Annotated in this window: 209 protein-coding genes, 1 tRNA gene, 1 other RNA gene and 3 pseudogenes (1 of these 214 cut by a window edge); 90 read left to right on the top strand and 124 right to left on the bottom strand. The window is 40.1% G+C overall.

Annotated features, from left to right (window positions below; genetic code table 11):
- The 3 genes and pseudogenes from LA313_RS16455 to LA313_RS10930 form a co-directional block, all read right to left on the bottom strand.
- A pseudogene (locus LA313_RS16455) lies at window positions 1-1,267 on the bottom strand (FUSC family membrane protein) (its annotated part extends 638 nt beyond the left edge of the window); the annotation flags it as partial.
- An 871-nt stretch (window positions 1,268-2,138) separates the two neighbouring features.
- Window positions 2,139-3,053: pseudogene (gene moaCB, locus LA313_RS10935) on the bottom strand (bifunctional molybdenum cofactor biosynthesis protein MoaC/MoaB).
- The gene (locus LA313_RS10930) at window positions 3,047-3,232 is read right to left on the bottom strand and encodes a hypothetical protein (RefSeq protein WP_228914844.1); all 186 of its coding nucleotides are present in this window, start codon (window positions 3,230-3,232) and stop codon (window positions 3,047-3,049) included. The pseudogene moaCB and the gene LA313_RS10930 overlap by 7 nt, the downstream one beginning before the upstream one ends.
- Before the next feature lie 193 nt (window positions 3,233-3,425).
- Here LA313_RS10930 and LA313_RS10925 point away from each other — a divergent pair, with 193 nt between their 5' ends.
- Complete coding sequence (locus LA313_RS10925) at window positions 3,426-4,700, top strand: chloride channel protein (protein WP_228914842.1); 1,275 nt, start codon at window positions 3,426-3,428, stop codon at window positions 4,698-4,700.
- 22 nt (window positions 4,701-4,722) lie between these two features.
- Here the strand turns inward: LA313_RS10925 and LA313_RS16425 are convergent, their stop codons facing one another.
- The 3 genes from LA313_RS16425 to LA313_RS10915 form a co-directional block, all read right to left on the bottom strand.
- Complete coding sequence (locus tag LA313_RS16425) at window positions 4,723-4,977, bottom strand: DUF488 family protein (protein ID WP_333473555.1); 255 nt, start codon at window positions 4,975-4,977, stop codon at window positions 4,723-4,725.
- 16 nt (window positions 4,978-4,993) lie between these two features.
- Complete coding sequence (locus tag LA313_RS16420; RefSeq protein ID WP_333473554.1) at window positions 4,994-5,260, bottom strand: DUF488 domain-containing protein; 267 nt, start codon at window positions 5,258-5,260, stop codon at window positions 4,994-4,996.
- Window positions 5,261-5,666: 406 nt separating this feature from the next.
- Complete coding sequence (locus LA313_RS10915) at window positions 5,667-6,098, bottom strand: PepSY-like domain-containing protein (protein ID WP_228914840.1); 432 nt, start codon at window positions 6,096-6,098, stop codon at window positions 5,667-5,669.
- Between the two features lie 111 nt (window positions 6,099-6,209).
- Between LA313_RS10915 and LA313_RS10910 the strand changes: the two are divergent.
- The 3 genes and pseudogenes from LA313_RS10910 to LA313_RS16450 all read left to right on the top strand — a co-directional run bounded on the left by LA313_RS10910 (window position 6,210) and on the right by LA313_RS16450 (window position 8,142).
- A pseudogene (locus LA313_RS10910) lies at window positions 6,210-6,887 on the top strand (response regulator transcription factor).
- Window positions 6,884-7,738: a sensor histidine kinase gene (locus LA313_RS10905; RefSeq protein WP_228914837.1), complete on the top strand. Its 855-nt coding sequence runs from the start codon at window positions 6,884-6,886 to the stop codon at window positions 7,736-7,738. Before LA313_RS10910 ends, LA313_RS10905 begins: the two are co-directional and overlap by 4 nt.
- Complete coding sequence (locus LA313_RS16450; protein WP_408641372.1) at window positions 7,687-8,142, top strand: sensor histidine kinase; 456 nt, start codon at window positions 7,687-7,689, stop codon at window positions 8,140-8,142. The genes LA313_RS10905 and LA313_RS16450 overlap by 52 nt, the downstream gene beginning before the upstream one ends.
- Window positions 8,143-8,149: 7 nt before the next feature.
- Here LA313_RS16450 and LA313_RS10900 read toward each other — a convergent pair whose 3' ends face one another.
- Complete coding sequence (locus tag LA313_RS10900; RefSeq protein WP_228914830.1) at window positions 8,150-8,803, bottom strand: phosphatase PAP2 family protein; 654 nt, start codon at window positions 8,801-8,803, stop codon at window positions 8,150-8,152.
- A gap of 311 nt (window positions 8,804-9,114) precedes the next feature.
- Between LA313_RS10900 and LA313_RS10895 the strand changes: the two genes are divergently transcribed.
- From LA313_RS10895 to LA313_RS16415, 6 genes are read left to right on the top strand one after another with little or no spacing between them, the layout of a single operon-like run.
- Window positions 9,115-9,561: a hypothetical protein gene (locus LA313_RS10895; RefSeq protein ID WP_228914828.1), complete on the top strand. Its 447-nt coding sequence runs from the start codon at window positions 9,115-9,117 to the stop codon at window positions 9,559-9,561.
- A gap of 6 nt (window positions 9,562-9,567) precedes the next feature.
- Window positions 9,568-10,419, top strand: coding sequence for an SdiA-regulated domain-containing protein (locus tag LA313_RS10890; RefSeq protein ID WP_228914827.1), 852 nt, complete (start codon window positions 9,568-9,570; stop codon window positions 10,417-10,419).
- A gap of 36 nt (window positions 10,420-10,455) precedes the next feature.
- On the top strand, window positions 10,456-11,169 hold the full coding sequence (locus LA313_RS10885) for a TVP38/TMEM64 family protein (protein WP_228914825.1): 714 nt from the start codon (window positions 10,456-10,458) through the stop codon (window positions 11,167-11,169).
- Between the two features lie 18 nt (window positions 11,170-11,187).
- Complete coding sequence (locus LA313_RS10880; protein WP_228914823.1) at window positions 11,188-11,874, top strand: DUF2490 domain-containing protein; 687 nt, start codon at window positions 11,188-11,190, stop codon at window positions 11,872-11,874.
- A gap of 17 nt (window positions 11,875-11,891) precedes the next feature.
- Complete coding sequence (locus tag LA313_RS10875; protein WP_228914818.1) at window positions 11,892-12,107, top strand: hypothetical protein; 216 nt, start codon at window positions 11,892-11,894, stop codon at window positions 12,105-12,107.
- Window positions 12,073-12,171, top strand: coding sequence for a hypothetical protein (locus LA313_RS16415; RefSeq protein WP_333473553.1), 99 nt, complete (start codon window positions 12,073-12,075; stop codon window positions 12,169-12,171). Before LA313_RS10875 ends, LA313_RS16415 begins: the two co-directional genes overlap by 35 nt.
- A 482-nt stretch (window positions 12,172-12,653) precedes the next feature.
- On the opposite strand, the gene LA313_RS10870 is transcribed toward LA313_RS16415, so the two are convergent.
- A tRNA-Arg gene (locus LA313_RS10870) sits at window positions 12,654-12,727 on the bottom strand.
- Between the two features lie 348 nt (window positions 12,728-13,075).
- Between LA313_RS10870 and LA313_RS10865 the strand changes: the two genes are divergently transcribed.
- Genes LA313_RS10865 through LA313_RS10850 form a run of 4 tightly spaced genes read left to right on the top strand, consistent with a single transcriptional unit; the run spans window position 13,076 to window position 18,027 of the window.
- The gene (locus LA313_RS10865; protein ID WP_228914817.1) at window positions 13,076-14,962 is read left to right on the top strand and encodes a flavohemoglobin expression-modulating QEGLA motif protein; all 1,887 of its coding nucleotides are present in this window, start codon (window positions 13,076-13,078) and stop codon (window positions 14,960-14,962) included.
- Window positions 14,959-16,008 (top strand): glutathione synthetase, encoded by a 1,050-nt coding sequence (locus LA313_RS10860; protein WP_228914812.1) that lies wholly within the window; start codon window positions 14,959-14,961, stop codon window positions 16,006-16,008. The genes LA313_RS10865 and LA313_RS10860 overlap by 4 nt, the downstream gene beginning before the upstream one ends.
- A 54-nt stretch (window positions 16,009-16,062) precedes the next feature.
- A complete protein-coding gene (locus LA313_RS10855; protein WP_228914810.1) occupies window positions 16,063-17,112 on the top strand; it encodes a glutathione synthetase in 1,050 nt (349 codons plus the stop codon).
- Window positions 17,113-17,130: 18 nt separating this feature from the next.
- Complete coding sequence (locus tag LA313_RS10850) at window positions 17,131-18,027, top strand: M14 family metallopeptidase (RefSeq protein ID WP_228914809.1); 897 nt, start codon at window positions 17,131-17,133, stop codon at window positions 18,025-18,027.
- 25 nt (window positions 18,028-18,052) lie between these two features.
- Here the strand turns inward: LA313_RS10850 and LA313_RS10845 are convergent, their stop codons facing one another.
- The 5 genes from LA313_RS10845 to LA313_RS10825 form a co-directional block, all read right to left on the bottom strand.
- Window positions 18,053-18,391, bottom strand: coding sequence for a hypothetical protein (locus LA313_RS10845; RefSeq protein ID WP_228914808.1), 339 nt, complete (start codon window positions 18,389-18,391; stop codon window positions 18,053-18,055).
- 137 nt (window positions 18,392-18,528) lie between these two features.
- Window positions 18,529-18,900, bottom strand: a complete 372-nt coding sequence (locus tag LA313_RS10840) for a sensory rhodopsin transducer (RefSeq protein WP_228914807.1) — start codon at window positions 18,898-18,900, stop codon at window positions 18,529-18,531.
- A gap of 3 nt (window positions 18,901-18,903) precedes the next feature.
- Window positions 18,904-20,499: an alpha-amylase family glycosyl hydrolase gene (locus tag LA313_RS10835; protein WP_228914806.1), complete on the bottom strand. Its 1,596-nt coding sequence runs from the start codon at window positions 20,497-20,499 to the stop codon at window positions 18,904-18,906.
- Window positions 20,496-22,136, bottom strand: a complete 1,641-nt coding sequence (locus LA313_RS10830; RefSeq protein WP_228914805.1) for an alpha-amylase family protein — start codon at window positions 22,134-22,136, stop codon at window positions 20,496-20,498. Before LA313_RS10830 ends, LA313_RS10835 begins: the two co-directional genes overlap by 4 nt.
- Before the next feature lie 9 nt (window positions 22,137-22,145).
- Window positions 22,146-23,111: a TIGR03885 family FMN-dependent LLM class oxidoreductase gene (locus LA313_RS10825; protein WP_228914804.1), complete on the bottom strand. Its 966-nt coding sequence runs from the start codon at window positions 23,109-23,111 to the stop codon at window positions 22,146-22,148.
- Between the two features lie 190 nt (window positions 23,112-23,301).
- Here LA313_RS10825 and LA313_RS10820 point away from each other — a divergent pair, with 190 nt between their 5' ends.
- Entirely contained in the window at window positions 23,302-23,769 is a 468-nt protein-coding gene (locus LA313_RS10820) for a hemerythrin domain-containing protein (protein ID WP_228914803.1), read from the top strand.
- A 9-nt stretch (window positions 23,770-23,778) separates the two neighbouring features.
- Here LA313_RS10820 and corA read toward each other — a convergent pair whose 3' ends face one another.
- The gene (gene corA / locus LA313_RS10815) at window positions 23,779-24,861 is read right to left on the bottom strand and encodes a magnesium/cobalt transporter CorA (RefSeq protein ID WP_228914802.1); all 1,083 of its coding nucleotides are present in this window, start codon (window positions 24,859-24,861) and stop codon (window positions 23,779-23,781) included.
- Between the two features lie 116 nt (window positions 24,862-24,977).
- Between corA and recQ the strand changes: the two genes are divergently transcribed.
- Window positions 24,978-27,080 (top strand): DNA helicase RecQ, encoded by a 2,103-nt coding sequence (gene recQ / locus LA313_RS10810; protein WP_228914801.1) that lies wholly within the window; start codon window positions 24,978-24,980, stop codon window positions 27,078-27,080.
- A gap of 72 nt (window positions 27,081-27,152) precedes the next feature.
- On the opposite strand, the gene LA313_RS10805 is transcribed toward recQ, so the two are convergent.
- Window positions 27,153-27,941 carry a tRNA pseudouridine synthase A gene (locus tag LA313_RS10805; RefSeq protein ID WP_228914800.1) on the bottom strand — a complete coding sequence of 263 codons (789 nt, stop codon included), beginning with the start codon at window positions 27,939-27,941 and terminating at the stop codon, window positions 27,153-27,155.
- Window positions 27,942-28,066: 125 nt separating this feature from the next.
- Here LA313_RS10805 and LA313_RS10800 point away from each other — a divergent pair, with 125 nt between their 5' ends.
- From LA313_RS10800 to LA313_RS10790, 3 genes are all read left to right on the top strand, one after another.
- Entirely contained in the window at window positions 28,067-29,143 is a 1,077-nt protein-coding gene (locus LA313_RS10800; protein ID WP_228914799.1) for an AI-2E family transporter, read from the top strand.
- Window positions 29,144-29,968 carry a DUF1853 family protein gene (locus LA313_RS10795; protein WP_228914798.1) on the top strand — a complete coding sequence of 275 codons (825 nt, stop codon included), beginning with the start codon at window positions 29,144-29,146 and terminating at the stop codon, window positions 29,966-29,968.
- A gap of 103 nt (window positions 29,969-30,071) precedes the next feature.
- Window positions 30,072-31,304, top strand: a complete 1,233-nt coding sequence (locus LA313_RS10790) for a baeRF3 domain-containing protein (protein ID WP_228914797.1) — start codon at window positions 30,072-30,074, stop codon at window positions 31,302-31,304.
- A gap of 47 nt (window positions 31,305-31,351) precedes the next feature.
- Here LA313_RS10790 and LA313_RS10785 read toward each other — a convergent pair whose 3' ends face one another.
- Window positions 31,352-31,855 carry a 1-acyl-sn-glycerol-3-phosphate acyltransferase gene (locus tag LA313_RS10785; RefSeq protein ID WP_228914796.1) on the bottom strand — a complete coding sequence of 168 codons (504 nt, stop codon included), beginning with the start codon at window positions 31,853-31,855 and terminating at the stop codon, window positions 31,352-31,354.
- Between the two features lie 19 nt (window positions 31,856-31,874).
- Window positions 31,875-33,086, bottom strand: coding sequence for a proline dehydrogenase family protein (locus LA313_RS10780; RefSeq protein ID WP_228914795.1), 1,212 nt, complete (start codon window positions 33,084-33,086; stop codon window positions 31,875-31,877).
- Between the two features lie 100 nt (window positions 33,087-33,186).
- Between LA313_RS10780 and aroB the strand changes: the two genes are divergently transcribed.
- Window positions 33,187-34,266: a 3-dehydroquinate synthase gene (gene aroB / locus LA313_RS10775; protein ID WP_228914793.1), complete on the top strand. Its 1,080-nt coding sequence runs from the start codon at window positions 33,187-33,189 to the stop codon at window positions 34,264-34,266.
- 96 nt (window positions 34,267-34,362) lie between these two features.
- The gene (locus LA313_RS10770; protein WP_228914791.1) at window positions 34,363-34,689 is read left to right on the top strand and encodes a hypothetical protein; all 327 of its coding nucleotides are present in this window, start codon (window positions 34,363-34,365) and stop codon (window positions 34,687-34,689) included.
- Between the two features lie 82 nt (window positions 34,690-34,771).
- Here LA313_RS10770 and LA313_RS10765 read toward each other — a convergent pair whose 3' ends face one another.
- The 4 genes from LA313_RS10765 to LA313_RS10750 all read right to left on the bottom strand — a co-directional run bounded on the left by LA313_RS10765 (window position 34,772) and on the right by LA313_RS10750 (window position 38,263).
- Window positions 34,772-35,320, bottom strand: coding sequence for a type 1 glutamine amidotransferase domain-containing protein (locus LA313_RS10765; RefSeq protein ID WP_228914789.1), 549 nt, complete (start codon window positions 35,318-35,320; stop codon window positions 34,772-34,774).
- 105 nt (window positions 35,321-35,425) lie between these two features.
- Window positions 35,426-36,460, bottom strand: coding sequence for a YihY/virulence factor BrkB family protein (locus tag LA313_RS10760; RefSeq protein ID WP_228914787.1), 1,035 nt, complete (start codon window positions 36,458-36,460; stop codon window positions 35,426-35,428).
- Window positions 36,461-36,541: 81 nt separating this feature from the next.
- Window positions 36,542-37,021, bottom strand: coding sequence for an Lrp/AsnC family transcriptional regulator (locus tag LA313_RS10755; RefSeq protein ID WP_228914785.1), 480 nt, complete (start codon window positions 37,019-37,021; stop codon window positions 36,542-36,544).
- Between the two features lie 78 nt (window positions 37,022-37,099).
- The gene (locus LA313_RS10750) at window positions 37,100-38,263 is read right to left on the bottom strand and encodes a M14 family zinc carboxypeptidase (protein ID WP_228914783.1); all 1,164 of its coding nucleotides are present in this window, start codon (window positions 38,261-38,263) and stop codon (window positions 37,100-37,102) included.
- 278 nt (window positions 38,264-38,541) lie between these two features.
- Here LA313_RS10750 and LA313_RS10745 point away from each other — a divergent pair, with 278 nt between their 5' ends.
- Both LA313_RS10745 and LA313_RS10740 read left to right on the top strand, forming a co-directional pair.
- Window positions 38,542-38,952 carry a helix-turn-helix transcriptional regulator gene (locus LA313_RS10745; protein WP_228914781.1) on the top strand — a complete coding sequence of 137 codons (411 nt, stop codon included), beginning with the start codon at window positions 38,542-38,544 and terminating at the stop codon, window positions 38,950-38,952.
- Window positions 38,953-38,982: 30 nt separating this feature from the next.
- The gene (locus LA313_RS10740) at window positions 38,983-39,357 is read left to right on the top strand and encodes a DNA topoisomerase IV (protein ID WP_228914774.1); all 375 of its coding nucleotides are present in this window, start codon (window positions 38,983-38,985) and stop codon (window positions 39,355-39,357) included.
- A gap of 84 nt (window positions 39,358-39,441) precedes the next feature.
- Here the strand turns inward: LA313_RS10740 and mscL are convergent, their stop codons facing one another.
- The 6 genes from mscL to LA313_RS10710 form a co-directional block, all read right to left on the bottom strand.
- On the bottom strand, window positions 39,442-39,894 hold the full coding sequence (gene mscL, locus LA313_RS10735; protein ID WP_228914772.1) for a large conductance mechanosensitive channel protein MscL: 453 nt from the start codon (window positions 39,892-39,894) through the stop codon (window positions 39,442-39,444).
- Window positions 39,894-42,581 (bottom strand): DNA gyrase/topoisomerase IV subunit A, encoded by a 2,688-nt coding sequence (locus LA313_RS10730; RefSeq protein WP_228914766.1) that lies wholly within the window; start codon window positions 42,579-42,581, stop codon window positions 39,894-39,896. The genes mscL and LA313_RS10730 overlap by 1 nt, the downstream gene beginning before the upstream one ends.
- Window positions 42,582-43,064, bottom strand: a complete 483-nt coding sequence (locus tag LA313_RS10725; RefSeq protein WP_228914765.1) for a hypothetical protein — start codon at window positions 43,062-43,064, stop codon at window positions 42,582-42,584.
- A 1-nt stretch (window position 43,065) separates the two neighbouring features.
- Window positions 43,066-44,919, bottom strand: coding sequence for a DNA topoisomerase IV subunit B (locus tag LA313_RS10720; protein ID WP_228914763.1), 1,854 nt, complete (start codon window positions 44,917-44,919; stop codon window positions 43,066-43,068).
- 315 nt (window positions 44,920-45,234) lie between these two features.
- Window positions 45,235-46,329 (bottom strand): redox-regulated ATPase YchF, encoded by a 1,095-nt coding sequence (gene ychF / locus LA313_RS10715; RefSeq protein ID WP_228914758.1) that lies wholly within the window; start codon window positions 46,327-46,329, stop codon window positions 45,235-45,237.
- Window positions 46,330-46,504: 175 nt separating this feature from the next.
- A complete protein-coding gene (locus LA313_RS10710) occupies window positions 46,505-47,239 on the bottom strand; it encodes a class I SAM-dependent methyltransferase (protein WP_228914757.1) in 735 nt (244 codons plus the stop codon).
- A gap of 123 nt (window positions 47,240-47,362) precedes the next feature.
- Between LA313_RS10710 and nhaA the strand changes: the two genes are divergently transcribed.
- The 3 genes from nhaA to LA313_RS10695 all read left to right on the top strand — a co-directional run bounded on the left by nhaA (window position 47,363) and on the right by LA313_RS10695 (window position 52,334).
- Window positions 47,363-48,757 (top strand): Na+/H+ antiporter NhaA, encoded by a 1,395-nt coding sequence (gene nhaA / locus LA313_RS10705; protein ID WP_228914756.1) that lies wholly within the window; start codon window positions 47,363-47,365, stop codon window positions 48,755-48,757.
- Between the two features lie 188 nt (window positions 48,758-48,945).
- Window positions 48,946-51,039 (top strand): phosphate acetyltransferase, encoded by a 2,094-nt coding sequence (gene pta / locus LA313_RS10700; protein WP_228914754.1) that lies wholly within the window; start codon window positions 48,946-48,948, stop codon window positions 51,037-51,039.
- A gap of 107 nt (window positions 51,040-51,146) precedes the next feature.
- Complete coding sequence (locus tag LA313_RS10695; protein WP_228914748.1) at window positions 51,147-52,334, top strand: acetate/propionate family kinase; 1,188 nt, start codon at window positions 51,147-51,149, stop codon at window positions 52,332-52,334.
- 38 nt (window positions 52,335-52,372) lie between these two features.
- Here the strand turns inward: LA313_RS10695 and LA313_RS10690 are convergent, their stop codons facing one another.
- Window positions 52,373-52,801, bottom strand: a complete 429-nt coding sequence (locus LA313_RS10690; RefSeq protein WP_228914746.1) for an RrF2 family transcriptional regulator — start codon at window positions 52,799-52,801, stop codon at window positions 52,373-52,375.
- A 240-nt stretch (window positions 52,802-53,041) separates the two neighbouring features.
- Between LA313_RS10690 and LA313_RS10685 the strand changes: the two genes are divergently transcribed.
- From LA313_RS10685 to LA313_RS10645, 9 genes are all read left to right on the top strand, one after another.
- Window positions 53,042-53,548, top strand: coding sequence for a c-type cytochrome (locus LA313_RS10685; RefSeq protein WP_228914744.1), 507 nt, complete (start codon window positions 53,042-53,044; stop codon window positions 53,546-53,548).
- Window positions 53,549-53,608: 60 nt separating this feature from the next.
- Window positions 53,609-54,202, top strand: coding sequence for a fasciclin domain-containing protein (locus LA313_RS10680; protein ID WP_228914742.1), 594 nt, complete (start codon window positions 53,609-53,611; stop codon window positions 54,200-54,202).
- 10 nt (window positions 54,203-54,212) lie between these two features.
- Window positions 54,213-56,180, top strand: a complete 1,968-nt coding sequence (gene nosZ / locus LA313_RS10675) for a Sec-dependent nitrous-oxide reductase (protein WP_228914740.1) — start codon at window positions 54,213-54,215, stop codon at window positions 56,178-56,180.
- A gap of 90 nt (window positions 56,181-56,270) precedes the next feature.
- On the top strand, window positions 56,271-56,879 hold the full coding sequence (locus LA313_RS10670) for a hypothetical protein (protein ID WP_228914739.1): 609 nt from the start codon (window positions 56,271-56,273) through the stop codon (window positions 56,877-56,879).
- Window positions 56,880-56,889: 10 nt separating this feature from the next.
- Entirely contained in the window at window positions 56,890-57,330 is a 441-nt protein-coding gene (locus LA313_RS10665; protein ID WP_228914738.1) for a nitrous oxide reductase accessory protein NosL, read from the top strand.
- Window positions 57,330-58,568, top strand: a complete 1,239-nt coding sequence (locus LA313_RS10660; protein WP_228914737.1) for a nitrous oxide reductase family maturation protein NosD — start codon at window positions 57,330-57,332, stop codon at window positions 58,566-58,568. Before LA313_RS10665 ends, LA313_RS10660 begins: the two co-directional genes overlap by 1 nt.
- Window positions 58,562-59,269 carry an ABC transporter ATP-binding protein gene (locus LA313_RS10655; protein ID WP_228914736.1) on the top strand — a complete coding sequence of 236 codons (708 nt, stop codon included), beginning with the start codon at window positions 58,562-58,564 and terminating at the stop codon, window positions 59,267-59,269. Before LA313_RS10660 ends, LA313_RS10655 begins: the two co-directional genes overlap by 7 nt.
- Window positions 59,262-60,044 (top strand): ABC transporter permease, encoded by a 783-nt coding sequence (locus LA313_RS10650; RefSeq protein ID WP_228914735.1) that lies wholly within the window; start codon window positions 59,262-59,264, stop codon window positions 60,042-60,044. The genes LA313_RS10655 and LA313_RS10650 overlap by 8 nt, the downstream gene beginning before the upstream one ends.
- 99 nt (window positions 60,045-60,143) lie before the next feature.
- On the top strand, window positions 60,144-60,464 hold the full coding sequence (locus tag LA313_RS10645) for a four-helix bundle copper-binding protein (RefSeq protein ID WP_228914734.1): 321 nt from the start codon (window positions 60,144-60,146) through the stop codon (window positions 60,462-60,464).
- Between the two features lie 69 nt (window positions 60,465-60,533).
- On the opposite strand, the gene malQ is transcribed toward LA313_RS10645, so the two are convergent.
- The 4 genes from malQ to treZ all read right to left on the bottom strand — a co-directional run bounded on the left by malQ (window position 60,534) and on the right by treZ (window position 69,002).
- A complete protein-coding gene (gene malQ / locus LA313_RS10640) occupies window positions 60,534-62,039 on the bottom strand; it encodes a 4-alpha-glucanotransferase (protein WP_228914732.1) in 1,506 nt (501 codons plus the stop codon).
- Window position 62,040: 1 nt separating this feature from the next.
- Window positions 62,041-64,680: a malto-oligosyltrehalose synthase gene (gene treY, locus LA313_RS10635; protein WP_228914731.1), complete on the bottom strand. Its 2,640-nt coding sequence runs from the start codon at window positions 64,678-64,680 to the stop codon at window positions 62,041-62,043.
- The gene (locus LA313_RS10630; protein ID WP_228914730.1) at window positions 64,680-67,106 is read right to left on the bottom strand and encodes a DUF3536 domain-containing protein; all 2,427 of its coding nucleotides are present in this window, start codon (window positions 67,104-67,106) and stop codon (window positions 64,680-64,682) included. The genes treY and LA313_RS10630 overlap by 1 nt, the downstream gene beginning before the upstream one ends.
- Before the next feature lie 75 nt (window positions 67,107-67,181).
- Entirely contained in the window at window positions 67,182-69,002 is a 1,821-nt protein-coding gene (gene treZ, locus LA313_RS10625; RefSeq protein ID WP_228914729.1) for a malto-oligosyltrehalose trehalohydrolase, read from the bottom strand.
- Between the two features lie 194 nt (window positions 69,003-69,196).
- Between treZ and LA313_RS10620 the strand changes: the two genes are divergently transcribed.
- From LA313_RS10620 to glgB, 3 genes are all read left to right on the top strand, one after another.
- Window positions 69,197-71,176 carry an alpha-1,4-glucan--maltose-1-phosphate maltosyltransferase gene (locus LA313_RS10620; protein ID WP_228914728.1) on the top strand — a complete coding sequence of 660 codons (1,980 nt, stop codon included), beginning with the start codon at window positions 69,197-69,199 and terminating at the stop codon, window positions 71,174-71,176.
- Between the two features lie 10 nt (window positions 71,177-71,186).
- Window positions 71,187-74,486 (top strand): maltose alpha-D-glucosyltransferase, encoded by a 3,300-nt coding sequence (gene treS / locus LA313_RS10615; protein ID WP_228914726.1) that lies wholly within the window; start codon window positions 71,187-71,189, stop codon window positions 74,484-74,486.
- Between the two features lie 876 nt (window positions 74,487-75,362).
- On the top strand, window positions 75,363-77,369 hold the full coding sequence (gene glgB, locus LA313_RS10610; protein WP_228914933.1) for a 1,4-alpha-glucan branching protein GlgB: 2,007 nt from the start codon (window positions 75,363-75,365) through the stop codon (window positions 77,367-77,369).
- An 84-nt stretch (window positions 77,370-77,453) separates the two neighbouring features.
- Here the strand turns inward: glgB and LA313_RS10605 are convergent, their stop codons facing one another.
- Window positions 77,454-78,041 (bottom strand): T9SS type A sorting domain-containing protein, encoded by a 588-nt coding sequence (locus LA313_RS10605; protein WP_228914724.1) that lies wholly within the window; start codon window positions 78,039-78,041, stop codon window positions 77,454-77,456.
- Window positions 78,042-78,260: 219 nt separating this feature from the next.
- Between LA313_RS10605 and LA313_RS10600 the strand changes: the two genes are divergently transcribed.
- The 3 genes from LA313_RS10600 to LA313_RS10590 are packed head-to-tail and all read left to right on the top strand — an operon-like array spanning window position 78,261 to window position 80,676.
- A complete protein-coding gene (locus LA313_RS10600; protein WP_228914722.1) occupies window positions 78,261-79,139 on the top strand; it encodes an AraC family transcriptional regulator in 879 nt (292 codons plus the stop codon).
- 56 nt (window positions 79,140-79,195) lie between these two features.
- Window positions 79,196-80,254: an NAD(P)-dependent alcohol dehydrogenase gene (locus LA313_RS10595; RefSeq protein WP_228914719.1), complete on the top strand. Its 1,059-nt coding sequence runs from the start codon at window positions 79,196-79,198 to the stop codon at window positions 80,252-80,254.
- An 8-nt stretch (window positions 80,255-80,262) separates the two neighbouring features.
- Window positions 80,263-80,676, top strand: a complete 414-nt coding sequence (locus tag LA313_RS10590) for an OsmC family protein (protein WP_228914717.1) — start codon at window positions 80,263-80,265, stop codon at window positions 80,674-80,676.
- Here LA313_RS10590 and LA313_RS10585 read toward each other — a convergent pair.
- The 5 genes from LA313_RS10585 to LA313_RS10565 all read right to left on the bottom strand — a co-directional run bounded on the left by LA313_RS10585 (window position 80,673) and on the right by LA313_RS10565 (window position 88,311).
- Window positions 80,673-81,368: an N-formylglutamate amidohydrolase gene (locus LA313_RS10585; protein ID WP_228914715.1), complete on the bottom strand. Its 696-nt coding sequence runs from the start codon at window positions 81,366-81,368 to the stop codon at window positions 80,673-80,675. The two genes, LA313_RS10590 and LA313_RS10585, sit on opposite strands and share 4 nt — an antisense overlap.
- Window positions 81,369-81,400: 32 nt before the next feature.
- Window positions 81,401-82,630, bottom strand: coding sequence for a glutamate-cysteine ligase family protein (locus LA313_RS10580; protein ID WP_228914713.1), 1,230 nt, complete (start codon window positions 82,628-82,630; stop codon window positions 81,401-81,403).
- Window positions 82,627-84,084 (bottom strand): RimK family protein, encoded by a 1,458-nt coding sequence (locus LA313_RS10575; RefSeq protein ID WP_228914711.1) that lies wholly within the window; start codon window positions 84,082-84,084, stop codon window positions 82,627-82,629. Before LA313_RS10575 ends, LA313_RS10580 begins: the two co-directional genes overlap by 4 nt.
- Before the next feature lie 460 nt (window positions 84,085-84,544).
- On the bottom strand, window positions 84,545-86,230 hold the full coding sequence (locus tag LA313_RS10570; protein WP_228914710.1) for a formate--tetrahydrofolate ligase: 1,686 nt from the start codon (window positions 86,228-86,230) through the stop codon (window positions 84,545-84,547).
- Window positions 86,231-86,343: 113 nt separating this feature from the next.
- Window positions 86,344-88,311, bottom strand: coding sequence for a monovalent cation:proton antiporter-2 (CPA2) family protein (locus LA313_RS10565; RefSeq protein WP_228914708.1), 1,968 nt, complete (start codon window positions 88,309-88,311; stop codon window positions 86,344-86,346).
- Window positions 88,312-88,549: 238 nt separating this feature from the next.
- On the opposite strand from LA313_RS10565, the gene LA313_RS10560 reads away from it, so the two are divergent.
- Window positions 88,550-89,233 (top strand): site-2 protease family protein, encoded by a 684-nt coding sequence (locus LA313_RS10560; protein WP_228914706.1) that lies wholly within the window; start codon window positions 88,550-88,552, stop codon window positions 89,231-89,233.
- On the opposite strand, the gene LA313_RS10555 is transcribed toward LA313_RS10560, so the two are convergent.
- The 12 genes from LA313_RS10555 to LA313_RS10500 form a co-directional block, all read right to left on the bottom strand.
- Window positions 89,234-90,091 (bottom strand): universal stress protein, encoded by an 858-nt coding sequence (locus tag LA313_RS10555; RefSeq protein ID WP_228914704.1) that lies wholly within the window; start codon window positions 90,089-90,091, stop codon window positions 89,234-89,236.
- The gene (locus tag LA313_RS10550) at window positions 90,088-91,713 is read right to left on the bottom strand and encodes a BCCT family transporter (RefSeq protein ID WP_228914697.1); all 1,626 of its coding nucleotides are present in this window, start codon (window positions 91,711-91,713) and stop codon (window positions 90,088-90,090) included. The genes LA313_RS10555 and LA313_RS10550 overlap by 4 nt, the downstream gene beginning before the upstream one ends.
- 29 nt (window positions 91,714-91,742) lie before the next feature.
- Complete coding sequence (locus LA313_RS10545) at window positions 91,743-92,882, bottom strand: hypothetical protein (RefSeq protein ID WP_228914694.1); 1,140 nt, start codon at window positions 92,880-92,882, stop codon at window positions 91,743-91,745.
- Between the two features lie 115 nt (window positions 92,883-92,997).
- Window positions 92,998-93,537, bottom strand: a complete 540-nt coding sequence (locus LA313_RS10540) for a 2'-5' RNA ligase family protein (protein ID WP_228914692.1) — start codon at window positions 93,535-93,537, stop codon at window positions 92,998-93,000.
- 10 nt (window positions 93,538-93,547) lie between these two features.
- On the bottom strand, window positions 93,548-94,018 hold the full coding sequence (locus LA313_RS10535; protein ID WP_228914691.1) for a hypothetical protein: 471 nt from the start codon (window positions 94,016-94,018) through the stop codon (window positions 93,548-93,550).
- Between the two features lie 152 nt (window positions 94,019-94,170).
- Window positions 94,171-96,000: an ABC transporter ATP-binding protein gene (locus LA313_RS10530; protein ID WP_228914690.1), complete on the bottom strand. Its 1,830-nt coding sequence runs from the start codon at window positions 95,998-96,000 to the stop codon at window positions 94,171-94,173.
- A 63-nt stretch (window positions 96,001-96,063) separates the two neighbouring features.
- Entirely contained in the window at window positions 96,064-96,885 is an 822-nt protein-coding gene (locus LA313_RS10525) for an alpha/beta hydrolase (protein ID WP_228914688.1), read from the bottom strand.
- A gap of 13 nt (window positions 96,886-96,898) precedes the next feature.
- Window positions 96,899-97,381: a hypothetical protein gene (locus LA313_RS10520; RefSeq protein WP_228914686.1), complete on the bottom strand. Its 483-nt coding sequence runs from the start codon at window positions 97,379-97,381 to the stop codon at window positions 96,899-96,901.
- A gap of 70 nt (window positions 97,382-97,451) precedes the next feature.
- Complete coding sequence (locus LA313_RS10515) at window positions 97,452-97,787, bottom strand: hypothetical protein (protein WP_228914684.1); 336 nt, start codon at window positions 97,785-97,787, stop codon at window positions 97,452-97,454.
- A gap of 124 nt (window positions 97,788-97,911) precedes the next feature.
- Window positions 97,912-99,798 (bottom strand): S9 family peptidase, encoded by a 1,887-nt coding sequence (locus LA313_RS10510; protein WP_228914681.1) that lies wholly within the window; start codon window positions 99,796-99,798, stop codon window positions 97,912-97,914.
- 105 nt (window positions 99,799-99,903) lie between these two features.
- Complete coding sequence (locus tag LA313_RS10505) at window positions 99,904-100,434, bottom strand: GNAT family N-acetyltransferase (protein ID WP_228914680.1); 531 nt, start codon at window positions 100,432-100,434, stop codon at window positions 99,904-99,906.
- Window positions 100,435-100,603: 169 nt separating this feature from the next.
- Window positions 100,604-101,002 (bottom strand): hypothetical protein, encoded by a 399-nt coding sequence (locus LA313_RS10500; protein ID WP_228914678.1) that lies wholly within the window; start codon window positions 101,000-101,002, stop codon window positions 100,604-100,606.
- 241 nt (window positions 101,003-101,243) lie between these two features.
- Between LA313_RS10500 and LA313_RS10495 the strand changes: the two genes are divergently transcribed.
- Window positions 101,244-102,518 (top strand): dipeptidase, encoded by a 1,275-nt coding sequence (locus LA313_RS10495; RefSeq protein ID WP_228914676.1) that lies wholly within the window; start codon window positions 101,244-101,246, stop codon window positions 102,516-102,518.
- A gap of 94 nt (window positions 102,519-102,612) precedes the next feature.
- Here LA313_RS10495 and LA313_RS10490 read toward each other — a convergent pair whose 3' ends face one another.
- From LA313_RS10490 to LA313_RS10480, 3 genes are all read right to left on the bottom strand, one after another.
- Window positions 102,613-103,035 carry a hypothetical protein gene (locus LA313_RS10490; RefSeq protein ID WP_228914674.1) on the bottom strand — a complete coding sequence of 141 codons (423 nt, stop codon included), beginning with the start codon at window positions 103,033-103,035 and terminating at the stop codon, window positions 102,613-102,615.
- A 290-nt stretch (window positions 103,036-103,325) separates the two neighbouring features.
- Complete coding sequence (locus LA313_RS10485) at window positions 103,326-104,036, bottom strand: TVP38/TMEM64 family protein (protein ID WP_228914672.1); 711 nt, start codon at window positions 104,034-104,036, stop codon at window positions 103,326-103,328.
- A gap of 4 nt (window positions 104,037-104,040) precedes the next feature.
- Window positions 104,041-104,907 carry an SdiA-regulated domain-containing protein gene (locus tag LA313_RS10480; RefSeq protein WP_228914670.1) on the bottom strand — a complete coding sequence of 289 codons (867 nt, stop codon included), beginning with the start codon at window positions 104,905-104,907 and terminating at the stop codon, window positions 104,041-104,043.
- Between the two features lie 155 nt (window positions 104,908-105,062).
- Between LA313_RS10480 and LA313_RS10475 the strand changes: the two genes are divergently transcribed.
- Window positions 105,063-107,354 (top strand): transglycosylase domain-containing protein, encoded by a 2,292-nt coding sequence (locus LA313_RS10475; RefSeq protein WP_228914668.1) that lies wholly within the window; start codon window positions 105,063-105,065, stop codon window positions 107,352-107,354.
- A 266-nt stretch (window positions 107,355-107,620) separates the two neighbouring features.
- On the opposite strand, the gene LA313_RS10470 is transcribed toward LA313_RS10475, so the two are convergent.
- Window positions 107,621-109,138, bottom strand: a complete 1,518-nt coding sequence (locus LA313_RS10470) for a DEAD/DEAH box helicase (RefSeq protein WP_228914665.1) — start codon at window positions 109,136-109,138, stop codon at window positions 107,621-107,623.
- 162 nt (window positions 109,139-109,300) lie between these two features.
- Between LA313_RS10470 and LA313_RS10465 the strand changes: the two genes are divergently transcribed.
- A complete protein-coding gene (locus tag LA313_RS10465; protein ID WP_228914664.1) occupies window positions 109,301-110,026 on the top strand; it encodes a Crp/Fnr family transcriptional regulator in 726 nt (241 codons plus the stop codon).
- Window positions 110,027-110,113: 87 nt separating this feature from the next.
- A complete protein-coding gene (locus LA313_RS10460) occupies window positions 110,114-110,662 on the top strand; it encodes a hypothetical protein (protein WP_228914663.1) in 549 nt (182 codons plus the stop codon).
- 114 nt (window positions 110,663-110,776) lie between these two features.
- On the opposite strand, the gene cysM is transcribed toward LA313_RS10460, so the two are convergent.
- The 3 genes from cysM to LA313_RS10445 form a co-directional block, all read right to left on the bottom strand.
- Window positions 110,777-111,667 carry a cysteine synthase CysM gene (gene cysM / locus LA313_RS10455; RefSeq protein WP_228914659.1) on the bottom strand — a complete coding sequence of 297 codons (891 nt, stop codon included), beginning with the start codon at window positions 111,665-111,667 and terminating at the stop codon, window positions 110,777-110,779.
- Entirely contained in the window at window positions 111,664-112,452 is a 789-nt protein-coding gene (epsC, locus tag LA313_RS10450) for a serine O-acetyltransferase EpsC (protein WP_228914658.1), read from the bottom strand. Before epsC ends, cysM begins: the two co-directional genes overlap by 4 nt.
- Window positions 112,453-112,788: 336 nt before the next feature.
- The gene (locus LA313_RS10445) at window positions 112,789-115,005 is read right to left on the bottom strand and encodes an FUSC family protein (protein ID WP_228914656.1); all 2,217 of its coding nucleotides are present in this window, start codon (window positions 115,003-115,005) and stop codon (window positions 112,789-112,791) included.
- Between the two features lie 207 nt (window positions 115,006-115,212).
- Here LA313_RS10445 and LA313_RS10440 point away from each other — a divergent pair, with 207 nt between their 5' ends.
- Both LA313_RS10440 and LA313_RS10435 read left to right on the top strand, forming a co-directional pair.
- Window positions 115,213-115,890, top strand: coding sequence for a type 1 glutamine amidotransferase domain-containing protein (locus tag LA313_RS10440; protein ID WP_228914654.1), 678 nt, complete (start codon window positions 115,213-115,215; stop codon window positions 115,888-115,890).
- 10 nt (window positions 115,891-115,900) lie between these two features.
- The gene (locus LA313_RS10435) at window positions 115,901-116,809 is read left to right on the top strand and encodes an alpha/beta fold hydrolase (protein ID WP_228914652.1); all 909 of its coding nucleotides are present in this window, start codon (window positions 115,901-115,903) and stop codon (window positions 116,807-116,809) included.
- Window positions 116,810-116,840: 31 nt separating this feature from the next.
- Here LA313_RS10435 and LA313_RS10430 read toward each other — a convergent pair whose 3' ends face one another.
- A complete protein-coding gene (locus tag LA313_RS10430; RefSeq protein ID WP_228914649.1) occupies window positions 116,841-117,560 on the bottom strand; it encodes an SDR family oxidoreductase in 720 nt (239 codons plus the stop codon).
- Window positions 117,561-117,809: 249 nt separating this feature from the next.
- Here LA313_RS10430 and LA313_RS10425 point away from each other — a divergent pair, with 249 nt between their 5' ends.
- Both LA313_RS10425 and LA313_RS10420 read left to right on the top strand, forming a co-directional pair.
- Window positions 117,810-118,187, top strand: a complete 378-nt coding sequence (locus LA313_RS10425) for a hypothetical protein (protein ID WP_228914647.1) — start codon at window positions 117,810-117,812, stop codon at window positions 118,185-118,187.
- Window positions 118,188-118,258: 71 nt separating this feature from the next.
- Window positions 118,259-118,885, top strand: coding sequence for a YqaA family protein (locus tag LA313_RS10420; RefSeq protein ID WP_228914645.1), 627 nt, complete (start codon window positions 118,259-118,261; stop codon window positions 118,883-118,885).
- A 205-nt stretch (window positions 118,886-119,090) separates the two neighbouring features.
- On the opposite strand, the gene LA313_RS10415 is transcribed toward LA313_RS10420, so the two are convergent.
- Window positions 119,091-120,203: a DEAD/DEAH box helicase gene (locus LA313_RS10415; protein ID WP_228914643.1), complete on the bottom strand. Its 1,113-nt coding sequence runs from the start codon at window positions 120,201-120,203 to the stop codon at window positions 119,091-119,093.
- 210 nt (window positions 120,204-120,413) lie between these two features.
- Here LA313_RS10415 and LA313_RS10410 point away from each other — a divergent pair, with 210 nt between their 5' ends.
- Window positions 120,414-120,557 (top strand): YqaE/Pmp3 family membrane protein, encoded by a 144-nt coding sequence (locus LA313_RS10410; protein ID WP_084625583.1) that lies wholly within the window; start codon window positions 120,414-120,416, stop codon window positions 120,555-120,557.
- A 141-nt stretch (window positions 120,558-120,698) separates the two neighbouring features.
- Here the strand turns inward: LA313_RS10410 and galE are convergent, their stop codons facing one another.
- Window positions 120,699-121,739, bottom strand: coding sequence for a UDP-glucose 4-epimerase GalE (galE, locus tag LA313_RS10405; protein ID WP_228914641.1), 1,041 nt, complete (start codon window positions 121,737-121,739; stop codon window positions 120,699-120,701).
- A 217-nt stretch (window positions 121,740-121,956) separates the two neighbouring features.
- Between galE and LA313_RS10400 the strand changes: the two genes are divergently transcribed.
- Together LA313_RS10400 and LA313_RS10395 are read left to right on the top strand one after the other, a co-directional pair.
- Window positions 121,957-122,241, top strand: a complete 285-nt coding sequence (locus LA313_RS10400; RefSeq protein ID WP_228914639.1) for a DUF3817 domain-containing protein — start codon at window positions 121,957-121,959, stop codon at window positions 122,239-122,241.
- 3 nt (window positions 122,242-122,244) lie between these two features.
- A complete protein-coding gene (locus LA313_RS10395; RefSeq protein WP_228914638.1) occupies window positions 122,245-123,525 on the top strand; it encodes a mechanosensitive ion channel family protein in 1,281 nt (426 codons plus the stop codon).
- Between the two features lie 108 nt (window positions 123,526-123,633).
- Here the strand turns inward: LA313_RS10395 and LA313_RS10390 are convergent, their stop codons facing one another.
- On the bottom strand, window positions 123,634-124,674 hold the full coding sequence (locus LA313_RS10390; protein WP_228914637.1) for a hypothetical protein: 1,041 nt from the start codon (window positions 124,672-124,674) through the stop codon (window positions 123,634-123,636).
- Between the two features lie 189 nt (window positions 124,675-124,863).
- Here LA313_RS10390 and LA313_RS10385 point away from each other — a divergent pair, with 189 nt between their 5' ends.
- Window positions 124,864-125,961, top strand: a complete 1,098-nt coding sequence (locus tag LA313_RS10385) for an endonuclease/exonuclease/phosphatase family protein (RefSeq protein ID WP_228914636.1) — start codon at window positions 124,864-124,866, stop codon at window positions 125,959-125,961.
- On the opposite strand, the gene LA313_RS10380 is transcribed toward LA313_RS10385, so the two are convergent.
- The 3 genes from LA313_RS10380 to LA313_RS10370 are packed head-to-tail and all read right to left on the bottom strand — an operon-like array spanning window position 125,962 to window position 128,161.
- Complete coding sequence (locus tag LA313_RS10380) at window positions 125,962-126,351, bottom strand: acyl-CoA thioesterase (protein WP_228914632.1); 390 nt, start codon at window positions 126,349-126,351, stop codon at window positions 125,962-125,964.
- 23 nt (window positions 126,352-126,374) lie between these two features.
- The gene (locus tag LA313_RS10375; RefSeq protein ID WP_228914631.1) at window positions 126,375-126,803 is read right to left on the bottom strand and encodes an NUDIX domain-containing protein; all 429 of its coding nucleotides are present in this window, start codon (window positions 126,801-126,803) and stop codon (window positions 126,375-126,377) included.
- 5 nt (window positions 126,804-126,808) lie between these two features.
- Entirely contained in the window at window positions 126,809-128,161 is a 1,353-nt protein-coding gene (locus LA313_RS10370; RefSeq protein WP_228914630.1) for an NAD-dependent succinate-semialdehyde dehydrogenase, read from the bottom strand.
- A 160-nt stretch (window positions 128,162-128,321) separates the two neighbouring features.
- Between LA313_RS10370 and LA313_RS10365 the strand changes: the two genes are divergently transcribed.
- Window positions 128,322-128,729, top strand: a complete 408-nt coding sequence (locus tag LA313_RS10365) for a glyoxalase (RefSeq protein WP_228914629.1) — start codon at window positions 128,322-128,324, stop codon at window positions 128,727-128,729.
- A 93-nt stretch (window positions 128,730-128,822) separates the two neighbouring features.
- Window positions 128,823-129,275 (top strand): GreA/GreB family elongation factor, encoded by a 453-nt coding sequence (locus LA313_RS10360; RefSeq protein WP_228914628.1) that lies wholly within the window; start codon window positions 128,823-128,825, stop codon window positions 129,273-129,275.
- Window positions 129,276-129,278: 3 nt separating this feature from the next.
- On the opposite strand, the gene LA313_RS10355 is transcribed toward LA313_RS10360, so the two are convergent.
- Window positions 129,279-131,324 (bottom strand): HD family phosphohydrolase, encoded by a 2,046-nt coding sequence (locus LA313_RS10355; protein ID WP_228914627.1) that lies wholly within the window; start codon window positions 131,322-131,324, stop codon window positions 129,279-129,281.
- A 114-nt stretch (window positions 131,325-131,438) separates the two neighbouring features.
- Between LA313_RS10355 and LA313_RS10350 the strand changes: the two genes are divergently transcribed.
- Both LA313_RS10350 and LA313_RS10345 read left to right on the top strand, forming a co-directional pair.
- Window positions 131,439-132,617 (top strand): acetyl-CoA C-acyltransferase, encoded by a 1,179-nt coding sequence (locus LA313_RS10350; protein WP_228914626.1) that lies wholly within the window; start codon window positions 131,439-131,441, stop codon window positions 132,615-132,617.
- A 25-nt stretch (window positions 132,618-132,642) separates the two neighbouring features.
- Window positions 132,643-133,389, top strand: coding sequence for a C40 family peptidase (locus LA313_RS10345; protein ID WP_228914625.1), 747 nt, complete (start codon window positions 132,643-132,645; stop codon window positions 133,387-133,389).
- Between the two features lie 52 nt (window positions 133,390-133,441).
- Here the strand turns inward: LA313_RS10345 and LA313_RS10340 are convergent, their stop codons facing one another.
- Complete coding sequence (locus LA313_RS10340; protein ID WP_228914624.1) at window positions 133,442-134,719, bottom strand: tetratricopeptide repeat protein; 1,278 nt, start codon at window positions 134,717-134,719, stop codon at window positions 133,442-133,444.
- Between the two features lie 22 nt (window positions 134,720-134,741).
- The gene (gyrA, locus tag LA313_RS10335) at window positions 134,742-137,297 is read right to left on the bottom strand and encodes a DNA gyrase subunit A (RefSeq protein ID WP_228914623.1); all 2,556 of its coding nucleotides are present in this window, start codon (window positions 137,295-137,297) and stop codon (window positions 134,742-134,744) included.
- A gap of 259 nt (window positions 137,298-137,556) precedes the next feature.
- Between gyrA and LA313_RS10330 the strand changes: the two genes are divergently transcribed.
- A complete protein-coding gene (locus LA313_RS10330; RefSeq protein ID WP_228914622.1) occupies window positions 137,557-140,118 on the top strand; it encodes an ATP-dependent Clp protease ATP-binding subunit in 2,562 nt (853 codons plus the stop codon).
- A gap of 52 nt (window positions 140,119-140,170) precedes the next feature.
- On the opposite strand, the gene hisIE is transcribed toward LA313_RS10330, so the two are convergent.
- From hisIE to sucD, 12 genes are all read right to left on the bottom strand, one after another.
- The gene (gene hisIE, locus LA313_RS10325) at window positions 140,171-140,776 is read right to left on the bottom strand and encodes a bifunctional phosphoribosyl-AMP cyclohydrolase/phosphoribosyl-ATP diphosphatase HisIE (RefSeq protein WP_228914621.1); all 606 of its coding nucleotides are present in this window, start codon (window positions 140,774-140,776) and stop codon (window positions 140,171-140,173) included.
- Window positions 140,777-141,053: 277 nt separating this feature from the next.
- Window positions 141,054-141,809 (bottom strand): imidazole glycerol phosphate synthase subunit HisF, encoded by a 756-nt coding sequence (gene hisF, locus LA313_RS10320; RefSeq protein ID WP_228914620.1) that lies wholly within the window; start codon window positions 141,807-141,809, stop codon window positions 141,054-141,056.
- A 141-nt stretch (window positions 141,810-141,950) separates the two neighbouring features.
- Window positions 141,951-142,670 carry a 1-(5-phosphoribosyl)-5-[(5-phosphoribosylamino)methylideneamino]imidazole-4-carboxamide isomerase gene (hisA, locus tag LA313_RS10315; protein WP_228914619.1) on the bottom strand — a complete coding sequence of 240 codons (720 nt, stop codon included), beginning with the start codon at window positions 142,668-142,670 and terminating at the stop codon, window positions 141,951-141,953.
- 99 nt (window positions 142,671-142,769) lie between these two features.
- Window positions 142,770-143,378 carry an imidazole glycerol phosphate synthase subunit HisH gene (gene hisH, locus LA313_RS10310; protein WP_228914618.1) on the bottom strand — a complete coding sequence of 203 codons (609 nt, stop codon included), beginning with the start codon at window positions 143,376-143,378 and terminating at the stop codon, window positions 142,770-142,772.
- Between the two features lie 40 nt (window positions 143,379-143,418).
- Window positions 143,419-144,555 carry a bifunctional histidinol-phosphatase/imidazoleglycerol-phosphate dehydratase HisB gene (hisB, locus tag LA313_RS10305; RefSeq protein WP_228914617.1) on the bottom strand — a complete coding sequence of 379 codons (1,137 nt, stop codon included), beginning with the start codon at window positions 144,553-144,555 and terminating at the stop codon, window positions 143,419-143,421.
- A 2-nt stretch (window positions 144,556-144,557) separates the two neighbouring features.
- A complete protein-coding gene (gene hisC, locus LA313_RS10300; protein WP_228914616.1) occupies window positions 144,558-145,604 on the bottom strand; it encodes a histidinol-phosphate transaminase in 1,047 nt (348 codons plus the stop codon).
- The gene (gene hisD, locus LA313_RS10295) at window positions 145,597-146,895 is read right to left on the bottom strand and encodes a histidinol dehydrogenase (protein WP_228914615.1); all 1,299 of its coding nucleotides are present in this window, start codon (window positions 146,893-146,895) and stop codon (window positions 145,597-145,599) included. Before hisD ends, hisC begins: the two co-directional genes overlap by 8 nt.
- Before the next feature lie 11 nt (window positions 146,896-146,906).
- Window positions 146,907-147,764, bottom strand: a complete 858-nt coding sequence (gene hisG / locus LA313_RS10290; RefSeq protein ID WP_228914614.1) for an ATP phosphoribosyltransferase — start codon at window positions 147,762-147,764, stop codon at window positions 146,907-146,909.
- 209 nt (window positions 147,765-147,973) lie between these two features.
- A complete protein-coding gene (locus tag LA313_RS10285) occupies window positions 147,974-148,789 on the bottom strand; it encodes a prohibitin family protein (protein WP_228914613.1) in 816 nt (271 codons plus the stop codon).
- A 21-nt stretch (window positions 148,790-148,810) separates the two neighbouring features.
- Window positions 148,811-150,841, bottom strand: a complete 2,031-nt coding sequence (locus LA313_RS10280) for a VWA domain-containing protein (protein ID WP_228914612.1) — start codon at window positions 150,839-150,841, stop codon at window positions 148,811-148,813.
- A 168-nt stretch (window positions 150,842-151,009) separates the two neighbouring features.
- Window positions 151,010-151,756, bottom strand: coding sequence for a 3-oxoacyl-[acyl-carrier-protein] reductase (gene fabG / locus LA313_RS10275; protein ID WP_228914611.1), 747 nt, complete (start codon window positions 151,754-151,756; stop codon window positions 151,010-151,012).
- A 137-nt stretch (window positions 151,757-151,893) separates the two neighbouring features.
- Window positions 151,894-152,766: a succinate--CoA ligase subunit alpha gene (sucD, locus tag LA313_RS10270; protein ID WP_228914610.1), complete on the bottom strand. Its 873-nt coding sequence runs from the start codon at window positions 152,764-152,766 to the stop codon at window positions 151,894-151,896.
- Window positions 152,767-152,914: 148 nt separating this feature from the next.
- Here sucD and LA313_RS10265 point away from each other — a divergent pair, with 148 nt between their 5' ends.
- Entirely contained in the window at window positions 152,915-154,405 is a 1,491-nt protein-coding gene (locus LA313_RS10265) for a tyrosine-type recombinase/integrase (protein ID WP_228914609.1), read from the top strand.
- A gap of 320 nt (window positions 154,406-154,725) precedes the next feature.
- On the opposite strand, the gene LA313_RS10260 is transcribed toward LA313_RS10265, so the two are convergent.
- The 5 genes from LA313_RS10260 to LA313_RS10240 form a co-directional block, all read right to left on the bottom strand.
- Window positions 154,726-155,028, bottom strand: a complete 303-nt coding sequence (locus LA313_RS10260; protein ID WP_228914608.1) for a hypothetical protein — start codon at window positions 155,026-155,028, stop codon at window positions 154,726-154,728.
- Window positions 155,029-155,121: 93 nt separating this feature from the next.
- The gene (locus tag LA313_RS10255; RefSeq protein ID WP_228914607.1) at window positions 155,122-155,826 is read right to left on the bottom strand and encodes a hypothetical protein; all 705 of its coding nucleotides are present in this window, start codon (window positions 155,824-155,826) and stop codon (window positions 155,122-155,124) included.
- Between the two features lie 42 nt (window positions 155,827-155,868).
- A complete protein-coding gene (locus tag LA313_RS10250; protein WP_228914606.1) occupies window positions 155,869-156,198 on the bottom strand; it encodes a YegP family protein in 330 nt (109 codons plus the stop codon).
- A gap of 122 nt (window positions 156,199-156,320) precedes the next feature.
- Window positions 156,321-156,545: a hypothetical protein gene (locus tag LA313_RS10245; protein WP_228914605.1), complete on the bottom strand. Its 225-nt coding sequence runs from the start codon at window positions 156,543-156,545 to the stop codon at window positions 156,321-156,323.
- Window positions 156,546-156,649: 104 nt separating this feature from the next.
- A complete protein-coding gene (locus tag LA313_RS10240; protein ID WP_228914604.1) occupies window positions 156,650-157,129 on the bottom strand; it encodes a hypothetical protein in 480 nt (159 codons plus the stop codon).
- 892 nt (window positions 157,130-158,021) lie between these two features.
- Here LA313_RS10240 and LA313_RS10235 point away from each other — a divergent pair.
- Window positions 158,022-158,366: a DUF6150 family protein gene (locus tag LA313_RS10235; RefSeq protein WP_228914603.1), complete on the top strand. Its 345-nt coding sequence runs from the start codon at window positions 158,022-158,024 to the stop codon at window positions 158,364-158,366.
- A gap of 106 nt (window positions 158,367-158,472) precedes the next feature.
- Complete coding sequence (locus LA313_RS10230) at window positions 158,473-159,987, top strand: SH3 domain-containing protein (RefSeq protein WP_228914602.1); 1,515 nt, start codon at window positions 158,473-158,475, stop codon at window positions 159,985-159,987.
- A 47-nt stretch (window positions 159,988-160,034) separates the two neighbouring features.
- Here LA313_RS10230 and LA313_RS10225 read toward each other — a convergent pair whose 3' ends face one another.
- Together LA313_RS10225 and LA313_RS10220 are read right to left on the bottom strand one after the other, a co-directional pair.
- Window positions 160,035-160,697, bottom strand: coding sequence for a recombinase family protein (locus LA313_RS10225; RefSeq protein WP_228914601.1), 663 nt, complete (start codon window positions 160,695-160,697; stop codon window positions 160,035-160,037).
- A 325-nt stretch (window positions 160,698-161,022) separates the two neighbouring features.
- The gene (locus LA313_RS10220; RefSeq protein WP_228914600.1) at window positions 161,023-162,015 is read right to left on the bottom strand and encodes a thrombospondin type 3 repeat-containing protein; all 993 of its coding nucleotides are present in this window, start codon (window positions 162,013-162,015) and stop codon (window positions 161,023-161,025) included.
- 405 nt (window positions 162,016-162,420) lie between these two features.
- On the opposite strand from LA313_RS10220, the gene LA313_RS10215 reads away from it, so the two are divergent.
- Both LA313_RS10215 and LA313_RS10210 read left to right on the top strand, forming a co-directional pair.
- A complete protein-coding gene (locus tag LA313_RS10215) occupies window positions 162,421-163,089 on the top strand; it encodes a hypothetical protein (protein ID WP_228914599.1) in 669 nt (222 codons plus the stop codon).
- Between the two features lie 62 nt (window positions 163,090-163,151).
- The gene (locus LA313_RS10210; protein ID WP_228914598.1) at window positions 163,152-164,207 is read left to right on the top strand and encodes a hypothetical protein; all 1,056 of its coding nucleotides are present in this window, start codon (window positions 163,152-163,154) and stop codon (window positions 164,205-164,207) included.
- Between the two features lie 110 nt (window positions 164,208-164,317).
- Here LA313_RS10210 and LA313_RS10205 read toward each other — a convergent pair whose 3' ends face one another.
- The 12 genes from LA313_RS10205 to LA313_RS10150 all read right to left on the bottom strand — a co-directional run bounded on the left by LA313_RS10205 (window position 164,318) and on the right by LA313_RS10150 (window position 175,356).
- Complete coding sequence (locus LA313_RS10205; protein WP_228914597.1) at window positions 164,318-165,079, bottom strand: endonuclease/exonuclease/phosphatase family protein; 762 nt, start codon at window positions 165,077-165,079, stop codon at window positions 164,318-164,320.
- Entirely contained in the window at window positions 165,072-165,332 is a 261-nt protein-coding gene (locus tag LA313_RS10200) for a hypothetical protein (RefSeq protein WP_228914596.1), read from the bottom strand. Before LA313_RS10200 ends, LA313_RS10205 begins: the two co-directional genes overlap by 8 nt.
- Window positions 165,301-165,867 carry a PD-(D/E)XK nuclease family protein gene (locus LA313_RS10195; RefSeq protein ID WP_228914595.1) on the bottom strand — a complete coding sequence of 189 codons (567 nt, stop codon included), beginning with the start codon at window positions 165,865-165,867 and terminating at the stop codon, window positions 165,301-165,303. The genes LA313_RS10200 and LA313_RS10195 overlap by 32 nt, the downstream gene beginning before the upstream one ends.
- A 221-nt stretch (window positions 165,868-166,088) precedes the next feature.
- On the bottom strand, window positions 166,089-166,610 hold the full coding sequence (locus tag LA313_RS10190; protein ID WP_228914594.1) for a hypothetical protein: 522 nt from the start codon (window positions 166,608-166,610) through the stop codon (window positions 166,089-166,091).
- A 22-nt stretch (window positions 166,611-166,632) separates the two neighbouring features.
- Window positions 166,633-167,340, bottom strand: coding sequence for a M48 family metallopeptidase (locus LA313_RS10185; protein ID WP_228914593.1), 708 nt, complete (start codon window positions 167,338-167,340; stop codon window positions 166,633-166,635).
- Window positions 167,340-170,621: a type I restriction endonuclease subunit R gene (locus LA313_RS10180; protein ID WP_228914592.1), complete on the bottom strand. Its 3,282-nt coding sequence runs from the start codon at window positions 170,619-170,621 to the stop codon at window positions 167,340-167,342. The genes LA313_RS10185 and LA313_RS10180 overlap by 1 nt, the downstream gene beginning before the upstream one ends.
- Complete coding sequence (locus tag LA313_RS10175; protein WP_228914591.1) at window positions 170,618-171,274, bottom strand: hypothetical protein; 657 nt, start codon at window positions 171,272-171,274, stop codon at window positions 170,618-170,620. Before LA313_RS10175 ends, LA313_RS10180 begins: the two co-directional genes overlap by 4 nt.
- Window positions 171,275-171,278: 4 nt before the next feature.
- Window positions 171,279-171,557 carry a hypothetical protein gene (locus tag LA313_RS10170; protein WP_228914590.1) on the bottom strand — a complete coding sequence of 93 codons (279 nt, stop codon included), beginning with the start codon at window positions 171,555-171,557 and terminating at the stop codon, window positions 171,279-171,281.
- A gap of 3 nt (window positions 171,558-171,560) precedes the next feature.
- Entirely contained in the window at window positions 171,561-172,802 is a 1,242-nt protein-coding gene (locus tag LA313_RS10165; protein ID WP_228914589.1) for a restriction endonuclease subunit S, read from the bottom strand.
- A gap of 1 nt (window position 172,803) precedes the next feature.
- On the bottom strand, window positions 172,804-174,291 hold the full coding sequence (locus LA313_RS10160) for a type I restriction-modification system subunit M (RefSeq protein WP_228914588.1): 1,488 nt from the start codon (window positions 174,289-174,291) through the stop codon (window positions 172,804-172,806).
- 60 nt (window positions 174,292-174,351) lie between these two features.
- Window positions 174,352-174,603 carry a DUF2188 domain-containing protein gene (locus LA313_RS10155; protein WP_228914587.1) on the bottom strand — a complete coding sequence of 84 codons (252 nt, stop codon included), beginning with the start codon at window positions 174,601-174,603 and terminating at the stop codon, window positions 174,352-174,354.
- A 177-nt stretch (window positions 174,604-174,780) separates the two neighbouring features.
- Window positions 174,781-175,356, bottom strand: a complete 576-nt coding sequence (locus tag LA313_RS10150; protein ID WP_228914586.1) for a restriction endonuclease subunit S — start codon at window positions 175,354-175,356, stop codon at window positions 174,781-174,783.
- Window positions 175,357-175,631: 275 nt separating this feature from the next.
- Here LA313_RS10150 and LA313_RS10145 point away from each other — a divergent pair, with 275 nt between their 5' ends.
- Window positions 175,632-178,352, top strand: a complete 2,721-nt coding sequence (locus tag LA313_RS10145; RefSeq protein WP_228914585.1) for a DEAD/DEAH box helicase family protein — start codon at window positions 175,632-175,634, stop codon at window positions 178,350-178,352.
- A gap of 181 nt (window positions 178,353-178,533) precedes the next feature.
- Window positions 178,534-179,118: a hypothetical protein gene (locus tag LA313_RS10140; RefSeq protein WP_228914584.1), complete on the top strand. Its 585-nt coding sequence runs from the start codon at window positions 178,534-178,536 to the stop codon at window positions 179,116-179,118.
- A gap of 94 nt (window positions 179,119-179,212) precedes the next feature.
- On the opposite strand, the gene LA313_RS10135 is transcribed toward LA313_RS10140, so the two are convergent.
- From LA313_RS10135 to LA313_RS10100, 8 genes are all read right to left on the bottom strand, one after another.
- A complete protein-coding gene (locus tag LA313_RS10135; protein ID WP_228914583.1) occupies window positions 179,213-179,422 on the bottom strand; it encodes a hypothetical protein in 210 nt (69 codons plus the stop codon).
- Window positions 179,423-180,521: 1,099 nt separating this feature from the next.
- Window positions 180,522-180,926: a nuclear transport factor 2 family protein gene (locus LA313_RS10130; protein WP_228914582.1), complete on the bottom strand. Its 405-nt coding sequence runs from the start codon at window positions 180,924-180,926 to the stop codon at window positions 180,522-180,524.
- A gap of 1 nt (window position 180,927) precedes the next feature.
- Window positions 180,928-181,860 carry a UDP-3-O-(3-hydroxymyristoyl)glucosamine N-acyltransferase gene (locus LA313_RS10125; protein ID WP_228914581.1) on the bottom strand — a complete coding sequence of 311 codons (933 nt, stop codon included), beginning with the start codon at window positions 181,858-181,860 and terminating at the stop codon, window positions 180,928-180,930.
- A 77-nt stretch (window positions 181,861-181,937) separates the two neighbouring features.
- Window positions 181,938-182,504, bottom strand: a complete 567-nt coding sequence (efp, locus tag LA313_RS10120; RefSeq protein ID WP_228914580.1) for an elongation factor P — start codon at window positions 182,502-182,504, stop codon at window positions 181,938-181,940.
- Window positions 182,505-182,516: 12 nt separating this feature from the next.
- Window positions 182,517-183,302: an acyl-ACP--UDP-N-acetylglucosamine O-acyltransferase gene (gene lpxA / locus LA313_RS10115; protein ID WP_228914579.1), complete on the bottom strand. Its 786-nt coding sequence runs from the start codon at window positions 183,300-183,302 to the stop codon at window positions 182,517-182,519.
- Window positions 183,303-183,307: 5 nt separating this feature from the next.
- Window positions 183,308-184,696: a bifunctional UDP-3-O-[3-hydroxymyristoyl] N-acetylglucosamine deacetylase/3-hydroxyacyl-ACP dehydratase gene (locus LA313_RS10110; RefSeq protein ID WP_228914578.1), complete on the bottom strand. Its 1,389-nt coding sequence runs from the start codon at window positions 184,694-184,696 to the stop codon at window positions 183,308-183,310.
- Window positions 184,689-185,717 (bottom strand): UDP-3-O-(3-hydroxymyristoyl)glucosamine N-acyltransferase, encoded by a 1,029-nt coding sequence (lpxD, locus tag LA313_RS10105; RefSeq protein ID WP_228914577.1) that lies wholly within the window; start codon window positions 185,715-185,717, stop codon window positions 184,689-184,691. The genes LA313_RS10110 and lpxD overlap by 8 nt, the downstream gene beginning before the upstream one ends.
- A 24-nt stretch (window positions 185,718-185,741) precedes the next feature.
- Window positions 185,742-186,971 (bottom strand): HD domain-containing protein, encoded by a 1,230-nt coding sequence (locus LA313_RS10100; RefSeq protein WP_228914576.1) that lies wholly within the window; start codon window positions 186,969-186,971, stop codon window positions 185,742-185,744.
- A gap of 40 nt (window positions 186,972-187,011) precedes the next feature.
- Here LA313_RS10100 and porX point away from each other — a divergent pair, with 40 nt between their 5' ends.
- The 5 genes from porX (at window position 187,012) to LA313_RS10075 (ending at window position 191,594) form a co-directional block, all read left to right on the top strand.
- Window positions 187,012-188,562, top strand: a complete 1,551-nt coding sequence (porX, locus tag LA313_RS10095) for a T9SS response regulator signal transducer PorX (RefSeq protein WP_228914575.1) — start codon at window positions 187,012-187,014, stop codon at window positions 188,560-188,562.
- Window positions 188,563-188,607: 45 nt separating this feature from the next.
- Entirely contained in the window at window positions 188,608-189,012 is a 405-nt protein-coding gene (gene tsaE, locus LA313_RS10090; RefSeq protein WP_228914574.1) for a tRNA (adenosine(37)-N6)-threonylcarbamoyltransferase complex ATPase subunit type 1 TsaE, read from the top strand.
- 363 nt (window positions 189,013-189,375) lie between these two features.
- Window positions 189,376-189,963 (top strand): hypothetical protein, encoded by a 588-nt coding sequence (locus tag LA313_RS10085; protein WP_228914573.1) that lies wholly within the window; start codon window positions 189,376-189,378, stop codon window positions 189,961-189,963.
- A 53-nt stretch (window positions 189,964-190,016) separates the two neighbouring features.
- Window positions 190,017-191,216 carry an alanine dehydrogenase gene (locus LA313_RS10080; RefSeq protein WP_228914572.1) on the top strand — a complete coding sequence of 400 codons (1,200 nt, stop codon included), beginning with the start codon at window positions 190,017-190,019 and terminating at the stop codon, window positions 191,214-191,216.
- A gap of 6 nt (window positions 191,217-191,222) precedes the next feature.
- On the top strand, window positions 191,223-191,594 hold the full coding sequence (locus tag LA313_RS10075; protein ID WP_228914571.1) for a DUF4258 domain-containing protein: 372 nt from the start codon (window positions 191,223-191,225) through the stop codon (window positions 191,592-191,594).
- 160 nt (window positions 191,595-191,754) lie between these two features.
- On the opposite strand, the gene bcp is transcribed toward LA313_RS10075, so the two are convergent.
- Complete coding sequence (gene bcp / locus LA313_RS10070; protein ID WP_228914570.1) at window positions 191,755-192,204, bottom strand: thioredoxin-dependent thiol peroxidase; 450 nt, start codon at window positions 192,202-192,204, stop codon at window positions 191,755-191,757.
- A gap of 32 nt (window positions 192,205-192,236) precedes the next feature.
- Here bcp and nth point away from each other — a divergent pair, with 32 nt between their 5' ends.
- Entirely contained in the window at window positions 192,237-192,899 is a 663-nt protein-coding gene (gene nth, locus LA313_RS10065) for an endonuclease III (RefSeq protein ID WP_228914569.1), read from the top strand.
- Between the two features lie 208 nt (window positions 192,900-193,107).
- Here the strand turns inward: nth and LA313_RS10060 are convergent, their stop codons facing one another.
- Entirely contained in the window at window positions 193,108-193,692 is a 585-nt protein-coding gene (locus LA313_RS10060; RefSeq protein WP_228914568.1) for an RNA polymerase sigma factor, read from the bottom strand.
- Window positions 193,693-193,939: 247 nt separating this feature from the next.
- Between LA313_RS10060 and uvrA the strand changes: the two genes are divergently transcribed.
- On the top strand, window positions 193,940-196,726 hold the full coding sequence (gene uvrA / locus LA313_RS10055; RefSeq protein WP_228914567.1) for an excinuclease ABC subunit UvrA: 2,787 nt from the start codon (window positions 193,940-193,942) through the stop codon (window positions 196,724-196,726).
- 259 nt (window positions 196,727-196,985) lie between these two features.
- On the top strand, window positions 196,986-198,038 hold the full coding sequence (locus tag LA313_RS10050; RefSeq protein WP_228914566.1) for a hypothetical protein: 1,053 nt from the start codon (window positions 196,986-196,988) through the stop codon (window positions 198,036-198,038).
- Between the two features lie 86 nt (window positions 198,039-198,124).
- Here the strand turns inward: LA313_RS10050 and LA313_RS10045 are convergent, their stop codons facing one another.
- The 4 genes from LA313_RS10045 to LA313_RS10030 are packed head-to-tail and all read right to left on the bottom strand — an operon-like array spanning window position 198,125 to window position 203,610.
- Window positions 198,125-199,588, bottom strand: coding sequence for a lipopolysaccharide biosynthesis protein (locus LA313_RS10045; RefSeq protein WP_228914565.1), 1,464 nt, complete (start codon window positions 199,586-199,588; stop codon window positions 198,125-198,127).
- On the bottom strand, window positions 199,588-200,871 hold the full coding sequence (locus LA313_RS10040; protein WP_228914564.1) for a glycosyltransferase family 4 protein: 1,284 nt from the start codon (window positions 200,869-200,871) through the stop codon (window positions 199,588-199,590). The genes LA313_RS10045 and LA313_RS10040 overlap by 1 nt, the downstream gene beginning before the upstream one ends.
- Before the next feature lie 21 nt (window positions 200,872-200,892).
- Complete coding sequence (locus LA313_RS10035; RefSeq protein WP_228914563.1) at window positions 200,893-203,310, bottom strand: YfhO family protein; 2,418 nt, start codon at window positions 203,308-203,310, stop codon at window positions 200,893-200,895.
- A gap of 24 nt (window positions 203,311-203,334) precedes the next feature.
- A complete protein-coding gene (locus LA313_RS10030) occupies window positions 203,335-203,610 on the bottom strand; it encodes a DUF4834 family protein (RefSeq protein ID WP_228914562.1) in 276 nt (91 codons plus the stop codon).
- Window positions 203,611-203,715: 105 nt separating this feature from the next.
- Here LA313_RS10030 and LA313_RS10025 point away from each other — a divergent pair, with 105 nt between their 5' ends.
- From LA313_RS10025 to pncA, 3 genes are read left to right on the top strand one after another with little or no spacing between them, the layout of a single operon-like run.
- The gene (locus LA313_RS10025) at window positions 203,716-204,612 is read left to right on the top strand and encodes a transporter (RefSeq protein ID WP_228914561.1); all 897 of its coding nucleotides are present in this window, start codon (window positions 203,716-203,718) and stop codon (window positions 204,610-204,612) included.
- 32 nt (window positions 204,613-204,644) lie between these two features.
- Window positions 204,645-206,057: a nicotinate phosphoribosyltransferase gene (locus LA313_RS10020; RefSeq protein ID WP_228914560.1), complete on the top strand. Its 1,413-nt coding sequence runs from the start codon at window positions 204,645-204,647 to the stop codon at window positions 206,055-206,057.
- Complete coding sequence (gene pncA, locus LA313_RS10015; protein ID WP_228914559.1) at window positions 206,054-206,659, top strand: bifunctional nicotinamidase/pyrazinamidase; 606 nt, start codon at window positions 206,054-206,056, stop codon at window positions 206,657-206,659. The genes LA313_RS10020 and pncA overlap by 4 nt, the downstream gene beginning before the upstream one ends.
- Window positions 206,660-206,764: 105 nt before the next feature.
- On the opposite strand, the gene LA313_RS10010 is transcribed toward pncA, so the two are convergent.
- From LA313_RS10010 to LA313_RS09990, 5 genes are all read right to left on the bottom strand, one after another.
- Window positions 206,765-207,193 carry a hypothetical protein gene (locus LA313_RS10010; protein ID WP_228914558.1) on the bottom strand — a complete coding sequence of 143 codons (429 nt, stop codon included), beginning with the start codon at window positions 207,191-207,193 and terminating at the stop codon, window positions 206,765-206,767.
- Window positions 207,194-207,293: 100 nt separating this feature from the next.
- On the bottom strand, window positions 207,294-208,865 hold the full coding sequence (gene rny, locus LA313_RS10005) for a ribonuclease Y (RefSeq protein ID WP_228914557.1): 1,572 nt from the start codon (window positions 208,863-208,865) through the stop codon (window positions 207,294-207,296).
- Window positions 208,866-208,915: 50 nt separating this feature from the next.
- Window positions 208,916-209,022: non-coding RNA, 6S RNA (ssrS, locus tag LA313_RS10000), on the bottom strand.
- A gap of 59 nt (window positions 209,023-209,081) precedes the next feature.
- Window positions 209,082-209,372, bottom strand: a complete 291-nt coding sequence (locus tag LA313_RS09995; RefSeq protein ID WP_228914556.1) for a cell division protein ZapA — start codon at window positions 209,370-209,372, stop codon at window positions 209,082-209,084.
- 13 nt (window positions 209,373-209,385) lie between these two features.
- Window positions 209,386-209,676: a hypothetical protein gene (locus tag LA313_RS09990; RefSeq protein ID WP_228914555.1), complete on the bottom strand. Its 291-nt coding sequence runs from the start codon at window positions 209,674-209,676 to the stop codon at window positions 209,386-209,388.
- 184 nt (window positions 209,677-209,860) lie between these two features.
- Here LA313_RS09990 and LA313_RS09985 point away from each other — a divergent pair, with 184 nt between their 5' ends.
- On the top strand, window positions 209,861-211,552 hold the full coding sequence (locus LA313_RS09985) for a M23 family metallopeptidase (protein ID WP_228914554.1): 1,692 nt from the start codon (window positions 209,861-209,863) through the stop codon (window positions 211,550-211,552).
- 8 nt (window positions 211,553-211,560) lie between these two features.
- Complete coding sequence (locus LA313_RS09980; RefSeq protein WP_228914553.1) at window positions 211,561-214,011, top strand: TonB-dependent receptor; 2,451 nt, start codon at window positions 211,561-211,563, stop codon at window positions 214,009-214,011.
- 143 nt (window positions 214,012-214,154) lie between these two features.
- On the opposite strand, the gene LA313_RS09975 is transcribed toward LA313_RS09980, so the two are convergent.
- Window positions 214,155-215,303, bottom strand: coding sequence for a cysteine desulfurase family protein (locus tag LA313_RS09975; protein ID WP_228914552.1), 1,149 nt, complete (start codon window positions 215,301-215,303; stop codon window positions 214,155-214,157).
- An 87-nt stretch (window positions 215,304-215,390) separates the two neighbouring features.
- Here LA313_RS09975 and LA313_RS09970 point away from each other — a divergent pair, with 87 nt between their 5' ends.
- Window positions 215,391-216,335, top strand: coding sequence for a hypothetical protein (locus tag LA313_RS09970; protein ID WP_228914551.1), 945 nt, complete (start codon window positions 215,391-215,393; stop codon window positions 216,333-216,335).
- Here LA313_RS09970 and LA313_RS09965 read toward each other — a convergent pair.
- The gene (locus LA313_RS09965) at window positions 216,329-216,877 is read right to left on the bottom strand and encodes a Smr/MutS family protein (protein ID WP_228914550.1); all 549 of its coding nucleotides are present in this window, start codon (window positions 216,875-216,877) and stop codon (window positions 216,329-216,331) included. The genes LA313_RS09970 and LA313_RS09965 overlap by 7 nt on opposite strands.
- Window positions 216,878-216,879: 2 nt before the next feature.
- Window positions 216,880-217,101: a hypothetical protein gene (locus LA313_RS09960; RefSeq protein WP_228914549.1), complete on the bottom strand. Its 222-nt coding sequence runs from the start codon at window positions 217,099-217,101 to the stop codon at window positions 216,880-216,882.
- 76 nt (window positions 217,102-217,177) lie between these two features.
- On the opposite strand from LA313_RS09960, the gene LA313_RS09955 reads away from it, so the two are divergent.
- Genes LA313_RS09955 through LA313_RS09945 form a run of 3 tightly spaced genes read left to right on the top strand, consistent with a single transcriptional unit; the run spans window position 217,178 to window position 219,648 of the window.
- The gene (locus tag LA313_RS09955) at window positions 217,178-219,019 is read left to right on the top strand and encodes a T9SS type A sorting domain-containing protein (protein ID WP_228914548.1); all 1,842 of its coding nucleotides are present in this window, start codon (window positions 217,178-217,180) and stop codon (window positions 219,017-219,019) included.
- Between the two features lie 5 nt (window positions 219,020-219,024).
- The gene (locus tag LA313_RS09950; RefSeq protein WP_228914547.1) at window positions 219,025-219,309 is read left to right on the top strand and encodes a DUF2752 domain-containing protein; all 285 of its coding nucleotides are present in this window, start codon (window positions 219,025-219,027) and stop codon (window positions 219,307-219,309) included.
- A 12-nt stretch (window positions 219,310-219,321) separates the two neighbouring features.
- On the top strand, window positions 219,322-219,648 hold the full coding sequence (locus LA313_RS09945; protein ID WP_228914546.1) for a CCC motif membrane protein: 327 nt from the start codon (window positions 219,322-219,324) through the stop codon (window positions 219,646-219,648).
- A 114-nt stretch (window positions 219,649-219,762) separates the two neighbouring features.
- Here the strand turns inward: LA313_RS09945 and rocD are convergent, their stop codons facing one another.
- Complete coding sequence (rocD, locus tag LA313_RS09940) at window positions 219,763-221,007, bottom strand: ornithine--oxo-acid transaminase (RefSeq protein WP_228914545.1); 1,245 nt, start codon at window positions 221,005-221,007, stop codon at window positions 219,763-219,765.
- Between the two features lie 177 nt (window positions 221,008-221,184).
- Between rocD and rlmD the strand changes: the two genes are divergently transcribed.
- Genes rlmD through LA313_RS09925 form a run of 3 tightly spaced genes read left to right on the top strand, consistent with a single transcriptional unit; the run spans window position 221,185 to window position 223,746 of the window.
- The gene (gene rlmD, locus LA313_RS09935; RefSeq protein WP_228914544.1) at window positions 221,185-222,597 is read left to right on the top strand and encodes a 23S rRNA (uracil(1939)-C(5))-methyltransferase RlmD; all 1,413 of its coding nucleotides are present in this window, start codon (window positions 221,185-221,187) and stop codon (window positions 222,595-222,597) included.
- Window positions 222,594-223,082: a DUF6452 family protein gene (locus LA313_RS09930; RefSeq protein ID WP_228914543.1), complete on the top strand. Its 489-nt coding sequence runs from the start codon at window positions 222,594-222,596 to the stop codon at window positions 223,080-223,082. Before rlmD ends, LA313_RS09930 begins: the two co-directional genes overlap by 4 nt.
- Window positions 223,048-223,746, top strand: coding sequence for a DUF6048 family protein (locus LA313_RS09925; RefSeq protein WP_228914542.1), 699 nt, complete (start codon window positions 223,048-223,050; stop codon window positions 223,744-223,746). The genes LA313_RS09930 and LA313_RS09925 overlap by 35 nt, the downstream gene beginning before the upstream one ends.
- 1 nt (window position 223,747) lies before the next feature.
- On the opposite strand, the gene LA313_RS09920 is transcribed toward LA313_RS09925, so the two are convergent.
- On the bottom strand, window positions 223,748-224,908 hold the full coding sequence (locus tag LA313_RS09920; RefSeq protein WP_228914541.1) for a THUMP domain-containing class I SAM-dependent RNA methyltransferase: 1,161 nt from the start codon (window positions 224,906-224,908) through the stop codon (window positions 223,748-223,750).
- A gap of 45 nt (window positions 224,909-224,953) precedes the next feature.
- Between LA313_RS09920 and LA313_RS09915 the strand changes: the two genes are divergently transcribed.
- From LA313_RS09915 to LA313_RS09905, 3 genes are read left to right on the top strand one after another with little or no spacing between them, the layout of a single operon-like run.
- Window positions 224,954-225,685 (top strand): class I SAM-dependent methyltransferase, encoded by a 732-nt coding sequence (locus LA313_RS09915; protein ID WP_228914540.1) that lies wholly within the window; start codon window positions 224,954-224,956, stop codon window positions 225,683-225,685.
- A complete protein-coding gene (locus tag LA313_RS09910) occupies window positions 225,685-226,353 on the top strand; it encodes a ZIP family metal transporter (RefSeq protein WP_228914539.1) in 669 nt (222 codons plus the stop codon). Before LA313_RS09915 ends, LA313_RS09910 begins: the two co-directional genes overlap by 1 nt.
- A gap of 2 nt (window positions 226,354-226,355) precedes the next feature.
- The gene (locus LA313_RS09905) at window positions 226,356-226,784 is read left to right on the top strand and encodes a DUF4268 domain-containing protein (protein ID WP_228914538.1); all 429 of its coding nucleotides are present in this window, start codon (window positions 226,356-226,358) and stop codon (window positions 226,782-226,784) included.
- Window positions 226,785-226,798: 14 nt separating this feature from the next.
- Here the strand turns inward: LA313_RS09905 and LA313_RS09900 are convergent, their stop codons facing one another.
- A complete protein-coding gene (locus LA313_RS09900; protein WP_228914537.1) occupies window positions 226,799-228,274 on the bottom strand; it encodes a sensor histidine kinase in 1,476 nt (491 codons plus the stop codon).
- 4 nt (window positions 228,275-228,278) lie between these two features.
- On the bottom strand, window positions 228,279-229,022 hold the full coding sequence (locus LA313_RS09895; RefSeq protein ID WP_228914536.1) for a LytR/AlgR family response regulator transcription factor: 744 nt from the start codon (window positions 229,020-229,022) through the stop codon (window positions 228,279-228,281).
- A gap of 213 nt (window positions 229,023-229,235) precedes the next feature.
- Here LA313_RS09895 and LA313_RS09890 point away from each other — a divergent pair, with 213 nt between their 5' ends.
- Window positions 229,236-230,243, top strand: coding sequence for a hypothetical protein (locus tag LA313_RS09890; RefSeq protein WP_228914535.1), 1,008 nt, complete (start codon window positions 229,236-229,238; stop codon window positions 230,241-230,243).
- Window positions 230,244-230,686 lie beyond the last annotated feature (443 nt).

The following is a 230,686-nucleotide window of genomic DNA, read 5'->3' as shown; positions in this document are numbered from 1 at the left end:
TTCGAAATGTTATCACGGAGAGGACATCTGTTTGTAAAATGGCATACATAAAAATTACACCCAAAGTAATAAAAGTCGCTGAAGCTTTATAGTTTTTTTGTACCATGGAAAGCGAAATGACGAGAGAGGCCACGCCCAGGATACCATACACAATTGGGTTTTGTATTAAGAAAACCATAGCAGTGGCGATAGCTCCGCCTATAAATGTGCCTATTATTCGGTCTTTTGCGCGACTTTTTGTGAGTCCGTAGCTGGGTCGCATAATGACGATAATAGTCAACAAAATCCAGTAAGGGTTCTGAAAAGGCAGAAGCGCACCTATTGTATAACCAATCATAATGGTAACCGCCAGGCGAAACGAATGTCTAAAAATACCAGACTTAAAATTAAAATTCCTTTTCAATAGTTCCAGGTCATATTTTTGTAGTACAATAAAACCTTTGGTAGTTTTTCTATCAATAGTTTCGACTGCCGTAGGATTATTATCCCCCAACAACCATTTTATTCTTTTAAGCTTTTTGAATTGTTTTATTTGATATTCGAGCAAATTTTGGAGCATGAGATATTCCTCATATTTCCCGGATTCACGAAGTTGGTTAATTTGGAGTCTTGCATCTTCAAGGCTCTTACTTATAATTTCGTTTTTAGCCAGACTAATTTTACTGTTTCCCGCTTCTGAAATTATCTGCAGTTGGTCCGACATTCTGAATATAATGTTCTGAAAAATTTTAATGAACTGGGGATGATCTTTAAAGAGAGCTTCCATTCGGTCATAATTTACTGGATTAGCGGTTGGTGTTTCCAACATTTCCACTAATTGCACGAATATTAACAAGCGTTTATCCTGATAATTCGACCACCCGGAATTTTTTCTGGAAAGGATTAAAATTTCTCTCAGGACCTCATGATTATCGGTAAGCTCATCTTGTAATTTTATTAATTTAGAGTACAGTTTTTCAGAATCTTTATGTGTATCGAGCAATTCTCCACGTGTTGCTATAAATTTTGCGGTTAGTTCGTAAGTTTCAGACATTAGCTCCTCTGTCTCTGCCTTTGGATTTAAGCGATATAAAATTTTGACCAGGAACAAATACCAAAGCCCTCCCACACCTATTAACAGAGCAAATTGATAAATCTCCAGCTTCTCTGAATCGTGTGCGAGGCTAAGCACCAGGGCCAAAAGTCCCGAAAAACTGATTAGTGAAGCACGAAATCCATAGATTGAAATCAAGGCAATACTAAAACTTAAAATCCCTAAAACAGGAAGAGAAAGCCACGTTTCGTAATGAAGATGCCCTCAAATAAAACTTACAACCATTGCCAATCCAGCAGAGATAAGAATACCTGTTTTTTTATGTCGAAAATTACCGCTAATATCACTCGGCGAACTCCAAAAGGCTCCAAAACTAAGTGCTAATCCAATTTCAAAATATCCCAGTTGAGTCCCTATAATTATGGGTAGACTTACCGCTATACCCACGAGAACCGCCCTCGAAAAAACCATGCTTTTCAGGAAAATTTGAAATTTTTTAAGTTTTTCGGAAGTGAAAAGGGAAACAGTACCCAAAATAAAAATGTTTTTATACTAATATAAGCCTTATATCTCACAGATTCCATTATAAAATAAATCACAAAGCACATTATATTAAGCTTCTACATTTTGCAAACTACTTATAGGAATACAAAATCTAAAAAATCAAAATTTACAGCTTTAGCCTAAAATACTGGATAAACTAAAGAGGGTGGAATTCTTATAATTTTTTACTGCAAAAACGAATAAGTACTAGTGATAAAACTTAGCTTCATATATTAGTTGTCACCCACAGGACTAGCAGCACCTATACCCAAAAGAGAATCTACAATAGCTGTGAAGAACAATAGAGAAAAGGCATTAGGCTACATTTTAATAGCACCTAAAGCACCTCAATACTAATGCTGGCAGAATAGAAAATACAATGCGATATTTAGAAGTTTACGAGGAATATAACTAGAGCTGGGAGAAGTATTATCCCTCTATAACTTTTTATGAGAGAGTCTATAGTTCGACAGAAAGTTTTCGAATACCCTTCATATTTATACCAGAATCCGGACTGAATTCTTCTCAAAAATTTATCACTTCACTATCATTTCAAAATGACTCAGTCATGATTAAAAGCAGCCAACACTCTAAAAATATGCATCACCGCCGGGAAAACTGCATCCATAGATTCTTCTGCGCCTTTTGTGGAACCGGGAAGAGCAAGTATCAGGGTATTTCCAATTAAACCTGATACCGAACGCGACAGCATAGAATAGAGCGTCCTTTCCTGTCCGTAATTCCTAATTGCCTCCTCTATACCGGGAACAGGCCTTTCCAGAAGGGGCCTAATCGCTTCGGGAGTGATGTCTCTGGGAGAAACCCCTGTGCCACCTGTAAGAATGACCATATTAACCCCTGCCGCACATTTTTGCTTTATGAGTTCCTGGATCCGGTCCTTCTCATCTGGAATGATCAGATAATCTTCCACGGCTACTTCATAGGCTTTTAGCTTACCAATTATAGCCTTCCCTGCCCGATCCTCTTAATCTCCTGCAGAAATGGAGTCAGAGCAAACAATAACTGTAGCTTTAAGATCATTTTCTTCCACTACTTTTCTGTAATCGGTTTTTCCGCCCTTTTTTTCGAGCAGCTTGATGTTTTCTATAGTTATTCCCTTGTCAATGGGTTTAAGCATATCGTACATGGTCAAAGCCACAACCGAAGCGGCGTGCATAGCTTCCAATTCCACACCGGTTTTATAAATGGTGTGCACTTCGACTTCAACAAAAACTGCAAGGTCTTCAATGCGATATCTAATGTTCGTGTATTCCACAGGTAACGGGTGGCAATCGGGGATCATATCGCTCGTGCGTTTCGCCGCGAAAAGTCCGGCGGTTTTTGCCATTTCAAACACATCTCCTTTTGGAACCTTTTTTTGCTCGATTGCATGAATGGTTTCAGAAGAACTTGCCCGGACAACCGCATGGGCAATAGCTTTTCTAAGGGTATTGGATTTATGGGTAATATTTACCATTTCAAATGCTTATCAGGTGTTTTCTTTCCAGCTGGCTTTGTCGCTTTCCAGCAATTCTTTCCCCCAAACCAAATATTCAACAAAGTAAAAGTCACCTGTTCATTCTGCAACAAATCCATTGCATAATGGGTTGCATTAATTGCAACTGGTGAAAAATCTGACAGGATTAGAATTTTCATAAAACCTTAAATTTAGGACACACTTATCCCTGTTCTTTCCTAAAAAAAATGAGCAAGATCAGTTAATGTTATATTATTTGGCTGTTATTCAGGTAATAGAGCAAATGCTGCAACCACTAGTATTCGTTAGATATTTTTATAAATTGCCGTCATTAGAGAATATTTAAACTTTTATCCTTCACTTAAAACTGAAATGAAGATTAAAGACAAGAGAAGATTAATAACATATCTTAATCTTCTGGACGAACCAATTAAATTTAATCCTTTCGTATTTAGCCGGCACTTTTTCCTCTGGGCAATTCTTGGGATCATTGGTGGCCTTATAGCCGGCGTTTACTGGATCATTCTGGAATTTATGATGCACGGATTAGCCATCTTTGAAGGCTGGCAGGTAATTCCAACAATGGCTATCTCCGGATTGCTGGCAGGACTCATTATTCATTTTATTGGTGATCCTGGCGAGATCGATCTTATAGTAAACAATATCCGATTTAATAAGGGTAAATTGGATTCCAGGAATAATCCTTCTATGGTACTGTCCTCATTGCTTTGCGTTGCCTCGGGAGGCAGCCTTGGACCTGAAGCACCACTGGTGCAGGTTACAGGTTCCACCGGATCCTGGTTTGGAAAAGTGCTGCGGTTAAAAGGGGAAGATCTAAGATCGATGAGCATTGCAGGTATGGCATCGGGATTTACAGCTCTCTTCGGTGCACCTTTGGGAGGTAGCCTATTCTCTCTTGAAATTCTTCATCACAAACACGCCGCCGAATATTATAAAGCGATAATCCCGGCATTTGTAGCTAGTTGCTTTAGTTACGTAATTTTTGCACTGATCATCCACCTGGGGCTGGGGCCTATATGGGACCTGCCCACTTATGAAGTTCAGGGGAAATTTGATTTTGCATACGCCGTCCTATTTGGCGTTGCAGCTACCCTTTTAGGCTGGGTGTTTATTTTTTGCACCAAATTTTTTAAGGCCGGCTTTGGTAAGTTGCTGCTACCGGTTTATGTGAAAACCTTCATTGGAGGAATTGCTTTGGGAACCATTGCATATTACTTTCCTCTCACCCGCTATTTTGGACATCATCAGCTCAACAACCTTCTTCTTGCAGACCTAAATCTGGATTTCCTGGTCTTGATCCTGATCTTTAAGATCTTCGCTATTGCCATTACAGTGACTTCAGGTTGGAGAGGTGGTTTTATAATTCCGCTTTTCTTTGTAGGTACTACCCTGGGGCTTATAATCCATAATTTATTTCCTTCTGTAGATCCGGCCCTTGCTATTATCAGCTGTATGGCAGCTATTAATGCCTGCGTTACCAGAACTCCCATGAGTACAACAATTCTGCTGGCAACGCTCACAGGATTTGCTTATTTCATTCCTATTCTTTTCGCAAGTCTTACAGGATATTTTCTTGCTCCCAGAGTTCCTTTCATTTCCTCTCAGATGGATCCAAAAAAAGATTAATTAAGAAATAATCTACCTAAAATCAGCTTTCAGAGATATTTTTTGAATATTTTAATTTGCCATTAATAATTTCTGCAGGCTTGGTGTAAGGGTGTTCCATGGTTTTATTAGTGGCCATAAGATGCGTCACTTTCCAGCCTCTTAACTTCATTAAATCAGAAATTAATGCCCTGTGGCAGCTCCACCATACAGTTTCTGAGCACATATATGCCACTCTAGATTCACAGGCTAACTCCTCAAGCTTTTCTACGGCATTCCGGAAAATATCAGTTTCCATAAAATCTGCGTAACGTCTAAAGGATAGCAGTCTCCATCCTGTTTGTAGAATTTTTGCTGGTTTTTCTCCTTCCACCTAGATCTTCAAAATGATGATAAAAAATGTCATTTTCGGGTATAGAGTTTTTTAGATTTTCCTTATTAAAATGAGGAGACCTCCTGGAACCGGGATATCGTCTCACATCCACAAGTACTTCTATTCCAAAGTTATTGAGGATGTTCAGAAATTCCTCCAGAGAACGAGTGGAGTGACCTACAGTAAAAATTTCTGAATTATTTGTCATTGGTTGTGGATTGTTTTTCTAAAGAAGTTAAGGCAATTTCCACAGAATTTCAAAATAACTCTAATCTACGACGATTAAGTCTTGGAATTACTTCCAAAATTCTTCACTGGTATTTTCCTGAAATTTCTTATCACTATGATTTTCTTTAATGAGTGTCAGTTCTTCCTCGACTTTCAGGCTCAAGACTTTAATAATGGGATATTAATTAATAAGAAAATGATAAAAAATGTATTTATACATTCGCAATTTCCCGGCCCAAAAAGGTAGGAATAAAGTCAAGTTATCTAACATTCAAAATTTGTATAATCAGCTTTTAATTACCAGCGGTACTAAATAAAATTTTCTTTAAAATAAATATAGGTTGCCACCTGGCAACCTATATTTACTGCATTTTCTAAATTAGGATTTAGTCTAACTTTCTAAAGTTCCCCTCAGCATCAAATTCTAACTCTATACCATCGGCTAACTCAACCTCCTGTTCATTGTCCTGTTTTTCCCATCCAATTACCTGCGCATTGGCATAATTGGCCTGTAGATAAGAACTTATTTTTGAGGGTAATGTCGCCACTGGAATAGCTTCATTGTTTTTACTGTCGATCTCAATGATATTACCGTTCTCATCAAAATCCAGCTCAATACCATTAGACAGTTTTACTTCGTATTTTTCATCTTCCCAAATTTGCCAGTTGCTGTTTTCATCCACATCTACCACCGAAACTGAGGAAAAATGCTTGTTGATGAAATCTTGTGCAGTAGACGGTAAATTATTGGTGTTTACCTGTGCAAACATTCCAACTGAGAAGAAGGCGCAAAACGCCGATACAATTACTTTTTTCATAACTTGTTTTTTTAATTTGAGGCGAAGTAAGTTCTTAAATCTGGAAAAAGTTAGGAATCAGCTTTTGACGAAACCTAAATCTTTCCCAAATTCACTCTTACTTTTGGAACTATGAAGATCCTGATCATTGAAGACGAGAAAGACATGAGGCAGAATATGCAGGCCACCCTGGAAAAGGAAAATTTCCTGGTGGAGCCTGTCGCAACTTATGAAGAAGCCATGTCAAAGATAGGAGTTTACGATTACGATTGCATTCTCCTGGATATCGGTCTGCCCGACGGAAATGGCCTCGAGATCCTGAGAATATTAAAAGATAAAGGATTTTCAGATTCTGTGATCATAGTTTCTGCTAAGGATTCTCTTGACGATAAAGTTTAAGGCTTGGAATTAGGTGCCGATGATTATCTCCCAAAACCTTTCCATATGGCCGAACTCAACGCAAGGGTCAAAGCTGTACTCCGTCGTCGGAAATTGGACGGCAGCAATTTGCTTAAAATTGCGAATGTTAGCATAAATATCGACAGCCACCTGGTCGCAGTGGACGGAGAAGAACTCGAACTTAACCGAAAGGAATTTGCTGTACTGTTCTACCTTGGCACCAACCAGGACCGGCTGGTAAGCAAATCCGCGCTTGCTGAACATGTTTGGGGCGACTATATTGACCAGACAGATAACTTTGATTTTATTTATTCGCAGATAAAAAATTTGAGAAAGAAACTATCCGATAAGAATGCGGGACTGGAGATCAAAGCAGTCTATGGAATTGGTTATAAGCTCCTGATTCCATGAAATTACTCAATTACACTACTACTTACTTCGCAGTAATCCTTGTCTTTTTACTCGGTTTGTGGGCCCTTATCTTTTATTTCGAAATATTAGATGAGATCTATGACAGAATGGATGACGGGCTGGACAATCAAAAAACGCTGGTAATAAGGAAAGCAAAACAAGATTCTTCAGTTCTGAAAAAAAATGCATTCAAAGACGGCAATTATATTATTACTCCAACAACACCCGAATTTAGTAAGGGGGTTACTGATGCTTACCGGGACACCTTAATGTTTATGGAAAATGAGGAAGAATATGAACCGGTACGCCTTTTAGAAAGCGTTTTTCAACAGGATGGTTCGTTTTACAAGATAAAGGTAGTGACTTCAATGGTCGAGGAAGATGATCTAAGGAAGGAACTTTTCTTTTCGCTCCTGTGGCTTTATCTGGGCCTGATCCTAACCATAGTGTTGCTGAACAGCTTTTTTCAGCAAAAGGCATGGAAGCCATTTTACAAGCTCCTCCGTAGGTTGGAGGAATTCAGCATAGAAAGAAATAACAGAATCGAATTTGAATATACTAAAATTGAGGAATTTCAATTGCTCAATGAACGAATCGACCGGCTGCTGAAGAAATCTGTGGAAAGTTACAAGAGTCAAAAAGAATTTATTGAAAATGCCTCGCATGAGCTACAAACTCCTCTCGCAATAAGCATCAATAAACTGGAATTAATGGCCGAAAATACTGATCTCCCGCCCCAACAAATGGAAGAGCTTGGTGCAGTTCTTCAAAGTCTGGAAAGACTTACTCGTCTCAACAGATCACTGATATTGCTTTCCCGTATCGAAAACAGGCAGTTTGCAGAAAAATAAAAGATCAACTGGAATGCCCTTGTAAAACAGATCATGGCCGATTTCGGAGATTTTGCCGCACACCGGGAGGTAAAAGTAATTTATCTGAAGAAGACAATATCGCTGGTTTAGGAAATAAAGACCTGGCTAGGATACTGATCTCCAACCTGCTCAAAAATGCCATTTTCCACAGCGCTTCAGACACCGAGGTTGAGATCGAGATTTCCTCTAAAAGGATAGAATTTAAGAATCCGGGAATAAGAGCTCTCGAAAAAAGCAAGATCTTCAGCAGATTTAAAGGCGCCGAAAAAGTAGATTCTACCAGCCTTGGTCTGGCTATTTCAAAGGCTATAGTTGACAAAATGGACCTGGAACTAACCTACTATTATTCGAATCAAAAGCATCATTTCAGTGTGAATTTTTAAATCTGAATTACTTTTTGATCTTTGAAGATTTGGTTGAAAGATAAGTCTGGATAATTATTATGAGCATTATCAGTCCCAATACAAATCCTCCTATAACATCTGTTACCCAGTGGACCCCCAAATAGATTCGCGAAAATGGAATCGTAGCAATAAGAAAGGCACAAATGAAAATACCCAATGATCTCAGTCTCTTTTTCGGTATTTTTAAATAGATCATCAAGAAAATCAGGAAGCCAAAATATACTACATAAAAAGAGGTATGTCCGCTTGGAAAACTATGATGTTCTGCATCCTGAAGAATGTTTACCAGACTGCTGTCAGGACGCGGACGGTCGATTAGGAGCTTAAAGCCGTAATTGACTACTGAAACGAGCATTGTTGATGCTATGAAAAGCGCTTCTTTTACATATTTCATGAAATAGAATACACAAGCTGCACCAAGACTTAGACTTAGAACTTTAATTGTACCTCCAAACCAACTTATGAATATCATTAGATTCTCAATGGCACCATGTTCATCTTGAATTTCCTTAGAAATTTTAATATCAATAAAAGTCGGTGGAAAGAAGTAGACTAATGCGCTTAGGGAGATGAACAGCAGTATTAAAACTACTAAAAATTGATTGGTGATATTTTTGTTTCCGATAAATCTTGTTTGCATAGAATAGCCAATTAGATTGAATTTTTTAATAGTTCATAAATCTTCAAAATTGAATTTTTGATAAAAATCCTTGAAGGTATAATGGAGCTAAAGGAAAGAGGTGAATCTGGAAAGAAACAGGAATATGCCCCTATCCCTTCTATATTCTTTTTAGAAAGCGTTTGTTGATGACCTTAGTTAAATATGATCGGGAAAGAAAATGAAGCACAGGAAGGCTTTGGTATGTAAGATCCTGCTCCAGTACTTTCTGAAATTAGGATCAAATTCCCAATTCCTTCCAGTTTTCTTCCGCAAATTCGTAGAAACAAAAAATGAATTATAGAATTCTCTTCCTGGTGTTGATGAGTTTCGTGTTGCTTTCCTGCGACGACGATGATTATCCTTATGCGGAAGTGCCTTCTGTTGTGCTGAATGAATTCTGGACTCAATATCCTGACGGCACAGATCCTGAATTTAATTCGATTGGTGAGGATTATGAGGTGGATTTTGAAATAAATGGAAATGACTATTCAGCCCTATTTAGCACCTCCGGAAATATTCTGAAGGAAAAGAAAGAGATCACCTGGAATAAACTCCCCATTGAAGTTCAGGAAGCTCTTCAAAAAAATTACGGACAAAAGAAAATAGAAGATCCCGAGTGGGTGAGACAGGGAGAGGATATTTATTATCAGGCCGAAGTGAAACGGTTTTTTCTTGATGAGGACATCGTGCTTGATGCCGCAGGAAGATTAGATAGTGAAAGGAAATTCTGGAAATAAAGAACTATGAAAAAGGTCATTTTTGGAATACTGATTTTGATTGGCGGAGTACTGACAATTAGTGCATGCAAGGGAAAAGCTTCGGAACTGCAGCATGAGACTTTTCGGTACGAGATTCTTGAAAAATGGGAGCTACCCAAAGCTTTAAATGAAGTATCAGGGATTGCATGGATTGGAGACAATCGTATTGCCTGTGTGCAGGATGAAGATGGCATAATTTTCCTTTACAACCTAAAAGATTCTAAGATTGAAGAAGAAATTGAATTTGGAAACGGCGGAGATTATGAAGGCATAGCGGTAGTTGAAAAAGATGCTTATGTGTTGCGCAGTGACGGAATCATATTGGAAGTTTCAGATTATTTGGGAAAAGATCCTCAGGTACAGAGACATGTTACCAATATTAGTCAGCTTCCTGGGATCAATATTGAAGGGCTGTGTGCCGATCCTGCAAACGACCGCCTCCTGCTGGCAGTGAAGGAGAGAAAGAATTGTGATGAATATAAAGAAGTCTTCGCTTTTAACCTTAACAAGAAAGCTTCAGACGAAAATGCATTTTTCAGCATCGATCTTTCAGATCCTATTTTTAAAAATGTAGATGAAAAGTTTTCAGAAAAATTTACTCCGGGAGAAATGAACATCCACCCTATTACCGGAGAATTTTTCATCCTTGACGGCACCCGTCCAAAGCTCTTGATAACCGAAAATGACGGCAGGCCCAAAGAACTTTTCATGTTAAAGCTTAAAGATTTTGGTAACCCTGAAGGCCTCACATTTAATCCTGAGGGAGAACTCTACATTTCAAATGAAGCCGAGGATGGACCCGCCAGTATTCTAAAAGTGTCCCTCAACCGGAATTGAAAAATATTTCAAAAAAAAATTAATAATTAACCCCCTATGGAAAAACAGTCAATTGAAACAGCGTCTGTAAAGCAGAGTAAGCTTCCGCTTTATATTTCGGCTGTTATAGTTATATCTCTTGTTCTTGCATATTTCGTTATTCCCGGGGTGCAGGCCTGGCTTTCTGAAGCCTGGAATGTGCTCACGAGTGATGATGAAGCCAGAATCCAGGCCTGGGTTGCAGATTTTGGTTGGTTTGGTCCTGTAGTACTAATTCTAGCCATGATCGCACAAATGTTTCTGCTGGTGATCCCTACAATTCTTTTGATGGTCGTTTCTGTGCTCGCTTATGGGCCGGTTTGGGGCAGCTTTATCATCCTTGCAGCAGTATTTTCAGCCTCTTCGGTTGGATATTTTATTGGAAGATATTTTGGTCCCGTCATTGTGGAAAAACTCATTGGCCATAAGAATGAAAAAAAGATCAGTTATTTTATTGACGATTACGGTTTTTGGGCGGTTATCGTAACCCGACTCAATCCCTTTCTTTCCAATGACGCAATTAGTTTTGTGGCCGGGATCCTCAAGATGGGCTACTGGAAATTTATAGGAGCCACCCTGGTGGGTATAGCGCCATTAACTCTATTTATTGCTATTATTGGGAAAAGCACAGATGCTTTAAAAAGTGGATTGCTGTGGGGCTCCTTGGTGAGTTTGGTCCTGTTCGGACTTTATGTGTACTGGGACAAGAAGAAGAGAAAAAACAAAAAGTGAAATATCTGAATAGATTTAATGACAAAATTTAAACTTCTTATCCTCCTACTCTTTTCCACTTTAGGAAGCAATCTTGTCTATTCTCAAAATCCAAAGTCTTACTTTCTTGAGAATGAGGTTGGGCTTTCAATTCCTGCAGAAGGGAAATCGTCATTAGATGTAGGCGTTGGTAGCCGCGGAATGCTTCAGGAAACATTTGACGGCGAAAAAATTTTCGGTTATCAACATGAACACCTTGAACTGAATCTTTTTACAAATTACGCAACCAGCAAATCTACGATTTTTAGCCTGGGACTCAGATATCGTTTTACAGATATTTTTGATTCTTCTGAAACAGATGAGTTCAGGATTATTGAACAGCTGGAACTGGAACCTGTCAATCTTTCTTTCTCGCATAGATTTAGGCTCGAACAGCGGTTCAGGGAAAATATTATACATCGAATCAGGTATGAATTAGCATATTCAGCACCCATTAATCAATATCTATCCTTTGGAATTGAAACTGAAGCCCTGTATGCCATTTCAAGCCAGTTAAAACCTGAAGCAGAACAAAGGTTTTCAATTGGTTTGGAAAATTCCTCTCTTAAAAATATTGAACTGGAGCTTGGTTTTGAATACAGAATGGAGGATTATGCGGGCGACTTGGCTCATGAATTTTTCATTGTCACCGGAATAAATTATGCTTTACAATCTAAACAATTTTAAAAATAGATTTTCCGCGGTTGCCTTATCCGGCAGATCAGGAGAAATTCTGGCAGCTGGTGAAGCTGGTTGGTGAATTGCGAGAAATTCATTTGCTGAAAAGTCCGGTCTTTGAAGATTCTATTACAACTTATCCTGAGGGCGGGGACAACAAGATCACGAGGAAGATCACCAAAACCAGTCCGGGTTTCGAACTCACCAGTGAGGAAGAAAAAATTCGGAAAAGTTTGGATTAACGATGTGCAGTATTTTGACAATGTTCCAGAAGTAGCCTGGGAATTCTACATTGTCGGCTATTAACCTGCTCAAAAATGACTAAAAGACAGGAAGGACAGGACGTTAAGTTTTGAAGACATTCTTCATTATCAGAAGATTATTGTGGATCAATTATTTGTAACTGAAGGTAAAAGAAGACAAAGTATTTTTTGACCTTCTGATTTTTGCCGCAAGGTCGGCAATATGTAATTTACCTGTAGGTCTCCTTCCCTTCCATATTTCTAAATGAGATTGGTAACATTCGCGGGTAATTGAACTCAAAAAATATAAATGAAAGTTAAAAAAAGAAAAGTGTGCGTAAAGTGTGCGTAATCCTAAAAAAACATGACTCCGAATACAATTTTTTTTATCCAGGTCAGCGGTTTTTACGGTTACAACTACGGAAAAACATTTATATTTATTTTATACCTTTCTAAAGATATCCCAATAAATTCAAGGGATAAGGATAAATGTGTAGATGGTATTTTAAGACAACAAAAAACCCCTCTGGAAAAGAGGGGTTTCTGTGATCGCGAGAGGATTCGAACCTCTGACCGTCTGCTTAGAAGGCAGATGCTCTATCCAACTGAGCTACGCGACCATTAAAGCGGTGCAAATATAATGAGGTTTTTAAAAAAGACAAGCAAAAAAAATATTTAATTCTCTCATTTTTTATAAGTAGAAAGACTTCAGTAATTTATTAAATTTTATTTTTTGTCTACCTCGTTAATTCAAGGTTTTTCTATTCGGTTTTCTGGTCTTCTTCACGAAGAAGCATCCCCTGTGGTTTTCCAAAAGTACTATTAAATCTTTCCTAAACTTCAGCTAATTGGATAAGCATAATTATACCAGAACTTCTGAATATTTTAAATTTACTAATGAGCATTTTTAAAGGAAGTACAGGTCAATTTACAGGCTTTCACATTCCTCAAAAAAAGCAAAAAATTTTATGGCAGTAAGTACATCTAATGAACCACAGGCTTTTAGTGAAATTTCTATTGAAAAAATAGTAGAAGAACTCCAGGAGAAATGCGAGATTGAAAAGCATTTACCGGGGGGTGGTTTCCTTCATATGAGTGATGAACTCCCCTACCTTGTTATTTACAGAAACGAAGATGAGGATATAGAAAAGGGAAAAGACCGCGCTACCGTGCGTCTTATTTTGAGTGAAGCTTCCTTTCTAATTATAGGAAACAAGGATTTTGAAGGATACCAACGGCTCATGTTTTGCCTTAGTGAAGCCATGTCCTCAAAATTTAAATCCTTTTTGATCATTGAGGTTTTTGCAGGAGCCCCGGAGAGTCGAAAATTTAAAATTAAGGGTCCTGCAGAAAAACTTTCCACCACAATTAAAGTTTTACAGGAAGAACTGGATGACGTTGATTCAGGATACAGGGCTTTGCAACTTGGATCTTCCGAAGTGCAGGATACTCTGGAAAGACAACCAGAAGGGAAGAAACCTCTTTTAAACCTGGAACAGTTAAAAGCTTCCGGATGTTTACTGCTGGGAATTGAGGTGCCGCCCGTCTACCGCAGCAAGGAAGGAGAAGACTACCCGGTTTTCTTTAGAAGCTTTAAAGATGATTTTGTAGTTGCCCTTCACAAAACAATATTTCAGTTCATTAGAATCCAAACCTCCAGCGGAGTCAAGAGCTACAGAGCTCTGGGGCAAAAAAACCTTCAAAATAAAGTTAGGGAAATTGACCGGCAGCTGGCCGAAATAGAAACTTCTTACCAGTTCCTGTGGTTGGTTTCCCCTGCCAACATACGGCAGATCAAAGACACATTTTTCGAAAGTAATTATGAAAAGGTACTCAACTATCATTACCGGCTTATACCATTTGATCCAGATGTTCTAAAACGAAGACTTTATAATCTCAAACTGGAGGAAATTGATGATCCCGCCCTCTCCTATATCTTCAGGGAAAAACGTGAAGAGCTAGATCTACAGATAAGTATGCTTAGCGACAGAGGCTCAGATAATTTTTTCTACAACAGTATGATGCTGTTTGGAAAAATTAGCAATGATCTGCAACATGAAGCTGAAACTATCTTAAAAGAAGTTCCTGAGAAGGAAGATCATGCTTTTGAAAGCATTATGAAAGCAGAAGATTTTAGGGTACTGGCAAATAAGGAGTTTGATTACTTCAGGGAACAGGACGAAAATTTTTCCAGTAAGGTCCACATTCGTGATGATGTGAATATCCTTATGGTTTCCAGGGGAGAACTTTATTTGCCAAGTGATTACAAACTCAATGCAAATGAAACTAAAGCATTGATCCAGCACGAAATAGGAACCCATGTCCTCACTTATTATAATGGGAATCAACAGCCTTTAAAATTATTATCCATAGGCCTTACAGATTATGATACCCTGCAGGAAGGGCTTGCTGTTCTATCGGAATACCTCGTTGGCGGGCTTACCGGCAACAGGATGCGAACCCTGGCCGGCCGGGTAGTCGCAGCTTCGGCCCGCATGCACGGGGCAGATTTCAAGGAGATCTTCCGGCTGCTCAATAAAGATTATAATTTTAAACCACAGCGTGCTTTTAATATTACCTCCAGAATAATGCAGGGAGGTGGTTTTACAAAAGATATTTCATATTTAAAAGGACTGGTGCAACTCAAAAAACACCTGGAAGAAGGTGGAGAATTAGCTCCCCTGCTCACAGGGAAATTTGCCCTTGAGCACATGCCAATTATCAGTGAATTGAATGAAAGGCGAGTACTTTCCCCCGTGAAACTTACCCCAAGATATCTTCATACCGAAGAAACCCGAAAAAAACTAAGTCAAATCAGGGAGGGAATCCCCCTTTCCAAATTAATTAATGCATGAAGATATGTTTTGTAGTTAACAGTGTGGAGACCGAAGGTGCAGGAACCACGGTCTATATAATGCATGAAGCCTGGAAAAGAAACCATGAAGTGTATCTTATGGGGGTCGGTGATTTCAGTTTCACTCAAAATGAAGCACTTACAATTATTAGTACTTCCCTGCCTAAAAGCCTGAAGCTTCGGAATCCTGAAGAACATCTTGAAATGCTACAGGGGGAAAAAGCTAAAATGAAAAAAATTAAAGCAAAAGAGTTAGACGTACTCTTCATTCGTAACAATCCTACCGAAGAAGATTCTGGGCGTCATTGGGCGGAGCAATCTGGTGTGGCGTTTGGCCGCATGGTTCAACAGGAGGGAGTTTTAGTTATTAATGATGCTTTTGCCCTTTCCAATGCTTTTATAGATAAGCTTTATTTTGAGGAGTTACCTGCCCATGTAAAACCGGCATCTCTTATTACTCGTGATAAACAGGAAATCCTGGAGTTTTTTGAGAACCATAAGAAGAAAATGATCCTTAAACCTCTGGAAGGATCTGGAGGACGCGGTGTTTACCTGATCGACAAGAATGAGAAAAATCTCAACCAGATCATTGAAAACCTTAGTGCACAGGGTTACATAATTGCCCAGCAGTATTTACCTGCCGCCAAGGAAGGAGATGTACGGGTTCTTCTTCTGAACGGAAAGATCCTTCAAAAGAACGGAAAGTTCGGGATCATTAAAAGAGTTAGTGGTGATGGGGAATTCCGCAGTAATATTTCACAGGGCGCTACCCCTGAAGCCAGCGAACACACAGAGGAAATTCAGAAAATAGTGGATATCATCGGACCTAAATTAAAAAGGGACGGACACTTTTTTGTAGGCCTGGACGTGGTAAAGGATAAGCTTATAGAGATCAATGTACTGAGTCCCGGTGGGATCGACGGACTTCACAAAATTGGTATAGAAAATTTCTCAGATGTTATCATTGAAGCCATAGAGAAAAAAGTAGAATATAAGAAGCTCTACGGTTCGGGAATATCGAACAGAGAGCTGGCCACAATGGAGTAAGATAAAATTCAGAAAAATAATAAACCGGGAGAAATCCCTTAAATCAAAGAATTAATGAAAATATGTTTTGTTGTAAATAATGTTGAAACTGAAACCTGTGGGACCACCGTGTTCCTTATGCAGGAGGCCCGTAAACGTAAGCATGAGGTTTATGCAATGGGAGTAGGAGACTTCTTTTTTAAGCAGGGCGAAGAGCTCTCTATTGATTCTACCTACGTTCCTAAAAAAATGGAAGCCAAGACGCCCGAAGAATACCTTAAACTCCTCCAGGGAGATAAAGCTAAAAAAGAAAGAATAACAGCTACAGATCTTGATGTGCTGTTCATAAGGAATAATCCAACCGAGGAAGGGTCTTCCCGCCAATGGGCTGAACAATCTGGTATTGCTTTTGGGCGTATGATGCAACAGGAAGGAGTGCTGGTTTTGAATGATGCCTACGCCCTATCCAATGCTTTTATCGACAAACTATACTTTGAAGAACTTCCTGCCAGTATAAAACCAAATTCCATAATTACCCGTAAGAAAGAGGACGTTATGGAATTCTTCGAAAAACATAAGAAGAAAATGGTTCTTAAACCTCTTGAAGGTTCTGGTGGTAGAGATGTATACCTTATCGATAAAAACGAAAAGAACCTTAACCAGATCATAGAGAACCTTTCTGGACAGGGATACATTATAGCCCAGGAATATTTACCTGCAGCCAAAGATGGAGATGTAAGAGTATTACTTCTCAATGGCCGTGTAATGGAAAAAGACGGTAATTACGGGATCATCAAGAGATTGACCGGTGAGGGAGAATTCCGAAGTAATTTTAATCAGGGAGGTACAGGCGATAAAAGTCCGCTTACAGAAGAGATGAAAAAGATCATTGAAATAACCGCTCCAAAATTAATAAGGGACGGCTTATTCTTCGTAGGACTTGATATTGTCAAAGACAAGCTCATTGAAATCAATGTTCTGAGTCCAGGCGGGATGGATCACTTCGGAGAAATAGGACTCCCCGATTTTTCGGATGTAGTGATAGACGCTATTGAAAAGAAAGTTGAATACAAGAAGTTGTACAAGGGCCAGATATCCAATCAGGTGTTGGCTACTATGGCATAACTTCAGAAAAAATATACAATGAAAGATAACACCCGAATTATAGGAGAATACTCCACCAATAAAAAAGGACCATTATTATTTGTCACTGCCGGGGTTCATGGAAATGAACCCAGCGGGGTACAAGCCTTGAAAAAGGTCTTTGCCGAACTTGAAAAAACCAAACCCGAGATCAACGGCCGAATTGTAGGTGTAATGGGTAATAAAGCTGCCCTGGAAAAGGAACAGCGGTATATTGATGAAGACCTGAACCGCACCTGGACCGAAGATAATGTCAGGAACAACGATCCTGAAACCCAGGAACAAAGGGAAATGCATGAAATAATTGAAGTCCTTGAAAAGTATCCCGAAAAGGATTATTCAAAACGTTATTTTCTGGACTGCCACACAACCTCTTCAGATAGTTTGCCTTACATATCTGTGCAGGATGTGAATGACAATGATAGCTGGGCCCACAAATTCCCTACCTACATTGTGAGAGGATTTAGTGATATTATCTACGGTGCCATAGATCACTATATGAGCCGAACCGGTCTTACAGGTTTTGTCTTTGAAGCAGGCCAACACACCAGCAAGGCTTCTGTTGAAAACCATGAAGGAATGATATGGCTGGCTTTAAAGGAAGCAAACGGTCTTGAAGTGACGAATGTTTCCTGCTATCCCGAATGTGTGGAACGTTTTACCGAGAAAAATGCTCCTTCTCAAAAGACTTTTGAGATCAAATACCGGCACGAAATCAAAAAAGGAGATAGCTTTAAAATGGAGCCGGGCTTTAAGAACTTTCAGAAAATTAAAAAAGGCCAGTTACTTGCAACAAGTAATGGCCAGGAGATAAAAAGTGAATGGGATGCGTACATTTTTATGCCCCTTTACCAGTCTCAGGGCAATGATGGCTTTTTTGTCATTGAAGAACAATAAACTTTCTCTGCTACAGAGGTGGTAGTTATCGTCTCACGATACCTACCACTTCTCCTGTAACACATTTTATTCTTAAGAATTCCCCTTTTTGAACCCCATACTTACCGTCGGGTACCTCATAATCCCCAACTCCTCCAGAAAAAGCAGACTGCATAATAATCTTTGTGCCATCCCGGGGATCGGTTAATGGATTGTTACAGGAATCATTTCCTGTAGTAGCACCTTCCGGTGCTATAAAATTTTCAGGTGCATCTGTAGCGGCTCTAAGCACCGGTTTCATTGTCCTGGTTTCCATAGTACTGCCACAACCAAAGAGAATGATCGTAGAAAACACCAGGAGCGCATTTTGCAACTTGTTTTTCATAACGGTTTAAATTGGTACAGTAAAAATTAGAAAATTTTTTAATTCCCTTCTAAAAATTTCCTCTGAAAAAGAGCACCAAAAAACACCTTTTTTGAAAGGATATATTTATTGCACTAATCTTAAAACAAAAGTCCTACTTATTCCGAATATGCTATGGTGGTCAAAAGGGCATTTTCTGCCTGTCTTGAATCCAGGCGGGTATGCTGTACTACTACCGGCACAGAAGACTCGATCACGCAGGCATAATCTGTACCTAAAGGAACAGGCTCCGGGTCTTTCAAGTCGTTGAACCTTAAATGTTTGGTGCGCTGAGCCTCTACAGTCACTTTATAGGGTCCCACCGGATCTTTATCTGAGAAAAAGATGGTCAATTCCACCTTGGCATCTTGATTCGAGGTGTTGAGAATACAAGCCGTTTCATGACTTGTGAATTCAGGTTCCTTACCCGTTCCATATTCGGGGATATAGCCTTCAGCTATTACCCAGGTCTTTTTTCCTAATGCTTTCATTGTTTATTTCAGTTTTATAAGCAGTCCCAGATTGGCCGGAAGGTTAATTTTATCACTCATTTCTTTTCCTTCAAATTCTTCGTGGGATGAAACTTCCACAGTTCCTTTCCATTCAAAATCGGGAGCAAAATTCACTTCTGAATCTGTGAGATTTAAAACAATAAGGAACTGCTGTTTTTCGTATTTTCTGATGTAAGAAAGAATTTCCTCTTCAGAAAGTACAGGCACATAACTACCAACTTGCAGGGCCGGCTCCTGCGCCCGAATCTTTAGAAGTTTCCTGTGCAGCTGAAGCATGGAACCAGGCTGGTCCCACTCCTTCTTTACATTAATTTCTTTGTAATTACCCATAAGCGGAAGCCAGGGTTCTCCTTTAGTAAATCCTGCATGTTTTGTGGCATCCCACTGCATCGGGGTGCGTTCGGGATCCCGACTGCGCCCAACCCCCGGTTCGTTCAAAGCCTGTGGATCCTGGATCTTCTCCTTTGGAATATCAACATCCTGCATCCCCAGTTCATCCCCGTAATAAATGGTAGGCGTTCCTCTAAGTGTTAGCAACAATATTGCGGCATTTTTGGCCTGCTCCTTCCCCACCCGGCTTGCAATTCGGGAATTGTCATGGTTACCCAACACCCAATTGGGCCAGCCATTTTCAGGAAGCGCCCCTTCATATTCATCTATTGTAGCTTTGATCCTGGCAGCATTCCACGGAAGCTGCAGCAGTTGAAAATTGAAAGGTAAATGAGCACCTTGATTGTCTTCTCCGTAATAACTTACAAGCTTGCTTATTGGCAGGTAAATTTCTCCAATGAGTAATCTCTCATCATATTCATCGATTACCTTCCGCATTTTATGCACTATGTCATGAACTTCATCCTGATCTGTTGAATAGGCCGGTAGTAATTTGCTGTATGAATTCATTCCTTCCTTATAATCAGGATTTGGTGGATCATCCCTCAATTGTTCGTCCTTGATCATATGCCACATCACATCTACCCTAAAACCGTCTACTCCCTTCTTGAGCCAGTACCTCATTATGGCCAGCATTGCCTGTTGCAAATCGGGGTTTCTCCAATTGAGATCGGGTTGTTCTTTTAGGAAAGCATGGTAATAGTACTGTTCGGTTTCCTCATCATATTCCCAGCCGCTACCTCCAAATACACTTAACCAGTTATTAGGTGGACCTCCATCCTTACCGGGATCTTTCCAAATATACCAGTCCCGTTTATGATTGTTTTTTGAACTTTTAGATTCAAGGAACCATGGATGTTTATTTGAAGAATGATTAGGTACTAAGTCAAGGATAAGCTTCATTTCTCTTTGATGTACTTCCCTGAGCAATTCATCAAAATCCTTCATTTCTCCAAATAGTGGATGAATACCGGTATAATCACTCACATCATAGCCAAAATCGGCCATGGGAGAAGGATAAATGGGCGATATCCAGACAGCATCGATACCCAGATCTTTCAGGTAATCGAGTTTTTCAATTATTCCACGTAGGTCTCCTACACCATCACCATCACTGTCTTTATATGATCTGGGGTAAATTTGATACACTGTTCCCTTGTGCCACCATAAGTATTCTTTGTAATTCATAAGAAGTTATGTTTTTTATGCATCCACCTGTAACCATAAGGGGTTAACTTTACTTCAGCTTTTTCGGGGTCGAAATTTTCGTATCTTATATTTCCGAAGACATCTACAACATCCTTAAATAATTCTTTATCCACTTCGAGCTTTATGGTAATTTCTTTCCCCGAGAAATTATGAAATGCTACTCCCATTCCTTTTTCAGATTTTGTATAGTGCCCTAAAACATGAGGATTACCGGTGTCAATGACGTGATTACGGCCCCATCCAAATTCCGCAAATTCCTTTCGGTAATCTATGGCTTTGGAGATCCAGGTAAGAAAAGAATCGGGATCTCTCAATTGATCATTTACATTAACTTTCTCGTAGCCAAAATCTCCTCCGGAAATGACATTTCTAATAAGATTTTCTGTGGGTGCAGTAGAAAATCCGCCGTTCCTGTCATTAGCCCACTGCATAACTGTGCGAACACTGGAACGACCTTCCATTGAAAGATCTTCCCCCATTCCTATTTCTTCACCGTACCGCAATACCGGTGTGCCGGGAATCGTAAAAAGAAGGCTATGGGCCAGCTCCATTTTTTTTCGGTCATTTCCGAGCATTGAAGCCAATCTTCTTCTTATTCCCCTACCAAAAATGCGCATGTTTTCTTTGGGGGCAAAAGCTTTAAAGACCTCGTCTCTTTCGGTTCTGCTCAATTTGTCGAGGTTTAATTCGTCATGATTCCGAAGAAATGTTGCGAGCTGTTCTTTTCTGGTAATTTCTTCAGGCATTCTTTGCAGGGCCCGGGCTACAGGAATAGCCTCTTCCCTGGCAAATGACAGAAACATGAAGTTATTCACGTAAAAATTAAACAGCATATGCATCTGGTCCTCGTTCCCCAGATACTTATTGTATTGGTTTGGATCAAGATCAACTTCGGCCAGCAAAATAGCATCGGGTTTTTGAGTTTCAACAAATTCCCGGAAATTCCTGAAGATCTTATGTGGATCTCCTTCAAAGTCCATTCTGCCTTTTTCCTTGAACATATGAGGCGCAGCGTCTATCCTGAAGCCCGAAACCCCAATCTTCAACCAGAATTGCATAATCCTGAATATTTCTTCCTGAACTTGCGGATTGGCTATGTTTAGATCGGGTTGATGCGGATAAAAAGAATGGAAATAATATGCTTTAGCAGTACGGTCATATTTCCAGCTGATGCTTTCTTCACCTTCGGCTGCCATCATATTTTTCTCCGGGTCCTCAGGCTTTTCATCTACCCAGATGTAGTAGTCTCTGTATTCTGAATTTTTGTCCTTCCGGGATTCCTGAAACCAGAAATGTTCAGTCGAAGTGTGATTAACTGCAAGGTCAATCAACACTCTTATTCCAACTTCTTCCGCAGCATCAATGAGCTGAGTGAAATGACCTAAGTCGCCGAGACGGGGATCAATTTTATAATAATCTTTTACGTCATAGCCATTGTCCCGGTTGGGCGTATCAAAGATTGGCAGGAGCCAGAGACAGGTGATCCCAAGGCTTGAAAGGTATGGAAGGGCATTTTTAAGTCCTTTGAAATCTCCGGTGCCGTCACCCGTTGCATCCTTAAAAGTTTCTACATCCAGCGAATAGATCACCGCATTTTTGTACCAGTACTTATTCATCTTAGTGAGTTATTGCTGTTGAAGATTTGGAAGTACTTCTTTCTCAAAGAAATTTATATAATCTTCCTGTTGCTCATTTACATTATGGATGATTATTTTTTCAAATCCCATTTCATTGAATTTTTTGATCTTTTCAATAAAGACATCTGCATCACTTCCAATGATCACGTGCTTTTCCATGTCTTCTTTTCTGGTGTTTTGGCCCATGGCATCAAACTTTTCGGGACTGTCAATATCTGCAATTAGCTTGCTAGGATAAATATTATTTCTCCATTGTTCCCATGCACCATCCAAAGCTTTTTCACGGGTACTCGCATAGGATACCTGTACTTTCAAAGCCAATGATTTTTCACTTCCATCTGCTCCCCTAAAGGCTTTTACCATTTTTTCAAGTTCCTCAACGGGTTTGGAGATCGTGATCATCCCATCTGCCCACGAAGAGAGCCAGGCTGCTGTTTTTTCTGTAATAGCTGCTCCATATACTGTGGGAATTTGAGTGGGTTTGGTAAAAAGTTTAGCCCTCTCGACGGTGAACATTCCCTTATGGTTGAGATATCCGTCTTCCTGCCAAAGGCGTCGCATTACTTCGACCGATTCCTGTAAACGTTTATTTCTGTCCCTCTTTGGCGGCCATTTTTCCCCTGTGATATTTTCATTAAGAAGTTGACCACTGCCAGAACAGAGAAAGAATCTTCCCGGAAACATTTGATCTAGTGTCGCCACAGCCTGTGCAATTATTGCAGGATGATATCTTTGGCCTGGAGCATTCACTATCCCGTATTCCAAGTTTGTAGCCTGCATTGCCGCACCCAGCCAGCTCCATGCGAATCCACTCTGTCCCTGCTTGTCACTCCAGGGATGGAAATGGTCTGACGACAAGACCGCTTTAAAACCTGCATCTTCAGCCTGCTGAACAAGTTTGAGAAGATGGCCGGGGGTAAATTGTTCGTGGGAAGCGTGGAAACCAATTTTCATAAATAGCAGCTTTAATTAGAATGTTTCAATGATTCCTCCTAAATTATAAAGCTTTACACGATAAACCGGATTTCTGTTATTAAAAAAATGATAAATTGTTGATTCTCCTAAACATTGATCGTACATACATGACCTCAGTCATGCCTTGCCAGGATATATAAAATTACCTTTGTGAAGCAATAAAGAAATTATGACAAAGCCTACACCCCTTAAACGACACCATGCCCTGAAACCTTTGAGCAGGGATCATCACCACGGGCTGCTTTTATGCTGGAAAATAAGAGAAGGATTAAAAAAGAACGTCCCACTCGACCGAATTAAAAAATATACCGATTTCTTCTTCACTTCTCAATTAAGACCGCATTTTAAGTTTGAGGAGGAGGAGATTTTTCCATTATTGGGAGATTCTCATCCCATGAGGGTTAGAGCCATAAAAGAACATTCCCTACTGCAGGATCTATTTAAAGCTGAAGCGGTTAAAGAAACCTTCACCTCAATAGAAAAGGAATTGAATGATCATATAAGGTTTGAGGAACGGGAATTATTCCGGGAACTGCAGGAGACAGTGCCCGAGGAAAAACTTAATATCATAAACAATAAGGAAGAGGAGATTATTACTCCCGATCCCGATGATTGGGAAGATAAATTCTGGCAATAAATCTTAAACCTAAAGCCATCGTTTGCGTCTGAAATAGAACAGCATCCCCACAATTAATAGAAACATTGCTATTAATAAAATGGGATAACTGTACTTATACTCCAACTCGGGCATAAATTCAAAATTCATCCCATAGATACCGGCCAGGAATGTGAGGGGAATAAAAATTGAAGCCATTATGGTAAGCACTTTCATCACCTCGTTCATCTTGTTACTAATCGTGGTCATATACATATCCATTAGGCCCCAGGTCATTTCCCTGTAGATCTCAATATTTTCTGAAACCTGTAGCATATGGTCATAAAGGTCTCTTATATAGTTTATGGTTTGCTCCTGTACCAGGTTGTGATTCATTTTTTCCAGGCGACTTACTACTTCCCTTAGCGGGTTCACAGCACGTCTTATTCTAAGCATGGTACGCTTTAACTCCTGGATTTCAAGAATGGTATCATCCTTTGGTTGGGCATCAAAAAGTCGCTCTTCCATTGCCTCTATTTTATCACTCATATCATCTATGACGAGAAAATAATGATCCACTATGGCATCTAAGAGAGCAAAAACAAGATAATCTGCCCCACGGCTCCTTATTCTGCCTTTTTCTGTAGAAAGTCTTTCTCTTACTCCGTCAAAAACATCTCCCCCGGCCTCCTGGAATGTGAGCACATAATTCTTTCCCAAAACTATGCTTATATGTTCATTTTCAAGCCTACCATCTTCTTTGTAGTAAAGCATTTTTGCAACAATGAAAAAATAATCTTTATACTCATCAATTTTAGGACGCTGGTTGGTGTTTACTATATCTTCAATAATCAATGGATGAAGCTCGTAATACTTTCCAATCTTTTCAATTTCACTGGTGTTACTAAGGCCGTCAATATTGATCCAGGTGGTGCGGTCCTCTTCTTCAAACTGAAATGCATCTTCTGGCCGTTTTGAAGTAAACCTCTCATACTTTTCGGCATTATAATCAATTACCTCCAGTTTAGTTTCTACCTGTTCCTTTCTACCAACATAAGTCACAGTTCCCGGCGCCTGGTGAAGAGCTTTATTAGATTTTGGCCTTTTGGAGAGGTAGCGCGTTCTTTTAACCATACAAGAATAATTTCTTTAAAAGTAAGAATTTCCTCTTACCTAAAGTTCACTATAAAAAGTTGTATTTAACAATCCTCTGCCATTGAGCATTGGTAGGGTTTCATTTTCTTTGTAACATGGTAGAGGAGGCAAAGTTAATAGATACATTAAAGGAATATTTCGGTTATGACAGTTTCAGGCCGTTGCAACGGGAAATTATAGATTCGGTTTTTGAGGGTAATGATAACCTGGTGATCATGCCCACAGGTGGCGGAAAATCTATTTGTTTCCAACTTCCTGCCCTTTTGCTTCCGGGGATCACCATTGTGATCTCTCCCCTTATTGCCCTTATGAAAGACCAGGTCGATGGGTTAACCGCTAACGGTATTCCCGCTGCCTTTCTCAACAGCAGTCAGCAGGAAAAAGAGCAACAGGAGATCTTCAGCAAGATCGAAAGAAAAGAGATCAAACTACTTTATGTAGCTCCCGAAAGTCTTCAGTATATCGACACTGTTTTTTCCGCAGGAAATATCAGCTTAATAGCTATTGATGAAGCACATTGTATTTCCAGCTGGGGTCATGATTTTAGACCCGCTTATACACAGTTGGGATATCTTAAGAACCGTCATCCCGAAACTCCTGTAATTGCTCTTACCGCCACGGCCGATAAAGCTACACGCCAGGATATTTGTGAGCAACTCAATATTCCTCACGCCAGGAAACATATTTCTTCTTTCGACCGAAAAAACCTGAGCCTGGAAGTTCGCCCCGGAATTAAAAAATTTGAACAGATTTCGGCATTTTTGAAAGGTAGAAAGTCTGAAAGTGGTATCATTTACTGCCTTAGCCGAAAGAATACAGAAGAACTTGCGGCCAAATTACAAGCTAAAGGCCATAAAGCTGAAGCTTATCATGCCGGACTTTCTCATAATGACCGCATTTCAATTCAGGAGGATTTCATCAATGACCGCACAGATATTATTTGTGCCACTATTGCCTTTGGAATGGGAATCGATAAATCTAATGTTCGATGGGTGATTCACTATAACATGCCGAAAAACCTGGAAGGTTATTACCAGGAAATCGGGCGGGCCGGTCGTGACGGATTGCCATCATCTACCCTGCTGTTCCACAGCTATGCCGATGTGGTGCAGTTACAAAAGTTTGCTGAAGGTTCTGGGAATTCTGAAGTTCAGCTGGCAAAACTTGAGCGCATGAAGCAATATTCTGAAGCTCTAAGTTGCCGCCGAAGGATCCTGCTAAGCTACTTTGGTGAAGTAATTTCCAAAGATTGCGGTAATTGTGATGTCTGTAAAAATCCGCCTGAATTCTTCGATGGAACTTTATTGGCTCAAAAGGCACTTTCTACCATTTTCAGGCTTCGGGAACAGGAACCTGTTTCAATGGTTATCGATGTTTTAAGGGGGGCTCAAAATGCACAGGTGCTCGAAAAAGGATATCAGCAGTTAACTACTTATGGCATTGCACAGGATGTTTCCTGGAGGGACTGGCAGCAATACATGATCCAATTAATCAATATGGGCTATGTTGAAATTGCTTTTCATGATCAAAACAAACTTCGACTTACCAGTCTTGCCAAAAATGTGCTTTTTGAAGGAGAAAAAGTCTTGCTCGCAGAGGTGATCCAGGCCGAACTTCGAAAAGAACAGACTGTAGAAGAAAAAACTTCAGAAAACACTCTTTTTGAGAGGTTAAGAAAACTGCGGCTTGAACTTTCAAAAGATGAAGGAATTCCTGCTTATCTCATTTTTAATGATGCCACTTTAAAAGAAATGGAAAAGGAAAGACCCATGACCGATGAAGATTTCATGCAGATTAGTGGTGTGGGGAGACAAAAAATGCAAAATTACGGTTACAGGTTTATAAAAGAGATCATCGCGTACGGCAAAGAAAAGAGGGAGAAGAAAGCCCGCAAAAAGGGAAATACATATAAGGAAACCTTCAAACTTTATAAGGAAGGCATGACCATTGAAGAAATGGCTCAAACCAGGAATCTTGCTCCTACTACAATTTTTTCACATCTCTCCAAATTGTATGATTCAGGTGAAGGTGTTGATCTAAAGAAATTCATTTCAGAAGGTGATCTTGAGGCAGTTAAAAAGGCCAAATCCAAACTAGATAATCCCGATGCCTTAAAGCCGTATTTTGAACACTTTCAGGAGGAAATGGATTACGGAACTATAAGAATGGCATTGACGATCCTGAGCAAAGAGGAATAAATGCTGTTCAGGATTCATTTATAGTGTTGTATTTGAACTACCTAATTAGTCTCGGCTCATCCCAAACAGACATTAAATCTTGAAATCCACCTTGTTCAGAATCAAACCGCTTCCGGGAGCAATGTAGGTCATGGGCAATTTTACTTTGGGATCAAGGGCTTCTTCTATGTCTTTAAGTGAGAACTCTCCTCTGCCCAACTGCACAAGGCATCCCATGATCAACCGGATCTGATTTCGCAGAAATCCCGTTCCCGTGACTCTTAGAAGGAAAGATCTTTCGGGGAAAAAACTTGCCGTAATTTCCGTGTTTGGTTGGATCTCACAAATTTCAATTTCCCGTTCCACTATGGTATGTGGGGTAGGTTTTGTGCAAAAGTTATGGAAGGAATGGTTTCCTTCAAAAAGTTTTGCTCCTTCCATCATAAGGTCAATGTCCAGGTTTTCAAGGAAAGTAGCCATTAGAGGTGCTGCAAAAGGATGGCTTTTTCTTCCGAAGGAAAACAGGTACAAATATTCCTTTTTCTTTGGATGCTGGATGATATTGAAGCCTGCGTCCACTTCTTTTATGCTTAGAACCCTAATATCTGGCGGTAAATTCTTGTTGAACAACACCATGAAATCTGCAATATTTTCCAGAGGCTCATGGTCTGTAAATAATTCAAAAGCAGATTCATGCGCTGAAACCATTGCATCTGTACGGCTGGAGCCAAGGATCTTGAATTTTTTATCGCCCAGAACGAATTTCAGGGTTTTCTTGACAAGACCTTCGACAGTTTTTAAGCCCGGCTGCCTTTGCCAGCCATGCAGCCTGTATCCAAGGTATTGTACCTTAATGAGGTAATAAAATCGCTGTTGCTTCACAAAATTTAATTTTCACGAAATTAATGGAAAATCTTCGGCTAATATTGATCGAATCCGGCTTTGTGCGAATTGTCTTTAACTTTTAGTTAAAATATAATGGCTGCTACTTTTGTATCTTCACTTTTATGGAAAAGACATTGAGTTCAAAGGGGAAGCAAATTTTATTTTTTGGCACCTTAAGTATTCTGGTAATTTACTTTTTATTTCAGGGTCTGTTTCACGCTAAAGGATTCCTTATTCCCCTTACCACCGCATTAATTTTTGCTTTATTGATGATGCCGCTGGCACGTAAGATGGAAAAATCTTTTATTAATCGTACGGCGTCTTCCCTACTCAATACTTTTATAATTTTACTAGTCTCTGTTGGATTCATGGCGCTGGTTTCTATGCAAGTAAAAACTGTAGTGGATGACTGGTCTCAAATAAAAGAAACCATGCAGCCTAAAATAGAAAATTTAAAGGGTTTTCTTCTTGAACATACTCCTCTCAACCAGGAAGATTTAAAACAGTCTGGTGAAGGTTCTTCAGTTCCATTTATGGGTGAAAATTCCAATCCGGGGCAAAAAGCAGCTTCTTTTCTAAATCAGGCAGTTAGTTTCTTTGGAGATTACCTGCTCACTTTCATTTACATCTTTTTCATACTTAACTACCGGCACAGGTTCAAGGATTTTCTACTCTTGTTGTTCCCCGATTCCAAAAGGAAAGAAGTGAAGAAAGTGATAGAGGATTCAGCTAAAGTGACTCAAAAATACCTCGTGGGAAAGCTCATTTTGATAGGTTTACTGGCTGTTTTATACTCCATAGGACTGGGGATATCCGGGGTGAATAATTTCATTCTGGTTAGTCTTATTTCGGCCATTTTAAGTATTATACCTTACATAGGTAACATAATTGGGATGGGATTAGCCATAGTTTTTGGCTACCTTACCTCGGGGGATTCAACGGTGCTTATTGGGATAATCATCACCTTTACCATTGCGCAATTTGTGGAGAGTTACATTCTACAACCCTATGTAGTGGGAGACCAGGTTGATCTTCACCCGCTTTTTGTTATCCTGGCAGTGATCATTGGCGGGATGATTTGGGGCATAATGGGAATGATCCTGGCTATACCAATTTTAGCCATTTTCAATGTTGTTTTTTCTCATATTCCTCCACTAAAACCTTTTGCTTTTCTCTTTAGTAAAGAGGACGACGACTAAATGAAATTTTCTCTTGAAGAACAGTTTGAAGGATTTATTCGCACTCCGCAAATATTTGCTGAAAATGCCTTTTTTGAGTACCCGCTTTACCAGACAAGTAAAGTAACACCACAAATAAATCCCGCGAAAATATCGGCACCCAAACAAAGTGTCCTGGGGAAGCGGATGGAACATTTTTTTGCTTTTTATGTCTCTCATTTTACTTCGGAAGAAATTTTAGTTCAAAACCGGCAGATCATTGAAGATAAAACAACCCGGGGCGAGCTGGATTTTCTGCTGAAGGATCCTGCCTCAGGAATTATTTCCCATATAGAATTGATCTACAAATTCTACCTTTTTGATCCCGATTCGGGTGCTTCAGAACTTGATCATTTAATTGGACCAAATAAGAGGGACAGTTTGAACAAAAAATTGGAAAGACTTCAAAAAAAGCAATTCCCCCTACTCTTTAAGGAGGCAACTCAACATTTTTTATCCTCTTTAGATATTAGTACTGAACATGTAGTCCAAAAAATGTGTTTTAAAGCATCTGTTTTTCTTCCGAAGCAAATGAAGAGGATATCTTTCGATCACATAAATCCTGAAACGATTGCTGGTTACTGGATAAAGGCTTCAGAATTTACTTTTGAAACCTATGGAAAAAATGTATTTTTCACCCCCACCAAGAAATACTGGCCGGTATCTCCACAACCAAATGAGAAGTGGTTTTCCTATGATGAAATTGAGGAACAAATTCACACATTACTGGAAAGAAAATTTTCTCCCCTACTATGGATGAAAACATCCAGGGGAGAGCTTGAACGTTTTTTCATAGTGTGGTGGTAGCTATTTGGAATATATTAACGGCAAAATACGATCTCCTTAAGGAAAAATTATGAACGCCCGTCCTATGCCTTATTTCACATATTAGTATATTAACTTGGCATTTATGAATCAGGAAGAAGCCTCTCAATTTCGAGGGAAAATCTTCTCTAAAACACAACAGATCATGCCAATTTTGACGAAAGAACAATTTGAGGAATTAGCAAAATTTGACAGCAACCCCTGCATCTCTATTTTTATTCCCACTGTAAGAGCGGGAAAAGACGTCCTTGAAGAAAAAGATAAGATCAATTTAAAAAGCCAGTGGAAGAAAGCCGTTGAGGAACTAAAGAATATGGGATATCCGCAGGATAAAATTGACAAGATGGGAAAACCTGTTTTTGACCTGATGGATGACCGGGATTTCTGGAGACATCAGAGCGACGGGCTTGCACTCTTTCTTGCAGATGGTTTTTCGAGGCAGTATACCCTGCCAATATACTTTGAAGCCTATACCTATGTAGCCGATCATTTTTACCTCAAGCCTCTTGTACCTATGTTCAACGGAGATGGAAGATTTTTTCTACTCCATTTACAATTGGACAAGGTGAAACTCTATGAGGCCACCCAATATTCTATTGGTGAAGTAGAAATTGGTGATCTCACTCCAGATCAACTGGAAGACAGAGTGGGATACGATTATGAAGAAAAGAACAGTAAGCACAAAACCCAGCGCAGTAGCGGAGGAGCCGGTGCAGAAGGCAGCTCGACGCAACATGGATATGAAGCAGCTAATCGTGACAGGAAAAATGAGATCCTGAGGTTTTTTAGAGCTGTGGATAAAGGAATCTATGAGGTTCTTAATAATGAATCTGTTCCACTCATTGTCGCCTGCCAGGATTCCTTCTTCCCGATTTACAAGGAAACCAGCCGTTATAAAAATTTATATCCTAAACCGGTGCCGGGTAATCCCGAAGCAGACCATGAGAGTATTTTTAGTCTTCATGCAGCCGCATTGGACACTCTTGAACCACATTTTAGAAAAGAAAGAGAGGAGAAAATGGCCCAGTTCAACGACCTTAATCCTTCCCGAACTTCTACAAGCGTGTCAGACATTATTCCTGCTATTTACGAAGGGAAAGTGGACACTTTATTTCTTCAGAACCGGGAAGACATCTGGGGGAATTATAATGAAAATATGGCTTCTGTTGATGTGCATGAAGAAAAAAGAAATGGCAGTCTTTCCCTAATGAACCTGGCCGCCGTTAAAGTAGTTGAGCAAAATGGAACGGTATATCTCATTGAAGAAGAGTTCATGCCAAATAAAAAATCAAAAATGAATGCCGTTTACAGGTATTAATTTAGATTATTAGAAAATGAAAAAGCTGCCTTAAGGGGCAGCTTTTTTTATGAGTATTGGGCTATTTTACCCGTGACGTCTTCATAGAATTTTTTGATCTTTATGAAATCAAGATTTTTATCGGCCGTGGCATAAAGAGGCTTTGATACTTTCACCTTTTTATTTCCAAAGTCGAAGGCAATCATAACGATTGGAACATTTGCGGCTTTTGCAATGTAATAGAACCCAGTCTTCCATTCTGCAACCTTTTTCCGGGTGCCTTCGGGAGACATAGCTATACGCAAAACTTCCTTTTGATCGAACAAAGCTGCAATAGCCTCTACTTTCTTCTGCCCCGGAGTGCGGTCTAAAGGAGTACCACCCATCCATTTAAAATACCATCCAAAAGGAGGTTTAAACAATTCCTTTTTAGCTAAAAATTTAATATCCACCCCAAGTATCCTTCTCACCAGGAGCCCAAGGTAGAAATCGTGCCAGCTGGTATGTGGAACCACAATGACTATAGCCTTCTTTAAATTATCGGGCCAGCTTCCGTAGAATTTCCAGCCCATAATTCTAAAGTAAATAAATCTAGCCAGCCAGTTCACTCTCTCTGTTACTCTTTGTAATCTCCCCTCCTCTTCTCTTTCTTTCTTCGTATAGGAGACCTAACTCTCTTCCGGTTTGGCCTTTTACAGAAGTATTTTCTTCGGCTCTTCTAATAAGATATGGTACAACCTCTCTCACAGGACCAAAAGGTACAAGTTTGGCGACGTTGTAACCGGCCTCGGCCAGGTTATAGCTAATATGTTCACTCATTCCGAATAACTGGGAGAACCAAACCCTGTCATTATCTTTCTCAATGCCTTTATCTTCCATTACCTGTAGTGCCAGATAATTGCTCACTTCATTATGGGTTCCAATAAAAACAGAGATGTCATCGATATGGGCAAGGCAATAAGTTAGTACCCCATTAAAATTCACATCTGTAGCTTCTTTATTTTCGCAAATAGGGGAAGTATATCCCATTTTTGCAGCTCTCTGATTTTCCTTTTCAAGGTAAGCACCACGTACAATTTTGGCTCCCACTACGAATCCCTGGTCTTTGGCCCTGCTATGCAGATCTTTTAAATATTGCATCCTGTCCCAACGATAACATTGAAGGGTATTGAAAATAACTGCCCTCTCCCTGTTATACTTGAACATCATTTCTTCCATAAGAACATCGGCGGCATCCTGCATCCAGCTCTCTTCGGCATCAGCCAGGAGACTAACACCGAGTTTATAAGCTTCCTCGCAGATTCTATTCACACGATTTTTCACTCTTTGCCACTCTTCTTCCTCTTCAAGAGAAAGACTGGCATTTGCAGATACCTTTTGCCAAAGTTCAAAGCGACCAATACCGGTAGGTTTGAAAACTGCAAACGGCAACTCCTTACGTTTAGAAATAAATTTAACAATATTGGTCTTCCGCTCGATGGCCTTTTCAAATTCGCTTTCCTTCTCCTTCCCTTCTACTGAATAATCAAGAATACTGTGAAGATTTTTACTGTGCATTTTTTCTATAGTAGGAAGGCAATCCTTCTCGGTCACTCCACCACAGAATTGATTAAAAATTGTTTTTTTAATAAGGCCCTCTACAGGCAGATGTGCCTTGAGAGCAAGATTGGTCATCGCAGTTCCTGTTTTGACCAAAAATGGCCGGTCTATCATTTCAAAAAGAAAGATTGCCCGGTTCAATTCTGAATCAGATTTTAGTCTAAAAGCTGTTTCAGTATCATTAAATATTTTCTTAGTGATCATTTATCCAAATTAGGGTATACAAAGATAATTATTGAGTGGAGAATGTTAGGATTTTTCTCCTTATTTTCGGCCATTTAACGAGTATTTATAATTTGGATCCATGACTAAAGCATCTGCCGAATCTTCGGTTTTTTTTAATGAAAAAGGTTACGAAAAATTCAACCATTTTATAGAGCAGGAAAGCTTCACGAAAATTTTTGTGTTAGTAGACACTAATACTCATGTTCACTGCCTTGCTCCCTTTCTTCAGCAACTGGAAACTAATATTCCTTTAGAAATTCTGGAAATTGACGCCGGGGAGGAAAATAAGACCCTGGATACCTGTAGTTCCTTGTGGGACACATTATCCCATTTGGGAGGAGACCGTAAAAGTCTGCTGGTAAATCTTGGCGGAGGTGTGGTGACCGATTTAGGGGGGTTTGTAGCGGCTGCCTTTAAACGGGGAATCGCTTGCGTACATTTCCCCACTACCTTGCTTGCTATGGTCGACGCTGCCCTGGGAGGAAAAAACGGGGTCAATCTAGGAGCTTTAAAGAACCAGGTAGGGGTCATTAAAAAACCTGAAATGGTTATAGCCGATACTTCATTTTTAGGAACTTTACCCGCAGCCGAAATGCGCAGCGGCCTTGCCGAAATGCTTAAACATGGGTTAATTGCAGATGAGGACTACTGGAACCGTCTTAATTCGCTTAAAGAACTGGGCATAACAGACCTGGAAGATCTAATAAAGGAATCGGTAGTCATAAAGGAAAAGATTGTAAAGGAGGATCCTTTGGAAAAAGGTTTACGTAAGAGTCTCAATTTTGGCCATACCCTGGGACATGCAATTGAGTCTTTTTTTCTTGTAGATCCCGAAAAACAAAAATTACTTCATGGGGAGGCCGTTGCCGCAGGAATGGTATTAGCTGCATTTCTTTCCTCAAAACTTGAAGGATTTCCTATCCACAAAAGAGATGAAATAAGAAATTCTATTCATTCAATGTACGGCAGGATCACCATTTCCATTGAAGATCAGGAAAAGATCATAGACTTACTTAAATATGATAAAAAAAATGAGGGAGGAAAAATAAATTTTGTTCTTTTGCGGAAAATTGGCGAACCGGTTATTGATCGGGAGGTACCAAATTCTCTCATTCTGGAAGCATTTAGGTTTTACCTTGCACTTCCAGAGAATGAATAGTTTAATTAAGATTGACTTTAAATTTTTTACTTATTTTAACGGCGGCGGAAATATGAATTGCTATTTTCGCCTAGAAGGAGGACTTAAAAATTACTTATGAAAAGAATCATTGTTGATTACAAAAAGCTTACTCCCGAAATTTTGGGGCTACTCGTTGACAAATATCCTGATGGGTATGACGATGATCAAATCATCTCATTTAAAAATGCAAAAAATGAGACGGTTGAGGCGGTTGAGGTAAGGACCGAAGACAGTATTTACCTGGTGAAGGTAAGTACCCGCCTTGAGAACACAATGGCAAATTATGATGAAGAAGACTACGATGATTCAGATTTTAATGAACCCATTGTGGATCTTCCGGAAAAGAATGAAGATGTCGAGGATGAGGTAGAAGAGCCTGAAGACGAGGATCAGGATTTATAAAAAAACCATAAAAAAAGCCGCTCAAAAATGTCATTTTTAGAGCGGCTTCTTTTTTCTTTAAGACTTGAAAAGAGTTAAAGGGTTAAGCATGTTGGTCCTCATGTTTTCCTTCTTTGATTTCCTCTATCAGCTTAGCATTAAATGCAGGGAGATCGTCCGGATTTCTGCTTGTAACGAATCCTTCATCTACAACTACTTCTTCGTCAACCCAGTTTGCTCCTGCATTTTTTACATCATCTTTCATGGAATTATAAGAGGTCATAGTCCTTCCTTTGACCACTCCCGCACTTATGAGGGTCCATGGCGCATGACAAATGGCTGCTACAGGTTTCTTTTGTTCAAAAAAATCACGTACAAATTTTAGAGCCTTCTCGTTCGTTCTTAGATTATCTGGATTCATAACTCCCCCAGGAAGCATAAGCGCGTTATAGTCACTTGCATTCACTTCTCCTACTACTTTATCTACATTGTACTCTTTTGACCAGTCGGTCTTATCCCAGGCTTTAATCTTACCTTTTTCAAGGCTTACAATATGCACTTCAAATCCTTCATCTTCCATTGCTTCTTTTGGAGAGGTCAATTCTACTTCTTCAAATCCATGTGTTGCCAAAATGGCTACCTTCTTATTCATATCTTTTCCTTTTTTGGTTTAACAATAAGAGATAAGATAGTTAATGCAAAAGGTATTTTGTACTAAAAAGCCTTTAAAATCGAACAAGGGAAGGTTAAACTTTGATTAAGATTTAGTTTTCTTTTTTTCTTCCTGCTCTTCTTGTAGGTTTTCTTCCTTTGCCTTATCTGAATGTGATTGAAGCGTATCCAGGATCCTCTTTTCATCAATCAATTGACCCCGCTTCTGCTCAAGCCTTTCAAGCTCCTGGTAGATCGCAGGTTCGGCATATTCATTTGGCTCCACCCTCTCCTTTTTGTGAAGGGCATATTGCACTGTAAATTCGGCTCCAAAGAATACAATAAGACAGGTATAATAAACCCATAGCAGAATCAGGACCACAGAGGAAGCCCCACCGTATATAGAACCGGGATTACTCTGGCCAAAATAAAAACCAATTAAATATTCGGCTATCAGGAATAAAAAGGTGGTGAGCATGGCTCCTAAATAAGTTGTTTTCCACCTCAATTTTACATCAGGTAACCATTTAAAAATGGCCGCAAAGAGGGACATAATAATGGCAAAAGAAAGTGAGAAATTCAATATTTTAAGCAGGAATGTAGTAATAACGGGAGCAATTGATGCTACATAATCATTTATAGCTTTTAAAATTGCCGATATGACGAGCGAAATAAGGAGCAATAAACCAAGAACGAAAACCATTCCGAGGGAAATGACCCTGTTTATAACAATCCTTTTAACCGTATATTTTTTTACAGCAATATTCCAAATGTTGTTCATTGCTGCCTTTAACTGAAAGAATACTCCCGTAGCACCAAAAATAAGAAAGGCAAAACCGAAGATCACGGCCCAGGTCGAGGTTTGATCGAGTGCTGCGTTGGCTACCATTCCTTCAATGGCTTTTGCTGCATCTACACCAATGAATTCCCCTATTTCCTGGGTGATCCTCCCCTGTACAGCTTCCTTTCCCCAAAAATAACCTGCAACTGTTACTACAATAATAAGTAAAGAGGGTAACGAGAATAATGCGTAATAAGCAATTGTAGCACTTCGGGCCCATGAATCATTCCTGTTCCAGCTTACGTAAGAATGCCTTAATAGTGCCCAGAATGTGAGTAATTTTCGCTTAATTAAGCTCATAGAAATCATATAAGAATTTAAATTAATAAAAAAAGCCCTCCAAACTATAGCTTGAAGGGCTTTTAATAAGAATTTAGTAAACTAAAGATTCTCAAAAATTGAATGCATAAGTCTTTTCTTATCATTAATGCTTTCCTCAAGAGAAATCATTGTTTCTGTACGATACACTCCTTCTATGTCATCCAGTTTGAAAATAATCTCTTTGGCATGCTGAGTATCTCTTGCTCTAATCTTACAGAATACATTGAATTTTCCTGTGGTAACGTGTGCTACCGTAACGTATGGAATTTCATTGATACGCTCCAGAACAAATTTTGTTTGAGAAGTATTTTGAAGAAAAATTCCCACATACGCTATAAAAGCATAACCTAATTTCTCATAATTAAGAGTAAGGGATGATCCAAGGATAATTCCTGCCTCTTCCATTTTCTTAACTCTAACATGCACCGTCCCTGCAGATATGTTCAATTTCTTGGCTATATCGGTAAAAGGGGTCCGGGTGTTGTCGATCAACATATTGAGGATCTGGTGATCTGTTTCATCTAATCTAAACTTTGCCATATCTAATCTTTTGTAGATTCTCCTTATTTTTAAACGAAGTACAAAATTAATACAAAATAATTAGATTATAAATAATATTCACGGAATTTGAGGGGATTTTATTGATAACTTCTCTTTATTTAACAAAATAACCTCTACTATATCGTTTTCGATAAGAGGGGATCCATCCGTTTTTTCTAATTCCTTACCCTCGCAATCTATTTCCCTGTGACCAAAAAAATGGAGATGCTCATTTATATTCTGAATTTGGGGCTCAAAATGAACTCCTCCTCCTTTTATTTTCTCTGAGAACTGGATCCCTACATCTACTGTTTTTCCTTTTATTATTGCATTACGTAAAATAATATCCAGAAAACTCTTTTGGTTTTCAGGGATACCGAAATAGTCTTCTTCTCTTTGCTGAACAAAATCTCCTGTAGCAATAGCCTTTATTCCTATTAATATGGAATAGGAGAAGATCCTGCGGGTTTTCTCTCTTAAATAATCCTGCGGAAAGTGGCCGCATTCAAAAAGTATTGTAGGTACGTCCTGTGCCGTAAAATAATCACCCGTACAATTAATATTAAAACCATCATCAAACCTCCCTACCTGCCCCGGGATCACCTTTTGCAGTTCAGCATTCATCGCCGCTATTACTTTCATAGCCTTTATCCTTACAGGTGTCACTGTCCTGGCAACATCCATGGAAGGCGCTAAAAAGGAGAGCGTAGCAGGCAAATTTTTAACTCCTGCTCCAAAGATCGTACGTTGATCATGCAGGTTAAAGCAAAAATCTGGTTTGAAATCCAGAAAGCAATTGCGAAGAACTCTGCTTTCCGGCTCGTGTAGATCACTTGCGTCCCTGTTAAGGTCTACCTTATTGACATTTTCTCTCGTATACCTCGCAGCCCCGTCCGGGTTGACCATAGGAAGAATAAGTAAAGTACATTGCTCCAGGATTTTCTTAACCTCGCTATGATCTTTATAAATTTTGAAAAAAAGCAGAAGATCAAGTACTCCTTTTGTAGTAGTGGTTTCGTTCCCGTGCATTTGAGACCAGGCAAAGATTTTTTTAGATCCTGTACCTATTGTAATACTTAAAATGGGAATATTAAGAAATGATCTTCCTACTTCCTTTATTTCATACTCTTCCTCGAACTCCTTCAAAGCTTTCTCCAGATTAGAAAAATCAAGAAATCGTCCATGTATTCCAGGGACAGTGAATTGCTCGTACTGCTCTAAAAAATCTGTAGTTATATCCATGTTTACAAAAGTAAATATTCCATAATTTACAATCGTAAACAGGTAAAATCTTTTCTGTTGTCTACTTATGTAAACAACATGTTAATCCTGTAAATATGCTAGCTTGGAAATATTCCCTGCCTCAATTTATCACGACTTAATTAATTGTATTTTAGTTTATTAGGTCCGACTATATAATGTTTAAGTTTATGTAAAAATACTTCTTTTAAACAAGAATTGGCGGATTAAAATTAATGTGTTACTTTTGTAAACATAACAATTTTACATTTGTGTTTACAATGGTAAACGTTGAAGAATTTACAAATAGACTCAATGAGATCATGGAATATCATGACCTCTCGGCTGCTTCTTTTGCGGATAAAATTGAAGTAGGCCGCTCCTCTATTTCCCATCTTCTTTCGGGTAGAAACAAGCCCAGTTTAGATTTTGTCATGAAGATCGTCACGGCTTTTCCCGATGTAGAACTTTACTGGCTACTAAACGGAAAGGGAAGTTTTCCGAAGAAAAGTGAGAAAGCACAAATAGAAGAATCCACGAAAATTCCTCCTCCCAAAAACGGGGTGCAGGATCTCTTTTCTTCTTCCTCCCCACTTCCTTCAAATGATCATGCTGCACCCTCCTCTTCAAAAAAGATAAAAAAGGTCATAATTCTTTATACCGACGGTTCTTTTGATGCTTACGAAAATTGAGAACCATTGAAAAAGTTTTAAATTTGCCACATGAAAAAACTGTTTTTAGGAATGACGGCCCTTTGCTGTCTCACCTCCTGTTATGAGGCAGAACGTAACTGTGAGGATTTTAGGACCGGCACTTTTGAGTTTGAATCCTATCTTGAAGGAGAACTGGTGAAAACACAGTTTGTACGAAATGACAGTATAGAGATCGATTATTTTCGAGGAAAGGCAGATACCTCTTCTATTCGATGGATAAATGACTGTGAATATCTCCTTTCGAACCTAAACCCAAAGAACCGTGCCGAAGAAAAACCGATTCATATGAAGATCCTTACTACTAAGGACAATACTTATACCTTTGAATATGGTTTGGTGGGGGAAAATAAGAAACAGAGAGGAACGGTAGTAAAAACAGAATAACTAATACCTGAACGATTTAAGGCTGTTCTATAAAAAAAGTGGCTTTTCTGCCACTTTTCAAATTTTCTCTTTTATTAAGTAAGATTAACTGTTATTCTTCTTAAGCAACTCATTCTGTTCCTGCATAAGTTCCTTAAGGTTTGTGAGCAGCTCAATATCTTTTGGAGTAGCGACGGTCTTGTCTTTTGTATCTTCGGCCTTCCTTCTAAACCTGTTCATGAATTTCACTACCAGGAATACAGTCAACCCAATTACCAGGAAATCAATAAAAACTTCAATAAGAAGGCCATAACCCACGGCTATTTCTTCAACAGCTTCCGCACCATCTGTGGCTGGTACTGCTTCTTTTAAAACATATTTTCTATCACCATAGTCTATCTTTCCGGTCAACATCGACAAAGGAGGCATTACCACCTGCTTTACGAGTACATCTACAACGCGGTTAAAAGCAGTACCAATGATGATACCCACCGCCATATCGATCATGTTACCCTTGACCGCAAACTCTTTAAATTCCTGAAAAAATCCTTTAGCCATTACTCATCAAAAAGTTTTATCTGGCTCTCATCATTTTTCGCACCTTTTTTCTGAAGTTTTCCTTCCGAGAAGTCTGGAGATTCGGAAGAAGAACCTGTCCCTTCAACATTCTCTTCCCCTACTACTTCCATGTCCTCAGGAGCAGTTTCTTCGGGCTCCACAAAAGGCTTGGGATCCATAAGGTTTATTTGTTTAACCTTTTCTGAAGTAAGTTGGTTCCCGAGAGCTTTGATACCTTTTACCGAGATGAAATCTTCAAGTTCGACAAGATCATTCGGTTTTTGATCTTTACCTCTAATCTTCCCATAGACCACTTCCACAACCGGTAGATAATCTGTAGAGACAATTTCAAGATATGATTTTGGATGATCTCCTATAAAATTCTCTTCCCTTTCCTCATTTTCAACCAGGAAGCGTTTTACATAAAATTTTTCTTTTTCCCCTTCCCAATAGATAGCCGAAAGTGGCTTCTTTGGAGACCATTTTTCCAGAACTATAATATCCTGGTCAAATCTCGTAGTGAGTTCAGGTTTAATTGTCTTGGCAATTCCATTTTGGGTAATGATCAACAGCCTGTCTTCTCCTTTGAACTCTCCAAGTAACTCTCCCCTTTCATCAACATTCAGTCTTCGTACTGTATCATCAAACCAGATCCTTCGGGGTTTCAAGGTAGAAACTCCTTCTTCTTTCAGGTCAATCTTTTTAACCGGATACTTGGTCACAATATTACCTTTTACAGCTCTGCCTTTTATGGCCATATCTGCAAAATCCACTTCAAATTTCAGTTTTTTAATACTGCCTACCTGGCGCAGGTAAACCATCACTACTTCGGCCTCTCCGTTTGGATTGGCAGAGAAGTAAAGTACTTCAGAAGCTTTTTTGCCCTGGGTAAGATTATATTCCCTGTCCCTGGTGACCGAGGTTACGGCAAATCTCTTAATATATGCAGCACCGCCTTTCCCGTCTTTATAGATCATGTTATAGATGGTCCTGCGATCCTTCTTCTTGAAAATGGCAACGTGGATAATATCTTTTCCTATAAAGGTCTTGGCATCTACTTTTGTTACGATCATTTTCCCTTCGGCCGTAAAGCAGATCACATCATCGATATCTGAACAATCGGTAACATACTCATCCTTTTTAAGGGCTGTACCCACAAAACCTTCTTTCCGGTTAACGAAGAGCTTGGTATTCCTTATTACAACTTTTGTAGCCTCAATGTCATCAAACAGTCGCAGTTCGGTCTTTCTCTCTTTTCCGGCTCCGTAATCTTTTTTCAGGCGGTTAAAGTATGCAATGGCATAATCCACGAGATGATCCAGGTGATGTTTTATCTGGGCAATCTCGCCTTCCAGTGCCTCAATTTTCTGCTCGGCCTTTTCAAGGTCAAACTTGGAAATTCTCTTGATCCTTATCTCTGTAAGCCGCACAATGTCTTCCTCGGTCACTGCACGTTTTAAGTGGGTAGTGTGTGGCTTTAGCCCTTCATCTATGGCTTTTATTACTCCTTCCCAGGTCTCCTCCTCTTCAATATCACGGTAGATACGTTTTTCAATGAAGATCCTTTCAAGGGACGCAAAATGCCATTGCTCCTGGAATTCGTCGAGTTTTACCTCAAGGTCACTCTTTAGCAGACTCAGAGTATGGTCTGTAGACCTTCTTAAGATTTCAGAAACTCCAAGAAATGCCGGTTTATTATCAATAATAATACAGCTTAAAGGGGAAATAGATACTTCGCAGTTTGTAAAAGCGTATAATGCATCTATGGTTTTATCGGGTGACATACCCGACGGTAAATGGATAAGGATCTCAACTTCACTCGAGGTATTATCCTCTATTTTCTTGACCTTTATCTTCCCTTTGTCGTTTGCCTTGAGGATAGAATCAATTAAAGTAGAAGTATTGGTACTAAAAGGTATTTCTTTTATAACCAGGGTATTTTTGTCAAGTTGAGAAATATTGGCGCGTACCCGTACACGACCGCCTCTCATCCCGTCGTTATAGTTTGTAATATCAGCAATTCCACCGGTAGCGAAATCGGGATACAGTTTAAATTTCTTCCCCTGCAAGTGCTTTACACTGGCCTCTATGAGTTCAATAAAATTATGAGGCAGGATCTTGGTGCTTAAACCTACTGCAATACCTTCAGCCCCCTGGGCAAGTAATAACGGAAACATTACCGGTAGATTTACCGGTTCTTTTTTTCTTCCGTCATAAGAAAGCTGCCATTCGGTGATCTTTGGGTTGTAGACAACATCCAGGGCAAATTTTGAAAGCCGTGCTTCAATATAACGGGCGGCGGCTGATCCATCTCCCGTAAGAATATTTCCCCAGTTTCCCTGGGTATCTATCAACAGGTCTTTTTGTCCAACCTGCACCATGGCATCTCCAATACTGGCATCCCCGTGCGGGTGATACTGCATGGTATGCCCTACAATGTTGGCTACTTTGTTGTACCGCCCGTCGTCAAGATCCTTCATAGAATGCATGATACGCCGCTGTACAGGTTTAAAACCGTCTTCAAGAGCAGGAACGGCTCTTTCAAGGATCACATAAGAAGCATAATCAAGAAACCAGTCCTTGTACATCCCGGTGACCTTGGTAAGCACCTCATTATTTTCCAAATTCAGCTCTTCGTTCTGCCCCAATTGTTCGTCTTGATGATCGTCTAGATTCTCGTTCTCCATTTAAGCCCTCGCTTTGTTTTTTTCCAAAATCTTGGCAAGTGACATCTTTAATGCCTTAATTTTCTTGCCTGTCAAAAAGGTGATATTGTATTTATAATGCCTGTAACCCTTACTGTTCCGCGAATGGATAAAGACGTGCAGGCGTTTATAGAAAAAATAATTCTCTACTCTAAAATCCTTTAGTTTCGACTTTGGAACTTCTGTTCTTTGCTCACGGTAGTGCATAAATTGCGACACCAGCACACCATTACTTTTAAAGTTTATAGTCTCTCCATCGCTGTCAAATTCGAAAGTCTTACCAACAATAAAAATAAAGATCCCTACCAAAAGCGAAATTACATTAGGAATCAAACTACTGTAATTAAAGGGAGCATCGTCGTATTTTAACTCAATAGATGCAAATGTATTAGTAATAAAAACCGCCACAACAATAATATAGATCGAGGGGATAATGCTGGTTTCTTTCTTATTGTTGAACTTCATGCTATTCGTTAATAAGGTCCAGCTCGACTTTAAGGTTATCAATAATAAATTCCTGCCTGTCTGGCGTGTTTTTCCCCATATAGAAACTCAGAAGCTCCTCAATGCTCATTTCCTTGTCTAGCATAACAGGGTCCAGCCGAATATTATCGCCAATAAAATGCCTGAATTCGTCCGGTGAAATCTCTCCAAGTCCTTTAAATCGTGTGATCTCGGGTTTTCCTGAAAGTTTTTGTATTGCCTGTTGCCTTTCCAACTCGCTATAGCAGTAGATCGTTTCTTTTTTATTCCGCACGCGGAAGAGTGGCGTTTGCAGGATGTATAAATGGTTCTCTTTGATCAACTCCGGAAAGAATTGTAAAAAGAAAGTAATGAGCAGTAATCTAATGTGCATTCCGTCAACATCGGCATCGGTAGCGATCACAATATTATTATACCGAAGGTCTTCCATAGACTCTTCAATATTCAGCGCTGCCTGAAGCAGATTGAATTCTTCATTCTCATAAACGATCTTTTTACTAAGACCGTAGCTGTTGAGAGGTTTTCCTTTTAAGCTGAAAACCGCTTGTGTATTCACATCCCTGGATTTGGTGATGGAACCACTCGCAGAATCTCCCTCTGTAATAAAAAGGGTGCTTTCCAGGTAGCGTTCTTTTTTGCTGTCTCCCAGGTGGATTCGGCAATCTCGCAATTTTTTGTTGTGCAGACTGGCTTTTTTAGCCCGGTCTTTTGCCAGTTTCCTAATTCCCGAAAGTTCCTTACGCTCTCTTTCTGCCTGCAATATCTTTCGCTGTAGCAAATCGGCAGTTTCAGGATTTTTGTGCAGGAAGTTATCCAGCTGGGTTTTAAGGAAATCATTGATATAGGTGCGCACCGTTGGCAGGTCACCTCCCATATCTGTAGAACCAAGTTTGGTTTTTGTCTGACTTTCAAAAACCGGTTCCATCACTTTTATACTAATAGCCGAAACTATAGACTTTCTAACGTCACTGGCTTCAAAATTCTTTCCGTAGAATTCCCTTAGAGTTTTTACTACAGATTCCCTGAATGCAGCCAAATGGGTTCCCCCCTGGGAAGTATGCTGTCCGTTAACGAAAGAGTGATACTCTTCGCTGTACTGGGTCTTGCTGTGAGTGATCGCCACCTCAATATCATTACCCCGCAGGTGAATGATCGGGTACAGGCGGTCATCTTCATTAATACTATCAGATAAAAGATCGGCCAATCCATTTTCTGAATAAAATTTTTCGCCGTTAAAAACTATCGTCAACCCCGGATTGAGGTAAACATAGTTCTTCAGCATCTTTTCAATATATTCTGAACGAAATTTGTAATGCTTAAAGATAATTTCATCGGGTGTAAAACTCACCTTGGTCCCTCTTCTTCTGGAGGTTTCCTCGAGTTCCTCTTCATTGATAAGATTACCCTGCTCAAATTCAGCCGACTTTGATCTCCCATCCCTGGTAGATTCCACCCTAAAATTACTGGAAAGGGCATTTACCGCCTTAGTACCAACCCCGTTAAGTCCTACAGACTTTTTAAAGGCCCGGGTATCATATTTCCCACCGGTATTCATCTTTGAAACCACATCTACCACCTTTCCCAATGGAATACCCCGGCCGTAATCGCGAACGATCACCCGTTGGTTTTGTACAGAGATCTCAATGGTCTTTCCTGCACCCATTACAAATTCGTCGATACAGTTGTCGATAACTTCTTTAAGAAGAATATAGATACCGTCATCTGCACTCGAACCATCTCCAAGTTTTCCAATATACATCCCGGGACGCATACGAATATGCTCCTTCCAGTCGAGCGACCGTATATTATCTTCGGTATATTTAGTTTCTTCGATCATAGCTGCTTCCTGCGGTTTCGTGGCTAATATAAGCTTTCCCCTAAAAAGTTGAAACCTCTGGGGAACAAAATAATTAACAATTGTTTCACAAACGCAGGTTTAAGGTTTAAAGTTCAAAGTTCAAGGTCCTTTGGATTCAAGATTGGAAATTTCCAGATTATTTTTATTCCCAAAATACCTTCAAAAAATGTCATTTTTTGAAGGTATTCAACGTTGAAGTTTCCTAAAATTGAAAAGACCTCACAGGTTTAAAAAACCTGTGAGGTCCAATCTCGTATTAAGTCTCAATACTCAATACTAATATCTCAAATCTAATTACACGTTGAACCTAAAGTGCATTACATCCCCATCTTTTACGATATATTCCTTCCCTTCTACCCTCATTTTCCCGGCTTCCTTCACTTTTGCTTCACTTCCGTAATTCACGTAGTCGTCATACGCGATAACTTCGGCACGAATAAAACCTTTTTCAAAGTCGGTATGGATCACACCTGCCGCTTGCGGCGCTGTGGCTCCTACGGGAATTGTCCAGGCTCTTACTTCTTTGACCCCGGCAGTAAAATAAGTTTGTAGATTAAGAAGACTATAGGCTCCACGAATAAGTTTAGCCGATCCCGGCTCATCCAGCCCAATATCCTGAAGGAACATTTTACGCTCTTCATAGTCGTCAAGTTCAGTGATATCGGCTTCTGTTCCTACTGCCAGTACCAGAACCTCGGCGCCTTCACCTTTGACAGACTCTTTTACCTTATCAACATGTTCATTTCCCGAAACTGCATCGGTTTCGTTAACATTACACACGTACATCACAGGTTTATCTGTAATGAACTGTAGTGGCTTAATAAATTCCTGTCTTTCTTCTTCAGTAAGATCAATTGCTCTTACTGAATTTCCCGCTTCAAGTCCACTCTTTACTTTCAATAAAGCTGCTTCTTCTTTTTGAGCTTCCTTATTCCCGGTTTTCGCAGCCCGCTTCACCTTTTCCAGCTTCTTTTCGACCGTTTCAAGATCCTTAAGCTGCAGCTCCATATCAATGGTCTCCTTATCTCTCACCGGATTTATATTTCCATCCACGTGCACGATATTGTCGTTCTCAAAACACCTTAAAACATGAAGAATTGCATCAGTTTCACGAATATTTCCGAGGAATTGGTTTCCAAGACCTTCCCCTTTACTCGCTCCTTTTACAAGTCCGGCAATATCCACGATCTCTACGGTAGCAGGCATTACTCTTTCAGGATTTACAAGGGATTCCAGTTTTTCCAGGCGCTTATCGGGCACGTTCACCACTCCAATGTTGGGTTCAATGGTACAAAACGGGAAGTTGGCACTCTGCGCTTTTGCGTTTGAGAGACAGTTGAATAAAGTTGATTTTCCTACGTTGGGTAGTCCTACAATTCCGGCTTTCATATAATAAATTTTGATGCTCTTTAGCGGCTGCAAATATAGTTATATGAATTGGAATTTTGAGCAGCTCAATTTCTTCGGAAATCTACCCTGAAAACCAGCCGAAAAAAACCTTCCAAAAATGCCATTTTTGACACCCCGTTCCGGAATATTCCCGATAAAAATTTCTGCGGAAGTTTTATTCTGAATTCCTGCCCACCCGAAGCAGCACCGGAAAATTCACTTCCCCCACCTCGCCAAAACTCTCCCCAAGTTCTTTCTTCACCAGCTCCACCGGATTTTCATCCTTCTCCTTTTCAAAAGCTTTCACTGCCGACCAGGTGTTGAGATATCCCAGTAGCCTTTCAAAACTCCATTGCTGCTTCATTTCAAAACCCGGAGTTTCAATTTCTTCAAAAGGAAAGGGAATGGTTTGATATTTCTCCTCCAGGTAACGTCGTTCGGGTTGCCAAAAAGAACCTATTATATTATCGTAGAAGTGCCTGATGATTTTATCTGTTTCGGGATTGCTTCTAAAAAGTGAGTATCCAAAAATGGCTATTACAGCATCTTTTTTTAGTACCCTTTTTACCTCAGAATAAAATTTTTCAAAATTGAACCAGTGCACCGCCTGTCCAACAGTTACAAGATCAAAATGATCATTGGGAAACACCATATTTTCCGCAGATTGTTTGGTGTAATGAATATTTGGCTTCTGCACCGCCTGTGACAGCTGATTAATACTAACATCGGTCGCATAAACCTCCTGGAAAAAAGTTGCCAGCTCCCCTGCTACCTGTCCGTTACCCGCACCACAGTCTAGGGCCCGGTCTCTTGTTTGGCAAAGCTGCCACATAAAATTATACAGTTCTGCCGGATACGTGGGACGGTATCGGGAATAGTCTTCAGAATGAGAGGAAAATAGGTCTTTCATGGAATTTCTATCAAAAAAAAATAATCATCTGATATTCATCATCTTCTATATGGAATTAAAAAAATAACTTAAGAGATTATTATTCTCAGGTAATGTTCTTACATCGCATCAAATTAATAATTTATGAGAAAATCGCATCTTGACCTATACCTGTTGCTGCCTATTAAGGGCTTTATTGAAAAACAGACTTCTGTAGGCCTGCTACTTATTTTCTCTGCCATTCTCGCTGTGATCTTCGCCAATTCCCCACTGGCAGAAACTTACCACAATTTCTGGAAACAGAATATCTATTTAGGGATCAATGATATGGTGATAAGGAAAACCCTGCTGCACTGGATCAATGACGGGTTGATGTCGATGTTTTTCTTTCTGGTAGGACTTGAACTAAAACGGGAGATCACCCAGGGGGAGCTTGCCGGGTTTCGAAAATCTGTGCTTCCGGTAGCGGCGGCAATAGGTGGAATGGTAATGCCCGCCCTCATTTATTATTATTTCAACGGAGGACTAGAATCAATAACAGGATGGGGAATTCCCATGGCTACAGATATTGCCTTTGCGCTGGGCATCCTGTATTTGCTGGGGAACCGGGTGCCACTTTCTCTAAAGGTTTTCCTCACTGCAATTGCCATTGTAGACGATTTGGGAGCAGTGATAGTAATCGCATTATTTTATACTGCAGATCTTTCCTTTTTGAGCCTGGCAATTGCAGCCATGTTCTTCCTGATCCTGATCGTCGCCAACCAGATTGGAATTCGACATACGGCCTTTTATGCAATCATGGGAATAGGCGGGCTCTGGCTGGCTATACTTCTTTCGGGAGTACATGCAACAATCGCGGCAGTGTTGGCTGCCTTTGCCATTCCCGTTAATAAGAAGATCAATCCTCCTCTCTTTCTCCGGAAAGTACGCTTGTTATCATATAATATTAAGGCTTTAATGAAAGAAGAGGGTATTAAGGAGGAACACAGGGAGGAATCCATTACCAATACTATTGAAAAATTCACCTCGCTCACAAAAGATGCAACCCCTCCCCTTCAACGTCTTGAACACGCCTTGCAACCATTTGTAAGTTTTGTTGTTTTACCTCTTTTCGCATTTGCCAATGCAGGTGTGACTATTGATGCCTCTTCCCTGGGCTTCTTTTTTAGTCCGGTAACATTAGGTATCATCCTGGGGTTGATCATTGGAAAATTCTTTGGAGTGGTTTTTTTCACCAGACTTATGGTATGGTTAAAAATTTCTTCCCTCCCAAAAGGAGTTAAATGGAAGCATATTTATGGTGTGGGTTTTCTCGCTGCCATTGGATTCACAATGAGCCTCTTTATTACAGAACTTGCCTTTGTAAATGAGGAGTTTCTTGTACAGGCAAAAATCGGGATTCTTTCGGCTTCACTTTTGGCAGGTATTATTGGATATACTTACCTTCTATGGATAAGCAACAAAGAGATCCAAAAGAAGAAAAAGAGGCATTCAAAAAAATCTGTTCTCACTAAAAAACGTTCAGAAGCTTCAGGATAAAGAAGAATACTTCAGCAAAACTTACTTCTCTAAAACGGCATTTTTAAAGGAAATTCTTCCGCAGGAAAAATAAAGGACGAATTGGTCCAGCTTCAGGTGATTTTCATCAGATTTTTACGACTTTTTAACCTGTCTCGCAGGTCAGGATTTTTTATAAGCCTTACTTTTGCATTAGAATTTACAAAACTATGAACAAAGGACTTTATATAGCGACTTTAGAACCAAACAGTGGAAAATCCCTTATCTCCCTGGGACTAATGAGAGCTTTGTTAGGAAAGACTGTAAAGGTAGCCTATTTTCGACCTATTATTAATGAAGAAAAGCCGGGAAACCTCGATAACCATATTGATACGGTTTTAAAATATTTTGATCTTCCTATGTCTTATGAAGATGCTTATGCTTATACCAGGAGCGAAGTTATTCAAAAGCGCAATGAGGGAAAATCGGGGGAGATCATTGATACCATCATTAGAAAATACAAAAAACTCGAGGATGCTTTTGATTTTGTCCTTGTTGAGGGCAGTGATTTTTCGGGAGAAGGCAGTGTCTTTGAATTTGATGAGAATGTCAATATTGCAAAGAACCTTGGCTTACCGGTAATTATAATTGCGAGTGGCCGTAGCAAAACTAAAGAAGGATTAATGGGAAGCCTTCAAATGGCTTATCAAACCTTTATTAGTAAGGACGTTCGCGTAATGGCAATGGTAAGCAATAAGATAGAACTTGCCAATCTTACCATTGCAACCAATGGAATGAGAGAATTCCTGCCAGATGATGTTGCTGTTTTTGCGCTTCCTTTAATAGATACTTTGGCAAACCCAACGCTAAAGGAGATCGTGGAAGCTCTTGACGGAAAAGTGCTTTTTGGAGAGGAATTCCTTGATAACCAATCGGGAAGCTTTAATGTGGGAGCTATGCAGCTACGCAATTACCTGAAGCATCTTAAAAATGAAAGCCTGGTGATCACTCCGGGTGACAGGGCAGATATAATTCTGGGGGCGCTACAGGCGCATATTTCCAGTAATTATCCGCGAATTTCAGGAATTATCCTCACAGGAGGTTTGATTCCCGAAGATTCTATTATTAAACTTATTGAAGGTCTTTCACAAGTGGTTCCTATCATTTCTGTGGAAGAAGGAACCTTTAATGTGACTAATAAAGTTGGTGCCATTAACTCAAATATTTACGCCGACAGTACGCAGAAGATCGAAACTTCAATAAGCACGTTTGAAAAGTACGTTAATATGGATCCACTAATAGAGCGTTTTGCCGGGCTTCAACCCAGTGGCATTACGCCTAGAATGTTCCAGTACAGCCTTGTAAAACGTGCCCAACAGCAACGTAAACATATAGTTCTTCCCGAAGGTACAGATGAACGAATCCTTACTGCTGCTTCCCGTCTTATCACAATGGATATTGTAGATCTTACTATTCTCGGGGATGAGGAAGAGATCAGGAAAATGATCATGAACCTGGCTTTGCCAATTGATTTAGAAAAGCTGAATATCATTAACCCTACAAAATCTGAATATTTCGACGATTACGTAAAGACCTTTTACGAACTGCGAAAACATAAGAATATCAACATGGATATCGCACGTGATCTTATGAGTGATGTTTCCTATTTTGGGACTATGATGATCCATAAAGGGCACGCGGACGGAATGGTTTCGGGTGCGGCTCACACTACGCAGCACACCATTAGACCGGCACTGCAGTTCATTAAGACCAAACCGGGAGTTTCTGTAGTTTCTTCGGTGTTCTTTATGTGTCTTGAAGACCGGGTTTCAGTTTTTGGAGATTGTGCTATTAATCCTAATCCAACGGCCGAAGAGCTTGCAGAGATCTGTATCTCTTCTGCGGAAAGTAGTAAGGCCTTCGGAATTGAACCCAAGATCGCAATGCTCTCCTACTCTTCCGGAAGTTCCGGGAAAGGAGAAGATGTTGACAGGGTTCGGGAAGCAACTGAAATTGTGAGGAAAAAACGTCCCGATCTTAAAATTGAAGGACCAATACAATATGACGCCGCAGTTGATCGCACCATAGGTAAAAGTAAATTACCGGGATCTGAAGTTGCAGGGCAGGCAAGCGTACTTATTTTCCCCGACCTTAACACCGGGAACAATACCTATAAAGCCGTGCAAAGGGAAACAGGCGCTTTGGCGATTGGACCAATGCTACAGGGGTTAAACAAACCTGTGAACGACCTTAGCCGTGGCTGTACTGTTGATGATGTTTTCAATACAGTAATTCTTACCGCAATTCAGGCTCAGGGCTTATAAAGGTTTAAGGTTTAAGGTTTAAGGTTTAAGGTTTAAGGTTTAAGGAAAAATAATCTAATTAAAAGTCTTGGCTCTTGGTTCTTGGCTCTTGATTCTAAAATAGAAATATGAATAAGAATATACTTATAATTAACTCCGGGAGTTCATCCCTAAAATTTCAATTGATCAATATGCCTTCAGAAGAAGTTTTAGCTTCGGGGCTGGTTGAAAGGATTGGACAGGCTTCAGGAAAACTTCATTATAAATCGGAAGCATATTCAACTTCCGAAGAAATGGAAATTCAGGATCATTCCGTAGCTCTAAAAGAGGTGACAAAACACCTTATGCACAGCAATTACGGAGTGATAAAGGATCCTGCCGATATTCCTGCCATTGGTCATCGCGTTGTTCATGGCGGTGCAAGTTTTTCGGATACCATTGTTATTGATGACAGAGTAAAGGAAAAGATCAAAGAATTATTTTCCCTGGCACCACTTCATAATCCACCAAACTTAAAGGGAATTGAAGTAGCCGAGGAGATTTTTCCTAAAGCAGTCCAGGTGGCTGTTTTTGACACAGCTTTCCACCAGAGTATTCCTTCACACGCCAGCAAGTATGCTATTCCAAATGAATTCTATGAAAAGGAGAAAATTCAGGTGTACGGCTTCCATGGGACAAGTCATAAGTATGTTTCAGAAAAAGCTAATGAGTACCTCAAAAAGGAAAAATCCAAACTCGTTACTGTTCATCTTGGGAATGGGTGTAGTATGACGGCTGTGAAAGATGGGAAAAGTATTGACCACACCCTAGGCTTCGGTCCTGTTAACGGATTGATCATGGGAACCCGTAGTGGAGATATTGACCAATCGGTGATATTTTATATGATCGAGCAACTGGGATATTCGGCTAAAGAAGTGAGTGATCTACTCCATCACAAAAGCGGAATGCTGGGCCTTACCGGTTACAGTGACCTTAGAGATATTGAAGACGAGGCAGAAAAAGGAAACAGGGAATGTCAACTAGCCCTCGACATGAATGCTTACCGCATAAAAAAATATATCGGTGCTTACGCCGCAGCTATGAACGGTCTTGATGCTGTGGTCTTTACTGCAGGAATTGGAGAAAATTCAGATGTAATTAGAAAGCTTGTTTCCCGTGATATGGAATACCTGGGGCTCGAACTGGATGAAGAAAAGAACAGCGTACGTTCCAAGGAAATAAGGGATATTGGCAAGGCAACTTCAGCAGTAAAGATCCTTGTGATCCCTACCAATGAAGAGCTGGAGATCGCCAAACAAACTTTGGCAATGCTATAGAACACCTCTTAAAAATGACATTTTTGAAACGGAGAGATTTACACGAAAAGGTAAGCCTCTCCGTTTTTTACTTTTTCTGCAAATACACTTATGTTCTCCTGTAGTTCCTTCCTGAACTTCTGCTTTAAAGGCTGAACAGAATAATGTACAGGGCAAGGCTGCTCGGAACTGCACTTCTTCAAACCCAAAACACAATCCTCCAGCCGGCTGGTACCATCAATAATATTGACTACCTCTATTAAAGGGGTATTTAATGCCTGTTTTGTGAGATAAAAACCTCCTGTAGGACCTTTAGAGGAAGAAATTATATTTTCCCTGGAGAGTGATTGCAGTAATTTTGAAAGAAATGGAGATGGCAGTTTAATTGCTTCTGCAATTTCCTTAGCTCTTATTTTATTCTTGTCGTTTGAATGAACCGCCAGATAAAGGACGGCATTTACTGCATATTTGCTGGAGCTTGATAACATTGACGTACTGGATTTAAATTTTTTTACCTCAGTAATAAAAAATTAAGACAATTAAGTCCCAAATTTAAAGCAATCCTGATTCTTATCATATAAAATCTCTTTTTAATAGCTGAAATTTATAGAGAGTTCGAATTTCACTGATTCCCCTGCCCTAAATCTGAGTTAAAATATTTTAAGACCGTTTTATCTTTTTTACATGTAAATGTCTTAATTTTGGACCAATTAAAAAGAACCTTTATTATGAAATTAACACTAAAGATTTTTGCACTATCTCTAATTATGGCAGTAACGGCCTGTGGAGAAAAAGAAGAAAAGGAAAAGATCAAACTATCCGATGAAAGTACTGCAGTACAAAAAGAAGTTGTAGAGGAAGCTACCTCGACTACAGCAGAGACAGACAACATGCAGAACAAGGGAATTGGACCTATTGAGAATGTTGACCTAAGTGAAGACATAGACCAGGCAATGGCTACCCGCGGTGAAGAACTTTTCAAGAATATGTGTTCTGCCTGCCATAAGATGGATAAGAAATTCGTTGGTCCTTCCGTTGCTGGAGTCACCGAAAGACGTTCTCCCGAATGGATTATGAACATGATCCTTAACCCTGAGAAGATGATCAAAGAAGACCCAATTGCCAAGAAACTATTGGTGGAGTCTAACATGGCTGTAATGGCGAACCAGAACCTTACTGAAGAAGAAACCCGGGCGATCCTAGAGTACTTCAGACAGTATGACCAGCAAAACTAGCCCGAAAAGGCATTTTTGTGCAGGTAATTTGACAATGGTAACCAACCTAATCCAATACCCATGAAAAAAATCAAGTTCACAATTTTATGCCTCAGTTTAGGCGCGTTTATCCTCACCACATCCTGTAAGGATGACAAGGAGACTAACAACGTTGCCCCTACCCCGCAGGAAGAAGGAGCAATACCGGCTTCTAATAAAGGTCAGGCTTACATCGATGATGAGAGTGATAATCCTAATGCCCTGCGTATTGCCATTGATTCTCCAGATCATACTACGCTTGTAGCTGCCGTGGAGGCCGCCGAGGTACAGAATTCCCTGGTGAACGTTGGACCACTTACTGTATTTGCACCTACCAATGAGGCTTTTGATAACTTACCCGAAGGAACTGTGGAAGAACTGCTTAAGCCCGAGAATAAATCAAAACTTGCTAATATTCTTATCAATCATGTGGCTCCAAGTAATTATCCGGTAGACATGCTGCTCAAAAATGTCAAAAAAGGCAGGACTTTATACATGGCTTCGGGAGAGAACGTGGAGGTTACACAGGAAGGAGATGATATCTACGTGGGAGGTGCCAGGATACTGGGAACCGTAAAAGCCAGCAACGGCTGGGTACATGTAGTGGACAAAGTGATTTTACCAAAGAACAACTAATAACAATCCAATGAAAAAACTCAATTCAATTTTATCTATTGCTCTCTTCAGCTTGCTTTTTGTAAGCTGTGGAGATGAAAGTAATAAAGACACAAATGGATCATCGGGTGGTGCTATGGCATCTAATGCAGCCGATAGAGTCTATGTAGCTCCCGGGGAGCATGACGAATTTTATGCATTTCTCTCGGGAGGATATAGTGGTAACCTTACTGTATATGGTCTTCCTTCAGGGCGTATGTTAAAGGAGATTCCAGTGTTTTCCCAGTTCCCTACCAACGGGTATGGATATTCTGAAGAGACAAAGCCTATGCTGAATACCTCCCACGGCTTTGTGCCCTGGGGAGATTCTCACCACCCCGATATTTCCCAAACCAATGGAGAAACTGATGGCCGATGGATTTTTATCAATGAGAATAACACCCCTCGTATCGCGAGGATAAGTCTGGAGACTTTTGAGACAGAAGAGATCATTGAGATCCCTCACAGTGCAGGGAACCACTCCTCCTCTTTCGTCACCGAGAACACAGAATATGTTGTAGCAGGTACACGTTTTGCCGTTCCCTATCCTCAAAAGGATATGCCCATTGATGAAATGAAAGGGAATTTTAAAGGCCCTCTTACTTTTATTGCAGTAGGAGACGACGGTAAAATGAAGATCGATTTTCAACTGGCCATGCCGGGCTTTAACTATGACCTGTCACACCCTGGACGTGGAGATTCCCACGGCTGGTTCTTCTTCACTACTTATAACACAGAAGAAGCCCATACTATGCAGGAAGTGAACGCTTCTCAAAATGATAAAGATTTTATCGCTGCGGTAAACTGGAAAAAGATCCAGGAATATGTAAGAAATGGCGGTGGCGAACAAATGGATGCTGAGTACGCACATAACGTATACGATCACAACACACATACGGCTACAACTACAATGGAGGACAAAGTGACCAGAGTTGACCCGCGTGATGTGGAAGGTGCAGTATTCTTTATGCCTACTCCAAAATCCCCTCACGGCTGTGATGTAGATCCTTCGGGAGAATATATTGTTGGTAATGGAAAACTGTCAACCGACCTTACTGTTCACTCTTTCTCAAAAATGCTTAAGGCAATCGAGAACGAAGATTTCACAGGAGAAGCCTATGACATTCCCATTCTTAACTTTGACTCTACTCTTGCAGGAACTGTAAAAGACGGAGGTTTAGGACCACTACACACAGAATTTGACGGAAAAGGAAATGCCTACACTACATTCTTTATTTCTTCGGAAGTTGTGAAGTGGAAATTAGGAACATGGGAAGTACTTGACAGGCAGCCAAGTTACTATTCTGTAGGTCACCTTATGATCCCCGGCGGAAACTCTCGCAACCCTGAAGGTAAGTACCTTATTTCAATGAACAAGATCACCAAGGACCGTTATCTTCCAACAGGACCGGAATTGGAGCACTCAGCCCAATTATATGACATTTCGGGAGATAAGATGGAGCTGCTGCTAGACTTCCCTACTCACGGGGAGCCACATTATGCTGCAGGTATTTCTGCCGAAAAAATAAAAGCGAACTCCAAAAAGATCTACAGGCTTGATGAAAATGAGCACAAATATGCTGCGACCAGCGAAAGTGAAACAAAGATGGAGCGCGATGGGAACAATGTTCATGTTTATATGACCACCGTACGTAGTCACTTTGCACCAGATAACCTGGAAGGGATCAAAATAGGAGATAAAGTATTCTTCCACGTTACCAACCTGGAGCAGGATTTTGATGTCCCTCACGGTTTTGCAATGATAGGCGCCAACACTTCAGAATTGTTGATCATGCCCGGGCAAACTAAAACCATTACCTGGGAACCTAAAAAAGAAGGGGTATGGCCGTTCTACTGTACAGATTTCTGCTCTGCCCTTCACCAGGAAATGCAGGGTTATGTAAGAGTTTCAGGAAAGAATTCCAATGTGCCGTTAAAATGGACCCTGGACGGAGAGTAGAGTATATTTAATTAGTTATAAAATTTCAACTCTTCATTTAATGAAAGCGGGTTAGGGTAATACTACCCGCTTTCTTTTTAAATAAATAATATGAAAACGTCAGGAATTATAATGATAGTAGGTTCGGCCCTGCTACTGGGGCTGTTCTTCTACCCTTTATGGAACATCAAGCTGGAAGCTCCACAATATCCCGATCCTCTTGGTATGGATATTTATATTGCCGGAATTGAAGGTGAGGAAGAATTTGACATACAGAACATTGATGGTATCAATCATTATATTGGCATGAAAAAGATACCAAAACCCGAGGAGATGTGGGAGTTTAATATCTTCCCTCTGGTTATTGGAGGCATGGCAGGATTGGGAATTTTGCTGGGTATTTTAGGATTTTTCGGAAAAATAAGTCCTAACTGGTTTCTTGGTTGGCTGGTGCTCATGACTATTCTGGGAATACTGGGAATGTATGACTTCAATAACTGGCTTATAGAATATGGAACTGATCTTGATCCCAAGGCAATCATAAAGCTAACAGATTCAGAAGGAAATCCATTAAGTTATAAACCACCTTTGCTTGGATCTGAGAAGATTTTGAACTTTACCGCCCACTCCTACCCCCAAACCGGGGCATATCTCATGTTTACCGGGATGTTCCTCACTCTGGTAGCGTGGATATGGGGTAAAAGAACAACAAATAAATAAACTGGATCTTATGAAAAATTTGCTCTACCTGTTGATCCCTGTGCTTTTAATTTCCTGCAGCACCGATCCACAACCAATTGATTATGGACAGGATGCGTGTGACTTTTGTGACATGACAATAGTGGACCGAAGTTTTTCGGCCCAGGCAGTAAGTAAGAAAGGCAAACAATTTAAATATGATGCCATAGAATGTATGGTGAATGACCTTCACGATCATTCTGAAGCAATGGCGATTCAACAGGTAGCAGATTTTTCACATCCCGGCAACATGATCGCGGTGGAACAGGCTCTTTTTATAGTTAATGATAGCCTAAAGAGTCCTATGGGAGCTAATTTGGCTGCCATTAAAAAAGAATCCTCTATAGCTTCCCCGCAAAGCGCCGATACTTATTACTGGAATGACCTCAATGCATACCTGCTTGAAAAAGATCCCATCCTAGGATTTGAATAATGAAGAAAATACTCCTCTTTTTCTCCCTGTTCTTTTTTGTCTCCACTATTGCAGCCAAAGAGATCGTCGTATGTCACGAATGTGATGTATCTTCTATAAAACGGGCAGTAGAACTGGCCAAAAGTGGTGACACCATCAGGATCAAAAAAGGGCTTTACAAGGAATATGAAATTGAGATTATTGGCAAATCCCTCACAATAATTGGGGAAGATTACCCGGTGATCGATGCCGAAATGAAAGGCACGGCTTTTAAAATAAAAGCAGATGATTTCTCCATTGAAGGTCTGCACATCAAAAATATAGGAACAAGCCACACCAGTGATAACGCTTCCATCCTTGTCTCCAGGTCAAAAAATTTCAGCATTAAAAATAACCGGCTGAGCAATATTTTCTTCGGAATTCTACTGGAAAGATCTGAAAATGGAATTATTGAAGGTAATATAATCAGGAGTAAAGCAAGGAGCCAGGCCAATTCCGGAAATGGCATTCATGTATGGCATTCCAAAGAACTTATCATTGAAGACAACGATGTACAGGGAGTAAGGGATGGTATCTATCTGGAGTTTGCCAACAATTGTGATATCATCAACAATGTCTGTAAGGAAAACCTAAGGTACGGCCTTCACTTCATGTTTTCCGATCACAACAGGTATCTCGAAAACCTTTTTGAGAATAATGGTGCGGGAGTAGCGGTGATGTATTCAAAATTCATTGAGATGGAAAGAAACCTTTTCAGGAAGAATTGGGGCAGTGCCTCTTATGGCCTGCTTTTGAAGGAGATCAACGACGCTACTTTAAAACATAATATCTTTGAAGATAACACCATTGCAATAAGTGCCGATAATACCAACAGGATAGATTACCTGGAGAATGATTTTATAAGCAATGGCTATGCGATAAGAATAAGGGGAGCTTGTTATAAAAACGTTTTCAGGAGAAATAATTTTCTTGCAAATTCATTTGATGTGGCTTACACGGGAAATATTAATGAAAATGAATTTTCAAGGAACTACTGGAGTGATTATACAGGCTATGACCTCAATAAAGACGGAATTGGAGATGTGCCGTTCCGGCCGGTAAAACTGTTTTCCTACCTGGTTAACACCACTCCCGAAGCTATTATTCTACTAAGAAGCATGTTTATTGGGTTACTGGATTTTTCAGAAAAAGTCTCTCCTGTTTTTACTCCGGCAGAGCTTGTTGATCCACAACCTCAAATGAAGAAGATCAAATGGTAAGTATTAAAGACCTACATAAAAAATATGGATCCCAGGTCGTCTTGAACGGGCTGGATCTAGAGATAAAAGAAAAAGGGATAATTGCTGTTCTGGGTCCAAATGGATCCGGAAAAACCACGCTTATAAAAAGCATTTTAGGCATGGTGGTTCCCGAGAAAGGAGAGATCGAGCTGAATGGAAAAAGTATTCTCCATAAATGGAATTACCGGCAGGGGCTGGATTATCTCCCACAGATCGCAAACTTCCCCGGGAACCTGCGGGTGGAGGAATTGATCACTATGATCAAGGATTTGCGTAACAAGACTGCAAGGGATCAGCAACTTATTGACTTTTTTGGTCTCCACCCCTACCTTGACAAAAAACTGAACAAATTATCGGGCGGAACCCGCCAAAAAGTGAATTTATTGCTGTGTTTTATGTTCGACAGTCCGCTAATCATTCTTGATGAACCAACATCGGGACTTGATCCTGTTTCCCTGTTACGTCTGCGTGAATTGATAAGGACCGAAAAAGAAAGGGGTAAAACCATTCTTATCACTTCCCACATTATGAATTTTGTTGAAGAAATGGCAGATCGGATAGTATTTCTGCTGGATGGGAAGATCTACTTCGATGGCACTGTGAGTGAGTTGAAAACCTCTACAGGCCAGTTTGATTTTGAACACGCCATAGCGCACTTATTATCTGAAGAACATGTTTAAGATCCTGAAATACAGCTTTTTTGACCTTGTACGCAGTAGCTGGAGTTATGTTTATTTCTTCTTCTATTTGCTGTTGGGAACTACTTTATTATTCCTTAACAACAACCTTTCCACGGCGGTTATTACCCTTATGAACGTCATCATCATGTTGGTTCCCCTCATTGGGACCATTTTTGGAGTGATGTATTATTATAATTCCAGGGAATTTACGGAGTTGCTGCTGGCGCAACCGGTGAAGCGGAGTTCCATTTTTCTTGGTCAATATCTGGGTGTTGCGATCTCTCTTTCTTTAAGCCTGGTAATAGGACTTGGCCTGCCCTTTGTTGCTTACGGCCTCTTCAAATCTCCGGCCATTTGGGACTTCGTCATGCTCCTTATTACGGGACTTTTTCTCACACTTATTTTCTCTGCACTGGCATTTAATATCGCTCTTTCCAATGAGAATAAGATCAAAGGATTTGGTTTTGCTATATTGATGTGGTTGTTCTTAGCGGTGATCTATGATGGGCTGTTTCTGCTCTCTCTGGTTTATTTTCAGGAATATCCCCTGGATAAGTTTTCACTTGTAGCAACCATGTTCAATCCTATAGATCTTTCAAGGATCCTAATCCTTCTAAAACTTGATATTTCGGCTCTCCTTAGTTACACCGGCGCCGTCTTTAAGGAGTTTTTCGGGACTCCCGTGGGTGCTTTTGCTTCTTTGGGAATGCTGGTTGTATGGGTCATCCTGCCGCTCTTCAGGATCTCCAGAGTGGTAAGAAGAAAGGATTTTTAACCTTTAGTAAACATTGTTTAACAGCAGTTTGGAGCTCCTAAGCAGATCATTTGGTTAACTTAAAAATTGAATTAAAGTTTAACCAAAAACCAATTAAAAATGAAAAATCAGGAATTTTTAAATAAGCTGTCGAACTGTATTAACCATTGTAACCATTGTGCAGATGCCTGTCTTGATGAGGACAACCTCAAGAAGATGGTAGATTGTATAAGAAAAGATAAGGTCTGTGCCTCTGCCTGCGCATCTCTTGCAGATATATTAACTATCAAGGATGCCAATGTTGCAGGGCTTGTGAAATACTGTGAAATGGTATGTACACAATGTGCTGAGGAGTGTAAAAAACATGAAACTCAACACTGCCAGGACTGTGCAGAAGCCTGCCGCGAATGTGCAGAAGCTTGCAGACAATATGCAGCCTAAGAATAATGAAAAACCCGGATTAATCTCCGGGTTTTTTCATTATTCTAAAATGTCATTTTTGGAAGGTTTTTATTTCTGAATTCTTCCGTAGAGCTCATTTTCTTCAAACAGTTTTTCTGTATTTAAACCGGCTATTTCTTCAGAAGTTGTGCGCCAGCACCAGTTCCCTTTTGTACTGCCGGGAGTATTCATTATAGCCTCACTCCCCAATCCTAAAATATCCTGCAAAGGAAGTATCGCTATTGCAGCAATAGATCCTAAGGCCATACGTCCCAGTACTTCATGAACATTTTCTTTAGTTATCTTTTGACCGATATATCGATCTAAATGTTCCTGAACTTTTTTATCACTGTCCATTAGCCAGCCCCGCGTAGTGTTATTATCGTGCGTCCCCGTATAAACAATGCTGTTGAATTGGTGGTTATAAGGTATATATGGATTCCTGCGATTTGGATCCCCAAAAGCGAATTGTAAAACTTTCATTCCCGGGAAATCAAATTCATCCAGTAAATCGTAAACCGGCTGGTCCAAAATCCCAAGATCTTCGGCTATAAAAGGCATTTCGGGAAATTCTGTTTGCACCTTCTTGAAGAAATCAACACCGGGAGTATTTTCCCATTTTCCGTTGATAGCAGTCTTCTCCTCTGCAGGCACCTCCCAATAATCGGCAAATGCCCTAAAATGGTCTATCCTCACAACATCAAACAACAGGAGATTTTGTCGCAGGCGCTCCATCCACCATTCATATCCATCCTTTTTAAGTTCCTCCCAATCATAAACCGGAGTTCCCCATAATTGACCTGTTTTACTGAAAAGATCTGGTGGTACACCCGAAATATGGGTAGGTTCTTTTTGCTCATCCAGTTTAAATATTTCGGGATTCGCCCAACAGTCGGCACTGTCGTGGTTTACGTAAAAAGGTACATCTCCAAAGATTTTGATCCCCTGCCCGTGCGCCTCCAGTATTAAACGGGACCATTGAGAAAAGAAAAGAAACTGAATAAACTTCTCACGTTCTATTTGTTCACTCAATTCATGTCTTGCTTTTTCCAGAGCTTCCGGTTCCCTGTCCCGTAATTCTTTTGGCCAATTGGTCCAATTAGCTTTATCGTATTTGTAGCGCAAAGCCAGGTAGAGACTGTAATTATCCAGCCATCCTTCATGCGTCTTTGTAAATTCAGCAAAGTCGGGATCTTTTTGATTACTGCTTTTGAATTTTTTATAAGCGGCATTAAAAATCTGCTGCTTATACATTTCTACCGTTTCAAAAATGACCTTTTCAGACTTCATTCCTGAAGGCACAGGAAAATCCTTAAGATCGATATATCCTTCTTCCTCCAATAATTCCGGACTAATCAACAGAGGATTCCCGGCAAAAGCCGAATGACTGCTGTAAGGGGAATGATGGTAGATCCCATCTGTAGGATTTAACGGAAGAATTTGCCAGTAAGTGTATCCCGATTTTTTAAGAAAATCGAGAAACTTAAAAGCTTCCGGGCCCAGATCCCCTATTCCAAATTCTCCCGGTAAGGAGGTTATATGTAAAAGAACACCACTGCTTCTTTCTAATTTCATATTATGTGTCTTGTTTTAAAAGTGCGACAGGAAAATCTTTAAAAAGATCTTTAATTGCAATTTCATCTGAAGAAAATTCCTCTCCCGAAAAGACATTTTTGAAGGTTCCTGGAAAGTTTTTGGGCAGAATGACTTTCAGCTCTTGCTGTAAGTTTTTTACCTGAAGATCTTCAGTAAAAAGATCGACTACCATCACGGGAACTACAACTATTGCAGCATTTTCTTCATCCCTGCGGGCAAAGGCGAGAATTTTATCTGCCATCTCCCCTTTTACTTCCAGCTGTACATATTCCCCTTTTTCAAAAGTGCCGGGAATTTGCATTCGGGAATTAAGAGCGCGATGAACGCAGAACATCTTGATTTTTCCGGAGGTATAATCCTGTTTCAAAGTCTGAATTTCCTGTTGAAGATCTTCAGGAGCCACAGCATTTAGTTCTGAAAGATATTTCTTCCGGAGTTCGTAATCTACAGGTCTTCTGTTATCGGGATCTACGTAGCTCAGGTCCCAAAGTTCGGTTCCCTGGTAAACATCAGGGATTCCGGGTGCGGTGATTTTCAGCAGAGATTGAGAAAGAGATTTTAGAGAACCGTAGGCAGAAATCTTTTTCTGAAATCTATTAAATGAATCTTGAAACTGCGAGGAGTTCAGCAGAGCCTTTAGGAAATCGAAAACTTTATTCTCGTAATCAATATTGGGATCGGCCCATGAAGAATGCTCTTTTGCCTCCCGCAGCACCTTTTGAAGGTAGGCAGTAGATCTTTCCAAAAACTCCTCTCCTGGCTCTCCTGTGTGAGGCCAGGCACCTATGAGCATCTGAAATATGAAATACTCTTCATTGGCATCGGGAATGGCCGGATCTTTTCTCACATCTTTAGCTATTTTCCGCCAGTCTTCCACTTTTTTAAACCACTCCTCACCTATTTCGCTCAGCACGTTAATTCTCATTCGGGCATCTTCTCCACGCTTGGTGTCATGAGTAGCGGTGGCATTTATTGAAAGCGGAAAATCTTCCATCCTTAATTTCATTCGCTCATGAAATCCAGCTACAGAAAGTCCGAAATTTTCGGGAGAATCCCCTACTTCGTTATGAGAGATCAATTCATTGAAAATATAAAAAGTAGTGTCTTCCACTCCCTTTGCGGCCAAAGGACCTGTGAACTGCTGGCATCTTTGAAGAAACTGCAGCATGTTATCACGATCTTTTTGAGCTTCTCCCAGGAAGACATCTTTCACTTGCTCCAACTCCTTTTCCAGCTCCGGCTTATGACCTTGCGCAGTTTGAAAAGCAGATTCTATTATCTTTTTCTGCCGCTTTCTAAGGGGATATTCTTCGGGATAGATCCTGTAGACAGGGAAAGCAGCCAAAAAGGCTCCCAAAGCCTTCCGGTTATTTTCTTCCTCATCCAGAAGATCTAGATTTAAAGCCATTTCCCAAAGGTTCTTATACTCGCCCCACATTCTTTCGGTAAGGATGAACAGCTTTTGCTCATAAACCAGATCATGATAATCTGAGTTTTTAGGGTAAAGCTTTTGATAGGCTTCTAAAAATTTCTCTTCCCCGGTAGGATCGGTAAGCAATTGATTAACTGTAGCAAGAAATCCGTATCCACTGGTACCTTCAACCGGCCAGTGTACAGGTAGTTTTTCATCCCATTCCAGGATCTTCTCGATAGTAATATAAAAATCTGACCCCAGTTTTACCCGAAGCCATTCCAGATATTCCTTTGGATCCAACAGGCCGTCAATATGGTCTATTCGCAGGCCGTGGATAAGGTTCTCTTCGCATAACTGCAGAATAAACCGGTGGTAACTTTCAAAAACCTTTTTGTCTTCCATGCGAAGACAAATGAGATCGTTGATCGTAAAAAATCTTCTGTAATTGATATTTTCTTCGGTCTCTTTCCAGTGAGCCGGCAGAAAATACTGTTCCTCCAGGATTTCCTTCAGCTTTTCTTCGGAAGCATTTATCTCTTTTATCCTGCTATTAATTTTATTACTGAATTCCGGATCTTTCTGATATTCCCGCAGAAAATATTCTTTCAATTCCTGCCATTTTTCCTCTTTAACCGTTAAGTTTCGAAACTTCTCTTCCCATTTGCCCCCTAGTTGGTCGCCAAGGATGGAAGCGTAGGAACGCGCCGCAGCTAAATATTCATGATCAAAATACTTAAAGAAAAATCCCTTTTTTGAGACCTTTAGCTGCAGCTCTTTATTCTTAATTACTTCAGCCAAAGGATTTCCCAGAAAAGGTGCCATCACTTTGCCCGATTGTTCCCAGTCAATGTCAAAGGATTTGTAATGAGTAGAGTCGGGACCCAGCTCAAAAATATCCTGTAGCCAAACGTTATTACCATCATAGGCCATATGATTGGGAACAATATCCTGCAGCCATGACATATTTTTTTGCTTCAGTTTTGAACTAATTTTTCTGAACATGTCAAGTCTCCCTATCTCTTTATTTAATCGAAAAGGATCGATAATATCATAACCATGACTACTTCCCCGGCGCGCCTGGAAAAAGGGAGCCGAATAAACGGTCGAAATTCCAAACTCTTCGAGGTAATCTATGATCTCGTTGAGATCATCAAAAGTATATTCCGGAGAAAGCTGAACGCGATATGTTGAAACAGGATTTTTCATTACAGGGAGAGATTAACAGATTCCTCAAGTTCCTGGAAAGCCTGCACCCACTTGGAAGCGGATTCATCTCCATCTTCACTGCGTTTAAACATATCCTGGTAATGATTTTCCTTGATTCCAAAGGTAATATTTTGTGCTTCCCATTTTTCTGGCGACAAAGGTGTGTCTTCCAGCATTTTTAGAAAGGTATTTACCTTTTTAAGCAACTTAAGATCTAATGGTTTCTGCTCCAGCTCCAGCATTCTTTCGGTTAGTTGCCTGTCCGCCAGGAAATTAAGAGTTACCATATCAAGATTGGCCTGTATTGACACCGCCGACTTTATTTGGCTTTCCAGTTTCTTTAAGTTGCAATCTTTCTTCTTAAGCTCCTTTACCAGCCTGTTATTTACTGCCATTTCCACCGGCAGCTTGAGCCTGGAAGGTACACGCATATTTATCTCCTGGAAAGTCTTAAGTAAAGGGTAAGTATTGTCGTAAAGCTGTTGCATGGCGCCCTCGGCCCCTGTAAGATTAGTTTCCATCACCTGTTTCATAATGAGGTGTTGCTCATCACGGAACAAGTGCCAGAAGGAGTAATTGTGATTTCCAAAGTGTGTATCCATAAGATTAAAGATCTCGTAGATATTACCTTTTTCGAAATAATATGACATTTTATCGTGAAGTTCTTCGAGCGCTTCGGGACTAATGTACTGCCTCACCCCTCCAAAAATATGATGATCTCCCATATAAAGAACCGCATAGGAAATATCGAGATCTTCCCAGGTAATATCACTGCGGAACTCAGTGCGGGCGATCATTAATTTCTGTTTTCCGGCTTCGTAATAATGGCTGGCTTTTATGGTAGCACTAAAGTTGTAAAGTGTAACTTCTTCAGGAAACTCCTCGAAAATCGAAGAGACCGCGTAGTGAGCACCAATCCTTATCATATCGAGCTCCATTGGTTTTACATACAGCTCGTAAGCTTTATGTACCGTTCCATATTCCGGGATGTTGCTCGGGATCTTCTTAAGGGATTCCACAAAATCGGGTTCATAACTGTCGCCACTTATCTCTTCGGCCAGTTGCACCGCCCTTTGCGCATAAAAAATATCCTGCATAGACTCAATCCCACTTACCTCGTCGAAGAACCAGCCACAACTGGTGTACATCAACATAGTGTGGTACTGCATTTCGAGCAGCTTAAGCAACTTAACTTCGTCTTCTTTAGAAAGTCCATCTCCAAAATTTTCAGAAAGAAACTTTTTTACGTTGGCAGTGTCCCGGTCCAGGATCACCTGGATATATTTATTTCTCACTCCCCAGGGATCTGAAGAAAAAGGCTCCATTTTCTTTTCGTAGAGGGTAATTAGCTTTTCCCGAACCTGGTCGAATGCCTCTCTAAGAGGTTTACGCCACTCCTGGTTCCAGTCTTCATTCCCACCTGTATTACAACCACAATCGCTGCGCCAACGCTCCACGCCATGGTAACAGCTCCATGAGGTATCTTCAATGATTTGAGCCTCATATTCGGGAGGGAATTTTTCAAGGAATTCACCATAAATGGTAAGATTTAGATCTTCATCTTCTTCCAGGGAGTGCAGGCAGTAAGAAAGTGCCATCTCTCCCAGTTTATGGTGGTGACCATAACTCTCTCCATCTGTAGCTATGTGCACCAATTCCATATCATCATCATCTTCGTCGAATTGACCTCTTAACCTGTCGGCAAAAGCCTCTCCATTATTCAGCAGACCTTCAAAAGCAACGGCCTGTGAAGCGGGGCCATCATAAAAGAAAAGGCTTATCTCGTTACCAGAAGGTAAATTACATTTATAGGCACGGCGGGTATTTACTTTAGCATCACTCGCGTCTTCCCAGTCTTTAGCACCAATCTTTCTCACCTGTTTTGCCTGATATGGAGATAGGATGGTGAACTTGATCCCGTGCTTGGCAAGCATCTCCAAAACATCGGTATTTACCGCTGTTTCACCAAGCCACATACCTTCGGGCATACGGTTATAGCGGGATTTGAAATCCTCGATTCCCCAAATTACCTGCGTTTCCTGGTCGCGTTTATTGGCCAGGGGCATAATAAGATGGTTATAAGCCTGTGCCAGCGCAGACCCGTGTCCGGAAAAAGCTTCCTGGCTCTGCTTGTCGGCCTCCAGTATCGCCTCATAAGTTTGTGGCGTTTCACTCTGCATCCATGCCAGTAAAGTGGGACCTATATTAAAGCTCATCCAGGCATAATTATTCATGATAGCCTGGATCTTCCCCTCCTCATCAAGGATACGGGAAGCCGAATTTCTTACGTAACATTCTGCATTTATCCTGTGATTCCAGTCGTGATAAGGGTATGCCGATTCCTGTATCTCAACCTTGTTCAACCATGGATTTTCCCTTGGCGGTTGATAAAAATGTCCGTGCACGCATACATATTTCTTACTCATAATGTTGTAATTAGTTAATGAACTACCATTCTGGAAATTAGGTTCCAAAAAAGGCATTTTTGGGAGGAAATATTTTTAAGATCTGTAGATCAAAACCGCTTCCGCAGGAACGTTGATTTTTCCTGAATTTAAAACGTCTTCAATTTTCCTGTCGCCTCCCCATTTTTTATCTGCAGAAAATATTAGTACCTGCAGTTTTTCTTTTTCTGAAATTTCTTCTGAATAAGCTGAGTTTCCGAAGTTATAGATCCCCATTAAAACTGAATTTCCATCCCGGGCAGAAACTTTCAGGATTTTCTTCTCCTCATCAGCTTCCGTATTAATACTTTGGCTTTTAAAAAGATCAAAAGCGCCTTCCTTTTTCAATTTTATCAACTCTTTATAAAAGGCAAAGGTGTGTTTTTTCTGCTCTTCTTCTTTAAAATGCCAGTCGAGCCTGGAATTTTTAAAGGTTGTTTCGGCCTGTGGGTCGGGGAATTCTCCTTCAGCATGAGAATGGAAGAAATATTCAAATTCCTTTTTTCGCCCCTCCTGTACGGCTTGTACAAGATCGGCATCGCCATGACTAACAAAATACTGAAACCTGTTCTTTTCGCCAAACTCCTCACCCATAAAGAGCATAGGAACATAAGGAGACGAGATCATGGTTGCAGCAGCAAGTTTTTGCTTTTCAAAACTCACCAGTTCAGCCAGTCGCTCTCCCAACAAGCGGTTCCCTACCTGGTCATGATTCTGTATACAAATAACGAAATTGGAAGGATCCAGCCCTTTGGGGCTGTTGCCGACGCTTCGTTTTCTGAAATTTGAATATTTGCCGTCATAGACAAAAGCTTGTTTAAAAGCTTTTTTCAGATATTCCATTTTTCCGAAGTCGGCATAATAACCGGCTTTTTCATCGGTAAGAACGGTGTGTAGCGAATGATGAAAATCATCCACCCACTGGCCTTCCAATCCAAAACCACCTTCGGAATATTCTTTTATTAATTTGGTATCATTAAGATCACTTTCGGCAATAAGATTATATCTTCTCCCCGTCTTTGCTTCCAGCTCATCTGTCTTCTCACTCAGCTCTTTGAGAAAATGTCTTGCGCCGCGGTCTATGATCTCATGGACAGCATCCAGCCGAAGTCCGTCAAAGTGAAAATCTTCAAGCCACATTAAGGCATTCTGAATGAAATGATGCCTCACAGGATCAGAATATTCATCGTCAAAATTGAGGGCGCTTCCCCACGGAGTGTGGTATTTATCTGTGAAATAAGGCCCGTACTGTGAAATATAATTTCCTTCGGGTCCAAGATGATTGTAGACCACATCAAGCAAGATGCTGAAGCCGCGGTCATGACAGGCATCAATCAATTTTTTAAGACCGTTAACTCCCCCATAACTATCCTGGACTGCAAAAGGATAAACCCCGTCATAACCCCAGTTACGTTCTCCCGGAAATTGTGCAATTGGCATCAACTCCAGGGTATTGATCCCCAATTCTTCGAGGTGATCGAGTTTTTCAATAATCGCCTCAAAAGTTCCGGCAGGAGTGAAAGTTCCAACATGGAGTTCATAAATGATCATATCATCAACCTCCCTACCTTTCCAGGCGTTGTCCTGCCAGGAATGACCGGAATGATCTATAACCTGAGACCAGGAATGTACACCCTGTGGCTGGGAAAGAGAGGCGGGATCTGGAAATTCATCCTTTTTATTCAGCCTGAACTTGTACAGCGTTCCCGGCTTTATATCATTAAGGGTTTTACACCAGTAACCTTGATCATCTTTGGTAAGAGCCACCGGCTCCTGTATATTTTTTACGACTACTTCAATGGATTCGGCAAAAGGTGCCCATACGCAAAACTCAACCTTTTCATGTCCTATATATACTGCACCAACTTTCTTACCCATAGATATCTTTTCTTCCTGAATTTTCAAACACATTCAAAGCTAAGAAGGATAAAACGGAAGATTTAATGTTTAATACTTTTTTAACTAAGGGTGTGCTTTTACTTGCCTAAATTTAAGTGTTTTAGAATGCACAAAGACTTGAAATCACTGGTATTTCGGGAAATAATCAACCTTTTATCCTTTAAATAAAACATATGAAAATAGATGGTCATAAGCGAGTTAGTATAAGAAATGTGAAACCCCAAATTGACTGTGGAAAGTACCCGATAAAAAGAGTAATAGACGAAGAAATAAAAGTAGAAGCCGATATTTTTGGTGATGGCCATGACAAGGTGGACGCTGTGCTCCTTTACCGGGAGAAAAAGAAAGGCAAAGGTCGCGAAAAGAAATGGCAGGAACAGCCAATGAGCTTTTTAGGTAATGACCGGTGGACCACTACCTTCAAACTTGGTGAAACAGGAGATTATGAATACACCATTGAATCATGGGTAGATCACTACACCACCTGGCAGGATGGCCTTGAGAAAAAAGCCGCCGCCAACCAAAACCTTAAAACTGAACTTTTGATTGGAGCCGAACTAATGGAAGAAGCGCTTTCCCGCGCCTCTGCTCCCAATAAAAAGAAACTCAAGGAATGGATCGCGCTTTTACGCGATGAAGATCATGAGCAAAGAGCGGTTTCTGAAGCTTTAAGCGACAGTGCTTCCAAAGCGATGTACGAATCCCGCGATCGCAATATTGCTTTCCCATACGATAAGACTCTTGAAGTAAGAGTGGAAAGAAAAAAGGCGCTCTTTAGTGCCTGGTATGAATTCTTTCCAAGGTCTGCATCTCCTGAGAAAGACCGCCATGGAACATTTAAAGATTGTGAAAATGTGCTGCCCGAGGTGGCAAAAATGGGATTTGACACCATCTATTTCCCTCCTATTCATCCTATAGGACGCAGCCACCGTAAAGGTCTGAACAATGCTACCGACGCCGAGGAAGGAGATCCAGGTTCCCCATGGGCAATAGGAGCTAAAGAAGGAGGACATAAAGCTATTCATCCCGAGTTGGGAACCATGGAGGACTTCAAACGCCTGGTGAAAAAAGCTAAGGATATAGATATTGAAATAGCCCTGGACTTCGCTATTCAATGTTCGCCAGATCACCCTTATGTTAAGGAGCACCCGCAATGGTTTAAATGGCGACCGGATGGCACAGTGCAATATGCCGAAAACCCGCCGAAGAAATACCAGGATGTGCTGCCCGTGAACTTCGAAACCGAAGATTGGGAAAATCTTTGGGATGAGCTTAAGAGCATCGTGGAATTCTGGATCGACAAAGGCGTAAATGTCTTTAGAGTAGATAATCCTCACACCAAGACTTTTCCATTCTGGGAATGGTGTATTAAGGAGATCAACAAAAAACACGAAGGTATTATTTTCCTTGCGGAAGCTTTTACCCGCCCAAGGGTAATGGAAGAATTGGCGAAGGTTGGTTTTAATCAATCTTATACCTATTTCACCTGGAGGAACACCAAAGAAGAATTTCAGGAATATCTAACTCATTTAACTAAAACTGAAGTCAGGGAGTATTACAGGCCAAACTTCTGGCCAAATACACCCGATATCCTACCAATATCACTGGAGCACAGGGAAGAACCTTCTTTTATTATAAGGCTTATCCTGGCCGCAACTATGTCTTCTAATTACGGATTATACGGACCTGTATTTGAATTCGGATTAAACGAGCCTTATCCCGGGAAAGAGGAGTATGTACACTCAGAAAAATACCAGATCTATCATTGGGACTGGCACCGCAACACGCGCACCAAAGAGATGATAAGCATTCTCAACAGGATAAGAAAGGAAAATGAGGCGTTGCAAACCACCTGGAACATAGAATTCTGTGATACAGATAATGACCAGATTATATGTTATTCCAAGGTAGACCAGGAGGAGAAAAACAAACTAATTATCGTAGTCAACCTCGATCCCAATAATACTCAGGCGGGATGGGTCCAGGTGCCGCTGGAACGTCTAAAGATAGAAAATCATGACTCCTACTCTGTAAAAGATCTTCTTACAGGAGCGAGTTATATATGGCAGGACGAGTGGAATTTTGTTGAACTACATCCACGGGCAATTCCCGCACACATATTAAAAGTTGAAACTAAAAAACCAATACAATAAAGACAAAGAAATGATCAAACCACTTCAAGCGAGCGATCAGGAAACCTGGTATAAAGATGCTATAATTTATGAACTTCACATCAAAGCCTTTTTTGACAGTAACGGCGACGGAATAGGTGATTTCGAAGGCCTTCTCGAAAAGTTAGACTATCTGGAAGACCTTGGGGTTACAGCTATTTGGCTGCTCCCATTTTACCCATCACCTCTTAAAGATGATGGATATGACATAGCAGATTACTACAGCATAAATCCCTCTTATGGGGATCTCGACACCTTTAAAAGACTTATCGATGAAGCCCATGAGCGCGGACTAAAAATAATTACCGAGCTGGTCATTAATCACACATCAGATCAACACCCTTGGTTCCAGAGAGCCCGTAATGCGCCAATTGGATCTCCAGAAAGGGATTATTACGTTTGGAGTGATGACCCTGAAAAATATAAGGACACAAGGATCATCTTTACCGATACAGAACCCTCCAATTGGACCTGGGACCCAGTGGCAAAACAATATTTTTGGCACCGTTTCTTCAGTCACCAACCCGATCTAAATTTTGACAATCCACAGGTACAGCAAGAAGTATTCGATGTCCTGGACTTCTGGTTTGACCTGGGAGTGGATGGTTTTAGGCTTGATGCAGTTCCATATCTTTTTGAAAGAGAGGGTACAAACTGTGAAAACCTTCCCGAAACTCATGAATTTCTGAAGAAGCTGCGCACACATGTTGACAGCAAGTATGAAAACAAATTACTGCTGGCAGAAGCCAATATGTGGCCGGAGGATTCGGCCGAATATTTTGGCGAAGGTGATGAATGCCATATGAACTACCATTTCCCCATTATGCCCAGGATGTTTATGTCGGTCAAGATGGAAGACAGATATCCGATAATGGACATTATCGACCAGACACCCGATATTCCAGAAAATTGCCAATGGGCAATCTTCCTTCGGAATCATGATGAACTTACTCTGGAAATGGTGACCGATGAGGAGAGGGATTATATGTATAAAGTCTACACCAAAGATCCACAGGCAAAGATCAACGTGGGAATTCGGCACAGGCTTGCTCCCCTACTGGAGAATAACAGGAATAAGATCGAGTTGATGAATGTATTGTTGTTCTCCCTTCCCGGAACTCCTGTCATATATTATGGAGATGAAATAGGAATGGGAGATAACTTCTACCTGGGAGACCGGGATGGGGTTAGAACGCCAATGCAATGGTCTTCCCACCGTAATGCAGGATTCTCACATGCCAACCCACACAAGCTTTATCTGCCCGTGATCATTGATCCCTCATATAAATATGAATCCATCAATGTAGAGACAGAGCAAATGAATTCTTCATCCCTTTTATGGTGGATGAAAAGGATCATTAGCATGAGGAAAAAATTTAAAGCCTTTGGGCGTGGGGATATCAATTTCCTTTCTCCAAGTAATGCCAAGATCATTGCATACACACGAACCTTTGAAGATGAGGATATCCTGGTGCTTGGAAATCTTTCCAGATTTCCTCAGGCTGCCGAATTAGATCTGGAGGCTTATGAAGGTTACATTCCTGTTGAAGTGTTTAGTCATAATAAATTTCCAAGGGTTACGGAACATCCATATTTGTTCACGATGGCTCCCCATGGATATTACTGGTTCCAGCTGCAAAAAGAGGAAGGCCATATAACAAAGTCTGAAACTCCTCTTCTGCAAGTTGATAACTGGGAACAATTACTTCAAAATAAGACGAGGTACAAGTTTGAACATTATGTGTTGCCTGAATATCTAAACTCCTGTCGTTGGTTTGGTGGTAAATCAAGAGTCATCCAGAACATTAACGTAGTTAATAAGGTGGATATCCCTGTTAAGGATATGCCTTCTACCTTAATAACCATTGAAGTAAGCTACAACGACGGATTACCTGAAGTTTATCAACTCCCTCTAGGATTTTTAAGTCCCAGACATGATGAAGAGTATAAGGAAATACCTGCAAAAGGAATAATTGCCAAACTTAAGCTGGGCGAAGAGGAAGGATATCTTTTTGATGCTGTTTACAGTGAAAGTTTTAGAAACGTACTGTTTAAAAACATTAAAAAAGGTAGAAAACTTCAGAGTGGTCGGGCAAACCTGGTGTTCTATCACAGTGAAGATAATTTTGAACCTGAATCAGAAAAAGTCCACTCAAAGATCCTTAATGCTGAACAAAGTAATACTTCGCTGATATTTGATAACAAATATTTCCTGAAGTTATATCGTAAACTGGATAATACTATTAATCCAGATCTTGAGATCACCAGATATCTTACTGAAAAGACCGAGTACAAGAATTCTCCAAGATTTGTGGGTGCCATAGAATATAAACCCGATTCCAAGAACATCATTGTCCTGGGAATGATGCAGGATCTTATTCCTAATCAAGGTGACGCTTGGGATTATACAAAGGATGCTTTAAATCGCTTTTTTGACAGGGTATTGACCTTACCTAAAGAAAAAGAATTCGAGGAGGTAGAACACACATTAACTCCGCTTTCCTATCAGGATCTTTCAGAAAACATGCAGGAATTAATGGGTGCAATTTTCCCCGAAAGAATGTTCCTGCTGGGCCAAAGAACTGCAGAAATGCACAAAGCACTGGCTGCAAACCCACTTGAGAAAGATTTCGAACCAGAACCTTTCTCTCTGCATTACCAGAGATCGCTTTTCTCTTCCCTGCAGTCACTCACGAGAAATGCATTCCAGAATCTTCAAAAGAGTTTAAAAACTCTTCCGAAGCATATTCAGGAAGAAGCGCAGGAAGTACTTAGTATGAAGAATGATGTACTGGAGGTATTTAAAAAGGTCTATAATCACAAAATTCCAATCATGAAAATAAGGACCCATGGGGATTATCACCTTGGGCAGGTTTTATGGACCGGTAAAGACTTTGTTATCATTGATTTTGAAGGAGAACCTGCAAGATCATTTAGTGAAAGAAGATTAAAAAGATCTCCCCTTCGAGATGTCGCAGGGATGGTTCGCTCTTTCCACTACGCCGCTTTTGGAAGCATCCTGGAATCTGAACTGGATGCGCACAACAAAGAAGGTGACCTGGATACCTGGGCAGAAAACTGGTATTACCTGGTAACGCAAATGTTCCTTAAGGGTTACTATGAACATGTTGGGGAGAACAATTTTATTCCCGATGATGAGGAAGACACAAAGGTTCTTATGCAGATTTTCCTGCTTGAAAAAGCGATCTATGAAATGAATTATGAATTGAACAATCGTCCAGATTGGGTTTTGATCCCGCTAAGGGGCATTAAATCATGCATTAAACAATAAATTATGGCTAAGAAAGAAAACAATAACAAAAAAAATATAGATAAAAATGTTTCAGGAACCGGAAAGGCTCCCAAAGCTCCTATAGATAAAGGAAATACTTCTGCCGAAGAATCGGGGGACGTGAAGGGACCAAAAGGTGTAGGAAGCAAAACGCCGAAGAAAAGTGACACTAAAAAAACCTCTTCGGTTAAATCAACTTCTGAAAAGAAAACGGCAGCTAAGAAGACTACAGCTACCAAAAAATCTACTACCTCAAAGGCAAAGTCAACCTCTGAAGAGAAAACCAAGCCAACAAAGCTAAAAACAGGTTTACCCAAAACTAAAATGCCCGATGCAGACAGTGCTGCTAAACCTAAACCTAAAAGCAAGGCCAGAAAAACATCTACAGAAAAGAAAAAGGAGGATACGCCTTCTAAACCGGCAAAATTTCAGAAGCCTTTGACAGATGATCAGGTGCCCGATGTGGCTGCACCGGCAACCAGGGTTACAACAACTCCAGAGGAAAAACCTGAAAAGAAAACCGGCACCCGAAAATCGGCAGAGAAAAAATCCGCCGCTACTTCTCAAAGTGAAGCAAAGAAGGCAGAAAAAAAACCTGCAAAGAAAATGTCCCGCCAAAAAAAGGTTCCGGGAATAAGCGCCGAAGAAAAAATGAAGTTGCCCAACACTTCTCCTTCCGAAGATTTAAAAGATGCGGCTAAAGAAACAGCCGATAATATCAAAAAAACGGTAACACCCAAAAAAGGTACAAAAAAAGACCTTGAGAAAAAGGCAAAAGATCTCATTCCCGATCCCGAGGACGTAAAAGCAGCAGCCGGTGGTTTAGCCGAAAAAGTCATCCCGGCAGCAGAAAAAGCCAGGAAAAAGGTAGAGGAAATTTTGCCCGACAAAGAAGAAATAACTGCAGCCGCTAAAAAGGCAAAAAAAACAGTAGAAGACCTTACCACAGATAAAAAAGAAGAGCAAAAATCCTCTTCTGATAAACCTGTAGAAGCTACTCTTTTTACAGAGTTTGATACCCACTTATTTAGAGAAGGAAAACACTATCATCTCTACAACAAATTGGGTTCTCACCTCATGGAATATATGGGGACCGAAGGAGTATATTTTGCAGTATGGGCCCCCAATGCCGAAAGAATATCGGTAGTCGGAGACTTTAATAACTGGGATAGAGAAGCACATCCAATGAACGCCCGCTGGGACAACTCAGGGATCTGGGAAGTATTTATACCCGATGCCAAAAAAGGCAGTTTGTATAAATATTTTATAAGGTCGACCAATGGTTATGAAGCCGACAAAGGTGATCCTTTTGCCTTCCAATGGGAAACGCCTCCAAATACTGCTTCTATGGTATGGGATCTTGAGAACACCTGGAAGGATAAAGACTGGATTAAGGACCGGGCAAAGAAGAACGGTAAACCACAACCCATGTCTGTCTATGAAATTCATTTAGGCTCCTGGAAAAGAGTTCCGGAAGATGATCTTCGTTCCCTCAGCTATCTTGAACTTGCTGAGCAACTTCCAAAGTATATCAAGGAGATGGGCTTTACCCATGTAGAGTTCATGCCTGTAATGGAACACCCATTCTTTGGATCCTGGGGTTACCAGATCACCGGATATTTTGCTCCTTCGAGCCGTTTTGGTACGCCGCAGGAATTCATGCAGCTTATTGATAGCCTACACCAGGCAGGGATTGGAGTAATTTTGGATTGGGTTCCCTCCCACTTCCCTTCAGATCTCCACGGGTTGCACTATTTCGACGGGACATATCTCTACGAACATGCCGATCCTCAAAAAGGTTTTCACCCGGACTGGCAGAGTTACATCTTTAACTACGGCCGAAATGAGGTACGCTCCTTCCTTATAAGTAACGCATTGTTCTGGCTGGATAAATTCCATGCCGATGGATTGCGCGTAGATGCAGTGGCATCAATGCTGTATCTGGACTACTCCAGAAAAGAAGGAGAATGGGAGCCAAATGAATTTGGCGGTAGAGAAAACCTGGAAGCAATTAGTCTCCTCAAAGAATTCAATGAAGTAGTTTACAAAGAGTTTCCCGATGCCGTTACTATTGCAGAAGAATCTACAGCATGGCCAATGGTTTCCAAACCCACCTATATTGGTGGACTTGGCTTTGGAATGAAGTGGATGATGGGATGGATGCACGACACTCTTAAATATTTTAGCGAGGATCCGGTTCACAGAAGACATCATCATAACACGATAACTTTTAGCACGAATTACGCTTTTACAGAAAATTTCATGCTTCCGTTGTCACACGATGAGGTAGTCTATGGAAAACAATCTATTCTCAATAAAATGCCGGGAGATACCTGGAACAAATTTGCGAACCTGCGTACCTTGTATTCCTACATGTATGCTCACCCCGGAACAAAGCTTCTCTTTATGGGAGCTGAATTTGGGCAGACTACAGAATGGAATCATGATTCAAGTCTTGAATGGCATTTGACCAATGAAGCTCCACATCGACAAGTCCAGGAAACTTTTAAGGAGCTAAATGAGCTCTATAAAAAAGAACCTGCCTTATATGAAAAAGCGTTTTCTCCGGAAGGCTTTGAATGGGTGGATTATAACGATAAAGAAAACAGTATTATAAGCTTTTTACGAAAAGGAAATGATCCTAAAGACAACATCCTTGTGGTGTGCAATTTCACCCCTGTACCAAGAGAGAACTACAGGATTGGAGTGCAGGAAGCTGGAGACTGGAAGGAGATCTTTAACAGCGATGACGAAAAACTGGGAGGCAGCAATGTAAAGAATCACGAGAAAATTGAAAGTCAGGAATTGCCGGCACACAGGCAGGAAAATTCCCTTTCTCTTACCATACCACCAATGGCAGTGATCTATCTCAAGAAAACCTGATTATTAATTGGCAATAAATGATAACTGCCCCGGGAAAATTCCCGGGGCAGTTTTTTAGTGTTAATTAGTGTTAAAGAGATCTCCTCAATTTATAACTATCTTTTCTTCAAATTTTTCCTGGCCCTTGTTCACCTTGATCAAATATTCTCCTGATGGCACATTTGAAAAGTCCAAAATTTTCTGAAAAAGTTTTCCGGATTCTCTAATTTGTGCTAAAACTTCTCCATGCTTATCTTCTACTGAAAGGTCTACTCTACCTTCTTGTGTGTTCGTCATAAATACACCTACCCTTTCTTGTTGCACCCTAAAGTGAGGTTTACTGATTGTAGCAGATTTACCTACGATTTCTACACCTTTAGATGACTTCTTTATCTTCCAGACTCTGGTTGCAAACCTCTTGTCCACTTTAAGAAAATATATTCCGTGCGGAATCATTTCCAGGTGCAGACTCTTATTGTACTGTCCATCCTTAAGCAAGTCATCTTTAAATAGAGTTACACCAAATTTATCTTCAAACAAAATACGTGTACCCCGGTTCACATTAGAAAGATCTACTAAGACCGTTTGCTCTCCATTCAAGCTCACACCTTCCCCATCTTTTTCCTTAGCACCTGCAAAAGAGAAAGTAAAAAGGAACAAAGCAACTAACGAAATGTTTTTTAGCTTTTTCATAATTTTCATTGTTTTAGTTAAACCACTAAATATTACACAACAAACATAACCCGTTATATCCGTGAGTAATAGGTGAAAATTGACAGATAAATGTTCAAATTTGATCTATAGTGGATGGACTAAAACGTTTTAGGTTAAAAAAAGACATTTAATGGGTAATTCTGCTGGAGTAGAGTATTTTAATACTGATTATATTTAATTCAAATTTCAACCTGTTTTATGAAATTAAGTGCAAAACCTGAATTAGAAAAGATAGAGCCCCTTTTTGGTAGTTCATTTTCATATAGGACATATGATAAGGACCACCAAAACAGGAAGCATACCTTTTGGCATTATCATCCTGAAATAGAACTGGTCTATGTAAATAGAGATTCAGGAAAAAGGCAAATTGGAAGCCATATTTCCTATTACAGGAACGGAGATCTTATACTCATTGGATCTAATCTCCCTCATTGTGGTTTTACAGACGGATTCACGGGCAACGAGAATGAAACAGTTATCCAGATTAAACCCGATTTCCTTGGAAACCAATTTTTTGAGATCCCCGAAATGAAGAACATTAAAGCTCTTTTTGAGAGGGCAGCTATGGGAATAGTCTACACTGGAGATTCTAAAAAGAATATTGGTCAAAAAATGGAAGCCCTTAAAAATGAAGGTCCTTATCGGCGCCTCCTTGGCCTCCTTGAAATTTTACATTTACTGGAAAGTTCAAAAGAGTATTCCGTACTAAATGCCCAGGGATTTATTCTGGAAACAGAACTACAGGACAATCATCGGGTAAATCAGATATTTAATTTTGTAAAAGAAGAGTTTCACAGGTCCATCAGCCTTGAGGAAGTAGCGAAGAAAGTTAGTATGACAGTTCCGGCTTTCTGCAGGTACTTCAAGAAAATTACGGGCAAAACCTTTACTCAGTTTGTCAATGAATATCGATTGGCACATGCAGCCAAACTTCTGCATGAGAAGCAAATAAGTATAACTGAGATCTGTTTTGAAAGCGGATTCAACAACTTCAGTCATTTCAACAAGCAATTCAAGAAGTTTACGGGAAAATCTCCCTCAGTTTATCGCAACGAACTTAAAATAGTTTTAACCTGACAGAACCTTATCTTTTGCAGTAAAATCCGTATCTTCAAAAGCCTTAAAAAAAAGGTATGAAAGATGTAAAAGCATACGCTACTCAGGCTGCTGACCAAGACCTGAAGCCATTCAAAATCGACAGGTCAGAACCCGGCCCGGGAGATGTAGAAATTGAGATATTGTTTTGTGGTGTTTGCCATTCGGACATTCACACAGCCCGCAATGAATGGGGTGGGACAAAATATCCCTGTGTTCCCGGTCATGAGATCGTAGGTAAGGTAACCCGAACAGGAAAGGACATAAAGAACTTCAAAGAAGGTGACACTGTAGGCGTGGGCTGTTTTGTTGATTCCTGCGGTCATTGTGAAAACTGTGAAGAAGATTTGGAACAGTATTGTCTTGAAGGTCCTACTGCTACATACAATTCCCCTTCACCCCTCGATCGGGAAGTCCACACCTACGGGGGCTATTCTTCACATATAGTAGTAAAAGAAGAATTTGTATTAAAAATTTCGGACAAACTACCGCTAAATGCAGTAGCACCACTTTTATGCGCGGGGATTACTACCTATTCTCCTCTTCGTCGCTGGAATGTTAAAAAAGGAGACAAAGTTGGAGTGGTAGGCCTTGGCGGATTAGGTCACATGGCTGTTAAACTCGCATCCTCCATGGGTGCCGAAGTAACCATGCTAAGCCGCTCTCCCGGAAAAGAGCAGGATGCCAATGACTTAGGCGCTGCCCACTTTGAACTTACTACCAGTGAAGAAAACATGAAAAAGATGGCAGGCAGGTTTAATTTGATCATAAATACTGTTTCGGCACAACATGATTACAACCAGTACCTCAACCTTCTAAAAACAGACGGTGTTATGGTATTGCTGGGAATACCGCCAAAACCTTCAGAAGTGCAGGCAGCGCAGTTGATCATGAAGAGACGTAGCCTTGTTGGTTCACTTGTTGGAGGAATAAAGGAAACTCAGGAGATGCTGGACTATTGCGCAGAGCATGGAATAGTTTCAGAAGTAGAAATGATCAATATAGATCAAATTAACGAAGCTTATGAAAGAACCTTAAGTGCAGATGTCCGCTACCGCTTTGTAATAGATATGAAATCTCTAAAAAATCAAAACTAAAAACCATAATGAAAAGAAAAGCAACAGCCGTATGGCACGGCACGATCAAAGAAGGAAAAGGAAATTTATCTACCCAAAGTCAGGTACTGCAAAAAAGTCCCTACTCGTTTCATACCCGGTTTGAAAATGAAAAAGGAACCAATCCCGAGGAACTTATAGGGGCGGCCCATGCAGGCTGTTTTGCCATGCAGTTATCTGCCAATTTAAGCAAGGAAGATTTTAATCCTGTAGAGCTGGAAGCCAAAAGTGAAATAACCTTTGAGGACGGCACTGTAAAAAGATCTCACCTTATTTTAACCGCAAAAGTACCCGGAATTTCCCAGGAAAAATTTAATGAACTGGTAAAAGATGCCAAAGAAAATTGTCCAATATCCAAATTACTAAATGCCGAGATCACCCTCGAATCAACTCTTAACGGCTAAGAATTGACCCTTTGAAAAACCTTAGAAAGCGCTTCAAAAATGTCATTTTTGAGGCGCTTTTCCATTTTGTTTTCCTGCACATATTTTTGGTTTACTTCCAACTCTATTCCTACATAATGATCTGGAAACCGTTTTCTAAGATAAGTAGTGAAACCATCATCCACCCCCAGGTAAGGATAGTTGAAACGGGTTTTTAAATCACTATTCTGCCGAAGGATCTGTTCCTTAAATTCCTGACAAAACTCTTCTTCCGGTTTTCTCGCGGGATCGAACAACAAACCAATATCGGCATCTCTTATCTCCCCATTTAATTCGGGAGTGAAAGTATGAACAGAAATATGTACTATCTCCTTTCCTTCTGAAATTAAAGCTGCAATCCTCCCCTCAACAAAATTCCTGTAAGGCAAATAAAATTCTTCCAGTAATTCCTCTTTTTGAGCCTCCGGAAGTTCAACAGTAAATTCTGAAAATAACTGTGGGTGCCCCAGAGAACGGTTTGGCTCGACCAAGAGTCTGCTTATCATGTACTCCTGACTGAAAATTGCCAGGCGCGACAAATGACCAAAGAGATCTAAAGCACCCGGGTCATAGCCGCGGTGGGTTTCCAGCACTTCCCCTGCTTTAGAAAAATACTCTTCGTAATTCTCCGGGATCTCATTACCGGCGTGTTCACAAGTTAGAAATAGATTCAAGATTTAAATTTTGAAACCTGGTTAATTAGTCTTTACAGTTTATTACTCACGAACATCCTGTTCTCCTCCAAACATTGACCCAGTTCCTTATAGACTTTCAGGAGGTTTTCTTCTGAAGGATCTTCGCCCAAAGCATTCAGGATCCTTGTCGAAAGGCTGCCATTTTGAAGCAGGAATTCTATAGTTTTTTGATGTTTTTCAGAAATATTCTCTTTTACCATAGAAAAGATCTTTTCCCAGATTTGATTTACACTTACAGGGGCCTGCAGATCAAAAATAGCAGCAAACTTCTCACTTTCAATAGTCGTTTCTTCAGCATCTTTGATCACAGCATTAAAGATCTCAAAAATGTCATTTTCGTGCCATTGCTTTTGATCCTCAAGAGTAACCAGTTCCTCGCTAACCAGCAGCTTTAATGCTTCAATAACGAGCACAGCGATAGCAACATCGGCTTTTGGGCATTCCTGTATATCAATAACCCTTATTTCTATTGCGCCACGATCAAACCGGGCAATGGCCCCCCGGGAATTGAGGAAGTGATGGTCAAGAATATTTTCTGTATCGTGAGGCTTGATAGCTTTATTAATGGGCTCGAATATTCCGCTATGATATTCCTGTTTGGAAAAAAGCTGTTCAGGGATCACCTTTCCTGTCATCTCCGGGATCTCTTTCTGATTGGTTTTATAGACATGCATCCTTGTATCCTTAAAACCTGTGATTTTCCCTTCAAAAACAGGTGAACTGGCACTCAACCCCGGAATAATAGGCAGCAGGATTCGCACGGCAGCATGAAGTTTTTCAAATTCTGCATCTCCCGAAAAAGGCAGGTTGATGTGCATACTCTGTACATTACTCCAGCCATGGCCACGACAGTCAAAAATACGATTGTACAATGCGTAGATCTTACTGTAACTGTGCTGCCATAGCTGCATCTCACTATCGGGATTCATTAGTGGATGTGCAGCTGTGGGTAGAAGCTCGCTGTCAAAATCTTTTAAAAGCCGGTTCATCTCCCTTACGTTTTCAGTAAAAAGGACATCCAGCGTTTCGAGATCGGCTGTTGGGCCATTAGTTTTAAGTTCCACCACATGGGCAACCAGTTCATTGCTCCACTCAATTTTTCCGTTCTCCACATCTGAGGTGATGGAGCCGCTTTTTTTTATAAATAGCTTGTCTACGATGGGATTTACCTTGTAGGTAGCGGAGTTCACTATCATGTACTCCAGTTCTATACCATAGACTTCAAAAAGGTTGTAACTCATTCGGTTTTTTTATCCAGCCGGTTTTTAAGGGCTGTAAGAATATCAATATAAATTTTATCACCATAATAGCGATCTTCAATACCAAAATCAATATTGGGATTATCATTTATCTCGATCACCAGAGGATTTCCATTGACCTCTTTAACATCGATACCGTATAATCCTTTTCCCATTAGTTTGGCCGATTTTAAGGCCACATCCATTATTTTTTTTGGCACTTCCTCAATGGAGATAACATCGGCATCGCCTTCGTTATCGTCCTTCTTCTTTGCATTCCAGTTGTATATTTGCCAATGGCCTTTCGCCATATAATAACGGCAGGCGAATATTGGTTTGTCATCAAGTATCCCAATGCGCCAGTCGAAATCGGAAGGGGTATATTCCTGGGCTATTACTAGCTCAGATTTTTTCAACATCTCCCCTACAAGTTTTTCGTACTCTTCGGCTGTGGAGGCTTTTTTGACACCAAAAGAAAAAGTTGAATCGGGAGATTTTAAAACCAGTGGCAATCCTGTCTTTTCAATGATTTTATTCCGGTTCTCCTTATGAACAATAATTGTTTTTGGTGTAGGAATACCTGCGTTTTCAAGGGCTTCGGCCATAAAGACTTTATTACAACACTTCAGGATAGCATCGGGATAATCCACAATGGCTATATCTTCCTGTTGTGCTTTTCGGGCAAAGGCATAAGCGTCATTGTTGACCTCTGTACTCTGTCTTATAAAAAGCGCATCAAAAGCTGAGAGCCTGGAAAGATCCTTTGGGGATACAAATTCCACATAAAAGTTCATTTTTTCAGCCAGTTCTGCAAACTTCTTTAAGGCTTTAGGATTACTTGGCGGTGCGGGATCATTTTCCTGAACAAGGATGGCAAGATCATATTCAGAAGTTTCATTTTTTGGGGTATCATACCTCTTTTTAGCGAAATACTGAATGGCGAATTCCCGCATGGAGCTCTTATGATCATCGGGGATTTCAACTTCAGATAAAGCCTTAATGGATTTTATGTTCCATTTATTGGCATAAGAGAAATTCACTCTTAAAAACGGGATTTGAAAATGCCTGTGAAACATGGCGCTTAACTCACGGTATTTCTGAGCCACATTTTGACCAAAATAAATACTAAGAGTAAATTCAGGGGACTTTATCCCCTTTAAACTTTTTTGAATAAGATCATCAAATTCATCTGAAACGATCTTCACCAGTTTTGGTTCCCTAAGGTCTACCAGATTCATAACTGTTGGGATAGCAAGATGACCACGCGCTTCAGCCAAAAGAGAAACGTAATAACCCTTACTTTGGTAGGAGTAATCTTTACAGAGATTGAAGATGCGGGCTTTTTTGAGCTGAGAAAAATTGGGGTTTGTAAGATAATCCCGGGCCGATATCACCTCCATATTCTCAAGGGATAGATTCCAGTTTTCGGGTTTATTTACAACTAAGAATTTCTTCATTAATTTTAAAATATTTTAATCAAAGGTATATCAAATTTCTTCTGAAAATTCAGACAAAAAATAATACTATCGGGAACAATTCTGAAGTTTTCAGCTTTGCACCAAAGAAATTTAATATACGAAATGATATTCAGTTAAACCCGCTTTGACCTTTTAAACCAGAAGGAATATCCTTGTATTAAATATCCATTGAAACACATGTATGGCGAAGAGCTTTAATTCTGAAAAATTCACAAAATAATTTTTGATTTCATGAACTAACCGGCTCCGGAATTATTCAGAAAAGATGGATGGGGTGAAGATCATTTGACAGGCGGCAATGCCAAAAATTTATGAGTGGCGGCCAATTACACATTTGTAAGATCACCTACTTGGGAAGGGGTGAAAATTAGAAGAATAAAAAAACCTTCCGGGGGGAAATACCGAAAGGTTCTTTTGTAGAAGTAAATAAATCTTGCCCCTAAATTAGCCCCGAAATATTTCCTTCCAAATCAATATTTATATTTTCTGATGCAGGGTGCGCAGGCAATCCTGGCATGCGCATCATATCTCCCGTAATTGGGATCAAAAATCCCGCTCCGGAAGCAATCTCTATTTCACGCACATTCAATGTAAATCCTGTTGGTCTTCCAAGAAGTATAGGATCATCTGAAAGTGATTTTTGCGTTTTGGCTATACAAACCGGAAGACCTTCCAGGCCAAGGTTAGTAATAGTTTTTAAGTCACGCATAGCTTTTGGTGCAAATTCGACCTTTTCGGCACCGTAGATCTTCTTGGCTATAGTTTCTATTTTATGGATCACCGAATCTTCCCAGCTGTACAGGGGTTTAAAATCTGATTTCCCTTCTTCAATAGCTTCTATAACTTTACCAGCCAGGTCAAGCGCTCCTTCCCCTCCTTTTGCCCAACCATCGGAAAGGGCCACTTTAATATTCAGTTTTTCGGCCAGTTCCTGGATCACTTGTATTTCCTCGTCACTGTCGCTGTAGAATTTATTAATTGCTATTACCGGAGTAATATTAAATTGACGGGCATTTTCCAGGTGTTTCTCCAGGTTTGGCAATCCTTTTTTCAAAGCCTCCACATTAGGAATAGTAAGGGAAGAAAGAGGTGCCCCACCATGATATTTTAATGCTCTTATTGTTGTGGTCATCACCACAACCTTTGGTGCAAGACCTGCACTCTGGCACTTAATATCGAGAAACTTTTCTGCACCAAGATCAAATCCAAATCCTGCTTCGGTAACTGTATAGTCCGAAAGGCTCATTCCCATACGGGTAGCGATAACAGAGTTGGTGCCTTGTGCAATATTAGCAAATGGTCCCAGGTGAATAATAGCGGGATTCCCTTCTATGGTTTGTACCAGGTTAGGTTTAAGCGCATCCTTAAGAAGCGTTGCCATGGCGCCTTCGGCATTAAGATCTCTGGCGTAAATCGGCTTTTTATCAAAAGTGAAACCTATAAATATATTTCCTAAACGACCTTTTAGATCCTCGAGGTTTTCGGCCAGACACATGATGGCCATAATTTCTGAAGCAGCAGTAATATCAAAGCCGCTTTCCCTCGGAATACCGGAACCCGTTCCGCCAAGGCCAATCACAATGTTTCGCAATGAACGGTCGTTCACATCCATTACCCGTTTTAAAGAAACGGTACGTGGATCAATTCCCAGATTGTTGGTTTTTGACTGAATATTATTATCCACCAGAGCCGCCAGAAGGTTATGAGCTTTTTCAATAGCCGAAAAATCTCCGGTAAAATGAAGATTAATATCCTCCATGGGCAATACCTGCGAGTACCCTCCTCCGGTTGCCCCTCCTTTAATACCAAATACAGGTCCTAGGGAAGGCTCTCTTAATACTACAGTAGTTTGTTTCCCCAGCCTGTTCAAAGCTTCAGAAAGTCCTATAGAGACCGTTGTTTTTCCCTCTCCTGCTGGAGTTGGAGAAACAGCCGATACCAAAATTAGAGTACTGTTATCTACTTTAGTCCTGTCAATTTTACTAAGAGGGATCTTCGCCTTGTATTTCCCGTACATCTCAATGTCGTCGGGATCAAGGCCGAGTTTGTGGGCGATTTCTGTAATAGGTTTTAATTTGATGTCTTGGGCAATCTCGAGGTCTGTGAGCGGCGTAGTGGTCATCATGTATTTCCTGCTTTATATTGACCTCAAAATTACATTATAAACCATCCGGGAATAATGATAAGAATCAGGTTTTTGAAGATTTCTCAAACGTTTTCGTAAAAAAAGGTTTGGCTTCAATTCACCGCTTTAAAAAATGCATCAATGTGCTCCTGATCTCCACTAATGAACACCCTGTCATTTTGCAAAAGTTTGACATTGGGAAACACATTTTTGATCATTTTTCCTTTTCTGGAAACGGCGAGAATATTTACTCCGTAATTTCGGCGAACATCCACTTCTTCAATGGTCTTACCTACTACAGGTCCACTATCGGCTAAAACCCGCACACAACTTATTTTGAAATCGGGTATAGCAGAAGAATTAAAGGTATGGAGGGTTTTTCTGGATTGAAATACCTGGTAATTGTCTGCTCTAACAGAATCTACCAGGTTTTCTAATTCATCTATTGGCACAAGATAATTGGTAAGAACCCTTGAAAAGATCTCTATAGATGTTTCAAATTCTTCAGGAATGACTTCGTCTGCTCCCAGGGCTAGCAGTGTTTGAATTTCCTTCACGTATCTTGTCCTTACAACAATATAAACCGATGGAGATAGATGCCGTATATTGGAGACTATAGCCTTGGTGGCTTGTGGATCTGATATTGCCACAACCACTACCCTCGCCTTTTTGACATTTACCGAATCCAGCATATGTTCCTGAACTGCGTCTCCATATATTATAGGTTCTCCTTTTGCCTTTTCATGTCTTACGATCTGCGCATTTAACTCCAGAATCATATAGGGTATTTCTGCGTATTTAGCTGCTCTGGCCAAATTTGTTCCATTGATCCCGTATCCAATTATTAACAGGTGATTTTCTAGTTCATTTTCATTTTCACTCTTAGAATTTAATGTACTGCTGCCTGTTCTCATATGAAGGGGCCTCAGTAAATAATTTGAGATTTTACCCGAAAACATAATAATGAAGGGAGTAAGAAACATGGTAAACACTGAAACAGAAAGAAAGTATTGATTCATTTCAGGAGATAATAATCCGCTCTCAATCCCAATCCTGGATAAAATAAAAGCGAACTCCCCTACCTGGAACAAAGCCATTGATGTAAGGAGAATCGTTCTTAAAGGATATTTTAGTGCAGCCACGGCAAAGGCTACAACACCACCCTTAACTATGAGTACTATAAGTACCATTAAAAGAACAACTCCGGCATTCTTTAAAAAGAATTCCAGGTCTAGCAGCATCCCTATTGAGATGAAGAAAAAACTGATGAAAAGCTCTCTAAAAGGCAAGATGGTACTTGTGGCCTGGTGGCTATAATCTGATTCAGAAATAATTAATCCGGCGAGAAAAGCTCCGAAGGCGAGTGATAAACCGGCAGAAGCCGTGATAAAAGCTACAGTAAAACAGAGTGCTATTGTTGCCAGCAGGAACAACTCCTTACTCCGGGTTTTTGCTATAAGATACATAACCCGTGGCACGATGTATTTGGCACTTAAATAGGTGAAAGCAATTACCAGGGCACTTTTTAATAACAAAAAAAAGATTTCGTTCAGGAGATTGCCGGAACCTCCCGCCATGATTGGAGTTACCAGCATCATTGGAACTACGATGAGATCCTGAAAAATAAGGATCCCCAGGGCTGTTCGACCATGTGGTGCAGTGATCTCATTACGATCCTGCAAAATCTTAAGCACTATTGCTGTACTCGACAGAGAAAAAAGAAAACCGATAAATACAGATTCGTTCCAGGCAAAACCGAGAAAGTAGAAGATCAATCCGGTAACTATTATACTAATACCAACCTGCAGGAATCCTCCATAAAAAACGGTGCGCTTCATGGAAGCCAGCTGTTTTATGGAAAGCTCCATCCCAATGACAAACATTAAAAGAATGACCCCGATCTCAGACAGGATCTCAACTTGTTCGGGATTTTCAATTAAACCAAAACTAAATGGCCCAATAATGATACCTGTAATTAAAAAACCGAGGATTGAAGGTATTCGGAGGCGTTGCAACAGCAGTACTACCACTACTGAAAAACCCAGTAATACCACAATGTCCTGAAGTAATGGAAAATGCATTCTTTAAACTTTACTTAATTCAAATTTATCGAATTCCCGCCTATAAATCCTGCTTTAATCCGGAAGGATTCATATAAATTTTCCTTCGGAATATCTTTAATAACCTGTACAGAACGTCTTTAAAAATTCAGAATCTCATAAGATTGTTTCCTCATTTAATTTCCGCAATAACTTTTAGGGGATTTTAAGAATCCCAAATCTTGAATTTCATAAATTATGACCTTAATGATTATGTTCTATGTTTGGCATAAATGATATCCCTAAATTCCTGCTCGCCTTTTTCCTGGTCCTTCCCCTCATTTCTATATTGCATGAGGCAGGGCATGTTTTTTTTGCCTGGCTCATGGGCGCGAAGAACATAAGGGTCGTTGTAGGGAGTGGGAAACCTGTCTTTAACAAAGGGATCATCGAGATTCGTCAATACTACTTCTGGTACGGCTTCTGTACTTTTGAGAATATTGAACGGAAAGAGAAACTGGCGAATATCCTGATCTTTTTGGGAGGTGCGCTTTTTAATCTTTTAAGCACTATTGCAGTGATCTTACTGGTAGAGAATAAGGTGCTGGAGACGGGCATGATGACCTACCAGTTTACGTATTTTTCCATGTATTATGTGTTCTTTGCCCTGCTGCCCATGATCTATCCTGGCGGCAGTTACAGCGATGGCAAGATGATCCTCGAACTGGTAAAGAATAAAGAAGAGGTTATAAGGGAGCGGACATACCGGGTCCAGAAGGATACCGACGAAGACACCTGGCGGTTTTTAAATCATAAGAATGAACTGGTCCAAACTTTCCAAAAAGAGGAAGATGCTGTGCAAAAAGCCCGAAAAATTGCACAGGAGCACCGTCCCAGCCGTATCGTGCAGATCAATGGCGACGAAGAAAAAGAGATCCAAAATTATCCCCGAATCCCGTTATAGCTATTTAACCACCCACAAGGGCACATCCAGGTTAGCATTGAACAGCTCCTCGGTCACCGTACCTACTGCGAAGGGAGAAAAGGTATTACCACCCTTGTCTGAAACCACCAGCATATCTACTTCTGAATTTTTAAGGTTGGCCAAGATCTTTTGCGCAGCTCCCGATTCTCTTCCCATAAAAATTAGCGGTTCGATGGGTTCCGAATAATTGAGCTTCTTAAGGAATTTATCGAATTTTTCCTTAACGTGTTTTTCCACTTTTGGACCCATGGATTCCGCGGTAACGTATGGAGAGAATTGTACGGGCACACTGTATACATGCACAACTTTTAGATCCACATTCTGTCCTTCCTGCAATTCTTTGGTGATCCTAAAAACCTTTCGGGAATCATGGGAAAAATCGGTTCCGGCCCAGATCGTGTTCATTTTTTCCTGGGCTGCTGTGGGTATCGCAAGAATGTCGCACCTAAGCAACCGCAGTAGTTTTCCGCTTACCACACCGGTACCTTTCTCGTGTTTTTTATTCCCTACAAGAGCGAGATCTATCCCGTACTTGTCAACGATATACTTTAGCAAAGATTCGCTGTAAGGATCTTCAGAAATAAGCACCTCCCAGTTTGCAGGCGCCGAAAAATGGGTTTTTACCTTCTCATTCAATTCATCCCCAATCACCTCATCGAGATTAACATCCTTAAGATGTTCTTCAAAAAGTTCAGAAATTTCGTATTTCTTGATGTTATGTACAAAATACACGTTTTCTGCCTTTAGCCTTTCAGCAATAAAGGATGCGTAGGTGATCAATTTTTCATCTATAGCTGAAAGATCCAGGGCGACGAGTATATTTTTGATCTTTTTCATGACTGATTTTCTTTATGGTTTCCTCCTCTTTTTTTAATTAGGCCTGAAATGACTTCTTCATAGCTCTCCAGTTCCTTCTGGGCTTTTTTCTCTTCGGCTTTTAGATATTCATCCCGCACACCGGTGTAAAGCGAATAGCACATGAAAAGCAGGATAAAGGCAAAAGGCAAGCCCGTGACTATGGATGCTGTTTGCAGTGCCTGTAATCCCCCACCAATCAGGAGAACGGCTGCCACAGTACCTTCGGCCACTGCCCAGAATATACGCTGTCCTACAGGGGCATCGATCTTTCCGCCCGAAGTAAGGCTGTCTACCACCAATGATCCGGAGTCGGAAGAGGTGACAAAAAAGCCGGCGATCAGGACCACTCCAATAATATTAAGTACTGCCGAGAAAGGAAAATCCTCAAGGAAAACGAAGAGTGCGGTAGCGACATTATCATCAACCGCATTAATGATGGTATCATCCCCTAAAAGCGCCTGCTGGATGGAGGTGCTTCCAAAGGCAGAGATCCAGAAAAATGTAATGAGCGATGGCACAATAAGCACTCCTAAAATAAATTCCCTGATGCTTCTTCCTTTTGAAATACGCGCGATGAACATCCCCACAAAAGGAGACCAGGCGATCCACCAGCCCCAGTAAAAGACTGTCCAGGCATTCTGCCAGTCATTCCCGGTATAGCTCTCGGTCCAGGAAGAGATCTCTAAAAAGCTGTAAAAATAGTTCCCCGTGTTCTGCACAAAAGACTGAAAAATGAAGATAGTTGGACCCAGTACCACTACAAGCAGTAAAAGTAAAACTGCTATCCTCATGTTCCATTCACTCAGGAATTTCACTCCTTTGTCCACTCCCAAAACTACAGAAATGGTAGCAATAGCGGTGATCCCGGCAATAAGACTCACCTGGGTTACAATTCCACTATCAACACCAAAAACGTGAGACAGCCCTGCGGCTATTTGTTGTACTCCTAAACCTAATGAAGTTGCCAATCCAAAAAGGGTGGCCAGTACTGCAAAGATATCTATGAGATCTCCTCTTTTTCCGTAGATCTTGTCTCCTAAGATTGGATAAAAAACCGACCGTATGGTTAATGGTAAACCGTGGGAATATGTAAAATAGGCAAGGGACAGCCCCACCAGAGCATAAATCCCCCAGGCATGGAAACCCCAGTGCAAAAAAGTGAAATTCATGGCCTCCTGGGCAGCAGCCGGGGTGCCGCCTTCAGTCAGTGGCGGATTCATAAAATGCGTGATAGGTTCGGCTATACTCCAAAAGAGCAGCCCAATTCCCATTCCCGCACTAAAGAGCATGGCAAACCATGAGACGGTTTTAAATTCGGTTTTGGCATCCTTCCCTCCTATTTTAATATCTCCGAATTTGCTGAAGGCCAGGTAGATCACAAATATGAGATAGATGTTCACGCATAGTACGAAGAACCAGCCCCCGGTATTGGCTACAAAATTCTGAATCGAATTAAAAACTCCTTCGGCCTGCTCCTCAAAAATGAGGGTTAAGGCGATACTTATGATGATGATTATAGAAGAAGTGAAAAATACCGGACCATTGACATTTAGGCCCATAATGGATTTTCGTTCATCACTTCTTACGATCTTTTTAGCCATAGTCTCTTAATTTTAAAGTTGTTCCGGGTTTAGAAATAGTACCCAAAATTAATATTGAACCTTGCCTCCCACTTGGCATTGGGATTTCCTGCGGCAAAATCGTCCACAAAATTGCCGCCCAACCAGGAATGGTTGTATCCTGCGGCATAGTCGATATATGTATAAAGGTTGCCCGCTGTCACCAAAACTCCTGTCACATTCATAAAAGAATCTTCAAAGGAATTTTCCTTTTTCTGCATGTATCCAAAATCATTGTAGAACTGCAAATTGGAAACCGGTCCCCAATTCACCGGCACATTGCGGGCGATAGCGAGGGTATACAGGTTAAAATCGGCTGCGACCTCATAAGGCGCGCCATAAGCAGCCATGGTAATGATCTCTTCTGAAGCGTCTTCTTCATTTTCTGGATTATGGGCAACGATCATGGCTTCGGTTTTAAGGTTCCACAGTTTGTAAACGGCTTCATAGTGCAGGGCAAGCCCGTAATGATCCCCGGTTTCTTTAGTGTTGATGTTGTAGAGCCCGCCATATTGGGCAGAAGTTCCAAGGCGTGACTGCAGGCTGTCGCCCCACTTATACATCAATTTCACATTTCCCTGGTGCACCTCTTTGTTGTTCCCGGCAACGTCATACGAATACCTGCTGGCAGAAACCGCGGAAGCATCACCGAACCTTAGTTCTTCGGCATTTTTAAAGTAAGCTATTTGGTACTCCCATTTTTCACCCAGGTTCATGTATTTTATTCCCATATCATGATCGTCCTCCAGCCCCATGTAATAACCCAGGTTAAAGAACCAGTTGTGGGAATTGTATTGCTGAATTCCAAAAGGTACTTGTGTAAGGCCGACTTGCAGTTCTTCAGTCTCATTGAATTTATATCCGAACCAGCCCTGTTTGAGCATCCCACCTCCAAAAGCTTCGGAATAATGACGGAATTCGGCATTGACATAGATTCCCTGGTAAGCAGCAACTGCATTGATCCTGAACATGTCATAACCAAAGTCCCCGCCCCTGTTCTTTTGTTCGGGTTTCCAGGAAGAAAGATTATAATTGAAGCGTAAGGCCCCGCCTATGTCTACTTCAGGGGAATCCTGTGCCTGTAAAGGAAGAACAGTAAACATGCTCCCCAGGAAAAGTAACAGCCAGAAATTTTGTAGAGGATTTTTCATGGATATACTTTGGATGATCCTCTAAATTAAGCCGAATCCTATGGAAAATAGGGTCCTCCGCTTATAAAATATTGTTAAGACCAGGTTCCTGGTGAGAAAAAAGGTTTATCCAGACTTATTTCTTTAACAAAAATGTCTCAAGAATATTCCAGGTTTTTCCATTGTGTTTGAAGATCGTTAAGGATTCAGCATTAAATTCAACTGAAAAAGATCTGTCTTTATACTCCTTCCATGCCTTATTAAAATTTTGCCTGGAAAGGTCCCTTGTTGCAATGGTCACATGTGGATGCAACTTTGCACCCTTGTTGGGGAGAAATTCCGTAAGGGAATTAAGGAGATTTTGATAAAACTCCTTCAGACGGCTGGGATTAATAGCATTGATAAATATTACGCGCTGTCCAAAATGGCCAAAATCCTTCAGTTCCACAGGAAAAGAGGGTGTTTCTTCAGTGACAATTCTAACAGCATCAACAAATAGGTGTTCTTGTTTATTTTCCAGCCATACAGGGGGCACAAGAGTGATATGGGCTGGTAATTTCAATGCATGTGAAGTCTCAAACTTCTCTTTCATCTCCAGTTTTAATTCAAGAACCTGCTCCCTTATTCCCGGTGGTGGAAGAATGGCTGCAAAATAAAGAGCTCTAGAAAATGACATTTTTGGAGAATTAAACCATACGGGTAAGAAGTGCCTTTCCTCTGGCTTTGCGTCTTCGGTCGCATATTGAACCCACCATCACTCCTAAAAGTAAACCGCTAAGGGGACTGTAATATTTCAATACCGAGTCGATAAAAACAAGAAGAACTAATAGTAGGACAAAACCGGCTGCAAGTCCAAATCGCATTCCGTTCATGGCGCAGTAACCTTCGGGCACCAGAGCAAATTTCTTGCGGAGGAACTTGAGCAAACCTTCCAGGCGTAATCGTAAATACTTTTCTACTTTTTCAGCTTGCAAATCAACTCCCGAAAAAATTGAATCTAGCTCCTGTTCAAGAAGTGCAAGTTGTTCCGGAGGTAGATCTTTATACTTCACCTCCTGCAAAATATTGCTGAAACGCTGCTTAATTTTTACTGACTTTCCTGAGCCGGGCACTCCCGTAGAACGGTCTAACCTTTGAATGGCTTCCTCTAACTTCATCTTTTAGGAATCTACTTACAGGTTTGACGTAAATTCAAAGAAAAGTTACTCCAAAATGCATTTTTTAAGAAGAAAATTGGAAAAAAGTTTCAGAAGTTCTTTTCCCGGGTTTTCAGAAGGATCTATCCTAACTTTCAGGATTTTCCACAATTTTATTTATAAGCTGCGGCTTGTAGATTGAAAAGTTCCGAGTATAACTGTTTATTTTCCATGAGCTCCTCATGCGTTCCAATCTCCAGGACTGCTCCATCCTTTAAAACCATGACCCTGTCGGCTATTCTTACGGTACTGAATCTGTGAGAAATGATCACCGCAGTTTTGCCTTCAGTAAGTTTAATAAACCTGTCAAAGGCCTCAGTCTCGGCACGCGCATCAAGGGCCGAGGTTGGTTCATCAAGAATAAGAACTTCGGCATCTTTCATATAAGCCCTCGCAATGGCTATTTTTTGCCACTGTCCTCCCGAAAGATCCTTCCCCTGCTTAAACCGCTTCCCTAACTGTTGATCGTATCCAAAAGGAAGTTCACTCACCACCTGGTCTGCAAGACTTTTTGAGGCCGCCCCTTCAATTCTCTCCTGGTCCTGGATCTCTGTGATCTCTCCCATGGCTATGTTCTCCCTTAAGGTTAGCTCAAACTTCACAAAATCCTGAAAGATCACTCCAAAATATTTTTGATACGCTGTTCTATCATATTGTTTAATAGGAATTCCATCCAGCCGTATCTCTCCTTCTGTTGGCTCGTAAAACTGCAGCAGGAGTTTGATCAAAGTAGTTTTCCCCGCACCATTCTCTCCTACAAAAGCCAGTTTCTCCCCTGCCTTCAGCTTGAAATGAATATTTCTTACTACCCATCTTTCAGACTTTGGATATTTGAATCCGACATTAATAAACTCAAATCCGTCTTTGATCTCCTTCGGAAGGGGTTGACCGCCAGCAGTCGGTTTGTGGTAACTCAGATCCAGAAAATCGAAGTAATCCTGAAGGTAAAGCGCGGTTTCGGTAATCATAGTAAAGCGGGTAAAGAATCCCTGCAGCTTTTGCCGAAGCCGGTTAAAAGACCCTGCAAGGAAGGTAAGATCTCCCAGGGAAAAAATTCCTGCCACCGTTCTAAAAATAATAAGAACATAGGCCGCGTAATAAGCTGAAGTTCCTATGACGTTAAAAAATGAGCCCCAGCCGGCTCTTTGTTTTGCCAGCTGCTTGCTCTGCGCATAATAACGTTGGGATAATCCTTTGAACCTGTTGGCAATATATTCCGAAAGACCAAAAAGTTTCACCTCCTTGGCAGTTACATCACTGGCGCCGGCGTATCGAAGGTAATCAAGTTCCCGCCGCTCCTGTGTCCAGCTTCGGGCAAGGGAGTAACTGGTACCGCTGAATTTCACTTCATTGATCATTGTGGGAATGATCGAAACCACCAGCAGGATGATTAACCAGGGTTCAAAAGCCACAACTCCTACCAACAATGAAACAATAACAATAATATCTTCGGCCTGGGTAAGGATATTTGACATGAGACCTACTCTACCCGTAGTTTGCTGCCTGGCCCTTTCCAGCTTATCGTAGAATTCTGAATCTTCCAGTTCATCGAGATTAACTTCTGAAGTTTTCTTGATGATCCGCACAGAGGTATCGATCGAATATTGATCTCCAAGCAACGCATCGATCAGGCTAATTCCGCGGTTGAGGAGATCTGATAGTACCGCCAGCAAAAATTCGGCAGCGACCAAAACCCAAAGTCGGTCAAGATCCTTTACATCGGCACCAATTTGCAGCACAACTTCGTCGATGATCAATTTTCCTACCCACAGCATAAGAACCGGGAGAACAGCATTTATGAGCCGACATAAAATATTGAGATAAAATAGTTTTGGATTGACTTTTCTAATCTCCCTGAAGAACCTCGGCACAAATTTGAGGGAAACAAAACTCTCCCGAAATTTGTATTTATTAGGTTCCAGAGATCGTTGGGGTCGTGGCAAATTGTTGAGATTTTGATTAGACTGCTACTCGGGCACCTCCAAAAATACCATTTTTGAACCACATTATTGATCGCGCCCGGGGTTCAGGAAAAGCCATTCAAATGCTTCAGGAAATTCCCGGCTCCAAAATACTTCATTATGCTTCCCATCTTGCACAATCTTTATTTGAAGCTTTTCTGCGGAAAGATCTTTCTTCAGCAAGATCTGTTTTATTTCTAACAGATCGGATATCATTTCCTCACTCTCGGCAGTACCCGCAACAAAATAAAAGCGGGAATTTTTAGGGATTTCTGAAGCTTCAGCAAAACCGAAAATCTCTTCACTAAACCAGAAGGAAGGCGATGAAACCCCTACTTTGCCAAATACTTCTGGATATTCAAACGCGGCATAAAAAGAGATTAGGCCGCCCAGAGAAGAACCCAAGATAGCAGTGTTTTCTGCTTCAGGAAGGCTGCGGAAGTTACTGTCAATATGGGGCTTTAAGATGTTAACAAGAAAATCTACATAGGCAGCACCTTCCCCTCCGCCATATTTTTCATTTGGAAAGGGAGTGAGTTCTGCAATTCTCTTTTCATCCCCATGGTCAATCCCAACCACAATCACTTTTTGCCCTTTTTGAGCATCCATAAATTCATCTACTTTCCATTCTCCCGAAAATGCAGTGGTGGTATCGAAGAGATTCTGTGCATCATGCATGTACAACACCGGGTAATTTTCCAGTGACGTCTCATAGCCTGCCGGAAGATAAATCCTTATGGTCCTTATGGTATCGAGCTGAGGCGCTTCTATCTTAAAAGTTGAAACATTGGAAGAGGCACTATTTTGAGCCAACCCCGGAATGGCATTCAGAAAAAACAGGAAAAAAATGACATTTTTGATAGGCATGGTTATAGGTTTCTTAGGATCCATTGATAAAATACCAGCCATGACTTCCTGCAACTGCACCCAGGACGGTAACAAGGCTCAAAATGAGTAAGACCCAATGCGCTCTATGAAGAATTTTAAACGCTTTTCCCGGATCTTTAGTAGCGTATTTCCTGAATAATTTATGTAAAATGAAAGGTTCGAGAATAAAGAGAACAATTGTGAAAATAAGCCAGACCAGGATCATGGCATGGATCCACCAGAACCTAAGGTAGAGCAACCTGTCCCAGCCGTACAGATGCAGCATATAAAAACCGGTAATTGCGGTGATCAATGTAGTGATCTTAGCCTGCATGGAAAATCGCCCTTCTATCTTTTCAAAGGTCTCCATTTGCTCCTCTTTTGACTTCATTTTTTTCACTGCCGGAATGATCACAGTTGTGACCATAGCTACTCCACCTATCCACAGTACTACCGCCAAAACATGAAGAACACGAGCGAAAGCGAGATAATCCATTTATGGTATTATATAGTTGCCTGTTGCCAAACGAAATTTAAAATTGTCTGCTCTTTTTCTCCTTAAGGAACTAAACATCTTTGACCTTTTTACCTTCCGCCAGGTAAAAGTGATCCAGGCTAAAAATAAAGGTCCCCCAAATAATGACAAGAACAATAGCAACAGTCCAACTGGTAGGGCTTCCAAGATAATAGCCCATAAAAAAATCTGCCAGAATAGGAAGTGCAGCTACCGGCAGAACACCAATCACTAAAAGAAGTATTCTCCTTTTTGCATCAACAGTCAATTTTGCGCCACAGTTCTTACAGTCCCAGGCGGAAAAAACGTTCTGGAAAAAATGTTTTCGCAGGTGCAGCCAAAAAGAATACTTATAACCGCAATTTGGACAGGTCCTTACTTTCATCATGAATAATTTAATATCAAAGGTCGAAAAAATTATATTTTATCCTACTGGTAAAGGTTCAAGAATAAATTCTTTAAAAAATTTTTATTTAAAATTAGATCATTTCCGGTAGTCTATTAAAAATAAACTATTTAAGTGTTTCTTCCAGCCATTTGAAGAATTCCTTCTGCCAAACAATTGCATTTTGGGGACTTAAGATCCAGTGGTTTTCCATGGGAAAATAAAGCAGCTTACTTTTGATGCCCCGCAATTGTGCCGCCTGAAATGCCTCAAGCCCCTGTCCTACCGGCACCCGAAAATCAATTCCTCCCTGTACGATCATAATTGGAGTATTCCATTTATCCACAAAATTGATGGGATTAAAATCGGTGTAAGCTCTTGGTGTAGGTGTCTCCCAATAAGGCCCACCCAGATCTTTATTCACAAAAAAGAGTTCTTCGGTGGTACCGTACATACTACGGATATTGAAGATACCATCATGTGCAATGAATGATTTAAATCTATTATTGTGCATACCTGCAAGGTAAAATACGGAGTAGCCTCCATAGCTGGCCCCAACAGCACCAATCCGTTCTTTATCTACAAAAGGCTCCTCACTAACCGCATCGATAGCCGACAAATAATCCTGAATATTCTGTCCACCCCAATCGCCGCTTATCTGTTCATTCCATTCTACGCCATACCCAGGCATTCCTCTCCTGTTGGGCGCTACAACTATATAACCATTTGCAGCCATTAATTGAAAATTCCATCTAAAGGAATAAAATTGAGAAAGAGGAGATTGTGGTCCTCCCTGCAAGTAAAGAAGAGTAGGATATTTTTTATTGGGATCAAAGTTGGGAGGATAGATCACCCAGGTGAGCATTTCTTTCCCATCAGTAGTCGGGATCATTCTTTTTTCTACCATGCTTAACTCAATATTGTTGTAAAAATCATCATTGATGTGAGTTAACTGGGTAAGATTCCCATTTTTTAGATTAACCGTGTATAGTTCGGCAGCATGGTTCATATCGGTTCTGGAAACTACCATGGTGTTCCCCGCCTGCCCTACCAGACCTGTAATATCAAATTGTCCTTCTGTAAGTTGTTTGATTGAAGAAGCACCTTTTTTAGAAGTATCCAGCACAAAAAGCTGCTTTGTGCCCATTACCGGAGCTAAAAAATATATTGTTTTGCCATCATTACCCCATGTAAAACTGCTAACCGTACCATCCCAATTTTTGGTTAGATTAATTTGCTTTTCATCCCGTAAAATGATGATATCATTCTTATCTGCCTCATAGCCTGGTTCATCCATTTGCAGCCATGCCAGTACACCATCTTTAGAAAAAGCCGGCTGGGTGTCGTAACCCTGGTTTTCTTCAGTAAGATTTGAAGTAGTTCCTGTTGCAAGATCATAGGCATAAATATCTGTATTTGTACTCACAGCATATTCCTTTCCTTTTACCTTTTTTGAGACATAATACACCTTTGTGCCATCATTGTTCCAGATATAATCTTCGGGGCCACCAAAAGGCTGAAGCGGTGTATCATGCGGCTCACCTTCCATGATGTCGATCTCTTCGCCGGTAGAAAGATCTTTTAGGAACAGGTGACTGTAATGTCCATCTTCCCATTTGTCCCAGTGCCTGTAATTAAGATCATCATAAATATAAACTTCAGATTTCTCCAGCTCTGGATAAAAATCTTCACCCTTCACCGGTTCCACCTCCACTTCCTTCGGAAGGATTTGCCACTTTCCGGAAGGAGAAACTTTTCCATCTGAATAAATGCTGTCAATGTTCCTGACCAACTCTGGTTCTCCTCCTTTTACCGGAATCACAAATGTCTTTGAACTACCGGAATTGTCGTCAATACTATATGAGCGTGTCCTGAAAATCACCTTTTCAGCATCATTGGTTAGTCCAACGGCAGAAACGCGCTCCAAAGCCCACAGTTTCTCCGGGGTCATCACTTGTGCAGTAGCCGAAAAATAACATGAGAATAAAAATGAAAGAAAAAATATCTTTTTCATGGGGAAATGGTTAAAGCTTTTAATAAATATCTTCATCCAAAAATGGCGTTTCTGGATGTCCTTGTAAAAATAAAGAAAACCAAATGATCAAAAAGGAAAAAAATATTATTGATCTCCCGGTACGGATAAACGGAATAAAAAGCTCTTTTCCTGATCATCCTGATAATTGATTTCTCCACTAAATTTCATTCCTAATTTTTTAAGGAGCTTCTGGGAAGCCAGGTTTTCTCTTGAAGTAATTCCCGCAACTGTCCTCACCTCAAGCTCTTCAAGCGCGAATTTCATGATCCTACTCGCGGCTTCAAAACCGTAACCTTTGTTTTCATATTGAGGTAAAAAGGCAAATCCTATATCCAGTCCTTCAACTCCTTCCCTGTCATAAAGTCCGCAGGTGCCAATTTTGGCGCCATCTTCTTTGCGAATCACGCAGTTGTTGGAGAACCCAAGACGCTCCAGTTGAGGTAGCATTTTATCAATTATATACTGTTCTGCTTCTTCAACAGAAGTAATATTTCGATCTCCAATAAATTGCAGCCATTTTGGAGTATTGAGAAGTTCATAAATAAACGCAGCATCTTCTGTGGTCGTTGGACGCAGAATAAGCCGTTCGGTCTCAAAAATCCTGGAAAGGTCCATTTGTAATTTTAAAATAATTCAGTAGGAAAGAATTACACAGTTGCTGCATTAAACGGTTAACGCACCTTGAAGCTGCAAATTTTCAGTCTTGAAGATTAACCTTCAGAAATACCCTTATTCAGAAAAAAGAGCCGGAAAAAGAGTTTCTACAGGAGACAGCTGCCTACAATTACCTTAGCGTAGCGGAGACCTTTGGCTTAAAATCCTCCAGGAAAAGGTTTAGCTTATGTAAGGATTCTTTCTCAATGAAATTCTTTTCAATACGCAGGGATTGATTGTGAGTTTCAATCTTATAGCTATCCATAAATTTTTTCACACGACGAATATCTGAAAGTGCAATACTCTTAGGTATTATGGTATGTCTAATGAGTTTGTCTTCTTTAATGGTAAGATATTGATTTCGTTGCCGATAATAAGATGTTCCTGCCTGAAGAATCCCTAAAAAGATCCAGAGATAACTAAAAACTGAACTACTATTAATATAAACAGCAAAAATCCCCAAACCTATCATGGTTAGGCCGTATCCGTAATTGTTTCTTATTACGCTATTGCAATATCTAATTTTCATGATCTGCCTGTTTAAATGTTACTCCTGACTAAGCAATTCCTGTTAAATTTTTAACAAGGTATAAAGAAGAAAATAAATAACCGAATCTTTATTAAAAAAACCTGCTCTTATTTCTCCTTACCCCTGACAAACCGGGAGATATGAACAAAAAAATAATCTCTTCTATTTTTTAAGCCAGTTTTAAAAATTCAAATAAGAAAATAAATTGCTATTTTGAGCATCTTAAACCAAATCACACTTTATGTTTTCTAAAAAATACCTGCTTATATTTTTTACAGCTTTTGCTGCAAATGCGCAAACTACCGATGAAGCTCTAATGAAAAAAGCACAGGAGATCCACAACGAAGTGATCACTATCGATACCCATAATGACATTAATGTTAAGAATTTTACCGCTCAGAAAAACTATACTAAGGACCTAGAGACCCAGGTAAACCTGCCAAAAATGGAAAAAGGAGGCATAGATGTCACCTGGCTTATTGTTTATACAGGACAGGAAGAATTGAATGCAGCAGGTTATAAAAATGCTCATGATATTGCTATGTCCAAATTTGAAGCTATTCACCGCCTGGTGAAGGAAATTGCACCAAATCAAATAGGTTTGGCTACTACAAGTGAAGAAGTACGGGATTTGGTTTCCCAGGGAAAAAAGGTAGCTATGATTGGAGTGGAAAATGGTTATCCTATTGGAACAGATATTAATAACGTTGAAAAGTTCTATGATCTTGGGGCCCGCTACATGTCTTTATCTCACAATGGCCATAGTCAACTTTGTGATTCGAACACCGGGGAAGCCGGGGATGAGTGGTTGCATGGAGGATTAAGTGAATTAGGAAAAGAAGTAGTAAAAGAAATGAACCGCCTTGGAATGATGATAGATATCTCCCACCCTTCCAAGGAAGCTATGCGACAAATGATCGAGCTATCACAAGCTCCTTTGATCGCCTCCCATTCATCGGCCAGAGGCTTATGTGATCACAGTCGTAACCTGGATGATGAGCAACTGCAATGGCTAAAGGAGAACGGGGGAGTAATTCAAACGGTGGCTTTTGATTCCTATCTCAATACCGAAAAGCACAATGCATACGATGCAGCTGTAAATAAAGTGTATACAGAAGTAGGAGAAAAAGTAGGCTTTAAGCTCCTACCCTGGGCCGAAGTAAGAAAGTTGGATGAGAAAAAACGCGAAGCTTATTACAATGACTTCCGAAGGGTGAGAAAACTGGCGCAGCCTAAGATTCAGAAGGTAAAAGAGAAAGTTCCGCCGGTAGATGTTACAGATTTTATAGATCATGTGGATTACCTGGTAGAAAAAATAGGCATTGACCATGTTGGGATAAGTTCAGATTTTGACGGCGGCGGCGGCATTGAAGGATGGAGCGATGCTTCCCAGTCTTTGAACGTTACCCTGGAATTACTAAAAAGAGGATACACCCGGGAAGAGATCGCAAAGCTTTGGGGTGAAAATCTCCTGAGAGTATTGGATGAAGTTCAGGCTGTGGCGCAGAGACTTTAAAAAGTACATATAATTCTATTAAAATAGACTGTTTGAAGATCTCTGCAAACTTGCCCATCATATCAGCAGGATCTTCAAACAGTTTTTCTTTTAATTAAAAACCAACATCGGGTTTAAAATTTGAGGATGTTACTCCGATAATTCCGGCGGTACCAATAACAGGTACACCATAATTTACCCATCTGGACATTTTTTTGTTCTTTAGGTAAACAGCCATAATTTCATCACGTTGAAACACTATTTCTACATTTTTACCTACCCGGTTTTTTTCCCGGCCATTCAACATTTTAGCGGTTTCAGAATTTTTTCCGGTAGTCCCTACCAGTTCTTCTCCCTCCTTTCGCAAATTTTTTAACTCAAAAGCCTTATTGTCTTTTGTAACTAATCTCACACGATTCTCTGATTCTACGGCCTCATTAACAGTACCCGGAGCTGAGTGATAGACATTGCAGCTTCCCAGGGTAATACCCAAAACCAGAAAAATGAGTCTTCCTAAATTGAAATGAAAATTTTTCATAGTTAATTGTTTTTGAGATTATTAATTCAGTAAACTAACAATTCACATAGAGGAAAAGAGGTGATAAGGATGGATCATAAAAAGATCAAGTGCGGGGAAGAAAGAATTATCGGTTAACCTCTGGTGTAAATTTATGACAATTAATAAGTTAAATCACAGTTTAATAAGAATAACCCCACGCTTTTCTTTGAACAAGATTCAAATAATTAACTAAAATAGCGGGTTTTAACTTTAATAAAGCCATGTAAAAAAATGGTTTTCAGATGCTTTAAACAGATAAAATGATACTCCTAAGCTCTATTCTTTCTCACCTTTTTATCCCACCACACAAAAGCTATGAATAATATCAAACTTATTATAGAAGTCCAGATAAGTCCTGTTTTAAGGCGTTCATAATCTCCTCCAAGATAGGCGACAAATATGATAAGGGGAGAAATACCAATCATGGTCGCACCAATAAATTTCCAATAGCCCATCTTTAAAACTCCTCCCACAAAACTAATAGCATCATTAGAGAGAAAAGGACTCAGCCGCACTACAATTACGGTCCAGAAGCCATAGTCATCGATAAAATCGGAGATCTTTTTTTCAGTTTTATGGCCTATAAGCTTTTCAACGATCACCGGTCCAAAATAGCGGCCTATAAAATATCCTATACTGGAAGCGAGGAAAACGGCAACAAAAAGAATCGCGGCTCCTATCCAAGGCCCATACGCAAGAATGGTCACCACCATAAGGAGAGGAGTAGGAATAACAATAAGGAACATTTGCAGGATCATGGTGATCACTATTACTATAGGTCCAAACCAACCGAATTGGGAAACCCATTCGCGGGTGCGCTGTTCATCACCACTGGTGAGAACGCTCCAGCCCGTACTAAGAAATTCCTGAACCTGGGGAATGAAAAAATAGCTCAACACCAGAGCAACTATGATAACCAGGGAAATGTATAATGGTGCTTTACTTTGTCTTACTGAAGGGGTTTCGATAGTATCAGCCATAAAATTAATTGGGGGTTAAAGTTACGCGATGTATAGTCGCTGGTTTTCCCTCATTGGAAATATAAAGATTGCCGGAAGTGTCATAGGTAAGACCTTCAGGCTGCGGAAATAGCTTCCTGTTGAGACGGAAAAGATTTTTTGGCACACCCGAGGGGTCTAAAATAAGTAACCTCGGTTCCCGTGCCTCAAGTATTAATACTTCTCCACTTGAAGGATTTATTGCTACTTCCGAAGGAAAGAAGGTTTCTCCAATGTCCTCCTCAAGAATATCATCAAAAATTTCCTCCTTAAAAGTAAGTTTAAAAACAGGTTTTTCTTTGACCTGCAAAGAAGGTAATTGAGCCGCATATATACCTTTTTGATCATCAGAATTGGGATCTTTGCTCTTAACAGCAAGTAAAAGCCGGTCCTGAGACTTGTCATAGAACAGTCCCTCCATATCATTTTTGGAACTAAAGAAAGTTTGAAAGCTTTCCACCTTTGCAGAATTCAAAAAGTCTGCAATTTTATAAATCATTCCGTTGCTTTTCAGAACATAAGCTACATCCTCTTTAATAGCTATCCCCTCATAATCTCCCTTGCCTGCAAATTTTATTTCCTTCTCAATAGTAGATTCCTTCAGGTTATAGATAAAAATACTGCCTCTTTCATCCTGTACGCAGGCGATTTTTCCGGGTTCCAAAAAAGCAATTCCCGAGACTTCTTTCAGGAGGGAGGGTAATTTCCAGGTTTCTTCAACTTTGACTGCAGTGGAGATTCCCGAACGATACCTTTCAGCTTCCCCTTTAAATGTAAAAAGGAACCCTGCTGCAAAGAGTAAAAGCCCCGATGTAATGAGAATCACTGTTTTATTATGGCCTATTCTCTTCATTTCTTTAAAATTATAAAATTTCTCCCGCAGCAAAAATGATTTAAACTTTCCTTTTAAAACATTAGCAGGGTTTTGGGAAATTCCAAATCCTAAAGTTTTTTAAACATTCGGAATTATTTTTGTAAGTCTTCGTTTATTTGACAGACACTTAATCTATGAAATTTAAAAATGTGAAATTGACGCCTGTCAAAAAATGGGTGTTAAGTTCGTTATTAGGACTTTTTCTTGTATTCGGATTCTTTTTCCTGAGCATATACTGGGGTTGGTGGGGAAAAGTTCCCAGCACCCAGGAACTAAAGGACCTTAAACAAAATGAAGCTACCGAGGTTTTTTCTTCTGAAGGGAAATTAATAGGGAAATATTACATTTTTGACAGGCAACCTGTGCTCTACGAGGAATTACCTCAACATCTAATTGATGCCCTTGTTGCTACCGAGGATGTGAGGTTCTATGAACACACAGGTATTGATAACCGCAGTCTTCTCCGCGTATTTTTTAAGACCATTCTTATGGGAGATAAATCGTCGGGAGGTGGTAGTACCATTACTCTGCAGCTTGCAAAAAATCTTTTTGGAAGGAATGATTATGGACACTTAAGTATAGTGGTGAACAAGGTAAGGGAAGCAATAATTGCCGAACGCCTTGAGGATATCTATACCAAGGAGGAGATCATTGGACTTTACTTTAACACCGTTCCTTTTAGTGATAATACCTACGGAATCGAGAGTGCTGCCATGAAATTTTTTAATACCGGCACCAAAGAACTTGAGCTGGAAGAAGCTGCTACTTTGGTAGGTTCTTTAAAAGCTTCTCATTACTACAACCCCCGACTTTTCCCCAAACGCAGCCTGGAAAGAAGGAATGTTGTCCTTTCACAAATGAACAAGTATGGCTATTTGCCTTCAGAAGAATACGTAAAGGCAAGAGTCAAGCCACTGGACCTCAACTACCAGTATTTTAGTAATAATGGCGGAGTCGCACCTTACTTCCGCAGCCAGCTAAAGAAGGATGTGGCGAATATTTTGGATACCCTCATAAAAGAAAATGGAGAACCATACAACCTCTATAGGGATGGACTTCAGCTTCATACTACAATAGATTATGAAATGCAGGTTCTTGCTGAAGAAGCCATGCAGGAACATATGGCTACCCTTCAAAATCAATTTGAAAAAGCCTACGGAAAAAATGCACCCTGGAAACGGAAGGAACTCCTTGAGGAAGCACTGCAGAAGAGCAAACAATACAAAAGCCTGGCCGATGCCGGTTGGAGCAAAGAGAAAATACTCGACTCCCTTCACCGCAAAACCGATATGGAACTCTTTGACTGGGGACAAAAAAAGTTGATTTCGGCCAGTATTGCCGACAGCCTTCAGCATTATATGAAGTTCCTGAACATGGGTATGGTCAATATGGAACCTACAACCGGAGCTGTGAAAAGTTGGGTGGGAGGAATAAACCATGAATATTTTAAATATGATCATGTTACCCAAAGCCGAAGGCAAATTGGTTCTACATTTAAACCTGTGGTCTACACAGCAGCAGTTGAAGCGGGAATTGACCCCTGTACTTATTATTCCATTCGTGAGGTAACTTATGAAGGTGGATGGACCCCTTCCAATTCGGGAAGTGAGGAAGAAGATCCTTACATGAATTATCCCATGGCCACAGCTTTGGCACAATCGGTTAATACTATAGCAGTAAAAGTCCTTTTTGATGTAGGGCTGGGAAATGTACTTTCCCAGGCTAAAAAGATGATGTTCCCAAAAGATCTTCCCGCCTACCCTTCTATTGCCCTGGGAACGGCTGAAATGAATGTAGCCGAACTTGCCAGCTCTTTTTCAAGTTATGTGAACCGGGGAAAACCTGTGAAACCTTACTACCTCACCAAAATCGAGGATAAATATGGAAATGTGATTGCCAGTTTTGAGCCACAAGTTGCTCCCCGGGCTGCTTTTTCCAACACTACACGGGAAGTCATGATAGAGATGATGAAAGGTACTGTAAACGAGGGAACAGCTTCACGATTGAGGTACAAATACAATTTACCTAATGACATCGCAGGAAAGACAGGAACCACCCAAAACAACAGGGATGGGTGGTTTGTTGGCATTACTCCCGAACTGGTATCGGTGACCTGGGCAGGAACAGATGACGCCCGTATTGGCTTCCCTTCTACCTATGTGGGACAAGGTGCAAACTCTGCTCTACCGGCCTTCGCCCTTCTAATGCAGAAAATGAATGCAGATCCCCAGTTTAATCAAATAACCCAGGCAAAGTTCGGAACACCATCTTCTACTGTTCAAATGATGCTCAACTGTGAACCCGAAAAACGAGATAACTTCCTGGAGCGACTATTTACAAAATCAGACAAGCCGCGTAAGGCTCAAAAAGAGGAAAAGAAAGGTTTGTTTAAAAAGATAAAAGGCCTGTTCAAGAAAAATAATTAAGCGGAATTAAGACGAGGGTAAGAGTAAAAGTCAAAACCATGTATAGATAGTGGGAATCGACGGTTGAACCTTTTTCATTAAAACCCGAAACAGAACAAATCTTCAGACTTCTTCATTAACCTGGCTCCTAATGCAAAAATTGGAGAGAACATAACCTTAACCGTAATATTACTTCAAAACTGGGAGTTGTTTTCTTAGGGTGTCAAAAATGGCATTTTGGACACCCATGTAAAATGTCATTTTTAAGAAGGTAGGATTTTTGGAGATTAAAATTCCGCCTGATTTATCTTCAGCCTTAGCTTGCGCATATAATCCTCCCTTAGCCAATCACGATAGTTTTTCGTGCTGTTGCTAATACAGTAAGAGTATTTTCTAATTCTATAGGCGATATCTTCCTCGAGTTCTTTTGCCAGAAGCCGCGCATCAAAAACATCTTCGCTATTCTCCACGCACATATTAGCATGCTGCTCAAGAGAACGTTCCAAAACTGCTTTTGATTTAAGTCCTTTTTTGATGATGTCGTCATACTCCTCATCAACATCAAAAGAAACATCTTTACTGTTTGCGAATTTATTTCGGAGCTCTTTTGGCATTTCGTAACGGAAATTCTGCTCAATTTCTTCGTCACTAATAAGGTTTTCCAGGAAGTAATCTGGAGACCTAAAGATCTGTTTCCAGTCAATAGGGGCGCTCCAAAGTCCAAAACGGGCAGCGTTGTTTCCAAGATCAATAACTGTAAATTCACTTTTCCCCGGAAGTATACGGGATCCCCGCCCAATCATTTGGTAATAAAGCGTAAGAGATTTTGTTGCCCTGTTCAAAATGATAGATTCCACCGTGGGTTCATCAAAACCGGTCGTAAGAATACTCACCGATGTAAGAATAGCATCGGGTTTTTTCCTGAACCAACGTAAGATCTCTTTCCTGTCCTGTTTACTCGTGGTATTGTCGAGATGTCTAACATCGTATCCGGCATTACGGAAGGTTTCATAAACCTCCCTGGAGGTATTAATCCCGTTGTTGAAGATAAGGGTTTTCTTTCCCTGGGATTTCTCCATATAAGCATCCAGAAGTTTTTCCTGCATGCTGAAATTCGAATACAGTTCTTCGGAAGATTTTACGGTATAATCCCCATTAATCCCCACCTTAAGTGTGGAAAGCCCAACATCAAAGCTATAAGTGTTAGCCTTGGCAAGAAATCCTTTTGAAATAAGACTGCTAATAGAATCCCCCACGATAAGCTCCCGGTAATTATCCTTCATGGGTAGCTTGATATTGGAACTAAGCGGTGTGGCCGTCACCCCAAGAATAAAGCACTTATTGAAAAACTTGAAAAGTTTTCTAAAGGAATTGTAATGGGCTTCATCAATAATTACCATCCCTAGGTTGTCCAGTTCCACCTTTTCGTCATTTAGCCGGTTATTGAGGGTTTCAACCATGGCAACAAAGCACATGTATTCATCCTGGTCTGGTAATTCCTTTATAGTAGAATTGATGATCTTATTGTGTACTCCAAACCCCGTAAGCATTTTAGAAGTTTGTTTACAGAGTTCGATACGGTGGGTTAGGATGAGTACCTTCTTATTGGTTCTCTGGATATATTCCCGCACAATCTGCGAAAAGATCACTGTTTTACCACCGCCTGTGGGTAATTGATAAAGGAGATTATAACGTTCGGGATGTGCTTCAATCACCTTGAATATCTTATCGATATCTTCCTGCTGATAACCATAAAGTTCCTTATCTACTTTTTTTTCTACTATCCCGAAAGTATCCTGCGCCATTTATAAATTTTCTATCAATTGCAATTTTGCAAAAATAGCTGAAATTAAAGTTCAGCCAAAAAAATTGGCAATAAAATCCTTACAAAAAATTTATTTTGTTTAACAGTAGCCTCATTATTAAATATTTAACTTTGAATTTTATTCCTTATCGTGATGAAATAAATGCCGTTGATTATGTGGAGTGAAAAAAAGCATGTAGTATTTTTTGAAGCTCTAAAGAGCAATAAGCTGTTAAAGGATCTACCTGAGGACGAACTTCATAAGCTCCTTTTGGAAATGGAGGAAGTAGTATGGCCAAACAATACGTGCAGTATACATTTGCAACGCACCTCTCATTATTTTCATTTTATAGTTTCAGGCAGGTTAAAGGTCTATCAGGTCGAAAAGCAGTCGGGCAGGGAATTCACCTTTTTCCTTTTGGAAAAAGCAGATGCTTTTGATATTCTGTGTTTGCTGGACGGTTGTGAACATGATGTTTACTACGAAACCCTGGACAGGGTTGTCCTCTTATCTCTGCCCATGCCGCGCATGAAGGAGTGGATTCAAAAACACCCCGGGATCAACAGGAACCTCCTGCCCTACCTGAGTCATCAAATGAGAGTTCTTGAGGAATATGCCACTAACGTTACCCTGGTAGATATTCCAACCCGACTTGCAAGGCTTATTTTGAGCAATGTCAATTCAGAATCCCTTGAACTGGAGTTAATAAACGACCTTTCTAACGAAGAACTAGCCAACCTCATAGGATCGACACGCGCTGTGGTAAATCGTCATTTACAACAGTTTAAAAATGAAGGTATAATTACTCTAGGCAGGAGCAAAGTTCAACTCATTAATTTAGACCTTCTGCTCCAGAAGGCCAGTAATAACGGGGCTTCAGCTCCTTAAAATTTAACACGATATGCTACCTGGATAGTATTTGATCATATTTCTTCATAGTAACTTTATAAGATATTAATCTATAAACTGTGTGCTATGAAAAATTTAATTTTAGGATTGTTCCTGTTTGGTTTTATTGCCACAGGTCATTCACAGATCCTCTTGGAGGAAGCAAAGATTGAGTATCGACCTGTTTCGATGCAACTTGATCCCGATACCAATTCTTTGGAAATAATAATCCCCGAGAAAAAAGTGGGAGAATTTCAGCAAGATCCTTTAGCCTTTATGAAAGCAAATTTTGATGCCAAAAAATTCGCGCTTGACAATAAAGATGCTGATTTAGTGAAATTTGAAGTTTATTTTAAAAGCAGAAAAGGTTTTTTAGTTGCACTTTTTGACGACCAGGGAGAGCTTATCTCCACTAACCAGAAATTTAAAGATGTAGTACTTCCTGAAGATGCCCGTCTTGAAATTCTTAGAACAAATAAAAATGCGGTCATTAAAGGCGCCAAGTATGTTGCCTATTCCAAAGGCTGGGACCTTAACAAAGAATTTTACAGGGTAAAAATAAGTGATGGTAACAAAATCCAAAGGCTGCGCATTAACAGAGAAAACAACCGGCTTTCTATAGCCCAAATTCAATAAAAAATTGAAATAAAAAAGAGACGCCTAAAAAGCCATTTTTGAAACTCCTTTTTTCAAACCTCGACCTTGAAAAGATTAATTTAGGAGCTAATAAAATGGCTTTTAGGCAGTCTCTTACTTTTTGTCAAAAAGATCTGAAGAAAGATAACGATCCCCTCTGTCACAAATTATACTTACCACTACCCCACTTTCCAATTCATTACAAAGCCTAATAGCTGCCGCTGCAGCACCCCCACTACTCATTCCTGCAAATATTCCTTCTTCTTCGGCCAGTCTTGACGTCATAGTCCTGGCTTCAGCTTCAGTCACTTCTAAGATTCTGTCTACTTTATTTTCATTAAAGATACTGGGCAAATATTCTTTTGGCCATTTTCTAATACCGGGAATTCGCGCTTCATTATCGGGTTGTACACCCACGATCTGGATATCCCTGTTCTGCTCCTTTAAAAAGGTGGAAGTACCCATTATAGTACCGGTAGTCCCCATTGAAGAGACAAAGTGAGTGATATTTTTATTAGTGTCCCGCCAAATTTCAGGACCTGTAGTAGCGTAATGGGCTTTCCAGTTATCATCATTCCCAAACTGGTTAAGCATAAAGTAATTACCTTCCTTCATTCTGGCTTCGGCATAATCCCTTGACCCTTCAATACCACCATCGGCACTTGTAAGGATCACCTTAGCCCCATAAGCACGCATAGTTTGTACTCTTTCCGCAGTTGAATTTTCGGGCATTACAAGTTCAATATCCAACTTAAGCAACCGTGCTACCATGGCAAGGGCAATTCCGGTGTTTCCGCTGGTAGCTTCGATCAGTTTGGTTTCAGAAGTAATATCTCCTCTCTCCAGGGCATTTTTGATCATATTATAAGCAGGCCTGTCCTTTACGCTACCTCCGGGATTTTGCCCCTCAAGCTTAAAATACAATTCCACATTTGGATTGTCTATAAGTTTTTGTGCCCTCACTAAAGGCGTATTTCCAATAAGATCTAATACTGTTCGATTCATTTCTGAAGGTTTTTTATTTTGATCACCGGGTCGTGGGTGACAAAGGAATTAGCAGGAACAGAGCTCGTAAGCCATGCATTCCCACCTATTATACTGTTCGCTCCAATCACCGTTTCCCCACCAAGGATGGTAGCGTTAGCATAAATGGTAACATTATCTTCTATAGTTGGATGCCTCTTTTTATTTCGTAGTCCGCAGGCTACATATAAAGCACCCAGAGTAACTCCCTGGTAAAGTTTCACATTGTTCTTTATAATTGTCGTTTCCCCAATCACTACCCCGGTGGCATGATCAATAAAGAAGGAATCTCCAATCTGTGCCCCGGGATTTATATCTGTCCCGGTCAATTGATGAGCACATTCTGTCATAAGACGGGGAACCAGGGGCAGGTTCAGTTTGTACAGCTCATGGCTTAGGCGGTAAATTGCAATTGCATAAAACCCGGGATATGAAAGATAGACCTCCTCTACAGAATTTGCTGCAGGGTCATTATTTGCTATCGCAACAGCATCAAGATTTATTTTTTCGAGCAGGTGAGGTAATTTACTACAATAGTCCTCCCATATCTCAGAACAGGGTTTCCAGGGTTCCCAGCATACCAGGTCTCCAAGTTCTTTAAAGTCTACTGCCAGTTTATCGAGATTATACCCCACTGGAGTGTCCCGGTCAAACAAAGTGTAGAACAGGTTGTGAGTAAAAGCTTCAGCCTTTTCCTTGATCTTAAACCTAAGGTTGGGAAGTTGCTTTTGAGCCTCGATCTGTTTAATAATTTCCTGGTGATCCATAAAGTTGCTTCTTTGGTAAAATTACTAAATAGCTATTCAAAGCCAACAAACCTTTTAAAAGGATTTAGTACTGAAAATTTTAACTATAAAAGAAAGGTTAAAAAAACATGCACACAAATAATTGTAAATCAATGTATTGTAACTTTAATAATGTTATTAATCAAAAACTTATAGCTATGGCTCAAGAACAAAAAAAACCAAATCAAAAGCAGGATTCTGCAAAAAAGAGTGATCAAAAATCCGATCAAAAATCAGGAAAACAGCAGCACTCTAAAAAGTAGTTGTCATTTATATTACATCCCGAAAATTTTTTCAGGCCACCTCAAAAGGGTGGCTTTATACTTTCTTCGCCAGTATTTTCCTGAGACTTTCACTTATCTCAAGTAACCATTTAAGCCGGTCCATAAGGATTTGCACCTCTTGCAATTTTTCCCTTACCTCTTCCTTTTCATGGACTTCATCCTTTTCAACGTACAGCAATTCCTGGTACAGGTTATCATAGAAAACCGCCGCCCTTTTGATTTCTTCTGAATTTTCTTCTGTTGGAATTTTATGGTTCTCTAACGAAGCCTGGAGATTGGTCTTAATTGCAGATATGTAATTGGCAAAATGAGCTGAAGCCTTGGTAGTAGCCTGAGACCTTATAAAGGTTCCAAGGGAAACTACAGCCGATAGAAACTCCTGATTGAGGGAAACTATCCTAAAGGTTTCTTCCATCGTAATTTTATCTGTTTTTGATTCCTGTGCCATACGTTGAAAAGCCGCATTAAGATCTCCCATGGCTAGAAATGCATTTTTTCGGGCTAACTTATAAGAAGCAGGTAAGGTGGATTTATGATTGTAATAAGCTTCAACTTCCTTTATAAATTCCAGATTTGCTTTTATACTTCCTTTTATAAAATTCTGAATAATAGAATGCTCCCAGGTCGGCCAAAGGAACTTTGCCCCAACAAAGGCCAGTCCTGCCCCCACTATGGTATCCAATACCCGGTATTCAATAACCTGCAGCACATTAGGCTGCAACAGGCTGTAGACGAATATTACATTGAGCGTAATAAAAGCTGCTGCTGTTTTATAATTACGCTGTATCATGGAGTGCGCCAGGACCAGACTTATAACTGCCAGTGTTCCATATACCACCTGACTTCTAATAAGAAAGACCAGAGAGACCGCGACGGCACCCCCTATGAGAGTTCCATAAAGTCTTTGTTTAAATCTATCCCGGGTAAGGGCGTATCCCGGGCGCATGATCACCACAATGGTTAAGAGGATCCAGTAAGCATTTTGTACAGCAAATAATTCCCCCAAAAAATATCCTAACACCATTACCACGGTCAATCTCACGGAATGCCTAAAGATCGGAGACTTAAGATCCAGGTTATCCTGAAGGGTCTTAAAATTATAATCTGGTGTAGTTAGGAACTTTGCAGCGTCTTTTCTTTTGAGTTTTAATTTTTCGTTGCCCTTCCATTCCTTCATGAGCCTCTTAATTGAAAGCAGCTTTTGATATTGCTTTTCCTTAAAAACCAGGAAATTCCTGAAAACTAAAAGCATTTCATTGCCCCCTGAAGCATCTTCCGAAACTTCCAGCTCCCGGTAGGTTTTCCATGTCTCCTGTCTCTTAGCCTTTAATCGTTCTTCTTCAGTTTTATTGAATTTACGACGGGAGCCTTGCGCTAAAATCCTTAAATGAGCAGCCATTATCTCATTCCAATCCTGTATAAGTTTGATTTTATCCACCTGAGAGACAAAAAGTTTACTCATTTTCGAAGAATTGACAGGGTTGGCCATTCCCAATTCCAGGATATCAACCAGTTCCATAAAAATGAGCAGCCTCTTCCTCACCATTCCAGAGCGACCAAAATTCTTCCTGCGGGTTATAACCATTTCCCTAAGGATCTCATGTTTCTCATTAATAGTTGTCTGTAGAGTAAACACTTCCTTCTCAAGTTCCTCTCTATTATCACATTTTAGGCCCATAAGCCGGGAGCGAATCTCCAGATATTGAGCTGTAAGTTCAAAGATTTCTCCCAGGAGCTGGTCGGTTTCTCTTCGGCGCAACAGGTAATGGAATAAAAGAGTGAACAAAAGGTACCACAGTCCCCCCACTCCTATCCAAAGTGCGTGGAGCAGTACACCGCCTTCCGCAGCAACCTGTGCCATACTAAGCACTACAGCAAGTAATCCCGAAAAGGAGATGAGAGAGGCTCTAAATCCAAAAACCGAAATCATGGAGTAGTGAAAGATCTGGAGAATCAACAGGGGAACGAAAAACAGAGGATACGCAAGAGAAAACCCTGTAATTACAGTTGCCAGGACAGCAATTGCAATAGAAAAGGATATACCTATTACTCTTCGCCGTAAGCTGCCAGGCACATCACTGGGTGAGGTAAGTAAAACTCCTACTGCCATGGCAATTCCCAACCTAATCTCCCCCATTTGAGCTGTGACCAGCAAGGGAATAATAGCTGCAACGGCAAAACGAATTCCCCTGGAGAATTCGGCTGTTTTTAAAAGTTTGAAAAAAGATTGCAGTTGCCGGTAAAGATTCAAAGAAAAAAGTTTCCTGCAAAACTACGTGGCTTTGGTATAGTAAGGGTGGAATTGATCGTAAAAATTAGACAGAAAAGAGAATTTAACCTTTAATTAGTATCTCAGCTTTGGCTGTACTGGGAGCGCATTGTAATTTTAAGATCCACGAAAAAGTCCTGTAGAAACAGGACTTTTCAATCATAATAAATATTTAAAAAAAATAATACTATGAAAATTTTAATGGTCTTAACTTCTCATGATAAATTAGGAGACACAGGTAAAAAAACCGGATTTTGGGTAGAAGAGTTCGCAGCTCCTTACTACGTTCTTTCAGATGCCGGTGCAGATATCACCCTGGCTTCTCCTAAAGGAGGACAACCTCCCATAGACCCATCCAGCACCACAGAAGATGCGCAAACCGAAGCCACGAAAAGGTTTGATAAAGATCAGGAGCTGCAAAACAAGCTTGCTTCGACTAAAAAACTGGAGGATATGAATGCTTCAGATTTTGACGGAGTCTTTTACCCCGGTGGGCATGGGCCGCTGTGGGATCTTGCAAACGATTTAAAGTCTATCTCTCTCATAGAAGCTTTCAATGAACAAATGAAACCTATGGCTTTTGTTTGTCATGCTCCGGGGGTGCTTGCTAATGTCGAAGATCATAAAGAGCCTTTAGTACGAAGGAAAGATGTTACAGGATTTGCAAATTCCGAAGAAGATGCAGTGGGATTAACTAACGTAGTGCCATTTCTTGTTGAGGACAAGATGAACCAACTGGGTGCAAATTACAGTAAGGGTGAAGACTGGAGCTCTTACGTAAAAGTAGATGGAAAACTGGTGACGGGACAGAATCCTGCGTCTTCAGAAAAAGCGGCGAGAGAACTACTCCATTTACTACAAAAATGATCCTTTGCCTATGGCCAAAAAAGAAAAAACTGTTTCTGAAGTTATAAGGGAGCATGAAGCTTCGGGCACCTATTTTGAGGTAGATGGAATAAAAACCTTTGCCTTGAAGTACGGGCGTGGGGAACCTGTTCTTTGTCTGCACGGGGTTCCCACTTCTTCTTTTCTTTATCAAAAGGTCTTGAGGTCCCTCGAAAAGAAAGGCTATAAAGGAGTAAGTATAGACATGCCGGGCTTTGGCTTGAGCGAGCGCCCCGAAGGATTTGATTATTCCTTTTCTAATCTTGCAGATTTCATTTATAAAGCTGCAAAAGTTTTAAAACTGAAAAAATTTCATCTGGTAGTACATGACGTAGGGGGACCAATTGGTTTTGCTCTTGCTGCAAGACACGCAAACAGGATAATGTCCCTAACCATCCTCAACACCTGGGTGGATGTGGTAAATTTCAAGAAACCGGTGGTAATGCGACCCTTTGAAAAAAGGGTTTTAGGCGAGGCTGAGTTAAAGATGATGAGTCATCTCACCTGGCCGGTCATGTTTAAACAAATGGGAGTCATTAATTCATCCCGTATAAGTCTTTCAGAAATTAATGCCTATGTTGATCTATTAAAAAGAGAAGATCATGGAAAGGCTTTTTTGAAGCTCATGAGAAACTTTGATAGTTCAGAGGGGTTCAGGGACCTGTGCTACAAAGCCGTTCAAAGTAAAGAATATCCGGTACAGGCGATTTGGGGAGCCAATGATCCTTCATTACAACTTGAAACCTATGGAAAGGAAATAAAGGAAGTGGCAGGTTTAAAGGAGATCCACACATTAAGGTCCCGCCATTTTCTTCAAGAGGAAGCGTGGCTAGGAATTGCAGATAAGGTTGTGGATCTGGCGAAATCTGTTCATCTAAAGAATCCAAAAAAGGAGGCTTGAAAACCTCCTTTTTGGAACTTAAATATTTCAGTTATTTTTTTGGAGGCTTTGTTGGTCTTATCTCAATTTTACTCGGTAAAGCCCTTTGGTTCATTTTCAACAGGTCTACAACCAGTTCCCCAATATCTTCACTCTGTATTTTCCAGGCATCTTCATCACCCGGCGTGTGGTCATTAAAATGTGTGGCTACAGAGCCAGGCATTATGGTGGTTACCTTAATATCGTGATCCCGCAAGTCAAGCATAGCGGCCTGTGTAAATCCTGTCACTCCAAATTTACTGGCGTTATAGGCAGTACCACCCGCAAAGAAGTTGGTCCCTGCAAGACTGGAAATAGTAAAAATGTAACCTTTACTTTTCTTTAGATCAGGAATCGAGGCTTTAAGACTGTAAAAAACACCTGTGAGGTTGGTGTCAATGGTTTGCTGCCATTGTTCGGGCGTAAGCTCTTCAATAGAGCCAAAATGACCTACCCCGGCGTTGGCAACCACTATATCAAGCTGCCCCCACTTATCTACCAACTGTTTTATTGCAGCTTGCTGACTTTCAAATTTGCGAACATCGGCTTCAATTCCAATTACTTCCCCTTTTCCGTTTTGGGTAATCTCTTTGGCTGCTTTTTCGGCCTCATCACGATGCCTGCTGGTGATACCTACCCTCACTCCCATTTGTGATAGAGCAGCTGCGACACCATAGCCAATTCCTTTGCTTCCACCTGTTACAAATGCAACTTTATTTTCTAAATTTTTCATTTTTATATTATTTTTCTAGCCTAAAACTAGCAAATATGTAGTGTAAATATCGATTCAGGAGCTTTAAGACTTTGTTAATTATTCAGTGTTCACAGTGGCTGAGAAATTTTAACTTCTGAAGTAAAAATCTTTAATCCTGCTACCATTAATTACAAAGAGAATCAATTATCTTTGCACACCTTCCGAAGATAGCTTAAAGAAAGGCTTTTCAGGAAAATTTAGTTTAACCATATTAAAATACAGTACACGTTGGAAAATCCTAAGGCACAAAAACTTCTGAATAAAATACAACGCGACCTAATGCGCAATGGTATTATCACCAATACTATTGTTGAAGATCTAAAGGAGTTGAGGCCATACGCCGTAGAAGAAAACAGTCCTCTTTTGGCAAAGGTAATAAGACTTACTTTTGAGCACATTGAAACTCATGACTCTTTCAACATCCCAATTCCTGAGGATGAGCCTGTTGAAGGTTTTGAAGAAGAGCCGGAGAGCAACACTGACTTTGACCCGGCCGAAAGCCTGGATTACCTACTGTCACTCATGGCTGAAGCCAAAAATAAGATCAATGCAATTGAACTTAGAGAATACAGCAACCAGCTAATGGCTTATGCCGAAGAGAATTAATAATTTGTTTTGTTAGAATGGCTCAATAATTGAATATATTATAGAAAAGCTATTTAATAGAGGAAACAAGTATGAAAAAGAAAAATGTCGCCGTCTTGAATAAAAAACCCCGCTGGAAATTACTTCACCAATATTATAACTATACAGGATTTTACAAGTTTGTAGGTAAGAGTCTTAAAAAGGCCATTTTACCTGTAATTCTTTTTCTTGCAGCCCTGTTTGCCATTAATGAATATGTGGTGAATATTAACAGCATCCTGGTCACAGTGACCGAGACGTATTCTCCACTTGGAATTTTAGCGGTTTTTCTTGCTTCGGAATCTATTTTTCTGGGTCTTGTTCCTCCCGAATTATTTATTGCCTGGTCCGGAAAATCGGCAATGCCTATCTTTTACCTGAGTCTGCTGGCAACTGCTTCCTATCTTGGCGGGATCATTTCTTACTGGATGGGTAAGGCGATTACAAAAATTCCGGCGGTACATGATGCCATGGAAACAAAAATGGCAAAACACATCAAGAATACAGAAAAGTGGGGTGGCTTCCTTATTGTAGTTGGGGCTTTATTACCCATTCCCTTTTCAATTACCAGTGTAGCAGCGGGTATAATCAATTATAAGTTTAGATATTATTTACTTTTTGGGCTTCTTAGATATATAAGGTTCTATGGATATGCCCTGGTAATCTTCAAAATAGTTTAAAATACTATAGAGAAGTCTCATATAATTAAACCTAAAATCCCGCATTTTTGAAAGATCATAAATGCGGGATTTTTTAATGTTTACGATTTCCGTTAACCTGAGATTTTCTTTGTCTTTATTGTTCTCGTTAGTACTACAAAATCAACTGAAACTTTCGCATGGTCTCCCACAAAGCTACTTTCCTGAAATCGGTTACCTACTTTATTTATCTAATTTGGGTGAACTTGATATTCAACTCCCGTTCAAGTTGACGTAATTTTTTAATTTCGTACTGGTTTACAAGCGCTAAAGACAATCCGGTTTTTCCTGCTCTGGCTGTACGCCCGCTTCGGTGGGTGTAGTATTCGGTTTGATCTGGTAGCTGGTAGTGAACAACAAATGCAAGATTTGCCACATCAATTCCTCTCGCAGCCACATCTGTAGACACCAAAAGTCGCAGGTTGTCGCCTTTAAAGGCTCTCATCACCTTATCACGGTCCTTTTGAAGCATATCACCTTCCAGCAATCCAACCTCATAATTCTTTGCTGCCAGTTGCTTGGACAGGATCCTTGCTGCCGATTTAGTTTTGGTAAAGATAATACCACGTTTTTTGCCCTGGCTTTTTAGAAAATATGCAAGGGTATCAAGTTTGCTGTTATCATCTCCTGCCACAAATTGATGTTCAATCGCAGTATTGACTGCATCCTGTTTATCAATAGCCACCCGTCGTGCACCTTTATTGACATATTTATTTATGATCTCGTTTAGCTCCTGTGGAATTGTTGCTGAAAACAACCACACATTCCTGTCTTTAGAATCTGTTCCTTCCAGGATCTGGGTGAGATCATTTTTAAAACCCATGCTAAGCATTTCATCGGCTTCATCCAGCACCAAAGTTTTTATCTTTCGAATATCAATTGCCTTGCGTTTCATTAGGTCAATTAACCTTCCCGGGGTAGCTACCACAATCTGGGTGGGCCGGTTAAGACGGGCGATCTGTATATCTATTTTTTCTCCTCCATAGACAGCTTCAGTAAAAACCTTTTCTGAATATTTCGTGAATTTGAAAAGTTGTCGTGCAATTTGCTGCCCAAGTTCCCTTGTGGGAGAAAGGATCAAAGCCTGGATGTGATCTTTTTCAGGATCAATTTGTGCAAGAATGGGTAGACCAAAGGCTGCTGTTTTCCCTGTACCGGTTTGTGCCTGTCCTACAAAATCAACCCCTCCTTCTGTAAGTATAGGAATGGCAGCCTCCTGTATTTTTGTAGGATGGATAATCCCCAACTCATTAAGCCCTTTGATAATGTCGTCTGATACTCCCAGTTCTTTAAAAGTCATTGCTCTAATTTTCTGCGAAGATAGTTTATTCCTAAGGAAAAATTTTCCTTGTATATTAAAAGAGATTAAAGAAACCCAATGTCCTTTGTCGTATTATAAACATCTTAAGATATTGATAATTTGGCTGTTAAATTGAAGCTAAACCAAAATTATCCTGATACAAAATGATTTTTAATTATTAATTTGGTGATATAACCAAAAAATAAAAACATGCTAACAATAATTTTGAATATTCTTTTACCGCCTTTAGCCGTATACCTAAACCATGGCGTGGGAACAACGCTATTGATAAGCATTGTACTTACGTTGATAGGTTGGTTACCTGGTGTAATCCATGCTTTCATTGTTAACTAAAAAAAATAAAAACTGTCTAAAATATAAATCCCCTCAATGATTCCAATGTGAGAGATTGGAATCGAAAAAACCTCTCCAAAAGAGGTTTCACAAAGTTTGAATTAGCCTTTAAGCTTATATTTTAGACAGTTTCTCTACTCTCTACTCTTCACTATTATTCTTTTCTTCGAGCTTTTGTTGCCATTTCCAGGCACTCTCCATAGCATCTTCTATAGTATATTCTGCTTTCCATTTGAGCACATCATTAGCCTTGGTAGTATCTGCATAGGCTACGATTATATCTCCTTCCCTCCTGTCGACAAAACTGTAAGGCAGTTTTTGTCCCGAAACTTTTTCAAAGGCTTTGATAGCCTCGAGTACAGAGTTTCCTTTTCCGGTCCCAAGATTGAACACTTCATAATTTCCTGTTTGCTCATCATCGAGCAACCGTTCTAACGCTACTACATGTGCACGTGCAAGATCCATAACATGTATATAATCTCTAATACAGGTTCCATCGGGGGTTGGGTAATCGTTCCCAAAAACCGAAAGCTCATCCCTTTTCCCGGCTGCTGTCTGAGTGATAAAAGGCACCAGATTTTGAGGAGTACCAATTGGTAATTCTCCGATATTAGCAGAGGGGTGTGCACCAATAGGATTAAAATACCTTAGGGAAATTGCTTTTAAATGCGGTACAACTTTACAGGTGTCCGAAATGATCTCTTCCCCAATTTGCTTGGTATTCCCATATGGAGATTCTGCTTTTTTTACAGGAGCACTCTCTGTAATTGGCAATTCATCTGCCTGGCCGTATACTGTACAGGAGGAACTAAAAATGAACTTTGGTGCCTCCCTTTCCTTTAATTGCTGTAATAAATAAACTAAGGTGTTTAAATTATTTTCATAATAGAGCAAAGGATTTTGAACACTTTCCCCTACTGCCTTAGAGGCCGCAAAATGTATTACCCCTTCAATGTTAGGATATTTATCAAAAAAATGATTTACAGCTTGTTTGTCCCGAAGGTCTAAATTTTCGAATTCCGGGGAAATTCGGGTAATCTTGGTAATTCCTCCTAATACTTCCAGGGAAGAATTCGACAGGTTATCAATAATTACTACCTCATAACCTTTTTCCTGAAGTGCCACCACGGTATGCGATCCTATAAACCCCAACCCGCCGGTGACAAGTATTTTTTTGCTCATATTCTTGTTTCTGTATCTTCCGCAAATTAAGAAATTACACGCTATTAGAGGAAAGCAGGATTGGGAATTCCCATAACTTTATTTTTACTTCCCCTATGTGATTAAAAATCATAGAACAAGCCCTTAAAAAACTCAATTGAATTGTAATAAATTTCGCGAATTTACAGTCCTAAATTCGGGCCTTTTAAATTATATTTGCAGCCTTAAAAGAACAGTTATGTCGTTAGATTCACAAGTGAAAATTTTTAAATGGATCAGCATTTTTGAAGGAATATCTTTTCTAGTGCTATTATTAATTGCAATGCCTCTTAAATACATTTGGGATTCTCCCGAAATGGTACGGATAGTTGGGATGGCCCACGGTCTTTTATTTGTAGCGTACATCTTTGGAGCTCTACTTTTGTTTAGGCCACTACAGTGGAAGTTTAAGACTCTAATGATTGTCTGCCTAAGTTCGGTACTACCATTAGGCCCTTTTTATGTAGAGAAAAAATATCTCTAGAAAATGAGAGAACAAGTACGGGAGGTTGGGAACTTTTTAGCCAATTACTTCATGGCACAGGGAATGGATGCAGATGTTGCCCATTTTCTAAACATGCTTATTAATATTGTAGTCGTTGGGGTTCTTTGGTTTGTAATTCATTTTCTTACCAAAAGACTGGTTCTAACCTCTTTTCAAAAATTCACAAATCAAACTAAGACCACCTTTGACGACTATCTTGTAAAAAGTAATTTTCCAAGGTATATAAGCAATATTTTCCCTCTTTTATTGCTCATTTTGACCGTTCCTATAGTTTTTGAAGATTACCCAAAGCTTTTAGAGATATTTGAAAAGCTGGTCGATATTTATATAATTCTCCTCACTGTACTTATAGGTCGGAGTTTGGTGCGCACCACCACAAATTTCATGAAGCGGCATGAGCGGTACCATGACAAACCTCTGGAAAGCTATGCGCAGGTCCTAATGATCATTTTTTGGTCTATCGGACTTATTTTCATTTTTTCTGAAATTACAGAGAAATCTGTGCTTGGATTCCTTATATCTTTAGGAGCCGCTTCAGCAATTATTCTATTTATCTTTAAAGATACCATTCTTGGGTTCATAGCCTCTATACAGGTTTCCGTAAATGACATTGTAAGAATTGGAGACTGGATCACCTTCAGCAAATATGGGGCAGATGGATTTGTTACAGAGATCAATCTTGCGACAGTAAGGGTTCAAAACTGGGATAATACTTATACTACCATTCCCACTTATTATCTCATTTCGGACTCTTTTCATAACTGGCGCGGGATGCAGGAATCTCCCGGGCGACGTATCAAACGCTCAATAAATATCAAACAAAATTCAATAAGATTTGTAAATGATGAGGATATTGCAAAATTTGAAGAATTCGGCTTAATTGGTCCTTATATTAAAGAACGACAGGAAGAGATCAATGCCTATAATAAAGAAATGGGCATCAATAAAAAGCATCTCATCAACGGAAGGCATCAAACAAACCTTGGAATTTTTAGGCAATATGCGTTGTCATATTTAAAGGCGCATCCAAAAATACACCAGGAAATGACCATGATGGTACGCCATCTTCCTCCTACCACACAGGGAATTCCAATCGAGATCTATTGTTTTAGTGCAGACAAACGCTGGGAATTTTATGAAGCGATTACAGCAGACATATTTGATCACCTCATAGCTGCCATTCCTTATTTTGATCTTCAACTTTTTGAATCTCCCTCGGGCGATGATATTTTAAAAGCTCTTAAACCTCTGCAGCTAAATTAAAAATAGGCATTTTCATTAGATAGTAGTAATTTAAAAACTGTTGCTTCCCACAGGTCATTTTAAGCCTGAGCTATTATCTCCTTCAGTATTAATTGTGGATTTGGTGCTCTAAGTTCTGCCTTCGTTATCGGTGTCGTGAGAATCTTCAGAGGAGTTTAGATAGTGGCCCTGCATGTAATCGCTTCGCAAACTTTTAACTCCAGCGGCTCCTCCCAGCGCACCAACAATAGCTCCCAGTAATAGTGCAATAAATAGATAGAGAGCAGCATCGGCCATAGCATCGGAAATAGTACCGGTCGTTTTCTCTGCTTCCTTCTTCATGTTTTCAAGAAACTCCATCGATTGCTTCCGCAGATTTTCATATTCTGCCGCGTAGCTACTAACAGTTTGTTTGGCTTCTTTTTCACTGAAATTGGTCCTTGAAGTTAATATATTTACAAGTGCTTCTTTATCCAGGGCTTCCCACTTGTTATCAAAGATGTTTTTTGCCTCATTAAATATCTGCTCTATTTTGGCATCTAATTGCGCAGAGCTTCCAAAATCTCTCATAGTTTGTTGCCCTGTATTATCCATTTTCTCTTCCACTTCGTTTTCTGCTTCTTGAGGGTCTGAATACGGTTTTTGAGCTTCCTCAAGTAACATATAAAATTTTTCTTTAGCCTTGTTAAGGCTAACCTCCAACTCTTTTTCGTGTTGCTCACTCAGTTGTTGACTTTGGCTTAGCTCCTGTTGATCATTTGCCCAGGACACAACGTTTCCAATGGTATTTCCCACTCCCGAAATGACTCCACCCACAGCTGAAGTTACCAGCCAGAGAGACAGAATTAAATATAAGGCCCAGGTCATTATTCCCTGGATAATTCCACTTTTCTGGTAGAAAGACACTCCTACTCTCGCAGCAACAAATGCTCCTACAAAAAGTGCCAGAAGATTTGAAACAGCCCACCACACAAGACTTAAAGTTCCCACGCCGCTAAAAGGACTACTCTTTTCCATAGGTTCTATGCTACCAAATCCCAAAGAAAGCCCGAGCAGGTTAAAAAGAAAAACTATGGAAAAAGTACAAATAACGCCTGCAAATATCGCCCTCCAGGAAACGCCTTTTCGTGGTACTGAATTGTGAGAATTTAGTTCCTTAAGTTTATTCATAATTATTTATTTTGGTTAGTTAAAGAAGAATACTGTTCTCTTCATTATCAATGGCTCAATAAGTTAAGCAGATAAATACTCAATTACTCTTAAAAAAATTTAAAGATTTGGAGTTTTGTCCTCGTTTTAGGTACTAAAAACATACTTTAGATCAATTTTTAAAAATCTTATCAAACTCATCTTTATTCCATGTCAATAAAAGGTTTTCTTCAGGCGTTTGGTATTATTGCTGTTGTTCTATCTCTTTTTCCTTTTGTCGCTACCGATTACTGGTGGATAAGGATGTTTGATTTTCCCCATGTACAGCTTACCATTCTCACGCTGGTGGCTCTTGTGGTCTACTTCTTCAGGTTTGATCTGCGTAACTGGAGAGACTATACTTTTATATTTGTACTGGCAGGATGTTTCTTACTGCAACTGGTTAAAATATATCCCTACACTCCGTTTGCAGACCAGCAGGTTAGAAAAAACACAGCTGCTGTGCCGGCAAGCAGTATTAGTATTCTGGCTACTAATGTGCTGCAGAAAAATGAGCATTACGACAAAGTCGTAGAAGAAATCTTTAGGCAGGATCCCGATCTTCTAGTTTTTACTGAAACCAATTCCTTGTGGCGAAATGAATTACGTAAATTACTTAAAGAGTTTGATTACGAGTACCGTATGGAGATGCCGCTTGATAATACCTACGGAATGCTGGTGTACTCCAGGTTGGAACTGGTAGACCCTCAAATAAAATTTCTGTTGGAAGACAGCATTCCCTCTATGCATACAAAGGTGATTTTACCTTCCAAAGAATTGATTCAGCTGCACGTTATTCATCCCACACCACCCATGCCTCCACATGATGCTTCTTCAACAGACAGAGATGCACAAATGATGTTAGTGGCAAAAATGGCAAAAGAATCGAAGCTTCCTGTAATTATTACAGGGGATTTTAATGATGTGGCCTGGTCTGAAAGTACACAGCTTTTCCAAGAGGTGAGTGGATTACTGGACCCCCGCAAAGGAAGGGGCTTCTATAACACTTATAACGCAAATAGCTGGCTTATGAGGTGGCCCCTGGATCATTTATTTGTTTCAGATGAATTTAGACTGGTGAAAATGGAAGTGGGTAATGATGTGAAATCCGACCACTTTCCACTTTATGCCAAATTGAGTTTGGAGCCGGGAGTAAGGGCTGTACAAACTGCAACACCTGCCAGTCAAAATGAAATGCAGGAGGCAGAAAAACAAATTGAAAAAGAAGAGGAAAAAGACAGAAAAGAAAAAGCAGAAGGCAAAGAATAGTTAATCTTTAAGACGGTCTTTCACAAATTCGATCTCTGTTTTCCCGTGAGGTTTTGCCCGTCCCTTTTCATCAAGGGAAACCATTACGATCCTTTCAATAGAAATAATTACTTCCCGGGTCATCTTATTGCGAACTTCGCAACGCAGGGTAATTGAAGCAGTCCCGAATTTTACCACATCCATACCTATCTCAATAATATCACCTTCCCTGGCGGAACTTTTGAAATCAATTTCACTCACGAATTTCGTGACAGTGCGGGGATTTTCCAATTGAATTATAGCATAAAGCGCGGCTTCTTCGTCAATCCATTCTAAAAGTCGGCCGCCAAACAAGGTGCCATTAGGGTTAAGATCCTGGGGCTTTATCCATTTACGGGTATGAAATCTCATAGGGGTTATTTTGAATGATAAAGTTAAGCATTCTTCCGAAAATATTCCTCCCTGGCCACCTTTAGAATTTCTGAATGGTCAAAAGCAAGTTCGGGAAGATCTGTGATAGAAAACCAGTGGGCTTCGGCGGCATCATCATTTCCTTCCACTTTTTCTTTAGAAGTCACCTCTCCCCAGAATGTGATACTAATGGTCCTGCCCCTGGGATCTCTTCCCGGAGCACCAAAAGTGTGCAGCTGTTTTAATTTTTTGATTTTTAAACCTGTTTCTTCTTCAAGCTCTCTCTTTGCTCCATCTTCCAATGGTTCCTCATCTTCGAGAAACCCTCCCGGGAGAGCCCATTTGTCTTTAAAAGGATCTTTTTTTCGTTTGACCAATAACACTTTAGGATTCTGCTTACTCCTGTAAAATATCACACAATCTGTAGTTACCGATATATTTTGCTTTGACATAATTTCTATTTAAAATAAACCGTCTGAATATTCACAAACTCTCTAATCCCGAAGTTGGAAAGCTCCCTGCCATATCCAGATTTCTTAGTACCTCCAAAAGGCAGGCGGGGATCGCTTTTTACCAGTTCATTGACAAAAACGGCCCCATCCTCAATTTGAGGAATAAGTTTTTGGGCCCTTTCCTTACTGGTGGTAAACAGCGAAACACCAAGGCCAAATTGAGTGGCATTAATAAGGTCTACTGCTTCCTCTTCTGTTTTAAATGTGGTAATTCCTATTGCAGGTCCAAATGTTTCCTCTTTAAATACCGGCATTTGGGGTGTTACATCTTTTAAAACAGTAGGTGCGTAAAATGCCATTTTCCGCTCCCCTCCTGTTAAGATCTGAGCACCCATCTTCACCGAATCCTTCACCTGTTTTTCCAAATCTTCGGCAAGATCTTCTCTGGCTTGCACTCCTATAAAGGTATCTTCATCCATAGGGTCACCGATCTTTAAATCCTTCACTTTTTTCAGAAATAGATCTGTGAATTTTTCGGCGATACTTTCCTGTAACAAAAGACGTTTTCCTGCAATACAACTTTGTCCTGTATTTTGGAAACGTGCCTGGACACAGGTCCCGACCGCCTCCTCCAGGTCTGCATCGTCGAACACCACCAGTGGATTACTTCCTCCCAGTTCCAGTACAGTTTTTTTGATCTGCCTGCCAGCCGTCGCGGCAACAGCACTCCCTGCCCCTTCACTACCCGTGAGAGTTACAGCTTTGACCCTTTTATCCTGCAGTACGTCGTCAACCTTCTTACTGCCAATTGTAAGGTTTTGGAAACAACCTTCGGGAAATCCTGCTCTAATAAACACTTTTTCAAGATTCTTCCCGCACATCATTACATTGCTGGCGTGTTTTAGCACTCCCACGTTACCTGCCATTAAAGCCGGTGCCGCAAACCGGAATACCTGCCAAAAAGGGAAATTCCATGGCATAATTGCCAGCACCACACCTAAAGGGGCGTAATTCACATAGCTATTAGCTGCATCGGTCTCAATAACTTCAGGAGCAAGCTGTTTTTCAGCATTTTCTGCATAATACTCACATACCCAGGCACATTTTTCAATTTCAGCAATAGATTGCTTTATTGGCTTACCCATTTCTTTAGTGATCACTTCTGCATATTCCTGCTTGTTTTTCCTGAGTTCTTCCGCAGCATTCAGCATAAGCTTTGAGCGAAATGAAAATGAGGTGGTTTTCCATTCATGGAATACGGCTGTGGCCTTTTCCAGTGCGTTGTCAATATCTTCTGAAGAGGATTCCCTATGTTCTTCAATGGTTTCCCCTGTATACGGATTTTTTGAAAGGATCATAAAAAGGTCTTTTTCTAAAGGTAAAAAGAACATGGTACGGGGAGAAATTATTAATGGGATTTTAACTGAAGCTTAAATTGTTCACAACAAGTTTATAATTCTTAAATAAAAGGATTACAGAGATTTCCTTGTTTTATTATCTTTAAGAAAAAGCCCCGTTATGAAAGATCGTGAACAAAGTCTACTGGAGTTAAGACCCTACATCGAGTCTGCAGCAGTGAATGCTTCCACCCTTCCCGAGGAACAATTTCAAAATAGAACCCTGCGCCCGGTGATCCTGCTTCAAAATGACCTTTTACTGGAAGCCTTCAGAAACTATGTGCAGAAATATAAAAATGGCTTTTACGAAATGAATGTAGAAAAACGAATGGCGTACATTGAAAACGCTATTCAGAAGGACATAAAATTCCGAAACAGCTTAAAAGGGATGATCATTGGTCAATTCACCATTGAGGAATACCGCCTCTACATAACCAACTCTTCTGCTCTTAATAAAAGAATGATGAACCTGGTTAAAGAAAGGCTCCTGAGTAATATCCAACTCCTCGACAGACTTTCTGTCGTGTAACCTGCTGCACTGGAAAACCTGTATTTATTAAACTTTTGCTAATTGTTCTTTATTGAATATTGCGTTGGCTAATTTTAAAGAAAACGCAACAAAATGAGCATTAACAAAGAAGAATTATTCAACAAATGTCTTGATATGGTCAATGATAGAATTGACCAGTATAATGAGAAAATGAATACCATTACAGGCCAGAATGAGCAGCATAAATTCCATCCCGATTTTGACGAGTATGGAAATAAAGGCGAAATGCTCACCGAATATGAAAAAAATGCAGCATACCTTGACAGGGTGCGAAGTATGAAAGAAACTCTGGCCAATCTCGATAGAGAACACCGCAGCGAGGTCGTACGTCCGGGAAGTGTGGTAGAAACTAAAAACGGATATTACTTTGTCTCTGTGCCCTTAGGTGAGATAGACATGGAAAGTGGAAGTAAAGTTTATGCGATCTCTACAGATGCTCCCATTTATAAAGAAATGGAAGGTAAGAAAGCCGGCGACTCTTTCAGTTTTAGAGACGGCGAGGTGGACATTGTCAAAGTTTGGTAAATCCTATTCCGGATATTCGATCCTTAGGTGGTAAATGTTTTTTAGTTTCCGCTTAAGGATCTTTTTCACCTGCTGAATTTCCATAAAGGTAATATCTGAATTGAGGAACTGCCCATCTTCCATTTGTTTATTGATGATCTTTTCAACAAACTCATCTATGGTTTTAGCCGTAGGTTCTTTAATACTCCTGCTGGCTGCCTCTACACTATCACACATCATCAAGATGGCCGTTTCCTTACTAAAGGGCATTGGACCAGGGTATCTAAAATCATCCTCATTTACGTGCTGGTCATTGTCCATTGCTTTTTTCAGAAAATAATACACTGTAGTAGTACCATGATGTGTCCTGATGAAATCAATCACCCTATCTGGCAGATTTCTCTTTTTAGCAATTTCAATTCCATTTATTACGTGTTCAATGATAATGTCGGCACTTTCTTTAGGGGAAAGTTCATCATGAGAATTGACAGATGTTGTCTGGTTTTCGGTAAAATAAGTAGGATTGCGCATTTTTCCAATATCATGGTAAAGCGCTCCTACCCTTACGAGCATCGCATTTGCATTGATCTCATTGGCTGCTGCCTCTGCCAGGTTGGCCACGTTAAGCGAATGGTGAAAAGTTCCCGGAGCTTTATCTGAAAGTTCCTTGAGCAGTTTTGTATTTGTGTCTGAAAGCTCCAGCAGCGACATATCGGAGATCAAACCAAAAATCTTTTCGTAAGCATAGATTAGCGGCTGCACAAAAAGGGTTGCCAGACCCCCCAACAGGAACATGAGAAAAGTTTCAGATTCCACTTCGTAGATCGAACCTTCCTGGATTACCGTAAAAGCAAAATAGGAAACTATATACACCAATGTGATCTGTCCAACGGTAATAAAAAGATTAGCTCTTTTATATAATTCGGAAACTGTGAGAATGGTCACGATCCCTGCAATGATTTGGAGGAACATATACTCGTAGCTGTCGGGCACAATAAATCCGAGCAGTAAAACGGTGATAACGTGCGTAAAAAGCCCAAGGCGGGAATCAAAGAACCCTTTAATGGTTAACGGCAATACACACAAAGGAACCACATATACATACGCCACATTAAAACGTATGATCAATACGGTAAGCAGTACCATGAGGGTAACGTTAAAATAGATGAAGGTTACTTTTATATTATTCTGAAAGATATCATAGCGATATTTTCTAATAAAGAGCATCAACATGAGCAGGGCGAGGAAAACAAGCAGGGTGTATCCAACAATTACCCAATTGTAGTTGGCTTCGCTCCACACCTGTGACTCATACTCCGCCTTGAGAGAATTGAGGACCTGTAATTTATCCCCTTCCACTACTTCTCCTTTGGCAACAATAATAGTCCCCCGCTCTACATTACCCCTGGTATAGGAAATCTGGTTATACCGACTTTCCAGATCATTTTGGGTCAGCGCTTCGTTATAAGATACATTGGGCTTTACGGTATCAAAAAACAGCCCGATCAACTCCTCCCGATAATTCTGTAACTGTGCCTGATCTATTTTTCGATTAAGGAAATCCCTTAACTGGCTCTGCTTTAATATGCTTTTGTAGGTCACTTCGGTTACCTCATTCCCTTCCCGCAGGTACACCAATTGATCTGGACTAAGAGGAACTATCTCCTGCAGTACTCCTGCATCGTATATCTCTTCAAAAGTATTTTGGATGAATTCTTTTAGGCGCATATTTTCCCTGCGCGTAAGTGTATCGGGAAAAATACGCACAAATTGCCCTTCCAGTGCAGCCTCTACTTCTTCGACAGCTTCAGCATTATAATCGTAGTAGGGAACGTGGCTTTTATTGATCTCTTCCTTTTCTGCAGAGAGTTCTTCGGGAGTCTTTAAAATGGCAAAATCAAAGGGAGCGTAAAGGTTTTCATACTGCCATGGTTTACCTTTTGGGATCTCATATTTAAACTTGCCTCCTTTCGGAAACATGTAAACAATGATCACAGTAGTAAGTAGGAATAAAAAAACCTTGTAAAAAAGGTCCTGGTTTTTATAAAGACTGTTTACAAACGATTTCATACAGGGACAATATCTTATCAAAAGTACTAAAAAATCCCGGCTGAACTGTAGACATTGGTTTGTTCCTTTTAAAATGATTAAATTCGCAAGTGTAAAATCTTAATCCTCTAAACCATGAATAAGGAAGTAGTAATAGTAAGCGCAGTAAGAACTCCAATAGGAAGTTTCCTTGGCAGCTTATCCACCGTTCCCGCAACAAAATTGGGATCAACAGCAATAAAAGGAGCTCTCGATAAGGTTAATCTTAAACCCGAAATGGTTGACGAAGTACTTATGGGGAACGTAGTACAGGCCGGTGTAGGACAGGCTCCTGCAAGACAGGCAGCTCTTGGTGCCGGTATACCTACAAGTGTACCGTGTACTACTGTAAACAAAGTTTGCGCCAGTGGAATGAAGGCAGTAATGCAGGGAGCACAGGCTATAGCCAATGGAGACGCCAATATTGTGGTTGCAGGAGGAATGGAGAACATGAGTCTTATTCCACACTACTTACACCTAAGAAACGGACAAAAATTTGGTCCGGCTCAGATGGTTGACGGAATGCAAAAAGATGGGCTTGTCGATGCTTACGACCAGAATGCTATGGGAGTAGCTGCAGATCACTGCGCCAAAGAAAATAATTACTCCCGCGAAGAGCAGGATAAGTTTGCCATTCAGTCTTACGAAAGATCCAGAAAAGCCTGGGAAGAAGGAAAATTTGATGAAGAAGTTGTACCGGTTGAAGTACCACAGAGAAAAGGGGATCCTGTTATCATTAAGGAAGATGAGGAGTACAAGAATGTGAAAATGGACAAAATAGCTTCCTTACGTCCGGCTTTTGGCAAGGAAGGTACTGTAACTGCCGCAAACGCTTCAACTATTAATGATGGTGCAGCTGCACTAGTGCTTATGAGCAGGGAAAAAGCTGAAGAACTGGGAATGGAAATATTAGCAAGCATCAAGGGATTCGCAGATGCCGCTACAGACCCTATCTGGTTTACCACAGCTCCAGCCAAGGCACTTCCAAAAGCTCTTGATAAAGCAGGCGTTTCTATTGATAAAGTGGACTTCTTCGAGTTTAACGAGGCCTTCTCTGTTGTAGGCCTGGTGAATATGAAGATACTGGAACTGGAAGATAAGAATGTGAATGTAAATGGAGGAGCTGTTTCTTTAGGACATCCGCTGGGATGTTCCGGTGCCCGTATAATCGTTACCTTGCTTAATGTGCTTAAGCAAAATAATGGAAAAATAGGTGCCGCTGCTGTTTGTAATGGTGGTGGTGGAGCCTCGGCTATAATCATTGAGCGTTCATAAATCCTTTTTCAAAGCACATTTTTGAATGCAATATGCCATTTGTAATTTAGGCACGGTTGGCCTTAGAGCAGAACCTGCACATACTGCCGAAATGGTTAGCCAGCTGCTTTACGGGGAGACATTTAAAGTCTTGGAAGAAAGAGCAAAATGGTCCAGGATAAGAACTTCTTTTGAAGCTCTTGAAGCCTGGGTTGAAAATAAACAACTTCATAAAATAACTGAAGCAGATTTTGAAAACCTGACAAGTAATGCTCTCGAGCTTTCGGCTGATCTTATGGAGTTTGTCATGGAATCTGATCGTTTAATACCTATTCCATTGGGATCTGTATTGAACGGAGTTAGACTTTTAGGGCATCAGCATTCAGGTTTGGTATCTATGGGAAACCAGGCAAAAGAAAAGCTGATCGAAACCGCATTTTTATATCTCAACGCCCCATTTCTTTGGGGTGGAAAAACACCCATGGGAATTGATGCGAGTGGCTTCACTCAAATGGTTTATAAACTTAATGGTAGTAAATTATCCAGAAATGCTGCTGATCAAGCCCGACAGGGAGAATCTCTAAGTTTCATTGAAGAAAGTGAACCCGGAGACCTGGCGTTTTTCGATGGTCCCGATGGGGTAATTAATCATGTTGGGATCATAATGAGCGACAATTATATTATCCACGCCGATGGTAAAGTGCGGCTTGATCGCATAGACCATTCGGGAATTTATAATTCGGAACTGCGAAAGCACACCCATAAATTGAGAGTGATCAAAAAAATCATATAAAAAAAGCCCGTTCAAAAATTGAACGGGCTTTTTCTTTATTGTTTATTCTAAACTACTGCTTTGGAGCAGCCTCTGCATTTGAAGTTTCAAGTTCAGCAATCTTTACCTTCATTTCTTCTGCCTTTTCAGTTTCATTGATCTGGTAATAGATATTCATCATGGTTCTTGCAGCTTCAATGTTTGTTGGATCTTTAACCATTACCTTTTCAAGGTGTGGAAGAGCTTCTTTATAGATTCCCTGACGCTCTTCTGCAAGTTCCTCATATTTCTTTTGATCTGCTTTGCTCATACCAAGGCTATTCATTTTCTCTACTAAAGGAGCTTCCTTCGAAAGAATAACATAAGCGATATTGATTCTGGCATTTGACATTTCCGGATCAAGTTCTATAGCTTTCTTGTAGTACTCAATCGCACGATCATTTTCTCCAAGTTCTGCAGAGCTTACTCCCATATTATAGTAAAGGGTAGCATTATTTGGATTTTGTCTTACCACTTCTTCAAGGATCTCACGGTATTTCCCCATATCTCCCATTTGGTAATACATATCGGCTTCTGCCTGCATAAGAGTAGCGTCATTAGGATTAGCCTCTTTTGCTTTTTCCATTGCAGCAACAGCTTTCTCTTTTTCACCTTTTTCGATGTAGATCAAAGCAATGTTCTTGGCAATTTCTCCTTCTTTGGATTCTTCTTTCTTTTCCTGTGGGTTAATATAAGTTCCAGATTTTACGAAAAGATCTCTTTGCTCTTTTGAAGCCATTCTCTCTTCTTCACCTGTTTCTTTATTTACTGCAGTATAAACGATTTCTTCTCCTGTAAATCCAAGATCCTGAAGCTCCTTATAATATCTTAAGGCTTCATCATAATCTTTAGAGTTCACAGCATTAGAAGCTGCATAGTACAGGTATACTGTATCGCGATTACTCATTCTGTAGCTTGCTTCAAGTTTCTTAGAAGCTTCAGCAAAATTCTGAGCATTTTGATCTGTAATGGCAGCATTCACTAATGCATTACTTACAGTAGACATTCCCTGCTCCGCCTGTTCCTGGCCAAGCTCCTTAGCTTTTTTCATCGCTTCGGCCGCTGCCATAAGATCGGCAGTAGGAACATTTTCTCCATTTCCTACTAATGCATATCCTCTGTAAAGGTAGAAATCGGCTTTCTCATCATTATCGGCATCAGCCAATTTTGCTTCTGCCTCCTGAAGATAATTTTTAGCTTCCTGAAATTCTCCTTTTTCAACTGCCTTACCGGCTCTTTTAATTTCCTTTTTTTGGGCAAATGATACGACAGTAAACATAGCAAGTGCCGCCGTAAATACTCTGGTTTTCATCTTTTTTGGTTTTGATTTAAATTTATTCCTCACTATCGTTTGCAATAGTTGTGCCATCCTCATTTTGATCAGTAATCTCGGGGGTTGCATCTCCGGCTATATCCTCAACATCTTCCTCCTCGTTGATCACTTTTGCCACTGCAGCAATAGAGTCATTATTCTTTAAGTTAATTAACCTAACCCCTTGCGTGGCCCGGCCCATTACTCTTAAATTAGATACAGATATTCTAATGGCCAATCCAGATTTATTGATGATCATAAGATCATCAAGATCGGTCACGTTTTTAATGGCAACAAGGTTACCGGTCTTGGCTGTAATTGAAATGGTTTTCACACCCTTACCTCCACGGTTGGTAATTCTGTAGGTTGGTTCCCCATCCTCGGGGTCATCTATATAAGTACGTTTACCATATCCATTTTCTGAAACCACAAGTATGGTCTCTTCCATCGGGTTCTCTACGGTAATCATTCCTACTACCTCATCATTATCATCTGCTAGAGTAATTCCCCGAACTCCAGAAGCGTTTCTTCCCATAGGTCTGGTCTTGCTCTCATCAAAACGAATGGCTTTACCACTCTTAAGAGCCAACATGACCTGACTTGCCCCGGTGGTCAATCTTGCTTCAAGAAGCTCATCTCCCTCCCGAATTGTAATCGCATTGATCCCGTTGGTCCTCGGTCTTGAGTATTGTTCAAGAGAAGTCTTTTTCACCTGCCCTTTCTTGGTAGCCATCATAACATAATGACTATTGATATACTCCTCGTCCTTTAAATCTTTGGTACAAATAAAAGCCTTCAGCTTATCATCCGGCTCAAGATTGATCAGGTTCTGGATTGCTCTGCCTTTTGAAGTTTTACTACCTTCAGGGATCTCGAACACTCTCATCCAGAAACATTTACCTTTTTCAGTAAAGAATAACATGTACTGGTGATTGGTGCCAATAAAGAGGTTCTCCAGGAAATCTTCATTCCGCGTTGTAGAACCTTTTTGTCCTACCCCTCCCCTGTTTTGAGTTTTATATTCTGTTAGTGATGTGCGTTTAATATACCCGGCATGTGAAATAGTGATCACCACCTGTTCATCCGGGATCATATCTTCCATGCTTAGGTCTCCACCGGCATACTCAATATTAGAGCGTCTTTCATCTCCATATTTTTCTTTAACCTCCAGCATTTCTTCTTTGATCACATCCATTCTTCTTTCCTTACGGGCAAGAATGTCTTTAAGATCCTCAATGGTCTTCATGATCTCTTCATACTCAGCACGTAGTTTGTCCTGTTCAAGACCTGTAAGTTGTCTCAAACGCATTTCTACGATAGCCTTTGCCTGGACCTCAGAAAGCTCGAAACGCTCGATCAATTTTGTCCGTGCTTCATCGGCATTACTGGAAGCCCTTATTAATGCTATTACCTCATCAATATTATCTGAAGCAATAATTAATCCTTCCAATATATGCGCACGCTCTTCGGCTTTGCGAAGTTCATACTCCGTTCGTCGCACCACAACTTCATGCCTGTGTTCAACAAAATGGTAGATCATATCCTTCAAATTGAGCATTTGAGGACGTCCCTTTACCAGAGCAATGTTGTTGACGCTAAAGGAGTTTTGAAGCGAAGTATGTTTGTAAAGAAGGTTAAGAACGATGTTGGGAATAGCATCTCTTTTAAGGATATACACTATTCGCATTCCATTACGGTCAGACTCATCTCTAATAAGAGAAATACCTTCAATCTTCTTATCATTTACAAGTTCAGCCGTTTTTTTGATCATTTCAGCTTTGTTGACCTGGTAAGGGATCTCAGTGACAATAATCGCCTCTTTACCTGCCACCTCTTCAGTATGAGCCTTGGCTCTAATCACCACTCTTCCACGACCGGTTTTAAAAGCTTCCCGAACTCCGTCATACCCGTAAATTGTTCCCCCGGTTGGAAAATCGGGAGCCTTTACGTGCTCTATAAGTTCATCTATCTCAATATCATGGTTGTGGATGTATGCTATCACGCCGTCAACAACTTCTGAAAGATTGTGAGGCGGCATATTGGTAGCCATACCTACGGCGATACCACTGGCTCCATTCACCAAAAGGTTCGGGATACGTGTGGGTAGTACTGAAGGTTCGTGAATAGTGTCATCAAAGTTAAGCTGCATATCGACTGTTTCCTTGTCAATATCGGCCAGCATATCTTCACTTATTTTGCGCATCCTTGCTTCGGTATAACGCATAGCAGCGGGGCTATCGCCATCAACCGAACCAAAGTTACCCTGCCCGTCTACCAGCATATAACGCAAGCTCCATTCCTGGGCCATACGTACCATAGTGTCGTAAACAGAAGAATCCCCGTGTGGGTGAAACTTACCTAATACTTCCCCTACAATTCTAGCAGATTTTTTGTGAGCTCTGTTGGAAAGGACTCCCAACTCATACATTCCATATAATACCCGGCGGTGAACCGGTTTCAACCCGTCACGCACGTCTGGCAGGGCACGTGACACAATGACCGACATTGAATAATCAATGTAAGCCGACTTCATTTCATCTTCAATATTGATAGGAATTAACTTTTCTCCTTCAGCCATAAATATTCTATTATTTTGGTTCAAAAATCTAACGTGCCAATTTACGCATTTTAGGCTAGCCGGGTACACTATTCATTGAGGTTTTCTTGTATTTTATTAACAAATTTTTAGTTGTGCTTGGTTAATAAGTTCATTACATTCTGCTTTGTTTTATTAAACCAAATTCGTCAATTAGCTTTACTTCAGAAGAAGACAATAGATACAATCGGGTATGGTTTTTGAAACCTTGATATAAATAATCAGAGAGAAAGGAATTAAAATGGATGATAATTTTTCACCAAGAGTAAAAGATGTGATTGCCTATAGCAAAGAAGAAGCCTTGAGGCTTGGACATGACTTTATAGGCACAGAGCATTTAATGCTGGGTCTTCTAAGGGATGGAGATGGCAAAGCCATTAATATACTTCATGCCCTGGATGTCGATCTCACTCACTTAAGAAGAAAAGTAGAGATCCTTAGCCCTGCCAACCCAGATGTGGCCGTAGAATCTAATGAGAAGAGAAATCTTCACTTAACCCGCCAGGCAGAAAGAGCTTTAAAAACCACATTTTTGGAAGCCAAGCTTTTTCAAAGTACTTCTATAAATACTGCGCACTTGTTGTTATGTATTTTAAGGAATGAAAATGATCCTACAACAAAGCTTTTAAATAAGCTTAAGGTGGACTACGACGGGGTTAAAGACCAGTTCAAATATATGATCACGAACGATGACGATTATATAGATTCTCCTACTTCTGAATCTTTTTCAGATGAAGATGCAACTTCAGATGATTCCGGAAAGAGCAATCCTTTCGCAGGAACGCCTGGAAAATCTACCAAGAAGTCAAAAACTCCTGTTTTAGATAACTTCGGAAGGGATTTAACTGCCCTTGCAGAGCTGGATAAACTGGATCCTGTTGTAGGTCGTGAGAAAGAAATTGAACGAGTTTCGCAGATATTAAGCCGAAGAAAGAAGAACAATCCACTTCTTATTGGAGAACCGGGTGTTGGTAAATCGGCAATTGCTGAAGGTCTTGCCCTTCGAATTGTAAAAAGAAAGGTTTCAAGGATCCTTTTTGACAAACGTGTGGTAACACTTGATCTTGCCAGTTTAGTGGCAGGCACAAAGTACCGCGGGCAGTTCGAGGAAAGAATGAAAGCCGTTATGAACGAGCTTGAAAAGAATGATGACATCATCCTTTTCATTGATGAGATCCATACCATTGTTGGTGCAGGTGGCGCAACCGGAAGTCTGGATGCCAGCAATATGTTCAAACCTGCCCTCGCCCGTGGTGAAATACAATGTATTGGTGCCACCACACTAGATGAGTACAGGCAGTATATTGAAAAAGATGGGGCTCTTGAAAGACGTTTTCAAAAGGTAATTGTAGAGCCTACAACCATTGAAGAAACTATCGAGATCCTTAACAACATTAAGGATAAATACGAAGAACACCATAACGTAACTTATACAGACGAAGCCATACAGGCATGTGTGAAGCTTACCAGCCGGTATATGACAGACAGGTTCCTCCCAGACAAGGCCATTGATGCCCTGGATGAAGCAGGGTCGAGAGTGCATATAACCAATATCGATGTTCCAAAACAGATTCTTGAACTGGAACGCAAGCTTGAAGAAGTAAGGGAGCTAAAAAATACTGTTGTTAAAAAACAGAAATATGAAGAGGCTGCCAAACTGCGTGACGATGAAAAGAACATAGAAAAGGAACTGGCAAAAGCCCAGACAAAATGGGAAGAAGAGTCGAAAATGCACCGCGAGACGGTGACCGAAGACAATGTCGCCGATGTGGTATCTATGATGACCGGTGTTCCTGTAAACAGAATTGCACAGACAGAGATCAATAAACTTTACAAATTACCGGAGTTGATCAAAGGCAAAGTAATTGGCCAGGATGAAGCTGTAGGAAAAGTTGTAAAAGCCATCCAACGTAACCGTGCGGGGCTTAAAGACCCAAACAAGCCAATTGGTTCCTTTATTTTTCTTGGTCAAACAGGGGTTGGTAAAACCCAGCTGGCAAAGATCCTTTCCCGTGAACTGTTCGACAATGAAGATGCACTAATACGTATCGACATGAGTGAATACATGGAGAAATTTGCGGTGAGTAGATTGATTGGTGCACCTCCTGGATATGTAGGTTACGAAGAAGGGGGACAGCTTACCGAGAAGGTGAGACGTAAACCTTATGCTGTAATCCTGTTAGACGAGGTTGAGAAAGCTCACCCAGACGTGTTTAACATGTTATTACAGGTGCTTGATGATGGATATTTGACTGACAGTCTTGGTCGTAAGATCGACTTTAGAAATACGATCATTATTATGACCTCTAACATTGGAGCAAGAAAGCTGAAGGATTTTGGACAGGGAGTAGGATTTGGTACAGCTGCAAGAACTTCTCAGGCAGACGATAATGCCCGTAGTGTGATCGAAAGCGCCCTTAAAAAAGCATTTGCACCCGAATTCCTTAACCGTGTTGATGACGTTGTTATCTTCAATCCTCTTGAACAGGAAGATATCTTTAAGATCATCGATATCGAACTTGAAAAACTTTTTGGTAGAATTGGAGCTCTGGGATATGACCTTGAGTTAAGTCCTGAAGCTAAAAAATATATTGCCGAAAAAGGTTTTGATAAGCAATACGGTGCTAGACCACTAAACCGTGCAATCCAGAAGTATATCGAGGATGCGCTAGCAGAAGAGATTATTACCTCTCACATTTCTGAAGGTGATAAAGTCTATATGGATCTTGATGAAGAGAAAAAGGAATTGACTATAAAGGTTGAAAAAGCCAAAAAAGAGACAAATTCCGAAGATTCGAAGTAAAAACTTTTAAATAAAATAGAGAGAGCCTGTGACAAACCGTCACAGGCTCTTTTTATTTTTTACTGTGTCTATCCCTCAATATTCCTGTAACGTCTTTCAAATTGTATCCTTTAGCCTGCAGGAGGATAAGATAGTGAAACAGCAAGTCGGCACTTTCGTTTAGAAACAGATCATCGTTATTATCCTTGGATTCAATCACCACTTCCACAGCCTCCTCTCCTACTTTTTGGGCGATCTTATTGATACCACTTTTAAAAAGAGAAGCCACATAGCTCTTCTCATTTTCGGGATTTGATCTTCTGTCTGCGATCACCTCTTCCAGCTGAGTCAAAAATGGTATTTCTGAAGCATTTTTTTCTCCCCAGCAAGTATCGGTTCCTTTATGGCAGGTTGGTCCCTGAGGATTTACCAGGACAAGCAGTGTATCATTATCACAATCTAGTTTCATGTCCACAAGGGTCAGAAAGTTTCCGCTTTCTTCCCCTTTTGTCCATAGTCGCTGTTTGCTCCTGCTGAAAAATGTCACTTTTTCTAACTCTTTGGTCTTTTTTAATGCTGCTTCATTCATATAGCCCAGCATCAACACATTCTTCGTCTCTGCATCCTGAATGATCGCAGGCACTAAACCGTCTTTATCTTTACTAAAATCTATATCCATTTCATTATTTTTTTATTATAACTATTCTGTTGTCAGGCCGAGCGAAGTTGGGACCTCCTTTTGAACCAAGCACCAGGCACCAAATTCCAAATTCCCATAATAACTTGCGACTTGCAACGTGCAACAGTTTCTTGTCCCGCGAATCTCACAGATCTCCGCAGATTACCCCCCAGTTTTCCAATTACAAACCCGTAACCGGCAACCCGCAACCCGCAACTTCAATTAAAACCCAATTTTTTAAACAAACCCCAATTAACTAATCACTAATCACCAGTAACTATAATCTAACTTCAATACCCTTCTCCTTCATCTTCTGCTTCAAATCCTTAATTTCAATTTCTTTAAAATGAAAAACACTGGCTGCTAATGCAGCATCAGCTTTCCCCTTAATAAAGGCATCGCAAAAATGATCTTTACTCCCTGCTCCGCCTGAAGCAATTACAGGAATACTCACCATCTCTGAAATTTTTGCCAAAGCTTTATTAGCAAATCCTGCTTTGGTCCCGTCATGATCCATAGAAGTGAAAAGGATCTCTCCTGCACCACGCTCCTCCACCTCCTTAACCCAGTCAAAAAGGTCAATTTCCGTAGGAACTTTTCCGCCTACCAAATGCACCAGCCAATTATCCCTCACCTGCTTTGCATCTATGGCCACCACGATACACTGCTTTCCGAATTTTGCCGCCAGTTCATTGATCAACTGCGGATTCTTAACTGCAACCGAATTAATGGCAACTTTATCGGCTCCATTCTGCAGTAAAACATCAACATCTTCTACTGAAGAAATCCCGCCGCCAACAGTAAACGGAATATTTATTGTCGCCGCGACTTTTCTTACCAGCTCAGCAAGAGTTTTTCTTTTTTCTTCGGTGGCTGAAATGTCCAGGAACACCAGTTCATCTGCCCCCGATTTGGAATATGCTTCAGCCAACTCCACAGGATCTCCGGCATCCCGCAGACTTATAAAATTCACTCCTTTTACCGTTCTCCCGTCTTTAATATCGAGGCAGGGAATTATTCTTTTTGTTAACATCTTATAGATCTTAGATTTGAGATATGAGAATTGAGATTCTTTTCACTAATCTATTCTCGTATATTATCATTTTAAATTGGTGCTTGGTTCTTGGTGCTTGGTATTTGGTGCTTTTCACTTTTGGTGCCTGGTTCTTAGCTCTCAAGAAATAAATTTCTCCAACTGTTTTAAGCTAATCTTATTCTCGTAGATCGCCTTTCCTAAAATAGCTCCTTCACAGCCAATTTCCTGCAGCTTTGGTAGATCATCGAATTCAGCAATTCCTCCGGAAGCTATCAGGTTCAAATCCGGAGTTTCATTTAATATTTTCCTGTACAACTCAAAAGAAGGGCCCTGGAGCATCCCGTCTTTGGCAATATCTGTGCAGATCACGTACTGAATCCCTTTTTCGGAATACTTCTGAATAAATGGAACAAGGTCTTCTTTAGATTCTTCCAGCCACCCGCTTACTGCAACCTTCTCATCTTTTGCATCTGCCCCTAAAATGATCTTTTCGCTGCCATACTTTTCTAACCAGGACAGGAAAGTTTCAGGATCTTTAACGGCTATACTTCCCCCGGTGATCTGGGAAGCTCCGCTGTTAAACGCTATTTCCAGATCTTTATCAGATTTTAGACCTCCTCCAAAATCAATTTTTAAATCTGTACCCGTGGCAATGCTTTCCAAAACCTTGTAATTAACAATATGCTTTGATTTGGCACCGTCCAAATCCACCAGGTGCAAATATTTTATTCCGTGGTCCTGGAACATTTTCGCCACCTCCAGCGGATTCTCATTATAAATTTTACTGGTATTATAATCACCCTGTGAAAGTCTAACGCACTTCCCGTCGATGATATCTATAGCCGGTATTATCCTCATAGTAGTTAGTATTTAGTAGTGAGTATTGAGCAAAAGTGATTGTCACCTCGACCTGATACGAACAGTCAAAAATCTTCAAATCCTCACATTTTCAAATCTTCAAATTTTTAGAAAGTTTTCCAGAATTTTCTCTCCTGCACTGCTACTCTTCTCCGGGTGGAATTGTACTCCGTGAAAATTATCTTTTTTTAAAGCAGAAGAATAATTGACTCCGTAGTCGCATTTAGCTATGGTTTTAGAACAAACAGGAGCGTAAAAACTGTGCACCAGATAAACAAACTCATTTTCTTTAATGCCTTTGAAAAGATCAGTTTTCAGGTCCTTTATCCGGTTCCAGCCAATATGCGGCACTTTTAAGGTTTTTTCAAAATGGACCACATCTACATCAAAAATTCCGAGGCCTTCAGTTTCTCCTTCTTCAGATCGATTGCACATGAGTTGCATGCCCAGACAAATTCCCAGCACCGGCTGCTTCAATTGCGGAATCAATTTATCCAGCCCTGTACTTTTCAGCTTTCTCATCGCCGAACTCGCCTCTCCCACTCCCGGAAAGATCACCTTATCTGCTGACTTAATTTCTTCTGCATCGTGACTCAAAATTCCTTCATAGCCAAGCCTCTCCAAAGCAAATTTTATACTTTGTATATTTCCGGCTCCGTAGTCAATAATTACTATTTTCTCAGAAGCTATTTTACTCTCAATACTCATATCTCAATTCTAAAATCTCATATCTAACATCTCACGTCTATTAAAGCATTCCCTTTGTTGACGGCAGGATCATTTTATCGGGATCTCTTTTTACCGCCACTTTTATTGCTTTCGCAAAAGCCTTGAAAATAGCTTCAATCTTGTGGTGTTCATTGGTACCTTCAGCTTTTATGTTCAGGTTTGCTTTTGCTCCATCGGTAAAGGATTTGAAGAAGTGGTAGAACATTTCTGTAGGCATGCCTCCAATCATTTCCCTTTTAAATTCTGCTTCCCAAACCAGCCAGTTCCTTCCGCCAAAATCAATAGCCACCTGCGCCAGGCAGTCATCCATTGGCAATGCAAAACCATAACGTTCGATCCCCAGTTTGTTACCTAATGCTTTTGAAAAGACTTCCCCTAAAGCGATGGCAGTATCTTCTATGGTGTGGTGCTCATCTACCTCCAGATCTCCCTTTACTGCAATCTCAAGGTCCATTTGACCGTGACGCGCAATCTGGTCCAACATGTGGTCAAAAAACTTGATTCCCGTATCAATGGTACTTTTCCCGGTGCCGTCAAGATTGAGGTAAATATTAATATCGGTTTCATTGGTTTTCCTGCTAATGTTAGCAGTGCGTTCCTTAAGTTTCAGGAATTCGTAGATATCTTTCCAGCTATTTGTTTCCAGCTGAATAACCTTATTAAGCTCCTCCTTTTTTACAGAAATCTCGTTACTCCCCAGGTCTTCATGTCCAGTAATAAAAATTCCCTTTCCTCCCAGGTTCTTCGCAAGTTCCATGTCTGTAAGCCGGTCACCAAGAACAAATGAATTTTCCAGATCGTATTTTTCAGGATCGAAATAAGCTTGCAGTAATCCTGTTCCCGGTTTTCTTGTTGGAGCCTTATCTTCAGGGAAAGTCCGGTCGATGATCACTTCAGAAAACTTCACGCCCTCATTTTCAAACGCTTTAAGAATGAAATTCAGCACCGGCCAGAAAGTGTCTTCCGGAAACGAATTTGTTCCTAATCCATCCTGGTTGGTTACCATCACCAGCTCAAAATCCAGCTCCTGTGCTATTTTTGACAGGTATTGGAAAGCTCCGGGATAAAATTCCAGTTTTTCAAAATTGTCAAGTTGAAAATCTTCCGGCTCCAGCACAATTGTACCGTCACGATCTATAAATAATACTTTTTTCATGCTTAAAGTTGCTTTAAAATCTCAAGTAATTGATTGTTTTCTTCGGGGGTTCCCACCGTAAATCTTAAGGTATTTTCACACAATTCCTGGCTGCTTCGGTTGCGCACTACCACGCCCGCCCGGAGTAACTCCTCATATTTTTTATTCGCGTCATCCACCCTAACCAATAAAAAATTGGCGTCTGATGGAAAAATCTCCTTTACAAATGTCATTTTTGAAAGGTGAGTACGTAGCTTTTCTCTTTCTTGCAGGATAAGTTCCACCTCTTTCTCCACAACTCCCGGATTTTCTAGCCGCGCCATTGCCTTTTTCTGCGTAAGCTCATTTACATTGTATGGCGGCTTTATTTTATTGAGAATTTTTATAATTTCTTCGGAAGCATAGCAGCTCCCAAGGCGAATTCCGGCCTGCCCATAAGCTTTTGAAAGGGTTTGGGTGATCACCAGGTTTGGAAATTCCTGAAGCCGCTCCAACCAACTTCTTTCAGCTGAAAAGTCAATATAAGCTTCGTCAATAACTACCAAGCCATTGAAGTTTTTCAGGATTCGCTCTACGGAAGTTTCCGAAAAAGAGTTTCCGGTTGGATTATTTGGCGAGCAGAGAAAAATAATTTTCGTCTGATCATCAACTTTTTGAAGGATACTATCCACATCAGGCTGAAAATCCTGTTTCAATACCACTTCCCTGTCTTCAACTTCATTCAACCCCGCCAAAACTTTATACATCCCGTAAGTGGGAGGCAAAGTGATCACATTATCGATCTGAGGGCGACAAAAGCCTCTAAAGATCAAATCCAGCACTTCATCACTGCCATTCCCAAGCAAAATTTGTGCTGTGGAAAGCCCTTTTTGAGAGGCAAGCACCTCCTTTACCTTCCCTTGCTGCGGATCGGGATAACGGTTTACACCGTTGTCAAAAGGATTTTCGTTGGCATCCAAAAATGTCATTTTTCGGCCGTCTGTTTTATACTCGTCCCTTGCCGAGGAGTACGGCTTCATTTTCAGAACATTCGGTCGCACCAGGCGTTCCAGGTTAAAATCCCTATTCATTACCAGAAGTTTTAAGCTTGTTTAACCTTAGAGTAACCGCATTTTTGTGGGCCTGGAGACCTTCAGCTTCTGCCATTAACTCGATGGAGTTTCCAATCTTTTTAATTCCTTCCGCAGAGATCTTCTGGAAAGTAATTGCCTTGGTAAAGCTGTCAAGGTTGACTCCGCTATATTGCTTTGCATAACCGTTCGTTGGTAGAGTATGGTTTGTACCCGAAGCATAATCACCGGCACTTTCAGGCGTGTAATTACCAATAAAAACAGATCCCGCATTGTTTATTCCTTCCACGAAGAAATCAGAATTTTCGGTACAGATGATAAAATGTTCCGGTGCATATTCGTCTATAAGTTCCAATGCTTTTTCAGCAGAACTCATGTAGATAAACCTGGAGTGCTCTATTGCTGCCTTTGCGATCTCCTTCCGCGGAAGTTCTTCAATTTGTGAGGCAATTTCCTTTTCTACCTCTTCCAAAAGCTGTCTGGAGAGAGAGACCAGCACCACCTGACTATCGGCTCCGTGCTCTGCCTGTGAAAGCAGATCGGAAGCTACAAAAGCTGCATCGGCAGTTTCATCGGCGACCACAAGTAATTCTGAAGGTCCCGCAGGCATGTCGATTGCCACATTGAATTTGGTGGCAAGCTGCTTGGCCACGGTGACATATTGATTTCCGGGTCCGAAAATTTTGAAGACTTTGCCTATACTTTCAGTACCAAAAGTCATTGCTGCCACTGCCTGAATACCTCCAACTTTGTAGATCTTTTCTATGCCGCAAAGTTTGGCTGTATAAAGGATCACGGGATTGATGGAACCATCTTTTGCAGGAGGTGTGCAAAGGCTCACTTCTTTACATCCTGCAATTTGTGCCGGGACTGCAAGCATTAATATGGTAGAGAATAAAGGAGCTGTACCTCCGGGTATGTACAGGCCAACTTTTTGTATTGGTCGTTTTTCCTGCCAGCAATTCACCCCGTCAACGGTTTCAACAGCTACTCTTTCTGTTATTTGGGCGGCATGGAACTTCCTTATATTTTCTGTAGCCAGATCAATGGCAGCCTTTAATTCTGCCGGGACTTGCAATAAGGCGTTACTTATTTCGGTTTCGCTTACTTTAAGGTTTGGCGAAATGTTTCCATCAAACAGTTTGGAGTATTTCTTCACAGCTTCATCACCCTGCTCTTTCACTTCTCCGAAGATTTGTTCCACTACTTTTTCAATATCTTCAACCGTTTGTGTAGGTCGTTCCAGAATGGAGTTCCATTCAGTGCTTTCAGGATCAAAAAATTTCTTCATTTTTTCGACTTTTATAGTACCATTTTTTCAATAGGTGCAACGAGTATACCTTCGGCTCCATTCTGCTTTAACTCATCGATCACCTCCCAGAATCTCTCTTCTGAAATTACTGTGTGAAGTGAGCTCCAGCCTTCTTCGGCCAAAGGCAGAACCGTAGGACTTCTCATCCCCGGTAGTAGCTTCACTACTGCATCGAGCTTCGAATTAGGAACATTCATTAAAATATACTTTGAGTTGCGTGCACGAAGCACTGACTTGATGCGAAACTGAAGTTTTTTAAGGATCTCATTTCTTTCTGAAGAGATCTGTGGCGACACTGCCAGTACAGCTTCACTTTGAAGCATTACTTCCACCTCTTTCAGATTATTCTTGAACAGTGTACTCCCACTGGAAACAATATCACAAATAGCATCGGCAAGGCCAATATTGGGTGCGATCTCGACAGAACCGTTGATGATATGAAGATCGGCTGTAATTCCCTTTTTAGAGAGGTAATCTTTTACAGTGTTGGGATAAGAAGTAGCGATCCTCGCTCCCTGTAAATCCTGCACCCCGTTATATTTTGCAGACTTGGGCACTGCAAGGGAGACGCGACATTTTGAAAAGCCAAGCTTTTCGGCAGTTACAATATCGTCCCCTTTTTCTATTAAAACATTCTCCCCAATAATGGCTACATCCACCACCCCGTCTCTGAGGTATTGAGGGATATCACCATTTCTAAGATAAAAAACTTCAAGAGGAAAATTACCCGAAGCTGCTTTTAGCTGTTCTCTCCCATTGTCTACAGAGATGCCTGCATCTTTTAAAAGTTTTAAGGAGTCGTCGTGCAATCTCCCCGATTTCTGTACTGCTATTCTAATTCTGTTCATGTGGTTAAATTTGTGTTCAGGCAGACCAAAGGGAATAAAAAAACCCGCTTGAGCTGCTCAAACGGGTTTTTGAAATATGGATTATACACATATCAATCTCACCTCGCAAGAGCGAATAAATGAGAATGATGATGATGTAGTTGTTTTGCTGTCATTATAAGACAAAATTAATTTTTTATTTTAAACTAAAACAAAAAATTCAATAAAAATTAATTATTTCCCAGGATCAATGGCATTCCATCATCTCCGGAACCAATCACCACCACTTTTGCGTTAGGTGATTTCGCAAGCTCAACCGTGGCCTGAATACCTTTTTCACGAAGTACCAGAGGTGTCAAAGATGCATTAAGGATCTCGTTAGCACGGGCTTTACCTTCAGCATCAATACGTTGTCTTTCAGCTTCCTGTGTGGCTTTCGTTAAACGAAATTCATACTCCAATGATTCCTGTTCCTGGCGTAGCTTTCGTTCAATAGCCTCTTTAATTGTAGCGGGCAAGGAAACGTCACGTACCAACACTTCATTAACCTGCACATACTGATTTTTAAGTAGTTTTTGAGTTTCTTCAAAAATTTCCTGTTGTATAGCTTCTCTTTTACTCGCGTAAAGCTGTTCAGGATTATACCTTCCAACAACAGCACGGGCAGCAGAGCGTACCGCAGGTTGTAAAACCCTTTGCACGTATTGCTCACCTCTTTCTTTGTGTAACAAACCAAGATCTTCGTAATCTGGCTCAAACCAAATTGAAGCATCAAGTTTGATCTCCAAACCATTTGAAGAAAGTACCTGCATTTTTTCATCCAGGGATTGTTGACGCACCTCGTAAACAAATACTTTATTCCAGGGAGCTACAAAGTGAAAACCTTCACTAAGTGGTGGTTCATCTGTAACCACTCCGCCTCCAAAAGTTTGGTAAAGCACTCCTGCTTCTCCAGAGTTAATAGTAACCGTAGATTTGGCAATAAGAATAACTAAAATAATTCCTGCAAAAAGAATTGGCAGGCCAATTTTGGGCAATCTGTCCATAAATAGTAAATAAAATTATAATTAAATTAAACCGAAATATTTACGAAAAAACCACTCTGCACTAAGAGCTAAAACAATGATTCCCAGTAAATATTTCCAGTCGATCAAAGATACGTCGTTTTTGCGGCTTTTTTGGATTGTGGGATAAGAATCGGCCGATAAAAGTTCACTCTTAAGCCTCTCAAAATCATTGAGAAAATAAAGATTCTGTCCCTGGAGTTGTGCAATATTGCGAAGACCTTCCAGGTTAGCCCGTGCAAATTGTTTTTCCACATCAAAATCTAAAATTCTGAAGCTTCCGGAGCGGGACAAATTTTCTCCTTCTACCTTCACGGTAAAATCATAATCTCCACCCGAAAGACTGCTTAGATCTACTTCAAAAGACCTGTCATTCAGCAGAAACGGAATTTGCCGTTGCTCCCCCGTTTCCTTATTCTTAACCCGCAATTCAAGTGCAGCCCGGCGATCAAATTCATAGCTTTGATCAAAATAATCTGCCCTAATAATAATTTCTTCACTTTCATTATACAGAGGTTCATGTTTTACCACCAACCTATCCTGCCTGCTTCCGGAAGCCAAAAAATGTACGAACTTCCCAATAAGATCATCAAATTTTTCAAATGAACCGGTCTCCCTGAAGCTCATTCCTCTCCATCGCCATATATCTGCCCCAAATAAAAACCCGATTTTAGATTCTCCAGCGGTAGTAACTCCCAGGAGAGGCATTGTCGTCTCTACGCCCTGCACCTCCCGGTAAAGCAGAACATCAAGAGCTCCGGGAGCATTGAGATTTCCGAAATTACCCTCCAAAGGCGGAAAATCTGAAAAGCCAATTTCCTCTGTTTGAAAAGCTTTAAAATTCTCATTCCAAACCGGGAAATATTCTTCTGGCTGGTTGGTGATTTCCTGTTGAAAAAGCTCCTGCTGTTGGTTTAAGAATCTCCAGTCTGTCTTTGGACCGGTAATAAGAAAATAATTCCGGTTTTGTGCGTATAACTGTTCCATCACACTTCTAAACCTTGCATCGGGCTGGTAAAGCATCACGAGCTGGTATTCTTCAAGATCTGAAACTTCAGGAATTGGTTTTAATTCAACTTCCCTTTGCTGATTGCTTTCTATTGCTTTTTTGAAGGCTCCAAGATCGGGGTGTAAAAAAGAATATGCGATGAGGACTTTTGTTCGCTCATCGATCACTTCCATCGCAAATTCCCGGGTATTGTTGACAATATTCTTTTCGCCCGGCAGCTCTCTTACCCGCACCTCAAAGTTTTGTACACCTACAGCATTGGCAGGAAGTTCTACCCGCACAACTTCCGCATTATCTTCGGAAGAAAAAGATAGTTGTTGCGAATGAACTACTGTATTTCCTTTTCGAATCTCCAGCCTTGTCGCTACGGAAGTATCTCCTGAATAATTCAGCATGATTTCAACCGGAAAGCGATTATTCAGAAATGCATATTTATTGACATTGATCCTGGAAATACTTAGATCCTGATAGCGCACTGTGTCCCCCACAACTACCGGAAGCACCGGCTGACTTAATCGCTGCGCTGCAAAGGTGAACTCCTCACCCAAGGTTTGATTTCCATCTGAAATCAGCACAACGGGAGCTACGCGCCCTTCATAAAGCGTGGAAAGATCATTGAAAACAGCCGGAAGATTGGTTTGAGGATCTTTAAAATCATAAGAATCGGCAGGTTTTAGATCCCTTCCGAAGGAAAAAGTCTCAATTTCAAAATTTTCCTGAAGTTCGGGATCAGTAGTAAGCTGGGTTACCAGAGTCTGTACTTCCTCTCCTGCACCAAATTCCCTAATCGAACCAGAATTATCTACTGCAAGGACCAAATTTGGTTTTTCATTATAGTACTCGGTCCTGTTGATCTTTGGATTGATGAGCAGTAAAAGAAGGGCAAATATTACAAGAAAACGTAGGGTGGCAAAAATGACATTTTTGGAGCGGCGTCCTTTAGCCTTATAAAAATACTGGAACAATGCCAGTGCCAGCGACAGGAGAAAAGCCCCAATGAGAAGAAAGATCGTAGTTGCCGGCATTCAGTTTTTGTTTAAGAAAAGAAAGAGGCAATCTGAAAAACTTTTTTTATGTCAACCTGTCCCGAAGCGTCGGGAGTTTCAGGTTTTCTTTATTCCAATTTCAGATCTTAAAGATTCTGAAAATGAATACAGCATGACGTAAGTCTTTCAGACAGCCTCTCAATATTTTTAGGTAAGCATACCTCCATCTACATTGATTACCTGCCCTGTAATATAGGCGCTGAGATCACTGGCGAGGAAAACACATGTGTTCGCAATATCCTCTGGCGTACCACCTCGTTTTAACGGAATCGCCTCTCTCCAGCCTTCTACAACTTTTTCATCAAGTTTTCCGGTCATTTCAGTTTCAATAAATCCGGGGGCAATTACGTTGGTACGTATGTTACGGGATCCAAGTTCTAAAGCCATGGATTTGGAGAAGCCTATCATCCCTGCTTTTGAAGCCGCATAATTTGCCTGCCCTGCGTTTCCTTTTACGCCTACCACGCTACTCATGTTTATAATGCTTCCATGACGCTGTTTTAGCATAGTCCTTTGCACGGCTTTGGTCATATTGAAAACAGATTTCAGGTTTACTTCGATCACCTTATCAAAATCCTCTTCACTCATTCGCATTAGCAGGTTATCTTTGGTAATCCCGGCATTATTGACAAGGATATCTATACTTCCGAAATCCTGCTGTACATTTTTAATAAGTTCTTCGGCTTGCTTAAAATCGGCAGCATCAGATTTATATCCTTTTGCTTTGATCCCGAGTTCCTGAAGCTCTTTCTCAAGTTGATTGGCAGCTTCTGCAGAAGAGCTGTATGTAAAAGCGACATTGGCCCCGTGTTTTGCAAAAACTTCGGCTATTCCTTTCCCTATACCTCTACTGGCACCGGTGATGATAGCATTTTTTCCTTCTAGTAATTTCATATTAAAATTTCTGTTTTCCTGGTGTGGGTTATTAATCATTCAAATATAACAAAAGAAGCGGTTAAGACTGAAAAACCTCCGAAATCTGCCTTTTTTGACAGGTTACGGAGGTTTAAATTATCTAAAACAGGAAGTTCCTATCCCATTACTTCTTTTACTTTTTTACCAATCTCTGCAGGAGAATCAACCACGTGGATTCCGTTCTCCTTTAAAATGGCTTTTTTAGCCTGGGCTGTATCTTCACTTCCACCAACTATAGCACCTGCGTGTCCCATAGTACGTCCTTTTGGTGCAGTTTCCCCGGCGATAAATCCAATTACCGGCTTCCTGTTTCCGTTTTCCTTCACCCATCTTGCAGCATCGGCTTCAAGTTGTCCACCAATTTCACCGATCATTACAATACATTCGGTTTCATCATCGTTCATCAACAACTCTACTGCTTCTTTTGTGGTAGTTCCAATAATTGGATCTCCACCAATTCCAATTGCAGTAGTAATTCCAAGCCCCTGCTTCACAACCTGATCGGCTGCTTCGTAAGTAAGAGTCCCGGATTTTGAGACAATTCCTACTTTTCCTTTTTTAAATACAAAACCTGGCATGATCCCAACTTTTGCTTCTTCAGGAGTTATCACTCCCGGGCAGTTGGGTCCTACAAGACGACAATCTTTATCTTTAATATAGTCGGCAGTTTTAATCATGTCGGCAACGGGGATACCTTCAGTAATTGTAATGATTACTTTGATCCCTGCGTCTGCAGCTTCCATAATAGCATCGGCTGCAAATGCCGGTGGTACAAAAATAATTGAAACATCGGCTCCTGTTTCTTTAACCGCATCGGATACGGTATTGAAAACAGGCTTTTCCAGGTGTTTTTGCCCTCCTTTTCCCGGAGTCACACCACCTACCACATTCGTTCCATATTCTATCATTTGACCGGCGTGAAAAGTACCTTCACTTCCGGTAAATCCTTGAACAATTATTTTTGAATCTTTATTGACTAAAACGCTCATAGTTGATTATTTGATTTTTCAGTTGCAAAATATTATTTATCTTTATCCCTTTACTTACAAGGCTTTACGTTTGGATTTTGTGCGGTAGGTATAATATTATTACCATAATACCGCACAAAATTTCAAATAACGATTAAATCTTTCATCCATGGAAATCACAGTCAAAACTCGCTCAGCAGGTCCTGAAGAACTTCGCATCTATATCAATGTCCATGATGGTGGCAAGCACCCCGTTGAACGCCCTTCTGTCAAGGGTGTCAAAATTAATAAAAAGTATTGGAATAGGAACGCTACTGCCGATAAAATGAATTGGGTAAACACAAAGCATTCACAGTACCCCAAACTCAACAAGCTTATTTACAAAAAGCTCACAGAGGTGGAAGCCAAATACAAGGGTCAAGATATCACAAAGGTCATTGAGGACAGGGAAAGGGCAATTACGGGGGGAAGAAAGTTATTTTTGAGATATGCTGAGCAATTCATAAGTGAAAGAAGAAATGCTACCACCAAGGCCAATGACCAATATGGAATAAAAAAGCTCAAAGCATATTTGGAAGAGCAGGACAATGTTGGAATGCAGTTCAAAGAAATAACCAAGCAGCTTGTAAGGGAATATTATGCATGGCTCCTGCAAAAAGTATCCAAAGGCTCTGCCAACCAATACATGAATACCTTCAGAACCATCTTCAATGCCGCTCAGGAGGATGAACGTGTGCAAATAAAGGTAAACCTCAACCCTTTTGAAAAGCTCAAGAAGGAAAAACCGCAAAGAAAAAACAAATCCCTGACTCAATTGGATTTGGAGAAGTTCAAAAGTGTGCGGGTGCCCGCACAAAAACCCAAATGGTTGGAAGCAAAGCATATGTTCCTGTTTCAATTCAGCGGAGCCTATAGAGTCAAGGATATTATGTATCTGCAATGGCAGGATATAAGGGAAACGGACAATGGAATCATTTGGGACAACTATACCTCCAAAACCCAAAACAAATTTACCCGCACCTTGCCCCTGGAGGTGCAACTACTACTTTTGCCCGCACTCAGAAGATACTTTCCCGACATGGAAGAGGTAGTGAATCCCTTAAGGCAAGAAATAGAAAATCTTAAATCGCAAATACAAGATGATAGTCCCAAGGAAATGAGCGCAACAGAAATGCTCAGCCTTATTAAATCGGGTTATTCCCTGCAGGAGTTGGAAGAGCAAATGTTGAAGAAATTAAGTTCCCAAGAAAACGTAAGAAAACAATTTAAGCAAAAATATAAAAAGCTTGAGCATTTTGTATCATCCAAAATAATAGACGTGAGTTTTGACAGGCCCACAGAATTCGTTTGGAGCTATGGCAACAGGAAGAGGTTCACCTTGGATAATACCTGTGATGATGAAAGAAACAGGGTACTGCAAAGCGTTAGCTCCTATGACAGATTCTTGGATGTGCTAAGGCGACAGGCCAAGATAAGAACACATATCTCTTCACACGTCTCCAGGCATACAGCCACAGTGCAGTTATATCAAAGCGGGGCCAACCCTGAAGAAGTTTCTAAATTGCTCACCCATAAATCCCTTAGCACTACAGAAGCCTATAGGGATGCCTTGGGACTCAATGACAGCAGCCTTACAACCACGTTGGGAGGGCTTTTATAATTTGTTAGGAATATTTCCAATTTAGCCTATATCTTTGTTGGAAATTTTCCAATGATGAGTAAGCCATTGAAATTGCAGAACCAGACCGACAACAACACCCATAGAGAATCATATACGGCAACACCTGTTGGATATGAATACAGGGGTTATGCTTGTAATGCGTATGATGCAGGACTTTGAGGTAAGGCAGGAACACTACAAACCTTGGGATAAGTACCATAAATAAAACAGGAGACCCGAAGAACTCTCAAGTTGAGACTTTGTAGATTCTTAGGACGGTTCCTTACATGTTGAAGGAAAAATGGATGTATTTTAAAGAGTTATGAGTAGTGGACAACCAACTCCTGGTCAGTATTTATCACCTCTTTCATCCGTTCAAGAGTGAATTCCCTGTTGGAGTTAGTTAAATCTCTTTCTAAATCGTCAATGCTGGTTGCGAGAGTATCATCATCAGAAAACTTGAACCAAAAACCACTTTCTGAACTATTGTCTTTGAGGATTTGCTTGTGTTTGGTCTCCATTTCCCGAAGCTTTTGAATGAATTCCTCAAGTTCTAACTGACCTTGAACATGTTCATTGAACAGGATGCTCACCCTATGGCTGTATTGATTTGGATTTATCATCAGTAATCTAAAATTAAAATTCAGCTGATGGTGTTACCTCAGCCATTCCAAATCTACAATCAAATTTTTAAATGATTTTTTATTCTTGATACATTATTGTTTAGCCTCAAAAGTCAAAATATCGCTTAAATAATTTAATAAAGAAATGACTTTTAAGGAATTGATTTTAGAGCCATAGCTGATATCTTCCCCATGTAGTATTTCGTGCCTGTTGAATCTTAAGGGAAAACTGTGTAGTTTGCTCCAGTGGGAATTTATCGTAGAAGTTTCTTTTAAAGGGACCAGGAATGGCCTGAAAAAGACTTCTTCTTCATTAAAAGCTTCTGCAATTCTCGGTTTACGTATTTTCACCCCTTTAGTTTCTTTAGCGGTAAAGAAAATGTCTCCTGTTCTCTCTTTACAGATACCATCTACTTGTGTTAGGAGTAAAGTTATGGAAGAGAAATATCTTTTTTCTCTATGGTTCTGAAACCCTTCACGCAAGACTCCAATTCTATTTGGATATCTATGGACGAGACGTCTCTCCATATCATCCAATTCATCCTCATAATATTGAACTAAAAAATCATCTACCTCCTTTTGATTACCTTTATTCAGTTCTCTTGCCAATTCTATCGGGGTCTTGGGAAGAGAGTCATATCCAAAATACCATCCGTACGTGCACAATAGCCAAAATGCATCAGGAGATTCTTCATCTAAAATTTTGGCTGCTTCCATTAGATTGGGCATTGATTTGTTTATCACCTCAATTACCTCCCTCATACGCAACTGCCATTCTTCTAAGTCTTCTATTTCCATTCTTATATTTCTACCGTCTAATCGGTCGAGACAAACACAGTTTTAATTATCGCTTTCTTGCACAGTGGCATCGGGAGCATTTGTCTTAACCGATAGGATTCCCTTTTCCATTGCGGCCAAAGAATTATAGACTTCGCTGGTTCCAATCACTTGTCCGTTAGTAGCTTTCAGGTTAAATCGGTAACCAGTACCCGTCTCTTTGCGCTCAAATCTTTCATCAACCTGTGAATTTTTTCTGACGGATTCAATTCCTTTTTCACAACTTCCTTTCACTTTGTAGCCTTCACTACTCAGGATGATTTGACCATTACGGGCTTTAAGATTAAATCGGAATTCACCTGCTTTGTCCTTTCTTATTTCAAATTTCGCCATGAATATTAATTTTTAAGGTTATCAGACATGAAGATAAAGAATAAAATGAAGAGTAAGAAACAAGGAGAGTTACAGGAACCTGTGGTAAGCGGCTCTTAAGACTTTGACTCAAATGGAAGAATTCAGAGCCTGCTTACTACAGCCTGATACTGTTCTGAAGTTAGATAAGAATAGTCACTCCACCTGCTGTATGCTTGAAGTACATAATGGATGGGTGTAGTTTGTGGGTAATACACAAATAGCTCTGCCTCATCCTCATTTACAGCTTCAGCAATTGCATTAAGGTCATCTAAATCCCAGATGAAACCTGCTCCTGCCCTAGAAAAAAGAAAATATTTCTTTTCCATCCTTACCTTTAGATATAAATATCACTCTATACCTTTTTTTCTCAATAAGTCATGTTTTAATCGAAGGCCTAAACCAGACGGTATTGACATGGAGCAAAAGCTCATTATTTTGACTGAGCTCTTGCCTTAGACTTGGCAGTCTCTGCTTTCACAAAGTTAACAAGTTTCATCTTGTCTTCCTGACTCATGGAGTCATATTCACAGGTAGGTTTCCTATTCTTTGCGGCCTGCTCTTTAAGATACTTTAGTCTTGGAGAATCAGGTACAATCGGTGCATTTTTGTCTATCCAACCCGTTGGTTCGTCTCCTGGAAATACCTTGATGTTGAACCCAAACAATCCCTTGATTATCTGTATTGGTATAAGGAGTATCAAAAATATCAAAACCAACGGCAGCGACAAGAACATGCCCACGTTGTTCAATTCACCCATAAAGGTTCCCCTTGGCAACCTGGTTTGAGCTGAATTTACGGCATTCGCCCACTTGCTTGCCTCCAAACGGTAGCGAATATTGGTCAAAGCCCCGTTATCGTTGGGTCTCCAATTAAAGAATAGGCTACTATTTTTATCATTATACATCGGCATGGCTAACTGGTTTTATTTTATTTTCTTATACAAGTAACTATAAATCAATATTCTATACCAGTTTAATAGCTTAATTATTTCTTAAGAGTCAAGACCACTTATCAACAGTCTTTACAACTTTGATGGACTGTTGTTCCTTTCGTCCTACATTGGGACTTTATAGCCGCTTTCTTGTTCCTTTTTGTATCTAAAGAGCCTAAAAGTGACAGTGTAACGCTGGGGAGGTTGTTTAGGGTAATTATGTAAGTTAAACTGACGCAATTTCAGTGTTAACGGGAGATTGAATGATTTGATGCGGTGGGGAATGGGGTGAGAAAATGCAGCATAGCATTTAATGTAGGAGGTTGGGAAGGTCAAAAAAAACCGCTGTAGGGAACGGGGATAGCTTGGGGGGCTATTAAATCACAACGATAGAACTATTTAAAACCTGCAGGAATAGGTCTCAAGCAATTAGTAAAGAATGGTAAACCTTTTTTAAGATGCTTCTATAAGGTTATGAGGGGAAAACTTATATAGTGGTCGAAATGCTTCATAACTCCACAGCCAATCGAAATGGTACCTGTTTTCACTGGGTAAAAACTTGTTTGATGGTTATAGGAGATGAAACGAAGGAGCATATTAGTTCACTTTGGGTAAAAGTGTTTTACAACGAAGTACAAATTATTCCTTTTAAACCCTTTTAACAGATTTACAGAACAATACATCGATTTTATTCCAGTCATAAGAATTTGCTAAAGTTTTTGTTTTAAATTTCTAATCCCTACACAAAGTATCCATAGTCATTTTTATCCTCTACAAGTTGTCATGGATTTTAGATTCGTTGAACAATGAGGGTCAGAAATCGACTTTGAGTCAAAACAACCAGATTGCAACAATTTCAAAATTTAAAAAAATGAGGGGACTCTACTTTCTTCTGTTCAGTTCTGTACTGGTAAGTAATGCCTACTCTCAGAAACTGTTTATTGCCAAATATGCCAGCGATGCCGATTTTAAAGTCATCGTTGTAGAGCAACCTTCCCAGGCTGATTTAAAAGTTTACAACGAAAAAGTTGTGAGCCAAGTAAAAGGAAACAGCGGCATCTGGTATTTCACTAAAATGAGAAGTGAAGCTGATAAGAAGATTCTCTTTGTAAAATATTTGAGTGAAGCAGATTTAAAAATTTACTTTGTTAATCATAGAAGCCAGGCTGGGTGGATTAGTGAAGAGAAAAAAAGCCTGCTAAACAACAGGGAGTAACCAATATTTCTTAAATAGAGATGAAGTTAATTAGGAAAATATATTAGTTCTTCTCTTGTTATTGTAAGTTGTCTAGTCATATTAAGAAATTGTAATACAAATATTTATGTTAGAGGTTTTAGTTAACATGTTCAAGTTTTATGCAAAACTTATTTTAGGTACGGTTATTTTTATTTTTTTGATTGTTTTCATAAGCACGGCCTTTGACTCACAAGAAACAGAAGTTGAAGTTGAAGAGATTGTTGACCGTACCTGTAGCCGATGCAACGGAACAGGAAAAGTCGCAACATACAGTGGAGCTACTTGTAGTTTCTCCCACTTCGAATATGGCAATTGCGGTGGTCATAAAAGCGGCTATGATTGTTTTTCAGTTGGTTCCAAAACCTGTCCCTGTTGTAACGGAGTCGGAAGTTTTAATAATTCATCTTCATATAAGGAGTTGGATTCATACTCCTCAAGTAAAATTTCTTCATATGATTCAGACGATGCCAAAGAAGATTACTCTACTTCTGTTAACAATGCCTATTCTAGTAGAGTGACTGACTATTTGTATGTCACTAAACTGAATCACCAGGAATCAGGAACTATGCGCTCTGCACCCAATGTCAATTCATCACCCGTTTCAGTCGTTAATCCTGGTGATAAAATTTATGTTCTCGAAAGGAATTACAATGACAGTCCTTGGTTCAAGGTTCGAGTAGATGATAAGGAAGGGTTTATCACTGAGAACTGGTTAGAAATGGAAGGGCAAAATGAAAATCAAACGATTTCATCCGAACCTGAACCTCAGGATGCTGATGGTTACGTTGCAGACAAAATTGTTTTCTCTTCTTCGAACTTTGGGGATGAATATGAGGTTAAAAGTATTCCCGTTGAATATGGAAAAGAACATAGTATTCAAAAAATGATATATGATTGCGAAGGTGAGGAAGAAGTATATTTTCCTAAAAGCACCATTAAGATTCACACTGAAATGGTCGAAATATTCGGAATTCTTGCTGGTCAAATTGTCGATTTTGAATGGGAGGAAAGTCAGATGGCTAAAGATGTTCGGCAACCCGCAGAATATGCTATCGCTCCGATGATGATAGAACCAAAGGTTGTTTATCAAGGTAATGGAATTACTAAGATAACAAATTACACCTATCTGCAAACAGAGAGCGCTAGAGAAACTGTTAGGCAAAGCGGCATTAGAATAAGTATTTACTTCAGCAGCATCCAAGAAGAAGTAATCGGTATGTCCATCACAGAAAAAACTGATAAATGCTCCTTAAATATCTATTTTGATACTCAGGAGAAGCAGCCTCGAAAAGAGACAGTGGAAGCTAATTATCAGGAAGAGACCAACTCTGTTGGATTTAGAAACGAAATGGAGGTGCTAATTTATTTAAGAAAAAATAAATTTAAAGTTCCCAATAGTTCTAAAGAAATGCGAATTTTGAATGGTTACGTGTGGATAGGTGGTGTGCCCGTGTATATTCTCAGCGAAGTTAAAATTGAAGGTGAAAATAGAGCGTACCTAATAGGTAAATCCCAAACTAATCCGAACGATTTTATGGAATTTCAAGTAGATGCCAATAGAGGTTGTATAGATGCTGATGGAACTTCTTATTGTCTATAAACTTATTATTAGCTAAAAGAATTAAGAGTCCTAAAATATTTCGAGTGTCAAGAAACCAGCACTTGCCTTTTAACTAACGCCTTTTTTACCTTGGCAACTGTTGCTGTACTTTTCCCCGTGATGTCTGCAATTTCTCGATAAGATAACCCTTTCTTTATTTTCTGTACCACTACAGGATGTCTTTCTAATAGACGAACATCCGATTGATACGAACCAAGCTTGCGGCCCTTAAATTTTCCTTTGGCCTTTGCAATTTTAATCCCCTCCTGGGTTCGCTCCCTTATTCTATTTCTTTCCATTTGTGCAATTGACCCCATCACTGCCACAACAACTTGTGCTATGGGATTTTCTCTACCGTTGATTAGCGTTTGAAAGCCCTCCTTAAGCGATTGAACATTAATACCATTATCCGTAAATCGTTTTATAGTATCCAAAATGTCAATTAAGTTTCGGCCCAAACGGTCAATGCTGTCTATCACTACCGTAATTTCTTTACTACTCATATTTTTGGAAGTGAGGTGGTCGAACAGCTTTCCAGCTTCGGGACGTTCCAGAAAAGGAACATTCCCTTGAATTTTATCCGTAAAATGATTTTTAGGCAAATAGCCAGGAAATTTTTGAAAGTTGATTTTTTGCCTTTCATCATTTTGGCCAACTGTGGAAATCCTGGAGTAGAAAAAGAAGTTCATATTTTCTAAATTTAAATTCAATTTCGTGATTTATTTTTAGACTCTAAATTAAATTAAATCAATATTAACATAAACAGTGGATTGACAGAGGGAGGAAATGAAGTAAAAAATAATTACAGTCTAAAACTAAAACGTTACACTATTAAAAAAATCGATATTTCGTTGTCCTACAGTCTTTAATTGATAGCCAACAGATATCAGACTAAGTAATACTGGTGAGAATTATTAATTACTCTAATACCCTCTAATAGTGAGTTACATAAAAAAAGTGCAAGCTTTTAACCTGCACTTTTCAATTGAATCTGCTTTTTATTATTAAAAAAGAGATTGAGAACTCTTGAGCTTTTTAATTAGTTGACTGAATGCAATTTAACAATTGAACTTTATGGCTTGCTGTTATTATTCCTGCTTGAACCCATGCATTCACCAGTTCATTATATGACTTTATTTCTTGTCCAAGATTTTTATAGGTTCCACTTTCGAGTTCGTCAACTAAATCTGACATGAAGGTGCCATCCGAAACTTCTAAATTTGCCACGCCAGAATCACACCCGTTTAAGACAATAGTCCTTTCTAGGTTCGAAGCTTGGCTTTTATCATCATCATTTAAAACATTATCATTATCAATATCTGGGTCGCAGACATCACCCATGCCATCACCATCAAAATCTTCTTGGTCTGGATTTGAAATTAATGGACAATTATCCCCATTGTCATTTACACCATCCCCGTCCGAATCTGGATTTGAACAGAATTTTAATCTCGCTACTCTAGCGAAGTTATCACCAAAAGCACCAGTACTACTTATGACTATTGATTTTACTCCATTTAAGTCAGAAATAAATGACTCACAAAATCCCAAGCCAAAATCAACAGAACGGATTAAAGTGCCTAGTGAAGTACCAGAAGCATCCGCACCAGAGAAAAACTCTAATTTTATTTCATCCACATATGAGTTAGCGCCAAGCATGCTGATATCAAAATAAACTAGTTCTTCCTCAAAATTTAGTACTAGGCCAGAATTGTCTGATGTACCAATACTTTGTGTCGCTCCTTCGCATACGAGCCAATCAGCTACTGTTCCAACAGTGGCATAACCTGAACCCTCAGAAGAAAACGTAACTTTTTCTATCGGTGTATCAATTTTTCCAAGCGAAAAATCCATGGCAGAAACTTCTGAACAGAAAAGCGATAAATCTTCCTCAACCTCTATTTCCCCCGTGGAGGTCACTAAGGATTTTTCTAAATTTAGTTCAGACTCCTCAGGCAAATTTTCGGGTTCGCAACTGTTAAGTGTAACCAGACCTACCAAAACTAAAAACAAAGAGAATTTTTTCATAATAAAAAATTTAAATTAATATTTGATTTTGTTCTGTAGGGATTTAAATATATAAAAACCTGTTAATCAAATCCTTAAAACTCTTAAAGTTTTCGATAAATTTATTGAAAACAGAGTTGTAGAACCTTCGTTTAAGCTGTTGACTGCAGAAAGTGTTATTTTTTCTTACTATGATACCTTTGGATGGTTATTTTGGGACATTCTTATGGCAGCAAAACAATAACGCATAAGATGTTGTACTACTCTGAACATGGTTCTAACCTAAACTGGAACAAAAGCGCAATTGAACGCCCCATTTGGGTCTTTTATTAAACTGAACTCCTTCTTTTGAGTAAAAAGTTAAATTCTAGTGCAGCAGAATATAATTACATTTGCACATGATGTTTTATAAATTGAACTCCTACAATGACAAAAACAGTACTCCTTACTAGACTAAATTACATCTTCGACAAGGCGGAAGCCGCTTTAGCAACAGGTCAGGCTTCCCCAATGGAAGGGGTGACGCTGAAGATGGCGGAAAGCCGAGGATTTAGTACAAGTGGACTTTCTTTTATTTTAGATTTGTACGGAGACAAACATCCTTATTATGTTGGATTCCAAAATGCAACAAAATATCACTATGAAACAAGTGTCCGAAGTGGAATAGAAATATTGGACAACATTAAGGCGGAGATTGAAAATGGTTGGTTAAATTCAATAAAATCAATAGTCTCAGCAGAAATATTTTCTGATTTCCTCGAAATGGCTGAACATCTACTGAAAAATGATTACAAAGATGCATCTGCGGTAATGTTAGGAAGTGTGTTAGAGGAAAAACTAAGACAACTATCAGAACTTCATAAATTACCGATTAAAAAACTTACTGAAAGCGGAAAAGAATTTCCAGTAAACGCTGACAGGTTAAATAATGAATTGGCAAAAGCTGAAGTGTATAATAAATTGGAACAAAAAACTGTAACAGCTCACCTTGATTTAAGGAACAAAGCTGCCCATGGTCACTACAATGAATATGATAAATCTCAGGTGAACTTAATGTACGACTACGTTTTAAATTTTGTTGCCAAGTACAATTAGCAGTTATAATAAGAAGGTTGACCAAAAACCTAAAAGAATAAACAAAAGCAAATTGTATAATCGTGCTTGATAATAAAAACGAGTTAAGGAGAACAATTTCAACCGTAACAGAATTGTTCGATGCTGACAAAGAAGCTGAACTTGTTGAGCTTTTAAGAAATTCGGAGGTCACATCAGAACCAACTGATTATGACAACTGGAATGGCGGAATTACCTATTACTCAATCTATATTAAGATTTCCGTTGAAAGATTTGTGAAGGTACAAGATAAACAAGCTGAAATTGAAGCCAAAATAAAGGAGAAGGCAGCTCTGGTTCTGAGAATTTACGAAAACATTCATGTCGGGCAAGTTTATATTATTCCCAAATCAATTCCGAGAATTGAATGGGACAGAATCGTAGACCTATTTACGAAGGACCAACTAATTTCAGAAGTAAATTACCTAAAAGATACTATGATTTCAGTTTCTACTGGTGGCCAAAGGATTCAAGATGTTAATGATGAATTTCAACAGCGTTTTGCTTTAGTAGACAAAGCTTTAAAACGCCTTACTTTTGAAAATCCAAATCCATTCAATGATTTGTGGCAGTGGTATGCAAGATGGAGTTCAGGAGAAATGCCACAGTATAAAAATAGACGTGCTTTTATTGGAGAAATGTACGGAAGTCTATTAAAAGCACTTCAAGAAAGTGAACAACCTGAGCTGTTAACCGTTTCGGTTAGCTTAACTGGCTGGGAACGAATTGACAGAACTGTCAAAGAAATCAAGATGCGGCTTAGACAAGCCTCCACCGAAGAACAATTCCAGACAGTGGGACTGCTTTGCAGAGAAACAATAATTTCGATTGCACAGGCAGTATATGAGGAGGAAAAGCATCCAACTATTGATGGAGTAAAAGCCAGTAAGACAGATTCCAAGAGGATGCTGGATGCATATATTGCTGTTGAACTTGGAGGTAGGGCAAATGAAAATTTGAGAAAATATGCAAGAGCTTCAAACGCCTTGGCTAATGAACTAACCCACAAACGGACAGCTAATTTAAAGGATGCTACCATTTGTTCTTCCGCTACAATTTCTCTGGTAAATTTAATTGGAATTTTGGAGGACAGACATTAGATATTTGCGTCATAACCAGCACAAAATATACTTTTGCTCATCTCTTTATTGAAAATCTCTCAACCCATCCTAACCTCCTCCGAAAAACTTTTATCGGAAAGAGCTTACTTTTAATTTAAAACGGTAATATCAATGTACACCCCATTGTGGTCCGACATCAACTTACCTTCAGGAGTAAAACTGTCCCAAGCACCCGCCTCAATTTTATATTTAGAAGATAAATCGGTAGTCACACATATATGGTCAATATTCCTGCGTGTCTTTGCCGTTTTAGGGTGCTGGTTAATGTGACCTATTGCTGCAAAATCTAACTCCGTCATGCAAACAAGGTTATTCCTCAAGAGTTCCAATGAAAGAGTCCTTCTTCCTTCTAAAGTTCCGTAGCCTCTCCCATTGCCGTCTCTGGTTTGATTAAAATCCCCAGCTATTATCATCGGAGTATCGGGAAAGAGGCTTCTAATCTTTTCCCAGTCACGACTTTGAATCAATATGTCTTCATTATGCATTTGCCATGCCCGCTTTCCAGTTTCGGGATATCTGTTGCCGCTAACACCCGCCATGTGGTATGGAATAATGGTGCCGTAGACGATGATGGGTCCTATGGGTGAATCAACGAGACAACATGCTGTTCGAAAAGAATCAACGGTTGGTATCAACTTCAATATTCTCCATTTGGTCCAAATGGTTATCCAAGGGTGACCCTCATACCTTTCAAATTCTAAAGACTTCAAACAACCATATTCAGGACCAAGGTCAATATGGTTGGAAGCTTCGGTCAACACCAGAATGTCTGGTGCTATCATTGCTATCTTCTTTCGTATGGGTGCAGGTGATTTCGCACGGTCAATATTCCAGGTTGCAATTCTAATCATTTGTTGGTTTGAAAAGGTAAAGGTTGTCCAATATCCATTTTGCCAATTCAGTCATCGCTTGCAGTCCATAGTCTACAACTTCAACTTGGTTTTTGAAATCATCTTTGCGGTCAATTGTGCCCGTAAATATTCTAAGTGAGAATGTCTTTGAATGCTGAACCAACTTAACCTCCTTTGGCAGCTCAATCTTTATTTCGTTCTTTCGGGCATCATCAATACCGCTAAAGGTTTTTTCTAAAGCTCCAATAGTCAATCCAAAACTTCTGAACAGGCTCCGAGTTGACAGGTTGATAGCCCCTGCGCATCTTCTCAATAGCAATCTTTAGTAGTTGACTTCTAAAGATTCCCCGCTGCGAACTCGTAGATTCTAAACGCTGGGAAATCTCCTCATAAGTGATGTAGGAATTAAAATCATTTTGGTTTTCACAGTAATTTTTCGGAGCTATCAATACTACATGTCCTTCGGAACAGGCACCTCTGTTCTTATACTCATCTGCACGTTGTAAATACCGATTGAATTGCTCCTCTTGGAAATCTGCATCAAGTTTGTTCTCGATGAGAACCATAATTTTCTGATTACCTGAAAAATATGAAAATAAAACGTCTGTCTCCCCTACTCCGAAATCTGAAATACTCCTCCAAGCTCCATCTGTTTCAGAGAGAGGTGGTAGTTCTAATCGTTCAACAAACCATCTACAAAAAGTAGGTTCAGTTGCCAATTCTTCCAACAATATTAAGTCAATATCACGCTCTCGAATCGCTTCTACAGGAATTATATTCTGGTCCATAGCTATTTTGTTATTTGCTTCAGTCATCAACTTCAGCTTATTAATTGAGCTTCCGATTTCGTTTATTCTACACCATCAATCTCTCCAATCTTTCCTTTGTTTCCCTCCAGTTAGTTTATAATTGCCCCAGCAGTTCGTAAAATGCTGAGCTATAATTTTAGGGCAAGGTGACAAGTCTCTGGGGGTTTGACGTACTCTTTATACACTCCTAAATTTTTAGCCTATGAGTTCCTTCCAATCTCAAGGTCAAATCCCATTATATCGAAGAAAAAATTTTGTAAATCATGAATACAATCTTCAGATATAAAACCTGTTTCATCAAATTCCTCAAAGTATAAATCACCCCCGATACAATAGAAAATTGTATTAACCTTTTCTCTCATTAAGGTCCCATTAAGCCCAACATAACAAAACATTTGGACGTAAAAATACACATCTTGACCCTTATGACAGGAATAGTCTCTTATTTCATAGGTGTATATATTGCAACCTTCCGTGTAGCCATCTAAGATTTCCTCGTGACTATACTCATAAACTTCAAAGCCAAATTTCTTTAACCAGTCAGTAGTAATTTTTATAGGCTGAAGACTTTCTTTCTTAACTCGATATTCTCTTTTTTCGAAATCGAGTACATGGACATCCCCATCTACTTTCATTATTCTGCAATCACCCAAATAATTTATATGGATGAAATTATTTCTCCTTAGCCCACCTATTGAGAAATTATGTTTTTTCTTAGTCATTTTAAGAGCATATTTTTTCACATCATACCATCAACCTCTCCAATCTGTCCTTTGTTTCCCTCCAGTTAGGATATAATTTCCCCAGCAACTCATAAAATGCTGAACTATGGTTAAGGTGGGCCAGGTGACAGATTTCGTGGATTATTACATACTCTATACAGACCCTTGGGGCTTTGATGAGCTCCAGATTCAAATGGACAGTTCCGTTGCGGTCACAACTTCCCCAGCGTTTCTCCATCCAACGATATTTGAGCATTGGTGTTTCTTTGGTTAAAGATTTGGCAAGGTGAAGCTTTTCCCTAAATAGCTGGTTAAAATGTAAATCTGCTTTGGTCTTATACCATGACCGCAACAAACGTTTGACACGGATTATATTGAACTTATCCCTAAGTGAAACGATTATGTACCCTGCACTGAGCTTGACTGACTCTTTTTCCGTCTCAACTATCTTTAATCGATACTGTTTTCCGAGATACAAATGCGTTTCGCCACTGACATACTTTCGTGGTGGAGTTAGGGGGTGAAACGATAAGAAGAAATCCTGTTGCCTAAGAATCCAGGCTGCTTTAGACACCACCTTTTCTCTTACATTTTCCTCAGTGGTGTTGAGTGGTGCGGTCACCTGAACAGTCTTATCGGGATGGACTTTAATCCCCAACGTTTTCCGTTCCGAATAATCCAGGTCATACTCAATGATTGATTGCCCATATTGAATTCTATCCTTCACCATTACTTATATTTCAATATTGCAACCTTAATATTCTCTTCAACCAGGTTATCAATATTATCCCAGTTTGTATCCATATCGTATTTCTGAAGTAATTCATAGACTCCATCCCCCAGGGCTATATTTATTTTACCCACCACATCATCATCCTTATGCCATTCTATCATCTTTTTATCGTTGATGAAGATATTTTCTTTAACCGTCTTGTCAGTTACTAGACTTACTTCTATATGGAAGTCCTCTGAGGCATTCTTACCATTATCAAAAATGGATTTGCTAAAGTTGTAAAAGGCCATAGCTGCATCATTTCCTGCTATAGCTTCGGGGGCATCATCTGAACGGCCATTGAAGAACTTATCTTCATAGTCTTTAGTCCGTTTTAAAAATTCAGCTTCAGTGATTCGCTTTTGATAATATTCTGTGATAGTGTCCTTGATTAACTCTGCCAGCTTTTTATAGTACACAGGGTCTTCCTGCATCCTAACATTAATAGCCTTAATTGTTCTACTGGCAATATGGTCAGCCTGGGCTGCTTTACCCGTTATCTTTTCAATTTCAGCCTGGCGTTCTTCCTTATCAAAAATATTAACCAGCTCGGTAACTTTTAAAATATCACCTTCAGTAGATATGTGTTTATTGATTAACTTTTGAATCTGGGGCTCGAATTCACGATAGGATAACTCATCATTATACCTGCGCTTTACATCTACCCGTAGCTTAAGAAAGAAATTTGCATCTGTCTTATACTTTTTAATCTTTGATTCATCTGTTTTGGTTACAAAATCATAAGAGGAAAGTGCCATTTTTAATAACCTGGAAAAGTAACTAAGTCTTTCATAAAACTTGTTACGAATATCTTCTGGTCGAAGCAATTCCTCATAGGCAGTAGCTTCAACATTTTTATCCTTTAGACTTCGGAAGATGTCCCATAAATCAGAGTGGGCCTGTGGTAGCTTCTTTATCTCATCACTAATCTTGGTTAAAGTACCTTCTAAATCCTCCTCATTGAAATCAGATAATCCAGAATAGGCTGTCAATGCATTATCCAGGTTCTCCAGGTTCCCGTAATAATCGATTATATACCCATAATCCTTACCTGGAAAGACTCTATTTACTCTGGCTACAGCTTGAAGTAAAGTATGCTCTTTAAGTGACCTACACAGGTATAAAACCGTGTTGTTGGGTGCATCAAATCCCGTGAGTAATTTCATTACCACAATAAGAATTTCAGGGTGTTCCCTTTTTTTGAATTGGTTAATTACACTCTTTTCGAATGTATCTAAATCCCCAAACTTATCAATCATAGCATCAAAGTACTTGTCTTCACGTTCCTTATCATCATTGGTATTGTGAAACCCATCTTCCATGCCTTCCCGCTGGTCGGTTCTGGTAACAATCACTTCACTACTTACCTTGCCGATGTCATCCAGGTATTCTTTATAAAGTAAAGCCGACTTAACCGATGGAGCTACTAATTGTGCTTTAGGTTTGTACTTATCTGAGTTAGTTTGAAAGAATTCAGTATAATGCTCACTTATATCCCAGGCTCTGGCATATATCACCTGGTCTGCTTTATTTAGTTGATTTATCGAATTAAACTTCCGCTTCAGAGATGCTTTACCATAATCACTCAAAGGTTCAGATACCTTCTCAAAGTACCTGTTAATGGGGTCTTCATTCAATTTGATGAGGTTGTGTCTTCCTTCATAAAGCAATGGGACAACGGCACCATCATCAACGGCATCTTTAACGGTGTATGGCTTGCCTATATAACCCCCAAACTTGTTTGCGGTACTCTTTTCCTTCTTCATTAGTGGAGTCCCCGTAAAAGCAAGGAAACAAGCATTGGGGAAGATGCGTTGCATACTTACATTAAAAGTTCCATATTGAGTCCTATGGCCCTCATCTATTAAGATGAAGATATTAGAAGATTCGAATGGCTTTCTACTTAATTTAACCGCAGCCTCAAATTTGTTAATGATGGTGGTTATTATTGCATCATTATTTTCGTGAATAAGCTCAGTAAGATGGGTACCCGTCTTGGCTTGGTTCACCTCCTTTTGACACTTTTTAAAAGTTTTAGTGATTTGGTCATCCAGGTCAATACGGTCCGTCACTAACAATATCTTTGGGTTGTTGACCTTTTTACTTGATGCAATTAATTGAGCCAACATCACCATAGTAAGTGATTTACCCGAACCTTGAGTATGCCAAATAACCCCACCACGTCTTTTACCCGTGTTATCGAAACCAGTAATTCTTTTTAGGGTTTGTTTCACCGCAAAAAATTGCTGATAACGGGCAATCTTCTTTACACCATCATCATACAAGGTATAATTCCTAATCAGGTCTAAAAATCGCTCTGGACGGTAAATACTGTATAGCAGTTCATCCTGTTTGGTTACGGAACGGTATTCCGATTCCACAGAATCAAAGTACCGCCTCATTTTTCGAAACTTATTAGATTCTGTCTTTTCGAACTTGAGTTCTTCTGAAAATAAAATATCCTTCTGTTCTGTATTAAGTGGTTGGTTTTTTAATTTTTTAAGGGTATCCCAGTATTTATTCTCGGCTTCCCTGGAAGGTAATTGTTCTTTCCACTTAGCCCAGAACTCCTTGCTGGTTCCTGTTGTGGCATAACTCCCATCGTTAACCGCAATACTCATCAATAAATTGGAATACACATATAAAGACCGTATACCCGTTTTGCTGAAGTTTCTAATGTGTTGTTCAACTCCCAATTCCGTGGGAGATTTGGTGCTGTTTACCGAGGGGCTTTTACACTCAATTATCCCCATGGGAATCCCATTTATAAAGAGTACGATATCAGGACGGTAATGGTCTGTTCTCCCTTCACGGACCACTGAGTATTCTTCGGTAACGTGGAAGCTATTATTCCCTGGGGTTTCCCAATCTATAAAATGAAGGGTATGGCTTTTTTTGTCACCATTAATACTTTGTTCAAATGCTTTCCCCAGAGTGATTAAATCATAAAAAGCAGCATTAGCAATAAGGAACCCATCTTGAATGGGTAAGTCCTTTAGAGCTATGACTGCCGAACTAATGTTAGAATCTGAAAACTGATATTCCTGGCCCTTACGTTGTATGGTATTTATCTTTTTTAGACGTTCTTTTAAGACATCCTCAAACAAGACGTGGGAGGTTTTACCACCCCGCCACCTCATAGCTTCCTTTGGTGGCACATAGGTATACCCCAGGTTAATCAGCATTTGAAGAGCTGGTATCTGAGATATATGGTCTTCTAAAAAAGATGGTGTGTTCATAATTCTTTTGTTTCTATAATTAAAGCAGAACCTCGGTCCCAGTTTATTATACTTTCGTATTGGTAATTCTCTTGGTCGTAATATTTTATTTTCATTTGAAATTGAATATGTGAAGGGTTTTTTGTGGCTTTACCAGAAAGTAGGATTCGGCCACCTTTTTCAATTTCAATATCCTTTTTCCATCCTTGAAAAGTAACTTCGGCATTTTCCTTTAAAATTTCACATCCAGAGTAGAAAGCAATTTCCCCTCGATTATTTAGTTCAATGCCAAGTGTTCTATCCACACCCATTGTTCTAATACTATTAATAAACAAATGAGGTTTCACGCTCATCCTTAACCTTCTTTCAAACAATTGATTTAACTTAACCAATTCATTAATTTGTGATTGTAGTTGCTTATCGTTGCTGAGAAGTTTTTTCGAAGCAATAATATTATATATAGCGGTTAAAATACCAACACCAATAGCTATCAATAGACCCCAATACTCTATACCCGTTGTTGGTTCTGAAATTGTTTTCACAATTAACTGGTCATCACCCTGAAATAATTCTAAGGTATTTAGTAGCTTCAGGTTTATAGTGTCAGACACCTTGATTAAAGTATCTGACACAACCTGGTTCAACGTATCTTGTACGGGTAACTGAATTTCCAATGCTCTAAAAGTTTATAGCTTTAACGTATTCAGATTTATCTTTATACCCATAAACTTGAGTAATCTTCCCTTTCACTTTATCTCCTGTTTTTTCACCAAACTCAATGGTCACGTTTAAAAATACTTCATCCAACAGATTCGCATTTACGTTTATATCCTTAACCCGACCCTTTTGATAATCTGGTTCTTGCTGAAGCCGAATGTAAAGTTCCTGAATATCCTTATCCAGTTCAGTTTTTTGAGCTGGAGTTAAACCCTCTATAATTTTAAATTGTTCAGTCATATCTTAAATTTTCACACGTTTTTTTCCAGTTAATAGTTCTTGCATTAACCCTTTTTTCTGGTTTTTCAGCTGCCTTAGTTTCTTTTGGTGAAGTTTTATTTCCTCATCAATCGAATTTAGAACACGGGCTATTGCAATCTGCTCATCCTTTGGGGGTAAGGTAAGTCGAAGGTTGAAAAAATCCGATATACCAATATTTAATAAGCCGTGTGCCCTACCACCTTCCTGAGCAATACGTCTAATATTTCGTACCAGTAAACCACCTTCAAAATACTTAAGTAAGAAATCGGAGTCAGCATTCTCTTTTATAGAAAAACAAATGTAGAGGGTCGTAACGACAGCCTTATCGAAATCATCTAACCGCTTAAATGCCCCCATAGGATAACCGTTTGAATAACTCTTGTTATAGGCAAAATCCCCTTTTTCGATTAAATAATATCCTGAGAGGGTTGAACTGGCAACACGTTTCTTGAAAAACTCTTCTTGTCGTACAAAACCACGCTGAGCGGAAATAGTAACAACAGTATCATCAAGTTCTTCATTTTTAGTGGTAATTCTTTTGGTTATATCACCCAGGTTGTATTCCTTCCACTCCCCATCAAACCCAGGCAGTCTCTTTTTACCCGCAAGCAACTCCTGCATTAAGCCCTTTTTACGAAGTTTCAGTTGCTCTATGAGTTGCTGGGTCTTTTCTATAGCCTGGTCCCAGGTGGAGAGGATTGCACCGATTTTTTGTTGTTCTGGTTTTGGAGGTAATTTTAAAATTAGTGACTTTAAAGCAGTTTGATTGATATTGGTATTTGCGCTAATAGTACTTTTTGCAATTAACCATTTTCTGAACCCAAATTCATTGAAGCAATGTTTTTTAAACTCTTTTTCTAACTCCCCATTGCTTCTATACCGAATTATAAATCCACTGTAAACCGTATTCTCTAAATCTTTTTCTATTACACAGGTTAAACCTACACCAGATGGTTTCACAGAAGACCTTATAAATAAAACATCTCCCTCTTTAAGTGAATATTCTTTTTGTTCATTAGTTGTGGAATTTACCAACGATAAATTTTTACTGTCCGTGGTAAAATTGAACACATCATTAAGATTTACAAACGGGAAGCCAAAACCAAATTGGTCTTTATCCTTATTAATTCCATTTTTGAATTCTCCAATTTTTCCCAATTTGATAACATCCCAGCCTTGTGGAATAGGTCCAATTTTATTTAATTCATTCTTTGTAATTTCCATATTAATATCCCAATTCAGTCAAATAGTTAGACATCTGACTCTCAACTTCAGCAAGTTCTTTCTTCAAACGGAAAATTTCCTGTTGGGTTTTTTTAATATCCACAGGTTCTTCTTCTTCGAAAGTATCCACGTATCGGGGGATGTTTAGGTTGAAATCATTTTCTTGGATTTCATCAAAACTGGCTATATAGCTATATTTATTTATAGTTTCCCAGTTGTGGTAGGTATTGTAAATCTTTTCAATATCCTGGTCCCGTAGCTTATTCTGGTTCTTACCATTCTCAAATTCGTTGCTGGCATCTATAAATAAGACATCGGTATTTTTACCTTTGTTCTTGTCGAAGATTAATATAGTGGCGGGGATACCAGTACCAAAGAATAGGTTAGCGGGTAAACCAATCACCGCTTTTAGCAGGTTTTCTTCAATTAATTTTTGGCGAATCTTACCTTCCGAGCTACCCCTAAACAACACCCCATGAGGAAGAATAATTCCACCACGCCCATGTTCGTTTAACGTTTCAATCATGGTGGTGATAAAAGCATAGTCACCTTTACTTTTAGGTGGTATACCCCTATGAAAACGGTTATACCTGTCAGCCGATGCATCTTCGGCTCCCCATTTATCCAATGAAAATGGCGGATTCATGACGATTGTATCGAACTTCATCAGGTTATCTCCCTCACGCAGCTTTGGGTTATTTATTGAGTCTCCCCATTCAATAGTCGCATTATCCATCTCGTGTAGAAACATATTCATCCTGGCAAGAGCCCAGGTGCTTCCATTCACTTCCTGTCCATAAAGGGAAACATTTTTAGTACCTATTTCATTAGCAACTTTCAGAAGTAAAGAGCTTGAACCACAAGTCCAATCTGCCACACGGTTACCTTCTTTGGGTTCTACCAATTTTGCCAATAATTTTGAAACCTGAGAGGCAGTGTAAAATTCCCCCGCCTTCTTCCCAGCGTCTGAAGCGAAGTTGGAAATAAGGTATTCGTAAGCATCACCAATCACATCGTTACCCACCAAATTAGACGGTCTAAGGTCTAGTTCAGAGAAATCATTCAATAGGTGTTTTAGACGCCTGTTACGGTCCTTAGTTTGCCCCAGGTTGGCTTCAGAGTTATAATCTATATTGCGGAACACCTTTTCTAATTTAGAGCGGTTAGCCTCCTCTAAATCCTCCAGGCCGATATTGATGAGCTCCCCAAGGTTAGATTCATTACGGTGCTCGAACAAGTAATCAAAAGAACTGTTTTCGGGAACCTTGAAACGCTCGTGTTTTAAAGCACGTTCTACCCGAACACTATCACCATTATATTTTTTTAAATACTCTTCTTTCTTCTCTTTGTGAACATCAGTGATGTACTTGATAAAGAGCATCGTCAAGATGTAATCTTTATACTGGCCCGCATCTATAGTTCCACGGAACGTATCACAGGCGTTCCAGACTTTTTTATTAATAGTTTCTTGTGTCAATTTTTCACTCATTTTTTCATATTATTAATGAGGGGATGAATAACACCCCCTCAAGGTTAGCTAAATTAATTGTTACCCTTTTGGCGGGTGTTTATCGCCTCCGTGGGAATCTTTACGCTGAATCTTACCGTCTCTACCGTGAATGAATAGTTCACCCTTTTCCTTTCTGGAAAGTTCTCTACTATATTTTTCAGCATCTTTTTTTATATCAAAATGTTTAGAAGCCTTTTCAGCCCCTCCTTTTTTTGAGTCCCAACCACCATTTTTGTTTGGAACTACATGTCTGGTCTTAGCCATAAATAAATAATTAAAAATCGAACCCAATCTTTTTACGGGGTAGGGTGTGTTTACCGAGTCTGGTTACCAAAATTTGGTTGGTAACCATGGATGGCATATTTTTGTTGTTGCGAAACAGTGGGTATCAGTTCGGTGACAAACCGCTGATGACTCCGATACCAATGAAGCCTCTGGATTGACTAATTCCTGAGGCTTTTTTATATGTCAGCTTTCATTTTTGTTGGTTAATAATTCATTTACTACCCCACGTTTAAGGTTTCGTTTTTCCTGTAATAACTGATGGGTGAGTTCTATATTCTTTTCAAGCAGTGCGTATATCTCCAGGAATTTCTTCTGCTCTTTAATTGACGGGATATGTAATTCAATCTCCTTTAGTTCCTTTTTGGGTATTGAATTTATTGTAACCCCAGCCCCGATAAGTTCCAGGCTATGTTGGAGTTTTTCGGAGTTTAATACCGCTGCGAGATATTCCCCTATAATAACTTCCTTAGTGACTCTCAAAAGGTAGAATAAGGATGACGGGACCATTGGCCCATATTTCTCATTATAAGCCCAGGCAAATATCCTGTGGCCTTTACCAGCCAGAATTACATCATTGGGTTTGAGCTCAAAGCGTTTTGTCCTATCACTGGAATTCACGAGACTCTCACTAAAATTGGTTGGTTGAAAGTTTTCATCGAAATGCCCCGCCAAGAGATATTTGATAGCGCCCTTAGAGGAAGCTTTAAGATGAGGCCCGAACTGTACATCTACAATCTCCCCAATTTTTAAAACTTTCATAAATTACTTTTGTATATCGTTTCGAATTCAAAGCTATCCAAATAAATTAATACCAACAAAATTTTTTGTAGAAAGTTTCTAATTTTAGGAAAAATAAAACTTTCAAGAATTCAGGAGCTCTTGTCACCTGTCAAATATTTCTAAAAAATTATATTTAATTTAATTAAGTGGGAATAATTTTATTACATTATCAATAATTATGCCTTTTACATAATAATAATTTTGACACCCCTCTTTGCCTCTCTTATCTTTGACGCTCAAATTTTTTATAGAATATGAACGTAAAAGAAAAAGAAATCCTTCTCAAGAAGGACCAGTCGTACATCAGCGATAGCGATGAGGCTTTAAGGGAGTTAGTGGATATAAACAAGAACAAGTATGTCCGTAAGGATGTTACAGGCATGGGAGGAACAACTGCTGTTTTAAATGACACTCATCAAAGTTGGTTGGTAGTAAGCCCCAATGTTGGAATGATTAAATCCAAAGCTAATCGGTTTTACCAGAATCAAGAAATGTTCTTTATCTATGGTAAAAGCGAGGACAAATGGAGGGATGTAATTATTTGTATTGAAAATCACCAAACAGGGATTATAAAGGTCAACACAACGCCTGACCAAGTCGTCAATGTTAAAAATCGTCACCCAAAACTTTACGAATGGCTACGGGTACAGCCTGTTTTTGTGGACGAAGCACATGCATATAGTGCCGATGCCGATTACAGGAAAAGCTTTGGAATTTTTATGGAGCTGATATATAAGGAGTGGCGGGCAAAATTCACCTTATCTACTGCCACACCCATCTTTAGACATTTAACTCTTCCCGAAGACATAGTCATAGAATTCATTGGTATAAAACGAGAGTATCAACCAAAACGGATACTGCAATATTCTCAGGATTTAAACGATGCTTTCAAATTTATAAACGAGAAAGTCCTGGAAGGGATTCTTGTTTGCGTCTTCACGAACAACCCAAAGATTCACATGAAACAGTATAAAGGATTGCTTACTGGTAATGTGGTTGGGGAAAGCTTGAGAATAAAACTCCAGCCGATGGGAAAGGCTAAATATGATATATTGGATGATTCCGTTTTCGAAGAGAATCAGGTGGTATTTCTTTCCTCTGCTAACTACGCTGGAACTGATATTGAACACGATTGCTGCATTGTCATTATCAACGAAGGTAGACACAAAGCCACAACTGTAAATATCAACAATATAGTTCAGGCTTACGGCAGATGCAGAGAGGTAGTACATGATGCTTTACTTATAAATATACCCCCTTCTAAAGATTATGTCGTCCCCACCATTGACAATGTTGAAGCGGGTATTAATTTATACACCAGTTCCCTCGTCTTCTATGAAAACCAACCTCAGAGCTATAGGTCTGCAGATAGAAAGAACTTTACTCCGCACGGGTATGTCAACCGAAATTATATTGCACAACCTGTATTAGAAACGGTTAATAAATATCAACTGTACAATCCAGGCGTCCTGGTCGAAACTTTGGCGGAATACCACTTTACATTGCAGGATTACCAGCAACTTCATGTGGAAGTTGACTCCCTGGAATTTGAAAGTTTAACTTTTGGGCAGCGTATTGAGAATCTCTTAAAAGTGGATTCTCACCTTTTATGGAATGACTATTTGACGATTAAAAAATGTGTTAGAATAGCACAGGTGGGCTCATTTAATTACGAACTTGCTTTACAATATCTGTCCACATTTATAATGAAAGAATGGAATTTGAAACCTTTGATAGAAGACCTGGGTGATATATCTGTTAAACCACATCGATTTTATGATGACATGGAAAGTTTGTTTCGCTTATATACTAATTTAGATGTGTACTGCACCCAAAGCTTAGATAAGGCAAGACTTGAGAGAGCAGAAAAAAAGTGGCCTTCATTTTATAGATATGTGGCTCGTGACTTATCTGGGGACTTTGACGGAGCGGACAGAGAAAATTTGGTTAGGGAATGGTTGCTACTTTACAAGATTCATAGACTTAAAAACCTTAAGAGAAAAGAAAACATCACCACCGACAACATGAATGAAATGGATAGTGTAAATCGGCAACTTTCTCTATTAGAAGTCCCGACCGATTTCAGACATTTCAAGCCACACATTGAAAACAAACCTCATAGGGTAAGAGATACTTCTGGCTCGATAATTCAGACGCTTAAAGATTTAGATTACGTGCCCACAGAAGATGAATTATTTGACATCGGTGAAGATGTAAAGGAAATCTACAAAGAAATTGATGAGGCATTTGAGAAAATTGAAGATGATGAAGCAAAGAAAAAATTTACCAGACCTAATCCTAATAGCAGGTCCATCAACAAGAAAAAATTAATCAATGCTATTGGATTTTTGTACTACCAGCACAACTACAATGTAAAGGAGACCAACAACAGGGAGTATAATCCTCTTACCGCTCTGCCCAGAAAATTGAGGCCCTTTATTCCCTTAATTTATGTGGAATGCGACATCGTAGCTGCAAACGCCCAATTCACAGATAGATTCTTGGGATGTTCTAACTACAAGACCCTATATGAGAGGATTGCTCAAGCAGAAGGATGTACTAGACACCAGGCCAAGCATAAGTACAATAAATTTCTGAACAACCATCTTTCCCGAAGAAACACATCGTTGGAATTCTACAGGGATGTCTGCACTTATACACCAAAGGATGCTAAGAAACTAAGTCTTCATACGAGCAAAGTTCAGGAAGGAAGCTATTATAATAAGATGGTCAGATATGAACAGGAGTTGATTGATGATTATCAGGATTACTTGGAGTGCTCAAGCTACAGGTTTCATGATGCCGTTGTAGTTCCATTGTGGGAGGCTGAGGAAATTGCTCTACCGACCAACTTCAATGGGTATGAATTTCGTTTGGGTTATTACACCGCCAAGGACACATTGTATAAAGGAAAATCAAACGGGGCAGCTGTGGTGCATCATTGCCCCCTGAACCATAAAGAACTTGTCCATTGAACTGTAAGTATATAGAAAGGACCTACGATGGACAAGCCTTCGTTTGGCTTTAAACTAATGTAAATCAACAATATAACCATGCATCTTAAGACATGTCCTGGAGTTCTGGTAAGTTTATCAACACCGAGAGCTAATCAATTTTAGAGGGCGAGCTATCCGTTAATAGAATAGAAACAACATTATGGAAGAAAAATTAGAACATAACAACTGTGAGTTTTATACAAAAAAGAGAGTTTATACGCCTGCAGACGTCATTGAAGAGTTTGCCGATAAAGTACAGATAAAAAATATCAGGTCTCTTGTAGAACATCTAAGTCATCCCTCAAAAGCTGCCGAGATAGCATACTTCAAAGAGCAAAATGAAGAATTATATTTTTCGATTGGAGGTTATTGGGAAAAAGAAGGGTTTTGGGATGAGATACCCCACCTCCCATCAACGATGGCAGAGGAAGAATTAGAATATTTAGGTAAGGAAAAAATCTTAAAAATGTTGGAACGAATTTCTGAAAGAGTTAGAGCATTACACAATGTGATAGTAGAGATAGAACTTATACCTCTTGCTGATTTTCGGAGAGTGTACCGAACGGGCGGGGAACTCTATTTCCAACGCAATGGTCTAAAATCCTCCATCTGTTATGCTTCAGGTAAAATTTTTAAACCCTCCACACCTTTTAAAAAAGATGCCAAGGCTGAACTAATTAAAGAAATTAATGAGTGGGAACAACTATATAGAACACTCTCTACAAAGCTTAGACAGATGGATTAATAAAAGCATTTGTGCTAATGAGGTAACATCTTAGTAGGGAACAGCTAAATTAATTCCCTAATGTTGATAACCACAAATGTGTAGGGAAAATCTGTTACCCCCTCCCTGGAGGGGAGGACTGGGTAAACCCCTGGCTGGCGTATCCCCTCTCCCGTGAAAGCCCTGGGGAAATGCCGATTTTACAGTACCAGGTTCCCTTAATAAAATTCCTGAAAATTTGAAGATTTCTTTTTGGATTGTCCCTGCCGTCAAAATATTTTTCAAAAATTTTTCTTGTACTCTTTTGGCTTAAGGTATTTCCCAAGGGCAAAATTTTAAATTTTCAAGGGAAAAGACTTTAGTTACGAAGAAGCTTTTCACAAACAGAAAGTTACGGGAAATTAATATTCCTTCTTTAAGCAACAAAATCAAAACTACTACACAAATGGAAATTAAAGCCCAAACCCAAACCGCAGGTCCCAATGAAGTTTTCCTTTACTACTTCTACATCTGTTATCGCAATAGTTGTAACAATTGAAGTAAATTCAACGCAATAAAAAACCCTTCTAATAGAGGGTTCCTGTTTTCAATGATTTAGTCCCGACTTTTGATGTCTTTGTATAGTCCGTAAAAGATAAAGAATGCAGTACCTGCAACTGTAATACCTTTAGCTAACTTCTCAAAATCACTTTGTGTTAATTTGTCCATGACATAAAATTTAAATGAATAAAATTTTTTACCAGAACATAAACAACATTAAAAAAATTAAAATCAGCTCCAATAAGAGCTCACAGCCATGTGGCTTTTCCAAAAATAAAAAATTATATCCTTAGATTCCATAAATATTTGTTAATTCAAACGGGTTCTATCGCAATCAGCGATGGTCTCTCCACAATCGCATTCTTGACTGTGTTGCGTTTCACTTTCCCAAGCTTTCCGTTGGTTTAATAATTGTCTTTTCATGGTTTGATTTTAAACAGTAAATAAATAAAATACATTGTGTTACAAATATTGCATTGTTAATATAATGATTTTTTATTTTTTGATGAAATCGGTGGGTACAAAGAATGATTGGGGTGAAGACATCAATAAATATTATCTTTGCCAGCTAGAAAAGGCTGAAGGTGATTATCGACGTGAGTAAGTTTAAGTGTTGTTTTAGTATAGACCTAATACACTTTGTTCAACCCGCTACTTTCGGTATCTTAGAGAGACTACTATGATTTTGCACAAATTTAAATTAGATTCTGAAAAACTGAGGGATATTCAAAAATGAGTAATCATTTTATTCCTTCAATACCGCACAAAACCCGCACATATTGTCTTAAAAAAACAAAAACCCCTGTATTGACAGGGGCTTCAAGTATCATTTATTTTTCTGTTGCAAAATTAGGTTTTTATAAAAGAAACCTAAAGGGTTTTTATTAATTAATTGGAAGGAAAGAATCCAGATTTTCAGGACTGTCATCGGCTTGCTGACTTATTTGATGGCCCTTGAACATTTTGCCGTCCTTCATTTCCCAAATGGCAATAAAATGTGCCATAGGAAGTTCCTCGTCGGGATTCTCAACGGTACTCACATAATAAGTAAATCTAATGCTAACTGTATCTTCCTCGCCAAGCAAATGACTAATATCGGCCTTTAGGTGATCGAAAGATTTGGCAAGCTCTTTTGACATCTCGGCAATTTCTGAAAAGCCCAGCTTGTGAAAACCTGCGCTACTGTTCCAGAACAATTGTGCTTCGGGATGAAGATATTCCTTTACGGAATTGGGATTCTTGTAAAAATCTGAAGAATAAAATTTTGCAACGCAATCTTTTGGTTCCATATCAACTTTTTAAATTTTCCATTAATTTAGGCAATCGGCGCAAAAGTGCCAACTCCTTGAGCCACTCCCGGGATTCCATCGCAGGATTTCCCGAATATACGGTATTTTCTTTTGTTGATTTGGTGATCCCGGCCTGCCCCATCATCACGCCTCCTTTTTTGACGACAATCCCACTACGGAAGCCTACCTGTCCCCAAATTGTTACTTCGTCTTCAATGATCACAGCCCCGGCAATTCCTACTTGTGATGCGATAAGACAATCTTCTCCAATCACTGTATCGTGCCCCACCTGAATAAGATTATCCAGTTTAGTGCCTTTCCCAATGGTGGTGTCACCTGTTACTCCTCTGTCAATTGTACAATTAGCACCTATATCAACATTGTCTTTAATCACTACTCTCCCCCCCGAAATAAGTTTATCATAACCCTCTGGACGTTTCTTGTAGTAAAAAGCATCGCCGCCTAAAACAGTTCCTGCATGAATGGTAACATTATCACCAATGATGGTATTATCGTAAATACTCACGTTAGCATGAATTAGACAGTTCTTACCAATCTTCACATCGTTCCCCACAAAAGCGGTTGGCTGCACTACAGTTCCTTCTCCAATTTCTGCAGAAGAAGCAACATTTGAGGTAGCTTTTTCAAAAGGTTTAAAGTACTTTGTTAGTTTGTTGAAATCCCTGAAAGGATCATCTGATATCAACAGCGCTTTTCCTTCGGGACAATCCACTTCCTTATTAATGAGTATGATCGTGGCTGCCGAATTCAGCGCCTTGTCGTAATACTTTGGATGATCCACAAAAACAATATCTCCCGGCGTCACCACATGGATTTCATTCATTCCTGAAACAGGAAAGTCTGCGGGTCCCACAAATTCCGAAGAAATAATTGTGGCGATCTGCTCAAGGGTATGTTGCTGCGGAAACTTCATTTTAGATTTGAGATATTAGATATGAGATTTTAGATGTGAGATGTGAGATTTTCTGATCACTGATCACCGACCACTGATTACTCCTTTATCCTTTCTTTATATGTTCCTTTTTCTGTTTCGATCTTGATCTTATCTCCTTCGTTGATGAAAAGCGGAACATTCACCTCGGCTCCTGTTTCTACCGTTGCAGGTTTGGTGGCGTTGGTTGCAGTATTTCCTTTAACTCCAGGTTCGGTGTGGGTAACTTCCAGGATCACACTTGCAGGCATTTCGACAGAAAGCGGCATTTGATCCTCGGTGTTTATAAGAATAGTTACCACTTCTCCTTCTTTAAGAAGTCCCGGTGCATCGAGTGCATTTTCGGTAAGTCTTATCTGCGTATAATCTTCGGTATTCATGAAGTGGTAGAATTCCCCATCATTATACAAGAACTGGAACTTATGAGTTTCAACCCTTACGTCCTCGATCTTGTGGCCTGCAGAAAAGGTATTATCAATCACTTTTCCTGTAGTTACACTTTTCAATTTTGTTCTTACAAAAGCAGGACCTTTTCCCGGCTTCACGTGAAGAAACTCTATAACCTTGAAAATGTCATGGTTGTATCTTATACACAATCCATTTCTAATATCACTTGTACTTGCCATTTTTCCTACTTATTAATTTGAACTTATATAACCTTTCATTATCCCTCTCTGGGAATTTTTGATAAACTCTAAAATATCATCTCTTTCGGAAGTTGCTTCCATTTCGGCTTCGATGATAGCTACTGCCTGACTATTATTGTAATTCTTCTGATACAAGATCCTATAAATATTCTGAATCTCCCGGATTTTTTCCGTAGAAAAACCTCTTCTTCTCAATCCGATGGAATTAACTCCAACATAAGATAGAGGTTCCCTTCCGGCTTTTACGAATGGAGGTACATCTTTTCGCACCAGGGATCCCCCTGTGACAAAAGCATGACTTCCTATACTGCAAAACTGCTGTATGGCAGCCATTCCTGCGAGAATCACATAATCACCTACATTGATATGGCCTGCCAAAGTACTGTTATTGGAAAAGATGCAGTTGTCGCCCACTACACAATCGTGCGCGATATGACAATAGGCCATGATCCAGCAGTTACTCCCAATCTTGGTTTTCATCCTGTCTGTAGTCCCACGATTGATGGTAACACATTCCCGAATAGTTGTATTATCACCTATTTCTGTAATAGTGTCTTCGTCATTGAATTTTTTATCCTGAGGAACAGCAGAAATCACTGCGCCTGGAAAAATATTGCAATTCTTGCCAATTCTGGCCCCTTCCATTATAGTAACATTGGAACCAATCCAGGTACCTTCCCCTATCACCACATTATTGTGGATAGTGGTAAAAGGCTCAATCACTACATTTTTTGCAATCTTGGCTCCGGGATGAACGTATGCTAAGGGTTGATTCATAATCTTTATTTTTGTTTTACTATTTGTGCCATTAAAATGGCTTCGGTCACCAGCTTTCCATTCACATATGCATAACCCTGCATTTGACATATCCCTCTTCTAATGGGAGACAATAGTTCCAGTTTGAAAACAAGAGTATCGCCGGGAACCACCTGCCTCTTGAATTTAACATTGTCTATTTTCATAAAGAACGTGAGGTAATTCTCAGGATCGGGAACAGATTTAAGAGCGAGAATTCCACCTGTCTGCGCCATTGCCTCCACTTGAAGTACTCCGGGCATTACAGGTTTTCCGGGGAAATGACCTACGAAAAAAGGCTCGTTCATAGTGACATTTTTGACACCTACAACAGTATCACTTGTCAATTCAATGATCTTGTCTACCAAAATGAACGGCGGCCTGTGAGGGAGGATATTCATGATCTCATTCACATCCATCAAAGGCTCTTTGTCAAGATCATATTTAGGTACATTATTCCTCTTCTCGGTCTTAATGATCTTAGAAAGTTTTTTAGCGAATTGTGTATTCACATAATGACCGGGTTTATTGGCAATAACTTTTCCGCGTATACGCGTACCTACTAACGCCAAGTCCCCTATCACATCAAGCAATTTGTGCCGTGCCGCTTCATTGGGATAATGCAAAGTAAGATTATCTAAAATGCCATTTGGTTTTACAGCGATATTGTCTTTTTTGAATGCCACCCGCAGCTTGTCCATAGTCTCAGGACTCAATTCCTTGTCTACATAAACAATAGCATTATTCAAATCCCCTCCTTTTATAAGGCCATGCTCCAAAAGAGTTTCAAGTTCATGAAGAAAACTGAAAGTGCGGGCGTTTGAGATCTCCGATTTAAAATCGGATAATTTTTGAAGAGAGGCGTTTTGAGTTCCCAGGACCTTGGTTCCAAAATCGACCATTGCGGTCACCTGGTATTCATCTGCAGGCATTACAAGAATTTCACTTCCAGATTGTTCATCGTGGTAACGAATAACATCGGTAACCACAAATTCTTCCCTGTCACATTCCTGCTCCTCTATTCCGGCTTCTTCGAGCGCTTTTACAAAGAACTTGGAAGAACCATCCATAATAGGAGGTTCGGCAGCATCAAGTTCAATGATGATATTGTCAATTTCAAGACCCACACAGGCTGCAAGTACATGTTCTGAAGTTTGGATTGTGACTCCATCTTTTTCAAGGTTTGTTCCTCTTTGTGTGTTGACAACATAATTAACATCGGCTTCCACCATCGGATTCCCTTCAATATCTGTTCTTACAAAACAGTAACCGGTATTATTTTGAGCCGGTTTAAATGTAAGAGTGACTTCATTTCCTGTATGAAGCCCCACTCCCTGTAAAGAAACTTCTTTACTTATGGTGCGCTGTTTAGCCATTATTTGATTGTTTTTTTTCTAGTTTGGTTAAGCGGTCTTCTATTTTGGGTAAATTTCTGAAATGTACGTAAGCCTTGTTGTAATCATTATAGCCAAATGCAGGAGAACCCTGGATCATTTCATTATCCTTAATATTGCGACCTATTCCCGATTGAGCCTGAATTTTCACTCCGTTCCCAATTTGAATATGCCCGGCAATACCTACCTGTCCACCTATAAGGCAATTTTTTCCAATTTTAGTTGAGCCGGCAATTCCTGTCTGGGCCGCAATTGCAGTATTTTCTCCCACTTCTACATTATGAGCGATCTGGATCTGGTTATCCAGTTTAACGCCGTTCCTGATTACAGTTGACCCTAGTGTAGCCCGATCGATAGTAGTACCGGCACCAATATCAACATTATCCTCAATAATAACATTGCCTATTTGAGGCACTTTTGAATAAACCCCTTCCTGGTTGGGCGAAAAACCGAAACCGTCGGCTCCAATAATTACACCTCCATGAAGGGTACAGTTATTACCTATAATAGTTTCAGAATAGATCTTTGCTCCTGGAAAAATAGTTACGTTATCACCTATCTTGACATTATCTCCTATATATGTATTAGGAAAGATCTTGACATTCTCACCAATTTTCACCTGCTCTCCCAGGTATGAAAATGCCCCCAGGTAAAGATTATCACCATAAGTAACAGAATCTGAAATAAAACTAGGCTGCTCAATTCCAGATTTGTTCAATTTCACCTGATTATAATATTCCAGCAGCTTTGAAAATGCCGTATATGGATCCTTTACTTTAATAAGGGTAGTAGATAATTCCTCTTCTGCCTTAAAATTATTGCTCACTATTGTTATAGTAGCTTTGGTGGAATAAATAAAGGAGGTATATTTAGGATTGGCCAAGAAGGTAATAGACCCGGCAGTTCCTTCTTCAATCTTTGCAAGCCGGTCGACCTCTGCCCCGGGATTTCCTTCTATCTCCCCGTCGAGGATACCTGCTATTTGAGTTGCTGTAAACTTCATTCTGGCAAAAGTAAAAAAAATGAGTTAATCTTTAGGTTTCGGGTAGCAGATATAAAATTTCGTCACCGGCTTCGAAAGTGCTTTCAGGTTAAAGTGATCTGAAGCTTTAATAACGTCGGTGATTTTTCCACTTTTGAACAGGATATGGATCTTTTCATCTTCTCGCTTGTACGCCAGGTTGCTTATATCTCCGCTAAAAACGAAATACCCGGCCTCTTCCCTGCTAATATTATAACGCGACATGGCTTTTTGAAGATGGCTTTCCAGTTTTTCTCCAGAGATAGGTTTTTTCTTTAGTTTGATCTTTAGCAAGTCCCGGTTGATGATCATTTGACACAACTTACTTAGCACAAAATCTTCATCATGCACCCATTCTTTCATTGCTGAAAGTATATCGTAATCGTCAAGCCTCGCAAATATGTGTAAGGTGTCTTCTGAAAAATTTTCGGCTGTTACCTGCTGCTGTAAAAAGTGATTGAGAGCAGTGCTTGCAAATAAAGTACGGCCTGAATTTACAAGTTCTTTCGCCCGCTGAAGCATCCTGATCAAAAGCTGTTCGGCCACCACACCGGTTTTATGCAGGTAGACCTGCCAGTACATAAGCCTGCGCGCCAAAAGGAATTTTTCTACTGAATAAATCCCTTTTTCCTCCACCATCAACTCATTGTTTACTACTGTAAGCATGCTAATAAGCCGCTCACTGTTAATATTTCCTTCGGCCACCCCAGTGTAAAAACTATCGCGCTTCAGGTAATCCATTCGGTCCATGTCGAGCTGACTGGAGATAAGCTGACAAAGAAATTTCCGTGGGTATTTTCCGCGGAAAATCTCAATGGCCATAGTTAATCTTTGGTTAAACTGACGGTTCATTTCTTCCATAAAAAGGAATGAAATAGTCTCATGGCTCACCCCCTCAACAATGCTGTGTTCCATCGCATGAGAGAATGGGCCGTGCCCAATATCGTGGAGCAGGATAGCAATTTGCAGTGCCTCCTCCTCTTCCGCCGAAATTTCTACTCCCTTAAGCCTCAACACCCTAACGGCTTTTTGCATTAGATGAAGGCAGCCAAGAGCATGATGAAAACGGGTGTGATGTGCGCCGGGATAGACCAGGTAAGACAGCCCCATTTGAGAAATTCGCCGCAGTCTTTGAAAATACTTATGCTCCATAATATCAAAGAGCAGCTCATTGGGTATGGTAATAAATCCGTAAATTGGATCGTTTAAAATCTTGAGTTTGTTTCCTGGAAGCAAGCCTGGTCTTTTAATTATTAATGTCAACAAAGATACATATATGAACGATATCAAAATATTATGGGTAGATGACGAGATCGACCTTCTTAAACCTCACATTCTTTTCCTGGAAAGCAAGAATTATAAAGTCTACACCTGCCAAAGCGGGACCGAAGCTTTGGAAGAAATTGAAAAGGAGAATTTTGATATAGTTTTCCTGGACGAGAATATGCCCGGACTTTCGGGTCTGGAAACGCTTTCAGAAATTAAAGAAAAACAGGCTAACGTACCCGTGGTTATGATCACCAAGAGTGAGGAGGAATATATAATGGAAGAAGCTATAGGCTCTAAAATAGCAGATTACCTTATAAAACCAGTGAACCCGAATCAAATCCTTTTAAGCTTAAAAAAGAACCTCGATCATTCCCGATTGGTTTCAGAAAAAACTACTTCCAGCTACCAGCAGGAATTTAGAAAGATCGCAATGGACATGGCGATGATCAATTCCTATGAAGGATGGGCAGAACTTTATCAAAAACTGATCTATTGGGAACTGGAACTTGAAAACATTGAAGACAGCGGAATGTTTGAAATTCTGGAATCCCAAAAAACTGAAGCCAATCTTCAGTTTTGCAAATTTATAGATAAGAATTACCCTAAGTGGTTTGAAAAGAATGCAGATGCTCCCGTCATGTCCCACACCCTGTTCAAAGAAAAAATACTGCCCGAGCTAAGCAAAGAACAACCTACGCTCCTGGTGGTGATAGATAATCTTAGGTATGACCAGTGGAGAGCGTTTGAGCCTGTAGTAAACAATTACTATAAAAAGGAAAAGGAAATGCCATTTTACAGTATTCTGCCAACGGCAACTCAATATGCGCGAAATGCGATTTTCTCCGGACTCATGCCCAGTGAGATGGAAAAACTTTATCCCAACCTGTGGAAGAATGACACAGAGGAAGGTGGTAAAAATCTTCATGAAGCAGAATTTTTACAGGCACAGCTCAAGCGGCTGGGAAGCAGTATCAAGCACGAATACCATAAGATAAGTAGTCTTAAAGCAGGTAAAAAGCTGGTGGATAATTTTAGGAGCCAGAAAGATAATGACCTAACGGTGGTGGTTTACAACTTTGTCGACATGCTTTCCCATTCTAAAACCGAAATGGAAGTTATAAAAGAACTGGCTTCCACAAATAAAGCCTATCGGTCTCTTACCCAAAGTTGGTTTAAGAACTCCCCACTCCTGGAGATCATCCAGCAGGCCCAGAACCTCGGATTTAAACTGATACTTACCACAGACCATGGAACTATTAATGTGAAAAATCCATCTAGAGTTATCGGGGATAAACAAACAAGTCTCAACTTGAGATATAAAACAGGAAAGAGCCTCACTTACGAGGAAAAAGATGTTTTGGCGGCACCCAATCCCAAAACAATTCATCTACCGACGATTAATATGAGTAGTTCTTTCATTTTTGCCAAAGGAGACCTCTTTTTTGCCTATCCTAATAATTATAATCATTATGTAAGTTATTACCGTAATACTTTTCAACACGGCGGTGTCTCGATGGAAGAAATGATCATACCCTTTAGTGTGTTATCTCCTAGGTAACAAGAATTTAACTATCTTTATCACCCCAAATCTTAATGTTTTTGAATGGAAGTACAATACCTCCTATCTGAAATTGAAACTGTTGCCCATGAGCTTCTGGAAAAATCCAAAAGCAAGACCCTTTTATTTTACGGTGAAATGGGAGCGGGAAAAACGACATTAATAAAAGCACTTCTCAAGGCCTTAGGTGCCGTGGATACTGGTGCCAGCCCTACATTCTCCCTTGTAAATGTGTATGAAACTGAAAACGGTACGGTGAATCATTTTGATTTTTACCGAATAAAAGATGAATCTGAAGCCTGGGACATGGGTTTTGAAGAATATTTGGATTCCGGCAACTGGAATTTTATAGAATGGCCTCAAAAAATTGAAAATTTTATTGAAGAGGAGCATCAAAAAGTGGAAATATTGATAGATGAAAAGGATGTAAGAAAGTTAAAGTTTTGTTAATTTTAAAGAATTTGTTCTAAGGACCATCAGGAAATCCCTGTGCGAATTTTCCTTCGTTTTCAGTTTTTTCTTGCCGTATTTCTATTATACGGAAGTCATTGAACGAAAGAAGAATTATTTTAACTGTATTTTTTTTAATACAATATTTTAAGAGTTTGAAGATTTTTCCTTCAAAAAAGCGGCAAAAGTACGAATAATGCTCTTATTATTAGCGGTTTAGTTTTTTCTAGGTTTGTATCAACAAATCGAAACATACACAACCTTTAAAAAACTATATCATGAAAATTAAAGCCCTTTTCCTAGCCGTTTCTATCTTTGGAGCAACTTTCTTTGTAACTTCCAACACAGATAACGACAATAAAAATGAAGTTAAAAAAACCGCTGTCGATACAAGGCTCATCCGCGTTCCTACTAACGGGTAGTATTATAGCTATTTCAATAGCATTATCACCTTATTTATTTTATTTATATGAAATTTTCCCAAGCGGTCCTGTTTGGGAAAATTCTTTTTTTACGTACGAGAGTAAATATTACTTAGACGTTTTAACTGCCGCCTGGACCTTTTTAGGAAAAATCACTCCTTTGTTTCTTCTATTAATCTGGTTTTTCACCTGTAAACATTGGTGGTACCATGTAATATTGGTGCCCATTGTGATGTATGCCTATCAGCTAGCATCTGCTATATATGAGGATTTTTACGGGCAGGGAGTAATCGATGTTAACCAATTAATTTTTTTAGCGCCTTTTTTTATCATTATTCTTTCTATCGTTTACCTTATTAGAATTAAAATTTTCGATCGAATTTACGGTATTGATTTAACTGAAATCGAACGCGAAAACATCTCTCCTTTTTCCCCTTTTTCAGATAAAGAATATGAAGAAATAAGAGATTTCAGGGAAGGTTCAGAATCGGCCAATGAAGTCCAGGAAGACTATTACGCTAAACTCTAACTCTCCCACTTCCTAAAAATGTCGTAGTTTTATCTTTGTGACCAGTTAACATTATGACAGAACACGTATCTCCTTTTACCCGGGAACAATTGATTCCGCAGGAAGAAACCCTTGAAGTCTACAAACACAAAGGCCAGTTGTTTATTGGCATTCCCAAAGAAAACGCCTACCAGGAAAAGAGGGTCTGCCTTAGTCCCGATGCTGTTGCAGCAATGACAGCTCACGGTCACCGGGTGCTAATTGAATCGGGGGCAGGAGAAGGAGCGAAATTCAGTGATAAAGATTATTCTGAGGCAGGAGCCGAAATTACCAAAGATACTAAAAAGGTCTTTTCCTGTCCCATGATCCTTAAAGTAGAGCCGCCTACGCTGGAAGAGCTGGATCTCGTAAATCCGCAGACAACAATAATATCTGCACTCCAGTTAAAGACACAGGAGAAAAGTTATTTTCAAAAACTTGCCTATAAAAGGATCACCGCCCTTGCTTTTGAATTTATTAAAGATGACGATGGCACCTATCCCGCGGTAAGGGCGCTTAGTGAAATTGCCGGTACTGCCTCTATTCTTATTGCTTCCGAAATTATGAGCAACAATCCTGCGGGAAACGGTCTCATGTTTGGTAATATAAGTGGAGTACCACCTATCGAAGTTACTATTCTAGGCGCCGGGACAGTTGGAGAATTCGCCGCACGTTCGGCTCTCGGACTTGGTGCAAATATTAAAATATTTGACAACTCCCTTACAAGGTTAAGGGCTGTCCAGGCTAATTTGGGCAGGCCATTGCACACCTCCACCATCCAGCCAAAAAATCTTATCAAAGCTTTAAAAAGAAGTGATGTGGTCATTGGAGCAGTACGGGGAATAAACCGTTCTCCAATCCTTGTAACCGAAACCATGATAGAGCACATGAAAAAAGGTGCCGTGGTGATTGATGTGAGCATTGATATGGGAGGTTGCTTTGAAACCAGTGAGGTCACCACTCACGATAAACCCACCTTTGTAAAAAGCGGGGTGGTACACTATTGTGTTCCTAATATTCCTTCCCGCTATGCCCGCACAGCTTCCCTTTCCATAAGTAACATTTTCACGCCTTATCTTTTGCATATTGCCGAACAGGGCGGACTTGAAAATACTTTAAGATTTGACAGAGGTCTCCGAAATGGTTTGTACTTTTACCACGGAATTTTAACCAACAAATCTATTGCAGACTGGTTTGATCTCTCTTACAGGGATATCAACCTCCTTATTTTTTAATTCTCAATGAAATTTATTCACAGACTCGGTTATTACCTTGGAGGTTTTGCCATTGGTTTAGTCATACTGGCATTTTTTTTAAGCGGAAAAAAAACTTCCTGCGCCTATGGACCCGATGCCCGGGTACTCAAAAATATCAGGTTAAAAGAAAGGGCTTATTCTGAAGAAGCAAAAGCTCAAATGGAGAGGCTGCAAATAGATACAGCTTCCATTACCGGAGTTCTTAGAAAGGGAGATATCGACTTCAGCCGAAGCAATACAGATCTGGATTCCTGCAAAACCTATATGGTTACAGGAAACTCAGTTTCAGGAGAACTGGAAATGCTCTTCGAAAACTGTGATTCCACTGCTACCCTTCAGAAGATCTGGAGAAAATAAAAGACCGCTCCGCTGCAAGAGCCAAGAGGCAAGAACCAGGATAGTGATTAGATCCATTTGTTTTTCCAGATCCTTATTATAGATCCTTTGCCGTTGATTCATGTATAAATATCCCCTTAAAAATTCAGTCCTTAAACCTTAAACCTGGAAACTTAAATCTTTACAAGATCTGTCCTGCGTGTTCTTTAGTTTTCACTTTTGAAATCACATCAGAGATTACTCCGTGCTCATCAATTACGAAGGTGGTACGGTGAATGCCATCATATTCCTTTCCCATGAATTTTTTAGGTCCCCATACTTTAAAAGCATTGATCACCTCTTTGTCTTCATCAGCCAATAAAGGGAAAGGAAGATCGTTTTTCTCTTTAAAATTTTGCTGTCGTTTGGGAGAATCGGCGCTCACACCCAAAATTTCATAGCCTTTACTTTGAAAAGCTTCATAGTTATCCCTTAGGTTACAGGCCTCGGCGGTACAACCTGGGGTACTGGCTTTAGGATAAAAGAAAACTACAAGCTTTTTTCCTTTATAGTCTTCCAGTTTATGTTCATTTCCATCCTGATCTTTAGCAGAGAATTTTGGCGCCTTATCGCCGGGTTGAAGTGTTGTCATAATTAGTACTTTTGTTGTAAAGTTACATATTAATGACCAAGAAGGAAAAAGTTCAATTCGTAATAGACACCTTAGCCGAAATTTACCCCAATGTTCCAATCCCTTTAGACCATAAAGATCCTTTCACGCTCTTGATCGCTGTATTACTTTCGGCACAAAGTACAGATGTACGGGTAAACCAGATCACTCCCCTCTTATTTGCCAAAGCAGATAATCCCTTTGCTATGGCGAAACTTTCTGAAGAGGAGATTAGAGAGATCATTAAACCTGTGGGATTGTCCCCGATGAAAGCTAAAGGGATCTACGGCCTTTCCAGGATCCTCATTGAAAAGTATGACGGGGAAGTTCCGGCAGATATTGATGCCCTCGAAGAGCTTCCTGCAGTAGGACATAAAACCGCAAGTGTTGTAATGTCCCAGGCTTTTAATATCCCCTCATTCCCGGTGGATACTCATATCCACCGACTCATGTACAGGTGGAATCTTTCTAATGGTAAAAATGTAGTGCAGACAGAGAAGGATGCAAAAAGGCTTTTCCCAAGGGAGTTATGGAATGAACTTCACCTGCAGATCATATGGTACGGTCGCGAATACTCTCCGGCCAGGGGCTGGAACCTTGAAAAAGATATTATCACCAGAACCATCGGGCGTAAAAAGGTGCTGGAAGAATATCATAAAAAAAAGACCCGCAGTTAGCAGGTCTTTTTTTTGGTTAATTCAAAATTGATTCAAATTCCAGCTTTTTATAAGTGCTTATTTTCAAAGCCTTAGAATAGTTCAAAAGGAAATTGATTGTTTCCTTTTTTGGGGACATTGTTTTCAATTTTTTTCGAGAGTAAAGTTTTGCCATTATTGGTTATTTAAGATTGTAACTTAATAACGGCCAGACTTTAATCTTATTGTATTAATTAGTTAAAACTAAATTGTGTTTCTCTATAACTTTTCGCAGGTTTATCAAAGCGTATCTCATTCGGCCCAGGGCAGTATTAATACTCACTCCTGTTCTTTCTGAAATTTCTTTAAAACTCATGTCTTTATAGATCCTCATTACAAGAACTTCAAGTTGATCTTCGGGCAGTTCCTTGATCAACTCCTGGACATCGGCTTCGATCTGGTCCTTGATGATTCGTTTTTCGGCATTTAAATCAGAGTCACACAAAACAGAAAAAATATTGAAATCCCCACTATTCTCGAACTTGGGCATTCTTTTGTTCTTCCTGAAATGGTCAATGACAAGGTTGTGGGAAATTCGCATCACCCAGGGAAGAAATTTACCTTCTTCATTATACTTCCCCCTTTTCAGGGTTCTAATTACTTTAATAAAGGTATCCTGAAAAATATCTTCAGCGATGTCTTTATCAAAGACCTTGGAAAAGATAAAACTGTAAATTCGTTGTTGATGTCGGTTGATTAAAATAGAAAGTGACTGCTCGTCTCCTTCCATATAGCTTTTCACAAGAAAAGCGTCGTTTGCCTGGGCGTTGTCCATAAGAGTTACTTTTTCAGGCTGTTGGGGTGGCCTGACGGTTAGTTATTACAAGTTCAAAGTAACTTTATGCTATAGGCAAATTCTGGTTTAAGATTATTAACAGCAAATATAACAGGAAAATTTTCACTTAAACAAATAAAAGGTTAATGTTTTTAACAATTTAATTACCACTAAGTTATATTCCCTCACCGGGAAGCTGAAAAATTTGAAGATTAAGTACCTTTGCAAATTCAACAGAAATTTAGGTATGCAAGTAGATATCTCAGGGGTAGATCCAAAAGAGAATATAATTATAAAAGGAGCCCGTCTCCATAACTTAAAGAACATAAATGTCATAATCCCGCGGAATAAGCTGGTGGTCCTTACCGGCCTTTCGGGATCGGGAAAATCTTCCCTGGCCTTTGATACCTTATATGCTGAAGGCCAGCGTCGATATGTGGAAAGTCTTTCCTCCTACGCCCGGCAATTTCTTGGCAGGCTCAATAAGCCATTAGTGGACTCCATTAAAGGTATTGCCCCGGCCATTGCTATTGAACAAAAGGTCAACTCCACTAACCCCCGTTCTACCGTGGGCACCTCCACTGAAATTTACGATTACCTTAAACTGCTTTTTGCCCGTATTGGAAAAACCTATTCCCCTATATCGGGAGATGAGGTGAAAAAAGATACGGCGACCGATGTGGTGAACTATGTAAAAACTTTTCCTGAAGGTTCAAAAATGCTGCTTTTAGCACCTGTTCATGTTGAGCAAAGCCGTACCCCCGAGGAAAAACTTAAGGTGCTCCTTCAGCAAGGTTACAGCAGGATAAAATTCAAAGATGAAGTACTGAGGATCGATGAAACAGACCTCTCAAAAATAGAAGAAAAAGATCTGTTCCTGGTAGTGGACAGGATCGTCACCAAAGATGAGGAAGATTTCCTGAACCGCCTGGCAGATGCCATTCAAACCGCCTTTTTTGAAGGGAAAGGTGAACTGTTTATTGAGAATCTTGCAGATAAAAAATTAAGACAGTTCAGCAATAAATTCGAGTTGGACGGCATGACCTTTCTGGAGCCTAATGTGCACTTATTCAGCTTTAATAATCCTTATGGCGCATGCCCAAAATGTGAAGGTTACGGCGATGTCATTGGGATTGATGAAGACCTGGTAATCCCAAATACCGGTCTTTCTGTTTATGAAAATGCTATTTTTCCCTGGCGCGGGGAAAGTATGAGCTGGTATCGTGATCAACTGGTGAATAACAGCCATAAATTTAATTTTCCGATCCATAAGCCGTATTTTGAATTAAGCCAGGAGCAAAAGGATCTCGTTTGGAATGGAAATCAATATTTTGAAGGTTTAAATCAATTCTTTGCTTTCCTGGAATCCAAAGCTTACAAGATCCAGAACCGGGTAATGCTTTCCCGCTACCGCGGAAAAACAAGATGTTCTGTCTGTAAAGGTAAAAGGCTAAGACCTGAAGCCAATTTCGTAAAGGTAGGAGGAGCTAACATCACCCAGCTGGTGGAAATGCCTATTGATAAAGTTTCAGAATTTTTTGACCAGCTTGAATTAAATGAGTCCGATGCTGCCATTGCAAAAAGGTTATTAACCGAAATAAGGAACAGGCTTGGATTCCTTTCAAAAGTGGGATTGACTTACCTTACCCTGAACAGAAAGTCCAATACCCTTTCGGGAGGGGAGTCACAAAGGATCAACCTCGCTACCTCATTAGGGAGCAGCCTGGTAGGCTCCATGTATATTCTTGATGAGCCTTCTATTGGTTTGCATCCCCGGGATACATTAAAACTTATTGAAGTTCTGAAATCTCTTCGGGATCTTGGTAATACTGTGATCGTTGTAGAGCACGATGAAGATATTATGAAGGCCGCCGATGAGATCATCGATATCGGCCCCGAAGCCGGAACCAATGGCGGGGAAGTTGTCGCCTCCGGAACTTTTAGTGATATCCTGGTTTCCGATTCTCTAACCTCTCAATATCTTAATAATACTCTCCAAATTGAGGTGCCTTCCAAAAGACGGGATTACAAATATTTTGTTGATGTCATTGGAGCCAGAGAGAACAACCTAAAGAATATTGATGTGAGATTTCCGCTAGGTGTCTTTACCGCTGTAACGGGAGTTTCCGGAAGCGGGAAAAGTACCCTGATCAAGCGAATTCTCTATCCTGCCATGACTAAAGAGATTAATGGTCACGGTGAAAAAGCCGGCCAATTCACCAAAATAGAAGGGAAATTCAGTAATATAACTTCAGTAGAATTTGTAGATCAAAATCCAATTGGGCGGTCCTCAAGATCAAATCCGGTAACCTACATTAAAGCCTATGACGACATCAGGAATTTATTTTCTAATCAAAAGCTGAGTGATATTAGAGGTTATAAACCAAAACATTTTTCCTTCAATGTGGATGGCGGTAGATGCGAAACCTGCAAAGGGGAAGGAGAAGTGACTATTGAAATGCAATTCATGGCCGATGTACATCTCCTTTGTGAAACCTGCAATGGAAAGCGCTTCAAAAAAGAGATCCTGGAGGTGAAATTTGCAGATAAAAATATTGATGATATCCTTAACCTGACCATTGATGATGCTGTAGCTTTCTTTGCCGACAATGGGGAGGATAAGATCACTTCAAAGTTAAAACCCCTGCAGGACGTAGGATTAGGTTATGTACAATTGGGGCAAAGCTCCTCCACTCTTTCTGGCGGGGAAGCCCAAAGGATAAAGCTGGCTTCCTTTCTCGTCAAAGGAAATTCAAAAGAAAAAGCACTTTTTATTTTTGATGAACCCACCACCGGTTTGCACTTCCATGATATTCAAAAGTTATTAAAATCCTTTAATGCGCTATTGGCAAAAGGCCATTCGGTCATTGTGATAGAACATAATATGGACCTGGTTAAATGTGCAGATCATGTCATCGACTTAGGCCTGGAAGGTGGTGAAGCCGGTGGTCAACTCATAGCAACCGGCACTCCCGAAGAAGTAGCAAAAAACAAGAAATCCTACACCGCACCCTTCCTGGCAGAGAAGTTGTGAAAATATCATTTTAGGCACCCATTATTTAACAATGGAAAACTTTAAATAACGATTCTTGGCATAGCCTTTGAATTAAATTTAGTAATTGCAAGAGTAATGTTTTTATAATTTATTGTAATTAATAATTTTTGGTTGGTTAGTTTGGAAACCCCGTATAGCTTAATGCTCACGGGGTTTTCTAATTTTTGGCACGTAGTTTGAATGTAATTAAATGTACTGGCAAAACGGTACAATAGTTTAATCTCTAAATCCCCCTATTATGAAAAATTTTTACCTCTTATTGACTTTGCTGGTGGTTGGATTTTCTACCAAAGCTGCTCCTTCAGCCGGGGAGAACTTTGAGCGTCGAGGTTATGAAGATGCTTTTATTTTTGTGGAAAGAGGGGTTGAATTTGCCGTTTTTCCTGACGGCCAGTTTGATTTCTTTTTTAATTCCCGAAAAAACTTCAACCGTATCCCGCCTCATGTTAATTATAGCTTTAATTCCGGTTACAACTACGGTCCCTTCGTACAGTATGATGATTTTGGAGCCGTGATACAAATTGAGAATGTCCCGGTTTATTATGACTACTATGGAAGGATCATTCAGGCTGGACGTGTTCAAATTAGATATAATGCCTTTGGAATGGTGAACAGGATTGGAAATATGTTTGTTAACTATAATCCTTATCGCCAGTTCACCCATACTTCAGGGTATATCAATAGCAGGAATGTGCATTATGTTTATCGCCCATGGCACGATTACTACATGAGACCCAATTCCCACTTTGCAGTAGTTTACAATGAACCATACCGCCTGTACTATGAACCGAACAGGATGAGGTACAATTCATATAAAAAGTATTATCACAATAACTATTATAACAACAACTCATTTCAAAAGAGCTATTATAGACCCGGAGAGAAAGTTACTTCTTACCAAAGAGGAAGAAGAGTGGAAGACCAAAGGGATATTAGAACCCATAACCCGGCACCACGGGCAGCAGCTTCAACTTCTCAGTTTAGAGAAGAAAGAAAGGTACGAAGCACCACAACTGTTCCTCAAAAAGCAGAAGTTGGAAACAGAAATTCAAGAGTGGAAACTCCTGCAGTACAGCAACGGGTTGTTCGTCAAAGTAGAGCCGCAAATGTTCCTGCTCAAAGCAGCGCACAGCAAAAAAGCAGAAGCTCTTCTGTTAACGCTACTCCCGCAAGACAGGTACAGGCACAAAGCAGAACACAGCGATCTGCGACTGTAAACTCTGCACCAGTACAAGTACAGGAATCTACTTCCTCGACAAGAGGAACAAGAAGTTCCAGAGGAGGAAATTAAAATTTAATTTTGGTTGGTTAGTTGGTTGATCCCCGGTTGCAATTGCGCCGGGGATCTTTTTTTTTTAAAACGCCTTTGATTTATATTTACCGCTTCAGGAACCTGAAACTTTGATTGATGATCTTATTTATTTCCGGAGAAAGCTTCAGCATATAAATTACCAGGACGTAAAGAAGAGCGATAATTCCCGACTTCAAAACTATATTCACCACAGGATGCCACGGGAAGTTCCAGAAGTAAAATCCAAAGGAGAATAATAGAATGAGAAGAAGGCTATATGCGGTTTCCTTTGTAAAAGGATGAATACGGAATTTCTTCAGCACCATCACCAGTTTAACGGTATTATAGCATGCAAAGGCAAGAAAGGTAGCCAGCGCAGCTCCCAGAAGCTCAAAAATAGGAATCAGGACAATATTCAGTACAAACGCAAGGATGGCAAGAAAAACGCCTATCGCCAGTACCAGCCGGTAGTAATCTGAATTAAAAAGTATACTGTTATTATTCCCCAGCAAATTATCATAGAGTTTCACGCAACTAATCAGGATCACGATCGAATAACTAATTTGATATTCTGCGGGTATTAGAGCGTAAAGCTGGGAAATGTTGGTGATAATCAACAAAAAAATGAGTCCGCTAATAATTAACAGGTTCAGGGAACTCTTTTCATAAAGGTCCAGAAGCCCTTTTTTGTCCCTTTTGTTAAGCAAAGAAGCCGTCATGGGATAAGTGATTTGGTGCATTGCTCTTGAAGGCACAGCGATCACAGAAGAAATATAAACCGCAATCCCGTACACCGCCACCATTTCTATGGGAAGGAATCTTTCTATCATCACCTTATCCAGGTCAAGCAACACCATGGCCACCGATCCCGCTATGAGGATCAAAGCCGAATATTTCAGAATAAAAGATTTGTTACGCGGAAAAGAAAAACTAAGCTTCGGAAAATATAAGCTGAAGGCATAAAACATCATGAATATTAGCCGCAGAATAAAAACAACGCCAACCGCATAAATGAAATTCTCAATGGAAATGTAACTGAAGTAAACTGCCAGCAACAGCAGGGAGATACAAACCCGGTGGAACACCTCTTTCATGAAATTCCCGAAAACACTTTTATAATACACCTTTGCCCAGGCAAAAAAGATCTCGAAATATGAAGTGGCCAGAGCAATAACAAAAATGAGCCAGATGTAAGGCTTTACCAGCCCGTCCCCTTCAGAAAAGTAATTAAGCAGCAAGCCATAGGAAAAATAACCAATAAAACCGAGAATGAGCGAGATCCCCAGCGGTAAAAGCAGGATGACGCTCAGCAGCTTATCCTTCTCCTCCTCAGAATCATAGGAGCTGTAAAACTTCACGAGGGTGTTGTGCACCCCAAAAGCCATAAGGGGCCAGATAAGATTTGCGGCCGATAGCAGGAAACCTACCAGTCCGTAATACTCAGGCGTGAGGAAATTTGTGTAGAGGAACAGCGTGTTGATCGCTCCTATCCCAAATCCCACATAAGTGGTGGTAAGGTTTTTGGCCGACTGGCTAATGATGATCCCCATTAAAGCTGCTTTATTTGATTTGCCAGCTTCTTCGCCAGGGCCCGCCTGCTGTATTGTTGAAGCCCAATTGGAAAAGATCTCAATTCCCTTTTTTTGAATAGCTCATACTTTTCCTGAAGAAAGGCTTTAATTTGCCCTTTTTGAGAGTAAAGAAAATACGACCCCGTATTAGTTTCCTGAATGATCTTTTGAATATCGGCTTTCTCCGGTCCCACTGCAAGAATTGGTCGCTCGCTTACCATATATTCAAATAATTTCCCAGGAATAATTCCCCTTGTTTCTTCACTGTCGATCTCGATCAACAGGAGCAGCTGCGCACTCCTTTGCAATTGCAAGGCTTCCAAATGAGAAACATAATTCTTTAAAACGAGCCAATCCTTTAAACCGGCTTTCTTAATACTCTCCAGTACCGGCTCTCCCACTGCTCCAACCAATTTAAGCTGAAAAACCCTGGCAAAATCTTCATTTTCGCAAATTAATTCTGAAAGTGCCTGCCACAGGTTTTCCGGATTTCTTCCCGAAAGCAACGACCCAATATGAGAGAGGCTGAATTTTTTATCCATAGGAAGTTTGTCCACCTGCTCTGTATCGTAACCATTAGTGATCACTTCAATTGGTCGATCTGTTTTTGACGCAAATTCCTCCCGGGTGGTAAAACTGGTGGTGATTATTTTTTCTGCTGTTTGCAGCACCATTTTTTCCAGCTCTTCATGTTTTTTTCGGGACCTGGAAAGGAGCTTTAATTTGCTGTGGTAGCCAATTTGTGTCCATGGGTCCCTAAAATCGGCTATCCACTTCACTCCTGTCTCCTTTTTTAGCTGTAAACCGATAAGGTGCATACTGTGAGGAGGTCCGGTGGTAATAATAGTATCGATCTCATGCTCCTTCAGGTATTCTGAAAGATATTTTACTGAAGGTTTGATCCAGAACTTACGGGCATCGGGAATAAAAAAGTTGCCCCGGATGAACAGCATCAACTTTTGAAGGAATCCCTGCTTTTGTTCCTTCGGAATAATTCCGGAGCTGATAGTTTCAGTATCTTTTTTGGATAATAAACCTGCAAAAGCATAGGGTTCAACAATGCCCTTTTTAAGCACCTTTAATCCTGAAGGTATTTCAGCTTCAAGAGAAGCATCTTTTAGAGGGTAATGAGGATTTTTTGGAGCATACACTATGGGGTCAATCCCATTTTCGGGAAGATATTTCACAAATTTGAGCCATCGCTGTACACCCGGGCCACCGGCCGGGGGCCAGTAATAAGTAACTATAAGTACTTTTTTCATAGCCCTGCTTAAAATGACAAATTATCTTCGTCTTATGCCCCAAACGATACCGCCAACCAGTAAAAGACCCAGCAGTATTGAACTTGCAAGTGCAATTGAACTTCCGGTTTTCACTACCTGTGGTTCAAATCTAAAGGTGATCTCGTGTTGACCAGCCGGTACCATCATTGCCCGTAACACATAATTCACCCTAAAATGCGGGACTTCCTCCCCATTAATATAAGCCTGCCACCCATGCTGATAATATATTTCTGAAAAAACAGCCATTCCTCCATTTTCAGAAGAAGATCTGTATACCAGTTCATTGGGTTGATAAAATACCAGTTCAATTTGAGCTGTAGTGTCTGCTGCAAACTGCTTTTTTGGAAGTTGGTCTGCAAATTTATTGTCTACTACGGCAACTTTTTTGGTATTGATCCCTTCCAGTGCCTTTATTGCTTCGTTTGCATTTTCCACCAGTTTCACCTCCTGTATAAACCAGGCATTTCCATTTGTTTCAGGATTTTCCTGCGCTACCGGTCCTTCTTCAGTTGGAACAATAAAATATTTAGTGTTCAGCATATTGAGCACCTGCAGGTTGTTCTGCGATAAGTAAAAATCATAAAGCTCCTGCATCCTGCCCGGTTTGGCAGCGTGATAACCTCCTACCGAATTATGGAAAAATGAGGTTCGGGCGGTATTGAAAGGGCTTCCGCTTAGATCAAATACGCGGTAATGAGCATCATCTTTCATGATCTCCCTGTCTGCCCCTGTAGCCTGAAAAGGCTGATTCACTACGCTCGAAAGCACAAAATCTTCACTGTCAACATACCTTTTACCAACGCCAACAAGGTCGAAAAGAATGAGAGCACCAAGTGCCAAAAAGGCGATATTCCGGGTAAATTTTTGTTTTAAGTAAAACCAAAGAACTGCAGCAGTAAGCAGCACCAGAATCAAGGACCTAAAAGTATCGGCAGTAAAGACAGCTCTCCTGTCTTCCTTCAATGCCCGCACAAACTCAGGTCCCAGCTGCTGAATTAAAACTCCGTCACTGGCACCTGTAAAGCTGAACAACATTCCTTTAAACAACAGGAATAACAGCGCAATGCCGCCGGTAATTATTGTGGCCCATTTAAGGGCGTAAATTTTTCTATCATTACTTTCTTCCCTAAAGAACAATCTCGACAGACCCGCAATTGCAAGTATCGGAATACACAATTCAAGTAGTACCTGAATGGAAGACACTGCTCTAAACTTGTTGTAAAGAGGCACATAGTTTATGAAGAAATCTGTAAGAATTCCAAAGTTCTTTCCCCATGAAAGCAGCAGGGCAAGTAGAGAACCACCAACTATCCACCACTTTAGTTTTCCTCTCACAAGAAAAAGTGCAAAAACAAAAAGGAAAAGAACTGTTGCTCCAATATAGGCCGGCGCTCCAACAAAGGGTTGATCTCCCCAGTAAGTAGGCGCTGCTTCAGCAAATTGCGCAGCCTGCACAGGATTAGCGCCCAACTGCAACAATTGATTATAAATGGCTGAATCTGTTCCTACATTCTCTGCACTGGAACCGCCCATAAATCTTGGAATGAAAAGATTAAAACTTTCCAGAACACCATAGCTGTATTCGGTAATATAATTATAGTCAAGACCTTCAGTTTTTTCCGCAGTACCATCAGGAGTGATTGTGAGCCCTGTGTCGCCCCTGGTACTAAAATCGGCATATTCCTGGGTGGCCATTAAATTGGTTGCATTGGCGCCAATAGCGAGGAGTACTGCGACCACCATAATTCCGATGGCTTTAAAAAACTGTGGTAATTCCTTTTTCTTGAAGGCATTGATGAGATAGACAATCCCAATGACAATAACCAGCAGGAGCAGGTAAAAGGTCATTTGAAAGTGATTTGCACTTATCTCCAGCGCCATTCCAAAGGCGAGCAATAAAAATCCGGGAATATATTTTCGCCTGAAGCACAGGAGTATTCCCCCAATTACCCATGGCATATAAGCTATTGCGTGAGCTTTGGCATTATGCCCCACTCCCAGAATAATGATGAGATAAGTTGAAAAACCAAACGCCAGGGCTCCCAGGAATGCTAATCTGTAATCTATTTTTAGGACCAGGAATAGAATATACATTCCAATAAAATACAGGAAAAGATAGTCGGCCGGCCGTGGCAGAAATCGCAGGGTCCTGTCCAGTTCCTTTACGTAATTGTGCGGGTAATTAGCGCCTAACTGGTAAGTAGGCATTCCTCCAAAGGCAGCATCTGTCCAGTAAGGCTCCTCCCCTGTCTCTGCTCTAAATTCGTTTTGTTGCCGCGCCATCCCAATATACTGCGCAATGTCACTTTGAAATATCTCCTTCCCCTGAAGTACAGGATAAAAATATGCTAACGAAATAGCGATAAACCCGAGAACAACTAAAATATGAGGAAGAACTTTCTTAAAGGAAAAATTCATAGGAAGAGGATTTTGGAGCGGAAATTAGTCAATTTCTTCATAATCGATGTACTCTCCCACGTCATTGTTTGATCTTGGAGTTTTCTTGGGCTTGCCTTCAATATTCACTTCTCCTTCCCGGGGCTGTTGGGTCCTGGGATCGGATTGGTTAAACCGCTGCTCAAATTTCCTTCCTATCTTCTTCAACATCCATCGTAAAAGGAGAGGACCCAGCCAGCGCATTATAATTTTTAATCCAAAGTATATAAGCAGGACAATAAGAACTACTCTTAATACCTGGGATAATGAAGCTTCGTGCATTCCAAAAATTTTGGTAAAATTACCATTCTGCTCAAAGAAAACCATTGCTGCAGCCGAAAAAAATGATAAAATCTCTATATTTGATCGTAACCAAACAGCCCGAATATGAGAATCTACGCTACTTTTTTTATTCTTTTTCTCTCCGGAAGTTTTTTAGCCACAGCACAATATACAGAAACGATCAACTCCAACCGTCCCGGAAATTCCCAGGGGGCCTTTGCTGTAGGACCTAATGTCCTACAACTGGAAGCCGGGGGGAAGTTTGGTAACGATGATCACGAATTGATGCAAACTGAAACTGAACTTTGGGGAGTAGATTATGCTCTAAGATTCGGATTGTTCTTTGAAGAACTGGAAATCAACCTTATGGGATCTTTTCTGGACCAAACCACCAGCTACATAGTAGGAGCAGAAACTCAAAATTATGGAATAAGCAATTTTGATTCCAATGCCATTGGGGTAAAATACCTTATTTACGATCCCCACAAAAATGCAAAAGAAAAAAAACCAAACCTTTACAGCTGGAAAGCAAATCAACGTTTTGACTGGAGTATTTTTATTCCTGCAGTAGCTGTTTATGGAGGAGCAAATTTCTCCTTTGGGGACAACCCCTACCTGTACGAGGGGCAGGGAAAATTCTCACCTCGTGCAGCGGTGATCACCCAAAACAACTGGGGACCCTGGGTTTTAGTCCTAAACGTCATTGGTGACCAAATTGGAGAAGAATTTCCAACCTATTCGGGTATTGCCACCCTTACACATTCCTTTTCCAAAAAATTCGCCATGTTTGGAGAGTTCCAAACCATCATAAGTGACATTTACAGTGATGAAATTGCCCGCGGAGGTCTCGCTTATCTTTTTCATAAAAATTTCCAGGCAGATATTTCAGGACTTATCAATTTCAAAGATACTCCCTCCCGTTGGCAGGTAGCCGGCGGACTTTCCTATAGGTTTGACTGGCATAAACAGGACCAGTACCTGGAAGCCCAGGAAGAATTATAGAAAGCATACACATAAAAACAAAGAACGGTAGAATGATAGATATTAGCGGTACTTACACAGACCAGTATCAGCTCACCATGGGACAGGTGTATTTTAGTAAAGGTGAAGCTGAAAAGACTGCAGTTTTTGACTACTTCTTCAGGAAACTACCGTTTAATGGTGGTTTTGCAATATTTGCAGGTCTTGAAACCCTACTGGATCTACTGGAAAATTTTAAATTTTCAGATAAGGATCTCGAATACTTAAGTACCCAGGATTTTTCCAAAGATTACCTGGATTACCTGAAGGATTTCCGCTTTCGCGGAAAGATCTACAGCATGAGGGAAGGAGACGTGGTTTTTCCGGGAGCACCGGTGCTTAAGGTGGAAGCAAATATCATTGAAGCACAGATCATAGAAACTCTACTGCTGAATATTCTAAACTTTCAAACTCTCATTGCCACAAAAGCATCGAGAATGGCCATCCAGGCAAAAGGCAGAACCTTAATTGATTTTGGCCTTAGAAGGGCACAGGGGTTTGGTGGCTATCATGCCAGCAGGGCAGCTGTAATTGGAGGATTTGAAGCTACGAGTAATACCCGGGCAGGTAGGGATTTTAATTTCCCGGTTTCAGGGACCATGGCCCATTCCTTTATTCAAAGCTATGAACATGAACTGGATGCCTTCAGAGATTTTGCAGAAACCCATCCCAAAAACACCATTTTACTTGTCGACACCTATGACACCTTAAAAAGTGGACTTCCCAACGCCATCCAGGTGGGCAAGGAAATGGAAAGCCGCGGCCATAAACTAAAGGGAATCCGTCTTGACAGCGGTGACCTCGCTTACCTGGCCCGGAAATCAAGAGAAATGCTGGACAAAGCAGGACTCGATTACGTGAAAATTTCTGCTTCCAATCAACTGGACGAACATGTGATCAAAAGCTTACTGGACCAGGAAGCTCCTATTGACATTTTTGGCGTGGGAACCAGCCTGGTGACAGGAAAACCTGATGCCGCGCTGGACGGGGTCTATAAATTGTCATTTTTCAAAGATAAACCCAGAATAAAACTTTCGGAAACCATTTCAAAAGTGACCTTGCCACACCGAAAGCAGGTGCTCCGCCTGCTCGATGACTCCGGAAACTTCCTCGGAGGGGATGTGGTGTGCATAGCAGGCGAGAAAAATCCGGAGATGATGTACCATCCTTTTGATCCTTTAAAATTCAGGTTTATTGGAGATGTACAAAAAGAGGAACTTCTAAGCCTGGTAATGGAAGATCAAAAAAGATCCAATAAGAAGAGAAGCATTCAGGAAATTAAAGATTTCAGCAAAGAAAGACTGGCAAAACTTCCGCCCGAATATCACAGGTTCAATAACCCCCATATCTATAAAGTGGGAATTAGTGAAAAACTCAGAGATGAACGAAATGATTTAATTGAGGAACATAAAAATAAAAGATCATGAAAACGTTAATCATTGTTGATGCACAAATAGATTTTATGCCGGGAGGTGCGCTCGAAGTGAAAGGCGGAGACAGGATCATTCCCGTAATCAATGAGATACTACCCCATTTTGAGCTAGTTGTGGCAACCCAGGACTGGCACCCGGCGAATCACAAAAGTTTTGCGGTAAACCACTCCGGGAAAAATGTATTTGAAGTCATAGAACTTAACGGCCTGGAACAGAAACTCTGGCCCCCGCATTGTGTGCAGGGAACAAAGGGAGCAGATTTTCATCCCGCCCTGGAAACAAAGCCTGTAGAAGCCATTTTTAGAAAGGGAATGGATCCCGAAATAGATAGCTATAGTGGATTATATGACAATGGGTACAAGAAAAGCACAGGCCTTAGCGGTTACCTTGAACAAAAAGGGGCGAGCGATCTTTACTTCTGTGGCCTTGCTGCAGATATATGTGTCTATTTCTCCCTCCTGGATGCCCTTAAGGAAGGTTTTAATGCCACTTTGATTGAAGACGCAGCCGTTCCCCTTCTCCCGAAGGAATTCGAGAGCATTCGAAAGGACATCATTAAGAAAGGCGGAAAAATTATTAATTCCAAGGACCTTTAAAAAAAGGCATTTTTAAAACCTTATCAAAACAACACACGAGTAGATTAGTCAAACCAGGAAGTCTCTCTCGGGCTAAATTATAACCAATAACCCATTACTGCCTTACTACCTTCTGTGCCACCTGCGGGTAAACCACCATACTGCTGCCTGAAGAAAAGCGGTTAGCACTACTGAAGAAATTATATGCTGCAATGCCTGTAACACCCCAAAAGAGTAATTATCCCTAAATTTATTGGGTAAATCATATTCTATCACCAACTCCTGGCTCATATATCCAAGAAAGGCAAAAGCTACGACCAGAAAGGCATAGGTGAAAAAGAAAAAGAAGTTCTTCTGCCTAGTCCACTTGAAATAAACAGAAGCCGAAACCAGTACAAGCCAGCTCACCCAGATACTTATTTGGTAGTGTAATAGCGAATCAAGCGCTTCCTGAAGCTCAGCACCATTGAGATCTCCAACGACTTTAAACAGGCTAAAAATGGGGTAAAGCAGTACTGCCAGAAAGAGGAATCTCAGAACATTTTTTTTTCGCATGGTAGACGGTTCGTAGTATTAATTTACGAAAACTAATTGGTCCAAATAAAAAACTCCCGTTTCTTTTGAGAAACGGGAGCTAATCTTTTTATGTTCTCAATTACTTGGCGATGTTTACCGCTCGTGTTTCCCTTATCACCGTGATCTTCACTTGCCCCGGATAGGTCATATCTGTCTGTATCTTTTGAGAGATTTCAAAGGAAAGATTTGCTGCTTTTTCATCGCTCACTTTTTCACTTTCCACGATCACCCTTAATTCTCTACCTGCCTGGATAGCGTATGCTTTTTTCACACCTCCAAATCCAAAGGCGATGTCTTCCAGATCTTTTAATCGTTGAATGTAAGAATCAAGAACCTGTCTTCTTGCACCCGGCCTTGCACCACTAATGGCGTCACAAACCTGTACAATAGGAGAAAGTAAAGAAGTCATTTCTATCTCGTCATGGTGAGCTCCAATGGCATTACAAACTTCAGGTTTTTCACCGAACTTCTCGGCCCATTGCATTCCCAGGATTGCGTGAGGAACTTCAGTCTCAGAATCCGGCACTTTTCCGATATCATGCAATAACCCGGCTCTTTTAGCTAGTTTAGCATTCAGTCCTAACTCGGCAGCCATTACGCCACAAAGCTTGGCAACTTCTCTTGAGTGTTGCAGAAGGTTTTGCCCATAAGAGGAACGGTATTTCATTCGACCTACGATCCGGATCAATTCGGGATGTAATCCATGGATCCCAAGATCAATTACTGTACGTTTTCCAACTTCAATGATCTCTTCTTCGATTTGTTTAGTAGTTTTCTTTACTACCTCCTCAATACGTGCAGGGTGGATCCTTCCGTCAGTTACCAGTTTATGAAGAGATAGACGTGCTACCTCTCTTCTTACTGAATCAAAACATGATAGAATAATAGCTTCAGGAGTATCATCTACGATGATCTCTACTCCGGTGGCAGCTTCAATGGCACGAATGTTTCTTCCTTCCCTACCAATAATTCGCCCTTTTACATCGTCACTCTCCAGGTTGAAAACCGAAACGCAGTTATCTATAGCTTCTTCGGTTCCTATGCGTTGTATGGTATTTACGATGATCTTTTTAGCTTCCTGCTGGGCTGTTAGTTTGGCCTCTTCAATGGTATCCTGCACCAGTGCCATGGCATCGGCCTTGGCAGTATCTTTTAATGATTCAATAAGTTGTGCTTTCGCATCTTCGGCAGAGAGACCGGAGATCACTTCAAGCTGCTGAACTTTGCTGTTGTGAAGTTTATCAACATCTTCCTGTTTCTTTTCTAGAACTTCACTGCTGTGATTATAATCTGCGATCTTTTCTTCGAGATCCTTATTCAGGTTTTTATTTTTTGCAAGTTCGCTGGAAACCTGAGATTCTTTATCCCTTACCCTCTTCTCGGCATCTGCGATCTTCTTATCGCGGGAAAGGATCACTTTTTCATGTTCAGACTTAAGTTCAATAAATTTTTCTTTAGCCTGCAGGATCTTGTCTTTTTTAATTCCTTCGGCTTCCTGTTTAGCCTCTTTTAAAATTCCCGAGGCCGACTTCTTTGCTCTTTGAATGATCCTGGATGCATTTTTCTTTTCGAGATATTTTGCTATCCCAAAACCAATTGCAAGTCCAAGGACAAGTGAAATAATAATAATCGCTATAGCTAGTGTATCCATTAGTTAGTTTTTATGTAAAAAAAAAGCCTGTACTAGTTGTCGATTTGTATAAACTCTTTAAATCACGTTTAGGGCTAACAAGCTGATCAAGGATCCGCTCAAAGGCGGCTTGCTTTTACAACTTAAACTCACCCTTTTTAAAGAATTGGTGTTGAGTTTATCAAAATAAATTAACTAATACAGGCAGTAACCTTTATATTATAATTCAAAGAACAGTTAAACCAAATGCTTGTCGAGCAAATCATTAAGCGCTTTCAATTTATCTTCAGCTAAGACTACATCGCTGCTGGTGTCAATTGATTTTTGCTCAGTTTGGGCAGCAAATTGTAAAGCACACATTGCCAGTACATCCTGCTTATCCCTAACGGCATAACTTTGCTCAAATTGCTTAATCATAAATTCAATCTTTTTGGCAGCCTTACGTAAACCCTCTTCCTGTTCAGGAAGAATGGTCATGGGATAAACCCTGTCTGCAATTGATATCTTTATTTTAAGCTGGTTTGACATTTTTTTTATTCTTCTATTCAGAGAGGTGAACAATACATTGATCAATTTCCCTGATCAAGCTATTTATTTTAAGCTTGGTTTCTTTTTTATAATCATTACTGCCAAGCAACGCATTGGCGGCTTTGAGCGTTTGGACCCGATTATTAGAGGCTTCCAGGCTTTCCTGTAATTCCTGTTTTTCGGACCTAAGAGTAGTTAATTCCTCCTGAAGGTTTTGTTGTCTCTGCTCCAGTTTTTTATAATTCTGAAGCAACTTCTCAATCTTACCTTCAAGATTGTCAACTATTTCTGTTAAATCACTCATCAAAGCTAAACCTGCTGCTTACCCTCACAAAGTTAATATACCTGCCGATATATCCCAATATTTTGAACTCTATTTTAGATTCAGCTTTTAAAATAATTTTAACCTCCTCAAAAATAAGGGTTTAATTTTTGACGCTGGTTTGGTATCTTTAACCCGCTATTAAAAAGTAAAAATTTAAATCTACATGACAAGGTTCATTGCCCCTCTCCTATTTTTATTCAGCTTAACCGTAACCGCCCAGGCTCCCATGGTACCCACAGATTATTTCGACGATCCCTTACAGGTGCCGTTGGCGTTATCGGGAACCTTTGGGGAATTGCGTTCCAACCATTTTCACAGCGGGCTGGATATCAAAACCCAGCAACGGGAAGGGCTCCCGGTTTATGCTTCTGCAGAAGGCTATGTGAGCCGAATTAACGTTGCTCATTATGGATATGGGAAAGCGCTTTACATCCAGCACCCCAACGGCTATACCACAGTATATGCCCACCTGAAGAACTTTTCTCCAGAAATAGAAGCTTATATCAAAAAGCTGCAGTATCAAAATGAGAGTTATGAAGTTGAAGTTTATCCAGGTGCTTCAGAATTACCTGTAGAAAGAGGGGAATTGGTTGCAAGTAGTGGAAATACAGGCGGAAGCGGCGGCCCTCACCTGCATTTCGAGATAAGAGATGGAGAGCAACGACCAATGAATCCCTTTTTGTTTGGAATCGAGATAGAAGACACACGAGCGCCAATCGTTTCGGGGGTTTATGCGTATCCAAAAGGAGAAAATGCTCATGTAAATGGTTCTGCCCAAAGACAGAAACTAAGATTAATTCCGCAGCAGGATGGGTCATTTAAGGCAGAGGCAATCGAGGCTTGTGGCGAAATTGGCTTCGGGATCAATACCGTAGATCAACTTAATGCAGCTCCAAACCGCAACGGGGTTTACCGGATAGAAACCGGGGCAAACGGAGAAACTCTTTTTCAGGCAAATTTTGAAAGGTTTTCTTTTAGCGAAACCCGTCACCTCAACCAGTTGATTGATTATGGTTACTACATCCAGAACAACAGCCGAATCCAGAAGCTGTTTGTTGAACCTTCGAACCCCCTAAGCATCTATAGGGAAGTAAATAATCAGGGGTTTTTGAATGTCAAAGACAGCCTTTCTTATAATTATACCATTAAGGTGAGGGACTTTGCAGGAAATGAGCGAATTGTAAATATCCCTATTGAAGGCAAACACAGGAACGATATTATAGAAGATCCATCAAACATTACCGAATTCTTTGTGCCGGCAAATACCGGGGCACAGTTTGAAAATAACGGCATTGATGTATACATACCCAAAAATAGCCTTTACCAGGACGCTTATCTTGATATTTCTTTTGAAGATGAAAAGGTTAACCTGCACGAGGATGTGATCCCCCTTCACACCAACATAAGCATTGGTTTTGATGTGAGTAAATATAGACCCGAAGACCGGGAACAAATGTTTATTGCACAACTCAACAAATGGGGAAACCCCAGTTATTCCACCACTACAAAAGACGGGGAGAGATTTACAACCAGGACCCGAAGTTTTGGCACCTATACCCTGGCACGGGATACCCAGGCTCCCAAGGTTGTACCGATCAATTTTAAGGACGGCCAGTGGATCTCGGGGAACAAAGATCTGAAGGTGAAAATATCCGATGACCTTTCGGGCATTAGCAGCTATAGGGCTACAGTGAATGGGAAATTCATTCTTATGGAATATGAATACAAGCGAAACCTGCTCACTCACGATTTCTCGGACAATGTCATAACCGAAACCGAAAACCAATTGAGGATCGAAGTAATTGATAATGTAGGAAATACCACTATATTTGAAAGTACCTTCTTTAGAAAATAGATCTTCGGTTGAGAAAACTTATTCCTTTTGTACTGTGCTGCCTGCTTTTCTCATTCAGCTTATGGTCACAAACCGCAGTTATACAGGGAATTATTCTCGATGAAAACCTACAGCCTGTCTCCGGTGCAACAATCTCCTGGAAAACCAACGGTGTAGCGAGTAACAATAACGGCTTCTACCAATTAGAGCTTCCCGCAAACCGGGAAATCGAGCTAACGGTTGCACATATTGGTTTCAAAAATGTCATTTTCAAGACCTTTTTAAGAGCAGGAGAAATCCTGGAATTTAATCCGGTTTTAAGCAGCCGGGTTGAACAAATTGGGGAAGTAGTCCTTAGGGAAAGAAGAGAAGAGTTCTCCGGAATCACCACTATTGATCCCGAAACCATTCGCAGCCTTCCCGGGGCAAATGCCGGAGTGGAAAACCTGCTCAAAACCCTTCCCGGAGTAAGCTCCAACAATGAACTCAGCACCCAGTATTCGGTGCGGGGAGGAAATTACGACGAGAACCTGGTGTATGTTAATGGAATAGAGGTTTACCGGCCTTTCCTTATCCGTTCGGGGCAACAGGAAGGTTTAAGCTTTGTCAATCCCGATCTAATTCGCAATGTACATTTCTCGGCAGGAGGTTTCCAGGCCAAATATGGCGATAAGCTTTCTTCGGTCCTGGATATTTCATATCGTCGCCCCGTGGATTTTAAAGCCTCCCTGGATGCCAGCTTACTTGGAGTAAGTTTGGCCGCGGAAGGAGTCTCAAAAAATGAAAAATTCAGTGTTCTTGCAGGGATAAGGTATCGCGACAACAGCCTTCTGGTAAAGGCAAGAGAAACTGAAACCAATTTTGAACCTCTCTTTGCCGATGCTCAAATAAATTTGATCAACCGCTTTAGCTCCAGATTTGAAGTAAGCTTTTTAGGTAACGCTTCTTTAAATGATTACAGTTCTAAACCTTTAACACGGCAAACAAACTTTGGAACTCTCCAGGATCCCCGAGCCCTGATCATACATTATACCGGGAGAGAAGAAGACGTTTTCGAAACCCTTTTTGGAGCAGTCAAAGCCTCCTATAAGATCAATAAAAATTTCACTGCCCATCTTATGACTTCCGCTTATCATACCCGGGAAAAGGAATATTATGATATTATTGCGCAGTACCGGCTCGGGGAAGTCAATATGAATATAGGGGAAAAAGACTTTGGTAAAGTGGAATTTTCTGAAGGTGTGGGAGAACAACTCACCCATGCGAGAAATAAACTGGATGCTCTTATTTTAAACATTAAACATACTGGTAATGTTAATATTAAAGACCATAACTTAAACTATGGAATTAAATATACTAATGAAGATATTCGTGACAGGATAAGGGAATACGAGATCATAGATTCTGCCGGATTTGCACTGCGGCCTCCCCTGCCAAATTTCAAAAACAATCAGCCATACGAACCTTTTGATGCTCCTCTTGAACCTTTCATATCAATAAGAGGGTTTAACGAAACCCAAATAGATCGATTTCAGACTCACTTGCAATGGAGCCACCGCAGGGATATGAATGATAATGAATTATGGTTTAATGCCGGAATAAGAAGTCATACTTGGATAGTTTCTTCTGAAGAGTATTCTGCTGAACCTAAGACCGTAATAAGCCCCAGACTGCAGTTTGCCTTTAAGCCTGATTGGAAGGCTGATTTGCTCTTTCGCCTGGCCGGGGGAATATACCACCAACCACCTTTTTACAGGGAACTGCGCAGTCACTCCGGAAGCCTTAATCCTGAAGTGGAAGCGCAGCAGGCATTGCACCTTGTCTTGGGAAATGAATTCAGCTTTAAAACCTTCGAAAGGCCATTTAAGCTAACTTCTGAAATCTACTATAAGGATATGGACCATGTCAATCCCTATACTCTTGAAAATGTTAGGATACGATATGCTGCCGAGAATAATGCTGAAGCCTACGCTTATGGTCTTGATCTTAGGCTCAACGGAGAGTTTGTTCCCGGAACAGAAAGCTGGCTCAGCTTCGGTTATTTAAAAACAGAGGAGAATATTAATGGCAAAGGTTTTATCGCCCGGCCAACAGATCAACGCTTAAAATTTGGATTGTTATTTCAGGATTATGTCCCTACCATGCAAAATCTCAGGATGTATCTAAACCTGGTTTACAACACCGGTTTGCCTGGTGGCTCTCCTGCCTACGCCGATCCTTATCTTTACCAATCGCGCCTCCCCGATTACAAACGGGCAGACCTCGGACTTTTCTACCTGGTCAAAAGTGACAGATCCAGGGAAGATTTTTTAAGAGGCTTTAGAGAAGTTTCCATAGGTCTCGAGATCTTTAATATTTTCGATACCCAGAATTCAATCACCAATACTTTTGTGAGGGATGTATATACGAAAACGCAGTATGCAGTTCCTAATTATCTTACCCCAAGGATCTATAATTTGAGAATAGGGTTCAAACTTTAAAGTTTCTTATTTTCTCCCCTCCACCGGATGGGTAGCCGTAGGTGGGTGTGGGTTACCTAAGAAAATGTCACTAAGGAAGAAGTTCCAAGTGAAAATCTGGTGCTTGAAATTTGAAATTTGAAATTTGGGGGTAAAATCCGCTTTTATTTCTCAATAAACTCCTTTAGTACCGTAACAACATATTCCGCTTCTTCTTTGGTATTATACCTCGAAAAAGAAAACCTAAGAGAAGGCTTTTTCAAATCATCTTCAGAAAGAAAGGCGCTAAGGACGTGTGAGCCCTGATTGCTTCCGCTTTGACAGGCACTTCCTTTGGAGCATGCAATACCGTGTAGATCTAACTGAAACAACAACATTAAGGCTTTCTCCTGAGTCATTGGCAAACAAACGTTGATAAGAGTATAAGTGCTATTATCAAAATCATCACATTCGCCGTTAAATTTTGCCTCGGGAATCTCCTTTTTCAGAAGGTCAATAAAATACCTTTTTAGAGAGGTAACATATTCTTTTTCTTCCTCCAGATTTTCATAAGCCAGCTTTAAGGCCTCTTCAAGACCTACAATGTTATGTACAGCCTCGGTTCCGGCACGGAACCCTCGCTCCTGCTCACCTCCAAAAATTAGTGGCTGCAGGCCGCTGTTCTTTCTTATATAAGCAAACCCCACACCTTTTGGGCCGTGGAATTTATGAGCACTAACAGCAGTAAAATCAACTTGTATTTTGGAAAGATCGAGTTCATAGTGGCCAATGGACTGCACGGTATCCGAATGGAACAGCGCATTGTATTTCTTACATAAATCGCCTGTTTTCTTGATGTCCAGAAGATTTCCCACCTCATTATTTACATGCATCAGGCTTACTAAAGTTTTCTCTTCAGAAGCATTAAGTAACTCCTCAAGATGCTGCAGGTCTACTCTTCCGCAGTCATCAAGGTTAACATAAAGAATTTCTGTGCCAAAAACTTCATGCAGCTTATTCAGGGTGTACAGCACCGCATGATGTTCAATTCTGGAGGTAATGATACGCTTCACACCCAGGTCTCTTACAGCCGAATTCAATATAAGATTATCGGCTTCTGTGCCACCCGAGGTGAAGATAATTTCCGAAGCTGCCACATTAAGTGTCTTCGCCACTGTTTTTCGGGCCTGTTCTATAAGCGTTTTCGCACTGCGACCATATGCATGGGTAGAGGAAGGATTTCCATAGACCTCCCGCATCACCTGGGCCATGCGGTCTACCACTTCCTCGCGGATTTGCGTGGTTGCGGCGTTATCAAAGTAGACTTTTCTCATGGTCCACAAAAATAACAGAATTAAAATAATTTAGGCTTATCTCTGTTAAATTATATATTACTTTTAATTTTGCTGAAAACCCGTCCTATGAAAAAATATGTTAGCCTTGTTTTTGCAGCCCTACTGCTAAGTTCGTGTAATGACGGGGAAATTATTGTGACCGATTTTAATTTTGACGATCCACAACTCAACTGGTGTGGAGATACGCAATCACAGGTGCTTTATAAACTCAATAATACTGGTGTTAATGAAGCCATAGCCCTAAGGTTTGAACTTGATACTCCTAACGAGCAGTTCTTTTTAAAAGAAGAAGGCCAACTCGAGATCTCTTTAAACGAAACTACAAACCAGGTGATCTACAGGGTTTTTGACGGGGAAGTACAGAAAAGTTATTTCTGCAATGAGATCCCGCCGGTTTCTCCCAAGGTGACCGAGGAATACAGGAGCACCACAGGAGGAGAAGTTGTGATCACCTCTACTCTTAGCAATGCCACCGACCATGATGGCGACGGAGTTCCTTCTGCAGACGAAGGGATAGAATCTGGATTGGATACAGATGGGGATGGAATACCAGATTACCAAGATGTCGATGATGACGGGGATAATATTCTTACACGTGTAGAAAGAGAGATAGAAGCCGAAAATACAGTAAACACCTATGGAGACTCCGATAACGACGGTATCCCCGACTATCTTGATGCAGATGATGATAACGACGGAGTACCCACAAGGAATGAGGACTGGAACCTTAACTTAAATCCTGCCGATGATCAAAATGAAGAAGGGTTAGCTCACTATCTTAATCCAGATATAACAGATTCTTTTACGGTAGAAGGAGTTAGAGAGAATCGCATTTCAAGAAGCTTTAGGTACCTGGTAACCATCAACAATCTTACACTTGTGAACCAGGGAGGAGACGGAGAGCAGATTCGCCTGCAGGATTATGAGCTTGGCGTGATCACTTCCCCAACTGAAAATATACTCATTGAACCCACAGATGGTGAGGAAAACGAAGAGGAAGACAATCAATAATTCTGATAAAAATAAACCTCGGTAGCTCCCAGTCCGTACTTTTGGTAATCAGCATCATAAAATTTTAGGTTGTCGTACCTGTTGAAAAGGGTTTCCAGTTCGGCTTTTAAAACCCCTTCCCCAACTCCGTGAATAAAAACAACTTTCTGGATACGCTTGCTCATCGCAAATTCCAGTTGTCTTTTTGCAGTGTTCATTTGGATATTAAGGATCTCGAAATTCGAAAGTCCGCCAGATTTTGGCACCAGTTTTCCTATGTGCAAATCCACTTCCATGGGAGGCTGGTTTCGTTCCTTTGGCTTTACACGAGTCGATTTTCTTTTTTTAAATGACTCTTTTTCCTTAATCACTTCCGAAAAATTTTCTACCTCGGGCGGGAGAATATCGGGCAAAGATGCTCCAATCCTCACTAAATCCTTCTCGTCAAAAGACATTAAAAAACCTTCAGAAGTTTCAATTGCTACCTCGGCACCTTTAACAGAAATAACCTTTCCTTCAAGATCTTCATCCAGCACTGCCACTTTATCCCCGGTTTTAAACATGACTATAAGGAGTTGTTGTTATTTTCTTCTTCCTTTTCCTTTTTATGATCATCCTTGGTGTCAACCCAAAAATTTGTGGCGTTATAGAGGCCATACATCAGGAAAACTATTCCCAGGATCATCATATAAACATTTCTTTCCTCTCCTGCAATTTGAAAAATAAGGATAGCACCACCTATTAGTATTAGCATGGAATTAATGAATTGAGAAGAAGGCTTTTTCATAATAATTTGTTTACCAGATGGTTAAAATCAAAAAAAGAATAGTAACTTGATTACTTATGCTGCAAATTTCGGTAAAATGAGAGGATTTTTGTTAGTTACTCTATCATTATTTATTTTTCAATCTGTTTTAGGGCAATTGAGTGTGGCTCCTTCCAACAACGGGCAAAAAAATACGTATTTATATATCAATGACGATCTTCTCTTTGTAAAAAATGACCTAAGGTTGGGGAAAAATCCTGCACAGGGGAAGGAATCCTCCATTTATTTGCGCTCGGGAGCTCAATTAATTCAGGGAGAAGAGCAAAATAAACCTAATTCCGGTGACGGGAGCATTTCGGTATTTTCCGAAGGCAGCACCAATGCTTATGACTATAATTACTGGAGTTCCCCTGTAATTGATCCCGCAAATGGTCTTTTTGGGATCTCGCTGTTGCACTCCCCTGTTTCTGAAATTAATAGCAGGCCGGCTCACCTTACCAACGCCTTAAATGGATCGGCAAATCCTCTTACTATCTCCACCAGCTGGATCTATACCTTTAACGGCAACAGTTACTCTCAATGGAATTTGGTAGGCGGCAATACAATTATTCCTCCGGGATATGGTTTTACCATGAAAGGCACAGAGGGTCATGATCCCACTACAATCAATGGCAGAGAAAATAATCCTGGTAATGCACAGCGATATGATTTTCGCGGGCGGCCTATTTCGGGTCGAATAGAAATCCCAACTGCCCGGGATGTTTATATCCTGGTAGGAAATCCTTATCCTTCAACTTTTGATTTAAGTCTTTTCCTGCTTGAAAATTCCGGAACTGGCACTCTAAACACCACATGCTATGGATATCTGCCCCGGCGTAATGTCACCACTGGTATTGCTTATTTCTGGGATTCTAAAGAGAATGGCACTTCTCATTATTTAGAGGATTATGTAGGAGGTTATGGCGCTTTTAGTCCGGTAGATCCTTGTACCGATGGAATTTACGAGCCTCCTGTTCTTAAAAAAATAAACGGAACAGAAGAAGGCAAGGGAAAAGATTTTAATCGCAGATTCCTTCCCATTGGTCAGGGATTTATGGTTCAGGGAGCCGAAACAGGGAATATTATCTTCAAAAACTCTCATAGAAAAGCACGATCAGAAGAAAAAGAACCGGGCACCGGGACAGCAAGTATTACCGAGAAAAAACATACGCACCTGGAGAACAATACTGTCCTTCCACGAATTCAGCTGAAAGTTTCCGTAAATGATCAATACGAAAGAAACCTAAGTGTGGCCTTTTGGAATGAAGCCACCAAAGGAATTGATGCAGGAATGGATGCTGAAGCTTTTCAACTTGCTCCTACCGATGCAGGTTGGCTCCATGGGGAAAACAGTTTTGTCATTGACGTTCGACCATTTAATATTTCCGAAGAGATCCCGCTCTTCCTACAGGTCAAAGCCCAGCTTTCAAAAGTGACATTTTCACAGGGAAATTTTGAAAACACTTCAGTTAACGAACTTTTCATTGTGGACACTCAAACAAATGATTATTTTTCTATTAAAAAAGAACCATTAACTTTAGAGCTGCAACCGGGAACTTATCACGGGCGTTTCAAGATTGCTTTTGCAGAGAAAATTCCGCAGGAGGAATTACCCACGATATTTTTTGAAGATGAAGCAGTGCCCGAAAAATTTAGTGTAGTTCAAAATAACCATCTGGGAGAACTACAAATTATTAGCAACGACCAATTCCCGGTAAAAGCGATTGGAATTTTTGACCTGCAGGGAAAAAGACTGTTGTACCGCACCAGCTTTGACAACAAAAGGTCTGTAGAAATCTCAACCCGGCTCTGGTCAAATGGTTTGTATTTAGTGAAAGTAATGAGTATGGACAATAAAAGAGTGATAAAAAAGATTTCTGTCTATAATAATAACTTTTAGCTTCTATGGAAGAATTTATGCTTCCCTGTTTAAATAAGCAGCTTTTTGGCGTTGATTGTCTTGGTTGTGGAGCCCAGAGAGCACTTGTTCTGGTTTTCCAGGGAGAGTTTTCGGCAGCCTTTAAAATGTTTCCTGCCATCTATACTATTCTTATCCTGCTTCTTTTTCTCTTAACAAATTTATTTCTGAAATTCAAAGGGGATTTCTACGTCAAAGTCGCCCTTATTTTGCTGAACGCCTTGATCATTATTGGCGCCTACTTCTATAAAATGAGTTTTTTGATTAACTAACCAATATAAATTATGGAAAAACCAACCTTACCCAATTCAACTCTAATCTTAATTTTCGGAATTCTATCTATCCTAACCTGCTGTTGCTGGGGAATCATTGGTCTTATCTTTGGAATCGTGGCTCTTGTGCTCGCCAAATCGGCAAAACAAACCTATATGGCCGAACCAGATACGTATTCCGGTTACAACAATGTAAAGACAGGGAGGATCCTTGCCATTATTGGAATTGTTCTATCGGCAATTTACCTGATTTTAAACATTATCCTTGTCGCAATCTACGGATGGGATGGAATGCAGGAAATGATGATGGAATCTATGGAAGTTTACCAGAACCAGTAGTTTTAAGTGGTCAGTATTCGGTGCTCAGTGTTCAGAACCTTGAACTTTGAATAAATAAGAGGGGCAAAAAATGCTATTTTTCGCCCCTCTTTTTTGTTTAATGCTCTTCAGGAATTATTTCTCGAATTCCTTAAGTGTCTTTGTGATGATATCAACACAATCTAACAATTGCTCTTCGTTCATCACCAACGGCGGAGCGAATCTAATGATGTTCCCGTGCGTAGGTTTTGCCAACAATCCATTTTCCTTAAGTTTCATGCAAATATCCCAGGCTGTAGAACTGTCTTCGGAATCATTGATCACAATAGCGTTCAACAAACCTTTACCTCTCACCAGGTTTACAATATTTGAACTGCGGATATAATCGTCAAGTTTTCTTCTGAAAAGATTTCCGAGTTTTTCGGCATTTTCAGCAAGTTTCTCGTCTTTTATGACATCCAGGGCAGCCATCGCTACTGCACAGGCTACAGGGTTTCCTCCAAAGGTGGAACCGTGCTGTCCCGGCTGTATCACGTTCATCACATCATCATTGGCAAGTACCGCCGAAACAGGATAAACTCCGCCGGAAATCGCTTTTCCAAGGATAAGGATATCTGGTTTTACATTTTCGTGCTCAACTGCGAGAAGTTTTCCGGTACGGGCAATTCCCGTCTGCACTTCATCGGCTATGAAAAGTACATTATGCTTCTCACAAAGCTCTTTTGCGCGGGTAAGGAATCCTTCCGAAGGAACATATACTCCGGCTTCACCCTGTATTGGTTCTACAAGGAATCCGGCGATATTGCTATTGCTTTTAAGCACTTCTTCCAGCGCCTCGACATCGTTATAAGGTATCTTGAGGAATCCGGGAGTGTAAGGGCCAAAGTTCTTACGTGCTCCTTCGTCATTTGAGAAAGAGATAATAGTAGTGGTCCTTCCGTGGAAGTTATTTTCACAAACAACAATTTGTGCTTCAGTTTCCTCTACCCCTTTTTTCTCATAGGCCCACTTACGTGCAATCTTTATGGCAGTTTCAACAGCCTCGGCCCCTGTGTTCATTGGGAGTAGCTTATCAAAATCAAAATACTCTGACGCATATTTCTCATACTTCCCTAAAATGTCATTATGGAAAGCTCTTGATGTAAGGGTAAGTTTTTGAGCCTGTTCTGTCATCGCCCCCACGATCCTCGGGTGACAATGCCCCTGGTTAACAGCCGAATAAGCCGAAAGAAAATCATAGTATTTTTTCCCTTCCACATCCCATACGTGCACACCTTCTCCTTTTTCCAGTACTACCGGAAGCGGGTGATAATTATGAGCACCATATTTGTCTTCTAATTCAATCGCCTCCCGGGAAGAAATTTTTTCTGAAACCTTCATTTTAATTTTTTTTACAATTACTAAAAAATAAATTCCTGCTTTTCAAAAACACCAATTAAACCGGGTATTTTGAGGAGAGAAATCATCCTGAATTCAGAAGTCGCAAATTACTAAATGTTTCCTGATTTTTTAAGGCTTGCGCCCAATAATTCTTAGCTTTTATCCTATTTTTGCGCCATGGCGAGAAAGAACAAAAACAAAGAATTTAAGAACCTGGAAGTCATAGATGCAGGTGCAAAAGGAAAAAGCATAGCAAAGGCTCCAGATGGCAAGGTGATCTTTATTGGAAATGCGGTGCCGGGAGATGTGGTTGATGTGCAGACTACCAAAAAGAAACGTGCTTTTTACGAGGGTACAGCTACTAAAATCCATGAATATTCAGATAAACGAGTAGAACCGCCCTGTATCCACTTCAGTGTTTGTGGAGGCTGCAAATGGCAGTTCATGGGTTATGAGCACCAGTTATTCTATAAACAAAAGGAGGTTTTAAATAACCTAACCCGCCTGGGAAAAATTGAATTACCTGAAGTCACTCCAATTCTTGGCAGTAAAGAAATTTACTTTTATCGCAATAAAATGGAATTCTCCTTTAGCGACAGCCGCTGGCTAACGCAGGAAGAGATACAAAGCGGCAAGGATATCGAAGACAGGGATGCCCTTGGATTTCATATTCCCGGCATGTGGGATAAAATTCTTGACATTAAAGAATGTCATCTTCAACAAGCTCCAAGCAACGGGATTCGCAACAGCATTAAAAAGTTTGCCGTTGAAAATGATATTCCGTTTTTCAATACCCGGGATCAAAGAGGAATGTTGCGTACCTTAATGATAAGGACTTCTTCCACAGGAGAGATCATGGTGTTACTTCAGTTTTTTGAAGAAAATAAGGAGAAGAGAGAATTGCTTCTTGATTTTGTTGCTGAAGAATTTCCGGAAATCACCAGCCTTCAATACGTCATTAACCCAAAGGGAAATGATACGATTTACGATCAGGAAGTTATTTGCTATAAAGGGCAGGATCATATTTTTGAGGAGATGGAAGGTCTTAAGTTCAAGATCAACGCAAAATCTTTTTATCAGACGAATTCTTCCCAGGCATACGAGCTTTACAAGATCACTCGGGATTTTGCCGGTTTAACCGGAAATGAACTGGTTTACGACCTTTATACCGGCACAGGTACAATTGCACAATTCGTAGCTGCAAAAGCGGGAAAAGTTGTAGGTGTTGAAGCAGTGCCAGAAGCTATTGAAGATGCTAAAGAAAACGCCCGAAACAACAATATTTCCAACACCGAGTTTTATGTTGGAGACATGAAAAAAGTATTTACCGCGCAATTTGTGAAGGAGCATGGTCATCCAGACGTTTTGATCACCGATCCACCACGTGACGGAATGCACAAGGATGTGGTTGCACAAATTATTGGTATCTTGCCTCAGCGAATTGTTTATGTAAGTTGTAACTCGGCCACCCAGGCAAGGGATCTTGCCCTGCTGGACGAACATTATAAAGTAACAAGAACTCAGGCAGTAGATATGTTTCCACAAACCTTTCACGTTGAGAATGTGGTTTGTTTAGAAAGAAGATTATGAATAGGTTCCAAAAATGGCTTTTTTTAGGAGGTTTTTTTGTCTTGACCTTGGGATGTCAACGAGATGATATTTGTCCCGAAGGCACCGAGACCACTCCCCTTTTGGTAATTGAATTTTACGATCCTTTGGACCCTACCCGGCTAAAAGCAGTTCCAAATTTAACTGTTCGCGCCAGCGGAAAGGAAGAAATATTGCTGGGACCCGAAACCGTAAACACAATTAGTATCCCATTAAGGACCAACGAAAACTTCACCGAATATATCTTTACCACTAATTCCAATAGCAACGAAGAAAACCAGGATATAATATCTTTTACATACTCTCCGGACCCCGAGTATCTCAATCGTGCCTGCGGATATAAAATAAACTACAACAGCCTTGACGTGGCAGTTAATGCAGATGAGGATAACTGGATAATTTCAGAAACTATTATACAAGAAAGCGTTGAAAATGAAACAGAAGCTCATATATATTTTACTCATTAGTTTTGGGTTTCATTCTTCTGCAGTTTTTGCCCAACAGGAAGAGGCTACAGACACTGTTGATGCAAGAGAAAAATACGGACTACGAGTAGGGATCGACCTTTCAAAACCATTGAGGACATTTTTGGAGGAAGACTATGAGGGTCTGGAGATCAAAGGGGACTACCGGTTGTATGAAAGAATTTATCTGGCAGGGGAAATTGGAAATGAACAGAACGTAATTTCCGAACCCAATGTTACTGCTTCTGCCAAAGGAAGTTATATGAAGCTAGGTGCAGACTACAACTTTTACGAAAACTGGACAGGAATGCAAAACCTCATTTATTTTGGGGTACGCTATGGATTCGCTACTTTCTCGAGTGAACTTGAGGAATTCTCAATATACAACAGGAACCCCTATTTTGGACCCGATGTAAGAACAGAATCCCGGGAATACAATAATCTTACTGCAGGATGGGCAGAACTACAATTAGGAGTAAAAGTGGAGGTTTTAAACAACCTCTATCTCAGCACCCGTGTAGAGCTCAAGAAAAAGATCAATGAGACCAAGCCGGGGAATTTCGATAACCTCTATATCCCCGGATTTAATCGCACTTATGACGGCAGTAGCCTTGGAGTAGGTTATGGCTACTCCATTTCCTATTTGATCCCTCTTTATAAAAGGTAGATTAAGCCTCCTGTTTTTTTGCTTTTTTAGAACCTTCGTAGATCTCGTATTTGAGCAGTTTGGATTCCAGGGAACCGTTAAATAATTTGATCTTTCTTGAAGGTCTAAGCCCTACATGTTTGATTGCCTCAAGATTTGAAGTTATGAACCAGGCATGTGTGCCGGGATAACTTTGTTTAAGGGTATCTCCAATGGCCTTGTAAAATTCAGGCATATTTATTTCTAAACGCTCTCCGTAAGGAGGATTAAACACCATGTGTAAATGCCTTTCGGTTTGCTTTTCAGTCTTAAAGAAATCCTCGTGTTCTACAGAGATAAATTCTGAAAGATTGGCATTCTGAATATTATCCTTAGCCTTTTGAACAGCCGAAGGTGCTTTATCATAACCCTTTATAGTGAAATGGAAATCCCGGGCCTTCTTTAATACCGACTCCTGTATCTTTTCGAAAAGATCTTCATCCCAGTCCTTCCACTTTTCAAAACCAAATTCTTTTCGGTTAAGATTTGGAGGGATATTACAGGCAATCATAGCAGCTTCAATTAAAATGGAACCACTACCGCACATAGGATCCATAAAATCGCACTGTCCATCCCAACCCGAATGTAACAACATTCCTGCTGCCAAAACTTCGTTTATAGGTGCTATATTGGTAGCTGACTTATAACCCCGTTTATGTAACGACTGCCCCGAACTATCCAGGGAAACCGTACAAAATTCTTTTTCAATATGGATGTTTATTCGCAGGGATGGGTAGTCCAGATCAATTCCCGGCCTCTCCCCTGTTCGATCTCTAAATCTGTCTACTATGGCATCTTTAGATTTTAGTGCCACATACTTTGAATGGGTAAATTTTTCAGAATGTACTGTTGCGTCAATTGCCAGAGTTTGATTGGCATCCATAAAATCTTCCCAGGAGATATTATTGATCTCACGATAAAGATCCTCTTCAGAAAAGACTTTAAATGTAGTAATGGGCTTTAACACCTTTATGGCAGTACGCAGAGAAAGATTTGCTTTGTACATAAAGCCTTTGTCCCCGTAAAAAGACACAGACCGCACCCCTTCCTTCACGTCTATCGCTCCTAAATTCCTTAATTCTTTGGCAAGTAACGGTTCAAAGCCAAAAAGAGTTTTGGCTACCATTTTAAAATTATTTCCCATTTGTAATTTTCTGTGAGACGCAAAAATACATTAATTTTGTAGGATATGGAATTAGCAGCAAATAAGTGGTTTTCTTCATGGTTTGACACTCCCTATTATCATATTTTATACAGGAACCGCGGTGACGAAGAGGCTCAGGAATTCATGCAGAACCTTGTACGTTTTTTAAAACTCCCTAAAGGTGCCAACATACTGGATCTTGCCTGCGGTAAAGGAAGACATGCAGTTTATTTGAATAAACTCGGTTTCAGTGTTACAGGAGTAGATCTTTCAGAAAATAGCATTTCATATGCCAGACAGTTTGAAAATGAAAATCTGAAGTTTCACGTTCACTGTATGTGCAAGCCTATGGGAGAAAAATATGATGCTGTATTCAACCTTTTTACGAGCCTGGGATATTTTGAGGATGAAAGGGAGAACCGGGAAAGTATCGTTGCCATAAAAGAAGAAATTAAAGAAGGTGGTTGGGGAGTCATCGATTTTATGAATGTAAAGAAGGTGATCAATAACCTGGTCGCTTCAGAAGTAAAGACCGTAAAAGGAATTGATTTTCATATTTCCCGAAAAGTAGAGGATGGCTATATCCTGAAAGATATAGAATTTGAAGATGAGGGAGAGGAATATGCCTATACCGAGAAGGTAAAGGCACTTACCCTTGAGAAGTTTCTTTATTATTTTGATATTGCCGGAATTGAACTTGTGCACACCTTTGGGGATTATCATTTAAACCCATATGATGAAGTAAATTCCGATCGCCTAATACTTGTCTTTAGATAATGTTATATATACTGCCATTGCTAGCGGTAGTAATAGGATATCTTATATCTCTATTTCTTAAGCCTTCTTCCTCGACAGGATTCCAGTTGTTACTTTCTTTTAGTGGTGCCTTTTTACTTTCGGTAACGGTTTTTGAAATGTTACCCGAGGTCTACAGTTCCGGTTATGACAAAGTAGGGGTCTTTATAATGGTAGGGCTGCTATTGCAGATTTTCCTTGAATTTCTTTCCAAGGGTGTGGAACACGGTCACATGCACCACAATAGAAAATCTGCAAAATTTCCTTTCCTTTTGCTTTTCAGTTTATCCATGCATGCTTTACTTGAGGGATTCCCGCTGAAGAACAGTAGTGATCTACTTCATGGAGTTGTAATACACAAAATTCCCGTAGCAGCTATACTTGCTGCATTCCTATTCCACTCAAAAATAGGGAAATTTAAAGCCTTTCTTTTTCTGGCTATATTCGGCTTAATGACCCCGCTGGGAAGCTGGATCAATGAGAATTTTCCCATTACTGAAGCTTATTCCTCCTATATAAATGCCATGGTGATTGGTATTTTTCTTCATGTTTCGACTACAATTCTTTTTGAAGCCTCAAAAAACCACAGCTTTAATGCAACCAAACTCGGGGTGGTCATTGCGGGAATATTACTTGCTTACTTTCTTTAAACATGTACAGCAGGGAAGAAAGTAAAAAGGTACGTCAGGAATTCTGGATTAGCTTCGGAAAAAATTATCCCCGAAAGTGGCTTTTGTATAACACCAAAATTAAAGATTTCTCTCTGAAATTCACCTTCACCCGCAGACTTGCTGAAGTTTCTATAGACCTGGATGCAACAGATGAGATCCTGAAGTTGTATTACTTTGAAAAATTGCAAAGTCTCCAGGCAATCTTGAAAGATGAATATTTGCCAGATGCTGTTTTAGCTGAAGCATATGAACTTGACAATAGAAAAATTATCTCTCGTGTTTACGTCACTAAAAATGGTGTAAACATCCATGACAAGAAGGATTGGCCCATCGTACAGGCATGGTTAGCCGAAAAAATGGATGCCCTGGAAAGATTCTTTTTAGAGTACAGGGATTATATTGAGCAGTAAGATTAACTTCTCCCTTAACTAAGAGGAATCCTTAATTCCACTCGTGTTCCGGGGTTTTCTTTTTCAGGATTTAGTTCGGCATAAGTCAGAGAGTAGCTCCCTCCATAATCTTTATAAAAAATTTGTAATCTTTCTTTAGTGATCTGCAAACCAACAGATCTTCTTTGGTGGAATTTTTGCCGGTTAATTTCTTTGGACCTTTTCATTCCAATACCATTGTCCTCTATTGCTATTTTTATCTCCTTCTCACTTTCCTTTTTGACAAGAATTGTAAGCTGCTTCCGGTCAACAAGAGGAAGGCCGTGCCAGATGGCATTCTCAACAAAGGATTGCAGGATAAGGGAAGGCACCTTTATCCCCTGCAGGTCCAATTCTTCTTCAATTTTAACTGTAAAATTAATCTGATTATCAAACCTGATATTTTCAATGTTTACATATAACTGGATGGTTTCTAATTCTTCTGTCAAAGAACTTATTTTCTCCCGGGTAGCGTCAAGCACTTTCCTAATGAACTTTGAAAACTTATTCAGATAGTAAACCGCATTTTCCTTCTCATTATTAATAATATATAGTTTAATGCTGTTAAGGGAATTAAAGATAAAGTGCGGATTCATTTGGCTACGCAGGAAGTTGACTTTTAGCTCTGCCAGTTCGCGCTCATATTGAGCCGTCAATTTCTCAATTTTATCCCTTTCTACCTGTTTGCTTAGGATTTCCACATTGGCTTCCAGCTTTTGCTGCACCTTTGATCTGAGCTTTTCATTTTCTTCATTTTGTCTTATGAGCTCAAGCTTTGCCTGCCTGTTTTCCTGTAAAAGCAACTTCTGCTTATGCCCCAGTCCCAAAGAAAAAAACAGATTCTCAAAAATACCTGCAAGAAGAAAAAATCCAGAAGCTATCCTAAAATTATCCCTTCCCATGTTGAGTTGATAAACCAGTACAGGTCCCAGCCAGCCGAGAAAAAGGATCAAAGAACCAATAATAAGATAGAACCTAAGTGGAATTGGTTTTTTTAGAATGGGATAATAGGAGAGAACAGCCAGGATAGGCATATAAATAAGAAAGAAATTATAACCTAAATATCTTAAATGGGAGCCACCAACAAAATATGAGATAAGGTGTATTAGAATGGCAATTCCTAAAAAAATCCAGTTAGCACCCATAACATATTTATTCCAGCGCGGTGCATTCCTTTTCATTTCCAGAAAGCTGTATGCGAAGAAAAGATATACTACAAAAGTGACCTCTGTAAGCAGGTACATAAATTCACTGAAATAGGTGATGTATATTTCATGATATCTTCCACTACTAAACCTAAAGATCGAAAACAAGACCAGGAAGAGATATAGGCTGTAAAAAAAATAGGACCTTATCTTTTGCTGAAAATACAATAGGAAATGGTATACCGCCAAAATAGAAAGAACTCCTGCGAAGAAAGTGAGCAGGCCGCTTTGAAAAGGTTGACGTATAATATCTATAAGTTCTTCCAAAGCTTCAGGTTCCAAGAAGTTCGAGTAAATGAGCTTTTTTTGAACGGGAAACAGGAATGTTGGACCCGTCCCTAAGGATCAAATATTGTCCGTCACTTTTTATAAATTCTGATACGCAATCGAGATTCACGAGGAAAGAGTGATGTGACCTGTAAAAGGAAGGGTTATCTATTAATGCCTCCACCTCTTTGATCTTCTTCGAAAGCACTTCCTTCTTTCCGCCTTCCATATAGACTTCCGTATAGTTTCCGTCCGATTTGCAGTACATGATATCTTCACTGGAAACATATATTGTTTTATCCACAAAAGAAAGCGGGATCTTTTTAGAAGCAGGTTGTTTCCTCATATCCTGCATGATATTCCGAAGTTGTTCTCCAAGCCTGTTGTTCTTCTTTCTATCCAGAACTCTTTCCGCAGCAATTTTTAGATCATCGGAATCTATGGGTTTTAGAAGATAATCCACTGCATTTTCTTTGAAAGCCTGCAAAGCATAGTTGTCATATGCGGTGGTGAAGATCAATTCAAAATTCCGAAACTTCAGACTGTGCAATAACTGAAATCCATCCATTTGTGGCATTTCAATATCCAGAAAAACACAGTCGGGTTTGATAAGGTCTATACCTTTTAAAGCTTCCAGCGGGGTGAGATAAGTAGCACAAACTTCTATCCAGGGACAAAAGGCATTGATCTCCCATTGCAGGCTTTTAACTGCACTTACTTCATCATCAACAATTACCGCTCGTATCATAGGAATAGATTGCATTTTAAATTACAAAAAAGAATGTAATATGAGTAAGGTGAATTTACTACTGGTAGTTGTAAAGGTATAAATTGCACCATCCGGACTGCAGATAGAAGGATGACCGGTTATAAAACAGATCACCCGGAGTATACACTGCCAGCTCAAAAACCCCGGTTCTCAACTTACCTTTAAGTCATTAACCATTTAAAATATAAGATCATGAAAGAACTACAATTAATTACCAAACACTTATTTGGCAAAATGTTCCTCTTCTTTTTATTAACCGTTTTTACAATGGGATGTGAAAAGGAGGAACTAGATACAGCCAATCTTGAAGTTGCAAACGCCAGTGTAAAATCTATGAACACAGTGAAGATAACCTCTACAGGAATGAACTTTATTGCACCCGATGAGATCCCTTCGGGATGGAATACTTTTGAATACACTAATAATTCCGCTGCACCTCACTTTTTTCTCCTTGTAAAAGTCCCAGAAAATATAACTCTTGAACGCTATAGTACAGAGTTAACCATCCCGTTTAACGAGTGGTTATGGGAATTAACCAATAACCCGGAGGCTATTCCAGATTTTCCGGACTGGTTTAGTCAGACATTGAATTATGGGGGATCAGGTATAATTGATCCAGGCCAGACTGCGGTAACCTCAATAAATTTACCACCAGGAAATTACATTATGGAATGCTACATAAAGATGCCTGGTGGTGGATTTGAGAAACCGGGAGGAGTATTTCATTCTTTTCCTGTAAATGAAACTACCGGAATGGTAAAGCAATTGACGGTTACCACAGAAAAAGCTAAGGAAAAAGAACCAAAGCCAGATATTACAATTGATATAACAATTAACAATGGCTATGTAATAGATAACGAAATTAACCGTCCCGGGTTACATACCTTTGCTGTAAACAATGAGGGTGGACTTACTGCGGATGTACATCTGGTAAGATTTGATGAAGGAACTGAAGAGAATTTAGCACAATTAAATTCCTGGATGTTCTGGATGAATAATCTTGGAGCCCTAAACGAAGGAATGATGACTCCGGCACCGGCAGGATTTACTTTCTTAGGCGGTGCTCAAGAACTGTCTGCTGGTGGAACCACGTATTTTCAGGCATTGTTAAAACCCGGAAACTATGCCTTTATAGCTGAATGGCCTGATTCAATGGCTAGTGGTTACTACCATGAATTTGAGGTAGGAGGAAAAAAATAACAGAAATCTCTTTTTAAGAGATCGTTGAAAGCCGGTACTGTTTGGGGGACAGTGCCGGTTTTCTTTTATTCCAGATTCAAAATTTGGAATCCTGTAAAGTTGGAACATACTGCAAATTATTGTTTCCACCCATAGAATAGACCTCAAAGGTTTTTGAAACCTGTGAGGTCTAGATTGTGAACTTGGGACGTCCTTCGAACAAGTCTCCCGGGAAGAAGGAGCTGAAAAATGCTTCCTTTTGATTTTTTCCGGAAAGCAGACCCTCCCCGTCCGCCAATTGGCGGACTTCCCCTCCCTGGAATGGAGGGGAGATGGCAGTCGTATCTAATTAAAATTTATTCCATAAAAAAACCCTTCATCAAATGAATGATGAAGGGTTTAAAAGAAAGGCGGCGACATACTCTCCCACAAGATAGCAGTACCATCTGCGCTAACGGGCTTAA

Source organism: Salinimicrobium sediminilitoris, from assembly GCF_020866905.1.
In the GTDB taxonomy this organism is placed as follows: Bacteria; Bacteroidota; Bacteroidia; order Flavobacteriales; family Flavobacteriaceae; genus Salinimicrobium; species Salinimicrobium sediminilitoris.
This window is presented reverse-complemented; position numbering and strand designations above follow the sequence as displayed.

Excerpts from the sequence above, each read along its gene's own strand:
- LA313_RS10930 (WP_228914844.1), bottom strand. The coding sequence starts at position 3,232 with ATGAAAATTCTAATCCTGTCAGATTTTTCACCAGTTGCAATTAATGCA.
- LA313_RS10925 (WP_228914842.1), top strand. The coding sequence starts at position 3,426 with ATGAAGATTAAAGACAAGAGAAGATTAATAACATATCTTAATCTTCTG.
- LA313_RS16425 (WP_333473555.1), bottom strand. The coding sequence starts at position 4,977 with ATGGAAACTGATATTTTCCGGAATGCCGTAGAAAAGCTTGAGGAGTTA.
- LA313_RS16420 (WP_333473554.1), bottom strand. The coding sequence starts at position 5,260 with ATGACAAATAATTCAGAAATTTTTACTGTAGGTCACTCCACTCGTTCT.
- LA313_RS10915 (WP_228914840.1), bottom strand. The coding sequence starts at position 6,098 with ATGAAAAAAGTAATTGTATCGGCGTTTTGCGCCTTCTTCTCAGTTGGA.
- LA313_RS10905 (WP_228914837.1), top strand. The coding sequence starts at position 6,884 with ATGAAATTACTCAATTACACTACTACTTACTTCGCAGTAATCCTTGTC.
- LA313_RS10900 (WP_228914830.1), bottom strand. The coding sequence starts at position 8,803 with ATGCAAACAAGATTTATCGGAAACAAAAATATCACCAATCAATTTTTA.
- LA313_RS10895 (WP_228914828.1), top strand. The coding sequence starts at position 9,115 with ATGAATTATAGAATTCTCTTCCTGGTGTTGATGAGTTTCGTGTTGCTT.
- LA313_RS10890 (WP_228914827.1), top strand. The coding sequence starts at position 9,568 with ATGAAAAAGGTCATTTTTGGAATACTGATTTTGATTGGCGGAGTACTG.
- LA313_RS10885 (WP_228914825.1), top strand. The coding sequence starts at position 10,456 with ATGGAAAAACAGTCAATTGAAACAGCGTCTGTAAAGCAGAGTAAGCTT.
- LA313_RS10880 (WP_228914823.1), top strand. The coding sequence starts at position 11,188 with ATGACAAAATTTAAACTTCTTATCCTCCTACTCTTTTCCACTTTAGGA.
- LA313_RS10865 (WP_228914817.1), top strand. The coding sequence starts at position 13,076 with ATGGCAGTAAGTACATCTAATGAACCACAGGCTTTTAGTGAAATTTCT.
- LA313_RS10860 (WP_228914812.1), top strand. The coding sequence starts at position 14,959 with ATGAAGATATGTTTTGTAGTTAACAGTGTGGAGACCGAAGGTGCAGGA.
- LA313_RS10855 (WP_228914810.1), top strand. The coding sequence starts at position 16,063 with ATGAAAATATGTTTTGTTGTAAATAATGTTGAAACTGAAACCTGTGGG.
- LA313_RS10850 (WP_228914809.1), top strand. The coding sequence starts at position 17,131 with ATGAAAGATAACACCCGAATTATAGGAGAATACTCCACCAATAAAAAA.
- LA313_RS10845 (WP_228914808.1), bottom strand. The coding sequence starts at position 18,391 with ATGAAAAACAAGTTGCAAAATGCGCTCCTGGTGTTTTCTACGATCATT.
- LA313_RS10840 (WP_228914807.1), bottom strand. The coding sequence starts at position 18,900 with ATGAAAGCATTAGGAAAAAAGACCTGGGTAATAGCTGAAGGCTATATC.
- LA313_RS10835 (WP_228914806.1), bottom strand. The coding sequence starts at position 20,499 with ATGAATTACAAAGAATACTTATGGTGGCACAAGGGAACAGTGTATCAA.
- LA313_RS10830 (WP_228914805.1), bottom strand. The coding sequence starts at position 22,136 with ATGAATAAGTACTGGTACAAAAATGCGGTGATCTATTCGCTGGATGTA.
- LA313_RS10825 (WP_228914804.1), bottom strand. The coding sequence starts at position 23,111 with ATGAAAATTGGTTTCCACGCTTCCCACGAACAATTTACCCCCGGCCAT.
- LA313_RS10820 (WP_228914803.1), top strand. The coding sequence starts at position 23,302 with ATGACAAAGCCTACACCCCTTAAACGACACCATGCCCTGAAACCTTTG.
- corA (WP_228914802.1), bottom strand. The coding sequence starts at position 24,861 with ATGGTTAAAAGAACGCGCTACCTCTCCAAAAGGCCAAAATCTAATAAA.
- recQ (WP_228914801.1), top strand. The coding sequence starts at position 24,978 with ATGGTAGAGGAGGCAAAGTTAATAGATACATTAAAGGAATATTTCGGT.
- LA313_RS10800 (WP_228914799.1), top strand. The coding sequence starts at position 28,067 with ATGGAAAAGACATTGAGTTCAAAGGGGAAGCAAATTTTATTTTTTGGC.
- LA313_RS10795 (WP_228914798.1), top strand. The coding sequence starts at position 29,144 with ATGAAATTTTCTCTTGAAGAACAGTTTGAAGGATTTATTCGCACTCCG.
- LA313_RS10790 (WP_228914797.1), top strand. The coding sequence starts at position 30,072 with ATGAATCAGGAAGAAGCCTCTCAATTTCGAGGGAAAATCTTCTCTAAA.
- LA313_RS10785 (WP_228914796.1), bottom strand. The coding sequence starts at position 31,855 with ATGGGCTGGAAATTCTACGGAAGCTGGCCCGATAATTTAAAGAAGGCT.
- LA313_RS10780 (WP_228914795.1), bottom strand. The coding sequence starts at position 33,086 with ATGATCACTAAGAAAATATTTAATGATACTGAAACAGCTTTTAGACTA.
- aroB (WP_228914793.1), top strand. The coding sequence starts at position 33,187 with ATGACTAAAGCATCTGCCGAATCTTCGGTTTTTTTTAATGAAAAAGGT.
- LA313_RS10770 (WP_228914791.1), top strand. The coding sequence starts at position 34,363 with ATGAAAAGAATCATTGTTGATTACAAAAAGCTTACTCCCGAAATTTTG.
- LA313_RS10765 (WP_228914789.1), bottom strand. The coding sequence starts at position 35,320 with ATGAATAAGAAGGTAGCCATTTTGGCAACACATGGATTTGAAGAAGTA.
- LA313_RS10760 (WP_228914787.1), bottom strand. The coding sequence starts at position 36,460 with ATGAGCTTAATTAAGCGAAAATTACTCACATTCTGGGCACTATTAAGG.
- LA313_RS10755 (WP_228914785.1), bottom strand. The coding sequence starts at position 37,021 with ATGGCAAAGTTTAGATTAGATGAAACAGATCACCAGATCCTCAATATG.
- LA313_RS10750 (WP_228914783.1), bottom strand. The coding sequence starts at position 38,263 with ATGGATATAACTACAGATTTTTTAGAGCAGTACGAGCAATTCACTGTC.
- LA313_RS10745 (WP_228914781.1), top strand. The coding sequence starts at position 38,542 with ATGGTAAACGTTGAAGAATTTACAAATAGACTCAATGAGATCATGGAA.
- LA313_RS10740 (WP_228914774.1), top strand. The coding sequence starts at position 38,983 with ATGAAAAAACTGTTTTTAGGAATGACGGCCCTTTGCTGTCTCACCTCC.
- mscL (WP_228914772.1), bottom strand. The coding sequence starts at position 39,894 with ATGGCTAAAGGATTTTTTCAGGAATTTAAAGAGTTTGCGGTCAAGGGT.
- LA313_RS10730 (WP_228914766.1), bottom strand. The coding sequence starts at position 42,581 with ATGGAGAACGAGAATCTAGACGATCATCAAGACGAACAATTGGGGCAG.
- LA313_RS10725 (WP_228914765.1), bottom strand. The coding sequence starts at position 43,064 with ATGAAGTTCAACAATAAGAAAGAAACCAGCATTATCCCCTCGATCTAT.
- LA313_RS10720 (WP_228914763.1), bottom strand. The coding sequence starts at position 44,919 with ATGATCGAAGAAACTAAATATACCGAAGATAATATACGGTCGCTCGAC.
- ychF (WP_228914758.1), bottom strand. The coding sequence starts at position 46,329 with ATGAAAGCCGGAATTGTAGGACTACCCAACGTAGGAAAATCAACTTTA.
- LA313_RS10710 (WP_228914757.1), bottom strand. The coding sequence starts at position 47,239 with ATGAAAGACCTATTTTCCTCTCATTCTGAAGACTATTCCCGATACCGT.
- nhaA (WP_228914756.1), top strand. The coding sequence starts at position 47,363 with ATGAGAAAATCGCATCTTGACCTATACCTGTTGCTGCCTATTAAGGGC.
- pta (WP_228914754.1), top strand. The coding sequence starts at position 48,946 with ATGAACAAAGGACTTTATATAGCGACTTTAGAACCAAACAGTGGAAAA.
- LA313_RS10695 (WP_228914748.1), top strand. The coding sequence starts at position 51,147 with ATGAATAAGAATATACTTATAATTAACTCCGGGAGTTCATCCCTAAAA.
- LA313_RS10690 (WP_228914746.1), bottom strand. The coding sequence starts at position 52,801 with ATGTTATCAAGCTCCAGCAAATATGCAGTAAATGCCGTCCTTTATCTG.
- LA313_RS10685 (WP_228914744.1), top strand. The coding sequence starts at position 53,042 with ATGAAATTAACACTAAAGATTTTTGCACTATCTCTAATTATGGCAGTA.
- LA313_RS10680 (WP_228914742.1), top strand. The coding sequence starts at position 53,609 with ATGAAAAAAATCAAGTTCACAATTTTATGCCTCAGTTTAGGCGCGTTT.
- nosZ (WP_228914740.1), top strand. The coding sequence starts at position 54,213 with ATGAAAAAACTCAATTCAATTTTATCTATTGCTCTCTTCAGCTTGCTT.
- LA313_RS10670 (WP_228914739.1), top strand. The coding sequence starts at position 56,271 with ATGAAAACGTCAGGAATTATAATGATAGTAGGTTCGGCCCTGCTACTG.
- LA313_RS10665 (WP_228914738.1), top strand. The coding sequence starts at position 56,890 with ATGAAAAATTTGCTCTACCTGTTGATCCCTGTGCTTTTAATTTCCTGC.
- LA313_RS10660 (WP_228914737.1), top strand. The coding sequence starts at position 57,330 with ATGAAGAAAATACTCCTCTTTTTCTCCCTGTTCTTTTTTGTCTCCACT.
- LA313_RS10655 (WP_228914736.1), top strand. The coding sequence starts at position 58,562 with ATGGTAAGTATTAAAGACCTACATAAAAAATATGGATCCCAGGTCGTC.
- LA313_RS10650 (WP_228914735.1), top strand. The coding sequence starts at position 59,262 with ATGTTTAAGATCCTGAAATACAGCTTTTTTGACCTTGTACGCAGTAGC.
- LA313_RS10645 (WP_228914734.1), top strand. The coding sequence starts at position 60,144 with ATGAAAAATCAGGAATTTTTAAATAAGCTGTCGAACTGTATTAACCAT.
- malQ (WP_228914732.1), bottom strand. The coding sequence starts at position 62,039 with ATGAAATTAGAAAGAAGCAGTGGTGTTCTTTTACATATAACCTCCTTA.
- treY (WP_228914731.1), bottom strand. The coding sequence starts at position 64,680 with ATGAAAAATCCTGTTTCAACATATCGCGTTCAGCTTTCTCCGGAATAT.
- LA313_RS10630 (WP_228914730.1), bottom strand. The coding sequence starts at position 67,106 with ATGAGTAAGAAATATGTATGCGTGCACGGACATTTTTATCAACCGCCA.
- treZ (WP_228914729.1), bottom strand. The coding sequence starts at position 69,002 with ATGGGTAAGAAAGTTGGTGCAGTATATATAGGACATGAAAAGGTTGAG.
- LA313_RS10620 (WP_228914728.1), top strand. The coding sequence starts at position 69,197 with ATGAAAATAGATGGTCATAAGCGAGTTAGTATAAGAAATGTGAAACCC.
- treS (WP_228914726.1), top strand. The coding sequence starts at position 71,187 with ATGATCAAACCACTTCAAGCGAGCGATCAGGAAACCTGGTATAAAGAT.
- LA313_RS10605 (WP_228914724.1), bottom strand. The coding sequence starts at position 78,041 with ATGAAAAAGCTAAAAAACATTTCGTTAGTTGCTTTGTTCCTTTTTACT.
- LA313_RS10600 (WP_228914722.1), top strand. The coding sequence starts at position 78,261 with ATGAAATTAAGTGCAAAACCTGAATTAGAAAAGATAGAGCCCCTTTTT.
- LA313_RS10595 (WP_228914719.1), top strand. The coding sequence starts at position 79,196 with ATGAAAGATGTAAAAGCATACGCTACTCAGGCTGCTGACCAAGACCTG.
- LA313_RS10590 (WP_228914717.1), top strand. The coding sequence starts at position 80,263 with ATGAAAAGAAAAGCAACAGCCGTATGGCACGGCACGATCAAAGAAGGA.
- LA313_RS10580 (WP_228914713.1), bottom strand. The coding sequence starts at position 82,630 with ATGAGTTACAACCTTTTTGAAGTCTATGGTATAGAACTGGAGTACATG.
- LA313_RS10575 (WP_228914711.1), bottom strand. The coding sequence starts at position 84,084 with ATGAAGAAATTCTTAGTTGTAAATAAACCCGAAAACTGGAATCTATCC.
- LA313_RS10570 (WP_228914710.1), bottom strand. The coding sequence starts at position 86,230 with ATGATGACCACTACGCCGCTCACAGACCTCGAGATTGCCCAAGACATC.
- LA313_RS10565 (WP_228914708.1), bottom strand. The coding sequence starts at position 88,311 with ATGCATTTTCCATTACTTCAGGACATTGTGGTATTACTGGGTTTTTCA.
- LA313_RS10560 (WP_228914706.1), top strand. The coding sequence starts at position 88,550 with ATGTTTGGCATAAATGATATCCCTAAATTCCTGCTCGCCTTTTTCCTG.
- LA313_RS10555 (WP_228914704.1), bottom strand. The coding sequence starts at position 90,091 with ATGAAAAAGATCAAAAATATACTCGTCGCCCTGGATCTTTCAGCTATA.
- LA313_RS10550 (WP_228914697.1), bottom strand. The coding sequence starts at position 91,713 with ATGGCTAAAAAGATCGTAAGAAGTGATGAACGAAAATCCATTATGGGC.
- LA313_RS10545 (WP_228914694.1), bottom strand. The coding sequence starts at position 92,882 with ATGAAAAATCCTCTACAAAATTTCTGGCTGTTACTTTTCCTGGGGAGC.
- LA313_RS10540 (WP_228914692.1), bottom strand. The coding sequence starts at position 93,537 with ATGTCATTTTCTAGAGCTCTTTATTTTGCAGCCATTCTTCCACCACCG.
- LA313_RS10535 (WP_228914691.1), bottom strand. The coding sequence starts at position 94,018 with ATGAAGTTAGAGGAAGCCATTCAAAGGTTAGACCGTTCTACGGGAGTG.
- LA313_RS10525 (WP_228914688.1), bottom strand. The coding sequence starts at position 96,885 with ATGCCTATCAAAAATGTCATTTTTTTCCTGTTTTTTCTGAATGCCATT.
- LA313_RS10520 (WP_228914686.1), bottom strand. The coding sequence starts at position 97,381 with ATGGATTATCTCGCTTTCGCTCGTGTTCTTCATGTTTTGGCGGTAGTA.
- LA313_RS10515 (WP_228914684.1), bottom strand. The coding sequence starts at position 97,787 with ATGATGAAAGTAAGGACCTGTCCAAATTGCGGTTATAAGTATTCTTTT.
- LA313_RS10510 (WP_228914681.1), bottom strand. The coding sequence starts at position 99,798 with ATGAAAAAGATATTTTTTCTTTCATTTTTATTCTCATGTTATTTTTCG.
- LA313_RS10505 (WP_228914680.1), bottom strand. The coding sequence starts at position 100,434 with ATGGACCTTTCCAGGATTTTTGAGACCGAACGGCTTATTCTGCGTCCA.
- LA313_RS10500 (WP_228914678.1), bottom strand. The coding sequence starts at position 101,002 with ATGAAAATTAGATATTGCAATAGCGTAATAAGAAACAATTACGGATAC.
- LA313_RS10495 (WP_228914676.1), top strand. The coding sequence starts at position 101,244 with ATGTTTTCTAAAAAATACCTGCTTATATTTTTTACAGCTTTTGCTGCA.
- LA313_RS10490 (WP_228914674.1), bottom strand. The coding sequence starts at position 103,035 with ATGAAAAATTTTCATTTCAATTTAGGAAGACTCATTTTTCTGGTTTTG.
- LA313_RS10485 (WP_228914672.1), bottom strand. The coding sequence starts at position 104,036 with ATGGCTGATACTATCGAAACCCCTTCAGTAAGACAAAGTAAAGCACCA.
- LA313_RS10480 (WP_228914670.1), bottom strand. The coding sequence starts at position 104,907 with ATGAAGAGAATAGGCCATAATAAAACAGTGATTCTCATTACATCGGGG.
- LA313_RS10475 (WP_228914668.1), top strand. The coding sequence starts at position 105,063 with ATGAAATTTAAAAATGTGAAATTGACGCCTGTCAAAAAATGGGTGTTA.
- LA313_RS10470 (WP_228914665.1), bottom strand. The coding sequence starts at position 109,138 with ATGGCGCAGGATACTTTCGGGATAGTAGAAAAAAAAGTAGATAAGGAA.
- LA313_RS10465 (WP_228914664.1), top strand. The coding sequence starts at position 109,301 with ATGCCGTTGATTATGTGGAGTGAAAAAAAGCATGTAGTATTTTTTGAA.
- LA313_RS10460 (WP_228914663.1), top strand. The coding sequence starts at position 110,114 with ATGAAAAATTTAATTTTAGGATTGTTCCTGTTTGGTTTTATTGCCACA.
- cysM (WP_228914659.1), bottom strand. The coding sequence starts at position 111,667 with ATGAATCGAACAGTATTAGATCTTATTGGAAATACGCCTTTAGTGAGG.
- epsC (WP_228914658.1), bottom strand. The coding sequence starts at position 112,452 with ATGGATCACCAGGAAATTATTAAACAGATCGAGGCTCAAAAGCAACTT.
- LA313_RS10440 (WP_228914654.1), top strand. The coding sequence starts at position 115,213 with ATGAAAATTTTAATGGTCTTAACTTCTCATGATAAATTAGGAGACACA.
- LA313_RS10435 (WP_228914652.1), top strand. The coding sequence starts at position 115,901 with ATGGCCAAAAAAGAAAAAACTGTTTCTGAAGTTATAAGGGAGCATGAA.
- LA313_RS10430 (WP_228914649.1), bottom strand. The coding sequence starts at position 117,560 with ATGAAAAATTTAGAAAATAAAGTTGCATTTGTAACAGGTGGAAGCAAA.
- LA313_RS10420 (WP_228914645.1), top strand. The coding sequence starts at position 118,259 with ATGAAAAAGAAAAATGTCGCCGTCTTGAATAAAAAACCCCGCTGGAAA.
- LA313_RS10415 (WP_228914643.1), bottom strand. The coding sequence starts at position 120,203 with ATGACTTTTAAAGAACTGGGAGTATCAGACGACATTATCAAAGGGCTT.
- LA313_RS10410 (WP_084625583.1), top strand. The coding sequence starts at position 120,414 with ATGCTAACAATAATTTTGAATATTCTTTTACCGCCTTTAGCCGTATAC.
- galE (WP_228914641.1), bottom strand. The coding sequence starts at position 121,739 with ATGAGCAAAAAAATACTTGTCACCGGCGGGTTGGGGTTTATAGGATCG.
- LA313_RS10400 (WP_228914639.1), top strand. The coding sequence starts at position 121,957 with ATGTCGTTAGATTCACAAGTGAAAATTTTTAAATGGATCAGCATTTTT.
- LA313_RS10395 (WP_228914638.1), top strand. The coding sequence starts at position 122,245 with ATGAGAGAACAAGTACGGGAGGTTGGGAACTTTTTAGCCAATTACTTC.
- LA313_RS10390 (WP_228914637.1), bottom strand. The coding sequence starts at position 124,674 with ATGAATAAACTTAAGGAACTAAATTCTCACAATTCAGTACCACGAAAA.
- LA313_RS10385 (WP_228914636.1), top strand. The coding sequence starts at position 124,864 with ATGTCAATAAAAGGTTTTCTTCAGGCGTTTGGTATTATTGCTGTTGTT.
- LA313_RS10380 (WP_228914632.1), bottom strand. The coding sequence starts at position 126,351 with ATGAGATTTCATACCCGTAAATGGATAAAGCCCCAGGATCTTAACCCT.
- LA313_RS10375 (WP_228914631.1), bottom strand. The coding sequence starts at position 126,803 with ATGTCAAAGCAAAATATATCGGTAACTACAGATTGTGTGATATTTTAC.
- LA313_RS10370 (WP_228914630.1), bottom strand. The coding sequence starts at position 128,161 with ATGATCCTTTCAAAAAATCCGTATACAGGGGAAACCATTGAAGAACAT.
- LA313_RS10365 (WP_228914629.1), top strand. The coding sequence starts at position 128,322 with ATGAAAGATCGTGAACAAAGTCTACTGGAGTTAAGACCCTACATCGAG.
- LA313_RS10360 (WP_228914628.1), top strand. The coding sequence starts at position 128,823 with ATGAGCATTAACAAAGAAGAATTATTCAACAAATGTCTTGATATGGTC.
- LA313_RS10355 (WP_228914627.1), bottom strand. The coding sequence starts at position 131,324 with ATGAAATCGTTTGTAAACAGTCTTTATAAAAACCAGGACCTTTTTTAC.
- LA313_RS10350 (WP_228914626.1), top strand. The coding sequence starts at position 131,439 with ATGAATAAGGAAGTAGTAATAGTAAGCGCAGTAAGAACTCCAATAGGA.
- LA313_RS10345 (WP_228914625.1), top strand. The coding sequence starts at position 132,643 with ATGCAATATGCCATTTGTAATTTAGGCACGGTTGGCCTTAGAGCAGAA.
- LA313_RS10340 (WP_228914624.1), bottom strand. The coding sequence starts at position 134,719 with ATGAAAACCAGAGTATTTACGGCGGCACTTGCTATGTTTACTGTCGTA.
- gyrA (WP_228914623.1), bottom strand. The coding sequence starts at position 137,297 with ATGGCTGAAGGAGAAAAGTTAATTCCTATCAATATTGAAGATGAAATG.
- LA313_RS10330 (WP_228914622.1), top strand. The coding sequence starts at position 137,557 with ATGGATGATAATTTTTCACCAAGAGTAAAAGATGTGATTGCCTATAGC.
- hisIE (WP_228914621.1), bottom strand. The coding sequence starts at position 140,776 with ATGGATATAGATTTTAGTAAAGATAAAGACGGTTTAGTGCCTGCGATC.
- hisF (WP_228914620.1), bottom strand. The coding sequence starts at position 141,809 with ATGTTAACAAAAAGAATAATTCCCTGCCTCGATATTAAAGACGGGAGA.
- hisA (WP_228914619.1), bottom strand. The coding sequence starts at position 142,670 with ATGAGGATAATACCGGCTATAGATATCATCGACGGGAAGTGCGTTAGA.
- hisH (WP_228914618.1), bottom strand. The coding sequence starts at position 143,378 with ATGAGTATTGAGAGTAAAATAGCTTCTGAGAAAATAGTAATTATTGAC.
- hisB (WP_228914617.1), bottom strand. The coding sequence starts at position 144,555 with ATGAAAAAAGTATTATTTATAGATCGTGACGGTACAATTGTGCTGGAG.
- hisC (WP_228914616.1), bottom strand. The coding sequence starts at position 145,604 with ATGAATAGGGATTTTAACCTGGAACGCCTGGTGCGACCGAATGTTCTG.
- hisD (WP_228914615.1), bottom strand. The coding sequence starts at position 146,895 with ATGAAGAAATTTTTTGATCCTGAAAGCACTGAATGGAACTCCATTCTG.
- hisG (WP_228914614.1), bottom strand. The coding sequence starts at position 147,764 with ATGAACAGAATTAGAATAGCAGTACAGAAATCGGGGAGATTGCACGAC.
- LA313_RS10285 (WP_228914613.1), bottom strand. The coding sequence starts at position 148,789 with ATGGACAGATTGCCCAAAATTGGCCTGCCAATTCTTTTTGCAGGAATT.
- LA313_RS10280 (WP_228914612.1), bottom strand. The coding sequence starts at position 150,841 with ATGCCGGCAACTACGATCTTTCTTCTCATTGGGGCTTTTCTCCTGTCG.
- fabG (WP_228914611.1), bottom strand. The coding sequence starts at position 151,756 with ATGAAATTACTAGAAGGAAAAAATGCTATCATCACCGGTGCCAGTAGA.
- sucD (WP_228914610.1), bottom strand. The coding sequence starts at position 152,766 with ATGAGCGTTTTAGTCAATAAAGATTCAAAAATAATTGTTCAAGGATTT.
- LA313_RS10265 (WP_228914609.1), top strand. The coding sequence starts at position 152,915 with ATGGAAATCACAGTCAAAACTCGCTCAGCAGGTCCTGAAGAACTTCGC.
- LA313_RS10260 (WP_228914608.1), bottom strand. The coding sequence starts at position 155,028 with ATGATAAATCCAAATCAATACAGCCATAGGGTGAGCATCCTGTTCAAT.
- LA313_RS10255 (WP_228914607.1), bottom strand. The coding sequence starts at position 155,826 with ATGGAAATAGAAGACTTAGAAGAATGGCAGTTGCGTATGAGGGAGGTA.
- LA313_RS10250 (WP_228914606.1), bottom strand. The coding sequence starts at position 156,198 with ATGGCGAAATTTGAAATAAGAAAGGACAAAGCAGGTGAATTCCGATTT.
- LA313_RS10245 (WP_228914605.1), bottom strand. The coding sequence starts at position 156,545 with ATGGAAAAGAAATATTTTCTTTTTTCTAGGGCAGGAGCAGGTTTCATC.
- LA313_RS10240 (WP_228914604.1), bottom strand. The coding sequence starts at position 157,129 with ATGCCGATGTATAATGATAAAAATAGTAGCCTATTCTTTAATTGGAGA.
- LA313_RS10235 (WP_228914603.1), top strand. The coding sequence starts at position 158,022 with ATGAGGGGACTCTACTTTCTTCTGTTCAGTTCTGTACTGGTAAGTAAT.
- LA313_RS10230 (WP_228914602.1), top strand. The coding sequence starts at position 158,473 with ATGTTAGAGGTTTTAGTTAACATGTTCAAGTTTTATGCAAAACTTATT.
- LA313_RS10220 (WP_228914600.1), bottom strand. The coding sequence starts at position 162,015 with ATGAAAAAATTCTCTTTGTTTTTAGTTTTGGTAGGTCTGGTTACACTT.
- LA313_RS10215 (WP_228914599.1), top strand. The coding sequence starts at position 162,421 with ATGACAAAAACAGTACTCCTTACTAGACTAAATTACATCTTCGACAAG.
- LA313_RS10205 (WP_228914597.1), bottom strand. The coding sequence starts at position 165,079 with ATGATTAGAATTGCAACCTGGAATATTGACCGTGCGAAATCACCTGCA.
- LA313_RS10195 (WP_228914595.1), bottom strand. The coding sequence starts at position 165,867 with ATGGACCAGAATATAATTCCTGTAGAAGCGATTCGAGAGCGTGATATT.
- LA313_RS10190 (WP_228914594.1), bottom strand. The coding sequence starts at position 166,610 with ATGACTAAGAAAAAACATAATTTCTCAATAGGTGGGCTAAGGAGAAAT.
- LA313_RS10185 (WP_228914593.1), bottom strand. The coding sequence starts at position 167,340 with ATGGTGAAGGATAGAATTCAATATGGGCAATCAATCATTGAGTATGAC.
- LA313_RS10180 (WP_228914592.1), bottom strand. The coding sequence starts at position 170,621 with ATGAACACACCATCTTTTTTAGAAGACCATATATCTCAGATACCAGCT.
- LA313_RS10170 (WP_228914590.1), bottom strand. The coding sequence starts at position 171,557 with ATGACTGAACAATTTAAAATTATAGAGGGTTTAACTCCAGCTCAAAAA.
- LA313_RS10165 (WP_228914589.1), bottom strand. The coding sequence starts at position 172,802 with ATGGAAATTACAAAGAATGAATTAAATAAAATTGGACCTATTCCACAA.
- LA313_RS10160 (WP_228914588.1), bottom strand. The coding sequence starts at position 174,291 with ATGAGTGAAAAATTGACACAAGAAACTATTAATAAAAAAGTCTGGAAC.
- LA313_RS10150 (WP_228914586.1), bottom strand. The coding sequence starts at position 175,356 with ATGAAAGTTTTAAAAATTGGGGAGATTGTAGATGTACAGTTCGGGCCT.
- LA313_RS10145 (WP_228914585.1), top strand. The coding sequence starts at position 175,632 with ATGAACGTAAAAGAAAAAGAAATCCTTCTCAAGAAGGACCAGTCGTAC.
- LA313_RS10140 (WP_228914584.1), top strand. The coding sequence starts at position 178,534 with ATGGAAGAAAAATTAGAACATAACAACTGTGAGTTTTATACAAAAAAG.
- LA313_RS10130 (WP_228914582.1), bottom strand. The coding sequence starts at position 180,926 with ATGGAACCAAAAGATTGCGTTGCAAAATTTTATTCTTCAGATTTTTAC.
- LA313_RS10125 (WP_228914581.1), bottom strand. The coding sequence starts at position 181,860 with ATGAAGTTTCCGCAGCAACATACCCTTGAGCAGATCGCCACAATTATT.
- efp (WP_228914580.1), bottom strand. The coding sequence starts at position 182,504 with ATGGCAAGTACAAGTGATATTAGAAATGGATTGTGTATAAGATACAAC.
- lpxA (WP_228914579.1), bottom strand. The coding sequence starts at position 183,302 with ATGAATCAACCCTTAGCATACGTTCATCCCGGAGCCAAGATTGCAAAA.
- LA313_RS10110 (WP_228914578.1), bottom strand. The coding sequence starts at position 184,696 with ATGGCTAAACAGCGCACCATAAGTAAAGAAGTTTCTTTACAGGGAGTG.
- lpxD (WP_228914577.1), bottom strand. The coding sequence starts at position 185,717 with ATGAAGTTTACAGCAACTCAAATAGCAGGTATCCTCGACGGGGAGATA.
- porX (WP_228914575.1), top strand. The coding sequence starts at position 187,012 with ATGAACGATATCAAAATATTATGGGTAGATGACGAGATCGACCTTCTT.
- tsaE (WP_228914574.1), top strand. The coding sequence starts at position 188,608 with ATGGAAGTACAATACCTCCTATCTGAAATTGAAACTGTTGCCCATGAG.
- LA313_RS10085 (WP_228914573.1), top strand. The coding sequence starts at position 189,376 with ATGAAGTTAAAAAAACCGCTGTCGATACAAGGCTCATCCGCGTTCCTA.
- LA313_RS10080 (WP_228914572.1), top strand. The coding sequence starts at position 190,017 with ATGACAGAACACGTATCTCCTTTTACCCGGGAACAATTGATTCCGCAG.
- LA313_RS10075 (WP_228914571.1), top strand. The coding sequence starts at position 191,223 with ATGAAATTTATTCACAGACTCGGTTATTACCTTGGAGGTTTTGCCATT.
- bcp (WP_228914570.1), bottom strand. The coding sequence starts at position 192,204 with ATGACAACACTTCAACCCGGCGATAAGGCGCCAAAATTCTCTGCTAAA.
- nth (WP_228914569.1), top strand. The coding sequence starts at position 192,237 with ATGACCAAGAAGGAAAAAGTTCAATTCGTAATAGACACCTTAGCCGAA.
- LA313_RS10060 (WP_228914568.1), bottom strand. The coding sequence starts at position 193,692 with ATGGACAACGCCCAGGCAAACGACGCTTTTCTTGTGAAAAGCTATATG.
- uvrA (WP_228914567.1), top strand. The coding sequence starts at position 193,940 with ATGCAAGTAGATATCTCAGGGGTAGATCCAAAAGAGAATATAATTATA.
- LA313_RS10050 (WP_228914566.1), top strand. The coding sequence starts at position 196,986 with ATGAAAAATTTTTACCTCTTATTGACTTTGCTGGTGGTTGGATTTTCT.
- LA313_RS10045 (WP_228914565.1), bottom strand. The coding sequence starts at position 199,588 with ATGGGGATCATCATTAGCCAGTCGGCCAAAAACCTTACCACCACTTAT.
- LA313_RS10040 (WP_228914564.1), bottom strand. The coding sequence starts at position 200,871 with ATGAAAAAAGTACTTATAGTTACTTATTACTGGCCCCCGGCCGGTGGC.
- LA313_RS10035 (WP_228914563.1), bottom strand. The coding sequence starts at position 203,310 with ATGAATTTTTCCTTTAAGAAAGTTCTTCCTCATATTTTAGTTGTTCTC.
- LA313_RS10030 (WP_228914562.1), bottom strand. The coding sequence starts at position 203,610 with ATGCACGAAGCTTCATTATCCCAGGTATTAAGAGTAGTTCTTATTGTC.
- LA313_RS10025 (WP_228914561.1), top strand. The coding sequence starts at position 203,716 with ATGAGAATCTACGCTACTTTTTTTATTCTTTTTCTCTCCGGAAGTTTT.
- LA313_RS10020 (WP_228914560.1), top strand. The coding sequence starts at position 204,645 with ATGATAGATATTAGCGGTACTTACACAGACCAGTATCAGCTCACCATG.
- pncA (WP_228914559.1), top strand. The coding sequence starts at position 206,054 with ATGAAAACGTTAATCATTGTTGATGCACAAATAGATTTTATGCCGGGA.
- LA313_RS10010 (WP_228914558.1), bottom strand. The coding sequence starts at position 207,193 with ATGCGAAAAAAAAATGTTCTGAGATTCCTCTTTCTGGCAGTACTGCTT.
- rny (WP_228914557.1), bottom strand. The coding sequence starts at position 208,865 with ATGGATACACTAGCTATAGCGATTATTATTATTTCACTTGTCCTTGGA.
- LA313_RS09995 (WP_228914556.1), bottom strand. The coding sequence starts at position 209,372 with ATGTCAAACCAGCTTAAAATAAAGATATCAATTGCAGACAGGGTTTAT.
- LA313_RS09990 (WP_228914555.1), bottom strand. The coding sequence starts at position 209,676 with ATGAGTGATTTAACAGAAATAGTTGACAATCTTGAAGGTAAGATTGAG.
- LA313_RS09985 (WP_228914554.1), top strand. The coding sequence starts at position 209,861 with ATGACAAGGTTCATTGCCCCTCTCCTATTTTTATTCAGCTTAACCGTA.
- LA313_RS09975 (WP_228914552.1), bottom strand. The coding sequence starts at position 215,303 with ATGAGAAAAGTCTACTTTGATAACGCCGCAACCACGCAAATCCGCGAG.
- LA313_RS09970 (WP_228914551.1), top strand. The coding sequence starts at position 215,391 with ATGAAAAAATATGTTAGCCTTGTTTTTGCAGCCCTACTGCTAAGTTCG.
- LA313_RS09965 (WP_228914550.1), bottom strand. The coding sequence starts at position 216,877 with ATGTTTAAAACCGGGGATAAAGTGGCAGTGCTGGATGAAGATCTTGAA.
- LA313_RS09960 (WP_228914549.1), bottom strand. The coding sequence starts at position 217,101 with ATGAAAAAGCCTTCTTCTCAATTCATTAATTCCATGCTAATACTAATA.
- LA313_RS09955 (WP_228914548.1), top strand. The coding sequence starts at position 217,178 with ATGAGAGGATTTTTGTTAGTTACTCTATCATTATTTATTTTTCAATCT.
- LA313_RS09950 (WP_228914547.1), top strand. The coding sequence starts at position 219,025 with ATGGAAGAATTTATGCTTCCCTGTTTAAATAAGCAGCTTTTTGGCGTT.
- LA313_RS09945 (WP_228914546.1), top strand. The coding sequence starts at position 219,322 with ATGGAAAAACCAACCTTACCCAATTCAACTCTAATCTTAATTTTCGGA.
- rocD (WP_228914545.1), bottom strand. The coding sequence starts at position 221,007 with ATGAAGGTTTCAGAAAAAATTTCTTCCCGGGAGGCGATTGAATTAGAA.
- rlmD (WP_228914544.1), top strand. The coding sequence starts at position 221,185 with ATGGCGAGAAAGAACAAAAACAAAGAATTTAAGAACCTGGAAGTCATA.
- LA313_RS09930 (WP_228914543.1), top strand. The coding sequence starts at position 222,594 with ATGAATAGGTTCCAAAAATGGCTTTTTTTAGGAGGTTTTTTTGTCTTG.
- LA313_RS09925 (WP_228914542.1), top strand. The coding sequence starts at position 223,048 with ATGAAACAGAAGCTCATATATATTTTACTCATTAGTTTTGGGTTTCAT.
- LA313_RS09920 (WP_228914541.1), bottom strand. The coding sequence starts at position 224,908 with ATGGGAAATAATTTTAAAATGGTAGCCAAAACTCTTTTTGGCTTTGAA.
- LA313_RS09915 (WP_228914540.1), top strand. The coding sequence starts at position 224,954 with ATGGAATTAGCAGCAAATAAGTGGTTTTCTTCATGGTTTGACACTCCC.
- LA313_RS09910 (WP_228914539.1), top strand. The coding sequence starts at position 225,685 with ATGTTATATATACTGCCATTGCTAGCGGTAGTAATAGGATATCTTATA.
- LA313_RS09905 (WP_228914538.1), top strand. The coding sequence starts at position 226,356 with ATGTACAGCAGGGAAGAAAGTAAAAAGGTACGTCAGGAATTCTGGATT.
- LA313_RS09895 (WP_228914536.1), bottom strand. The coding sequence starts at position 229,022 with ATGATACGAGCGGTAATTGTTGATGATGAAGTAAGTGCAGTTAAAAGC.
- LA313_RS09890 (WP_228914535.1), top strand. The coding sequence starts at position 229,236 with ATGAAAGAACTACAATTAATTACCAAACACTTATTTGGCAAAATGTTC.